We start from the raw sequence: 230,686 nt of genomic DNA, 5'->3' as shown, positions 1-230,686 counted from the left end.
AGCAAATTGCTTTATTCTCACAGGCTTCATTTATAGTTGCCCCCCATGGCGCCGGACTTAGTAATATAGTCTGGACAAAAGGCAAAGCACGACTACTGGAGATATTTGCGCATAACCATTTTAATGACTGCTTTGCAAGATTAGCTTCCGGTTTGGGATTCGGATACAGGTATACCCAAGCTGGGCCGCACCCGGGCACATGCGGGCAGGTTAATGTGCAGGAAGTAACTGACCTTGTAGCTGAAATGCTTAAAACAGAAGCACACACTTCGCAGCAGGTAGCTTAAGTAGCTATAGTCTAATCTCTTACATAACAAAGGCTGATCATTAATGATCAGCCTTTGTTATGTAAGAGATTTTTTATTTACAGCCAGCGAAAGGCAGTTCCACCTGTTGCTACAGTCTCATGATCTCCTCTCTCTACAATTTCTGGGTGCTGACTTCAGGCTATAACATAGTATGAAACCTATATTTAATTAGTATATAAACTCTTAAGCTTAGGATAGTTCAACATAGCTTTACATATATAGTTATATTTATATGTACCTATAAAAACATATTAAGCTATATTTCTTTCAATTTATATTCATAATTTTTAATTGACGATACAATAAAATGGAACTCATAGTTTTATTTAAAATAAACAACCAAATAATTACATAAAAATAATATAACTATTTTAATAATATAACATTTCTTGCAACCTTATTTTTTCCGTAAACCTTTATATTTAAGCTCTAAAGCATTTTTTAACACATATAGTGCTTATAAATTTTTAAAGTAATTATAATTTTATTCAGAAATTTGAGAATGGTATTAGCATTTGTAAAATTTTACCTCATATATTTGCAACAACTTATATATGAGCAATTTATACGGCACGCTTATTTTTGAGATGTTCGTTAAAAAAGCTCTTCTTCTCTTAGGTAAAGTAAATTTCTTAAGATTACCTAAGAGGGGAATAAGTAAGGTAAATTAATATTTTCAACTTTTAGCCAAAAAAGATGAATCCAAACACCTCTTATGCAAATAAGAAGGCGAGCTCAGTATTGCTCGCTCTATTGCTCACATTCATCGTGAGTGCATTCTTACCCAAAACAGTTCAGGCTCAGACCTATAGCGGTCCTTTAGTGATCACAAAAGGTGGTACTTATACCGGGAACTGGCAATCTACAAACTCCGACGTTCCTGCCGTTGATGTCCGCACTTCCGAGCCGGTTGTGATTATCAACTCTAACATACGTGGCGCCGGATATCTGATCAAGAGCTGGTACTATGCTGCTGATATAACAGTAAAGAACACAAATGGTTATGGTATCACCCCTACTCCTTACTCGGAGTATCCTAAAACCCGCCGTTTTGTTTCGCTTAACGACTTTAAAAACCTTGTAGTAGAAAATTGCTACATGGAAAGTACAGCAGGTATAGGTGTTGGTGACGATTACCGTGGAAACGGTACTGCAAGCCAGACGATCAAGATCCGTTACAACAAAGTGAAGAACATTGACGGCCGCGTACACGGCGGTAAAGTGCACTCACAGTTCGTGCAGTTCAACTACCGTGGCTCAGTTCCTAACGTAGAAGTTGCCTGGAACCAGGTGATCAACGAACCAAACAAGTCGTTGGTAGAAGATAACATCAACATCTTCAACTCGCGCGGTACTTCTTCATCTCCGATCAAAATCCACAACAACTATATTCAGGGTGCTTACCCTGTTGATGCTACAGGCAGTAGCTATTCTGGTGGTGGTATCCTGACAGATAGCGATGGCGACCTGAGCAGAGCTACAGCTTACATTGAAGGTTATGAAAACCACCTAGTAAACCTGGGTAACTATAGCATGGGTATTGCAGGCGGTAATAACATCCGTTACCACCATAACAGAGCCATAAACTCAGCTACTTTCGATAACGGATCACGTTTCTCGATGTATACTTCAGGTTTCTGGAGCCTTGACTACTACAAAATGGGAACAACCTTCGCTAACTCTATCGACAATAACACGGTAGGTGTAATGGCATGGGGCTGGCCAAGCGACAGAAGAGATATCTCTGACATGATTGGCGCTACACAATCAAGCAACACTTCTATTTCTGGTGTAATCACAAAGCAGCACGAAATCGATGAATTTAACAGATGGCAGCAAAAGCTGAGCAGCAAAGGTATTGTATTGGGTCCTAACGGTTCAGGTGCAACTATCACTTCACCGGAGCCAGCTCCGGCACCAGCGCCAGCACCTTCTACAGAAACAACTGCCCCAGCACCATCTACTGGTACTATTACTGGTACTACTACCGGTACAGGCAAGATTACGCATGAGTACTGGGCAAACGTACACGGCAGCAGCACTTCTGTTATCCCGGTAAGTACTACGCCCGCTAAGAAGACAGAGCTAAGCCTGTTTGAAACACCTTCAGATGTGGCTGACAACTATGGCCAGCGTGTACGTGGTTACGTAACTGCGCCGGTAACAGGTAACTATACCTTCTGGATTGCTTCGGATGACATGGCGGATCTTTACCTGAGTACGTCGGAAGACCCCGCCAGGAAAGTAAGAATCGCTTCAGTATCTGAGTGGACAAGCCCACGTGAGTGGAACAAGTTCGGCGAGCAGAAATCAGTAGCTATTAAGCTGGAGGCCGGCAAGCGTTACTACATAGAAGCATTGCACCTGGAAGGTGGCGGCGGTGATAACCTGGCCGTGGGCTGGATGTTGCCAAACGGTACACAGGAGAGACCAATCCCGGGCAAGTACTTATCACCAATGGGAAGCACTGCAACTATTGCTCCGGCTCCTGCGCCAGAACCAACGCCTGCACCAGCACCTGCGCCAAGTGAACCGATCGTAACGTCGCCAACTACTGGTACTACTACAGGTACAGGCAAGATCACGCACGAGTTCTGGACAAACGTACATGGCACAAGCACTTCGGTTATCCCGGTGAGCACTACGCCAGCTAAAAAGACAGAGCTTAGCCTGTTTGAAACGCCATCGAATGCAGGAGACAACTATGGCCAGCGTGTACGCGGTTATGTAACAGCACCTGTATCTGGCAACTATACGTTCTGGATCGCTTCTGATGATCAGGCTGAACTATACCTGAGTACTTCAGAAGACCCGGCAAAGAAAACCCGTGTAGCATCTGTTTCACAGTGGACCAGCCCACGTGAGTGGACTAAGTTCGGTGAGCAGAAGTCAGTAGCTATTAAACTGGAAGCCGGCAAGCGTTACTACATCGAAGCATTGCACATTGAAGGCGGTGGCGGTGATAACCTGGCTGTAGGCTGGACATTACCAAACGGTACACAGGAAAGACCGATACCAGGTAAGTACCTGTCGCCAATGGGTAGCACTGCTACTACAACAGCACCTGCTCCGGAACCAACTCCTGAACCAACTCCGATCGTGACTACACCAACTGGTAAAATCACAAGAGAGTACTGGGCAAATGTACATGGCTCTAGCGTGAGCGTAATACCAGTAGCTAACACGCCTACTTCGAAGACTGAGCTAACGCTTTTCGAATCGCCATCGAATGTAGGTGACAACTATGGCCAGCGTATACGTGGTTATGTAACAGCACCGGTAAGTGGTAACTATACGTTCTGGATCGCGGCGGACGACATGGCTGATCTTTACCTGAGTACTTCAGAAGATCCTGCCAAGAAAGTGAAGATCGCTTCGGCAACTGTGTATACTGACTCACGTCAATGGACAAAAGCAGCATCTCAGAAGTCAGTAGCCATTAATCTGGAAGCCGGCAAGCGTTACTACATTGAAGCCTTGCACCTGGAAGGTGGCGGTGGAGACAACCTGGCCGTGGGCTGGACCTTACCAAACGGAACGCAGGAAAGACCGATACCGGGCAAGTACCTGTCACCAATGGGAAGCTTAGATGCTATATCAGTGGCATCGGTTACAACAGAAGATACGCAGATAACTTTTGAGAACACTACTGCCTATCCGAACCCATTCACGAACATGATCACGCTTGATTTCGGAAATCAGCAAGGTGTGAAACTGCAGAAAGTAGTTCTTCTGAACCAGGTAGGCAAAGTAGTTTACGAGCAGAAGGCGCTTGAACTGACAAATAACAAGCTTGAGATTAACCTGGATGGCATCAACATCAATAAAGGATTGTATATCCTGCGATACACTGATAGCCAGGGTTCAACCAAGAGCATTAACCTGATGAAACAATAAGATTTCAGAATCATAAAAAAAGGGCACTTCAGTTGAAGTGCCCTTTTTTGTTTTTTATAGTTATGTTAATCTGTAACTACCAGTTTCCTACTGATACTTCTTTCGGTAGAATATAAGGTAAGGTTATAAAATCCTGCGCTTACCTTGCTTAACGAAAGCGTTTTTTCCAGAAGGCCGGCCGAGTTTGCCTGCACTGTTGTTTCCAGCACTTTCCTTCCGGTAGCGTCGGTCAGCAACAATGTTAATTTTTCATTCGGCTTAAGGGTGGTAACATGCAATGCAACCTGCTTGCCCTTGGTAGGGTTCGGATACACATCAAACCTGCCTTTAAAGTTAACATCTGTGCCTGTACCAAGCGGGTTTGTGCCGCAGTACTTACCATTACCTCCATTAAACTCTTCCGTAATATCGGCGCCGGTCAGTGCCCTGGAATATAGTTTGATCTCATCCAGATCACCCTCAAAGTGATAACCATCTCCCAGATCAAGGTAACCGATATTCAACGCTGGCGAACCTTCAAAACCATTGTCATAGTTGATATCAATCTCATCAACCTTTGCACCATCTACATAAAGTATATTCTTTTTAGCGCCCGCATCGCGGATTGCAGTTATATAGTGCCATTTGCCATCATTCACCTTTGGTCCTTTTGCACCAACAAAATTACCCTGGTGGTTTATGTCCTTTAACATGAACATGGCGTGTCCCTGATCGTCGGTACCTATCCACCAATGCATAGCCGATTCGGTGGCATTCCGGCCCATGATCACGGAGTTGCGGTTTACAGTTGATGAAGTACGCATCCAGAAACTGATAGAGAATGGCGTACTAGCTCCCCAACTGAAATTAGATGCATCGTTCAGGTTTAAACGGGTTGCAGCAGAGAATTTAAGGGCATTATGGAACTTGCCGGTAATTACTTCAGGGCAGTCAGTGCAATTGGCTATAGCAGCAGAAGCATAATCTTTAAATCCGGCATCCGCCGCCGCTTCATCAAACCCAAAGTAATGTGTAATGCCCGGCAAACAGTTTGGCAGCTCCACCTGTGTTGATCCTCCTACAGCTATTCTAACTGCGTCCGAAGTCTGGAAGTGCACTCCATCATCGGTGGCCTGTACTGTAATGTTATAAGTACCTGCCGTAGCTCCGGTCCATTTAGCGTTGAACGGTGCCGTAGATGATTCCGCGATCTGGGTATTGCCTGCATAGTAAACTACTTTTGACCACTTACGGGTAGCATCTGTAAAGCTTACTTTTAAGTCGATCTGCTGCCCTATGCCATAGCTGGCATTATTGGCCGGAGAAGCTATAGCTATTGGCTTGGTTATACCACCGCTGCAATCAGGGTACACATCTACAAAATCGGTGGCCGAGAGACCGCCGGCATCTGTTACCTTCAGACTGATCCTGTAAAAATACGTTTCGCCGTCGCAGCCGATTGGCGTAATGATAGCCGTTGTCTCTTTTTTGGTGTCAATTGGCTCCGGGTGATTGTGCGTGTTATGGTATAGTGCCGTTTGCCACTCATACTTCAACTGGTCACCGCTATGTTCCTTATCCGTAACATCAGCCTTTAAGTTATAAGTAGTAGCCTTGTCTAGCGGGTAGAGTGCGCCTTTGGCCGGACTGGTAATTTTTACTACAGGAGGCGTATTATTAAGCGTTATCGTTAGCTTCGCTATGGAAGTTAAACCACCAACGTCAGTCACTTTCAGCACCACATCACGGGTTACGATCTGGGATGACGTATAGGTATGTTCAGGATTGGCAACTGTAGACTTTGCAGAACCATCGCCAAAATCCCATTCGTATTTCAACGCCTTATTCTCAGGGTCTGTCGATTCGCTGCCAGTGAATTTAACTGTTAAGGGGCTTGTGCCAAATAATTTATCCGCTTTCGCAACAGCCTTAGGCGGCAGGTTTCCACCGTAATAAGAGATCTTAATAACCTTGGTTGCATAGTTTATATAGTATAAACCGCCGGTTACCGGGTTTGTGGCAAACCCTGTAACTGTTGCGTCTTTACCAATAAAATTCCGGATAGCTGTAAGTTTATTATTCGCATCAAATACAGCATTCTTTATCCAGCCAGCGCCATAGTCACCAAAAAAGTAGGTGTTTTTATACGCTGCAGGCAGGTCTGATCCGGTGTACCAGATACCACCTGTTGAGGAACTTCCATAAAAAGGACTGCCTTCTACATTAGAACCCGCTGTGCCGATACCGACAGTAGCTGCGTCTTCGCCATTAAATGTTCCAATCCTGGTAATTGCTTTTGGAGTAACACCATTCTGCTCAATATCATTTACCCAATCAACTTCCGGTCTAGAATGAACAAAAGTATACTGATCTGGAATAGGAGAATTATCGCATGGATTCAGGAATTCGGGTTGGGTGGTTTTACGGGCCTGCTTTAACAAACTACCGAACGTGTAAAATTCTTTACACATATCTGAGTTACCAGCATTAGCGGCACTATACTTCGGGTTTGGCACAAACGGGTTCATCACTACCCGCGCCTTCTCAAAGTAAGATGGTTGTTCCATCAAGCCCTCAAACATAGGCCACCCCAGGTTCATACCACCTTTATTCACAACACTGATCTCTTCCCAGTCCATCCAGCCTACATCACCAACATACAAAATACCCGGAGAGGTAGCACTACCAGTTCCTGGCTTAATAGTAAAGCGGAATGGGTTTCTTAAACCTAAAGCCCATACTTTTGATGCAACCGCGTTAGGTTTGCTGGCATCATAGAACGGGTTTGTAGGTAAACCATTACCTGTTGCAGGGTCTATGCGAAGGATCTTGCCGTTGTAAGATTGTATCTGCTGCGCGCGGAATGCACCAACATCTTCTTTAGAGGTTATGATGCCATCAGCAAGCGCCTGCGGAACAAAGGTGTCATTCATAGGATCATTCGGGAAATAGCCAAAATCTACCCCATTAGCTGTAGCGCCATCACCGGCAGAAACCAATAGAGAACCATCTTCACCGAAAACCAGAGAACCTACCCCGTGCGAAATGTAAGTAATAGGAATACCTGTTGAAGCGGTGGCACCCAGCAACACTTTTCTGCTACTGGTATTAACAGTCAATGCACCGTTTGCCAGGGTGGCTGTGTAGCGCGTAACTCTGCCTATAGTTGCTTCATTCTGACTAGTTTTTGAAGGATCATAGCCGCTTTTTCCTGCGTTCATCAGGTGGTTGCGATCTACTACATAAAGCAGGTATATAAACCCGTTTGTATCAAAATTAGGGTCGATCTCAAAACCAAGTAAGCCGTGGTCACCCCAATCTCCTACTTCGTCGCTGATATCGAGCATCGGTTTAGAGCCTCTTTCCCCATTTTCAACAACCCATACCTTTCCTGCTTTCTCCCATACAAACATCTTTTTGCCGTCTTTGGAGAACTTAAGGCCTACTGCCATGTTCCATTCCCCTCCCACGGGCTCTTCTACAAAACCTGCAGGTAAACCTGAAGTAGATTGAGCAGACGCTTGCGATACACTAAAAGCAGCAAGAAATACCAGGAGTATCCCCGCAAAAAATGTTGAATTGAATCGGACAGGGTACCTGAACGTTCTATCACGGGACTCTGAGAGTTGTGCTTGAGCAGAAGGCTCTCTTGCCGTTATGTAAAAGTTATTCATAATTATCAGTAACTATTTAATTTACTATATATTCAACTTGAGTATTTTAATAGACACAGGAGCCGAAAAGATACTATAAAACGCAGCCTTAGCCGGTCTATAGTTATAGTTGCCGGGCTGCTGTTTTGCAGCAGCCTTAATCCAGAACCACTATTTTTCTGCTTATTGTTTTAGCTTCTGAGATCACAGAAAGCACATAAATGCCCGCCCTTAACTGCTCAGGTATCGGAACTATAAAATCCAGAGTGCCATCAGCAGCGACCTGTATTTCCAGGGTCGTAATTTTTTTGCCTGTTATACTCGACAGCATGTAGACCACACGCTCGTCAGGCACCATGTTGGTGATATTTACATTAACATCTCCGCTCTGCACCGGGTTAGGATACAAAAAGAAACTGGATGCAATGGTGCCGGCAAACTCAATTATAACCACATGCGAGTACGTGAATGCGCCATTTTCCTTTACGATGCGCAGCCGGTAATACCCGCGTTCTTTGATTGGATTTGGATCGGTAAAACTATAGGCAAGTCGTTCTGAACTGGTGCCATTCGCCTGTACGGTTCCTATTTCTGTAAACTCGGTACCATCTGCTGAACGCTCCACTATAAAATGCGACAGTCCTACTTCTGTCTGTGTTTCCCAATCCAGCACGACGGAGCCATTTGCAAAGTGGCCGTCAAATGATATAAGCTCCACTATACCATCAAAAACAGTCTGGTAACGCTCTTTTATTTCGGCTGCAGTCAGGGCGCGCCCGTAAAGCATTACCTCATCCATATCGCCTTCAAACCTGTATCTGCCTTCGCGATCCAGGTAGCCTATGTTTACAGGCGTTAAAGACTGGAAGCCGTTTTTATAAGTAAAGCTGCCCTGGGCTACCTGCTCGCCATCCACGAAAAGCCTGTTTGCCCCGGATGCACCGTCTCGTACAGCCACTATATGATGCCATACGCCGTCTGTCAGTTTAGGGCCTCCGCCTATTCCTATGCCATCCCAGAGGTAATCTTTCAACTGAAAACTAGCATGTCCTTCATTATCTGCTCCTATCCACCAGTGCAGGTCCGAATCCAATGCATCGCGGCCAATAAGTACCCTGTTACCGGAAGTGCTGGCAGTAGTTCGCATCCATAGTTCTATCGAGAAACTTTCGTCAGGCAACCAGTTAAAGTTGGAGCTGTTTTCAACATTCAAGCCTGTCTTTACACCATCAAAACGCTGCCCTCCTGAAATTACCCCAGGAATTGGTTCCGGCTTTGCTTCGGCGCTGCTGCTGGCATTATAAGGTGTGTAATAATCTCTGTATTGTGTACCGGTTACTTCGTGCAGCATCCAGTGGTGGCGCAGGCCTCTGAGGTCAGTAATGCTGGGTTTAACACTAATTGAAAAAGACTGCTGCACTTTACCCAGGCTGTTCTCTACGTTAACTGTCACATTAAATTTACCTGAACTGGCAGGCGCCCATTCAATTTCGCCGGTAGTCGCATTTATCTTCATTCCTTGCGGGCTGTTTACCAGCGAGTAAACCGGTGCCGGAACTCCGATTGCCTGTACATCATAAGTATAAGGCTGTGCAACCACACCAAATGTTACAGGCTCAGACATAATAACCGGCGGAAGGTTTTCAGGGCCGCAGTAAGCAGCAGAACCATAGTTGTACCTTGACCTGACTTCTCTCTCATCCAATGCCTTGTTATACACCATCAACTCATCTATAGCTCCGGAAAAATGGTAGCCATTATCGAGTTTATAATAGCCTATAGTTACCGGCGCAACGGTCTTGAAATCGGTCGTGTATTTATCGTAAAAGAAATCGGCTACATTGTAGCCATCTATGTAGAGTTTGTTCTTGAGCAGGCCGCCATTACGCATGACTACAATATGGTGCCATTTGCCATCATTGATCTTTTTGCCCATTTTCTCGGTCTTGAAGCCCGCCCGGTTCTTGTCATACAACTCAAAAACGGCATAGCCTTCCGGGTCCACCCCTACCCACCACGACATTTTGGAGTCTGTGGCAACGCGGCCCATGATCACCTGGTTTTTGCCTGCATTACCGGTTACCTGCACCCAAAATTCTATGGTAAAATCAACATTATTTTCCCACTCAAACCGCTCTATATCAGGAATAACGAGACCGTCATTTTTGCCATCAAACTTTTGAGCGCCAGCAAATAAACTTGATGTAGGCGACGGGCATTCGGTACAGGTGGCTGCTACCGGGCTTACATAATCGGCGTAGTTTCCGGCGGCTTTTTCATCGAACCGATAGTGATGAATCAGGTTGGTTGGGCACTGGGCCTGAACCTGGAATGAAGGCAGGTAAAGTAATACTGCTAAAATGATTGCAACATAACGCTGGTGCCTGCAACTGATAATCTGGTTAAAGGGCACTGCAACGGCCTTAACCATATTACTTATGGAGTAACAGTAAGTATATATCATAAGTAAGATCGCTCTTGATAAAGGGTAATTTTAGGTACAGGAAGTAAAAAGCTGCTTATTAAAACGAATGATCAGAAATAGGCAGATCTTGCTTCGCAGGCCGGAAATGACCGGCAACCGTAGTGTATTTATGCTAAGTATTCAGATTCCCTTTTATTGGAAACTTCTTATATTACGGAGGTTTGATGTATAGGTTTACAGAATTACCTCCGTTCTATTTCTTTACTTATTTGCCGATTATTTGTTCTTGAATTTTAGCTATCAGACAGTTACAAAACAGCTCAAGCAAGTAACTATGGCTCAGAAGCATAGACCACATTTTACTTACCTGAATTACAATGCAATTTTACTCCTCTTATTACCAGAGAAGTACCTGCTTTTGAGGTGCTGCTGATTGCCTGCCACGGAACTGGTAGGCAAGTGTGATTTCGTTAGACGGCTTATCTATATTTGCCGCATCAGCTACTGGAGATTCGTACAGGTAGCTTATTTGCAGCTTGCTGATTTTGATACCGGCGGTGGCCGTAAAAGCCAGGTTATTTCTGTAGCCGGCACCTGCCCATAACATGTTCTGATAAACCGTTTTCAGTTGCCCCTCTATAGTTGCATCGGCCTGCTTATCGTGCTGGTAAATGGTGTTAAGCACAAGTCCCAGGTCATCTGTTATGGCAGTGCGATATCCGGCCAAGCCAACATGCCTGCGGGCATACATCTCCTCCATAAACACATCCCCGGACTTGATCATTTTGCCTTCGGTAACATCCTGCATGGCATAGCTGAGGTAAAAGTTCTTTGCTTCCAGGGTCAAGCCTAAGTTCAAATCCATTTTGCTGCCCCGGTTGTGCTGGCCCAGCAGGCGGACGTATTTCGGATCATTTTCCTGATCTACCGTAAGTTTATTCCCATCTAAAGCCAGTAAGGTATATGTTAAAGCACCACCCCAGCGGAGAGTAAACTTTTCTGATAACCGCAGGGCCGAACCATAACTTAAGTTTGCCTGTGTTTCGCTGTATGGCCCAAACGACTCGCGGAGTAACAACAGCCCCAGGCTATGCTGCATGTCGGTACTATAGGCAGTTCCGTTATTCAGCTGGTAGCCTTTGCTTTTTTTAAAGTCACTCAGGTTAAATTCTGCCGAGGCAAATATGGTTTTAGGTGCATCTTCAAAACCGGTCCACTGGTTGCGGTAGAGCGTTTTTAGCTGGCTTCCCTCCTGCCCGGTCAGGGATGGGTTATAATAGGAACGCACCTGCGAAAAGTTGCCAATGTATTTACGTGTCTGCGCTGCTGCGCTCAAACTACAGAATGCCAGTATAGTCAGGAGTATGTAATTTTTCATGTTAAGCTATTATAAAACGGTTAGCACCCCTTTTTGTACCAGCCCTGTATCTTTTACATGTATGATATAGAAGTATGGGCCCTGTTGTACCTCTCCGTTCTTTCCTTTTCCATCCCATCCCTTTTCAGGATCGGTGCTATAGTACAGGCGCACGCCGGCTCTGTCCATCACCGTAATCTCTACTTCATTATAGAAGCGTAATTCCGGCACAGTCCAGGTGTCGTTTATGCCGTCTCCGTCCGGCGAGAAAGTATTTACCAGCTTTATTTTTTCCTGTGGCTGGTAAACTGATTTGGTTAAAGTGAATGTGCGCTCGATGGTATTGTTGTAAGGGTCCTTGCTTTGCACCCTGATCTTAAAGTCAACGATACCGGAAAGTCCCTTGTTCGAGGTCAGGTGTAGCTCATTCCCCTGGATAAAGAAATAAGCATTCTGATCATCTCCTTCGCCGGCAATTAACTTATAAGTAAACGTTTTGTCGTCCGGGTCTTCGGTCGTAAATGTTCCCAGCACTTCACCAGGCTCCGCTTCCGGCTTAAACTTGCTGATGCTCAAGTTCAGGGCAGTAGGCGGTTGGTTTGGCTCTACTACTATTATTAAACTTCCTTTCCTGTTGCTAAAGTTGGTTGTGTTTGCAGCCAGTTTGATGTCACCACTGACCGTGTATTTGCCTGGTACTAGTTGGTTATAGTTGCCTTTCTGCCAGGTTACATCCAGGTAATCCTCTTCGCCGGTGTTGTATTTCACTTTTACTTTCTGCGGCAGTGCTATCTCACTGAAATCAGTGTTGAAAGGCACTTTAAGCTCGCCGGTTGCCGTAATGGATGCTATATCTTTGGTTGCTTTCACCACCTGTGCCGTTGCATTCTGCCCTTTATTTCCGGCCTTGTCTGTCAGGTAAATGGTAACGGTTAAGGCACCATCTTTTAGTCCTGAAAGGTCGAGATCAGAGATATTTATAGTTGCTGTTTTTGCTTCACCAGCGCCTGTTACCGGATCACCACCGTTGCTACTTGTAATAGTGTAAGTATATGTTGCGCCGGTTTCAGCACCTGTGATGCTTACTGGTACTTTGTGCTCGTTGGTAATGTTAACCTGCTCTACGCCAAAGGCAACCGCATAACCTGCCGGGGCAGCAGAGTCATAAACACGCTTCAAACTATTGGAAGCCTCGTTGCCGTTTTTAGCTGCATCCTGTGTTTTGTTAGCACCTATAGTTACCGTTACTTCACCTTGAGCAGTTGGCGTTATCTGAACAGTGTACGTTTTGTCATCAACTTTCGTAAGCGCAGCGGCGGTACCATTGGTCACCGTTACATCACTTACATCAAAGCCGTTTACAGGTTCGCTTAATTTTATAGTTACCGCAAAGGCTGCATTTATAGTTGCAGCTGCATCTGTGCTTAAAACTATAGTTGGCCTGGTAACATCATATTGCATTTCAAAAGCATTGGAAACTGTATTGCTGTTCCCAGCCAGGTCAGTAACCTTAGCAGCAGGTAACTGGACAGTTATGTTGCCATCAGAAGCTGGTGTTATAGTTGCGGTATAGTTTGCTGCATCAGAGCTCTTCAGGTTGCTTATAGTTCCGTTGGTTACAACCACATCAGCCACAGCCAAACCATACACAGCTTCATTAAACCTGATACTGGTCTCGAAGGGTCCGTTTACAGGTCCAGTCTCCGCCGCGGCAATTACTACAGTAGGTGCCGAAAGGTCTATTGTTACGGCGAAGGCATTACTCGAAGCACTTGTGTTTCCTAACGCATCGGCAGCAGTAGCTGTAAAGGTATAGTTGCCAGCTGTCAGGGCTGTAGTTCCGTAATCAAATTCCCAGTTACCGGAGCTGTTTGCTTTTGTGGTTCCTATAGTTCCTTTTCCGGTTAAGGTAATCGCTATAGTTGCATCAGCTTCGGAAGTACCCGTTAACTTTAACGTATTATCAGATGTGATCTTATCATTGTTTACTGGACCACGGTCTTCTGAAACAGCAACTATAACAGGAGGCGCAGGCGGTGTGGCATCTATCGTCCAGGTGTGTGTTGCTGGCGAAGCATCGGTATTGCCTGCCGCATCAATGGCCCTCACACTGAACGTATGCGATCCATCTGCCAGGTTATTAAATGTTACCGGGTTGCTGACAGTTGCAAAGGCTACTCCATCCAGGCTGGCTTCGTAGGCTACGCCGGGTTCGTTGCTGGTTAAGTTAAACTCAGCGGCTTTACTGCTGGTGGTCGCTGGCGGACCGCTAACTATAGTTGTCTCAGGCGCTTTTGTATCGATCGTAAAGGTACGAATGGCGCTGCTCGCACTTATGTTACCTGCAGCATCGGTAGCTTTCGCGGTAAGATTATGGTCTCCATCTGTTAGCGCAGTGCCAACTACAAAACTCCAGCTACCGTTTGCGGCAGCGGTTGCCGCTCCAAGCTGGGTACTGCCTTCAAAAACTTTAACTAGAGCCCCAGCTTCTGCTGTACCGCTTATAGTTGGTTTGTTCTTATTCAGTAAAGCATCCTCTTCCGGAGCTAAAACGATAGGTGCGCCCGGTGACTGCGTATCTACAGTCCAGGTATATACGGCTGGTGTCGCGTCAAAATTACTGGCCTGGTCAACGGCTCTTACTTTTATTGTATGAGATCCGTCTGCCAGGTTATTTATTGTATAGGGGCTTGCTACAGTTGTAAATGCAGTACCATCAATGCTTACCTGATATGTTACTTCCTGCTCATTGCTGGTAAAAGTAAAGCTGGCTGATTTACTGTTCGTGTTTGCAGCTGGTTTTGTGGCAATGCTGGTTTCCGGTGCTTCCGTATCCTGTGCCGGGGGCTGTACATTTAAAAGCTTATCTAACACGGGGAACCAAACCGTAGCCATTTTATTATAGCCGCTCATGGCCGGGTGCATCCTGTCTGCCATATCGCCACCGGTGTAGGTATATTCGTATTTAATACCGCCATCTGCCATATCAACCAGTTCCAACCTGTCGCCTGCTGCTATACGTTTGGTTGCCAGGGCCTGCATTTTGTTATTATACAGCTCTATAACGTCATTTTTAGAGCCATTTGGTCCTTTAAAACAGTCCTCGCCAATACACAGCGACTTAATTATTTTGGCAAGCACAACAGTAACTTCCTTTCCTGAACTCTGCTCATACTTATCTATTTCATTCAGTATGGTTTCCAGTTCATTTACAGTTACCTGGGAGTTATCAGTACCATCGTTATTGATATCGTTGGTACCCATGTGCAGCAATACTATATCAGGAGTAAAAGTTGCCAGGTAATTACCAGCATTATCCATTCCCATGTGCTTACCATCATACCAGCGGGTATAAAAGCCATTACGCAGCATCGTAACTATATCCTCGTTACGGGCTCCTCCCATACCGGCGTGGTCCAGATCGTTCACAAACTTACTTCCGGACTGCTCGCTGCCTACAAAATCATAGTTATCTTTTATAGCACTGGCATCTAAGAGTTGTTCTAACCTGGCACGATAGGAGGCCATTTCATCATGAGGAACAGTAGATGCACCACCTTCGGTATTCGAGTCGCCAAGCGGCATAATCTTATAGGCTTTGGTCTGTGCATGGGTAGTTGCGCTGGTAACTGAACTATAAGGAGATTCTTCTCCGGTGCCAATAGCCTTTATTCGGTAGTATATTTTTTGATTATAGTACAGACCTGTGTGTCGGAAGTAAGTTTCAGAGGCTCCGAAGGACTTAAGTGTCACAAATGTTGAGGCATCTCCGGTATTCGACTTCTCCAGAACATAGCCTGTGGCATTTGCAACTGGTGTCCATTTTAAACTAATGGCACCAACCAGCGATGCCTTTGCCTGTAAGGTAGGTGCTGCTAATGCAACTATAGTAACACGGGCTGCAAATGAAGCCGTAACATGAGTAGTAAGTACAATAAGAAATAGAAAAAACAGGCAAAACAGCCTTTTAGAGTAAGGGTGGGGCATACACACTGTAAGTTATATACAAATTTGCTGCCCTCTTAAACGACTATATCCGGGGAAGGTTATATTATTTTAATACAATAAAACTTAATTAGTTATACAGATAAAAGATAAAATCATATTCAAAAAAAATAATATACCGTATAAACGCTTATATAAGGTTAACTATATTCTGGTCAAAAAATATTTCAGATTTGGCCCAACCTTTTTACCCAATAACTATATAATAGAAAAAAATGAAAAGGTATAAGCTTAAGGCTGGCTTATATTGATTACCCGGAGACTATCCAAAGCTCTGATAAAAACTATCCTCTACACCCAAATAGGCCACAAATATGTTATTTAACTCTACTGAATTCTTCATTTTCTTTCCGGTAGTAGTTACCCTGTATTTTCTGGCGCCACGCAATAAAAGGTGGATCATCCTGTTGCTTGCCAGCTACTACTTTTACATGTCCTGGAAGCCAGCTTATACCATTATCTTAGTGGCGTCCACAGTAGTAGATTACCTGACAGGTCGTGCCATGGGCCGCTACTCTGACGAAGAAAAAGACAAGCGTAAACCCTACTTATACATATCACTGATTGCCAACCTGGTTACATTAGGGCTCTTTAAATATTACAACTTCTTTAACGACAGTGCGCGTGGTATAGCCGAAGGCCTGGGAATGAATTATGCCATGCCTGCTTTCGAGTTGTTGCTGCCCATGGGTATCTCGTTCTATACCTTCCAGACGATGAGCTATAGTATAGATGTGTATAATGGCCGCATTAAAGCAGAAAAGCATTTAGGTATTTTCGCACTCTTCATTACTTTCTTCCCGCAGTTGGTGGCCGGGCCGATAGAGCGTGCCGAAAACCTGCTTGGCCAGTTGCGCTCCAGTTTCGACTTCGACTATTATCGTGTAGTAGCCGGTTTGCGCCGCATGGCCTGGGGTTTCTTTAAAAAGTTAGTGATAGCAGATAACCTGGCTTTGCTGGTAAATCAGGTATACAACAACCCGACAGATTATGAGGGAATTACGCTCATACTGGCAACTATATTCTTCGCTTTCCAGATCTACTGCGACTTCTCGGGTTACTCTGACATAGCCATTGGGGCAGCACAGGTGATGGGCTATAACCTGATGGAAAACTTCAGAAGGCCCTATTTTTCTAAATCGATCTCAGAGTTCTGGAGCCGCTGGCATATTTCCCTTTCAAGCTGGTTTCGCGACTATTTATACATCCCAATGGGCGGTAACCGCGTGGTAAAATGGCGCTGGTACTATAACCTGTTCCTCACGTTCCTGGTAAGCGGACTCTGGCATGGCGCCAACTGGACATTTGTTGTCTGGGGAGCATTGCACGGCTTTTACCTGATATTTGCTATAGTTACCGCTAAGCAGCGCGACGCACTGGCCCGAACAATAGGCCTTACCAGCCACCCCTTGTTATACAAATGGGTGCAGGTACTCACCGTGTTTGTGCTGGTATGCTTCTCCTGGATTTTTTTCCGGGCTAATAACATCTCAGATGCCTTCTATATCATCAAGTATAGTTTTGTAGGCTTAGGCAATATCGGTCAGGTATTTGCCGGTGTTAACCTGGATCACCTGCTCTTCATGGACCAGGGAGCAAAAGTATTTACAGTTTCTGTGGTGGCTATACTTATCATGGAGACCGTGCACCTGATTCAGCGGAACGGCAGTGTATCGCAGCTGATCATGCAGCGACCTGCTGTAGTGAGGTGGGGTGTATATTATGCCGCTCTGATTGCAGTGCTGCTTTTCGGGCAGTTTGGCAACCAGGAGTTTATTTATTTTCAATTCTAATTGTATAAGGTTATGAAAAACAAGGGCGTAAAAAAGCTGCTGGTTAAACTAACCTTGCTGGTGTTGCCATTTGCTTTGTGGCCGGTTATCGAGGCAACTATAGTTCCGATCAACTTCTTCACTTTCCGCATCTGGGAAACGATATCTGTTAATACAATGGATGTGATGGCTGGTCCTTTTTACCCGAACCAGCACATGATTATGGAGGAAGAAGGCGAACTTGCCCCGCATACTCCATTTGCCACCAAGCGTAAAGTAGAATGGTTTACAGATGCATACGGCTACCGCAACCGTGATACCGAGCACGATGTACTGCTGATTGGGGATTCTAATATAACAGGAGCCAAACTATCACAGGATGAAACGCTTGCCGAAGTATTGGAGCGCCAGCTGCAAAAGGACGTTTATTCTTTTGCGCCTGCTACTATGAGCCGTTTCCTGGCCACTGACAGGTTTATCCAGAATCCGCCGGAGCTGGTGATCGTTTCCAGCATAGAGCGCAGAATTCCACACCTTACTCCGGTCGGAGCAAATAGCTTAGGTTCCAGGATAAGAAACTTTACAGGCAATCACATCAACTCTTCCCCGCTGCTTACTAACCTTTTTGTAACAGCGGACCGCGTAACCAAATTGGGTCTATACCACCGTACCCTGGCCAGCCTTGAGCGTGCTTTCGGCAGAAAAGAATATATCTCCTATAATAATGAGTTCTTTATTGAAGGAGAGATTGCGAACCGCGACTTTACAGAAGAAGAGATCATGGAAATGGCAAACACCCTGGAAGGTTACAAAGAAGCGCTTCAGGAACGTGGGATCAGGTTTTTATTCATGCCAATACCTAACAAAGAAAACATTTACTACCAGATGCTGCCATCTAAGAAGAAACCTGACTTTTTACCAAGGTTAATGGCAGAGTTGCGTAAACGCAATATTGATGTAGTAGATACACAAACAAATTTTGAGAAACTTCACCAACAGGAAAACATTGCTTTGTACCCAACTGATGACGCGCACTGGAACAATACTGCAGTTAAAGTAGCTGCTGATCTGGTTGTGCAACAACTCAGTAAAAATGATCCGGACAAAAAAGATACGAGTCATTTTGTGAACTATACCAAGTAATAAGAACCAAACATTTCCTGTTTATTAAAAAGCAGTTGGATACTAAGAAATAGACAAATGAAATTTAAGGCCTACTACCAGAAGGGGAATAAACAAGTCAGAAAGATTATGGGACGCATCATCCCATACAATACACGCTATAGGCCATCAGATGTCTGCAGGGTTAAAATCGAAGACGCAAATTCCCAACACCCGAAAGAAGTAAAAGTACATAGTATTTATCCCGGGCTTAAAACACAGCTTAACATACCCGAAGAACTATACGAGGCAGGCTCCTTTTACTGGAAGCCTGCACGCGAGGTAAAAACTGATTACATGGTGGTAGAGGTGCCAAACGGCCGTATCTACACCGACAATGAAAGCAGTGTAGCTGTTGTTACTCAATACAACCGCCTCATCGAGAACGTATCACTGAGCCTGGTTGGCGGAAAAGTAACAGAGCCAAACCTGAACAATATTTTTGAGCAACGCTACTTTACTGCTCCCCACCGTTTTGAGGGAACTGTATTTTCGTTGCTAACCGGCGGCGCAGGTCTTAATAACATCGGCCACTGGTTTATAGATGTATTGCCTCGCCTGCACCTGCTACGCGAAAGTGGTCTTTACGATAAAGTAGACTGGTTCCTGGTACCAAGCATCCGTTACGATTACCAGCGCGAAACGCTTGAGTTGCTGGGCATACCTGCTGATAAAATTATTGAAGGCGATAAGTACACGCATATTACTGCCGATTGCATTATAGCTTCTACGGCACCACGTGGTAACCATACCCTTGTGCCGCAATGGCTTTGCAATTTTGTACAGTCCTCGTTCCTGCCTTACGCGGAGGAGGAAGACGAGCTGATCACACCGGAAGCTCCATCCTTATATATCAGCAGATCAGACTCGAGTTTAAGGGTTGTAGTAAACGAGGATGAATTGATGGAAGCCCTGACGCCGCTTAATTTTCAGAAGATCATTTCGAGCAAACTAACTATAAAAGAAAAGGTAAAGCTGTTCTCTAAAGCCAACGTGGTAATGGGTGCAACCGGCGCCGGCCTGATCAGTCTGTTCTTCTGTAAACCGGGCACAAAAGTAGTAGAGATCTTTAACGAAGGCTTTGTAGTGGAACCGTTTTATGACATTGCCACCAAACTGGACCTCGACTATAACTACATTATCTGCCCTAACAAGCGTAAAGTGTACAACTTTGACCAGGGACAGCGCGCCAACATTACCGTACAGATAGGTAAAGTTGTGGATCTGCTTCAAAACTTAAAAAAGAAGGCCGTACAGGCTAAAATGAAAGTTGCTTAAAAAAAGAAAGGCTGTTATAATTTAACAGCCTTTCTTTTTTTATGGAGAACTATAGTTACAAGTCTGCTTCGGCCAATACCGGGGCAGACTTTCTTTTCGCCCGGATTGCATCCGTATAGATATCCAGAAGCAGCTTATAGTTTACTTCAGCTGTATAGTTTTGCAGATACGTTTCTCGCGCAGTCTGCCCGAGTGTGTTAGCTAAATTACTATCGTTTTCAAGCACCTTTACCTGTTCTGCCAGTTCTTCGGCTTTTTGCGGCGTATACAGCAATCCGTTATAGTTGTGTTGTACCAGGTGCGCTGCACCGCCGATATTTGAGGCAATGACCGGAGTACCAGTCGAGAAAGCTTCAATGATCGTCATACCAAACATTTCGGGCCACTCAGATGTAAAAATGAGTCCTTTTGCACGTTTCAACTCCTCCTCTACCCGTGGTCGTTTCTGGTAACCCAAATATTCTACATTCGGATGTGTGGCGGCATGTTCTTCCACAGCTCCGCGTAAAGGGCCGTCGCCAATTATTTTGAGCCTGAATGGATGTAGTTTATTTGCTTTCAGGAGTGTCTCTATGCCTTTTTCCGGTGAAAGCCTGCCTACAAACAGGAAATAATCTTCCCTCTCAGTGGCACCTTCTCCCAGGTCTGTTGTAAAGTTGGGCTTTATAGTTAACTGCTCCGGCTTTAGTCTTAAAGATGAATTCAGGAACATATCCGCAGCTCCCTGAGTAAGCGCTATGTAACGATCAACTTTGGTCTGCCAGGTGCCCAGCAGTTTGTGTATACCAGTTGTTAGCACCACCGATGCCGTCTGGAAATACGAGTCGCGATAAGCCTTCTCAACTATAGCTTTTACCGGAAAAACCTGTGCGGCATTTTCCAAATGCAACCGGCCGTTATAGTGCTGATACGCACTTGGGCAGATCAGCCTATAGTTATGGAGCGTCATCACAACCGGTATGTTTTGCTTTTGTGCTACATAAAAAACGGCTGGGGAAATTAATGGAAAGAAGTTGTGAACGTGAACTATATCCGGTTTAAAGCACTTTAGTTTTGCCTCAAATAAACCAGCACTGTCAGTATTGTATAGTACACCAACAGCAGCCCGGAGTTTTTCAGAAACGGAGTTTACTTCATTGTTGGTAAGCGTAAACATGTCAACTTCATGACCATGGCTTTCGAGCAAGGCTGCTTCGGCAAAAAACACCGTATCTTCTCCGGCAGATTGTTTGTAATGGTTATGTACCAGTAGGATTTTCATCAGGGTATAAGGGTAAATCAGGTTAAGCGCTTAATGGCTTTTTTCAGGTCTTCGGGCGTACCGACATCCAGGCAGCTGCCTCCGGTGAAACATACGGATTGCACTATCATTCCGTTCTCAATAGCTGCCTGTATTACGGCTCCCATCGGTAATTCTTTTCGCTCGCCAACTATAAATTGGGGCTCTATCTGCTGCAAGTCCTGATGCATAAATTCTGTAAACTCAGGACTCCACACAGCCAGGCACCAGGCCATCGTTAAATCTGAGCTCTCAGGCTTTGGAACTATAGTTTTAACATTTCCGGCTTTGTCCGTCTCCACCATATCCCATTTGTGCGGATGTTCCACTTCAAACAAACCCAGAACTATAGTTGCATTGGTTTCCTGTAGCTTTACCAGAAGCTGGGTAAACACATCTGCAGGCTCAACCAGAATGTCCGGAAAGCCAAAAACGATCGTCTTACCTTTCACGAAACTATAAGCCTGGTCAACGGAAAACGGTGTGCCGTAAGGCCGGTTCATCAGCAGGTAAGCGAAGGCCATGTTATAGTTGCTTCCGTCGCCAAAGTAACCTGGTATATCCCACTTTCCGCTACGAACTATAAAACAGACCTGCTCGGCTCCTCCTTCGCGCATCAGCTCCAGCAAATATTCAGAAACAACTTTAGGTGTTCCTTCAGCCTTAAAACCCAGTGGAAACAGTTCCTTGCTGAATGGCATTTGCCCTAACCTGGAACCTAACCCTGCAGCCGGAATAATGCCCGCTACTTCTTGCATCATTGCTATCGTTTAACTTTTTCTTATAATGTATTAACCCACCACTAACCCCTCCCAGGAGGGGATTTTTCTGCAGTACCCAATTCCCCTCCTCGGAGGGGTTAGGGGTGGGTTAACTCTTCCTGATTTAATCTCCAATTATAGTTAAACAAAACATCCCGACGAGTTATACTTGCCGGGATGCTCATATGTATAGTTAAGGAGTATTACGCTTCCGTTAAAGACTCGCTTTTGCCATAAACACTTTTCAGTATCTGCTCTTTTTCAGAGCTTTCTGTAGCATTAAAGTAACGGCGTTGGATATCAACTAACTTGTCAACTAAACGGCCTTCCGGCAACACGACATCATCGTACGTTAGTACCTGATCTTTCGGTATATCGCGCTTCAGCACACAGCCTTCGGCCACACCGATCGGTAACAGGTTCTCAGCTATAGTTGTATCAGCATTCTCGCATAAACCATAGGTCATGTAATGGCCGATGCCATCCACCACCTGCCCTGCTTTCAGGTCTATTTTAGCGGCAGAAACTACCTCTACACAAGGAGCGCCCATTGGCGTAAGCGCTGCATCGTTAAATAACACTGCACGTGCTACGGTAGTTGGCACTTCAAAATGGCACAGGTGATATGGTGTGTAGAAGCAATACAAAGGACCTTCGCCCAGCTTGTACAGGTTCAGGTAATGCTGCTGGATCGGATCGTCGTGCGTACCTAGAACAAATACACCCGGACCCGGCTCTGCTGCCACCACATAATCCACAATACCCGGACCATTTACCAGGTCTTCCAGCGGATATAAGTTTACAGCTTCTTTGATTGGCGTTCCTGCAGGAACAGTCGGGCCGTGCATACCGCGCTTGGCAACGCGCATACCAGTACCGTTGGCAACTATAGCCTGCTCAAACGAAATCTTGCTACCGTCGGCAAACGAAGTAACCATAGATGGCTGCTGTCCCCATTTCTCGGCAAAACCTTTCTGCGTAGTCGGGTTACGATACGGGTCGTGCAATCCTTTGATGTTACCGCAAAGCACCGGCTTCACACCAAGTGACTTCACAAAACGGTACAGGTTCATGATCACACCCGGCTGGTCACCGTCTGCGTTCGTAAATACCACACCTGCTTTGTCAGCATACACTTTCAGGATCGGGCCAACAGTACCATCCACTTCAGCATTCATCATAATGATATGCTTACCGTTTTCGATGGCGCGCATGGCTACGTTTGTTCCGAATTCTACAGCGCCTGTTACTTCAATAATGGTATCAATGCCTTCCGCTTTGCAAAGCAGCATCGCATCGTCTGTGATGCTGTACTTACCGTTGCGGATGTTTTCTTCCAGTTTCTCAACAGAAGCTACCTCTTCCACACCAGACGCTACGCTGGCTTCAGTATAAGCTCTTTTTGCTTTGGAGATGTCGCGGTTTGCGATGGCTACGAGCTCCATGCCCTGCACATATTTGCAGATCTGAAGCGCGATGCCACGGCCCATGAAGCCGGCACCAACCATGGCAACCCGGATCGGGTTATTTTCTGCGTGACGCTTGGCTAGCGCACTATCAACTATAATCATATCTGATACTTGAATTAAAGGGTTATATGCAGAAAGCTGCCGGCGTTACACCAGCAGCTTTCCTTCAGTTTCTTTGGATACTTCTTCAAAATCAGGATGTGCCTGGTCTTTTTCAGAAATTACAACCGGCTCAATTGGCCACTGGATATTGAAAGCAGGATCATTCCAACGGTAGCCACGCTCAGCACCAGGTGTGTAGAACTCTGTTACATTGTAAGTCACGTCCGTATTATCTTCCAGCGTGATGAAGCCATGCGCAAAGCCTTCCGGCACGAACAGCATTCTATAGTTGTCGGCAGTTAGCTCCACCCCTATCCACTGCTTGTACGTTTCTGAATCAGGGCGCATGTCGATGATCACATCATAGATAGCACCGCGGGTGCAGCGTACCAGTTTGGTTTCTTCGTTCGGGGCCAACTGCATGTGCATACCGCGCAGCGTACCTTTTTTCTTGTTATAAGATACGTTCGCCTGGCGGATGTCATTGGTCAGACCAAACTCTTCGAACTCTTTCTGGCAGAAAGAACGGCCAAAAAAGCCGCGCTCATCTTCGATACGCTTTACATCAATTATATAAGCGCCTTTCAGCTTTGTTTCTGTAAATATCATGGGTGGGGATATTAAGCGATTTCCAATTCAGTTTCTTTAGCCACTTTTTTTGAGCCGCGTTGCCATTGCAGTTGGTCGTTAATGGCATTAGTTTCCTGCAGGCTGGTCAGCACTTTCAGGCGCATCAGCAGTGAGTTACGGAAATCACCATCTTTAAAGTCCATCTGCGTCAAGCCATCGCGCAATTCCTGAATCGCCTGCTTCAACGATACCTGCGGCTGATGATTCGGTGCCAGCGACTTAAACTTGTCGAAGTTTACACGGTAAGAACGTTTGTCCGGAGCAGCTTCGAGGTTAACCGAAACATCAGTACCCGGAATAACCTCAGCTACAGTTTCAGCAAGCTCTTTTACCTGGTAGTTCCATTCATTGCTACCGGCATTCACCGCTAAGAATTCACCACCGTTATCAGGAGTTCTGGTAATGGCCCACTCAATAGCGCGTGCCATGTCTTTTACGTGGATCAATGGTCTCCAAGGGCTACCATCGCTCAGGATCGTGATTTTGCCAGTTGAGATAGCACCAGCCACGAAGTCGTTTAGTACCAAGTCCAGACGCAATCTGTCGCTCATACCGCAGGCTGTTGCAAAACGCAGGCAGGTTACTGTAAAGCCATTGCCGGCCAACGGAGCAAGTTCCTTTTCAGATGCTACTTTAGAGCGGGCATATGCTGTTAATGGGTTCAATTCAGAATCTTCTGTTTTAGCTTGTTCTGATGCCGCACCGTACATGCTGCAGCTCGAAGCAAACACATAGTTCTTAACACCGGCAGCTTTCGCCATTTCAGCAATTCTGATACTTGATCTATAGTTTACATCCAGTGTTACTTCTTCGAATTTCGTACCCATCGGGTCATTTGAGATAGCTGCCAGATGTACTACGGCATCCATGCCTTCCAATACTTCAGCAGGCATCGTGCGCACATCACCAAACAGCTGCTGATCCAGTTTGCTTTCCGGCAGGAATGGAGCGTTGGTCAGACTGGTTGCAAAATAGGCCATATCATAGCCAATAAGTGTAGCTTCCGGGTAGGTAGCGCGTAACTGGCTAACAACGCCAGGGCCTACATAACCCATATTTCCGGTTATTAATATCTTCATCGGTAAAGGGAATTTATAGTTTGGGAAGGGATTTTTTAATTTTTGGCGCTGGACAACATTTTTTGCCATACGTTCCATGGTGCTTCGTTTTTCTGCCATAGTTCTTCCAGCACATGTTTATCACGCAGGGTATCCATAGGCTGCCAGAAGCCAGTGTGGCGGTAAGCAGAAAGCTCACCTTCTTTGGCCAGTTGTTCCATTGGCTCACGCTCCCAGGTAGTGTTATCATCTTCAATGTAATCAAACACGCCTGGCTCCAGCACAAAGAAACCACCGTTGATCCATGGCATTTCACCACCTGTTGGCTTCTCCTGGAACTGGTTGATTCTGGTTGCTTCTGATGAAAGGTTGAAAGCTCCGAAACGGCCTGGCTGCTGCACGGCAGTAAGTGTAGCCATTGTTCCCTGGGCTCTATGGAACTCTATAGATGCAGCTACATCCACATCGCTTACGCCATCACCATAAGTTAAACAGAAGGTCTCGTTTCCAACATATTCTTTTACACGCTTCAAACGACCGCCGGTCATAGTACCTTCTCCGGTATCTACAAGCGTCACTTTCCACGATTCGGTGTTATTTCTGTGTACTTCCATGCTGTTTTTGCGCATATCGAAGGTTACATCAGAATTATGGAGGCAATAGTTTGCAAAGTATTCTTTGATCATGTGGCCTTTGTAGCCGCAGCAGATCACAAATTCATTTATGCCATAGTAAGAGTAGATCTTCATGATGTGCCAAAGGATAGGCTTTCCACCAATTTCGACCATAGGTTTAGGTCTTACGCCGCTCTCTTCGCTAATTCGGGTTCCGTAACCGCCAGCAAGTATAACTGCTTTCATAAGTATAAGGGTTTAGAGGGTTTTGTTTAAGTTACCGCCGCTGTTATGTTCGTTCAGCTTTTGTTGCGGTCGGTAATTGATACGGCAATAGCTATATTTTGATTTATTAAATTTTGATTTTTTTTAATAGCCTCTCTTCATGCTGCAGATTCGACAGGTAAAGCACTTTGGGGCATGTGTTTTCTGGAGGTATAAAATTGCATGCAGGTGGCTACACACATTTGTTTTGGATAGAGAATGGCACTGTTATTTCGGCGGGAGTGGCACAGTTTGGTATAGTACCGAACTACGCAGCGCCGGTAATGGCTATAATTAGTTCTATAACGATAATAATGTTCTATGTAAGTGCCATATCTCATCTTACATATTTAGGTCTGTAAATCTTACCTGCTCATCGATTCCTGCCCGGGGTTAAGTCCCGTTTTATGCTGTAATACCAATTTTAAAGCAAGTGCCACAAATACACTATTCGTAACCAGATAGCGTTTCCAGAGACGTTTCGGCTCCTGAACCAATCTGTAAACCCACTCCAGCGACATGTCGCGCGCCCATTTAGGCAAACGTTTTTCTAATCCTGCAAAAGTCATGTAGGCTTGGCCTACACCGAGCATACAGGCATTCACCCTGTCTTTATGATCCGCCATCCAGCGCTCCTGTTTTGGGCAGCCCAGGGCTACAAATACCAGATCAGGCTCAGTGGCATTTATCATGTCTACAATGGCTGTATCTTCTATGTCAGTCAGTTTCCTGAAAGGCGGCGAATAGTAACCGGCGATCTTTAATTCAGGGTGTTTCTCTTTAGCGGTTTCAACTACAGCTTTCAGTACCTCATCGGTAGAGCCATAGAAATATACCGATTTGCCACGGGCAGCGGCCTGTTGCAGAAGTGCAGGTAACAGGTCCATACCTGCTACCCGGTCCTGCTGCTGCCCATAGAGCAGTTTCATAAGCTTGGAAAGGGGGCCGCCGTCCGGGCAGGCCACATCCGCATTATTAAGTATGTTGTTAAAGTCTTTGTCTTTATACGCTTCAACCAGCATGTGTACGTTGGCAAAGCATACATAACTCGACTTTTTGTGTTCACTAAGCCAGAACACCTGCTCTACAAAACTTTTAAAAGAACCCGCTGTAATATCAGCGGTAAGTAACCTGCGCTTTAATTGTAAGGGTGGTGTAACGGCAGGTTTGGTATAGGTATCATTAGTAAGCATTTTTCTCGCCTTTTATCATATTCCAAACGGTCAGGAAAATAATTTTCATGTCCATCATAAAACTCCAGTTCTCCATATATTTTACATCATACTCTACACGCTTCTCCATCAGATGCACTTCTTTGGTTTCGCCGCGGAAGCCGCTAACCTGTGCGTAACCGGTAATGCCTGGCGTTACAAAGTGGCGCATTTTGTACTTTGTTATAACTTTTGAATAATGATCCAGCTGCGATACCAGGTTCGGGCGTGGCCCCACTACCGACATGTCGCCTAACAGTACGTTAAAGAACTGCGGTAGTTCATCTAAATTGGTTTTGCGAAGGAAAGCTCCGATTCTGGTAATACGTGGATCGTTTTTGGTTGCCTGCAGTTCTGTCTGGTTATTCACAAACATTGTTCTGAACTTGTAGCACACAAACAGGCGGTTCTTTTTGCCCGGACGCAACTGCTTAAAGAAGATCGGTCCTTTAGATTCCATTCTGATCAGGAGTGCTATAATCGGCAGCACAATCGGGAAGATCAGCAGGATAACGGCCATTGAAAAGGCAATATCGAATACACGTTTGATAGCACGGTTTGTAACCTGCTCTAGTGGCTCCTTACGCACACTGATCATCGGGATGTTATGGTAGAAGTATAAGTTTACATCCTTCTGCACGATGGCACTAAAGTCAGGCACAATACGGAAGTATACAAAGTTATCGTCGCAGAAAGAGGTAAGTTCATCAACCTGCTCGCGGTTATTCAACGGTTTGGTATAGTAAATCTCATCGATGCTGTGCTGCAGGCAGTAATCCTGCAGATCTTCTACAGAGCCTTTTACCAGGTTAGCGTAGGGATTATTTTTGTCTACTTCATCATCAAAGAAACCCATAAATTTAGTACCCGGGTTTTCTTCGTTCCCGAATGTATGATACAGGTTAATTGCTGCCTGGCCACTACCAACAACCACAAAGCGGGAATACGCCATGTCTGATTTAGTGAAGTAACGGCTTAACTGTGTGAACAACAATCTGCTGAAACCGATCAGCATCGCAGTTGACAGGTAAGTATAAAGCAGCAGAAGTCGTGAAATTTCTTCGAGGTTAAAGATTACGATACAGCTTGCCAGAATAAAGGCGTGTAGTACAAAGGCATTAATCAGGTTTGCCATCTTTTTGCCTATCGGCAGGAAACCATCTATCCGGAATACGAAATTAGAGAAACCAGATACGATCCACCATACAAGAGCAAACAACACAAAGAAGATGCTGTACTGGTGGTCTAACTCTACTGTTCCATATCTGAAGAGATTTGATAAATTAAATGCTAAGGCTATTAGGGCTACATCCAGAATCAACAGAATAATCCTATTGAAGCTGTAATAATGCTGATATTTATTCATTTTTGAGACGCTGTAAAATTATAACCATATAAACTCTGGTCATTTTATCGGGTAATGTTCTGCATACTTGTTACTGGCTGCATGCGCTCCAACTTCAAATCCGGCTTCTCCGGAACGTTTCAGACTTACACGATAAAATTGTATAAACTAATTAGTGCCGGAGTGAGATCAGTATTTTGCCAGCTGGTTCCTCATCTTGCTCCAAGCAGTCTAAATTACGGGTGTAGTTTCTTTATGGTTTAGTGTTTTCTTTATATTTATTAAATAATTAAAATTGATTAATAGATAAAACTTACTATATCTAAATATACATATATTAAGGATTATAGCAGTTTTTCACATCATTTTGGGCCATAACATAGGGTTTAACGCACATTTCTACCCATCACCACTAATTGCACTTTTCACATTTAGCCATATAATTACCGGCTATTACGGGCAAAACCTGAAATGCAATTGTGAAAGATTTTTTTTCTGAAAGGCCTTGATAAAACCAGTTTGCGAAGAAATAAAGTGTAGGCGACTGTATGGTTGCAGAAGTTGGAAGCAAATAGAAAGGTGTATTTGTAACTAACTATAGTTTTACTACAAAAAACATTTTCAATTCAAACTTAGATTTGTTCAACAAATAACAAATATTTAAATTCTTTACTTAACCAGATTCAGAGAGTCATTAAAATACAAGTGCTGATTAACTTCATAAAATTCAATGGCTAAATGTGTTATAATCGTATTAAACAGGTACCTTTCTAAAAAAAAGCAGGTGATTTAAACTAATTATTTTTAAAATTGGTTAGCCTGTCATCGTGATTTATATTTTATAATACTTTTTAAATTACAATTTGCGACTGATTCTTTAAAAACGATCTGATTATATTATTTCATTTCGTTCGACACTGTAGCCTGGACTAAATTAGACGGGTTACATTGATGGCAGGAGCCTTGATATGCTGTTAAAGCAAAACCAACCGGATGTACCTGTTTAACTACCAAACAAGATGGAAAGCATGACCTTCCATTTTCTGTTTAACTTTTAATACAATTAAAAAACTGCTTCTGTAATAAACTTTACAAATTTTAGCCATGCAGCCATTTTTTAAAGGCAGACTGTTGCCTTTCCTTGTCCTTTTTTTGGGGATGTGGTTTAACAGTGCTGCTGCCCAGGACTGTAAACCTGTCATTAGCACGCCTGATGGTACCTCTCTCTGCAGCGGAACAGCCGTTGTTTTACAATCCTCCGAAGCCAAAACCTATACCTGGTCAACCGGCGAAACCACCGCTAGCATTAGCATTACCAAGCCCGGATCGTACTGGGTTAAAACAACCACAACCGACGGTTGCGAGGCAACTTCCGAAACTATAACTATAGCCGGCGCTCCAGATGCCAACATCATTGATCCGGAATATGAAAACCTGAATTTTACCTACTGTAGCTATGCGGGTAATACTTCTAATTTCAAGTTCACCCTGAATATTCAGAATACCTCTATTACAAAGGAAACCAACAAAGAGTACCTGATTAACTGGGGCGATGGCAAGACCGATACGTATGGCAAAAACTTCGAAACAGCTTCCCACACCTACACTGCTTCCGGCGGATATGACATTACACTAACTGTTACAGGAGAAAACGGCTGTACCACCACCACTGTAAAACGCATGTTTGTAGGCAGCAATCCTGGCCTGGGTATTTCCAGTGATGGTAACAACACGCAATGCGCGCCGGCAACATACCGCTTCAAAATTACCGGTGTAGAGGGCAACTCCCCTGAAACGGTTTACACGTTCCAGTTTGATGACGGCACACCAGCTATAACCTACAAGCACAATGAACTGCCAGCTGACCGTTACATCGAACACACTTTCAACGAGTCATCGAAAGACACAGAATTTGGATTTACATTAACCGGTTTTGCCAAAAACCCATGTAGCTCATCTCGTGCCACTTTCTCCGGTATTCGTATTTCCAAAGGCCCAGAAGCTGATTTTGCTATAGCCGGAGGTGAGTCGCTATGCATTAACCAGCCTGTAAACCTGCAAAACCTGACCAAGAGCGGGTACGATGCTACTAACAATACGGAAAATTACCTGAGCGAGTGGAGCATAGAGCCTGCAACCGGTTGGAATTTTGTTTCGGGAACAGCCAACTCCAAGAGTCCTAAAATTGTGTTTACAAAGCCGGGCAAGTATAAGCTTATACTGGTGGTAAAGCCTTTAGACCCGAACACAACCTGCGCACGGAGCTCGAAGGAAATGGAAATCACGGTCAGCGAGCCGCCAAAGGCAAACTTCACCTTACAGCCAGCTTCCTCCGACAACTGTACGCCAACTTCATTTAAAACGCAGAATACCTCTACTGGAGATGGTGTAGGCTACAAATGGGAAGTTTCACCGGCAAAAGGATGGGGCTTTGCATCAGGCTCATCGGCAACATCTGAGCATCCTGAATTTAACTTTACAGATGCAGGGGACTACGCTATAAAACTGACCGCTACCAACAAATGCGCGCCAGCAAGTGTAAAAGAAGAAAAGATAACTATACGTAGTAAACCTGTTGTTAAGCTACCTGCAAATGCCGTGTATTGCGGTCCGCAGACGATAGCGTTTACAACAGATAATGCTGCACACAAACCAACTTACGATGCTAAATCGGGCGCTATAACAGGCTATAGATGGACCGTGTCTGGTAACAATACTACAGAATTTACCTCTGGCACCAGTACATCCGCTAACCCAACTATAAAATTTACTGAAGCCGGTATATACACTGTTAGCGTGGTAGCACTAAATGAGTGTGGTGAATCGGAGCCAGCTACGCAGCAGGTCAGAATTGATGCATTACCTGAGTTAAAGGCTATAGCTGCAACGCCAAATATGTGCCTTGGTGGAAGCACAACTATAACTGTAAGCGGTGCCGATACTTATACCTGGACGCCTGCTGATGGCTTAAGCACCACAACTGGCAATACTGTTACAGCCAAACCTACCAAAACTACAACCTATACCATAACTGGCAAAAACAGCGCTACCGGTTGCAGCAGCACAACTTCTGTTACAGTTATAGTTAACGAACCGCCAAAAGTAGAAGTGAAAGCTGATGTGACCGAGATTTGTGTTGGCCAGGGGCAGGCGATACTGACAGCAACGGGTGCCGATCGTTACGAATGGTCTCCTGCTATAGGCCTTAGTGCTACTACAGGTGCCAGCGTAACAGCAACTCCGGCACAAACTACAACCTACATGGTAACCGGTTTTGATGACAACACAGGTTGCAGCACATCTAAACAAATAACTATAAAAGTAAACCCCTTACCTGTTGTTAGTGCTGGTGCAGATATTATAGTTTGTAACAAACCGGTAGTAAATAAGCTACAGGGTAGCCCGGTTGGCGGTAACTGGAGCGGTGAACATGTAACAGCAGATGGTACCTTTACACCACCCTCACAAACCGGTAACTATACTTTAACTTATACCTACACCGACCCGAAAGGCTGCAGCAACTATAGCACCATGCAGGTAACTGTAAACGAAGCCCCGGTTGCAGATGCCGGCCAGGATGTTACAGTTTGCCTGAACAGCGGCAGCTTCAATTTAACTGCTAACCTGCCAGGCGGTAAATGGAGTGGTTCGGAGTTGGTAACTGCCAGCGGAAAGTTCACGCCATCCAAAGCGGGTACATTTACCTTGACCTATAGTTTCGGAGAAGGCAGTTGCGCTACCTCAGACCAGGTAACAGTTACCGTAAACGAACTTCCAAAGGCTCCTGTTGTAGCAACTCCCGCTATACTTTGCCCGGGCTTCGGAACAACGCTGCAGGTACAAAACCCGGTTGGTAAACTGGCCTGGTACGATGCTGCAACTGGTGGAAAACTGCTGGGCGAAGGCGCTACTTTCGAAACTCCAGCCTTACAGGCAACAACTACTTATTATGTAGAGACAACTATAGAAGGCGGCTGTACCAGCGTGCGCACAGCAGTAAAAGTTACGGTTCGTCCGGCAACGCCTGCTCCAACGGTAGCTCCTGTTACGCTATGCGGACCGGGAAGTGGTGCAACGCTTGTAGCGCAGGGCAATGCTACTATTTACCAGTGGTTTGATGTGGCGGAAGGCGGCACGATGCTTTACCAGGGCAGGTCATTTGGTATTGCAGCTGTAAATGAAAGCAAGACATACTATGTGCAGGCGGTAATCGAAGGTTGTATCAGCCCCAGAACGGCAGCAACTATAACAGTGCTGGATGTTATCAGCGACAACACTATAAAAGCAGTAACTGAGATCTGTGCCGGAGAATCACCTGCAAAACTGGAAGGCTCCACTCCTATTGGTGGCGGCAGCAACTATAGTTATTACTGGGAGATCAGCACAGTATCGGCCACAGAAGGTTTTAGCAAAGTGGAGGGCGCTACGGCAAAAAATTACCAGCCGGGTGCACTTTCAGTACCAACCTGGTTCAGAAGAGTGGCTACTTCAGGTGTGTGTTCACATGTGTCGGAGCCGGTGAGAGTAAGTGTAACACCTGTTATTGCCAACAACACAGTAACAGAAGACGCGACGTACTGCATCGGTACAGAAGTTGCGCAGTTGAAAGGCAGCGAACCAGCAGGCGGAACCAAAACCTATAGTTACCTATGGGAAATGAGCACCAACGGCGAAAACGGCACTTATACTGCAGCCACAGGCACAAACACCGAACAGCACTATAAGCCAGGAGCTATAGAAGAAACAACCTGGTTCCGCCGAAAAGTTACGTCCGGCACTTGCCAGGTTAACATCAGCCAGCCAGTTAAGATCACGATCTATAAGCCAATCTCCAAAAACACGATAGTTGGTGAGCAAACAGTTTGTGCGAATGCGATACCGCAAGTGCTGGAAGGAAGGCAGCCTGAAAACGGAGATGGCAACTATAGTTACCGCTGGTATATGAGTACCGATGGCGAGAACTTTACATTAGCCACAGGCCAGAACAGCGGCATTAACTATGCAGTGGGCGCATTGACCAAAACGACCTGGTTTAAGCGTGAAGTAAAAGGTGGTCCATGCGGTGCCAGCATCAGCAATACAATCAAGATTCATGTTAACCCGGTTATCGCGAACAACATCATTTCAAAAGACCAGGTGATCTGTTTCGGGGCGGAAGCCACTATGCTGAGCGGCAACCAACTAACTGGTGGTGATGAAAACTATAGCTACCGTTGGTTAGTGAGCACCACCGGAGCCGACGGCGCTTATACACTTGCTGCAGGAAAAAACAATGAGCCAAATTATACGCCGGGTCAAGTAGCGACTACCACCTGGTACAAACGCGAAGTGTTATCCGGAACGTGTGTGGATGTATCTCCGGCCATTGAAATTACAGTTGTTCCGCTTCCGATAGCGCCTGCTGTGGCTCCTGTTACCATCTGCGAAAATACCAAAGCCACGCTTGCTGTTACTGCTTCCGGAAACTATAACTGGTACACTACTGCAGATGCAACAACACCGGTTTATAGTGGTCGCAACTTTGAAACGCCGGCACTAACGGCTACCACTACTTATTATGTAGAGACGGTTAATGCCAATGGCTGCGGAAGCTCCGAAAGAACAGCTGTCACCGTTACGGTTAACCAAAACATCAAAAACAACAACCTGATAGCTCCAACCAAAGTCATCTGTGCCGGCCAGATACCAGATGCGATTTCAGGAATACGTCCGGAAGGTGGAAACATATTGGGCATAACGTATCGCTGGGAGAAGAAAACAGAAGGCGTAGATGCTGAATTCAAAACTATAGTTAACGCAACTTCAGAAACTTATCAGCCAACTGCACTCACTAAAACTACGTGGTTCCGCCGTGTAGCCATCTCTGGTCCTTGTGCCGAAAACGTGAGTGAAGCAGTAAAAGTAGCTGTACTGCCAGTGTTGGAGAACAATACCCTAACTATAGCAGAAGCTATCTGCGAAGGCGAAACTCCTAAACTGCTGACTGGCTCTGCCCCGACTGGTGGTGATGGTGCTTATACCTATAGCTGGTCTTTCAGCGAGAACGGTACACTGTTTACAGAAATCCCGAACAGCGATGTGAAGGACTTCCAGCCAGGCAAACTGACTAAAACTACGTGGTATAAGCGTACTGTAATCTCTGGTCCTTGCACGCAAATCGAGAGTGCAGCTATTCAGGTTATAGTTCATCCGGCTATAGTTGCCAATACGATAACTCCAACAGAAACTATAGTTTGTGCAGGTTCGAAGCCAGGCATTATTAACGGTTCCAAGCACGCAGGCGGCATCAGTGCCTTTACTTATCTATGGGAGGTTAGTACCGATGGTGTAAACTATACAACTGCTCCGGGCGTGAACAGCAATCAATCGTATCAGCCGACAGCGTTAACGGAGTCAGCCTGGTTCCGTCGCAAAGTAACGTCAGGCAAATGTTTCGATCTTTCTGCAGCGGTTAAGATCAATGTTAATCCGGTTATCTCTGAAAACACGATAACCGAAGAGCAAATGGTTTGCGTTGGCTCTGCTCCTGCACTACTGAAAGGCTCTGCTCCGACAGGTGGTGATGGTATCTATAGTTATGAGTGGCAATCTGCTACCTCAAACACACCGGCAGCCTTTGCTCCTATCACTTCAAATGGCAAAGGTGTAAACTATCAGCCTGGCGTACTATCCACTACAACTTATTTCAGAAGAGTGGTTACTTCAGGAGCTTGCTCGCATGTGTCTAATGTTGTGAAGGTGACCGTATCTCCTCAAATCACGAAGAACACGATAACGATAGACCAGACGATCTATGCGGGTCAGCGTCCTTCCCCGCTAACTGGCTCCTTACCAGCTGGCGGTGATAACACATACACCTACCTGTGGGAAGTAAGCACCAACGGAAACAACTATACAACTGCAACTGGTCTGAATGATGGCAGAAATTATTCACCGGGAGTACTGAATGCTGATACCTGGTACAGAAGACGTGTTTACTCTGGTGGTTGCGAAAGTATCTCGAACCCTGTGAAGATCACGATCACGTTAGGCATCTCGAACAACAACATCCAGGCCGACCAGGTGATCTGCTATGGCAACACACCAAAACCGCTGAAAGGATCAACCCCGGAAGGTGGCGAAGGAGATTACATTTACCAGTGGCAGTACAAAACAAGTGATGCAGGCACTACCTGGGTATCTGCAAAAGGTACCAGTAATGGGATAGATTATGCACCGCCAGCGCTAACGCAGGATACCTGGTTCCGCAGAGTTGTTATTTCAGGACCACGAACAGATAACAGCCAGGAAGTAATGATCACAGTGAAGCCAGCGATGAGCAACAACAAGATCAGCACGAACCAGACAATTTGTTATGCAACGGCACCTTCAACGTTAACGGGCTCTACGCCAGCAGGTGGCAGCGGCAGCTATACTTACCTGTGGGAATACAGTACCGAAAGTGCAGACAAAGGATTTACCACCGCACCGGGCGCCAACAACGGCCAGAACTATAATCCGATGCCGCTGACCCAAAAAACATGGTTCCGCAGAATTGTGACTTCGGAGTCGTGCGACGGGCTGGTGAGTAACGTGGTTGTAGTCAGCATAAATGCACAGCCATTGGCACCGGTAGCCCAAAGTGTTATCACCTGTTCCGGCAGCAGTGTTACGCTGAAAGCAACCGGCAAGGAAGGCCGTCTGGAATGGTATGCATCGGCAAGCTCAGGTGAGGTACTGGCAGTAGGTAATACTTTTACTACGCCGGTTTTAACACATACTACTACTTACTATGTGCAGGAAGTCACGTCATCGTGTGCCAGCGACCGCACCCCGGTTAAGGTAACCGTTATGGAACCTTCGGCAGATGCAGGACCCGACAGGACCATCATTAAAGGCAGAAGCATAACACTGGAGGCAAGCGGCGGCGATAGCTATAGTTGGTCTCCGGCAGCAAGCCTGAATAACCCGAACATAGCAAACCCGGTGGCAACGCCAGAAAAGACAACAACTTACATCGTAACTATAACGACGGCTGGTGGCTGTACTTTCACGGATGAGGTAACGGTAACGGTGCTGCCTTTTGTAGAGATACCAAACACCTTTACGCCGAACCGCGACGGCATTAACGATACCTGGGAAATTGCCAACCTCAAGAAATACCCGAACTGTAAAGTACAGGTTTTCAACCAGTGGGGCACTATGGTGTTCCAGTCGAACGGATACCAGGCACCTTGGGACGGGCGCTACAACGGGCAGGAATTGCCACTGGCTACCTACTATTATGTGATACAGCTGGAGCCAAGCGAGAAACCATTAACAGGAAGTATAACAATCGTTAAATAACGTATATGCAAAGACTTTTAGCCTTAGGATTTGTGTTACTTTTTGCCGGCCAGGTAATGGCACAGCAAAGACCACAGTACACGCAGTACTCTACCAACAACTACCTGCTTAACCCGGCCATTTCCGGTATAGAAGACTATGCCGATCTGAAACTGGGAACAAGGCAGCAATGGTCTGGCCTGGAAGGTGCGCCTCAAACGTATTATGCCTCGTTTCATATGCCCCTTAACAAGGATATGAGTAGTTCGTACAGGGGCAGCCGCCTCGGAACGAACGCAAAAGAAGCCAGCACCAAAAAGCCAAGCAAGTACAAGCGTATCCGTCCGCATCATGGCATTGGCGCAATGGCAAGCAGCACAAAAACAGGTCCGTTGAAGCGTGGCAGTTTCAGTATGAGCTATGCTTACCACCAGCCACTCACTAAGTCTTTGCGGATAGCGGCTGGTGTGGCTCCGGGAATTATTCAGTACAGCTTGGATCCGGGAACTGTAACGACTGCCCAAGGCAATGACCCTGCTATTTATGACGGTCGTGTAAACGAAATGAAGTTTGACCTGAACATGGGCCTATGGCTGTACTCGTACAACTTTTATGTAGGCGCCTCAGGCTCGCAACTGGTACCCAGTAAGCGTAAATACATAAACGATAGTACAACTCCTGAAGACAAAGAAGGAAGATTACAGCAGCATTACTTCGCCACTGCCGGTTACAGAATTGATATGACACCAGACCTGGCAGTTATCCCTTCTGTTATGGTGAAAATGGCACAGCCAAGCCCTGTTTCGTTTGATGCATCAGCCAAAGTAATGTATGCCAACAGGCTCTGGGCAGGCCTAACGTACCGCCATAACGAATCGGTTGCAGCCATGGCTGGTATGAACATCAGTCACCTTTTCGACCTGGCTTACTCATATGATGCGAGTACGTCACCGTTAGGAACGGGACACGCCGGGAGCCACGAAGTGGTGCTGGGTTTCAAACTTCGCAATACCCGCAGGGTCATTTGCCCGGAATGGGCGTGGTAAGCCTGGAACTTCCTATAGACTAAAGAAAGGGCAGCATAAAGCTGCCCTTTTGCTTTCCGGAACTATAACCTTTGCTATAGATTCAAGTATAACTATATAGTTTAAACTATAGCTATACTATGCTCAGGAAGATCATCGGAATTATACTCGGATTAGTATTCATCAGCTTTGCTGCCATGCAGTACAACGACCCGGATGCTACTGTCTGGATACTGATTTATTTATACGCGGCTGCTATAACTATACTGGCAGCATTTGGCAAAGTGCCTGTTCTGGTGTTAGCGATAACTACTGTAACCTGCTTATTGGGTGCCTTTTACATGTGGCCCGAAAAGTACGAAGGCCTGGAAGTTGGCGGTGGCGACATAAAGAATATTGAAGAAGCCCGCGAAGCATTAGGCTTACTTTTGATCGGCGTAATTATGTTCCTGTATGCTATTATGCCGGGCCGGGTGCAAAAAATAAACCACTCCCCTTACAACACAAAAGGCTGATCATTCCTGATCAGCCTTTCTTTTATATAGTTGCTATCGTTTATAGTTGCTCGGCTTTAAATCCGGCTTTCTCTACTGTATTTTTAATATCTGAGGCTTCCAGGGTTTCAGATTTCACTTCCAGGATCTTGTCCGGATTGTCAGTATCTACTTCCCAGCTTATACCTTCCAGTTTGTTCATGTGTGGTGTTACCGCTTTAATGCAGCTCCCACAGTTGATATTGGTTTTGAATTTATAGGTCTTCATATTTAACATAATTATTTAACTGATCACTTATTTTAATTTAACTGTTCTTAAACGTAAACTATTTGCCACCACCGACACTGAACTAAAGGCCATGGCCGCTCCCGCGATCATCGGGCTAAGCAGGAAACCTGTGAACGGAAACAACAAGCCAGCCGCCACCGGAATACAGATCACATTATAGAAAAAGGCCCAGAACAGGTTCTGACGTATCGTTTTAACGGTTTCCCTGGATAATTTAATGGCTGCTGCTACTTGTGTCAGTTCAGATCGCATCAGTGTAATGCCGGCTACATCCATCGCAATGTCAGTGCCCTGTCCCATAGCAATGCTGATGTCAGCAGTAGCCAGCGCCTGTGCGTCGTTTATGCCGTCTCCCACCATGGCCACGTGTTTGCCTTCGGCATGCAGCTGCTTCACAAAATCTGCTTTATCCTGTGGCATTAGCTCTGCTTTATAGTTAGTGATGCCCACTTGTCGCGCAACGGCTGCGGCGGTCTGCTTGTTATCACCTGTCAGCATATACACTTCTATTCCGGCCTCCTGCATTGCTTTTATTCCCTGGGCAGCCGTTTCCTTTATCGGGTCTGATACGGCAAATACAGCCAGTGCCTGCTGTGCATCTGCAAAATAGATCACAGTTTTGGCATCCTCCTGCAGTTTTATAGTTTGCTGGGCCAGTTCTTCGGGGATAGTTACCCCCTGTTGCTGCAGCAGTTTATAGTTACCTGCATAATACCTAACTCCATTAAAGTCAGCTTCTACGCCCATACCTGTCAGGCTGTTGAAATGGTCTGGTTGCTGTACCTGGGCACCGGCTTCTTTGTAGTAACTATAAACCGCCTGTGCTATCGGGTGCTCCGACTGGGCTTCCATAGAGTAAAAGTACTGCTCTAACTGCTTCGGTTGCTGTACCTCATTTGCCCATACCACATCCGTAACAGTTGGTTTACCCAGGGTTATAGTTCCGGTCTTATCCAAGATCACAGCGTTTACTTCATGGGCACGTTCCAGGCTTTCCGCATCTTTTATAAGGATACCGTTTTCAGCTCCGCGCCCCACACCAACCATAATAGCTGTCGGAGTTGCTAAGCCAAGCGCACACGGGCAGGCAATCACCAGCACTGATATCATCGACAGGAATCCTTCCGTCAGGTAAGCCTGTCCGCCAAATACGACCCAGGATAATAAAGTAAGCAACGCAATGCCCAGCACTACAGGCACAAATATACCGGCAATTTTATCCACCAGTTTCTGTACTGGTGCTTTACTACCCTGCGCTTCCTGCACCATTCTGATGATGTGGGCCAGCATGGTTTCGCCGCCGGTTTTCTCCGCTATCAACTGCACACTGCCTTTCTGGTTTATGGTTCCGGCAAACACTTTATCGCCTGCCTGTTTCTGCACCGGCAACGGCTCGCCGCTTAGCATGCTTTCGTCTAAATAAGTCGTTCCGGCAGCAACCTGGCCATCTACCGGCACACGGTCGCCGGGCAGCAGAATTACCCTGTCTCCTACCTGTACTTCTTCAATTTTTATTTCCAGTTCTGTTCCATCGCGTAGTATGCGCACCGTTTTGGGCTGCAGGCCCATCAGCTTTTTAATAGCTGCAGAGCTTCGGTTCTTGGCCCCTTCTTCCAGGTATTTACCAAGCAGAATAAAAGCAATAATAACGGCTACGGCCTCAAAATACACGTGCGGCATCAGGCCACGGCTCAGGAAGAACTCAGGATAGACGGTATTGAAAACACTGAATACAAAAGCAATACCGGTACTGAGCGCCACCAGTGTATCCATGTTGGCGCGGCCATGTTTAGCCTGTGCCCATGCACCGGTAAAGAACCGCTGACCAGCCCATAACAAAATTGGAGCTGTTAAAAGCAGCATGGCCCAGTTGCCCCAGGCAAACGTATCGTGAAAGAACATACCCAGGATAAAAACAGGAAGGGCAAGTATGCCGGCAACTATAGTTTTCAGTTTCAGGTCCCGGATAGCTTTTGCTTCGCGCTCTTCAAGTTGTTCCTGCGTCTGGGTTTCTATCAGTATATCAAAGCCAATTTCCTTTACTGTTTCGCGTAACTGGTTGGGGTTAACTATAGTTGGTTCATAAGAAACCTGCACACTTTTGCCGGCAAAGTTCACGTTGGCTTCCGCTACGCCTTCTCGGGCGCGCAGCATGCTCTCGATACTCGAGGCGCAGGACGCACAGGTCATACCCTCTACCGGGTAAGTAGCCTTTTCATATGTATTATGTGTAAGTGTTGCCATCTCGTTCTTCTTTTTATAACACTACAAAGATACAACCGCACTGCCCGCCTGCTGTTACAGATTTGTTTTTATCATTTACAGATTTTCAGATAAGCCGATTTATAACTTTTTTTTCTGGCGCTGCTAAACAAAAGCTGGAATATTAGCAAACAGCTATTATATTTAGGACTTATCTGATTTGCATCCTGACATGAGTATTACTAAATCCTTTCATCTTAATGTTTAAACATAAAGCCAACATACGCTGCTGATTTAAAGTATGCTTATCTTAACCTACTTACAGATCAGATCAAGGCTTATATTTCGCTAAGCTGATCCTCAAAACAATCTAAGAACCGCTACCCAAACAGGTAATGAACAGCAGCCAGGACGAACACCACTATAGCAGACAAAAGATTACCACACGTTATGCCGCTATTGCGTTCGCCGTGTTGGCTGTTGCGTTGCTTACCATCAGCGTCTACTCGTACCTGACAGCCCGTGAAGTGCAGGAAAACTATAACCAAATGGTTTCTGATTCGCTTTACAGGCTGGAGCTTATAAGTGACCTGCACAACAAAGAAGACTTTGTTTACAACACGGCCATAAAGCACATCAATTCTACTGATGCAGCAACTATGGCAAGGCTGGAATACAAGATACAACAGGCAAATGAGGCCATAAATAATGACCTGGTTAAACTTGAGGAACTTATAATAGTAGCAAGCCGGAAACAACTGTTACAGCAATACGTGGACAAAAGGAACCAGTACGCCGGCATGCTGGACAACCTTATTGAACTGAGTCGTAAAGGCCGGCAGGACCAATCGTATGAAGAACTTATACTGACACCGGCCTACCACCGCCAGCAGAAATTCCTGAACGAATTGGGGGATACCATAAGTACCAATACCCGCAAACGTGGTACCGATGCCCTTCAGACAATAGACAGTACCATCCGCAACTATAACATGCTTTTGCTGGCATCGCTGCTGGTTACCGCTTTTGCCGCCATCTTTATCCGGAAAGCCTTTAATCAGTTGCGCTTTAGCGATGCCATTCTAAGCACTGAAAAGCGTGAAAGGCAACAACTGAAAAATGCACTTAACGAAAGCCAGGCACTTTACAGATCGTTGTTCCGGAATATCGCGATTCCGATGTGGGTTTTTGATTACGATACCAGGCGTATACTGGAAGTGAACCAGGCAGCCCTGGAAGAATATGGGTATACCCGCGCCGAATTTCTGAACCTGACCATAATGGACCTGCAGCCTGAAGACCAGGTAGCAGACCTGGTAAATTTACTACCTTTATTTAACGAAAATTATAGAATCCCTAGCAATTGGAAACACGTCCGGAAAGACGGCAGCGTGTTTTTTGTTGATATAAAAACCCATGGTCTTCCACCACAGGGTAACTTTAAGCCAAAGATAGTTGTAGCCATTAATATTGATGACAGGGTAAAAGCGATCTCGAACCTGGAGCGACGCGAAAAGCAGCTTCTCGAAATCAGTTCAAGTGTTCCGGGGGCTGTTTACCAGTTCCAGGTAGATAAGGAAATGAATTTCTCTTTCCCGTTTATCAGTGGCAGCTTGCTACAGCTCTACGGTGTTACATCTGAAGACATTTACCAGAATCCGCATTTGCTTTTCGAGGCCGCACACCCGGACGAACTGGAATACATCTGGGAAAGTATCCGGGAGTCTGTCAGAACGCTTACGCCATGGTTAGTGGAGTTGAGAATGTGGAGCCCACCTGAAGAAAAATGGATCTGGATCCGGGGCCATAGTTTGCCAACACAAAAAGAGGATGGTACTGTACTTTACAACGGAACACTGATAGATATTACTACCCAGAAAGAAGCGCAGCAGCACCTTATACAGAGCGAAGCAAACCTTACAGCGTTGCTTAACAGCTCGCCGCAGGCTATCTACCTGCTCGATAAAGATCTCAAAATTCTATCGTTCAATAAAGTAGCAGCAGAAGAAGTAAAAAGACTGCAGGTTAAGGAGTTAAAAGAGGGACAAAGTATACTGGATTTCACAGCAGAAGATCAGCAGCAGGATCTCATACAAGATCTTCAGAAAGCGTTGCGGGGTAATACGGTAAGCTATGAAACAGGCCGCGGAAATTTGTGGTTCGAAATTTCCTATCGACCGGTATTTACTAAATTTAACGATACGATAGCGGTTGCTTTAAGTATTAACGACATTTCGGAGCAGCGCAATATTGTAAAAGCTATTAAAGAGAACGAGGCGCAGCTGGTACGGTCTCAGTCGCTGGCAAAAGTTGGTAGTTGGGAGTATGATCTGGAGCGTAACCAGCTTAAACTGTCGCAGAATACTTATACGATATATGAGCTGCCGGAAGACTTTACCCCAACTTTCCATAATATAACCTCCTATTTTCACCCGGATGATCAGGAATTTGCCCTTCAGGAATATCAGCGTGTCGTAGATTCAAAAGAAACGGTACATATGGAGCATCGCATCCTGCTACAGAATGGCAATCAGAAATATCTGTATCACATTATGGAGCCTGTGATGGATATGGAGGGAAAAGTAATTAAAGTGGTTGGTACCACGCAGGACATTACAGAGCAAAAAGAGCGCGAACACGAAATAACAGAAGCCAAGAACCGCTTTCAGTCAACTATAGAAAACATCCCGGAGATCATCTTATCAGCAGACACAAATTCTAACATCTTGTATATAAGCCCGCAATGCTTCGAACTGACAGGCTATACCGAGGATGAATTCATCAGTGATGAACTCTGGCCGAAGATCATTGTTAAAGAAGACATACCCTTACTCAAAGAAAAATTTGAAAATGAAGCCTTGCAGGGGCATAAATTTGAACAGGAATTCAGGATTATAACCCGTTCAGGTGAAATCCGCTGGATGATGCTTCGTTCGTCTCCGATGCTGAACGCCGATGGAAAGGTAATTCGTTTGGATAGTTCCGTAGCGGATATAACAGCAGGTAAACTGGCAGAAGCAAAGCAGGCACAACTAACAGAGAAATTACAGCTACAGAACCAGAACCTGCAGCAGTTCGCCTACATTGTGTCGCATAACCTGCGCGCGCCCATTGCTAACCTGCTTGGCCTTAGCTCTATTTATGACCGGACAAACCCTGAGGCACCTATCAACCAGCGCGTTATCGACAACATGTTCCGGTCAGCCAGGTTACTTGATAGCACCATCCGTGACCTGAACGAACTGCTCGCCATGCGCAACGACCAGCACGATGCAGAGGAAGAAGTCTACTTCGAAGAAATCTTTCAGCATGTAACCGAGAGTTTATCAGACGAAATAACAGAAGCTGAAGCAACTCTGACGCATGATTTTACAGCCAAGCCGGCTATAGTTACCATCAGGAGTTATCTTAAAAGCATTATACATAACCTGGTGTCTAATGCCATAAAATACCGGGATAGAACCAAAAAACTGCAGATAAATCTTAAAACTTCTGCTGTGGATGACTATATTTGTCTGCAAGTCAGCGATAATGGCCTCGGAATTGACCTTAGCAAAGAAAAAGGCAAGGTTTTTGGGCTGTATAAGAGATTTCACCCGAATATTGCTGGCAAAGGCCTTGGCTTACATCTTGTTAAGAGCCAAGCGGAGTTGCTTGGCGGAAAAGTTGAAGTTGAAAGTAACGTTGGAGTAGGCACCACTTTTCGTGTTTACTTTTTAAAGAGTAGTGTAGTAAATGAATACATTGAAAAAGGTAATACTGATTGATGATGATCAGATTAACAACTTTGTGTGTGAGAGCATCATCAAAAATGAGAAGTTTGCGGAAGAAGTTTGTAGTTTTGAATGGGCTGAAAATGCGCTCGAATACCTGAAAAATACTGCCTTACAGCAACCTGAAGCATTCCCCGATCTTATTTTCCTGGACATAAACATGCCTGGCATGGATGGCTGGAGTTTTATAGAAGAATACAGACAGATTCCGGAGGAGATCACGAAAAACTGCTGCCTGTTCATGCTCTCCTCGGCAGTAGACAGGAAAGATATCATCTCGGCAAAAAGCCTGAAAGAGGTTAAAGACTTTTTCTCTAAACCACTTTCACCTGAAATACTCAGTTTTATAAAAGAAGAATTTATCTGTTCTTAATAAACTATAAAAAAGAAGCCCCGGCATATAACATCGCCGGGGCTTCTTTTTTATAGTTCATTTATAGTTTGGCTTATTGTAACTGATCCAGCGGCTTACGGGCTACAGAAGTGCTGTTTTTGTAAGCTGAAGGCGTCAGGCTGGTGATCTGCTTAAACTGATTAGACAGATGTGCAACGCTGCTATAACCTAATTTATCAGCGATCTGGCTCAGGCTTAATTCATTATAATCGAGCAGTTCTTTTGCCATCTCAATTTTCTGCAACACCATATACCTGGCTATAGTTACCCCTTCGGCAGCCGAGAACAAAGCACTGAGCGTGTTATAATCTCTGCCCAGTTGCTCAGATAAATAATCAGATAAGTTAACATGCAGCTCTTCCACTTTGCCGCTACGCAGCAGGTTAATAACAGCTATCTTAACTTTCTCTACCATTTCAGCTTTAGGGTCTTCCAGTAATTCGAAACCTTCCGCGGCCAGTACTTCTTTAACCTTTTCCAATTCCTGCTGGCTGGGCTCCTGCGATAATTTTGCCTCCCCTAATTTAACCTCCTGCACAGGTAGCGCGAGTTTGTCCAGCTCATCGGTTACCACTTTAATGCAGCGCGGGCACACCATGTTCCGGATGTGCAGGGTATAAGGTGACTGGTCAGGCATGTTGGGTTGGTTCTAGTTTCAAGCTAAATGCGTGTAACAAACTTAAATTATTTAGTTTATAGTTGCTACCCCACTTATAAAACTAAAAACGGAGACCTTTGTTCTGGCCTCCGTTTTTAGTTTCTTTTTAGGTTCTGCTTCTGTCCGAGTCTGTTTCTTCAGTCTTGGTCTCCCCCAGCGGCTGGTCTTTGCTCCTGATGCCATTCAGGTCGTCATTCATGGCAGTATCACTACCTTCAAATTCAAAGCCAGGGCCCTGTGCCAGGTATTCTACACTCTTGCTGGTATCGCTTGCACCGTAACCTGTTGTTTCGTTACCTTTTATATGCATATTCTCCAGCTTATCTTTTTGCCCGCTACGCTCTGTTTGGCCATCCGGTCCTATGTTGCGTTTTGCCGACGGGTCGGGGTGGTTGCCCATTGAAACACGTTTGTTGAAATCGCTGTTTACGTTCTTAGCACTACTTGGTGTATTTTGTATGTTTTCTTCTTCAGTTGCCATAATCAGTTTCTAAATGTTGTACCTTATATACGCTTGGCTGGTAGCCTTGTTCCTTATTGGTAAAGTTTACTTAACATAATTTTACAACTAAAGATAAATAACCGAAATATAAATCAACTATAGTTAGAGGTGGAAACGATATCTGCGTACAAGACCCACAGACTAATAACGATTGGTACCAATTGCCTGGAGGGGCTAATCAATCGAATCCTGTTAGTTATCTTTGTGCGGAGCACTGTATAGATGGCACCTAAACTATAACAGGCTTGTTACAGAGAAAAAATTTATAAACTGAATGAAGTTATCAAAGATATACGACCCGCGTGAAATGAATTCTTATCAGTTTGTAGCTGCTACTGGACTGGTAATGACCCTGCTGGCGCACCTCATACTTGCCCTGATCGGTAAAAGTATCAATAACTTTGCGGCGTTATATATTTGCTGGGCGGTGTTCTTTACTCTCGGAACTATAGCCAACTATAACAGCAGACCCAATGATAACGACCATCATCACCATTAAAACTATTGACTTCCGGTAACTATAAAAGGCCATTTTGCAACTATAGCAAAATGGCCTTTTGTATTAAACACAACGGGCTCCTGAAATTCAGCAGCCCGTTGCAATCACCAAAACACTAAATAAGTAACTCTCACTAGAAGGTATAACCTACTGAAGCTTTAAATGTTCTGTTGTAGGTTTCGAAGTTTGCGTTTTCATCTATGGTATTCAGGCCGTAATCGTAACCTGCGCTCAGGTTAAGCCCGTTTGTGAATTTGTAACCAACACCACCTACCACACTAAAGTCCATCTCCCGGAAACCGTTTTTCATATCCCATTCGCGGTTAAAGGCATTAAACCCAAGTACGCTGGCCTGTGCCTGTACTTTGTTTGATATAAGATAAGCCACCTGCGGTCCTGCAAAAATATGGAAACCATCTGCCACGTATAGTTTCGCCAGTACAGGCAGTTCAATGTATTCTGATTTGTTGGTGATAGTCATGTTGGCGTTCAGGAACTCGGTTTCTACCCAAGGCAGTTTACCTGTTAAGCGTGTACCTTTCTGAGAGTACTGCAGCCCCGGCTCGATCTCGAAACCCGAACCCAGTGGTATGCTCATGTATAAACCGGCGTGCACGCCTTCGCGCATCTTATGGTTAACATTCCCGTCCGACAGATCGATCAGGTTCTGGGCACTGTTAACAGTTTCGCCCTGCCAGTTTGATAAGTTTGCACCAACCCGAACCCCGAAACGGATAGGTTGTGCTTGTTGTGCGTTCACTTTTGTAGCCGCAAAGCCCAGCACTACGGCTATGAGTAAAAATATCTTTTTCATGATCCCCTTAAGTTAAAATTCTGTAGTTTGATAAGCTTCGCGGCTCTGGAAACTCATTATGTAAAAACCATGCCAGAAAAGGAATAATGATTCATAAGGAATGAAGAATTATTCATAACAACCTGTAAAACAATGGATAGCGAATTCATCATTCAATTCTCAGTATGGTAACCATAGTTTGAGCGAGTTGCTAAACTATAGTTTGCGTGAGGGATGGAGCGGTTGTTTGAGCTCCTATAGGTGGGCACAAACTATAGAGCGAGCCGCGAGAGCCCGACGGCCATGCCGGCACGCCCAAAAGTTTGATATGCGATCAACTATAGGGAGGATGTACTTTTCAGAAAAACGATGAGATGTACCTTTGAACTTACAATCTACAATTCAACAATCAGCAATTAATAATACCTTTGCGGTCCGTTAGCATACAAAAGCATACATGAGCGAGAAGATACAGGTAAGATTACAGCGTTTAGCTGTGCACAGAGTTGGAAATAAGTCGAAAGAAGAAGGTGTAGTAGCCTCGCAGGACCTGGTTGACCTGAATGATGGAGAACTAAACGAACTGTTGTTACGCTACTTTATTTCGCCGTTTAAGCAGGAAGAGTTTTTCAGGTTTACGCACACCTCCGACCTGGCCCTGAACGAGATGTTTGCCTATGCTACGCTTATCTTTAACGAGCCCGCCAAGTTCCATACATATTCTGTTCATATCCTGAATCACCTGTACGAGCAGTCAGATCACCCTAAAGTAAAGAGTGGCGAACTATACGTAGCTTATTTTAAAGGCTGCATTATAAACGACGAGGAAGTTGACGCCATCGGTATCTTTAAATCCGAGAACAAAGACACGTTCCTTACCTTTAAAGACAGCCATGACGACCTGAGCATCGATTACCATGCCGGTGTAAACCTGAAAGGCGTAGACAAAGGCTGCATGATTTATAACACGGAAGCTGAAGATGGTTACCGCGTAAAAATGGTGGATGCCAACAGCACAGATGCCCAGTTCTGGAAAGACGATTTCCTGCATGTGGATGAACTGAAAGACACCAACTTCTCGACGAGAACGGTCCTGAACATGTGTAAGGATTTCTCGGAAGAGGTGTTTGCCAAGAGTGAAAGCAAAAAGGACCAGATTGAGTTTATATCCCGTTCCGTAGATTATTTCTCGAAGAACGAGACTTTTGACCTGGAAGATTTCACCAGCAGTGTAATTGACGAACCGGAGTCGGCAGAACGTTTTAAGAACTATAGCCAGAACTTTGCTGAGGAGCGGAACCTGGAAGATATACAGGGTTTTACAATAAATAAGAGCACTGTACGTAATATGAAGCGCAAGTTCCGCAACTTTATTAAACTCGATACGCAGATCGAGATCAAATTTAGCGGTTATAACCCGGAACAAAGCGAGCAATATGTAGAGCGTGGCTATGATGAAGAGCGCGGCATGCACTTCTACAAAGTATTCTTCTACAGCGAATCGTAAGTAAACCAGAAACTATAGTTTGGCTACGCTTGTTTTGAAGGCCTGCAAGTAACCGGAACAATTCTTGCTTAGACTATAACCGAGATAATTTAACAGAGATATGAGAAAAGCACTTTTAGCAGCTGTATTTGTTTTCGCAACCATAACCGCATTTGCACAAGGCCAGAAAGCTCCTGCACAATCGGCACCCAAAACGGTAGAGCAGCGCGCCGCCGACATTACCGCTGGCATGGCCAAGAACCTGCGTTTAACACCTGAGCAAACAAAAAAAGTGTCCGAAATAAACCTTGTCAGTATGAAGGAGGCCGATAAAGTATTTAAAAAGCATAAAAACGATCCTAAGAAAGTAGCTTCTGAAATGGAGATCATTACTGAAACCAGGCTTTCGAGGATAAAAGATATATTAACACCTTTACAGTTCTCACAGTACCAGCAGCGCCGCGAGGAGAAAATGGGTGTTCCGAAAGAAGCACAAACCTTTCCTGCTTCCAGCGGTCAGGGAAGCTCAGGTTATAATGAGCAGTATAATAATTAAGGTTTAATAATATCGTTTAAAAAGGCAGCGGAAATCGCTGCCTTTTTACTTTTATATCCTCTCCATTGCTGGGATAGACCTTCTAATTTTTTAATTTTTCGCTTTGTCATTTCAAGCATTTCGAGAGGCTGGTTGAAGAGAGCTAATGTAGCATTGAGGACACTTAATCATCTTATAGTTTCTCTTATGTCATTTCGAACAAAGTGAGAAATCTATCTCAGCTTATAGTTGAAGTCTCTTGCAACTCGAACCAAGCCTTCTTTTCAAGCTTCTTCCAATCCTGGGAGCTCTAGGTGCTTATCGTTTCAATCTAACTTTGGTGCCCTCATGGCCGGGAGGCCCCGTCTTTGGGCATCGCACTGCTGCTTTCTTGCTATCCTCCTACGTCGGATTGCCTGGGGGCACCGCAACAAAGCAAAGGCGCTCCACCCAAAGACTGATACATTTCTCATAGTAACCAGCATCTATAGTCTAGAACTTCTCGCTTCGAGATTGAACGTGGATATATTTTCAAAAGGACAGGTAAACCTGCCCTGCTCGTGGACTGTAACTATAGCACCATAGTTTGTTGTAGCTTGGTAATGGCAGAAACTCCCCTCTTGGGAGGGGTAGGGGTGGGTTAAAACTGCAACTATAGAACGATAACCTTAACTATAGCAATAACGGAAAAGCTCCCCTCCTTAGACAAGGAGGGGCAGGGGTGGTTGGATATACGGTAACTATAGAACTATAGCTAGCGCTACTACCAAGCCTGCCCCTATCGGCCCAGTTGAGTTAGGAGATTTAACAACATAGTTAGTCACGAGCAAAGACGCTCGCACCAGCTGTACAAACAATAAACTGTAGCTTCTATAAACTCCCTCTCCTGTTTTGGGGGTAGGGGCCCTCTTTAAAAGGAGAGGGCTGGGGTGAGGTATTCCCCAATTGAACAAACACTACCTATGAAACAATAGCCTGTTGTTCTGCAAGTTCCGGAGCAGCCTCTTTTACGTCTTCCTCTCCCCTCTCCTGTTGCATTTGATGTTGGGTAACGATAGCTCCTGGCGGATAAAAAAGGACTTTCCGGGCTTCTGATACTGAACGGCACTGCGATACGTCTTTAGCCAGATCTACCCACTCATGAAAAACAAGATACACTGGGTTATATGACGTTACAGGCTTGGTTAAACCGTAGACAGGTTGTTTTACTTCCGGTTCAAAAGTGCCGAAAAAACGGTCCCAGATAATGAAGGTAGAACCATAGTTACGGTCTATGTATTCGGGATTGGAGCCGTGGTGTACCCGGTGATGCGAGGGTGTTACAAAAATATACTCTATAGGTGCAGGCAGCTTTCTAACCAGTTCGGTGTGTACAAAAAACTGATAGAACACCGCTGCCTGGTGGCATATAAAAAAAGTAAGCGGATCGATTCCCATTAACGGCACCGGAAGAAAGAAAACAAACTTTAAGGGAGCAGTCCAGCCGGTACGAAGCGATATCAGGAAATTCATTTTAGTGGAGGAATGGTGCGTGACGTGCGTTGCCCACCAGAACCGTTGCTCATGAGAGATGCGGTGTGCCCAGTAACGGCAGAAATCCACGGCTATAAAACAAACTATAAATCCCCACCATACACGCGGCATTGCCCAGGGTACCATATTATAGATTGTCATTGAGATAGCGAATAACGCCACCTTTAGTACCACCCCGATCAGGGCATTTCCCAGGCCAATGCCAAGCGCTACCAGCGTATCTTTCTTCTCGTAATAACTGCGGTTCCTGTAGTAACTTATCAGCCACTCGGCTATAACCAGCCCTATAAGTATAGGTGCCAGGTATTGGATCATGGTCAGGTCGCTAAGTTGTTGGAGTTCATCCCAGGTGTAAAGTTTTTTCTCCATATGCTACCCACTTCCGTTGCTTTTTGTAAAAACGGCGGTAACTATAAAGAGTTGGGCGGAATGCGACTATAAGCCTTCCTCATTTCAGATTATACCTGCAAGTTTGTACCTTTAGCCGGTTAATTTACAGGTATGAGAATTCGAAAAAGAGTAAAGGCAGCCCTGCCGACGACCGGCAACAGGTATGCTGCGATCGCTGTTTTTGTAAAAGCTGCTGAAAAAGAAAGCTGGTCGGAACAGGAAATACAGTTTGTGATAAACGAAGTAGTAGAGGCGAAAGACGAGAAAGAAGGCTTCGAGATACTGAGTGACTATATGCAATAAAAAAGCGGGCTCTAACCCGCTCTGTTTATACCTGTGCTCCTGTTTGTGGCTGTAGTTGCAGTTCCAATTGGTGCTCTTGCAGCACTTGTATAATAAATGCAATATGTTCCTTCATATCAACGCCAAACAGTTCTGCCCCAATTCTCACTTCGTCGCGGTCCACGGAGGCGGCAAAGCTTTTCTGGCCCAGTTTCTTTATAACTGATTTTGGCTCCAAACCTTCCAGGCGTTGCGGCCGAACCTGCGCGCAGGCAACTATAAAACCGGTCAGCTCATCGCAGGCAAGCAGCGCTTTATCCAGTAAAGTATCATACGAAACACCCCAGTGGGTATAATGCGCCGATATGGCGTGTGCAATTTCAACTTCGCCTCGCTCCCGCAGCAGGTTAACTATCACGTTAGGGTGCTTTTCCGGGTAAGCCTGATAATCTGCATCGTGCAACATGCCTGTCACGGCCCATTTCTCCGCATCTTCGCCAAGCTTGGTGGCATATGCTTCCATTACCAGTTCCACGGTTCGGGCATGGCGCAAAAGGCTTTCGCTGGTAGTCATCTGGGTAAGTATCGTTCGGGCTTCTTCTCTGGTCATAAGTGTTGTATAGTTACACTTCTAAAATAAGTGTTTTCTACGTTACGTCAAAAAAACTTATAGTTGCGGAGGCTCCTGGGGTGGTTTATAGTTGCCGGCACTTTTCAAAACAGCCTGCAGTTCAGTTCGGAGCTCTTTAATTTCGTGCTGCAGCACTTTTATTTGTTTTGAGCCGGCAAGTTCTCCCCTTGCATTTTCTGCATCACTGTCTATAAAAAAGGTAGCCAGCGTGGCAGTAAAATAACCAAACACGGCAAAACCATAAACTGCCAGTAAAAAACAAAGTACACGCCCTTCCGCTGTAACCGGAAAATAATCGCTCCCGATAGAGGTCAGCAGCATAACCGTCCACCATAGAGCTTCGCTGTAGGAATACAAACCATGTTCGTTTTCAAAAGCAAACATACCGGCTGCTCCGGCCACAATTACAACCAGGGTTATAGTCAGCACATAGCCAAAGGCACGACGCTGCATGGTTTTGCCAAGGCTGCGCATTCCCCGGTTTATAGAGCCTACCACTTTTACCAGTCGGAGCCCCCTCACCGCCCGCACAGAACGCATCACCCGAAACAAACGTGCCAGCCTGAAAACCCTTAACGCCGGAACTGCCAGCGATATAGTTGTCAACACATTGTGTTTTAAGAATTCTGTTTTGCGAGGAGCAAGGATGAACTTGATGATGAAATCAAGAATGAAAATGACCCAGATGACGGTGTTGGCGAATTGCAGGATAGGCGGCAAGCCCCTTGTAAGCTCTATGACCAGTAAAACCAGCCAGATAACTCCCAGCACCACCATCGGGATTTCCAGTGTATGCTGTAAGCGGTTCAGGAGTTTGTAGCGCTCCCGTTCCAGTTGTTTTGCTTCTTGTTGCTTTAACCGCTCCTGCTGCATAAGTTCTGAGGAACCGGGTTGGTGCAGGGTGCAGCGTTACCCGGTTTAGAATTAGCTAGTTGGTTACGGCAACTGCTGTACTTCGTTGGTTAGTTTGTTCAAATTTAGCAATGCCTACATTCTTCCAGAAACCCATTACCTTATCTTTCCGGCCAACTAAAATATCAACCTGGTTCCGGAAACGGCGGTTCATTACATCACGCACTATGTATAAGCCGTCCAAGTCATCTGAGATACCGGTTACCCATAGCGAATCTCCGAATTCAAGGTCGCCGCCCCAGCGCGCATGCAGGTTCCGGGACACGGCAAGCCAGCGGTGTTTGCCCGGGTCTTTGCGATTAATTCTGGATCCATCAGCAGTTATAAAAGGGGTGCTATCGGTTTGGTGCGGTTCGGGGTGGTAAACTGAAGCGGAGACGGTAAGGGTAGGTAGTAATATGGGTTCAGGTCGGGCAGGTTCGGTAATTGTAAGCCATTGTTCTTCTACTTTCGGGGAGAGAGATTCTGACTTTAGTAATGAAAATTCTTCGGCGACGGCAACTATAACAGAAAACACAGCCGCAAGTATTTTGTACCTAATCATAAGAAATCCTTTTAGTGAAACATCGATTTGGCAACAACAAACCGCTTAAACGACACTTCAGGATATAGGTTATAGTACTATGGGCTGGAATTGATAAAAAGGTACTTTTTTAATAATTTTTTATACTTATAGATTTAAAGAAAAATCATCTTCTTTAAAATGGCATGGCTATAGTGGTATATAGCTTTCTACATAATGCCTTTACGATAAGACTGTCAGGGTTTTGCCCCGTTAAATGGTGCAATTTTAAAAAGGCTTTTCGGCCTGAAAAAGCTGCCCTAAAAGACGAGGTAATGAGAGTTGAGAAGATGGTTATTCTACCGATTTATTTTAAAAATATTTATCATAAATCACATACCCGATAAACAAAACAAGGCTCACAACAGACACCCAGATGAGGCCAGTTTTAAGACGTTCATTATTTTCGCCGAGCCAGGCAAGCAAGATGGTTAGCGGAACTATACCAGCTATAGTTGCAAGTATAAATTGCCAGTAACGCATTGTTGCAAAACCAGCTACAAAACTTACAGCGTCGTTAGACAAAAACGGAGAGATACGGGCAATAATAATAGCCCAGATACCATATTCATCCATAAAATCAGTAACCTTGCGCTGGGCTTTTGCGCCTATCAGTTTGCTCACACCAGCTTCGCCTACACTTTTGCCTATCAGGTAGCCAACCGAGGATGCTACCAGCACAGCTACCACCGCTATCACCGAACCCCAGACAGGACCGTAGGCAATAATTGCAACCAGCATCAGCAACACCACATTTACAACCAGCAGAAACATTTGGGCAACCATAGCCAGAATTATAAAAACCGGCCCCCAGAAACCAAACTGGCTTACCCAATCTGAAATGCGCTGCTGATCGCCACTGGTCAGTACCTGCCAGCCTTCGGTTATAGTTTGCTTAAACTCCGGAAAAATAAAATACGAGATCACAAGCGCGGCAACTATAAGCCCGGTTATGATCATGGGCCATTTGCTTTCTTTTATTTCTGTTCTGTTCGTATCCTCGGCGTCTATGGATTTCTGTTTCTCTGTCATATCAGGGTGTTTTTTGCTCTTTTACAGACGCAGGATGCTGCAATAGGGTTGGTATTTGATTCGGTTGATTGTCTGGCTTTAAACTATAGATGAATGGTTCGCCCGCTTTACCGGGCTGATGCATGCTATAGTTTATCGTATAATGCATGTAGTATGGCACAAACGTATTGCTTACATGGCGTTGCGTTACATCAGGTTGTATAGCTATAGTTGCCTCTTTAGGAATGCTTTTGCTGAATGTCTTTTTCCCATAGATCAAGGCTGCCAGCAATCCGGCAACCATGCCGGCCAGGTGCCCTTCCCACGATACGCGCTCTTCCTTCGGAAACAGACCATAGAACAAGCCGCTATACAGGAACAGTACCGCAAACGCTACAGCCATTGCGCCACGGTCGCGGGTAATAACCCCTCTGAAAAGAAGGTAACCTGCCATGCCATACACCACACCGCTTGCCCCGATGTGATACGCCTGCCGCCCGATAAACCAGGTAAACAACCCGCTCAGGATATAAACCAATCCTATCACCTTAGCTCCTTCCCGCCTGTGTATAAAGAGTATAAACCCCGAAAGCAGGACCAGCGGAAAAGTATTGGATAACAAATGCTTGAGATCTGCATGGATGAGCGGGCTAAAGAACACCCCAACCAGGCCCAGAAAGTGACGCGGATATACACCCAGAAATCCCAGGTCTGCTCCCGTAAGATAAGAAAGCAAATGGATGAGCCAGATCAGCACTATAAATAACAGTCCCGGCAAAAAACTATAGGCAAACCGGCTGCTTTCCTGCTGCGTGCTTTCAAGTACTCCGGGCCCTGTCTTCATGTGCTATAATTGTATTCAAGTGATCAAAAAGTAGCCAAATTTGCGTAATAAACCTATACGTACCAGTACAAATGCTTCTGCAAAACACTTGATTTACCTGTGAAAATAACAACAAGATAAAACCTAATCCGAGATAAAAAGTAAGTACAGTTGTGTTTTACTTGACTATGCGTTGCTTACGTTACCACCCTGCGGCTAAGCCATACTATAAATTACTGCTTTTTGTGCTGCCATTTATGCTTTGGAGCTGCGAAAGTTCCGACGCGAGCCGCCACCCCCGGCAGGAAGAAAATTTTGCTCCTGAGGAACATGTGCCGTACGTGCGTCCTGCATCCATTATAGAGGCTCTTGAAAATCCTTCGTCCCGCTGGGTCGATTCCGTATTTAATACCCTTACCCCGGAACAGCGTATTGCCCAGCTCATTATAGTGGAAGCTTTTTCTGATAAGGGACCAAAGTACGAAGCGGATGTAATGAGACTGATTAAAACCTACCAGGTAGGTGGCATCATCTTTTTCCAGGGAGGACCGGTACGGCAGGCAAAACTCACAAACAAGTATCAGGCAGCTGCCAAGGTCCCGCTCATGATCGCGATGGATGCGGAGACCGGTGTAGGCATGCGCCTGGACAGTACGGTACAATACCCCTTCCAGCAGATGCTGGGCGCGATAGAAGACAATGGCCTTATTTATAAAATGGGCGCCGAAGTGGCGTATGAATTCAAGCGGTTGGGCATGCACGTAAACTTCGCTCCGGTTGCCGATATCAACAACAACGCTGCAAACCCTATTATTGGCTACCGCGCCTTTGGCGAAGACCGGTTGGATGTAACAGCCAAGAGCATGGCCTATATGCAGGGCATGCAGGATAACGGGATACTGGCAACAGCCAAGCATTTTCCGGGACACGGCGATACCGATGTTGATTCGCATTACGACCTTCCCATAATTCCCTACGGCAGGCAGCGACTTGATTCGCTGGAACTATACCCTTTCAAGGAACTCATCAAATATGGAATTGGCAGTATCATGGTGGCGCACATGCACATCCCTAAACTGGATTCTACCCGGCACCTGCCTTCTACCCTTTCCAAACCTATCGTTACCGGCCTGCTTAAAAATCACCTTAAGTTTAAAGGATTGATCTTTACGGATGCTATGGTGATGAAAGGCGTTACTAAATACTTTGAACCCGGCGAGGCCGAAGTGCGAGCCCTGATGGCCGGAAACGACATTCTGGAACGCCTTAACAACGTACCTAAGGCTATACAAGCCATTAAAGTAGCGATAGTCAGAGGCGACCTTACACAGGAAGAAATCGACTTGAAATGCCGTCGTGTGCTTGCCGCCAAGCAATGGCTGGGCCTCGACAACTATAAACCCATAGAATTGAACAACCTGTACGAGGACCTTAACCCACCTATTGCTGATAGTACCAACCAGATACTGGCCGAGGCCTCTATAACCGTACTACGCAACTATAAAAAACTTATACCTATAAAACCTCGTCGCAAACACCGAATCGCGACGGTATCGGTGGGTGCACGCAGAACTACGGTTTTCCAACGCGAGGCCGATAAATATGCCCGGAACAAGGAGTTCATCTTATCGCGGAAGGCAAACAAAAAAGAGGTGCTTAAACTACAGAAACAGCTTCGGAACTATGATGTGGTACTGCTGTCGCTTTACGGGCCGAGCATCAGGCCAAGTAACACGATGGGGTACTCCGGTGAGGCAAAAGCGTTTGTGCGACAGGTCATCAGAGACAAGAAAACGGTAACGATACTTTTTGATAATGCTTACGCGATTAACCAGTTCCCGGGGATTGAAGAAAGTGAGGCGCTTATAGTTGCGTACCAGCCGCTTTACCACGCGCAGCAGGCAGCTGCAAAAGTTATTTTCGGAGAGTTGCAGGCACGGGGCAGGTTACCGGTTACTGTAAACCAGGATTTTGGGTTCGGCGATGGTATCCGGAAAGGAAAAGTAATCGCATCCTTTCATTAAAGTATCTGAATAACGATGTATTGCGTATGAAGGCTGAGACAAGAAAAATTGTCCAGAAACCAAACCCATCATGAACAAACAAAATAAAACTATAAACTGGCTGGTGGCTATATTATTTTCCACCGCCCTTTTTGCATGCGAACGAACCCGTACTGTAGAAGAAACAGACGCCACCGAACGCGACAAAGACACAACTATAGTTGCTACCACCGGCGAGACAACCGAAGATAAACTGGAAAAGCTACGCGGCTGGATGAATGAAAAAGCTGATCGTACTGATACAGCCATCCGGGATAACTGGCCTCAAACCAAAGAAGAACTGCGCCGCATTAACCAGGATATAGAACGTAACTTCGATAGCTTATCTACGGAATCGAAGGAAGAGTACCGCCGACTGAAACAACGCTACGAAAGCTGGGAGGCAAAACAGGAACACCGCCAGAGCCAGCCATTAGACCCGGCCAAAGTGAAGACCTGGGAAGAGCAATTACTGCGAGAATACAAAGATATCCCAACTATAGGCCCATCTAATATCCGCGAGGCATACTTAACCTTTATGAGTACTGTGCGCATTAAAAAACGCAGCTGGACTCCGGGAGATTGGGATTATGTAGACCACGTGTATGGTAAGCTAAACGAGCGCCGCGGACAGATTGAAGGACAGATAAGTACTGCAGACAAGTTAAAGATCAGGACACTACAGGCTGAATACCTTGCTCTGGAAGGAGCTGCTGATACCCGAAGCATGCTGAACGAAGTAAACGAAAAATAACCTATAAAAGAGAAAGCCGGTTGATTGACCGGCCTTCTCTTTTATAGGTTGATGCTATAGTTGCTACTTCTGCTTCAGCCTAAACCATAACTGTGAAATGATAGTTTTGGCATCCGGAGTATCAAGTTTCAGAAACTCACCGGCAGTTAGCTCAACGATTTCGATCTTTTCATGTTCATCGGCTTTACCACCACCGTCTGCGTGTTGTTTGCTAACTTCCGCAAAGTATAACAACACCTTTTCGGTAGTGCCTCCCGGCGACGAATAGAATGTATACAAATGCTCCAGCTGATCTACATGGTAGCCAATCTCCTCTTCTATCTCGCGCCTGATGCTAACTTCCGGTGCTTCACCGTCGTCAATCATACCTGCTACAATCTCAATCAGCTCTGATTCCGAGCCTATCCTGAACTGTTTGGTAAGTATAAAACTATCTTTCTCAGTGTCGTGTACCAGCGCAGCTACGGCTGTGCCTCTGTCGAACTGTTCGCGTTTAAATGTGTGGCCGTCCTGCTCTACGGTTAGCTCATACATTTTAAAGTAACCGTCATATACTTTTTGTTTGCCTTTGATCTGCATTTCTTTTTATGGCTGCCTGCGCAGCGTTAAGGGTGAGTGCTATAGTTTATAGTTCGTTATTGCGCATAGCGGCTTTCTGGGTCCGCTTTGTTAACCAGGACATGGACAGGTCTGTCTCGCTCTGAGCTCCTGTTTTTCTATTCTTTTCTATGCCTCCTTCGCCGGGCAAAAACCTATTGATAACCGAGAAAGCGGAGGTCATAAAAGCCGGTGAAATGCCATGTATGAATTCGCCCAGCATAGCCGGGAACGTGGTCGTTACCTGCGCATCGCCATATCGTAACGCATCCAGGATGCTTTTAGCTGTAGCTTCGGCACTATTGGATGTAAGCACACTCGAGTCCATGATCTTAAACAAAGCGTATTCTTTTTCGTGCTGGCCTTTTATAAATGCGTGGCGCGGACTGCCTGTACGCATCAGTCCCGGCGTAGCGGTTGTCACGGTGATGTTGTACTGCGCCAGTTCTGCCCGCAACCCTTCTGATAATCCTACTAAAGCAAACTTGCTGGCACTATAGGGCACCAGGTGCGGTACGCTTATCTTTCCGCCGATAGAGGAAATGTTCAGGATACGGCCTTCGCGCCGGGCTTTCATGGCTGGCAAAATGGCAAGTGTGGTGTAAACCGGACCCCAGTAATGCGTTTTTATAGCTTCGTCAAAGTCCTGTACAGTCATTTCAGTAACCGGTCCGGCATGTATCACGCCTGCATTGTTTATCAGCACATCAATCGGTCCGAATTCGTTCTGCACATTCGTGATCGTATCGTTTACTTCCCGCTCTATTGTAACGTCGCATTTCATTACCAGCACATCGGCACCTTTTCCGGCCAGTTCAAAACGGGCATTCTCCAACTCCTTTTCATCGCGGGAGCAAAGCACCAGCCTCGCTCCTTCTTTGGCCAGTTGACGGGCCATTACCAGGCCGAGGCCACGGGAGCCTCCGGTTATCAATACCACCTTACCACTAAAATCGTAGGCGTTCAGGTTACGGTAAACGGCTCTTGCAGCCATTAAAGCACCGGCACCTGCTGCCAGCCACCACAGTTTCTTATTGTTATCAGTTGTTTTCATAGTGCGTCCTTTACAAGTATAACCCTGCCAACCGGCAAGGAAATGTATAGTTACACTACGGCACCCGATAACTCTGGTTAAACTATAGCCGCTTACTTGCCTGTCTGGGCTTTGCGGGTAAAGATATTGGTTTTTATTTCCGGTGTGTACATCAGCCTGATAACGGCTAAGGCAAAATGGTCTCTGCTTTTGCCGGGAGCCAGGCGCGGCCCCACATTATCAAGATAATCGCTGGAGGTAAGGTGGTAAATAAGCTCCGGAGCCACGCTTATCTGGTCTGAAAAACGGAACCTTAAACCACCACCAAATGGTACAACTATACCAATGGCCGGGTATTTCCGTTCGGGGTCATACGTTGTCTGGGATTCGTCGAGGTCGCCGCTGCCAGGGTATGAAGTGGCCGTATAGTAAATAATACCTGCGCCCATTTTAGCGTACGGCACTACAAAACGCTTGCGCGACGAACGGTACCCGCCCGAACCACTGTAAGCATCCAGTAAATTATAGAGTACAGAGCCGGAAAGCTCAATTACATCTGTTCTGAAGGAGAGGTTACGGGGGCGTGTCGGGTCTTTTTCGGTAGCACCCAGTTTAACATAGTCCAGGTTCATGCTTGCAGACCAGATCGGGTCGAACTTATACATGGCTCCTATTCCGAAAACAGGTCTGAACTCGTTACAATCCGGTGATCCGCAAATATCGCTGCGTACGGCAGCAATTCCGGCTGTTCCCAACACAACTATACCACGCTCAGGAATCTTGCTTTCCTGCATCCGCTTCAGCAACGAAGATTGCCCTGCAGCAGCAGACCATGCAAAAACAAAGCAGAGTAAAAGTAAAAAAACTATACTATTCCTGTTCATGTTAAACACAGGTTATTAAGGGTGCAAGTGAAAGAAAAGTAAGTTGCTAACTGCTTAGAAAAATACAAAACGCTGCAGTAAAGGCACTTAAAGAACTAACGTACCAATTAGCTGTTTTAATCTACGCTGGATACTATAAAAAGATAGGCAAAAAAAGATAATTACATCATTATATCAAAATAATGTAATATATCCTTTCCAACTTTATTTTGACTGCTGCTTGCTGCTTAATTTTCGGTCAGCTATACCTATAAACTCGATAACAAGTGCAGCTGCGTCCGGGAAGAACTGCTGATTGATCTGCTTAAACTCGTCGGTTGGTTTATGGTAATGCGCATGGTCTTCAACACCAAAGTAGATAAATGGAATCTTGCGCTTATGAAACTGAAAATGGTCTGACTGATTGGTCCAGTCGTTGTGCCCCTGTTCGGGTTTATCGTGGCCGAGTACAAGTCTGGCGTGCTCACGTGGTTTAACCTTTTCTAAAAGCTGTTTAAAAGATGGATTATGGAAAGTACCGCTGGCGTATAGTTCGCCTTTTGCATTAATACCGAGCATATCCATGTTCACATTCAGCAGGATGTCCTGCAACGGAACCGGTGGGCTATTAAGGAAAGTATTCGCACCCTGCAGGCCTTTTTCTTCGGCATCCGGAGCCACGAAAATAAGCGTATGGTTAGGAGTGGTATTTTTAAAGTAGGTAGCGGCGGCCAGCAGCGCAGCCACGCCTGAGGCGTTATCATCGGCCCCGTTATATACTTCGCCATTCCGGATGCCCACATGGTCGTAGTGAGCAGTAATAACAATTGCTTTGCCTGATTTTCCGGGAATATAGCCTACCAGGTTGGTGCCCTCCAGTTCCGAACCATTTCGGTTCGCAATTTTAAACTGCTGCCTATAGTTGTTGTTAAAAGCTTTGAGACCGATCTCACTAAAGCGTTTGATGATATAGTCCTGTGCCATCAGGCTGCCTTCGGTTCCGCTTGAACGGCCACCCAACGAATCTGCAGATAGGATGCGTACGTCTGTAAGCAATTGGCCGGACTGCAGCAAAGGTTGCTGTGCAAGTCCGGCCAACGGTAGAGCTAAAAAAGCCCCAAGTATAAGTCTGTATATCATAAGGTCAAATTAAGCATAAGGCGCGTAATAAAACAATAGCCCTGCTTAATCAACCTACCAGCGTATCCAGCTTCTCTGGCCACGAATAGCCAGTTGTGAATTAAACTTCTTAAAAGGGTCGCTTGCTATTGCTGTCGTTATTCTATCGGTCTGAGCTATTACGTTTCCCATCTTCACCCAGCCATTCAACATTGTATTTTTAACAGTGCTGTTAGTAGATAACTGGTCGCGGCTAATATTTACATCTGTGTTCATTTCCTTGGCTTTAAGTTGTTTCTATGCGGTTAACACAACAAATACAAGGAATGTGCCACACTACGGCAGGTTTTTTAAAAAGTTATAAAAACTTTAAATCTTATCTAAAAATATTACATTACTTAGTTACCGTGATGTAGGCTGGGAGCTCTAACGGCCCGATAGACGTCTGTATAGTTGGCTTGATCTGTAACGAAACAGCCGGCTTGTTGCCTCCATCCTTGTTTAAAAGCGATGCCAGTTGCAATACCTGGTTAAGATCTACACGTCCCTGGTCTTCAGCAAGTTTCACCAGCGAAGATACCGTTATGGTGTTCAATCCGTCTTTTAGTTCTACAGGTTTATCTACAAGTCCGCTTACTGCCTGCTTGCCATCTACCAGCAATTGCCATTTCAGTTGGTTCACCGTCATGGTTCTGTCTTTACTGCCTTCCGGTAGCGTTACCTGCAGGCCTAAAGTGGACGTAGCCGCCAGGTTGTTATTTGATACAGCACTAAAAAGCCTGCTAGCTTCTGAAAACGAAAAGTCACTGATATCGGATTTATTCAGCAGGCTCACACCATTCAGGTTCACGGCATCTATGCCTGCCAGGTCATATTTTGCTTCTTTAAAGGCATCTACATCACTTTTAGTGCTGCACCCAACTATAAAAAAGGGCAACAGCAACCATACGGCAAGCGAAAGTATATTCAGTTTTCTGGTATTCTTCATAAAGTAAAGTTAAGTATAAAGCTCAAAACACCCGAACTATAAGGAAACATCTATAGTCACTTTATACGATCATATAATATCTGTTTCTGCAAACTATAAAATTTAGCGCAAACAGAAACAGCCACTTTAGGGTGGCTGTTTATAGTTTAGGTAAGGTAGCCTACGCGTTGCCCCTGTTGGTTTACTACTGAGCCCCGGTCCGTTACAAACAGTGGCTGCAGATGGTCGCTTTCAAAATAATAAGGATAATTGCGGTTATTCGTTTTCGACAATTTACCTATTACCCTGGCTCCGTCGCTGGTTACATGCACCAGTTGCAGATGCTTGGTTACATAAAACTCCTCGTTTGGTATGGATGAAAAATATACCCGGCTCAGGATATTCCGGCTATCGAGGGAAGCGCGCTGCACTTGCGGCTGTTGCCTTGTAGCTGACCGTGATACAATCTCATTACGATCAGGCTGCTGCCCATGCGAGCTTGCCATTAACTGCGAATCGGCATTGCGCCAGCCTTTACTGATAGAGGCAAGGCGGTAGCTTCGGCCCGGGTGTGTAGCAGAGGTATGCTCTTCTGAAAGCAGGTTTATAGCTGCCTGTGCCTCTGCCAGGCTTGCACCCATCTTGCGCAAGACAAACCCAGAAAACTCATCGGCCTCCAGTTCATCTGCTGGATTGCTGCCTGCTCTGCTTAGGGTATGCCCGTTCAGGTGATGTCCGATCTCGTGCGCCAGAATACTTACGCCGCCCCAATCGGTATGCACGGCGTTGTTAATAGCCGCCAGGAAGTCTTCGTTGTATAAAATGTATCTTTCGCCATTGTAAATTACGGCGGCAGCATTCTCAATATTAGCAGCACGCAGCTCGAAACGTGGTTTTAAACCCACTACATCAATAATCTCTTTTACAATATCGCGGGCACCTGCTCTGGTGGCAGTTACTTTGGTTGTAGTAGTCGCTGACGATTGCACTATAACAACCGGCGCCACAAGCAGCACCAGGGCCAGTGTCAGTCTTTTTATAGTTGAGTTCATCATATCTTTAAATAAATCAGCCGGATTAAAACAGATCGGTAGTGCTGTATATGCAAGATTGTTGCCAAAAATGCGCCGCTTTAAATCTGCAACTCATTTATCTTAACGAATTTACAAGAACTATATTTTTGCGCTGGGTCAGCTGCCTGCCGGCTGGCCAACTGTAATATAATCGGGTAAAGTGACATTGCCGACCGGGGTTTTTATAGTCGGCTTTATCCTGAAGACTAGGCGGTCGCGCACATCTTTCCCTTTTGCAATTAGGGTAGTTAAAGTAGAAAAACCCTCATAGTTCTGCAGTCCTTCTACTTCAGCAAGGGTAACTGTAGAGGATACCGGCAATTCGTTTAGTCCGTTCTGTAAATCCAGCGGATTTTCTACTGTACCGGTTAGGGTTTCTTTGCCATCCACTAAAAGCTGCCATTCCAGGTTGGTTATCTGCATCGAGCGGGTAACTTCCGGTTCCTTCATCTCTACTTCCAGAAAAAGTGTGGTAGTAGCGTTCAGGTTATTGGTTGTAAAAGCTGACAAAAGACTGTCGCCTTCTGCTGTTCTGAAATCGAATGGCGTGCGTTTATCTGTCACATCCACCCCGTTCAGCCGCAGATCTTCTATACCCTGTAGTTTATAGTTGGCTTCAGTAAATGCTTTCAGGTCACTGGCCTGTTTGCACGAAAAACTAACTATAATTAACAGCAATACAACTATAGCAAAGCCTATTTTAGAATTCTTCATTATTCGCATGTTAGATATTATACTTAACAAATAACGCACCAGCTATAGTTTTATAACAAATCAAATGCGGTGAAAATAAAAGAGGCCCTGCTTTCGCAGGGCCTCTTTTAAAATGGTTTCAGTACTAATTACAAGCTGAACAGGTAAGCTAAAGAAACACCAAATACGTTGTTTTTTGTTTTTGGCTCATCTCCTTCAGTTTCATACAGGCTTGATAAACCAAGACCATAACGAACATCTAAGTTTAGAGTGCCTGCACCTACTTTGTAACCTAAGCCAACACCAAAGCTAGCTCCAAGCTCAAATCTGTTATCAGTATCGTCAAACTCAAGGTCTTCAGACTCTTCTTCACCATCAAATTCCATGGTCATTTTGCCATTCATTAAGTAACCTGCAGTAGGTCCAGCTGTTACAAATCCGTGCAGTTCTTCTGTACCGAATTTAACCTTAGCAAGAACAGGCAGTTCCAGGTAGTTTGTTTTAACTCTTATACCTTCACCACCGTCTTCAATTTTAAAACCTTTCTGGATTAAAAGAAGCTCAGGCTGAATAGAGAACATGTCATTGATCATTACATTAGCAACTGCGCCGATCTGAACACCTGTGTTTGATTTAACTTCATCATTGAAGTCATCTTCATCAGACACATTAATTTTAGCAAAAGTAGCACCAATGCGTGGGCCAACAGAAATTGATTGTGCCATTGATGTAAACCCTAGGCCTACTACAAACAGCAATGCTAGTAAAAATTTGGTTTTCATATAAAGTTGGTTAAAAATATTCCGGCAAAGGTTTATGAAAATATCTTGCTTTCAAAATATTCAATATTATATATTTTAAAATGGCATAATCCTGAACCAGTAAATCGCCCGATAAGAACAGCGCTTTAACGTGATTATTTTCTATTGGATTACTTATCTAAAATATCAACTATAACTATAGAAGTTATTATAAAAACAGCTTTGAATTACAAACAAAAAAGCCCTCCAGTATTATTTCGGAGGGCTTTTTTGTCTTTTAAGCCTGAGCCTATAGTTATGATAACATAATCTTACTTAAACATACCTTTCAGCTTGGCCAGCTTCGCCTGGAAATCATCCATTGGTTCTTCTTCTTTCTTGCCAGCATTTTTACTGTTACTACGGTCTCTGTTACCATCTCTTGCTGGTTTAGGGGCAGCCGGATCGCCTTTCATGCTCAGCGAAATACGTTTGCGGTTGGCATCCACTTCCAGCACCGTAACTTCAACCTTCTGACCAACTTTTACCACATCATGCGGGTTGGTTACAAACCGGTCAGATAAATGGCTCACGTGTACAAGGCCGTCTTGGTGCACGCCAAGGTCTACGAAAGCGCCAAAAGCGGTTATGTTGGTAACAATACCCGGCAGCTTCATGCCCTCACGCAGGTCTTTTATCTCGTTCACGCCTTCGGTAAAGCTGAAAGCTTCGAACGTTTGGCGTGGGTCACGGCCTGGTTTGGACAGTTCACTCACAATATCCTGCAGCGTTGGCAAACCAACAGTCTCGGTTACATACTTCTTCAGGTTGATCTGTTTGCGCAGCTCATCTTTCTGCATCAGGTCCAGCACAGTTACACCTAAGTCTTTTGCCATTTGCTCCACTATAGGATAACTTTCAGGGTGAACTGCAGAGGCATCCAGCGGGTTTTTAGCATCACGGATTCTTAAGAAACCTGCAGCCTGCTCAAAAGCCTTTTCGCCTAAGCGGGCCACTTTTTTAAGCTCCGTTCTGGTTCTGAAAGGGCCATTTTCGTTACGGTACTCAACTATATTCTGGGCCAAAGCTGGTCCTAAACCGGAAACATAAGTTAAAAGCTGCTTGCTGGCAGTATTTACTTCCACACCCACGGCATTCACGCAACTCATTACTACGTCATCCAGCGAGTGCTTCAGCGCAGATTGATCCACATCGTGCTGGTACTGACCTACACCAATACTTTTCGGGTCGATTTTTACCAGTTCGGCAAGCGGGTCCAATAAACGACGGCCAATGGATACAGCGCCACGCACTGTTACATCCTGGTCCGGGAATTCCTCGCGGGCAACTTCTGAAGCTGAATAGATCGAAGCACCACTCTCATTTACCATTACCACCATCACTGAAGCAGGCAATTTCAGGCTTTTCACAAAGGCCTCGGTTTCGCGGCTGGCCGTACCGTTCCCAATAGCAATAGCTTCTACCTTAAACCGGGTAACCATGTAGCGTACGGCTTGCGCTGCTTCCTGCTCTTTGTGCTGACCAGTATGCGGGTAAATCGTTTCGTTATGCAGCAGTTTACCCTGCTTATCCAACACTACAGTTTTAACCCCTGTCCTGAAACCAGGGTCAAGGGCCAGCACAGTTTTCTGACCAAGCGGAGATGAAAGCAGTAGTTGGCGCAGGTTATCGGCAAATACCCGGATGGCTTCTTCGTCGGCACGTTTTTTAGAGCTCAGGCGCACTTCCGTTTCCATGCTCATTTTAAGCATGCGCTTGTAGCAATCTTTAGCTGCCAGCCTTACCTGCTCCGATGCCGCGTTGTTACCCTTCACAAACATAGCTTCAAGTTTTTCGAGCGCTGCTTCTTCCTCGGGCTGGGCACTCAGCATCAGCACATTTTCGGTTTCGCCGCGGCGCATGGCAAGTATACGGTGCGAAGGAGCTTTCTCAATCGGTTCTTCCCACTCAAAGTAATCTTTAAACTTCTGGCCTTCTTCCTCCTTGCCCATCATCACGCGGCTCTTAAACACACCTTTCTTCTCGAAAAGCTGGCGCATGCTGGCACGTGCTTCTGCGTTCTCGTTCATCCACTCGGCCATAATATCGCGGGCTCCGGCAAGGGCTTCGGCAGTATCTTTAACTTCTTTCTCTTCCGAAATATAATTGGCTGCTTCGCCATCCACGTCAAAGTTTTCCTGCTCAAACAGGCGTTGTGCCAGTGGCTCCAGTCCTTTTTCGCGGGCTATAGTTGCTTTGGTGCGGCGCTTAGGTTTGTAAGGCAGGTAAATATCTTCGAGCACGGCCATAGTTTCAGCAGCCATGATCTGCGCTTCCAGTTCCGGTGTTAGTTTTTCCTGCTCACGGATAGATTTAAGAATACTTTCGCGGCGCTTGTCCAGCTCACGCAGTTGCTCCATCCTGTCGCGGATAGCAGCGATCTGTACTTCATCCAGGGAGCCGGTAGCTTCTTTTCGGTAACGGGAAATAAATGGTACGGTAGCACCTTCATCAAGCAAAACGGCGGTAGCCTCAACCTGCTTAATAGTAATGGATAGCTCGGTGGCTATCTTTAAAAGATGGTCTAAATTCGGTTCCATATAATGCTTTAAGCCAATTTCTGGTTTTGCGCTGTGGCTCGTAGGAGAAGTCAGGAAACTATAGTTGCTGATCTGAAAAGGCACATTTCCCCTTCCCTGCTGCCATTGCCTTTGCCCGTGCCTATAGTTTAACGCGGGACTTTAGAAACGTCAAAATTAAACCTTATTGCCAAACCTGAAAACATTATCTGCAGAAATGCCACTAATAATAACGGACAGCTATAAAACACAATATCCCAGAGAGATTTGGTGCAGTAGCTCAGCAGCTTCCGCTTCCTCCCTATATTTTTCTTACCTTTGCCGGGCAATCCATCTTTCAACCAATTCCTTTTTTGCATGGAAACTGCAAATCTTGCCTCCCAGATCAATCTCTTCTTTTACAATCATTTTATAAGCCTGGGCATTCCCGAAACATCAGCCACTTACATGAACATGCTGTTGTTACTGGGAATTGTACTTGTGCTAGTGTATGTCACAGCCGTAGTAGCCCGTAAAATAATGTTGGGGGCATCTCAGAAGTTCTCCGATAAAACTGCTACCCAGTTCGATGATTTCCTGATCCAGAACAAAACGTTTAAGCATCTTGCTAAAATAATACCGCTTATTATAGTGGTACAGAGCTTACCAATAGTGTTTTCTCATTTCCCGGGTTGGATAAAGCCACTCCGCACGCTCACCGACATGTATACTATAGTGCTTGCCATAGCTATAGTTCGGGCTCTGTTGCGGTCCTTAAAAGATTACCTTAAAACGACAGAGTTATTTAAAGACAAACCGGTTGACAGCTTTCTGCAGGTGGTCTCTATCTTCTTATACTTTATAGGAGGCATACTCATCTTCTCCCTTTTGACAGGCAAGGAAGTATGGGCATTTATAACTGCCATGGGTGCGGCTTCAGCTATCCTGCTGCTGGTGTTTAAAGATACAATTCTTGGTTTTGTAGCCAGCATTCAGGTTTCCACCAACGATATGGTGCGCATCGGTGACTGGATAACGATGGAAAAATATGGCGCGGACGGTGATGTGACAGAGATTAACCTGACGACCGTAAAAGTGCAGAACTGGGATAAAACAATTACGACCATCCCTACTTACTACCTCATTTCTGATTCGTTTAAAAACTGGCGCGGTATGCAGCGCACAGGCGGGCGCCGTATCAAACGTTCAATTCACCTTAAAATATCCAGCATAAAATACCTTTCTCCGGAAGATATTAGTAGATTCAGTAAAATTCAGCTTATCAGAAGTTATCTGGAGGAGCGGCAAAAGCATATAAATTCCTATAACACAGAGAACGAAATCGATAAAAGTCTGCTGATAAATGGCCGTAACATGACCAATGCAGGAATTTTCAGGGCGTACGCCAGCGCTTATTTAGAACAGAACGAATTTGTGCACAAAGAACTATCGATGATGGTGCGCCAGTTGGAGCCAACGACAACCGGTATGCCGATAGAAATTTATGCTTTTGCCAATGATGTGCGCTGGGCCTACTATGAAGGTATTATGGCCGATATTTTTGACCATCTGCTTGCCGCTGTACGCTACTTTGACCTGGAAGTATTTGAGCACCCGGCAGCCGATGACATGCGCCAGCTTTTTAACAAACCGGGCACTGACAAAAACAGCTTATATGCCGCTATGGAAACGATGAAAAATTAAGACCTGGTTTGTAATCTATGAAACCAACCGCCCCTAGATCTTCCCGCCGGAAGCTGTTTCGTTTTTTGCTGGTTCCTTTGCTGGTGCTTATCGTGCTTGCCTGCGCCATCCGTAAAAACGATACAACGCCGTACGCTAAATCCGCATATTATAAGGAAACGCTCAACACCCTTCAGGAGCAGCAACCGGTTATCTCAGAGGGCGATACGCTTAAAGTGGGCTGGGCAAAACTGAGCATTACACCTCCCCCACCTTTTCCGCTGGCAGGCTACGGCAAACGGCTGGGCAAAAAATACACCGAAGTGCATGACTCGGCTTACGTGCGCACCTTTGCCTTTAACAACGGCAAACAGGAGGCTTATTTTATAGCCCTGGATATGCTGATAACGCCCATGACCTTAACAGCAGCACTTAACGAGGCAAGTGCGAAAGCCGGGCTTAACCCAGCGCAACTATACCTTTCGGCTACCCACACGCATACCAGTTTTGGCGGCTGGGGCGAAAAACTAATGGGTTGGGTAATGGCCGGAACTTACAGTCAGGAGCAGTTGGATAAGACCACAAATCAGATCATCCGAAGTATTGAGCTCGCTCGGGCAAATGCTGAAGTTGCAAAGGTAGGCTATGGTAAAACATTTGCCGGGCACCTGGTTGGCAACAGGCTAAATGAGGAGGAAAGCGTACGTGATACTACGGTTCGGTTCTTAAAGTTTGAGCAGGCAGATGGCGATGTGGCCGTACTGGCTACTTTTTCGGCTCATGCAACGGTACTTCCTTCTAAACAGCTAGTTTTATCCAGAGATTACCCGGGTGCTTTTGTAGATGCGCTGGAAAAACACGTTGATTTTGCGGCTTTTTCGGCAGGCGCCGTTGCCAGCCATAAACCCATTTACCACCACCAGGATTCTTTTCAGAGTGTAGACTCGCTGGGCGCGCAACTGACCAGAGTTGTAGTTCCGGAATTGCCAACTATAGAAATGCAATACACAAATACACTTGGTTATAGCAGGTTGCCCTTGACGTTACCGGAACCTGAGTTCAGACTCGGCGATAATTACCACCTGGCTCCCTGGCTTTTCTATAGTTTGTTTGGCAATTATCCTTCGTTTGTAAGCTCATTGCTGTTAGGTGATATTCTACTCTTGGGCGCTCCCGCAGATTATTCCGGTGAGTTTATGAAAGAGCTAGAGCCGCTGGCTGCGCAGCAAAACAAGAAGCTTATAGTTACCGGCTTTAACGGTGGGTATATGGGCTATTTAACGCCGTCGCGCCATTATAAATTAGATGAATACGAAGTGCGCGACATGAACTTTTACGGCAAATGGGGAGGAGATTACCTGACTGCCCTGTTCAAAAAGGTAATGCAGGCCTACCAGCAACCGAAGACTGACCAACAGCAACTATAGTTTCAGTGGTTTCAGGTAACCCCGGACAACTCATTCAATTGCTAACGGCTTAAACTATAGAATAATGCAATGAATCTTATTGCACAATACACACATTCCTACTACATTCTTTAAAATATCCTAAACTATTACATTGCTTGTTAGTTTAACTTACAAATGGCAGTGCAATTTTGTACTGCATATAGTTAACTAATACGTGTATAAAATGGAATTTTGGATGCCTTATATTACCTCAGCTGTGATACTGGCAACTTTTTTAATATACATCGCTTTACTGGGTTTTATTTTAACCTGGGTTTATTACGATGCAGAGTTGCGCGGTATTAATGGCTGGTTAGTTACAGTGTTTACGTTTTTCTCAGGTACTATAGCCGGTACATTTCTTTGGCTGGTTCTACGTCCGAAAGTGAAACCACAACCTGTACCTGTACACCAGAACTAATTTGTAAGACATAACTGCCGGTTAAGCAGAGCAAATAGCGGAAAAAGTAGATTGTTGGGTAGTGTTGATATTACTTTTTTTGCTGAAGCTTTTGTGAGCCGGCAGTTTTTTTATGCCCTTTATTCTCCCCTCCTTCCCATGGTTGTCGGGCTACAGATGTAAATCCTTTATAGGTATCAGCTATATTTAAAATCCAGAACAATGTTACAACATTTTGTTTGCACAAAATTCGTAGCTTTATCTAAAAGATTTCATTTATAGCCAATTATACTGTATTTTGCATCTCCTATAACCGACATTAAACCATGAAAAAAACTGTTACTACTATTTTCTCTTTACTGTTTGGCAGCTTGTTTCTTTACTCCTGCGAAACGTGTGAGAACCCAACTATAACCTATCCTACTGAATCAGACAACGAATGGCTTGTTTACAAACCCGGAAACAAGCCTGTGTACAAAGACGAAAGAGATACCCTGATCAGATCTTATAAATTTATCGGTTTTCTGGGTCAGAATGTTCCCGGAGCAGGTGCTTCAGTATCTGACGATTGCCTGGAAAAACTTGACACCCAGGTTACTGCACAGCTATCCGACACTACCGGAAAACACTCTACTTTTTATACTTACATCCTGAAGCGACCTGACTCTTTGCAGGTAAAAATTGCTGTAGACAACGTAAATGCCTGGACGTTAGATCAGAATAAACCGACATACCAAACTTTAGAAGTAGGAGGCAATGTGTATGCGAATGTGTTTGAGGTAAAAGCCGATAGCGTAAAGATAAATAGCGTGAAGAAAGTGCTTTTCAACAAGCAGTATGGCTTTTTACAGGTTGATTATTACAATAAGAAACGATTGACGCTGGTACGATAGCCAACTCTATAACTATAGTTTAACTATAAATAAAAAGGCCTGCATCTCATTTGCAGGCCTTTTTATTTATTTCTTTTCTATGTTTTTAAGCACTTCCAGGGCATTCTTAACGTGCTCCAGCGGCTTAGTCATCGAGTTAAAGATATAACGAACTATACCGTCCTTATCTATTACATAGGTAACACGGCCGGGAATAATGCCAAACTTACGCGGCACACCAAACAGATTACGCACCTTGTTGCCTGTATCACTCAGCAGCACGAATGGCAGGCGATGGCTTCGTTCAAACTCATCATGCGAGTCGGAACTGTCGGCACTAATGCCTACCACTTCAGCTTCGTGCTCTTTAAATACTTCGTACTGGTCGCGGAACTCACAGGCTTGTTTGGTACAGCCGGGTGTGTTGTCTTTCGGGTAAAAGTACAGCACTACGTTGGTTTCTTTCAGCTGATTTTGTAGCCTGAATGTGCTGCCATCCGGTTTGATCAATTCAAAATCCGGAGCCTTATCTCCAACATTTATTTTTTCGCTCATATGGTGTTAATTACTTGCCTACTTAAACAATCTTCTGCAGTAAAGGTTGCCAACATATAGTATTTCTTCAATAATGGTAAAGGTAAACTGGTTTTTGGCATCCTTAACTATAAATGGGCATCTTTGCAGTTCAACCTGAACTATGTTACGCGTAAACGTCATCATCCCGGCTTATAACGAGGAGCTTTCTATTGGTAAAGTAGTTGCTGCCATACCTGCGTTTGTAGATGACGTGATCGTAGTAAACAACAACTCCAGCGACAGCACCGCTGAAACCGCCAGCCTGGCCGGAGCTACCGTTTTGCACGAACCAAAACCTGGTTACGGACATGCCTGCCTGAAAGGAATTGCCCACGCTTCAGCAAAACCAGCGGCGTCGCGCCCGGATGTAATTGTTTTCCTGGATGGTGATTTCTCGGATTTCCCGCACGAGATGGATGTACTTTTAAAACCTATAGTTGACGGGCACGCCGAAATGGTAATCGGGACGCGTGTGCTGGGTAAAAGGGAAGCCGGTTCGTTGCTGCCGCAGCAATTGTTTGGCAATTGGCTGGCTACAAAACTGTTGCACTTGCTTTATGGCGTGACTTACACTGATCTGGGTCCTTTCCGGGCAATAAAACTCGACACACTACTAGCCTTGAATATGCAGGACCGCACCTATGGCTGGACTGTAGAAATGCAAGCCAAAGCAGCTAAACAGCATGTCCGGTACGCTGAAGTTCCTGTTTCGTATCGTAAGCGAATCGGAGTTTCTAAAGTATCCGGAACTATAAAAGGCACGGTGCTGGCCGGCTATAAGATTATTTTCACGATATTTAGGTACATGTAATCGCATAACAGATGACGCTGGTAGCAACTATAGTAATAGTGATTTATAGTCTTTGCCTGGCCTTTATATTCTGTTATAGCCTGGTGCAGCTGCATCTTACCTGGTTGTACCTTTACCGTTCTCCAAAACAAACTCCAACTATAGCTCCACAGGAATGGTCAGCTGTAACGGTGCAATTGCCCGTTTACAATGAGCGCTATGTTGTTTCGCGGTTGATAGATGCCGTTGCCGCTTTTGATTATCCCAAAGCAAACCTACAGATACAACTTCTGGATGACTCGACCGATGACACCTCTATTATAATTTCTGAAAAAGTAAAGCTGCTGCGGCAACAAGGCTTAGCGATAGAACATGTAAGACGAAGCAACCGCACGGGCTTTAAAGCGGGTGCCTTGCAACATGGCCTCCAATCTGCAACCGGTGAGTTCATCGCTATTTTTGATGCTGATTTTGTGCCTTCCCCTGATTTTCTTAAGCGAACTATAGTTGCTTTTACAAGCCCGGAGATTGGTGTAGTGCAAACCCGTTGGGGACATCTGAACAGAAATTACTCCATGCTTACCCGATTGCAGGCCTTCGGGCTGGATGCACATTTTACGGTGGAGCAGCAAGGCCGCAGCAACGGCAACTACTTTATAAACTTTAATGGCACGGCCGGTGTGTGGCGCAAAGCCTGTATAGTTGATGCAGGTGGCTGGCAAGCCGACACCTTAACCGAAGACCTGGACCTGAGCTACCGGGCACAGCTGAAAGGCTGGAAATTTGTGTACCAGGAGCAAACAGTGTCTCCGGCAGAGTTGCCAGCCGAAATGAACGGGCTTAAGTCGCAGCAATACCGTTGGACCAAAGGCGCTGCCGAAACAGCCCGTAAACATCTATCCAACGTGCTGCTTTCTCCAAAGCCGGTACAAGCCAGGCTGCATGCATTTTTCCATCTACTAAACAGCAGTGTCTTTATTTGCGTGTTGCTTACTGCCATTCTTTCTGTTCCGGTGCTGCTTATTAAAGAACATAATCCGCAATTGCAGTGGTTGTTCCAGTTGGGTACACTTTTCATAGTTAGCCTGCTGGCGCTTGTCCTTTTTTACTGGGTTTCTGCAAGCCGGCAAACTGGCAAAGCCGGCCTCCGTTTTATACCTGATTTTCTACTGTTCCTGACCATGTCGATGGGGATGTCGTTGCACAACAGTGTGGCTGTGCTGGAAGGGTATATGGGGCACAAAACACCTTTTATCCGGACTCCGAAATACAATCTGGTACAGCCGCAGGACAATTGGAAAAAGAAGCTTTACACACTGCCCGGCATAAGTATAGTTACATGGCTCGAAGGTTTGCTGGCGCTGTATTTTGCCTGGGCGATCTGGCTTGGTCTGCACCTGAAAGACTATGGTTTGCTGCCTTTCCATTTTATGCTGGCAACTGGCTTCGGATTGGTGTTTTTTTATACCTTGGCACATCATAAAAAAGCATGACCCTACAAAAGCGAACTATAGCGGCTTATAGTATACTGTGCGTTTCGGCGGTCGTGTATGCTGCGCTTGGGTATGCTACGCCCCGTGAAGATTTCGCACAGTTGGTATGGTTGTTTGCTGCCTGCTTTCTAGGGTATGTGTATGTGGTAAACCAGCGTTTACCTGTGTGGCATGCCATAGGTGCTGCCATCGTTTTCAGGGTGATCTTATTGCTGGCCACTCCACTGCTATCAGATGATTATTTCCGGTTTGTGTGGGATGGAAGGCTGCTGGCGGCAGGTGTAAACCCTTACTTATACTTGCCGAGCTATTTTATGCAGGAAGGCGCGACTATAGTTTCCGGCATTAACGACGTGCTTTTCCGGCAACTCAACTCACCTGAATATTATAGTATCTATCCACCAGTCGCGCAGGCTGTTTTCTGGTTGTCAGCAAAGCTCTCTCCTGAAAGTATTACCGGCAGCGTTGTTGTTATTCGGGTTGCGATCCTGATCGCGGAGGTGCTGAATATTTTCCTGCTGTTGCGATTGTTGCGCAAAATGGGTTTGCCGGATGGCTATGTATTATTGTATGCCCTGAACCCACTCGTAATTCTGGAACTGACTGGCAACCTGCACTTCGAAGCATTGATGATCTTTTTTGTGCTGCTTGGCCTGTACCAGCTTTTTTACCAGCGTGTGGTATGGGCTGGCTGCGCTTTCGGTCTTGCGGTCGGGGTTAAGTTACTGCCCCTTTTATTTCTGCCGTTTATGTGGCGTAAGCTGGGAACCAGGCAATTTGTATACTTTTTAACGGCTGTCGGGCTTACACTTTTAGTAGTTTGTTTGCCGCTGATAAACCTAGATGTTATAGAGCATTTCGCCAGCAGCCTGAACCTCTACTTCCGAAAGTTTGAGTTTAACGCAAGTGTGTATTATCTGCTGCGATGGGTTGGTATACAAATAACAGGCTATAACCAGATCGCCGTGATCGGCCCATTCCTTTTGCTGGCTACTTTTGCTATAGTTATGTCGATGGCGGCAGTTAAGAAACTGGGCTCCGTGAAAAGGCTTACCGGCTACATGGCTGCTGCGCTTACTATTTACTTGCTGCTTGCCACAACGGTACATCCGTGGTACATCACCACCCTGGTTGCGCTTACTGCGGCCAGTAATTTCAGGTTTGCTATCGTTTGGTCGGGGTTAGCCATCTTAAGCTACAGCGCTTATCGCACCAGCACGTACTCCGAAGATACCGCCCTGATTATACTGGAATACACGATAGTGTTGCTTTGGCTAGTAGTAGAGATTTACCTCTACCGCCAGCACCGCCATCACGTAAACCTGAAATAGCCTAGTCTTCTCCTATCTCTTTTAAAGGCGCAGCCAGGAAATCGTTGAATGGTTTCAGACTTTTAAATCCATCCAGTACCACATCCATAAAATCGTTACCCAACACTATTTTATCAGATAGCGGCATTACGGCATTCCAGCTTTTAAAGCGCAGGTATTCGATGGCCGGATTCTCTTTGTCGTAGCCTTTTGGGGTGGTTTTCAGTTGCTCGCCCTGTAGTTCACCAAACTTCTTTTTAAACGCCGGTGTCTCCACTATTCCTTTCAATTCATCCAGGCTATAGTCAATTTCCTGGCGCACCGCTTTTAAGTAACTGGCAGGTGGCATCCAGAGTCCACCGGCCAGGAACGAATTGTTATTGCCAGCCAGGTGCAGGTAGTAGCCCGGAAGTATTGATTTGCGCCCACCATCTGCCACGTACGCCCCAAAATGATCTTTATAAGGTCGTTTATCGTTCGAAAACCGCACATCCCGATAGATTCTAAACACCAGGTCCTTTCCGGTTTGTGCGTTGGCTACGGGCTCAAAATGCGTCATCTCTTTCAGCATCTCATCCAGGAAACCCAGGAAATCTTTTCGTGCTGCTTCGTACCGCGGCTTGTTTTCGGCGAACCATTCGCGGGTGTTGTTACGGCTCAGTTCGTTTAAAAAATTGATTGTGCTTTTAGCTATAGTTGATGCCATGTTCTTATTTTAATTGCCCTCCCAATAGGCGTAGCGGCTTATTTTTTTCAGTTCCAGTGTACGGCCATCCCAGGTTTGCTGCCGAAGTAATATGTTCGGATACTCAGTAGCAAACCAGTACGTATTTACTTTCCCCGGTGCCAGCTGTACGTTAACCTGCCAGGCTGCTTTGTTATTTATTTCTGATTTTATAGTTGAGACAATAGCTTTATACTCTTTCGGTTGTGTAGCTTTATTTGTTTGTTGTGTTTCGGCAATATCGGCTTTAAACGTTAATCCATCCTGAAACTTCAGTGCCCGCAAACTATAAGGTAACTGATCTTCAAACAAAAGTGTATTTGGTAACTGCCAGTTTCCCTCACCCTGCCCATCAAAATACGAGTTATAGTACAGGTTAAAGTTTCGTTCTCTGGTTATGGCCTTAAACGTATTTCCGCACCACTCCTGCGACGAGGTGGTAAGCTTATGCAAATACCATGGTTGTTCTCGTCTGATAAACACCGAAGTCAGGTAATGGTAAGGATAACTATCTGTCTGGATGCTGCAGAACTGGTTGACTTTCATCACCGGGAAAAGGTCGTCCCGTTTATAGTCGTCAGTTTTAACGTTGTATTCTTTGTTAAAATCTTCTTTTACGGTGATGATCGTGAGGTCGAAACTACGCTTGTTACCATACACCACGCGCTCCGCATCATAAACTGCAACTTCAGCCAGGCCATCGTCCCATAGTTTATCCATCGCCCAATCGGTATTAAAGTACGGTTTTATAGTTACGTATTCTTCGTTTTCAGCTTCCTGCGCTGTTGTATCAGGCTTGGAGCAGGCCGCTAAGCCTAGCAGCATGAAACTGAAAACGAGTAGTTTAAAAAGGCGCATGTAGCTATTGGGTTGAAATAGGACGCTTGTACCTATACTTTGATTAAAACCGTCTTAAAAGCAAAATGTTCTCAGGGCAAAACTATACTATAGTAGCGTAACCGCGTAGACAAAAATACAGATTCTCAGTTTCAATCATGTTTTATTGGCTTGCAGCGGTGCTATTGTTTTTGCTCCCTTTCCGAAGTGCGGCGCAGCTTGCCGAACCGGCATGGCTTAATCCCAAGCGACAGGCAGAACTGATGCAACAGGCCATTGAACTATACACCTGTATTGCTACCGTAAACGAGTGGAATACTTTGCCGCCGGACCTGCGTCTGAGCCCCGGCGACACAAATGTGGTGGTACCCAAACTGCAACATAATTTACTACTAACCAAAGATCTTTCTTCGGAGCACCTGGATTCTACATCAGTATATGATTCATTGCTGGTGGCGGCAACTATAAATTTTCAGAAACGCCACGGCATTAAACCGGATGGGCGGATTGGTCCGCAAACAGTGGCGGCTATAAATGTGCCGCCGTCTCAAAAGCTGAAATTGCTACAGGCAAACCTCCAACGCTGGCAAACAACTTGTGCCGGCATCGAATATCCAGCTGTTTTCATTAACATACCGGATTATAAACTATACCTGGCCGATAGTAGCAAAGTGCTGCTGCAGATGCGCGCTATCGTTGGCAAGAAAAGTTCGCCCACCTACCTGAACAACACAGAACTGCTAAGCATTGTGGTAAACCCGAACTGGAACCTGCCGCGCTCTATTTCCCTGAACGAGATCGTGCCTATCCTGCGCCGCAACCCGAATTACCTGTACAAACGCAACATGCGCGTGTACCTGGATGGGCAACAGATAAATCCCTGGCAGGTAAACTGGCACAAGGTGAATGCAGCTAATTTTAACTATCAGATCGTACAGCTGCCGGGTAAGCAAAATGAGTTAGGAGAGCTTAAGTTTCTGTACAACAGCAAGGTAAATCAGTACATGCACGACACGCCGCGAAAAGAGCTGTTCAACTACCAGCAACGCGATTTCAGTCATGGCTGTATCAGGCTGGAAAAACCCTACGAGCTGGCATTATATTTACTGCAACAACGGTCAGATCAACCGGAAAAGAAAGCGAAGGAATTGCTGGCCAAATGGGACCGGAACCTGTACCTGAGAATCAGGAGGCCGATGCCGCTGTATATTATTTACCAGACCAGTTGGGTAGATCAGGATGGGAAAGTACAGTTCCGCCCGGATGTTTACGGGTATGAAAGTGCGAATCTATAGTTCAGGAATCTGCCAGCCAGTCGAAATCCACATCCTCCACGTGGTCTACATCCGAGAGCTCGGGCAATAGTTTGTGCGATAAGTGGAGCCGCTCCACATCGTACAAGGTCTCATCAAAAACAGTGGAAGTGCTCCAGGTTTTGTTCTGGAAAAGCTCTGCGTATAGTCTGTTCATGCCCAGCAAATAATAACCGCCATCCAGCGCCGGACCGATCACAACTTCATGCGTCTTTAACGCCTCAAAAGCCTGTTCAATAATTTCCGGTGTCAGTTGTTTGCAATCGCTCCCGATGATTACGACCGAACTATAGCCAGCGGCGAAAGCATCTTCAAAAGCAGCCTGCATTTTCTGGCCAAGATCTCCCTGTGTTTGCAAATGATGCTGGTAAATTGCCTTGGGCCATAGTTCATCATCAACAATAGCATCCGCAAAATAAACAGCTTTATCAGTTTGCAGTTTTTCAGTTACCTGGCGGGTATGCTGCAACAGGTGAATGTAAATTCCGAGCGCAACTTCGGGGCCAACAGCCTCGGCCAGGCGCGTCTTTACCTTGCCCAGCTCGGGAGCACGCACAAACAGTAATAATAGTCGATTAGGATCCATACACTTTCTCTCCTTCCGTTAACCAGTAACTCCAGAAGCGGGAATATGCATGTATACGATTGGTCTGCCCGTTGGCATCAAAAACAGGATAACCCATGTTTACCCAGCTAAATAGCCCGCCACGCAGGTTGTGAACATCTTTATAGCCAGCTTCCAATAACTGCAATCCTGCCTTTGAACTTCGCACCCCGACAGAACAGTAAACGATGACCCGCGCATCCTTCGGGATATCGGCCAGATCATCCACCTGAAAGGTATTATAGTTTATGGCTTTAGCCCCTTTTAAATGGCTTACCTGGTATTCCTCCGGCGTTCGCACATCCAGCAAAATGTATGGTTCTTCAGAGGCATTAAGATCTTCCGGATCGATGCTGGGAACAGCCTGATTGGAGACGATATTGGTAAGCAAACTATACGTATAGTGCTTGCCCAGGTCTGTAAAAACGATGGCTGCAACTATAAATACAAGTAAAAAGAGTATTCGTTTAGGCATGTAGCAACTTTAGGTTAAGCAACGGTTTGCCCACCGCAACTAGAGCCGGCTCCGGCTGTGCAACCATAACAATGCTGATTCAGGATAATATCACGTTTGTTAAGGGCTGCCAGGCTAAAATCGCGGATGTGTTGCGGGGCAGTTGGGCTAACGTGCAACTCGAGCATTTGGTTGAAGTCGCAATCGTATAAATACCCGTCCCAGCCAACCGAGATGGTGTTTCGGCACATCACACTGGCCGCGGCAGCCGGATTAAAAGCATCCACCAGCTTTTCCATATAGCTTTCATAGTTGCCGCTTTGCATCAGGTACTCCAGGTAGCGGCTTATGGGCAGGTTGGTGATGCAGAAAAGGTTGTTGAAATCGATATCAAAACCAGACTTCAGTCTTCGTTTAAATTCAGCTTCCAGAGACTGTTGAGCGGCCGGTAAAAAGGCGCCCGATGGATTGTAAACCAGATCGAGTTGCAGACCGGAACCAGCTTTGCCATACCCTACCTCATTCAGCAATTGCAGTGCTTTTATCGACTTGTCAAACACACCATCGCCACGCTGGGCATCGGTGCGGCTGGCAGCAAAGTAAGGCAACGACGACACCACCTGCACCTTATGTTCTTTAAAGAAAAGCGGCATGTCGTGGTACTTCTTATTAGCCAGGATAATGGTCAGGTTGCAGCGCACGACGATCTGCTTCCCCAGCTTCGAAAGTTCTTCTACAAACCACCTGAAATCCGGGTTCATTTCCGGTGCTCCGCCTGTTAAATCTATAGTTGTAATGTCAGGTGATTTCACCAGCGCATCCAGGCAAAGCTGCATCGTCTCACGGGTCATGATCTCCTTGCGGTCCGGGCCGGCATCGACGTGGCAATGCCGGCAGGTCTGGTTGCACATTTTGCCCACATTTACCTGCAGTATCGTAGCGCCGGTTGGTTTTAGCGGGTACAGGTTATGCTGCTGTAGCTGCGCAGCAAACTCCGGGAACTGCGCACCCTGTTGCAGCACCGTAAGCTGGTAAGCGGGTTCTGATAATTCGTGTTTCTGTCTGTGAAGCGATGTAGCGGAAAGCGCCATAAATTACATGGTAAGTTCTTTGATCTTGTTCATCATCTGCACGCCGTGCACCAGCGCTGCGCCGCCTTTTATAGCTGCTGCTACGTGCACTGCTTCCATCATCTGATTCTCATCCGCACCTTTCTGCAAACAATCCGAAGTATAGGCATCAATGCAATACGGGCACTGCACTGCATGCGACACGGCCAGGGCGATCAATGCTTTTTCACGGGCAGTGAGGGCGCCTTCTTTAAACACCTCGCCATAATAATCGAAGAACTTGTTGCCCATTTCAGGCTGAAGTTTTGTTATATCGCCAAACTTTTTCAGATCGGCCGGGTCGTAATATGTCTTTTCCATAAACTATAAATGCATGTATGTTATAAAGCAGTAACAAGCTTCATTGTTTCCGGTTACTATATGTAAAGCTACGTCAGGCTTGGCTTAAAAATAAACTATTCATAAAAAAACACCTGCCTGCTTGCATGCTGCGCTGTTACAAACTATAGTTTAATCCCCTATAGTTTATGGTCTGCAAGGCAGGCGTTGCGTATATTTACTTTTGATACTAACACGATACTATGGCCATCCAAACTATGAATCCGGCCACCAATGAGGTGGTAAAAACATTTGAACCCCACACTTCTGAGGAAGTCACCCAGAAAATAGAAGCTGCTGATAAAGCTTTTAAAAGCTGGCGGAAAACAACTTTTGCTGAACGCGCCAAACTGATGCAAAAGTGCGCCGACATACTGGAAAATGACGCAGAAAAATACGGCCGCATCATTACCCTGGAAATGGGAAAACCTTTGAAAGATGGCATCTCGGAAGTAAAAAAATGTGCCCTTGCTTGCCGGTATTACGCTGAAAATGCAGAAGACTTTTTAAAGGACGAAGAGGTAGAAACCAAAGCAGAAAAAAGCCTGATCGCGTATGAGCCGCTGGGCGTTATCCTGGCCGTTATGCCCTGGAATTTTCCGTTCTGGCAAGTATTCCGTTTCCTGGCTCCTGCGCTAATGGCTGGCAATACCGGATTATTGAAACATGCTTCCAACGTGCCGCAATGCGCGCTGGCTATTGAGGAGATAATTCGCAAAGCCGGCTTCCCCGAAGAGGTATTTTATACCTTGCTGATTGGCTCTAAAGAAGTGGACGCTGTGATACAACACCCGGCTGTAAAAGCAGTAACCTTAACGGGCAGCGAAGCTGCTGGCGCAAACGTAGCGGCCACAGCAGGCAAGGAGATCAAAAAAACGGTTTTAGAGTTGGGCGGCAGCGACCCGTTTATAGTTTTGGCTGATGCGGACATGGAACTGGCTGCTGAGAACGCTATGAAATCGAGGATGGTGAATACCGGCCAAAGCTGTATTGCCGCCAAGCGTTTTATAGTTGCAGAAACTATAGCTGATGCTTTTTTAGAAAAAATGAAGCAGAAAATGGCTACTCTTAAAACCGGTGATCCTTTAAAAGATGATTGTGACTATGGCCCGATGGCACGCCCGGATCTTGCCGAAGAATTGCAGGAACAGGTCAAAAAATCAATAGAAAAAGGAGCGAAAGTTATATTGGATGGCGGACGCGAAGGAAAAGACAGCGCGTACTTTAAACCCATGATCCTGACCAATGTAAAGCCCGGCATGCCTGCTTACGACGAAGAAATGTTTGGCCCCGTAGCCGCGTTTATAGTTGCCAAAGACGAAGACGACGCTATCCGAATTGCCAACGATTCCCGCTTCGGTTTAGCCGGCTCCGTGTGGACCAAAGACCACGAACGCGGCTTAAAAGTAGCTCGCCAGGTAGACTCAGGTGCTGTGTTTGTAAACGCGATGGTTGCCTCCTCGCCTGAAATGCCGTTCGGTGGTATTAAAAAATCCGGTTACGGCCGCGAATTGTCTTATGTAGGGATTCGCGAATTTGTAAACCAGAAAAGTATCTGGGTTGGCGCCTCACCTACAAATATTCAGGGAGACTAGGAAGTTTGGGAGTTTAAGAGTTTAAGAGTTAGAGAGTTAGAGAGTTTGGGAAGTTAGGAAGTTAATAAGTTAATAAGTTATAGAGTTTGATAGTAAGAATGATAAACATACCGCATGTTTAGCTTTAGCGTAACTTGTGGTTTTTGCTTGGTGCCAGTTTGTAACTGGCTTCCTGAGCGAGCAGGAAAAGACAGGTAGCTGAAATCTATAGTTAGAAAGATCTATAGTTGTAATAATTACCATGGCACGAGCGTCCTCGCTCGTAACTAACTATAGTTGGGCCTCTGGTCCCGTTGGATTACAAATCCAACTTTATATGAAAGTTACGGATCACAGATTTTCGGTAGCTCAGTTTAGACCAAACTATAGTTGCACGGCCATCGCTAATCTTGCTTTTTCAAAGCAAAGCAAGTTGAAAACTTGCTGCCATTCACAACCACAAGTTACGCGAAAGCTAAACTTGCGGCAGAAACGTGGTTCTGAGATTCTATTAAATCTACATTAATCTCAGTTCGGACAAAAAGTTGCAAAGCATTTTGTCCCTCCAACTTTCTAATTTTCTAATTCTTAAACTCCTAAACTCTCTAACTCCTAAACTTAAAGATATCCCATCAGCTTGTAAACGACATATCCGGTAATTTCGTGGATAAGCAGGTGCCAGTTACTGAACGAGCCTGCATTGGGAACTATAGTTTCGTCGGGAGTCAGATACCTTGGAGCCGAATAAAAGTCTGTGCTATATACATCAACTGCTACACCAGCTTTTTTAAAGCAGGCTTCGGAGCGGCGCATATGAAACGCGGAAGTCACCAGCAAACGCTTTTTCCATTCAGGATGGTTGGCCAGTACCTTTGCTGTATTCACCGCATTTTCATGCGTGTTGCGGCTATTGCTTTCGGTAGTGATATCTTCTTCGGCCACGCCGGCCATCAGCAATATTTTTTCGAGCTGCTCAGCTTCGGGCACAGCTATTCCGGTTACGCGTCCATCCCCCCCCGAAATCAGGAAATGCTCAATTTTACCTAAACGGTATAGTTGCAAGGGATGTAAAAAGCGATCTGCTCCTTTGTTCGTGTGTATCCGGTCTGGCAGGTCTTCGCGGTAGCCGGTTACGCCTGTGAGTATAATGGCTACATCATATTGCCCCAAATCTTTAACCGGGGTGGCTCTTACTTCCCATGCGCGCCAGGCTTCGTTCTCTAAAAATGGGTTTGATAAAACAGTGAGAATTGCCAACGCTGCTACTAAAAAGCCGCGCTTGTACTTAGCGTTTCTCAGGAACAGGGCCAGGAAAAGGAACAGCAACACCCACAGAATTGGCATCAGGAAAAGTTGCAGCAGCTTGGATAACAGGAAAAACATAGCAGGTTAAAAGTTTAGCCAAAGTAGCAGAAAGACAAACAGCATGACCAGAATGGCAATAATGTCTTTGTGCAGTTTAAACTTTGGAAACATGTAGGCTCATTTTGCCCTGCCAAGATAGGAAACTATAGTTAAACCTGAAAACAGCTATAGTTTAGAAGAACTTCCGGAAAACCCATAACAACAACGAAAGCAGGGCGCTCAGCAGCAACATAGTGGTGATGGGGAAATAGACACGCACGTTTTTCTTTTCCACTTTTACATCGCCGGGCAGGTTGCCAAACCAGTTCAGTTTATCGCCGGCAAACCAGACCAGTAACCCGACCACAAATATAATAACACCAACTATAACAATATATTTACCTGCAGGCTGCATACTCTATAGTTTAAAAAGTTACACGTGCACCGATGGAAATGTTCAGGATATCCCCTACACTTAAGCTCTCATCCTTAAACCAGGACGTAGCAACCAGGTCATATGTTCCGAGCTCGCTGTAAAGACCTATTTTTTTAACGCTACTGTTTTGCAGATCTTTGGTAACAGCTGCTCCTGCAAAGCCCAGCAACCGTATCTTCGGCGACCACCAGTAATAGTTCTTAGGATACTTATCGTCCCAGGTAAGCGGATATTTGTCATTAAAATAATAGCTCAGCCCCAACCCTATCTGAAAAGGAATTACTTCAAAAGCACGGCGCCGCTCTATTTTCCAGGGCTTATAGATCGCTTTCAGGGTTAGCAGATGTTCTGTTTCATCGGAGTCAAACTTAGGTACAAAACCATAAAGTAGATCTGCTGCCAGTCGGTCATTGGCAAATTCGTATCCAGGACCTATGGCAAACATGCCCATGTTGCCGGCAAACTGCAGAACTGCCGCATCAGGTGCATACCAGGGCTTTTCTTTTGTAAGTGAGTCCGCTGGTTGCTCCTGGGCAAAGGCATTTGTGGCCAGCATAAAAACAGCTAACCAAAGCACACACTGCTTCATCAGGATTCGCCTTTAGTTGAGATGCGTTCGAACGAAACATTTTCATTGTTCACGCGCATCAGAATAAATTCCTGGTCGTCTGCTTCGCCAACATTCATGTATTTTGTTCCGCCATCTTCCAGTTGGTACGTTTCAAAACTATGGTTATGACCGTGTATGCTCATACTCACCTTATATTTGTTCATTAGTTCGCGATAGCGGGCTGCATTTGCTTCGCCAAAAGCCGGACTGGTAGGCGGAATATGCGACAATACAAAGACCTGCTTGTAAGCATCTCTGTCAGATAGTTCGCTTTCCAACCAGTTAAGATCGAGCGCGGCACCATTAAATTCCCAGTAATTCGTGTTGATAAAGATAAATTTAGAATGCCCAGCCACAAAACTGAAGTTATAAGGGCCATACATTTCTTTGTATAGTTGCATGCCGTTACTTACCGCATCGTGGTTGCCTATGACCGTTACTAACGGAGCATTAAGTTTGCCCAGCCGCTCGTTTATCAGCCGGAATTCCTTTAGCAAACCAAAGTCTGTAATATCGCCATTGTGCAGTACAAACTGTACCCCATCCAGGTTGTTAAGGTGGGTCACAATTGTTTCCGTATCCTTGTAATATCCCTGTGTATCAGAAATTAAAGCAAAAGTTATAGTTGCGTCTTCGGCTATATTCTGCTCCAGAATACGGTTGATATTTTTCTGGTTTAGCTCACGCTCATTGTCGCGAAGCCTGATCTCATAAGGGCTGTATTCGAATTTATCGCATGCCTGCAAAAGTAGTAGCGATGCTGTAAGCGAGGTAAGCGTAAGCCGTTTAAAGTAGTTATATTTTGTAATAGTGTTATGCATGTCGTGGTATTTACTGTAGTATATACCATTAGTGCAATTAATTGTTTAGCATGGAGTAGCAAATTTTTAAGCAGAATGATGCTAAGGGAGGTGAGTTTATATGAGCTTATATGATTTTATAGTTACGATACTCCCAAAGTCTGTACCCAGATATACTTTCTACAAATAACCTGATCCTATCTTTCAGGCTGAAACGGCGGTAACTCAGGTCGTAATCAAATTTCCAGTTGATCCTGTTTATGCGGCCCTGCATTACAGCCGGGTGCGTACCTTTAAAAAGTCCAAGCGCATCCACACCCGAATAATCAAACTCATCGGCAGTGGCAATGTTCTTCTCAACCCATTCGTCCGTGTGGTACAGGCGGTTAAAGCTTTTTTGTTTGTCCTGCATGGCACGCGGATCTTTTACCCAACCATAGTGGTACACAAAAGCGTCGATCAGCTTTACATTAAGTTTCACATTTTCTCCCTTCCTAAAGCCCTGCGCATCGTGGTAAGAAAAAATGTCTTTCCGATTTCGCGCTATCCTTACCTCCCGGCGGTACCAGCGCGTCGATTCGCCAACAAAGTCGTACGAACCATAGAAGTGCTTATAGTTGAACAGCAGGCCATCTACTTTCGCATCATTCTTATACTGCTCCATCGCCTTTTTTATAGCTGGGAGGTACTGCTCGTGCACCACTTCATCACCCTGTATGTAAAATGCCCAGTCAGCGTCTGGCGAGATGGCGGCAAAAGCTTTGTTGGTTTCCTCAGCCAGCACACGTCCACCCTCGCGCAACGAATCATCCCAGACAGTTTCAACAATGCGTATTTTTGGGGAATCTATACTCCGGATCAGGCCCAGCGTGTCATCTTCAGAATTACCAACGGCTACCACCACCTCGTCGCAGATCGGGAGTATGGATTTAATGGCTTCCACCACAGGGTAGTCGTACCTGATAGCATTCCGGACAAAGGTAAAACCGCTTACTTTCATGTGTAAAATGTGGCCTGATTTAAGCGTGCAATTTAGTTAAAAGGTACAGATTCCCGCATAAAAGCGTTAAATTTGAATTCTATAGTTATACCAGAAAGGATACAAGAGCTTGAAAGTTTGCATTGCTGAAAAACCGAGTGTGGCCCGCGAAATTGCCAATGTAATTGGTGCTAAAAACAGGATGGACGGCTATTTTGAAGGTAATGGCTACCAGGTAACCTGGACGTTCGGGCACTTCTGCACCCTGCGCGAACCCGACGATTACCGCCCTGAGTGGAAACGCTGGAGCATCCACGACCTGCCCATGTTGCCGGAACAATACGGCATTAAGCTGATGCAGGACAGTGGCGTACAGAAGCAGTTCAAGATCATCAAGCAACTTTTAGATAATGCCGAAGAAGTCATAAACTGCGGAGATGCCGGCCAGGAAGGAGAAGTAATACAGCGCTGGGTATTAACGGAAGCCAAATACAGAAAGCCTTTCAAACGTCTCTGGATATCATCACTTACTGAAGAAGCCATACGACAGGGTTTTGCCAAGCTACGCGAAGGTTCGGAGTTCGATTCGCTGTACCAGGCCGGTAAAAGCCGCGCCATCGGCGATTGGCTGCTGGGTTTAAATGCCACACGTTTGTTTACGCTGAAGTATGCCAACGGCAGCCGCCAGACCTTATCAATTGGCCGTGTGCAGACACCCACGCTGGCCATGCTGGTTAACCGCCACCACGAGATTACCAACTTTGTGCCGCAGCCTTTCTGGGAACTAAAGACCGTATACCGCGATGTAACGTTTGCCAGTACCAACGGCCGTTTCCAGAAAGAGGAAGATGCGCAGAAGATTATGGAGGCCATTAAACAGGCCGAGCTAACTATAACCGACGTTGAGACCAAAAAAGGAACCGAGGCGCCGCGTAACTTATTCGACCTGACGTCACTGCAGATAGAGTGCAATAACAAACTGGGCATGTCGGCAGACGAAACCCTGAAGACGGTGCAAAGCCTGTACGAGAAAAAAGTGGTTTCCTATCCGCGTGTAGATACTACTTACTTGCCGGACGATATTTACCCGAAGATACCGGGCATCCTGCAGGGCCTCGACAACTATAGACAGGAAGTAGCACCACTGCTGCAGGACAAGATCCGAAAGACAAAAAAAGTATTCAACAACAATAAAGTAACCGACCACCACGCCATTATTCCTACCGGTTCATCGGCCAACGTACTATATGGTCGCGAAGCGGACGTATATGATATCATCACCCGTCGTTTTTTAGCTGCCTTTTACCCGGATTGTATTGTTAGCAACACGACCGTGAATGCGGAATCGGCAGGTTATACGTTCAGAGTGCGTGGCAAGCAGATTCTGGAACCGGGCTGGCGCGTGCTGTATGGTGCGGAAGATATAAAACCGGACGCTCCTGCCAAAGAGGGTGAAGCCGAAGAAGTAACAACTGGTGTTCTACCTCATTTCGATAAAGGCGAACATGGCCCGCACGAGCCTTTGCTGGAAAAGAAAATGACCAACCCGCCGAAGGAGTACACGGAAGCTACCCTGCTGCGCGCCATGGAAACTGCCGGCAAACAGATGGAAGACGAAGAACTGAAAGATGCCCTCAAAGAGAACGGTATCGGTCGTCCGTCTACGCGCGCTGCTATCATCGAAACACTTTACAAACGCCAGTACATCCGCAAAGACAAAAAGAAGATCATCCCGACACAAATGGGTATTGACCTAATTGGTGTGATCAAGAACCAGACACTGAAGTCGGCGGAGATGACGGGGCAATGGGAAAAGAAACTACGCCAGATTGAAGGCGGCGAATTTAAGGCCGAAGCCTTTTTGCAGGAACTTCAGAACTTTGTGATCAGCCTGGTACAGGAAGTAAAATACGATACCGCCACGGTAACTATAGAGCCACAGGCCAGCACAACTGCTCCGGCTAAAGCAGGCGGCACTACCGCCAAAGCTAAAAAACCAGCCACAGCAAAAGAGAAAACAGCCGCACCAACCCAAGGACTTGGCTCCTGCCCTGCCTGCCAGCAAGGCTATATAGTTAAAGGTTCTTCGGCGTATGGGTGCATCCGGTACAAAGATGGCTGTCGCTTTTTAATTCCGATAGAACAGTTTGGCAAGCCGCTGAACGAGAAACAAGTAACTGCACTGCTCACAAAGGGCAAAACACCAACTATAAAAGGCTTGCAGGGAGCTGATGGAAATAGCTTTGATGGAATCCTGAAACTGAATGGCCAGCAGATACAGGTAGAAGTCGCGGAAAAGAAGCCCGCTGCTGACCCGTTTGCGACCTGTCCGCGATGTAAGCAAGGTAAAATGCTGAAGGGCAGTACCGCATATGGTTGCAGCCGCTTTAGAGAAGGTTGCCAGTTTAAAGTACCCTTTGAGATTGGTGGTAAAACGCTTTCCGAAAAACAGATCGCGACGTTACTTACCAAAGGCAAGACCGGGAAAATCAAAGGCTTTATATCGCATAAAACCGGTAATGCTTTTGAAGCATCGCTGACTATAAATGACCAGTGGCAGGTAGTGTACCAATTCTAAAACCCCAACCCTATAAATAACAAAGGGCAACTGCTATAGTTGCCCTTTGTTATTTATGTAAAGTTGTTCGCCTTTATTTAAGAATAAAGTTAACCTGCTCTTCCGAAACATTTGTACGTCCATCAGTTGCCCGAACTACTAACTGGTAAGTACCAGGTGCCAGGTTCTCAACAGATATAAGCGTATCAAAGTCTACCACATTTTTACGCGATACTTTGCTGTACGTAATAAAATTCGTTTCATGACCTTTTACCGCAACATCTACTTTTACAGCATCCTTATCTACAGCTGTAACATAAATGCGCAACCCCTTCGTCTGGCTGACAGACTGGTTGTTGGTAGGGTTGTTTATCGTTAAGCTTGGATTTGAACCATCTGGTCCCATGTTATCCTCTTCCAGAAGGTCATCGCAGCCCGATAAGGCTACTATGGCGAGCATAGAAGCCAGTATTGTTTTAAATTTCATGGTATGTATTGGCTAAAAGAAAATTACCCCAAAGAACCCATAACTTAAAAATACCATTTAATAGTTCAAGTCAGCATCCTTTTAAGGTAATTCCAAAGTACAAATCATTTAATTTACAGCCTATTAAGTACAAAAATATTTTTCAAAAAACCATCCAAAACAAAGTATATTATTTTTATAATACAAATTTACCTAGCATTCAACACCCTACTTTCTTCAACTGGCAGGTGGTAATCTTATAAACCGATCTTTTCTCATAAAAACACTACCTCAATATCAAGTTGAGAACTGTAAAAAAACTGGCTTGTGCTGTGCAAATTCTATAGTTGCTACCCACCTGAATGCCTGCCTGCTATGTGGTCTGACAGATAACTTAATGCTGAATGAACCGTAAAAAAGCACGTTGCATTGGCATTGCCCTTGCAGCATTTCTTTGAATATTTTATTAATCGAAAAACCCCAAAATCTATGAGAAGCTATGAAAACTCGGGTTACAACCCGCACGGCGAAAACCAACGAACTGAGTCCAGAGGCTCGTCCGGAAATTATTATTCGGACAATTTAAATAGCAGCAGCAGTGATTATAGAAACAGAGCTAACAGAACAGGTTCTAATCTAACTACTGGTCGCGACTATAGTTCAGGCTCAGGATATGGCAGCGGTTCTACATATGGCCGTTCATCCGGTAGCAACTATGGCTCGGGCAGTAATTATGGAACTTCAGGTTATGGCTCTTCCGGATATGGTTCTTCTTCTGGCTACGGCTCATCAAACTATAACAGAAATATGGGTACATCAGGCTCACGCTACGGCAGCGATTATGACCGCAGTGGCCGTGACTCATGGGACAGAACTGGCGACAGAATCGAAAACGCATGGGATCGTACCAAGAACCGCGTTTCGAATGCCTGGGACCGCATGACAGACGATGATGATACTAGAAACAGAAGCTCCTACGGCAGTGGCTATGGTTCAGGTTCGAGCTATGGCAACCGTTATGGTTCGGGCAGCTCAAACTATGGTTCATCTAACTATGGCAGCACTGGCTATGGCAGCACTGGTTCCGGCTACAGCTCAGGTTCATCTAACTATGGTTCTGGAAGCTCAGGTTATGGTAATACTAACTATGGATCAGGATCATCAAACTATGGCCGTGGCTCTTCTTACGGCAGCATGGGCACCGGCTCTACAGGCTATGGCTCAGGCAGCTATGACAGAGACAGAAGCTCAGGCTATGGTTCATCAAACTATGGTTCGGGTTCAGGCAGCTACGACAGAGACCGTTACACAAGCGACTATAGCAGAGGCTACCGCGACAGCGACGAAGACCGTGGCTTTTTTGACCGTGCCGGCGATGAGATAAAGTCGTGGTTTGGTGATGAAGAAGCAGAACGCAGAAGAAGAATGGATGAGATGCGCGATCGTGAAAGCGACAGCGACTATAACCGCTATGGGAGTGGCAGATCATCCTCATCAGGATACTCGTCAGGGTCATATAGCGGACCTCCCTACTCTTACGGATCATCTTCGCGCAGAGACTATGAGTGGTAGAGCTTACAACCGGCCCCGTTATTCTTACGGGTACCAATGGTAGCTACTACATTTGAATAGTGGATGAAACTCCACAAAAAAGCCTTGCTGATTTATTGCAGCAAGGCTTTTTTATTTGCACTTTTGCTGCCCCTAACATTCACAATATTTTAATGTAAGCGGCGCTGTAGCAAGTGCTGTGGTTGTTTATTGCATAACTATCAGAAATTATACTCATGAAAAAAATTGTATTATTATTTTGCTTTTTATCGTTCACGTTCGCAGCATCAGCACAACAGCTTGGTATTAAAGCCGGTGGTACCTATGCAACTTTCAAAGGCGATGACGCAAAGAACTATGATCACCGCGTAGGCTATGCAGCCGGTCTGTTTTATCAGCAGCACATAAACGAACTGATCGGTATTCAGCTGGAAGCTATTTATACTTCCCGCGGAGCACAGAGAGAAGTTGCCAACGTCGAAGACAGATTCAGATTAAACTATGTAGATGTTCCTCTGTTGCTGCATGTTTCGGCTGGCGGCCTGTTCTTTGACCTGGGTCCACAGGCATCGTTTATGGTAAAAGCAAAACGTGTAACCGAGACCACTAACAACAACACTACTGTAACTACAAAAAACGATATTACAGACCACCCTTACAGCATAGATCTGGGTTACGCAGCAGGCATCGGTTACCGTGGTGCAAGCAACATTGGACTTGAGGTTCGTTACACGGGCGGTCTGAAGGATATTGATGATGAAGGCCCATTTGTAAACCAGGAGCGTCGTAACTCTACCATTTTCCTGATGCTGAGCTACCTGTTCTATTAATAAAGTTACTCGCAGCATTTGCTGACTATAAAACAAAAGCCCCGGCCATAAACCGGGGCTTTTCTGTTCACAGATTAAATTAGATCAACTTTAAACCATTTCACTTTCTTCAGTTACACTATAAATGTGCTCGTACCGCTTAAACGAGTTCACATTAACTTTTAAATCACGGAGTAACCCTTCTTTCAGGTCATATACCAGGCCATATAGTTTCGGAGGATTATCGGTTAACATGGCATTCTGGATGATGGACGTTTTGGAAAGGTTATGTACCTGCTCGATCACGTTTAACTCCACAAGGCGACGCAGGCGGGCCTCCTCATCGTAAATGCTGATGATCTCGCGTTCGTGCAGGCGCATCACATCTTTAATATTTCGCAGCCAGTTATCAATTAAGCCAAATTGCTTGTTGCTGGCAGCCGCTGCCACGCCTCCGCAACCATAGTGGCCGACTACCATAATCACTTTTACTTTCAGTACCTCAACGGCATATTGCAACACCGAAAGCAGGTTCATGTCGGTATGTACAACCATGTTGGCAATATTGCGGTGCACAAACATCTCGCCGGGGCCAGTGCCGGTTATGGCTGTAGATGGCACACGGCTATCGGAACAACCGATGAACAGGTAACGCGGCTCCTGCCCTAATGATAACTTGTTAAAATATTCCGGGTCGTCATTCAGTTTCTCCGACACCCATTTCTTATTGTTTTCTAATATCCTTTTCATGCTATAGTTCAGTTAAATTTTCCGTGGTTGATCTTTTTAAATTTGATGTTAGTGTACTTCCATCGCCATTACTTCGGGCACGTTGCGTACCTCAACTGTAATGTTGCGCTCATGGGCAGTTTGCTTAAATTCCTGTATCGCCTCCAGCACATCGTAGTCAATGAATTCTGAGTGCCCCCCGTCAATTAAAACATGGCTATTAGCAGGCATATGGTCCAGGGTAAGCACAATGCTGGCCTTGTTGAGGAAGGACACGTGCTCGCTAAGTTTGATCCGGATAAGTGCTTTGTCTCGTTGCTCCTCTTTGTGGTAAAAGTATGGCGACTTATAGTTTGCTTTCAGAATGTAAAACACGCCTACTGCCAGGCCAACACAGATACCTACAAGCAGGTCAGTAAACAGAATAGCGAGGATGGTAACTATAAAAGGGATGAACTGCTCGGAGCCAAGTTTGAGCTGTCCTTTGTATAAAGCAGGCTTCGTAAGTTTAAAACCAACTATAAGCAGTACCGCAGCAAGAGCAGATAAGGGTACCTGGTTCAGGAAACCAGCCATCAGCACAACAGAGAGCAACAGAAACAAACCATGCACAAAACTTGATAGCCTTGTTTCACCTCCTGCCACTATATTAGCCGAACTACGCACAATTACTGCCGTCATGGGCAAACCACCGATCAGGCCGCTCAGCATGTTGCCTATACCCTGCGCTTTAAGCTCGCGGTTGGTTGGTGTCCGGCGCTTGTGCGGGTCCAGTTTGTCTACAGCCTCTACGCTTAGCAGAGTTTCTAAACTGGCAACTATAGCGATGGTAAAGGCCACTACATAAACAGACGGATTTGTAAAGGAAGCAAAGTCAGGAAGGCGGAGCTCATTGCCAAAATCCTGGAAGCTGGAAATGATTGGCAGATTAACCAGGTGACTGCTGGAGATAGCCAGTTGCGGATAAAAGTTCAGGAACAGGGTATTTATACCTACCGAGGCAAGCACAACTATAAGCGCACCCGGAATAAACTTAAAGAGCTTTACACGTTTAAAAGCAGGCGTATCCCAAAGCAGAAGTATGCCCAGCGAAACCAGGCCAACTATAAACGCCCCCAGGTTAATAGCCGAGATGGCATATGTAATTCCCGAGAAAGTATTTTTCCCGTCGTTCTGTATAAAATTAAGGCTTCCGAAGAAATCCTCGTCAGCCCCTAAAAAGTGAGGGATTTGCTTCAGGATAAGGATAAGCCCAATGGCGGCCAGCATGCCCCGGATAACCGAAGAAGGAAAGTAAAGGCCAATAACACCGGCTTTTAAAAAGCCCAGCACAAGCTGCAACAGGCCTGCCAGCACAACAGCCAGTAAGAACGCTTCATAGGTTTGCAGCGTCTCTATACCGTTCAGCACTATAACCGTAAGTCCGGCGGCAGGGCCACTCACGCTCAGTTGCGAGCCGCTCAGCCACGACACCACCACACCTCCAATTATACCGGTAATAATACCGGCAAACAGCGGCGCGCCCGACGCCAGCGAAATACCAAGGCAAAGTGGCAGCGCCACCAGGAAAACAACCAAACCGGCCGGGATATCTTTGGCCAGCGTAGCAAAACGCGTACTCTTATTTGTTTCTGATCTCATATAAGCTTTTAATCTCACGAGCAACCAACGATTGCCCCGCCCCACAGCAAACTGTAAGGGCAGGAGCAAAAGCTGTTAGTCTCACCTAATGCAACAAAGCTATAGTTGCGGCATTAAGGCGGAATTAAAACGAGATTAAAAAGAGATTAAAAATCAGGAACGGGCAGAAATAATTCCGTAAGCCTGTGGTAATGTTAGCGTTACCTCGGTACCCTGCTTAATTTTAGAGTGTACTTCTATCGTACCCCGGTGCAGTTTTAAGATGCGCTCGCTAAGCGGCAAACCAATACCATGGCCGGTTATATCACGCACATTATCAGCCCGAAAGAAAGGTACGAATACGTGTTTCAGGTCTTCTTCATGTATACCCAGGCCGCGGTCTTTCACAACAAGCTTCACATCATTTTTACCGATCATGATGCGCACAGTGGCACTCCTACCCGAAGGCGAGAACTTAATGGCATTTTCGATAACGTTCACCATCGCGATAAGCAACAAAGCCTCATTCCCTTTAACTATAAGCCTGTCTTCGTCGTCTGGCAGTTCTGCAAAATCAATGTCGATGTGGGCATCGGGGCGGCGCTTTATTACCTGGTCGCGGGCCATCCAGGCAATTTCATCAAATCTAAGGTAAGCCAGGTCAATTTTTGAGGAATCTATACTTGCCTGGGCTATCTGCAGCAAACCATTGGAGAGTTCTGTTAAAAGTCGCGCATCTTCCAGAGTAGACTGCAAAACGCGTTGGTATTCTTCCGGCGTGCGGGATTTCATCAGGGCAACTTCCAGTTCGCCCATCATGGTGGTAAGCGGTGTGCGTAGTTCGTGGGAGGCGCTGGATACAAAGGTGCTCTGCATTTCGAAAGCCAGTTCCAGGCGCTCCAGCATCTTATTAAATGTTTGTGCCAGGTGCGAAAGCTCGTCTTTACCATCGGCATTGCTCAGGCGCATGTGCAGGTCCGAAGCTGATATTTTCTCTACTTCGCTTACTACTTTTGTAATTGGCCGAAGGGCTCCTTTTGCAAAAATCCAACCTGCTACCAGCACAACTACAATCGAGCCCAGCAAGCCAACTATAAGGATCACCTTCAGGTGTTGCAGCTTTTTTAAACTATAGGCATCCACCGATGAGGCCAAAATCACAAACTCACTCTTGTTATCTGTATAAGTTATGCCAACAACCTGCCGAACGTCCTGCTCAAAATGCACCTCTTTCTCTTCGCGTACCTTAGCAAGTAACGCTTCATTTACCTCTAAGTCTCCACTGCCTTCTGAAAATACCTGTTTATTATCCTTGTTGTAGATCTTTACAACTTCGTAGGGCAGCACCTGGTAAAAGCGTATCTGGTTCAGGCGTTTGGTCTGAACATCCGCTTCATCAGCATCAAACACATACCTGGCTACTACATGCGCACGGCTGAGAATGCGGTCATAAAAATCTTCCTGCCTGTAAATAGAGGTAAAATAATAAATCACTAATGAGAACAGCGCCAGCAGCAGGCTAAAAATACCAGCAAACTGCAACGTAAGTCTGGTTCTTATTTTCATACTTCCAGTTGCTCTTTTAGTACATAGCCCATGCCAACAAGCGTATGTATGAGTTTGGCAGGATGATCTTTATCTATTTTTTTACGGAGGAAGTTTATGTACACATCAATCACGTTGCTGCCTGTATCAAAAGAGGTTTCCCAGACCTGTTCCGTAATATCTACCCTGGATACAACACGCTCTTTGTTGCGAAGAAGATATTGAAGAAGCGCGAACTCACGGGCTGTGAGGTTAACTGGCTTGCCTCCACGCGTAACAGTTTTCTTTACCACATCCAGTTCGAGGTCGGCTATAGTTAGCTTCTCGCCGGCATTATTTTCGGTGCCACGGCGGCTTAAGGCTCGCATACGGGCCAGCAGCTCTTTAAACTCAAAAGGTTTGGTCAGGTAATCGTCGGCGCCTGCATCGAGGCCTGTTATCTTATCGTCGGTGGTGCCAAGTGCAGTCAGCATCAGGATTGATACCGTAGCATTATGCCTGCGTATCTCCCGGCACACATCCAGCCCGCTCATGTGCGGCAGAATCACATCCAGGATAATGAGGTCGTATTCGTGCTGCAGGGCCAGTTTAACACCGAAAGTCCCGTCGTATGCCTGGTCTACTTCAAAGGCTTGTTCTTCCAGGCCCTTTTTTATAAAGGAGGCTACTTTAGGCTCGTCCTCGATCAACAATACTTTCATACTTTTGTTATCTTACCGGTTATTCCTGACTATCGCAATTTTTACTGGTACCGCTAAACAGTGAAATCCACATAAAGTTAAGCACTAACATCAAAAACACGTTTGCAACGTTGTTTAAACTATGGCACACAACCATTCGCACGACCACGCCCATCACCACCACGGCAGTAGCAACATAAAAGTAGCTTTTTTCCTGAATCTGGGTTTTACCATACTGGAGTTTGTAGGTGGTTTCTGGATAAACAGCGTTGCCGTAATGTCAGACGCCCTGCATGATCTGGGAGATTCGCTTTCGCTTGGTTTAGCCTGGTACTTCGAAAAGCTTTCTAAGAAAGGAAGCGACCGCAGTTTTACTTATGGTTATAAGCGTTTCTCGCTGCTGGGTGCCGTTATTAATTCGGTTATCCTGCTGGTAGGGTCTTTTATTATCCTCTCCGAATCAATCCCGCGCATCTGGAACCCAGAGCCGGTAAACGCTGTCGGCATGATCGGTTTTGCCATTTTGGGTATAGTTGTGAATGGGGCCGCAGTGCTCAGGTTAAAAGGCGATAACTCTATTAACGAGCGGGTGGTACGCCTGCACCTGATGGAAGATGTACTTGGCTGGGTGGCGGTTCTGGTTGGTGGTATTTTCCTTTACTTTTTTAACTGGCCTGCTATTGATCCACTTCTATCGATAGGTATTACGCTTTATGTACTCTACAATGTGGTGAAAAACCTGCGCCAAAGCATGAAGATCTTGCTGCAGGGCACGCCAACAAATATTAACCTTGACGAAGTGCAGAGCCGTATTCTAGCGCTACCGGAAATACAATCGATACACGACCTGCATAGCTGGACGCTGGATGGCTCCTATAATGTGCTGACGCTACATGCTGTGATATCGGAGAACCTGCTTTTAGAGGAGACTGAAACTATAAAAACCAGAATACGGGAATTAATGGCAGACCTGGCTGTGCAACATGTTACAGTAGAGTTGGAAGTGCCCGGATATGCATGCGAACACGAGACCTGCAGTAATCCTAATTCTGATTAAGGAGTACAGCCTCTCGGATCAGTTCGCCAAAGTAAGCCTCGTCAATGTCGTCGGTAGTACGGATCTTGATATGGAAAGGCTGGCCATTACGGCTAACCAGTCGGCGGGCCGGGTCCGAGAGCTCTTTCCCCCTAAAGAAGCCAAAGTGGATACCGCTGCGTGAGGACGCGAAATAACAAACAGGCCCATAAAAGAAATAACACGGGTAATCCCAGCGCACACATTCCTCCAGGTGCGAAACCGACCCTTGAATGATGCGGCGGATTTCCTGCGCCAGATGTACTTTTTCAGGATTCAGCTTTTCGATGTATTCATCCACCTGGTTTGTGGTAGCCTTGGTTCTCATAGTTATCCGCAGTGGTTTGTAAGCTTGTTACTAGCACCTAAATATACGGCTTTTTTAATATTAATGTCAATATTTCTGTTTCTCGCTCTAGTTCAGGCAATCATTTTATAGTTGCTGTTTTAACTTGTCTCTCTAGGTGTTTTACTTCCTTCTAGCATTCTTCTGAAACCAGGATTGGGAACAGTTGATAAAGTAAATGTATAGTTTGTAAAACTGGCGTGAGTGTCAAGACTCGTGACTTTTGGTGAGTGTTGAGTCTCCTGACTCAACTGGCCGGGTAGAAACAGGTATTGTCTGAATCAGGATTTACAGCATTAAAGGATTGGCAGGATCGTGCTTTAAGCTATAGTTGGAGTTAATGTTTTATAGTTTGCGTGATCCAACCACCCCTAACCCCTCCTTGTCTAAGGCGGGGAGCTTTTAAGGCCACTACTATAGTCTGGGTTTTAGATTCATAGTTCCGCATTAACCCACCCCTGCCCCTCTCGAGAGGGGATTTTTGGCTGTTACTAAAGTTGAAGTTACAGTTCTAAAGTTTCCGTTTGTCATCCCCCCTACCCCCTTCAAAGGGGGACAATTGCTGCCTTTGTTATAATTTGAGCTATAATGCAATAGTTACAGACCATGATGAGGACAGGTTTACCTGTCTCCACGAAACTATCACCACGATAAAGCCATGCAACTATAGCTTCTCAATCAAACTATTAAATAGCTATCGAACTGATTTCAGTCTTTGGGTTGAGCGCCTTGTAGATTTCTGGTGCCGCCAGGCATTTCGAGGTACGAGAAAAGGAAATGTACACCGCGCGATGCCCAAAGACGGGGCCTCCCGGCCGTGAGGGCACCAAAGCCGGATTGAAACGATGGGTCAGTAAAGCTCCCAGGATGAAAGAAAGCTATGAAAGAAAAGGCTTGGTTTGAGTGAGTAGAGTAGCAAACTATAGAATTGTAGCTGCTCGAAATATAAGCTGAGATAGATTTCTCACTTTGTTCGAAAAGACAAAGAGGGGGAACTATAACTCAGCCGCTAGCAGGAGCTGCGCACGCTGCTAGGTCATCCAACTATAAATGTGTTAAAAGCCTTTGTTCCAACTCATCCAACTGGCAAAAACCCTTTGAGATCAGTTGAGCACCATGCCGGGTCTGGAGGTAAATACTCGGGAAATTACTGGCACCTAAACCGGCAATAAAATCGAACTCATCATCCAACTGCTGCATCACCTCCTCCGACTCAAACAAAGCAAGGAACAGGTTCTCTGATACGCCAAAAATACCGGCAATACGCACCAATACAGCTGTGTCTTTTAAATCGAGGCCATCGGCAAAGAAAGCGGAATGCATGGCACGAAGTACCTCCAGGGTGAGTACTGGCTTCAGCAAACGCATACATAGCAAAGCCCTGCAGGCAGGTTCGGTAGCATATATGTATTTTTTTTGCAGGAAAAACCGGAAATCAAAAGGTAAGTGCGTTCGTTGCTGTACCCAATGCCAGTTGGTTGCCAGGCGTTCCCGTTCTTCGCGTTTAAGGGCCTCTGTGGCATACGCCTGCAAGTTGCCTATCTGCACCTGCACCTGTAACCTTCCCCGCCACAAAGCGGCCAGCCTGCGCACCACAGCTGTAAAACCATAGCACCAGGCACACATCGGGTTGGTAACATACATGATAGTAGGTGTTGTAGCAGACTGTACCATAAACGAAGCTGTTTTTGTGTTGCCTATAGTGTACCGCAGGTACGATCAGTAAGTTGTAATGTCTTCTGCTTTGAAAGTTATTTCAGGAAATTAAAAATATTTCATCCACTATACTTGACATTACGTAAACTGTGATTAACTTTGAAACTCAAAGTACTTTACACATGAACCAACAGCAAGACCAATTAGCAGAACTGCACGAGATCCGAAAGATCATGGATCGCTCCTCCCGATTTATTTCGCTTAGCGGACTTTCAGGCGTAGCAGCGGGTGTTTCGGCGCTATTGGGGGCAGCAGTTGTGAAGTGGTACCTGGTAACGCATAATATAGTATACAATGAGATCCTGGGGCTTACGCTTACAAGAGAAGCCATTTTTTTTATACTATCGGTAGCGGGCATTGTGTTTATTCTTGCGCTTAGTTCGGCTACGTATTTCACGGCACGTAACGCCAAGAAGAACAGCCACCGTGTCTGGGATAGCAAAACAGAGCGCATGCTGATCAACCTGTTTATACCACTGGCAGCTGGCGGTGTTTTTTGCTTAGTACTGTTCTACCATAACCTGCTGTACCTGGTGGCTCCGGTTATGCTTATTTTTTATGGTTGCGCTTTGCTGAACGCCAGCAAGTATACCCTGAGCGACATTCGGTATCTGGGAATAATGGAGATTATAGTTGGGCTTGTAGCCAGCTTTTTTGTGGGGTATGGTTTACTAGCCTGGACACTGGGCTTTGGAGTACTGCACATTGTGTATGGGACGCTGGTGTACTTCAAATACGAACGCTAGCAGACCTGTGAAAGATTATCTTGAAAATATAAACAAGGCCTTCGAAAGTAAGGCAAGACTAGGCATTATGTCGGTGTTGATGGTGGAAGACCGTGTGGATTTTAGTACGCTGAAAGATACCCTGCAATTAACAGACGGGAACCTTGCCAGCCACCTGCGTGCCCTTGAAGAAGCTGAGTATCTGCGTGTAGAAAAACAGTTTGTAGGCCGTAAGCCGAACACTACATACCACGCTACTGATGCCGGCAGAAAAGCTTTTAACAACCATTTAGATGCATTGGAACAGCTTATTTTAAATAACCGGAAAGACAACTGATATTTTTTTGTAGTTGTACTTTGCATTTCAAAGTACTTTAAATTAAAACGTATCACAATTTATAAAACACGATTCCCATGGAAGAAAAAAGTGAATATCAAAACCAGCCGGTTCATCCGGTATCAGTAGGAAAACTGATGCTGATAGGCGCAGGAGTAGGATTGTTTGTGATCCTGTTCTTCGTCCTTGGAGGAGAGCCCAAACCGAACTGGCCTGAACTATGGTGGATAAGACCGGTACTGGTTGTTCCGGCTGCAGGAGCGCTCGGAGGATTGTTCTTTTACAACATGGACCATTTGCGGGCACAGGGTGGCTGGAGAGAGGTAATAGCCTATTTAATAAGCCTGGTAGTATTTATGATCGTGCTCTGGCTGGGGACTGTTCTGGGGTTAGCAGGCACCATGTGGGACTAGCCCTCTCCTATTCCTTCACATCCAAAACTGGTTACAACTTAAAACTACAATGATATGACAACCGAAGAAAAACATCCGCACGAAACAGCAGTAAATGACGGCGCTACTGCGCTCACAATCATCAGCTGGACTTTTGGCCTGCTCTTTTTTGCCATAGGTATCGTGAATACCTTCTGGGGCAACGACCCCGGTTTCGGGATATTTATAGTACTCCTTTCCCTCCTCTACTTCCTTCCTGTAAATGATATCCTCCGGAAAACGACTGGCTTTACTATTCCTAAAATATGGTTAGTAAAGATACTGGTGGGGCTCTTTATTATCTGGGCAGCCATGGGCGTGGGCGAGCTATTCGATAAGATCGAAATGATGACAAACTCATTCTAAACTATAGTAATAATCACTAAATCAATTTATAACTTAAAAAACTAAACGATTATGGTAACGCAGAACAAAAGACTTATTGGTATTGTGCTAGGAGTAGCACTTATTCTATCTATTCCGCTGATAGCGATGCAGTTCACAAATGAAGTAGACTGGGATTTGTTTGATTTTATTGTGATGGGCGTGCTGCTGCTCAGTACAGGACTGGTGGTAGAGCTGGTGATCAGGAAGGTACGAAACATGGATTACCGCATTGGCCTTATTGCTTTTATACTTGTAGCGCTATTTCTAATCTGGGCTGAACTGGCAGTCGGTATTTTCGGGTCACCATTTGCCGGAAGCTGAGCCTAACCCTAAAGTTAAAGGCTAAAGGTGAATTAAAATTCAAACAACATTAAAACTATAAGCTCATGGAAAATAAAATGGCATCGGATAACAGACCAACTATATGGAATATTGCCGGCTGGCTCTTTGGAGTCCTCGTTATCATAATCGGCATACTGAATCTATTCCTGGTGCATCCTGTTCCGGGAATCGCTTACCTGCTCATCTCGCTGATTTACCTTCCGCCTGCCAATGCCTATTTCAGAAAGAAGCTAGGTTTTGCACTTCCGGCAATCGTTAAGATCATTTTGGGCATCGTGCTGATCATGTTCACATTAGGCGTAAGTGATCTGGGCGACATGATCGATAAACTATAGAACACAGGTATTAGCAGGTTCTAGCAAACTATACATTCTACAGATCAAATAGATCAGCCATGAAAAACGAAATACGTTCGCATCTTAACGACCCCGGCCAGCTGGAGAAGTTATACCGTAACAACAAAGCGCCTTTTGCCCAGGAGTTCAGGGCTATTTACCCCGAACTTAAAGGCAACCTGCTTGCTGATTTCTGGCACGAAAGGCTGAACTATGAAAGTGATGATATTTCCTGGGGCACTGGCAGAGACCTGCTGCTGGTGCTGCTGGCATCGCTTGTGGCAGGTATAGTTGCGAAGCTCCCGGCGTTTTTACCGATCGATGAAGAATTCTTTTATCCCCGTAACATTGGCTTTATCGTTTTCCCGCTACTCACAGCTTACTTTGCCTGGAAGAACAACCTGAAAACAAACAGGATCGTGCTTCTTGCCGCAACTATAGTGGTGTCACTGGTCTACATTAACCTGCTGCCCGGCACCTTGGAAACTGACACGCTTGTACTGGCCTGCCTGCACTTACCGTTCCTGTTATGGGGTATTTTAGGCGTAGCCTATACCGGCAACGAGATCAACAACCATAGCAGGCGGCTGGGATATCTACGGTTCAATGGCGATCTGCTTGTCATGACGGCGCTCCTGGTAATAGCAGGTGTTATTCTCACAGGCATCACCATCGCCTTATTTGCGATAATTGGTATCCATATAGAGCAGTTTTATGCTGAATATATTGCCGTGTTCGGGGCTGCAGCCATCCCTATAGTTGCTACCTATCTTACACAAACCAATCCGCACCTGGTAAATAAAGTATCTCCGGTCATCGCCAAAATTTTCAGTCCGCTGGTACTTATCATGCTCTCGGTGTACCTCATTGCTACTCCCTTTTCCGGCAAAGACCCATACAACGACCGCGAATTCCTGATATTGTTTAATGTACTTCTGATCGGGGTAATGGCGCTAATCTTTTTCTCTATCGCCGATAAATCCGGCAAAGAACAAAACACCACCGATAGCTGGGTACTGCTGCTTTTAGCCATCGTAACGGTAATAGTAAACAGCATTGCGCTATCGGCTATTTTGTTCCGGATTGCGGAATGGGGCCTTACCCCAAACAGGCTGGCGGTGCTCGGTAGCAATGTGCTTATTTTGCTAAACCTGCTGCTCGTTACCCGCTCCCTTTTCAGGTCTGTTACTAAAAAAGCGGATGTGGCTGAGCTCGGGAAAGCTATTGCCACTTACCTGCCTGTCTATTTTATCTGGATTCTTATCGTCGTGTTCCTGTTCCCGGTGCTGTTTGGGTTTAGGTAGGCACCAGACCTTACAATCTTCTTACTGCTTCTTCTCTTATTAAACTATCCATCTACCCAGCTTCCAAGTGGTGGACAGCCGGAACTATGTCTAAAAAATGAAAACTCTGACCAAAGAAATACCTGTAAAAACAGAACTCAAGCTGAAGTTAATTGGCGTAGGGCTGATTCTAGTTTCCTTCCTGCTATTTATGCTACCGGAGTGGGGTATCGGCGCAACAGATGAGGTAGCTTTCGGCCTTTTCTGGATAAACTATAGTTTGACTGCCGTTTACTTTGTGGCGATGCTCTCGCAGGGGGTGTTCTCCTTTAAAAGGCCTTTTCGGCACATAGAATACCTTTATCTGTACCTGGTACTTTTTATCATTAGCTGTTACTCGCTTAACCGCCAGATGAGCATTTTCCAGGATTCTGTTCCGTGGCTGGAGGCGTTTATCACACTTTTCTGTGTATCGCTGATGGCCTATAGTTTCCGGGAGCGGTTGCCGAAACGCCTGAACCAGGGGTTGCTTTTTATACTTGGCGCCGGATCAATAATTTGGGTGTACTATGCCGTTTACCTGTTGCCGCTTTACATTATCAGTATTTTTGGAGTGCTGGCCTTGGGCATTTCGTTGCACACCTACGTTCCGCTTTGGGTGGTAGTAGCTTTAGGTTTTGGTGTGTACAAAGCGACCTCCGAAGACCGGCAATACCTGCGCAGTTTTATGGCCGGTGCCTCTTTCCCTATTCTTTTCGATATCTTTTACATCTGGCAATGGCAGAACCGCAACGAACAGATAACCTTTAGCGGCAACGATTACGTCATCCAGGAAAATGAAACGCTGCCACGCTGGATAAATCTAAGCCAGCAACTACCAGCCGATTACCTGACCGAACGCATCATGAAAACGGACCTCGTTTACCAGGTTCCTACTGGTGAGTTCAGTATGTGGGAAATGCCCCGTGATAACTTTGATGAAGTAAAGCGCCACGACCCACTTGTAATTTTATCGGTGCTGTTGCTGGGTGAGCCAGGCCTGGACAGGAAGGAAAAGATAAAGATTCTGGAAAGCATGTACGATGCGCGCCACCAGGCCGAGGAACGACTTTGGTCAGGCAATAACCTGCGTACCGCCAATGTAGTGTCGCAGGTGCGCATTTACCCGAACTACAGGCTGGCTTATACCGAAAAAGTACTTCGCGTGCATAATAACATGGCCCACAGCAGCAACCAACAGGAAGCTATCTATACCTTTTTTCTGCCGGAAGGCAGCGTAGTTTCGTCCCTCTCGCTCTGGATAAACGGCCGCGAAGAAAAAGGCTATCTTACCACAAAAAGCAAAGCACAAACCGCTTACAAAACTATAGTTGGCGTAGAAGCCCGCGACCCGTCGGTGGTACACTGGCAGGAAGGCAACAGGGTTTCTGTAAGGGTATTTCCGTGCACACCTGAAGAAGAACGCCAGTTTAAGATCGGGGTAACCTCTCCGCTTCAGCAACGCGGCAATTCGCTTGTGTACGACAACATTTACTTTACCGGACCAAGCACACTGGGCGCCACGGAAACATCCGTGGTGCATGTAGATGATAACGTGAGCGGCCTGAAATTGCCATCAGACTATAAACTTACGCGCAGCAACGAGTACAAACGCCAGGGCAACTATAGTCAGGACTGGAGTCTGCAGTTTAGTACACCTGCTTTGGCAAGTGGCAGTTTCAGTTTTGCTGGCAACAACTATAAGATCACAGAACTCCCGCAACAGCTTGTGCCATTTGCGCCTCAACAACTGTACCTGGATATCAATGCCAGCTGGTCTGAGAGTGAGTTTAATCGTGTGTGGGAGACCGTGCAGCAAAAGCAGGTGTATGTCTGGGATGGAAAAATGGTGCAACTGAACCAACAGAACAAAGCAGAACTGTTTGGCTTGTTGCAGCAACGGAACTACTCCCTCTTTCCGCTGCACAAAATCAAAAACCCGGAACAGGCACTGGTCATCAGTAAAAGCAACGGCATCTCTCCTAACCTCAGCGACTTGAAAGACACTCCCTTTGCAGAGGAGATGGCTGATGCATTGCTGCAACAATCAACTATAAGAATCTTCTCGTTAGGTCAGCAGCTGTCGCCTTACTTTAAAAGCCTGAAAGAACTGCACGTTATTGCCCCCATGTACGGCGACACAAAGCAATTGGCAACCTTACTGCAGCAACAGCAATTTATAAATACAACGATCGATCAAAACACGGTGCGCTTAGGAGAATCGGGGTTGGCTATAGTTAAAGAAAACACAACTATAGCCGGAGGTACTGCCCCGGACCATTTGCTACGCCTGTTTGCCTATAACCACGTGTTGCAGCAGATCGGGGCCCGTTATTTCAGCAAAGATTTTATAGAAGATGCGCTGATCGCGGAAGCCACGCAAGCCAATATTGTTAGCCCGGTATCCAGCCTGATCGTGCTGGAAACGCAGGCAGATTACGAGCGCTTCGACATACAGAAAAGTAAAGACAGCTTGGGAAATGCCAGCATGAATGGTTCGGGTGCGGTGCCGGAGCCTGAAGAATGGGCACTCATCTTCCTGGCTGCACTGATCATTGGGTATTTCACGTTAAAACCATACTTCCTGAGATGAAGTTAACCGCTCTAAGGCCTACCGAACAATTGTTGATTCCGCTGCTGGTATTGGGTCTGTACCTACTGGTGGCTGGCATTTTCCTGAGCGAATACCTGCTCTGGGACAGCCAATGGGCGTTGGCGATGGTGCTTGTGCCTTTTGTAGCGCAGGTGCAGCCTCAAAAATCATTATCACCTGCGCTGTTGATCGCAACTATAGTGCTGGCTCTTCTGGCTGCCACACTGCAAAACAGTACCTTGTACTTCTTTACTTCTGTTGTGGCACTCTGGTGTGGCGCGCAGCTTATAGTTGGCAGAATCTCCATCTACCCGATTCTATTGCTTGTGGTGGCCTCACCTATCTTCAAGTACATCGCCAACATTATCAGTTTTCCGCTTCGGATGCAGTTAACTACCTGGGCTGTGGCCATCTTTAACACCATGGAAAAACAGGCGGAAGCTGCCGGGAATATCATTCTGGTAAACGAGGAAGAGTTTTCTGTAGACCCAGCTTGTGCAGGATTGTCAATGCTGTCACTCGCCCTGATCCTGGCTGTTTTCATACTGGCGCATCTGCAAAAGACTTATCAGAAAAATTTTCCGATCTTGTTTATCGGGATGATGCTGTGTTTTATGCTGCTTCTGAACCTGGTAGCAAACTTACTGCGGATTCTGCTGTTGGTTTGGTTTAAGATTTTGCCCGGAAACCCGCTTCACGATGTGTTAGGCTTGCTTTGCTTACTGATCTATGCGCTTGTACCTTTTTACTTCACGGCAAAAAGGCTGCAGCAATATCTATCCAATGCTTCCCCAAATGCATCCCCAAAGTCAGCTATCAGTTTAAGAGGCTCTTTACTGCTGAATTACCTGTTGCTCCTTATGCTGACCGGAACCGGGCTGACGATTAAAAGTGAAAAACCGGTAATGGCACTGGAACAAACTATACCACAGCTACATGGATTTCAGGCTACCACATTGGAGAACGGAGTTACCAAATACAGCAACGAAAATGTGTTGGTTTACCTGAAGCCGATACAGGCTTTTTACTCTACAGAGCATCATCCGTTAATCTGCTGGGAAGGAAGCGGCTATAAGTTCAGGCATGTGCAGCAGCGGCAGATCGGCAACTATAACGTGTATGTGGGCGAGCTTCAAAAAGGGAAAGACACCCTTTACACTGCCTGGTGGATGGATAACGGGCTACACCAAACAATAGACCAATGGGACTGGCGCACCCGCATGCTGAAAGGCGAAGCTAAGTTCAGGCTGGTGAATGTTACCGTTGCACAAAAACAGGAACTACCCGAAGCTATCGTTACAATCATTGCTAATCAAACCAACTATAGTCACGCCAGTACAACGCAGGCAACCACTCCAAACAATTCTCAACTATAGGCATCGGGTTTCTGCAGAATTTTCGGACCTTTGCTGCCGAATTTATCTAACCTATAGTTTCTTACATCAATGGCATTTAACGCGCTTAAAAAAGTAATATTGGCGGGGATGTTCCTGTACATGCCGCTTCAGTCGATGGCCTGGGGCATGCTGGGTCACCGCGTGGTAGGCGAAATTGCAGAACGTAACCTGAGCTGCAAGGCAAAAAAACAAGTAAAGAAAATCCTGGGCACTGAGTCGGTAGCCATGGCCAGCAACTGGGCAGACTTCGTAAAATCGGAGCCGAGCTATAAGTACCTGGATACCTGGCATTACATCAACTTTAAGTCGGGTATGAACAAGGACGAGTTTACCGCCGCCCTGATGGCCGATACCGCCACCAACATACACACCAAACTGAACATGCTGGTAGCAGAGCTGAAGAAAAAGGATCTGCCAAAAGACAAGGCACAGATGTACCTGCGCCTGGTGATCCACATGGCAGGCGATATTCACCAGCCCATGCACACCGGCCGTCCCGATGACCTGGGTGGTAACCGTGTAAAACTGTTCTGGTTTGGGGAGCCAACCAACCTGCACCGCCTCTGGGACAGCGACCTGATCGAGTCGCAGGATTTGAGCTACACCGAGTACAGCACCCACCTGAACCACACCACCAAAGCCCAGCGCAAAGCGTGGATGAAACAGCCGGTAAGCGAGTGGTTGTACGAATCTTATCTGGTGAGCAACAAGATCTATAGTGAAGTGCAGCCGGAACAAAAACTGAGCTACCGCTACAACTACGACAACGTTGATACCCTTAACCAGCAACTGCTGAAAGGTGGCATTCACCTTGCCGGCCTGCTGAACGAGATCTTCGGCTAACTATAGTTTACATCACAAAAAAGCCTCACTGCTAAAATAAGCAGAGAGGCTTTTTTATAGTTACTAAATTGCAACTATAGGTTATTTTTTCCCTAACTGGCGCTTCAGTTTTTCTTCTACGTTATCCAGCAACTGGTACCAGTTGTCGCCTTCATCCTGGGCAAAAACATCGTTACCTGGCACACCCACACGCATTCTTACACTTTTCGTGTTGGTAGCATGGTTTGCTTCTTCCTTAAAATAAACATCTACCGAATCTATTTTGCTGGCATGGCGCTTTAGTTTTGATATCTTCTCGCGGATGTTGTTATGTATCACATCTGATAATTCTACGCCAACTGCCTGTATGTCTAGTTTTATGCCTTCAAAATTCTCTGTGTGGTTATTCATGTTTGCTCTTTGTTAAGTTTGTCAGATAAGGTCCGATGCGGTTTTTCCGGCAATCTTCACCTTTTGGTTATGCTTAACTAACGTAAAGGCTATGGTTTAGTTAATCTCAAATCTGATGAACAACTATAGTTTTAGTACTAAACCATTGACGGTAACTATAGTTGCGACATATAAAACTTACCTGAACTATAACCTTACTTTCTGCATCCTACGTTAAATACAGCAAGAATAAACTATAAAGTTGAAGGCTATGAACACCCTACCCATCAACTGGCTTACTGAAGGCTTACTGGATTTCGAGTACAAAAAATACATGCTGCTGGCCTACCTGCAAGCTGTAAAATCCGAGTTCGGGCAACACCGTCTTTATCCTGTTTTCTCAGACCTGATTATGCATTACCGCAACCTGATGCAGATAAAAGAGCACAAGCAGCTGGTATATGAACAGTTTCCGCAGCGCATCAGCCGTGCTGATTTTGAGAAGCTGGAGCTTATTTACCAGAAAATAGTGGAAGACGACGAGACCATGGCGCAGATCGAAGAGATCATTCAATACGCATCTCCCCTTTTCAGCGAAACCCTGGAAGAAGGCAAAGAACTATATGAGTTTGTGGAGAGTCATCTCGAAATTACCCCGGTCGGTATCACGCCCATTTATCATAACGAAGGCTACCTGTTCCTGGACACCTTCCCGGGCAAAGAAACGCAGGTGTACCTGTACCGCATCACAGTCTTTAAAAATACCTACGAGCAGTATCGCGGCATCAATACAGAGCATGTGCAAACCGTACGCCGCGGCCTCAGCCTGACTCACGAGAACCTGAAGGTACAGCTTATAAAAGAGCGGAAAGACTTACCTAACCCCGCTACCTTTGCAGTCATATCCAAAGTTCCGGTGCCACTGGAGCAAAGTCTGCTGCCTATAGCCAAACGCACGCTGGTAAAGTATGTGGCTAAGCTCAGTGCTTAACCTATAGCAGTTCCAAACTATAGGTTATAGTGGATGTCTTGTAAAGTACCATTGCTACGGAGCAGTATTTCTCCAGCGACAGCTCAATGGCTTTGCGTACTTTATCTTCGTTAAGGTCGCCGCTCAATTTAAAATGCACATTAATGTTTCGGAACTCGGTGTGTTCTTCCACCTTTTCGCGATCAGCGGTTACTTTTATGTCGAAGGCAGTCGCTTCCTGGCGCTGCTTTTTCAGGATCATGATCACATCTATCGCGCTGCAGCCGCCAAGTCCCATTAACAGCATTTCCATAGGGCGGGCCCCCATGTTGTGGCCACCTATTTCCGGGTTGGCATCCATGTGCACCGCTACGCCCGATGTACCGGTCGCTGCGAAATGAAAATCCTGGTCTAATCGTGTTAAATTAACTTCCATCGTTTGTTTTTTCACGAAAGTATGAACTCTGCCTTTCTGCTCAAAATAAACCTTGCCTAACTACAGTTCTGCGACTTCATTAAGCTACAACTATAGCCTCCACCAATTGCCGACCAATTCCCTTTCCATTCCGACCAAAAACTGATCGGGTTCTTATGCCTCTTTATATGGAAATGAAGTGCATTGGTATAATCTGTTTTAGCAGTTCAGAAAAGCAGGTTTACTTTGTATGGTGAAGTTTGGAATAACTCTCCGTGGACGGATATCAAGAACCTTTCCGATAAAAAACTATGAATAAGAATGTACTGTTATTACTTCTGGGGCTGAGTACGGTTCCAGTATTTGCACAAGGTCAGCAGGCTCGTCCGGCCCAGCAACAGGCTGCTATACCGGGCACCACAGCCCCTAAAGGCAACGCTAAAATCAGTGGTGTGGTGTTGGATGCCGATTCTAAAAATCCGGTAGAGTTTGCCACGGTTGCGCTAATCAATGCAAGCACCGGCAAACCGATAGACGGAACTATGGCTGACGAAAAAGGGCGTTTCACAATAAATAAAGTTGGCACAGGTAAATACAAGCTTCTTGTGTCCTTCATTGGCTATCAGCAGAAAACGCTTAGCGAATTTGCTATTACTTCTGATAACCAGGACCTGGATATGGGTAGCATCACCCTGGCTTCGGACGCTAAAAGGCTGAATGAAGTAGTAATAACCGGCGAAAAACCACTGGTAGAGGAAAAAATAGATCGTACCGTTTACAACGCTGAAAAGGATATCACCAACGCTGGTGGTAACGCCGCTGATGTGCTGCAAAAAGTACCTTCACTATCGCTGGATACAGATGGTAACGTGCAGCTGCGTGGTAGCTCAAACGTACGGGTTCTAATCAATAACAAGCCTTCTGCTATCATGGCCGGCAGCATTGCCGACGCCCTGAAGCAGATCCCAGCCGATCAGATCAAATCGGTAGAAGTAATTACAAGCCCATCTGCCAAGTACGATGCCGAAGGTACAGCCGGTATCATCAATATCATCACTAAAAAAGATGGTGGTTTGCATGGAGTAACGGGGTCAGTAGCTTTAACGGGGGGTACGCGCGCCAGCAATGGTAACGCCAGCCTGAACGTGCGTCGCGGCAAGCTGGGAGTAAATGCCAACCTGGGTGCCAATACGTTTTACAACAAAGGCGATATGAGCAATATTACCATTTCGCCAAGAAACAGCGAGCCATCTGTGAACCGTATGATCAGAAGCCAGTATGGCAACACTACCATAAACGGTTTATTTCTGAACGGGCAGTTAGGGTTTGATTATGACTTTACACCAAAGAATACTTTATCTGGAAGTGTGAGAAGTAACGGTGGTAACTTTAAAATGAATAACGACCAGGACCAAAAGGTAACGGAAGGGGGCATTGAAAAAGAATCGCAATCTTTCTCTACTGACATTAGAAACCGTAACGAGCGATTAGGAACAGACTATAACCTGGACTTTGTGCATACTTTTGCAAAACCACAGCAGGAGCTTTCTATCCTATCGCAGTATTCAGAAACGGATGCTGATACCCGTAACGATCAGGACCGCTTCCGTTTCAGCGAAGCTCCTTTTTACTTACAGCGTAACAGCAACGATGGCGGAAACAAGGAACTGACTTTACAGGCTGACTATGTGCACCCATTTGAAAATAAGCGCATGCTGGAAGTAGGCGCCAAGTCAATTTTCAGAGATGTGACCAGCTATGGTTTATCCAGCAACGAAGAAACAGGAACAGAAGATCGCAACAGACTATCGTTTGATTATGGCCAGAATGTATATGCTTCTTACTTAACGTACGGATTTGCGATACAGAAAAAGCTTAACGTAAAACTTGGTGCCCGTTTTGAGCAGACCGATATTTCAGGCGATTACTCAAGAACTGAAAACAGTGATCCGGAAGAAAATGAAAGCTATTCTGACGATTACAGCAACCTGATTCCTAGTGTAGCGCTGTCTTATACCATAAAAGAGAAGCATACTTTAAAAGCTAACTATACGCAGCGTATCCAGCGCCCATCATTGTTCTATCTTAATCCGTTTGAACAGGATCAGGCACCCGGTACAGTTGTAAAAGGAAATCCGCGCCTGGATGCCGAACTGACAAACCTGTTCGAATTAGGTTACAGCACTTACTTTAAAACAGCGTCTATCAGTACCAGCTTATATATGCGCCAGACCGACAACGCTATTGAAACAGTTCCGGACTATGATGAAGCAACAAACACAACCATTCTGACTTTTGATAACGTTGCTCAGAACAAAACTTATGGGATCAGCTTGTTTGGTTCTGTTAAGCCGGTAACCGCCTGGACGATCGGTGGTAGCTCAAACATCTACTATGTAAACCTGAAAAGCACAGATTACTCCAACAGCGGCTGGATGTACAACATCAACGCGAACTCTTCTTACAACTTTGGTAAAGGTTTCAGCGCGCAGTTTAACGGTGGCTTTAACTCTAAGAGAATACAACTGCAGGGCAACTCTGCTTCGTTCTCTTACCATAGCTTAGCTTTCAAGAAAGAGCTGTTTGGTGGCAAAGGTGGCCTGAGCCTTGGCCTGGATAACCCATTCAGAAAGAGCATGAAGATGGAGATTGATGTGAATGCTTTAGATTACGAGCAGCACATCCGTATCAATAACTATAACCGTGGCGCCAAAGTAACCTTTAACTATAGTTTCGGCAAAATGGATCAGCAACGTCCGCCTAAACGCAAAAAATCCATCCGTAACGATGATGCCAAGCAGGGCGACGGTAACGGAATACAGTAAAAATCACAACCTGTTTAATGATAGAAAAAGCCCTTCCTGAAACAGGAAGGGCTTTTGTTTTTATATTATGAACTGACAACTACTGATTACAACCACTTACGCAGCATACTGACCAGCTCCTTTGTTGTAAACGGTTTGCATAAATGGTCGTTCATGCCGGCATTCATACTTTTGGTAATATCATCTTTAAAGGCATTTGCCGAGAAAGCAACTATAGGATGGGAATAATTCTGTCTACGAAGTTGCTCTGTTGCCTGCAGGCCATCCATTCCCGGCATCTGGATATCCATAAAGATCAGATCGAAGGGTTGGTTAGTGGCAAGCTGTAAAGCCTCTTCGCCGCTTTTCGCGCTGGTTACTACTGCTCCCATCTGCTCCAATACATCCTGCATCAGCAGCACATTCATTGGGTTATCGTCAACCACCAGTATTTTTGGTTCGTTTGGCAAACGGAAAAGGGTATCAGCTACTTCTTCGGCAGGGTTAACGGCAAGTTGTTTGTCGTATCTGAGACTTACCTTAAACCAGAAAGTTGTACCTCTTTGCCCCTCCTGGCCGCTGATTATACCCATTTCGCCACGCATCAGCTTTACAAGCTTTTTGCTGATGGCCAGACCAAGCCCAAAGCCGCCATACTTACGCGTAGTAGACTGGTCAGACTGAGTAAATGATTCGAAAATAATTTCCTGCTTTTCCGCCGGTATACCTATCCCCGAATCTGTTACTGTAAAGTAAAGTGTAGCCTCAGATGCCTGCTCGTTTAAATTTTCCAGTTGGCAGTGTACATCAATGCTTCCTTTCTCAGTAAATTTTATAGCATTACTCACCAGGTTTATAAGTACCTGGTTTATACGGGTCGGGTCACCAATAACAAGCTGAGGAATGGCATCATCAAAACTATAGTTAAAGCTGACTTTCTTTCCTTCGGCAATATACTTGTAAGGCTCCAGGTGAGAAGCCACTGTGGCCTTTATATCAAACGGAATAGCCTCAATCTCTATTTTATCCTGCTCAATGCGATGCAGATCCATTATATCGTTCAGAAGCCTTGTAAGCGTACTTCCGGAACTCTGAATCAGTTTTACATATTGTGCCTGCGTATTATCCAGATCAGTATTCACCAGCAAGTTGGTAAAACCTACTATACCATTTAGTGGTGTCCGGATTTCATGGCTCATACTGGAGAGGAAATTACTTTTAGCTTCGTTGGCAGCCTCAGCTCTTTCTTTCGCTACATGCAGTTCCCGCTCTTTATTTTTAAGCTCCGTAATATCTTTCGCTATAATCAGGATACCGTCTGTTTCTTTCAGGTTATTTTTAAGGAAAGAAAATGAACAAGACGCCGGGATGGTAGTTTGGTTTGCTGCAAGCAACAGGAATTCCGTATTCAGGCATTTACCTTCATCTTCAAGCTTAAATAAAGCTTCCAGCAGACGCAGGTTCTCAGTATCACTGAAAATCTCGGTAAAGTGCCTGCCAACCAGATCATACTGCGTGTAACCGGTCAACTCCTCAAAAGCATCGTTTACATTCCGGATGGTATAGTCTGTGTTTAGTACAAGTAGCATATCTACCACACCCTGGTAAATGCTCTGCATAAAGTCCCTGGAAACGGTAGAGTTTTTAAGTTCCTGCCCCAACATGCTTATCCCCGAAATAACGGCATCTAATTCGTCGCCGTTTTCAGAGACCTCCATCTGGTAATCGAAATTACCATTTGCTATTTCGGCAATGAACGTAATAACCTCCTCTATTCTTTTCTGTAGAACTTCCACGTATTTTCCTATTACACTACTTAACAGTAAAGTTCGCTACTCTCTCTCAATCATAAAAGTAGCTTCCATTAATTCCATTGTAAAGTTATCTTTTACCTGAAAAAAACCAATTTTAGTATAGTTACTCGCCCCAATCAGTTGTTTTCGACAACAACCAATATACCGAAGATAATCTTGGTACTGTTTAATTTATCACTCTAAAATGTACTTTCCTGTAAATTACAGATCCCATCAGGAAATCATAATCCCAATCATTATGCACCGGGCTTTATATTTTGGCAGAATTCTGGGGCATTCCATACTTTTACATCCTTCTGTCTCACATTGCATGCCGCTTTCAGGTATCTCTCCATAAACTCCCAGTTCAGCCCTATGTTTAAGTAAATATACAATTTGCCGGGATTCAGAAAAATAAGACCCGGCTTACTATTTTTGATACCCTTAAGAGTAAAGAACACGTAAATTAATTCAACCTGTTAAGAGTAAGAGATCACCCTTGTTATTCTGCATATAAATGGATAATTCCTTTTTCTTAAATATAGAGAAAGTCGAATTTTCTTTATCAATAATGTCTCTTTCTGCCTTTTGTTTCCACAAAAATCAGTATAATTGTTTGTGGGAGGGGCATAGTAAGAGTATAACAAAGTTTATTTCACTTTTATAGAATATTTTGAAGCAGGAAATACAAACATATGAAACACCTTATATAAAGATGTTTATAGAGGATGGCATTCTGTATATCCATTACAAGCAGATTGAAAACCTTGACCAGCATGTAGCGGAAGACTGCGTGCGAGCCCGTAAAGCTTTTACCGAAAACAAGGATTACCCGTGCCTGGTTGATGTTATCAGTATTAAAAACTTTACTAAAGAAGCCCGCGATTATTTTGCCAATGAAGGTAACGAAGGGATTATAGCTAATGCTATACTTATCAATTCCACGGTTACTAAAATGATGGCTAATTTCTACATAATGGTAAATAAGCCAACCAACCCCACACGCATGTTTACAGATAAAGCAATTGCCCTGGAATGGCTTAAACAGTTTAGCAAATAAGTTTTTCTTATCCCAATTGCAGATACCCTTAGCAGGTAGAAGATAAAAACAAGCATAGCTTGATTACTGACAGAATGCACTTGCCTCTTACTTAAATTATCGATCTTATTTTCAAGGCAACCTCAAACTATAGTTTTGGAAAATTGAATGAGCAGCGGCCTTAACGATGGTAACAGGCAAGATGGTGGCGTACCATAACAGCACTATTTAACCTTTTGCAAAAAGCCTTTCCTCAACCGGGAAAGGCTTTTTTTGTTGAAGTGATCTGTTACCAGATACACGCTATATACGTAAACTATAGTATAGCATGTTAAACAACTAAACTTACGATTATGAACGAAACAGAATATAGAGCGCGCGGCAACTGGAACGAGCTGAAAGGCAAGATAAAGCAACAGTACGGCGATATGACCGATGATGACCTGACATACGATGAGGGCAAACAGGACGAGTGGCTAGGCAAACTTCAGCAGAAAACAGGTAAAGCCAAACACGATCTGAAAAGATGGATTGATTCGTTGTAAAACTTGCCTGTGAACCGAAAGGCTCTTTGTGATAACAGTTAACTATAGTTATTACTCTAACCCGACAAATCGGGTGAGGAATAGCACTTTAATCAAAACAAAAAAGCACTTACCTCTTTTAGAGATAAGTGCTTTTGTTTATAGATCCAGGTAGAACCGTAAGTTAATCAACGCGTTTTGAGAGTGTGCCTTATTTGTGCCCGAAAGTGTGCCTCGGTACATACATTTCTAGATAACTCGGGCTATCTGGAAATGTCTAATTTAAGCCAAAAAGAGTGAAAAAAGCAACGCCAGACAACTTTCGTTATCTGGCGTTTACATGCAAGTGGGCCCAGCTGGAATCGAACCAGCCACCTACTGATTATGAGTCATGACAGCCATTTAGCACTTTTTATCTTTTGTTTTCATACTACCTTATAATCAATGATTTAAGTTTAAGCCTATGTCACTTTTTTGCTTATATTTGCTATTATTTGCACAGTTTGTGTGCAAATTGTGTGCAAACACTTAATTTGATTATAGCTCTATGACAGGTGCATCTACCTCCATTTTCTTAGATACCCGCCGTCCCTTGAAGGATGGCACCTATCCCGTTAAGCTGCGACTCACCTACCATCGTATTCGCAAATATTTTCCGACCCCATACAGCTTTTCGGAAGATGACTTCGATAAGATGCTCTCGCAGAAGCCTGGGAAACTACTCAAAGACCCTAAATTGGATCTACAGGCACTTGAGCTGCGAGCCAATGAAATTATCAACCAGCTTCCCCATTTTACAATGGGAGAATTTGAGAAACGGCTGCTCAGCCATTCTATCAAGAACGAGGTTTTTTCTGCTTACGATGATGCTATTGCCCGGTTGAACAGGGAGGGCAGAGTTGGAACAGCCGCCAGCTATGAGAGTGCCCGTACGTCCCTGTGGTACTTCAGCCACGGAAAGGCTTTTACAGCGAGAAAAGGCAATTCAAAAAAGGACATAGCAACACAGAAGGAAGCCATGAAAAGCTACACGCCACTTCCTTTTACCAGCATCACACCACAATTCCTGAAAGACTATGAAAGATGGATGAAAGAAAGTGGTCGTTCCATCACTACCACTGGTATGTACCTAAGAACATTGAGGGCACTTTTTAATGACGCCATAGCCTCAGGAGATGTCAATGCAGAACTATACCCCTTTGGAAAACGGAAGTTCCAAATCCCTTCCGGCATAAACATCAAGAAAGCTCTTACCTTGGCTGATATCAAAAAGATATTCACCTATACCCCAGCCTCTGAAAGTGAGGCGCGTTACCGGGATCTTTGGATATTCTCCTACTTGTGCAACGGCATCAACATAAAGGACATTGCCAGACTCAAATACAGCCAGTTAAGCGATACTTCAATAAGTTTTATCCGTTCAAAAACAGAACGCACGACACGCCAGCAACTTAAATCAATCACAGCAGCCCTAACACCTCAAGTCTTAGAAATTATTGAAAGATGGGGCAATAAGCCCATTATTCCAGACACCTATGTTTTTCCAATACTTACTACTGGACTTACCCCCGAACAGGAATTGGGCAAAGTTAGGCAAGCCACTAAGATGATTAACACCTATATACAACGAATAGCTACAGCAGTGGGTATTAGTAAGCATGTCACCACGTATACGGCCAGACACTCCTACTCCACCGTACTTAAGCACTCAGGTGTTTCCACCGCTTTCATTTCAGAGTCTTTGGGTCATACCAGTGAAAAGACGACGCAGCATTACCTTGATTCCTTCGAAGATCACACCAGACACGAAGTAATCAGCAGACTCACCGCTTTTCCTGAAGAATAAATATTTTATAAAAACATTGTTTAGTCTTATCAAACTACCTATCATGTTTTACAAGATTGAAAAGCTGTTTTATCTGTAATATTTTTTTTACTGACAATCAATAACTTATCAAAATAACCTACTAAACTCAACGCTCTTATACTTACGGTTTCATACTTTAACAATTATCTTTGTAGCACATTCAGATAAACACTCAGCCGCTACATGTTTATCGCTTAATAAGTAGTAAGTAATAAGCTGGTAAAAAGTTTTTAACTTTTAGTTTAACAGCACATGTTACTAGAGAATCAAATGCTTGAAAAGCTTAATCTTCTTGAGCAAGCATATTCAACTCACATCATCTTAACAAAACCGGTACTTAACCTTAAAGAAGCTAGCCAGTACATGGGTATCAGCACAAGTATGCTCTACAAGCTTACGAGTGCAAGAGGTATTCCTCATTCTCGTCCAAATGGAAAGTTACTGTTCTTTAGTAAAGAAGACCTGGATGCCTGGATGATGCGCAACCCTCAAAGAGTAAAAGCAAGCATAAGGTGAGATCTGCTTATACGCCAAGGAGACCGCAAGTAGAGAATATTCAGGACTCAGCGAACATTTCAGCAGCCCTACGCATTATATTAAGTGAAAGAAGAAACGATGCTGGTTTCTTATGTACAGGCAAACATCCACCGCTAATTGGATTAGCCGTCCCACCGTTAAGCAAGAATACAGAGTACATTATTTATTTTTTAATTCTAGCAAAATGCAGAATTACACCATAGTGTCGAAAGAGCTAAAAACTATCGAGCAAGTCTTAGCAACACTAAACAATACCCATAACCCTTTATTGAACCTTAAGAAAGCGAGTCACAACATAGATAGAAGCAGCTCCTTGAACAAAAGTATAAGCTCACAATTTACGGCTTGTTCTGATTCGAACAAGAAGTTTATTGAAAGAGTAGCGCTTACTGACTGGAGGCCAAGCAAGGTATATTGGAACTTGGTTACACAGAAAGGAGGAAGAGCATAATGGTAAAAGTTATAAAACCGATAGCATGCGCGTCTAGCCAGTTATCCGAGCTTCCTTCATTTCCAGCCTCAGTTTTTGAACACCTACCTGTATTGCTCAGGAAGGGAACAGACCAATTCAGTACCCAAACTGAAAAGGATGTCTTCTTAACCGGGGCTCTAGTGACCATAGGCGGTTTTCTGGATAATATCCATGGAATCTATCAGGGTGACAGGATGCACCCTAACCTGAACTGTTTTATCACAGCTCCGGCAGGCAATGGTAAATCAGCATTCAAGTATGCTCGGTACTATGGCAAACTCGTGCACGAGCTGTTACTAGAAGAAAGCAAGCAACAAGCCAAAGAATATGTTTCCAGTAAACTAAAGGGGAAAAATGGATCTTCTGAGAAAGAAGGCTCTGGTCATGACCCTTTGGCTCCTCCCTTTAAGGTAGGGTTCATCCCAGGGGATATCACATCAGCTGCGCTTCTGCGAATACTTGACGAGAATGGCGGTAAAGGCGTTATATTTGAAACAGAAGCTGACTCACTTTCCAATAACTTAGGAAAGGACTTCGGCGGCCACGATAGCATCTTCCGGAAAGTGTTTCAGCATGAACCGGTCAGTGTGACACGTAAATCCGGTGAATTCCGTGAGATAGATAGACCACGCCTGTCTATAGCTGTTTCTGGGACACCTGCACAGATCCTGAGTCTAATCCCATCTGCCGAGAATGGGCTTTTCAGCCGTTTCATCATGTACGGGTTCGGACAGAAGCCTGTCTGGAAGAAGCTGGCCGGTCAGAAAGGCAAAGTCGATCTTGTGGATCACTTTGAAGAATTAGCAAATGAAGGCCTTGCCTTGGTCAGATTTAGCCAGGAGTATCCTACTGAGTTTTCACTCAGTCCAGAACAGGAACAAAAGTTTGATGAATTCTTTGAAAAACATTTACATGAAACTGTAGCTGACTTTGGAGAAGATATTCAGGGTGTGGTCTTCAGACAGGGGCTGATGGCATTCAGATTGGCCATGATCTTAACGGCTATAAGAAAGTTCGAAGCATGTGATACGTCCGAGAAAGTGGTTTGCGCCGATGTGGATTTTGACACAGCATTGGCGTTGATAGAAACCTACAGAAAGCATTCAGCCTACTTCTACTCGAAGTTAGCGGATGTGACACCCATTAACTATAAAGGGGCTCTTGAATTATTGAAACATCTGCCCGATAAGTTCAGGCGATATGAAGCCGTGGCTATTGCTGAAAAGAATAAAATTAGCGAAAGTTCATGTGGCAACTATCTGAAAAAGTTGCTTGATACCAAGCACCTTGATCATTCTGGCTATGGCAGTTATGTAAAAATAAAAGGCTAATAACCTTGTAAACTTTGTAAAGTTTGGAGACTCCAAAGTACTGGGGTTTCCAAACTTTCTAAGCTTTCTAAAGTTATTAGGGGTTCTATTATTTACTACTTTCTCTTTTGCTATATACAGAATTAAGCCTGTAGGTATATTTGGGTAAAACATCACAGGTGTGATATACTGCTTTCCTCCCGTAAAAGCAGGAGTGGATGGCATTATGTTAGGCTGCAGACTCTGCAAGAATAGCTGAGTTCAAGAAAGCTCGAATACTTAAATAAATACAGTAGGTATCTCACTCAACCTTTTGGTGTAGCAGGGAGATTTATAATATGACTTTAACAACCAACTCTTGTCAATGCCTTGTGCTGCTATCTGCACCTTAACTTTCTCTAACCTGTCAGTCAGCATATCCATTACTCTCATTAAACTGTTATGCTTCTCCCGGTCTACAGTATCAAGAAGATCAAACCATATCTGATGTTCAGGTACGATCTCATTATGATCACCCCACTCCTCTTATACCAGTAATGTGATTTAAAGATTGCCTTAAGCGCCATTATATCATAGTGTATCAGCTGGGTTTTCTAAGCCGGTGTATCTATTAATATTTACTAATGGTTGCTCATATCTTTCCCCTCCGCAACTAAAACAGATGCCACTTTGAACGTGGCTATACTCTGGGAAACTTCCTGCGCCATGGCACCTTGAACAAGGCTTAAGGTTTGCAATCAAAGTTTTACCATCTTCAGCAAAAATATCCACCTCATTCGACTGATGAAACGTTGAATGACACCAGTTACACAGTGTAATAAGGTCTTCATTGTTATATTCCCAAGGAAGCCTATTTAGGATATAGCGTTTGTGGTGCACCTGCATATGGTATGGCTTATCTGCTAATGTAAAATCCATATCACACTTTTTGTAAGTTCCATCTGCCTGCCTTACTATTACATCATAATCAATCCAACAGTACCAAACCTCATGTCTTTCTTCATCATATTCGGTGAAGGTTTCTTCCTTATGACAGTTAGTGCATTTAAAGTGGTCTCGACTTAGAATAGTATATCTTTTTCTATGCCATTCGGCTGTTTTTAACAATTCAGCATATGGGATGTATTTGCCTTCCATCTCCAATCGGAGCTCACTATAAGACATCATATTTTAATCACTAAGGTTTATCAAATCACAAGTAAGAAGGGTTTATCAAAAGACCATAAACCTAGTTACATATCAATGTAATCGGTTTCATTTATTAAACCTAGCGTCAATAGCTCTGTCCTTAATCCTTGCAAGCTGCTCTCTGAGTTTTCTAACTGTGTTTTCCTGTCTCTCCATGTCAAGTATGTCTTTCTCCATTCTTCTGATTTCTGTGTGCTCGTCATAGGGCGTCTCGCCATTGCCCTCGCTTGTTTTTTCTCTTCGTCCTCTAAGTTCTGCAGCTCGACTCTCCTGCTGTACAATTCTCCGCTCTTCCTCAACGTTTCCGTCCTGAATACTGACAATTCTTGCTCTCTCAGCTTCAAGCTTTTCTCCATCTCTTCTGATTCGCTCAATATTTGTGCTGCATTCTCGAAGCCCTCTAACTCTTTCAACAAGCTCCTTTCTTCTTCCCTCCAATTCGTCAAAGAAATCTCCTGTTTCTCGCTGAAGCTCTTTCTGCTCTCCGATAAGGCTGTCTCTCTTTGCGTAATATCTGCCTTCCAAGTCTCGATGATGGTGTTCCTGAGCTTCTGCCTTTGCAGCAAGGCTAGCTTCTGCTGATTCAAGCTCTGCAACCTTCTCTTGCTCTCGTTTGACAAGATTTGACATTGTTGTCTCAGCTTCTGCTCTTGCTCTCCTAATAAGGTCTGCCAGCTCTTCTCCAGCTCTCTCTGCGTTTCCCTTAACTCTTGATAGCTCTTCTTCAACAGCTCTTCTTCCCTCTGCATAGTCACTGCTTCCCATAAACTTCTTAATTCCGCGTATGCATTCTCTAACTCTGAACGTGCGGCACTGGATGGTCTCTCCCTTAGGAATGTCTCCTGACTCTCTAGTAAGCTCAGTATTTGAGTTACTAATAAGGTGGGTAGCTGGATTGAATTTGGTTTTCGCTTGCTCATTGTTGTACAGCCATTTGCTGTTAATTGATGATACTATATTCTTCTCAATTTCTTGTGGGTTAGCTGCTTTGGGAATCAACAGCTCAATGGCGTCGACCCCTAAGTGCATAAGCCTCATTCTTTTTTCCTCGTCTGCCTTATGGGTAGCACAGAGTTCTATTATTAATATGGGTTTATTCTTCTCGTCTAAGAAGAGTACATCAGGCTTGACCAAGAGGTGCCTTTTCCCTCCCATACTGTCGAAGCTTCTTTCAAACTTTACTTGGCCATATTCGTCTTCGTAAATATATCTTTCGATAAGCACAGAGCTTGCCTTAACCACTCTGGATGGCGATATAGGGATGCTCCCCCCACCATACTCCTTTGGAACCTTGATTGGAACCTTTGGAACGCGCACCTCCTTAAGCCTCTGCAGAATCTCCTTTGCTATCTTGTGCCTATAGGTTTCATCAGACCAAGTGCACTCACTACTCTTATCTACATCATTCGGATGGTGTTTGAAGTGTGGCTGGAGCTTCTTACCTAAGTAGGCAATCATCTCAGAGCTGCATCCGACACAGTAATAACCGTTAGCCCCACTTTGAGCAGTGGTTATATGAATGATATGGCCCGCTATGTCCTTAGCGTACTCAAATGCCACTTCCTTTATCCTAACCATTTAATTATGCTCATAAGAGCTTATTAGATTTTTATGATTATAGCTCTACTAGAGGTAATTGTTATAGCTTACTATTGCGGCGGCGTAGTTTGTGCTATATATTGTTTCTAATATACAACAAAAGTCGTACCCAAACATGTTGCAATTAACTTCGCCTTTATTTTTGCTTGGCTGCAAGTATGACTTAAAGCGAATAAATGCTAAGTTGAGCTTATTAAAATGATAGATGATAAGAGTAATTGAAATAAAGGCTCTTCCTGACCCTGAGCTTGTTTCAATAACTGTAGAGCAGGACTTACCCAATATACCAGGATATCGAAAGAATCAGGAAAGAGTGACAGGTTATACAATAGGAAGTATTAACTACCATTGCCGCATAGGGGACGTATTTGACCATACTTATCTAAAAATCATTACACAGGGCCACCCCTTTGGCTTTGACCCCAATAATTATGATATCGATATCAAGTTTGCCATCAAGTGCTTTCAGTTTGAAAGTCATTTTGAGAATGGTTTATATTATAAATATCAGACTATCGAGATAAAAGATACAAGCGAGGCTTTACAGTTTTTGAAAGATAATTATTATGAAGCAGATGTAAGTATGGGTGGCGATAACAGTGCTCGTAATCGATATGTCACAAATGCCACAGCCAGCTCAATGGCTCGCTATGCTATGGTTTATCTCAATACTCAAGGATACACACCTAGCCAGATATATAAGCTGAGAAAGAACCTATCCTTGGATAATCTGAATAGTAGAAGGTTTACTATAGAAGAACTGTTATTGTGCTTTGAGAAACAGAGCGCCTACTTCCTAAACCTTTACAAAGAGATGAATGAAAATGACAGGTTCGAAAACCATTTGAAGAACTTATCTCCACATGCTAAGGCTTTATTAATGTTAGAGGGACATGGGTCGATTGACCAAATAGCAGCAAGATTTAGGAGGCAGGTATTCCACAAGCATGTTTCTCGCTATAAGCATCTTCCTACTCATAATCTTGTTCATCAATGCGAAAGTATACACAATGATTATGATGAGAATGGTGTATTTCACGCCAATACAAAAGTCTTTGGTTCTAATAAAGAAACTAAATTCTATGTTGTGACAGAAGATTATCTGAAACAGCTTGGGATGGGGCTTTGTAAGAATTGTCAAGGTATTGATGATAAACAAAATACTAATTCAAGCTTCTATTCATCAGATGCAGATAATGATTTACCTTTTTAGGATGGCCTATTGACTATAATGAATTGATAACCTCAGGCACATTGTTTAGAGGGGAGTTTACTAAAGGCGATACTTGATAAGTTTTCATATCTTCTGCCTTGAAGGGCTTAAGCAGTGAAAGAAGATTTTCCTGCGTTTCGTGTTCATCCAACCACAGTTCCTCAGCCTCAGGGGAGAGTATCACCGGCATACGATCGTGGATCGGCTTCACTACTTCATTCGCACTTGTTGTAATGATGGTATAGGTATGCAACACTTCGCCTGAACTCCTATCCACCCACTCATCCCATAAACCAGCAAACGAAAACAGTTCTTCATTCTTGAGCAGGACTCTGTAAGGCACCTTTCCATGGGTTGAGGCCTGCCACTCGTAAAAGCCATCAGCAGGGACCAGGCAGCGTTTAGATTTCAGTAGAGTTCTAAAAGAAGGCTTCTCTATTAGTGTCTCTGCTCTGGCATTGATAGAACGTTTGACTGCTTTAGCATCCTTCGCCCAGAAGGGTTGCAGCCCCCAGGAGAAGAACTGCACTTCATTTGGATGGTCATTAGTAACGACAGGTAGCTTCTGTGAAGGGGCTGCGTTATAATTCGCTTCCTGTTGGTAGCTTTCGAGGAACTTGGAAGCATGTGATTTCCGCTTCGCTTTTGGAATAACTGAATATCTTCCACACATGGTGCTGAGCTGGTTGTTACAATCCTTCTACGAGCTTAAAACCAAAGCAAGCCATAATATACCAATCATAAACAAGATCAGCTTTGTTACGTCTATAAACTGGTATTATCTTAATAAGCATATTATGTCAAGAAGAAATCTCCTCTACCCATTCTTCATAGTCCTGTTCCTGCTAAGTTGTAAGGAAACAGAAGTAGCTCCTCAACAGTCATCATCTCTCGATGGCAAACATTTACTGTTAGGTAATCCAAGTGGTGCGACAACTGATGTTAATAACTTCAATAATTATTTAGTTGAAATACCACAGTATGCACTGTCTTATAGTCGTGATAGGGGAACGCCTAACTGGGTGAGCTGGTATGTGAGCAAGGACTGGCTGGGTACAGCAGATAGACAGGATGATTTTAGGGCTGACCAAAGCCTGCCTGAAGGCTGGTATAAGGTAGTTGCCTCTAGTTATACAAGCAGTGGCTTTGATCGGGGCCATAATACCCCATCTGCAGACAGGACCAGGACTGTGGAAGATAACTCAGCGACCTTCCTAATGACTAACATGATCCCACAAGCACCTAACCATAATCGCCAGACCTGGGCTAATCTGGAAGATTACACTCGTGATTTGGTAGATTCTGGCATGGAAGTATACGTGATCATGGGAAGCTATGGAAGTGGTGGCACAGGCAGCAATGGATTGGCGCATACCATAGATCAGGGAAGAGTGACAGTACCTAATCGTATCTGGAAAGTATTGCTCATACTTCCTGAAGGGATAAACGATCTGGGCAGGATAAACTCCAGCACAAGGGTGATAGCCATAGACACACCTAACAATAACAGCATCAACTCTGATTGGGGAGCTTATCGCACTACAGTAGACGCGATAGAGATAGCAACAGGATATGATCTTCTTTCCAGTTTAGCTAAAGAGCTGCAAGAGACTTTGGAGAGACAGACTGACAGAGGACCAACAAGGTGAAGTATTCTTACAATTTGAAGTAAAACAGTCTGGTTATTCAATTCCAAATACAATGTTCTTAGGGGGATAGATCGTAAGGCGTAACAGGTTTGCTTCGACTATATCTGCAGATGTTCTGGAGAATCTGATCTTTGCTTTTTCCAGCACTTCAGCAGCAATAAACTGCTTCCTTTTTACGAAAGTATACCCAGCAACCTTGGCTTCAGGATCAATGCCTTCAAGTTCAATGTCAATAACAATATGGCTTCCATCGCTTACTTCCAGCCCAGCAAACTTCAGGTTATCCATTCTGTTTACGACCTTGATAAGCTTTTCAGGGTTTATATAATAAGTCTGTTCCATGCTCATGAGTTAGATGTGTTTTTGTTTAACCTGTTCCAGCCAGTTTACCAGCTCTTCAACTCCCCCTTTCTTTTTGCAGTAACCACAACCCCAGCTATCAGCAGCAATCATGATCCAGTGATGCCCCCCAGAAGGACAATTTGCCTTCCATGAATTGCCATCGTCATCTACAGGCACAGGATTCAGTCTGTATCTGCTGCATAGTTCTGTAAGTTCAGTCGTATTCAGCTTCGCCTTTTCCTGCTGCTTCCTGACAAGTTCAAGCGAGATGTTGTACAGGTTGTTGTATTCATCATGAGTAAACAGAGCGCTCCCAACAAAGTGTGGATAGTTTCTTACCAAAGAGGAAGTGATATACTCTATAATAAAATCACCTAGTATATTCTTAATGGTTGCAGTACTATCCCTTAGATTCATTGTATGAACAGACATTGCATCTGGATAATGCCTCTTGTAGTACTCGCCAGCCCTGAATTCACTTAATACCTTAAGCTGCCCTCCATCAATATTGTAGTATAAGCGTGTTTCGCCAATCTCCAGTCCCATTTCTCCACTTTCAAAGACAGTAAGAAAATAAGTAAAGTCTTTAGATTCTATCATTAAACAGGATCAGTTTATCATATTCGTTTCCTTCAGCCAGTCGAAGATAAGCTTGTCTACTGGGGAAATAAGCTCCCTGTCCTTATAAGTCAGCCAGACTACTTCTTCTATCTCTGCTGAAGGACTGATAGTTCCTTTGAAACCACCTGTATAGCAGGTCATCTTCACCTCAATACCTTCTGCATGACTGTCTGCCTGTGCCTGAAACACACCTGCAAACTTTATTGTGTCTTCAAGCAATTCTACGCTCAGCTCTTCCCTGATTTCTCTGGTAAGTGCTTCCTGATCACTTTCTCCAGCCTCACGCTTTCCACCAGGTATATAATACTTTATTCTTCCTTTACTTCTGGTGCTCAGTATCTTCCCATCCTGTATCTCCAGCCAAGCTAGTTTGTCTATGACCTTCATTACTTCCCCAGTTCTGAGATCAGCATGTTTCGTCGAAATATTCTATTCCATCAATAAAGAACCTGAGCTGCTGACCTCTGACAGTCATTTGAAAAGTAGCGCAGGCTATAACATAGGCGCTTCTTACAGAGGTAGCTTCTATCTGCAGCCTCTCATATTCAAATGGGAATATTTCACCTGTTAATGGGTTTGGCCCTGGCTCTCTGATAATCTCTACTTTATATTCGTTGATCATGATCCTTACTTATAGCTCCAAAATTACGCAATTTAGGCTCATTTTCAGTGTTGAATATATTGTTGGGGAGGCAGATATAGTTTTTAAGAATCTTAATTACCTCGACCGAGGCAAAATAAGAGAGTCAACATCATGATTGCCAGAAAGCCTGTAGCCATTTCATTAACCTATGGCTCTATGGTCAGGTTGCTCTATAGCGATAAATTAATTTATGCTTATATCAAAGGTTGTCATAGTGGTCCCTTGTGATACTGTAACTCTGGCTGTGGCACTGGTTATGCTACCAGAGGAGTAATCCCTCTGATAGGATAGAGTGCCTCCAGAATAAATGTACCCTGAATTGTTGTATCCTGAGTGAACACTCCCACCGTTTCCAAAATCAATTGCAACAACTCTGTCATATTGCACTTTAACACTTAAGGTATAAGTGCTTCTCGTGTAGGAACTTGAATTGTAGTATCTGACAGTAGCTTCATACCACCCATCTTCGATGCCAAAAGTTCTGATGTTCTCTGTTGGATGACTGATTTCTGTGTTAGCATAACTGCTGAAAGTTAAGGATGACAGAATGATGCATACTAGTACAAGTTGTTTCATGGCTTATCTTTTAAGTTTTATGCAATGTATAAGGTTTTTACTATATTGCACATATAATATAATATATTATATTTTAAATAATACTGATATAAGGAAAGAAGCTGATATCCTAAACAACAAGCGGCAGTCGCTGAAAAGCCTACAGAGTAAGCACAATGAAAACAACTAAAGAGTTATGAAGAAATCATTATTAGCATTCCTTTTCTTATTTATTTCCATCCAGTGTTTCTCACAAGAAAGAAAGCCTGATACTATTACCAAGCTGAATGGGGAAAGCATGGAAGTATTAGTAAGCACTGTAGGCGATAAAGAGATTTCATTTGTTTATCTTAATGAAACAGTGACAAATGTTATCAACAAAAACCAGGTAAAGGAAATTAAGTTTGCGAGCGGCAGAGTACAGAAGTTCTCAGAAAAGATCGTTATCAATGGTGAGCAAGACTGGGAGAAAGTAATAGTTACAACATTAGAGAGTGATGTCGCAGGCTTGGTCAGAAAAGGTGAAGTTAGAGCTAAAGCTTCAGGCGGATCGACTTTCTCAAATCAAGCAAACATTGACGAAAAGGCAACAATGAAGCTTAAGAAAGAAGCTGCTGCAATGGGTGCACATATTATACTTATTCAGTCTCAGAAAACTGAAACCGGTGGCTATTCTGGCGCAGGAGGAATGGGTACAGTACCTAAAAGCTTAAAGCAAGGAGTAGCATATTCATATCAATAGCCGAATTCTACTTTACCTTATTAAAGCACCAGCTAATTGATTTAGTTGGTGCTTTTTTAGCATTTATAAGTAACTGCAATCATCGTTAAAGACAGGCAACAGATTTGGGATAGCAGCCAACGAAAGCATACTATCCCGTTCTATCTAGCTGCAGCAAATACAAAATGCTACGTTCTTTCAGTGGTTTGATTTTAAGGAGTAACCATCCCTTAAAACAATGACAAAGAAATTCAATATAATCAGTCTATATACCAACTTGTGGATTTGCCTTGTACTGCTCCCTGTATCTGAGATGCCAAGTCTAGCGCATTGACAGAACGATCCAGGAACTGGTCGATGTAGGTTGACTTATTGGCTCCGGTTAAAAGGTTGTAAAGTTTCCACAGGCTGATGCTCCCATCTTCCTCCTTGCAGAAGGAGGAGTCCCTGTAGTAGTCCCTGCAGACAGCGGTCAACTGGGAGTCCCCATACAACAAAGGGGGGATTGACTTCTTCTTCTCACTGGGAAGGTGCTGGTACATCCTGCAGCGCCCCAGCAGCTGAGCGAACTGCCGTTCTGTAATAGAGTAATCAGTTAAAGCTTGCATCTGTCTCAGGTGCTGATCCTGATCGAACGAGCTCAAAAGGTTGTAAATCCCTGCATAAAGCTGTTCCACATGGTTTACTCTAAGGTCAGTTAGATAACCATCCGTTCTCACGCACAGGTTGGTGCATACCAAGTTATTAAAGCCAATGAACACCTTGAAGTGCTCCGCAGCGCCCTTCCTATTGTAGAGGTTATCCAGGTTGTAGGCCTTAACGCCTCCAATGGTCAGGGTAAGTTGGTTGCCATCTATGGTGTTAATGATAGACGGAATCTCCAGGAGAAACATCATGCGCTCATAGTACAGCGTTTTCTCCCAGTCCAGCAGCTGGTCGGCAGGCTTGTCCTTGGCCTCCGGGATCCTGCCCTTGATGGGGTGGCTGCACCTGATTTGAGGAGCCCGGATCTGCCCGCCGCTGAAGACGGAGGAAGAAATTTCCTGAGTCGTACGGATGAAGTCCGCCTGGCTGATCAACGGCTCGTTGTCCTTCACATAGACAGGAATGATATGCTCCTGCTGCAACTCAGACAAAAGAACTGGTACGGTGTTGGCCTCTATGAAAGCGGAAGATACGGATGGTGTTGCCTCTGCCCGGTTGCTGGTAACTGTAAGCCTGGGCTCCGATTGGGGAATTACCCTGATAAGTGAATGTCTCATATCAATTAAGTTTGCGGTTGATTTAAATGGTTGAAGTGCTGCTAAGGGACAGCAGCATGGCATGGCCGCTACCCCTTCCCATCTTGCTGCAGCGCATGGTGGCGGCTCCGTTCTTTCAGTAGTTTTTTAGTTAGCAGGAGAAACTATCTCACAGAACAATGCCTAAGAAATTCAGCATAACTCCTGTCCGTCCTTTCAGCTCACCGCCGTGGCTACGAACTGCGTTGGCGGCCTGTAGCTGAAATGGTGGTGCGGGTACAGTTTGCCCTGGATGTAAAACAGGATGGTGCCAGTATTCCAGCTCAGCACCTTGTCCACCCTTTTCCGCTCTCCTTCTTCAATGCTGCGGATAGCTTTGATGCAGACCACCTGAAAGGGGCAGTAAGCCCTCTGCAGCCTGAAGGCAGATAGGAACAGGCAGCTGTCGGAGAACTCGCTGGGTTCTGCGCTCAGCAGGTATTTGGTCAGCATGTTTGTAGCCGTTAAGTGGAAAATAAAAAGGGCAGCCTTTCAGCCACCCTCCGCTTCTTACGCTGCTGTCTTCAGCTGAAAGACTTCCTGCTCCATCGTCCTTTCGATCGGATCATAGTAGTAGGAATAAGCCAGCGAAATGATCTCGTCCGTGCCCGGAATGTGGTAATCATACGGATCGCACACTACTTTCTCAATGTTACCCGGAAGCGTCTTGCCGATCAGCCCCTGGCACATGGGATCGTTGAAGGTGCAGGGAATGGTGCAGGTCTTGGCAGTCGCGTAAAACCTGCCGGATTGCCTGGACTGGATCAACTCTATTTCCCCTTGCAGAAGGAGGACATTGAACTCTTTTCCGTCCTCGGACGTGCGCTTTTTAAAGCCGGTAATGGTTACCATCGTCTTTTTATTTTTTAGTGGTACAAAACTACGGGGGTACCTCCGCCCGCCGGTTGAGGTGGGGGGCTTGCTACTGGGAGGGTGGTGTTTTGACTTCCACAAAAAATAAAAAATAATTTAACGCTATCTTAATACTATATCAGCCTTGAGGGATTGGGATATGAAACCGGATTTTGCAGCAACTCCTGGTAAACGCTTGAGTTGACTTAAACAGACCAGTGATGATTTATGCGATAATACATTTCGCCTTGTTCCAGTGTTATAGTAATAGGACGGAATGAATAATCCTAGAATAATTAATTCTAGAATGTTATTCCAGCAGATCAAACCTTCAAAAAAAATAAATTAAAAATGATGGAAGACTATTACTTCGAGGAAAAGGATCATACATTGATTATTAATTATCACGCGTATGGCAGCTACAGACAGTACTCAATACCCAAAAGAGAATTAGGAAGGACCAGAGGCCAGGAATCAGAATGGATTATGCAGATATTAAACAAGAACTGGGTATGCAAGTCTATGTTATACAAGTTAGCGATGAGAATCCAGCACTATTATCCTAATAATCATATTGATTGGGAATCAACGTATGCCATAGTCGAATCTCATTTTAGCGATTAGCAATTGAAGGATTTAGAACCCCATTATATAAGTTTCAGTTCAAATTTAAATAATGGGGGTTCTACTCATTAGAATTGTATAATGCTTTTAATTAAGGGTTAGCATTGATGCTACTTATTCTATTCGTTATTCGAACACCTCAATGATGTACCTCCTTCGAATAATATTATTCATAAAATCATCTTTTTGATACATTTGACAAAGAACTCCTAATCCAATAGTATTTAAGATGTATAGTTTATCCACTCTATGTAGCTCACCTATTATTTTAGCCTTTACACCTTCATAATGAGCAGAGCTATTGATTTCATCATGCTTATTTACATACTCTTTTATAAAACCTAATACTTCAGTAGGTGTAAGAGCTAGCCTTAAGAATGATATCTGCTCTAACTTCTCTAGCAGTTTTCTCTTAAGTTTATGATAACCTACAGGAAAAATTTCCGACTCTCCTGTATCTAGGTTTAGCAGTGGTACAGAATCCAATTTACTAAACCGTGAAATACGTAATTCTTCCACAACCTTCTTTAAATCGAGGCATATGCTATCTTGGTGAGAATTAACGAATGTATTAATCAGATAGATGAGCAATATGGCCTTATCATTCCTGTTTTCTCTTCTTGACTTAAGTGAAGTCCAATACTTTATGAAGTGCACCAGATTAGATCGTAGTTTTAGCTCCCCCTCCTGATTTATAAGAGCAGCATTTATACCAGCAGCAAACTTCTTGATGGTAGGATGTGAATTCTGGTTCGTATTATGCCAATCTACTTCAGTTACCCCGATGCATTTTGCCAGTTCATCCTTTAAGAAGTTGCTGCAAGATGAGGAATCCATTAACCCTAGAAGAAAGGCATTCTTGGAAATCTGATTCTTCAGGATGCTCAATCTCTCACTAATCCTTTCTATTATATGATCACACTCATCTTCTAAATAGATATCTATTAGAAGCTCTTCAACTACAAATTTGCCTACATGCTCTAGGACATCTTCATAGAATGATGTCCTTTCTGTATACTTTGTCTCAGAGTAACTTTTGTGTATCCTCTCAAAAGCTTGGTTTTTAAATTTTTCGTTGAAAGCTAAGATAGATTCATGTTCACTTAGCTTACCTAGCTCTTTATGTAAGTTCAGAAGAAAATATTTATTGCTAGTACTAAACATCAGTAAATTTTTGGTTCACTTTTACTTTACAGTGTTGTGAAGCTCCCTCCGAAGTATTGTTTGTTAGGAATGAATATCTCTTCCAGGTTCACCTCACATAATATATGGTTGTGAAAACTAATGTTACAAAACCTCAAAGATGTATTTAGTGCGGATTATACTTTTAAAAAAATGGCATTTCAAATACTGCTCTTTTAAAAGATCGACACCGAGTGTCTCTATTATCTTACATTTTGACACACTTCCTATTGATTTTCGAAGCTTTTCATATAAAGTCTTATCTAATACTTTATCTAATACTATCATTTCAAGTAAGAGTTCGAGCACTTCTTCTTCCTTAAGTGGTGCACAAGATATATTTGCTTGTTCCTCAATTTTTATCAATAAATCATTGAACTGTTCATGCTGCTTGAGATACTTATCGCCAAAAACTAGAGGCGCTTTGACATCATGATCGAATAAAGGTATCAGTGAAAGATCATCAAGCCTTAATTTTCTAAAGTTTCTCAAAAGTTCTAAGAAACCCTTAAGCCTTCTGAAGACCACGCTGATGTTCACCATATTGGCCGATCGGTCATCATAATCATCTAGCGCCTTGATTAGGTTGCTATTGAATATTTTCAAGACTGTACATGCACAAGTGATTTTATCTACATTACTTAAAGTACCGAAGTATTTAACAAAATGCATGATGACCCTTTGTGACTCAAGCTTAGTATCATCTAACTGTATAAGTTCCCATATCTTCTCTGCAATGGAATAGGCTATGGATAGAATTCCTTTTGCATCTTTAGGTACACCTATGTCCCATAGATTCGAAAAGAGGTAATAGTTGCGTTCATTGCCAATACTGATTAGCCCAGGAACTAAAGGAGCCCGCATAGCTATCTCCTTTAAAACTCTATTTCCCATAATGCTTCTCAATATACGATCACAATCTTGATGTAGATAGATGTCAATCATAAGCTCATTGACATATTCTCTTAGGTGTGCTTCTATATATTCTCCTAGACCAGAGCTCAATATCTCTTCGTACAGAGAAATTATCTGCTTAGGTTCCTTCATTCGTCTTCTAAAGGAAGCCTTAAGTAGTTCTATCGCTTCATCTTTGAACTTACTGTCAAACCGTAGCTTTCTATTCCTCTTTCCGCTAAGGGGAGAAAGGTGAGCATTCACCTTCTCTAAAAATCCAATGCTTTCTTCTTGAAAGCTCAAGTCTCTTGTATACATCCTGTTTCAGATCCTTGGTAAATCACCCTTTTGAATAGACCGAGATCTTCATCAACAAGTATTCTCCTATCTAAGAACATGTTCCTCTTTTCGCAAGAGGTCTCACTAACGAGACCACATGAAAAGCAAGACGCAAGATTTAGTTCGAACAAACCTTGCCCTTCTGATTCCCAGCAAAGAGGGTCACTTGAGCATATTGTTGCACGTTCGAACGCTCGTTTCAATAGCACATTAAGGTTCTCTTGTCTTGTCTGAGCTATCAGTCCTCCCATACTACCTTCTGCTCCCTCCGACGTATAGACCAACACCCCATACATCTTTGTATCGTCATTGGCTGAGATGTAAAGCCTTTCTGATAATGAGGCTGTAGGGTATCCACACTGGAATTCCAACTCACGCATGACTAGGTGAGAGAAAGTATGGACAATGTATAAGGCATTCCCATTATCAATAGCATGCTTTTGGGATGTTTGGCCAAAAGTGTCTAGTTGCCTACTGAACATTTTATGGAATCTATGGTCAAGAGCAACTTGTTCTAATTGCTCCTCATCAAAAGCGAAGAAGATACCCTCTCCAAAACTTTCTACTGCTGGATATACTCGGACGTCTTGGGGAAAGCTTCTGAATATATTCTGAGGTTTGACATTGGTCCCAGCGTCAGCATCGACAGGTCTATCTCTTGAAAAGTCCAGTTGCGTGGTCGTAAGCATCAGTTGGTCTATACGTAATACCTTTCTGAAAAAGCCTCTGAGATCACTTGTTAGATTCTCCGTTACGTCCTTTACAAAGAGCCTGTCCTTGTCAACATTGATATCATCATCTGACCTAGAAGTTAAGATGTTGAACTCTTTGTGTCTGAACTGAACGTCTCTCTCGGCCTGATCTATCTCTTGGTCTGTACCAGCCTCACCTTCAGGGAGACCATCTTGGAAGCCCCTCACAGTTGCTTCCCATAATGGATGTGATATTGCTTCTACATCCTCAAACTTCTCTTTTCCAATATATTTTATGGCAATTGCCTTTATGCTATCTGATGGTATACCCGCTTCGAACAACTTTTGACTCTGCTCTCTCAAGAGATCTAATATCTCTTCGGAATACCTCTTATATAACACCTCCGGCATATAGATACTCGAGATACTTCTTGAGAAATAAAGGTTATTCCCTGTGGTCAAGACAACCTTCATGGACCTGTCACAAGCTTCAGTAGGTGGTTCCTTATCCCTAGCATTATCATTTCCGGAGTAATATCTGTTATCACCGGTCTCTACTTCCCAAGGCTTATGGCCAGGGCATTTTACTTTGATGTTGAATAGGCCTTTTAGTGAGACCCCACTGCCACAGCCCTTATTGTTACAGTTTAAGAACTTACCATCGAAACCCGCTGTGTTGCCCTGACTGTCCTTGATACTGATATCTGGCTTACTGCAGCATGTGGAAGCTCCAAAGATGTCAGCAAATCCTTCTTGCTTCACATGAGGGTTCTCCCTTTTCCAACGAAGATACTTGGCCCATGGGAAAGAACTTATGTGTCCATGCTCACATATCAAGATTACATTGTCTTGTTTTAGAACAGTACCATTAGGTTTACCCTTTTGGTCTCTTTGCACTGAGACCTCATCACCGACCTTCCTTGTAAGGGCCCGTTTAGGTGGGAAGAACAGGTTCAGATCATCTCTCCCCACAGCTCTCTTCCAATCAGCAAACCATTCCTTGTATGATTTCAAGGCTTTGGACTGTTCGTCTATGAAGTTCTTCGGCAGGAAGGTACTGCTGATAGCCAAAGGAGTGCCATCATTCTGTATCCTATTGGAATGCTCATTAACCTCTATGCTAGGAATCAGGATCAAGCTGTGCAGGTTAGGTAACCTTTTCCTTGATTTAAGGTCCTGTAAAAGGCGCCAGTCCCTCGATCGTTGCAATCCTTTTTTAGCCAATCCTTTGTCAATGTTCTTTTGAGGTTCTTGGTCCTGCTCAACAACTTCATCCATTGCTATTTCTAGGAATCCCCACTCCTCAATGCAGGAAACTATAATGGAACCATATTGTGTGTGTAAAAGGGAGCCTGCTCCACCATATGCAGAAAGTAACTTATACTGGCTCAGGCTCTCATTCGCCTGGTTGTTCTTGCTAAACGACATGACTTATTACTGTTGGACTGTTTTAATAACTGTTTCAGGTGCTACCTCTCTTAGAGAACCCTTGACATTCCAATTCAAATCAACATCATAAGAGTTACCTACAATGTAGATAGAGGTGTTAGGACTATCGGTCTTGTAACGGAAATCTTCAGGGGCTCCTTGTCCTTGACCTATTCTTTCGAGCCACATCTGGGTCATAAGTTTATGAACCTCATTTTGGATCTCAAGTAATTCATTGTCATCCAATATGCCTATGACTTTCAAGTCAGAAGAGTGCTTCCGGAGAGTCTTGAAGTGCTGCACCACCTCATTCACGATAGTATCCTTCAAATTCTCGTTCAACATCCCTGCCTGTTCATTTGTTGATAGGCCATACCCTTTGTGCCTGATCCAAGTCGCTAGGAACAATGGAAGATAACGCTTGAGCGCCTTGAAAGTATAAGGGGTCACAGAGATAGGTTCCACGTAGCTGTAGAACTTCTCATGAAACTCCACAAATCTTTGATAATGAGAAAGGTCCCTGCTTCTAAATGGATGATGTACGGTCAATACTAGCCCTTCTTTCTCCCGTGCTACCCTACTAGATGCTTGTATATATTCAGCAATGTTCCGTGGCATGGAGCTTATCACCATTGTATTGAATCTTGAAACATCTATACCGACAGATATCATGTTCGTAGCAATGACGAACTCCGGAGGGGAAACAGCATTTTGCAGCTCCCAATTACGCTCAATAGCAGATAGGTTCGATTTGACCTCTTCACCACTTAGTCTACCAGTAAGCTCAGAATGGTTGATATTATCTGTTGGTGAAAGCAAAGGGTCAAAGAAGTTGCTATCTGTGATGTTGCGCCTTATAAGATTCACTTCGTTTGGTAAGTAGTGGTAAAGTTGGGACTCTGTTTTCCCAACTTCCTTTAGGCTATTGAAGTACATGAGCATGGTATGGTAGTAGTCCATTACCCTGCCAAATTCCTCATCGGTTATGCCATTCTCATAAAGGTCGCTCGACGAATATTGCTCATACAAGTACTTGTACCTGTGTGCTAGTACTACAGCGGCTATTCGGAGCTGCATCCAAACTTGTGTCTTACCAACAGGAAGTATGCCTACATATTTTCTTGTTGAAAGGTATTCACCACTACTTGCACGCTTATAGTATGCGAAGAAGGAATCATCACAATGTATCCCAGCTTTAGGGAATATTTGTACCTCTCTATCAAACAAAGCATAGATTTGATCTTTGGTATTACGTGTGGTCGCAGTCGAAGTGATTATCTTTGGCCTAAGGCTCAACCCATCCTTGCTGTATGTACATAGCTCATCAATAGCGGTCTCAAAAAGTCCAACTGCAGATCCCAATGGACCTAACAATAAGTGTAATTCATCCTGAATGATAAGTTCAGGTGGTGTTACCGAGGGTAGCAGGTTATTTCCCCTTCGCCTCTGCCCAAATATCCTTCTGGAGTCACTACCGTGACCGTTCTCCACATTATGAGCTAACTGAGCAAACTTATCAACAGTCCCGAACAACAAGGTGGGTGGGTATTTATAGATTTCCTCGTCATATAACCTCAACGGTAGCGAATTCTCCTCCTCCATCATGTCCATATCCTCAAAGGAACAACCGGAAGTATGACAGAAGAACCTGAGAGGGATGCTCTTTTTGCTATCTGGTTCCAAAACGTTAGAGAGCGCATCCTTATGTAAAGTGGTGAATAGCTCACTACCACACCAAGGACAATCCGTGTGAGGCAGTTTGGTCTTTATCTGCCTTTCTTCTTGATCTATTTGCTGGGCAATCCTTCGCAACTCAGCTTCCATAGATTTTTCACCGCCTGTCCAAGCACCTGGCAAAGAATCATTCCCAACATACAGACCTATCGTGATTCTCTCTTTTCCTAGGGATCGATGATTGGGTATGGAGAAGGATTCCTTTCGGATATGCTCGAGCGCACAGATAAGTAGTGTAGCCCTTTGAAACTGCTGTAGTGTTAGTAGCCTTAATGTATAACGCATCAATATTGCAGTACCTGTTCCATCAACACCTTTAGTCATTCTTCTATATGCGATGAGAAAGGCAATGATACCAAGATAGGCCTCTGTCTTACCACCTCCTGTAGGGAACCACACAAGATCAGCTAGCCCATTGCGCTCGTGCCAACCACTGTCGAAAATATCATCATGGATCACTTCATCTTTGCCTCCGGGTTTAACGAACGCATCTATGTTGAGAAGTACGAACGCTAGCTGAAACGGCCTCCACGCAATGTGAGCTTTCGAGTTTCCTGGTATCGTGTCTTCTAATGCTTTGTAAGCTTCCTCATCCTTACCGGCTGCAACTAAATAATGGGCTAAATTAGACTTCTTAGCTTGTTTTATGTTCAGAGAGTGATGTATCTGTAGGAACATAGCAGTATTCATGAGCCTAAAAGCAGCCATGGCATCCCTATCTCCTTCAAGAAGACCGATGTTCCTTCGCAACCTTCGTTCATCTGAACTCGCCTTGAGAAGCTGCTCATTCAATATCGTTGTTCCTTCTGTAGATAGACCTTCTTTACAAAGTTCACGTTGTTTTTCTTCTATCCAGGTGCTGTAGTCCTTGACGAAGCTTCGTAAACATTCTGTTATAGCAGTGTCTGATAGTTTACTAAGGGTAGACAATGGCTTTATGCGCAGTATATCTGTATTGGTCAACCTAGTTTTAACTGTACCACCTTCAAGTTTGCTAGGTGTATGATCTACCTGTGGTGTTGTGGTGGCCGGCAAGAACTCTGTGCAGATGAACCTTCTCCCATCCTCTGATGTGCCCCATGCAACAGATGTGTTGTACCCTTCACCAAGATCCTCATATTGCCTGTAAAGGAGTTTGTTGAAGTTATCCTCTTGGTCTATTTTGCTGAGGTTAGGTGGATTATATGCTCTTAGGACATTGCTTCCTGCTTCACTTTCTGCTACAGTCAATCTTATACCAAAGAAGCTCTTTATGTTGGCCTTGTTCTTTTTATTTAGTTGCGGTGGTTCATTGAGTTTCAACTTGTAAGGCTGAGAAACGTTCTTTATCACAAGCTTTATGTAGATCTTATCCTTGTCCTCACTATTTCTAAACCGAGGCATAATGTATTGCCAGAAAAGCTCCAGCTTTGGACTCTGCGAGTCATCTGAGCCATAGACAAGCTTCTGCCCGATCTCTCTATTGCTGTTCCCATAAGCAGGGAGTGTCGTATGAATAACTTGTGGAGTTGCTTTCCACATAGCGCTTTTCCGGACGTTGAAGTTCTTCTTAAAGGCTTCTACCATGTCCTTTACTAGATTCACTACCTCGACTCTTGCGATCAACTCCTGATCATAGGCCTTTGCTTTGATATTCCCTTTCTTCCATGCAGGTAAGAATTGTGCTAGAAAGCGCTCACGTATCTTTGATACCCAACCATCAGCATCATTAAGTAGAAGGTATCGGGTCTCATAACCATACCTATTCTTAGGGGCTAAGGTGTGTTCCTGCTTTTCCTGCTCCCAACGTGCATCACTCAGGTATTCATGCTGGAACCTCTCAAAAAGGTCGTAGTCTAACCGATATGCATCCTCTCTGGAAATCTCAGACCTTGTGGATACAATGAAAAGGTTCTCCTCTTTTTCGACTGTTTTAAGGTATTCTGTGAAGTATTTGTTTATGACCTCCTTGACTACCGCTTGGTGTGACCTTACCCAGTAACCGACTTCCTTCAGTGCCTCCCCTTTGACCGGCCTATAGGTCCTGAACTCAACTTTCAATTCAAGGTCTTCCTGTAGTTGGCAATTCTTGTCAATTGCAAAAGAGAGTCCGAACGAAGTAGGGTAATTCTGATTTAAGGAAGAGAGACTTTCTTCCTTATTATCATGGAAGTCATCATCTCCAGCACCATTCTCATCATCACCGGATGCAGTATTGTTCTGTTGCCCTTGACCATTGTCAGGTTTTGCTTCTACCGTTGAAGGGAAAAGTATACCTGTACTATAATAGTAAGCAGGTACCTCATCCATCACTTCGAGCAAATTATCTATTGGGAACAGTTCCTTAAGGTTCTTTCCAGCATAATGGCTTTCCCATTCGCTTAGTAGGATATAGCGATTAGCATTGGCACCAGGCCCTAGTATCTGTTCCCTGATAGTTCTCTCCAGGCTATTTCTTTTATCTTCGTATTTAGAAGGCATTTGACTTCTCAGTTATTTGGTTCGAATAGGTGATACTCTTTACTTTTTCAAACTGTACAGTTTTCGTAAGTTCATGTGTCAGGTCATGCAATAGGATTTCTGCAACATCTCTACTATCGATCCCTCTCTCTTTGAAGTAAGGTTCCTTGTCTAAGATGGCGGTTATCTCATTGACAGCATCAATGTTCTGTGTCAAGCCCCAATATCTGTTCTTGGCGATCATGTTAAGAACGCTCGCCTTGGTCCTTCTCCAACTGGCATCATCCATTCTTTGCTCACTTTTGACCGCTATCCAGGCTTGATTCCTATCCTTGTCTTCAATGCCTAGCATTCTACAGACCGCATTCCAATGTTGTCTTCTTAGAGGTAACCTTATCTCTGAATCAGGATTTAGCCAGTTCTTCTCAAAATATTGTATCTGAATGAATTCCCCTTCAATTAGCCTTTTAAGCCTATTATATACCCCTCCTACACTTTCCTCTTGATCCTTCAATCTCTGCTTCCAGCTATCTACTGTGCGAGGGAATTTGGTCCAGCTTCTGAATAATTCATCAGCCTCTCCAAGTGAAAGAAGTACATCCTTATATGTGGCAAACTCATCTCCCGGTCTTAGATATTCTGCTTGTGTGTTTATGAAATCGCCACGGAATTTGACGAGGATGGGATTTGATGGCTTTAAGACTTCTTGAACATCTGTGTCTAACAGGACAAAAAAAGTACTATCCACATCTTCATCATGAGTGGCATTTACATTCTTGTGAGCTATCCTGAATTCATCCTGGACCTCTTCTTCGTAAGCTTCATCGTGATCTGTTGCCATAGGTTGTACCGGCATTGTTTCTTCTACATTCGATGTAGGACGATAGTATCTAGATTCTTCTCGGGCCTCCCATAGAAGGAGTTTGATTTCATCACGGTAGAAATTGTTCAGAAACAGGTTCTGCTCATCCGTCAGGAGTGACCTTCTGAACATCGAGTTCGTTTCATTCCCTTGTAGGACATCATTTGTCATTTTAAGCATCTGTACCTTTAAGAAAAGGAGGTTCACAGCAAAATGAAAATCCGGTATGGGTATGACCAAGGATAGCCCCTCTCTCTTGGGTAGATTGGACAGAACGCTTAGACTTGTATCCAAAACCCATACAGGTCCAGTGATTTCATCATATAATAAATCTGAATGATCAATATAACTGATTCTTAAATGCTCAAGGCTTTGTCCTAGAAATTCTTTGATATCTTTGTTGACAGAACTGTAGTTCTTACCTCTAGGTAGAAGTACGGACAATGAGTCTATCTTCTTATCAATGGTTTCTTGAACCAATTTTTTGATCCAATCCTTTTTGTACATGACCTTGATGATATCTCGTACCTGCCGTTGTAAAGTAAGTGGGACCGCAGGGAATGTGCTCTCATAGCAACTCTCCCAGTACTCTACTGGCTTGCCTGTATGTATGAGCGATAACCATTTCATTGGGAACGGACATCTATAACTATCGCCTTTTATGGTGCTCCAAGATTCCTTCAGATCATCAAGCATAGCAACTGTTTCCGACGAATCGGTTGTAGCCACGATATCTAGTATCGTGCCTATGTCACTATGGTCAAAGAATTGATCAGTTCCAGAGAGCTCACCAGGCAAGAACAATAGACCAGTAGCGAACTCGTCCACTAAGTTGGGGTTGAACCTCTTTCGCAGTTTGACATCCATGAAATGCAGAGGTCCCAGTATCCGCTCATAACGTGATTCATCAAAATTGTTGTAAGGCCAGTCAAGCTGAATGACTGTTAACGGATGAGTTTGCTTCAAGTCTTTAATCAAGGCCTTGAAATCGCTTCCGTGGTTCACCACATCATAAAAGAAACCATCAGTGCTATCACAGCAACAAATAAAATCACACAACGAGGTCGGCTGCTTCTTTCCAGTAAGTATCAAAGGCTTTTGTGCCTTTAGATCAAGTACAACTAGGTCTGTGATACCAAGTGCTCTTGCAAGCTTGATGATTGAACCGAAGAAGTGACCTACTGTAAGACAGTTATTCTTTGATGCGCTAAGTACATCGTTTCTCTTAAAGAGAGGGATGAATTGGTCCATATCAACAAATATCTCATCCTGCCCAAATACAAGTAAATCATCCTGGGACTTGGCATATTGAAGAAATGTGTCATTCCCTAAGAAAGGGTCAAATAGCATGATATCTTCGTGCCGCTTCCAGGCTTGTTCCCTAGTCTCTGTTAACTGCCAGTAAATACTTTCCATCACTGTGAATAGTATTATGTAATCGCGGATGATGACTTCAGCATTCCCATGATAATAAGGGATTATAAAGGATGAACACTTGTCTTGCCGCCCCTTCACATACATGAAGTGTTGCATGATGTCTTTAGCAAGACCTATAAGAATCTGCTCAGCTTCATTACAATCTTTGAAGAATGAGGAATGAATGACCCCATGTATAGTCTGAACGATAAGGTCATCATCTTTAAGGATGCTCTTATTGTTCTCTTGCAAGAACCCTTTATATATATGAATTAAGCTCCTGTTTCCCATATATAAGCGTTTAATCCCATCATAGCTCTAGTTGCTCCCACATAGGTTTGAACCAAATTATGAGCGTCTATTTTATCTCTAATTACTAATATGACGTTAGGCTTCTCAAGTCCTTTAAATTTCAAAGGTGTAGTATAGCGAAGTTTCGCTGGAGCTATGCCGATGTTCTCTTCTGTTAGTTCCTCTGTGAGAGTTGAATAGAATTGTTTGACCATAGCCTTGAACTCATCTATGGCTCCTGATTCTATCAACAATATTGTGTCAGAGAATGAAAGACTGGTATCCTCTAAGCTTCTTGCTTTTTCATAGGTCTCACGGACTATCTTACCTAATTGAGGAGAGCGTACCTTGAAAGTAGGCACCAAGGCTTTATCAATAAGCTGCGGAATCCTGTGAGTCTCACATTCTCTCAATTCTTTGCAGAAGGAGGTGATGTTCTTCGATTGGCTAGAGCGGTAAACGGTACTAAACTCATAGTGCACAAAGCCATAGTTGTCACACACATAGTTGGGGAAAAAGTCAAGGTCAGTGAAGCTCGCCATGAACGCTTGTTGATCATCGTAGAGTAGCAAGAACCTGGGCCCTCCTAATTTCTCTCCCATCTTACATATTAGATCATCAAGTCCTTTGTCCATAAATTCTTGTGCCTCATCCACTACAACAAAGTCAACTGTCTTGTCTTCTAGTATCCTGTCAACGTAATCATCAATCGCATCATAAGGGAACGTCCTGATCGCCAGGCTATTCGGGTCGATCCTGTTCAAAGTTAACAGATCATGGGTCATGTATGCAGATAGTAACTTTGTGGCACACAGATAAACTCCTCTTTGATCCTTTAGAATCTGATCAGCAATGAACTTTCGTGCAAGAACAGTCTTACCAGATCCTGGAGGTCCCTGAATCATTATCTTCTTGTTCTTCCTTAAGCCATCAAAAATCTCAACATTCTCATCTTGTATAATTCTATTGAGACTTTCAGGATTGAACCCATAGCTGGTAGAGTTAGGGAACAGGGCCCTCTTCACTTGTTCGATCTTTTTGACACTAAGCTCAGGATATCTCTGAAATGCGAGACTGTTCAGTTGCTGTGAAGACTTGTTTGATGTAATGGCTTCAACCATTTTTGCACGAGCTGTTCTTGCTAACTTCACTAAGAACCGATGTAAAGACTCAGCTTGTTCTCTATCATTCTTATTCAAGGTATCCAGTCTAGAAAAGAACTGGTGTGCGTAGCCTTCATAGCTTGGCCCGACAGGTTTGAACTTCGTGTCATGAGGAAAAATGACAGCTCTGTAAAAGAAGACATCCCTATCATTCAGAAGGGTGTTCAAAGAGTACATGTTCTCCTTCGCTTGGATGAACGGGTCTTGGCAAGGAGTAAGGTTGCCTTGATATTCATAGGCAAAGTTCCCATCATTCAAATTGATGTTACCTCCTTTTATCTCTATCACAAGGACACCATACTTGCTGATGACAAGGTAATCGATCTGCCCTTCGGACTTATTTCTTGAATCGGGGTGTGCTGAAAGGGTGTAGTTCCACTTTACATACCAAGTATCCTCAACTAACTGTAGTCTTTCTATTTCTAACAGTTGTTCATAGAACCATATTTCTCCATATAGTGGCTCACCATCATGCGTGATAGTATTCCTTAAATGTGCATGAGCTAACCCATCTAGAAACTTAATAGGCATAATGTAAGAGATTAAGTTTGTTTATGCTGTGTTATATCGCGGAGTTTTGCTGCACTTTTACCTACGAGCAGACTTACTATTTATTCTAAGCTCTATAAATATACAAAGCCTGCATGACATAAAACAAGGAATACATATAAAAAGATTAATATTTTTTTTACAAAACAGGGCTGCCAGGATGATTATGAGAAAATAAATACGTTTACTTTAAGAGTAGTGAGTTAATAGGGCATTATCTGTAATCAAGATGACTCAACTTTACGTTAGAATTCCATCATTGAGAGAATTATTCAGAAAAGCCAGTATTGGTATCAGATATGAAAGTTGTTGAATTCATATGAAGAAATATTCAAGAGATGCTCGGTCGCCTGTTCCGAAGAATGAGAATACATCAAAGGTCATGAGAGCAAACAGCTCTAAGAACACTAAGCCAGAAATGAAATTAAGGAGTGAATTGTTTCATCTAGGTTTGCGAGGCTACCGCGTAAATCACAAAGAACTTCCTGGAAGACCAGATGTCGTATTCACTAAGAAGAAGGTCGCCATTTTCGTCAACGGTTGCTATTGGCATAGGTGTCCAATATGCAACCTGCCTTTGCCAAAGCATAACACAGATTTTTGGAGTAATAAATTTGAACGGAATGTTAAGCGTGATCAGATAAAAAAGAATGAGCTTGAACACCTGGGTTATAAAGTAGTGCTGGTTTGGGAATGTGAGATTAAAAGCAAATTAGATCAAGTGATTGAGGAGATAAGGAAAACAATAAGTAGCTAAATAACAGCTACTATTTAGCAATGAAAGTTCCAGCTGGAAACAGTATTTATAACGACTTTTAACTATAGGTCGAGAAACGTTAGAAGGAAGCGTAACAATACTATGAATTGGAAGATACTTTACGCCTATAAGCCGAAATGAACATCTTACGAATTCATTTAATATGTCACTCTCTAATTATTATCCATTAAAATCAATCAATTATTATTCGCAATACTAACTATTTTGTTGATGGCATATAATGAATATAGTTGTCCTTTCGGCACAATAGGCTTCTCAAATATCTTTTGGGTTGACTGTACAAATAACTCATCATGAGTATCGAAGTCCTCTATGATTCTAGCAAGTTCCTCGATGAGTAAAGTTGGCTCGAGATAGCAACCAGTAGAGAATTTCTTCTCATACATTTCTTGAAGTAAGTCCTTACTAGCAATCTTCTCACTAAATCCATTATTAATAGTTGCTATGAACTTTTCCCCATCTGAAAACTCACTTCTTATAATCGGTTCTAGCTGTGTGTAGAAATTCTCGTCATAAGTAAAACTGCCAAATCCCTCCCCTGTTCCATAAAATACAGTTGATCTCCAGGTACCAAATTCTTCTGCTTTACCAGTTATATCATAATTAGATAAGGCAACTGTCATATTGCCTTTCTTAAAGGGGTGTCTTCTAAACCTTGAGCCTGCTTTTCTTTTCGGTGGAGTTCCGAATTCTTTTACATCAAAGGTGTTGAGATTATTTATTCCTTTCAAGTTAGATACCGTTGCGATATGCGGCTTCTCGATATTTGAAAGTCCATATGCCCTTCTTACTTCTTTAGCAAGAGCGCTACTTACTGAAGGGCAAACAGCATTTCCCACAAGTTTTCGTTTTATACCTTCAGAGCCTACAAATTGATAGGTCAAAGGGAAGCCCATCAGTACTGCAGATTCTCTTACAGTAGGAACTCTGTATTCACCATCTCCCTCTCTCTTTATCTCAGTCTTAAAAATCAAAGCCTCACGAGATGACCCTATACTGGTCGCGGTCACAGTTCTACTCGGCTTGTTTGGGCTTTCTGGAAAGGACATCCTGCCCATAAATGGATGATTCAACTTTAAGTACTTCGAACTTCTCCACTCGCATGAATGTATCCCTGTATCATAGAAATGATCAGAGAGTGCGGTCTTCTCTACTGATAGGTCGTATGAGGGGTCCTTTATTAATTCCTGAGATTCTTTTTCAAAAGGGGAGGGGAAGTTATTCAGAAAGTCACCAAGAGTCCTGAAATTAGGCAACGATTGTAATTCTATGCCATTTCTATTTACTGTTTTGCTAGAAGGACATCTGTGAGTAGGTGTAGGTACTAGGAACTTGCCATATCTTATTACTTCACCAGTAATCAGTCTGTTTCTCGATTGCAAGGAGCCATAATCAGCAGAATTGATTATGGAGCTATTGCCTTCCAATGTGATAGCAGTCATTTTTGGGTCAATTCCATTTTTTTCGGCCCATTCAGATAATCTTAAATCTTCAAAAGAGTAAGAAGTTGGAAGGTATCTCTTTGAGTTCTTTACATTCTCCATAAACCAAGCCTTCAATATGGATTCTGGTTTGTGTTTTTTTATGGCCACAACTCTTAGAAAACACTCAGTCAACTTTATACCGAGTGTTTTGTCAGCCTTGCCAGATTTATTAGATGTTGAAAAACTTACACATGGAGGACTGCCTAATAAAATATCACTATCAGGTAGTTGTTCAATTTCCTCAATAGAATGGTCAAAATCAAGTATATTCTTAGGCTGAAACCCTTTCCTAAAGTTATGGTTGAAGGTATCAATGGCTGGTTGCCAACTATCGATGCCAAGAATAATATCGAACCCTTGTTGTCTAAAGCCTTCGGAGAATCCTCCTGCGCCACAAAAGAAATCAACTACTGTAAGTTTACTATGACTCATACAATGAGTAAAAAATTAACTGAAAATCGCTAGAAAATAATCTGCTTTTATAGAATTTCGATAAAAGCTTGATAACAAAGTTGAGAACTATATTACACAAGATGAGAATCAGAGCGTCTGTAATAATAAACTATACAAATATAGGAGTTAAATATTTAGTTGTAATGTTTTCAGCACTATTGATAGATATGGCATGCAGGGGGAGCGGTAATTACTTTTTATACTATAAACTTCTTAATGCCAAAAGGAGAATGTGTGCAAATTGTGTGCAAACAAAAAAGCACTTACTCCGAATAAACGATGTAAGTGCTTGATTATCAACGTGGGCCCAGCTGGAATCGAACCAGCCACCTACTGATTATGAGTCAGTTGCTCTAACCGAATGAGCTATAGGCCCGTCCCTGAAAGTCGGCGCTAAAAAGTGCTTTCTTTGATTTGGGAGTGCAATTCTACATATTTGTATCGAGATTTTCAAATGCAACGCAAAAATTTTTCCGTGGATTTACAAAATATTAAGAACATCATCTTCGACCTGGGCGGCGTCATCATCAATATAGATTATCATAAAAGCATACAGGAATTGCTAACGTACAGTAAGACAGGCAGTGCCATGGAATTTACCCAAAAAGCACAATCTGAGCTGTTCGACCTTTACGAAACAGGCAACAGCACCTGCGAGCAGTTCCGCGATAGCCTGCGCCTTGAATATAATCTGGAGGCCACTGACGAGGAAATAGATGCCGCCTGGAACGCTATGCTGCTCGACATCCCAAAAGAGCGTATAGACCTGCTGCAGGAGCTGGGCAAAAAGTACAGACTCTTCCTACTGAGCAACACCAATGCTATCCACCTGAAAAAGTTTAACGAGATAGTAGCGCACAGTTTTACCATCCCAAGCCTGGATTCATTATTTGAACAAACCTATTACTCGCATTTGGTAGGCAAGCGTAAGCCGGATGCTGCTATTTTTGAACAGATACTGGCTGAGAATGATCTGGATAAAGCAGAGACGTTGTTTATAGACGACAGCATTCAGCATATTAAAAGTGCCGACAGCCTGGGCATAAACACGTTGCACCTCCAGCCACCGTTAACTATAAATTCATTTTTTGAAGATGTTGTTAACTAAGCAGCAGCGGCAGTATGGCCTGCACCTCCTGCTGTTTATAGTTACCTTTATTACCACAACTATAGCCGGGGCCGAGTGGATGACAGGCAAACTATTTTTCCTGGGCCCCGAAGAATTTACCTGGACCGGAACTATAACCTGGGCTGAGTTTCTGGCTGGCTTGTACTTTTCTGTCCCCTTTCTGGGTGTGCTGACGGTACATGAATTCGGGCATTATTTTACCGCCAGGCATTACAAAACCCGTGTTACGCTGCCCTACTACATTCCATTGTGGTTTGGCATTACAGCTGCTATTGGTACCATGGGCGCTTTTATTCGCATCAAAAGCCGCATTTACTCGCGTCAGCAGTTTTATGATATTGGTATTGCCGGCCCGTTAGCAGGTTTTATAGTTGCCCTCCCATTGCTATGGTACGGCTTTACCCACCTGCCTGAGCCGGAACATATTTTCACTATTCACCCGGAGTATCAGCAATATGGACTGGATTATGCGGCGCATGTATACAGGCAAGGCATGGGTAATTTCTCGTTAGGTAACAACCTGCTGTTTACGTTCTTTGAGCACTATGTAGCGACAGACCCGTCGCTGGTACCCAATGCTTATGAGATCATCCATTACCCGATTTTATTTGCAGGCTACCTGGCGTTGTTTTTCACGGCACTAAACCTGTTGCCCATTGGGCAGCTGGATGGCGGGCACATCCTGTACGGTTTGTTAGGCTACAAGCGTTTTAACAGGCTCTCTCCTATCTTCTTTGCCTTCTTTGTACTCTATGCCGGCTTGGGTGTGATATCGCCTTACAACGAGCCGTTATGGAGCGATGAGCTGACGGTGGTGTTTGTTCCTTTTACGTACTGGGCCTTCCGGAAACTGATGGACAATCGCCGCTACAGTACAGGCGCCGCTTTATTTATGCTGATGTTCCAGTATAGTTTAGCTACTACCTTACCCGACTTTGCCGGCTATATCTGGGTTTGGCCAACCTATGCGCTTTACCTGATATTTGTGCTGCAACCAGCTGTGCCTAAGTTGAAATTCGCGCTTTATGCGGCTATAGTTATAATTGTAGTGCAGGTACTGATCTCCTTCTTTTTTCCGGAAGCTGATGGATATAGCGGCTGGCTGGTATATAGTTTGTTGCTTTCTAGGGTTATGGGACTTTTTCATCCGTCCTGCCCTAACGAGCGGCCGCTTACTCCTTTCCGTAAGGTGCTGGGAATTCTGGCGTTCGTAATTTTCCTGCTTTGCTTCAGCCCTACACCTTTTGTGATCGAATAGGTCTATAGTTTAGCTGAAAACAAAAGCCCGGAGCAACTATAGTTAAGCTGCTCCGGGCTTTTGTATTTCAGGTTAATAGTTTAACCCTTATAGTTTTGGAATCCGCCTAACAGGTTCCTGACATTGGTAAAGCCCTGCTGTTGCATAAAAGCCTTTGCAGAAGCCGAACGTGCCCCTGATTTGCAATGTACAATTACTTCCTGCTCTTTCAGATCTTCCAGGTCCTCCAGGCGCTGAGGTAGCGTGCCAAGTGGTATGTTCTGAGCACCTGCAATATTTCCTTCCTGGTGTTCCCAGTCTTCGCGCACATCTATAATAACCGGTGTTTCTCCTTTGCTTAAGCGTTCTTTCAGCTCTTCTGCCGTGATGTCTGATGTGATCATAGTGTTAGTATAAGTTTTTTAGTGACAATCTTTTTACCCGTATCTATCCGGAAAGTGTATATACCTGCCGGTAGATGGCGCAAATCTACAGTATTTCCAGAAGAATTTCGCTGCTGGCTATGCACCTTCCTCCCTGTGATATCGAATACGGAAAGCGTTTTATAGTTGCCATCCAGCTGCATTGTTCCGCTGCTTGGATTCGGGTATAGTTCTATAGTTGCTGCTACGGGGATTTCGTCCTCAATGCCTAACGCCAGGCCGTTCATTAGAGGCCGCATCATCACGGCACCTTCCAGGAACGTATCCGGGTGCCAGTTGCTCTGGCTGTTCCATAAAAACCGGCTGTTAGGTATGTTGGTATTCCTGTCGAAACCGAAAACGATGAACTGGTTGGCTGGCTGGCTCCATCCCAGGTAAAAAACATCCTTTACCGAAACCGGCTCACTGAACTCTACATCATAAAATTCATTGTTGCCTTCTGTGTATTTTATCTCGAAGTTCTGTTGGTGGAGTACGCGCCCCGGCAAGCCATTGGCGTCTTCCCAGATGCGGGCCGATAAAACCTTGCCTTCCATGCTTGCACCTACCCTCGGAAAATAGATTCTGAAACCGCGTACCTGGTCTGGTCTTGCCAGCTCAAAACGCTGCGCAACCTGCGTGGTATTTCCTTCGGCAGGATATCCAAAACCGGCTTCCGCGCTGCCATCATCAAAAGCGAAGTAGTCGGCAAAAGTGGTAATCCGGAAAGTAGTATCATTGGCTGCCTGCAACGGGTTTTGCTCCCGCGTGTTCAGCCTGAAACCATGCACTAAACTAAAACTCTCTGATGGAAGCGCAATGTTTTCTATAGTTGGTTTACCCGCGATTTTGTATTGCCGCGCATTAGCCGGAATAAGTCCCTGCTCCACGAGGAAAGTATCTGCATTTGCAGCATTTGCTCTTTTAATAAAACCGCGCCAGCTGATAGCACCCGGCACATTGCCCAGGTTGTTCATCGTTGCCGAAACTGAATCTGCTAGCGCCGCAGCCGGGTTCTCAAGGAATTGGTGAACAGGCATGGCAGTATAATTCTTCAGTAAGGGAGTTACGGGTTTACTGATGGCAATATCGCGGGTGGTGTTTACTCCTTTGCGTCGATTTTTGTCCAGTTCCACATAATCGAGGTTCCAGATATCCTGCAATCCGCTTCGCCGGCCAATATTCCGGAACCGGAACTGAAAATCGTTATGAAAATACTTTGCATCCTTTAGCCCAACAAAAACCTGCCTGAAATCTGTTGCCTCACCCGTAGCATTCTGCCGCCAGGCCAGCTGCCAGTTACCGGCGTTATCTTTAAACTCCAGTACCAGGTAAAAAGCGTTCTCTACTGTTTTTAATGGCACGGTGCCCAGACCGCCTGATTGCCAGTAAAAGCTCAGGTAAACAGAATCGAAAGGAGAAAACGCACCTAAGCGCACAGGTTGGGAGGTAAGTGTATCAGATGGCCCAGGACTGGTGGCATTTGCCAGGTAGGGTTGCCCGGCAGCATTCAGGCCATCGAATGTGGCTACATTTTTAGTTAAAGGCTCAAATGCAAACCGGTTGTTTATAAACACGCCCCTGTTTATCCAGCGCGCCGGGTCGGGATTAGTGTTAACTGTTGCAAAATCATCAAAGAAAGGTAAGCTGACCGCCGCTATAGTTGCCGATGTTCTATAGTTAGTACCTGCCTGACTACGCTGTTCTGAGGTTAACGGCACAAGTACCGCCTGCGCCAAAGCTGCCAGACTATAGCTCCAAAGTATAACTGCAAACAGTAACGTTTTTTTCATAGAGTCAGGGTAACAGGTAGTATGGTAAGAAGATAGGAATTTATAGTTTAAAAGCCATCGACTGTACGCAATAATAACGATTTGGTGTGCCTTACTGGTATAAAACAGCAACGCCTGCCATTACTGGCAGGCGTTGCTTATGTTAATGTGTTATTCTATTGTCTCTACAGGCTCTGTTCCGGCCACCCAAAGGTCAACCAGCTCGCCAACGCGTATCTTGGCGCCTACTTCGGCAAACGGACGCTGCTTAAGCACTGTGCCATCCGGTTCGCCACTACCCTGCACATACAATATGTTACCGATCTGCAGTCCCTGGCCTACCAATAACACCGAAGCTTCATCTACTGGCATGCCTATTACTTCCGGTACTTCAAACTCCGTATTACCCAAGCCATCGCCCACATGCAGGTCAACTACAGAACCTTTGGCAATATTTTCGCCCGGAGCTACTTGTTTACCATTTACGAACTGCTTTAGTACCGCATTTTTCTGCAGATCCGGCACAGGCGTAATTTTACCAATTTTCAGGTCGTAGCTTTTCAGGATAAGCTCCGCATTTTTTACAGACCCGTCTATCAGCTTTGGCATCTTGATCATCGGCGGGTTTTTCATGTTCACCGAGATGTAGATCTTGCGGCCTTCCTTTACCTGGGCTCCCGGCGCCGGGTCTTGGGTTAATATCTCGAAAGGTTTATGGTCTGAGTTGTAGCTGGAGTCGTTTATAAAGAAACGCAGGTTCTTCTCTTCCAGGAAAGCTTCCGCATCCGGCAACAGCATACCTGTTATTTTAGGCACCGGCACACTCTCGCCATGGTTGGTTGTAGATGGCAGGTAAAAGTAAAAGAAGCCGATAACCAGCACTCCTACTATAGCTCCCATAATAGCCAGGTGCTTCACTACATCGGCAAATGAATTCGCTTTTAACATTTTTTTGATTGTTGAATTGCTGTATTGTTAAATTGTTATTCGACTAAAGTATAAGACGCAAAATATTGCATCTCTACAACTCTAAACTATAAACCAACTTTCTAACTTATACTTTTCTAACTTTCTAACTATAAGAACTCTTTAACTCCTAAACTCTTTAACTCCTTAAACCGTGGCTTTCATCTTCGTTCGTTCCACACCGTAGGTCAGTATGCGGTCGATGAAATCGTATGGCTTGTACCCGTTGATAGCAGTCTGGTGGAAGATACAGGTTGCCGGCGTCATACCTGGCAGCGAGTTTACTTCAATGATGATCGTTTCCACCTCATCGTTTTCCAGTACACGTACAAAGGCATCGATACGGGCATAGCCTTCAATGTTCAGAATCTGCGCTACCCGCTTCAGGTCTTCTTTTACCTGGTCAGATATCTTCTGACGGCGCTCCGGGTCTGCAGCATAACGCGCAGGCGTAATGTTCTGTCCTTCACCTGCCAGGAACTTCTCTTCCAAAGATAGTACTTCTCCTTCCGCCAGCGCTTCCGATGCTTCAAACACCTCGTAGTTCACACTACCATCCGGTGCATGGGTGGTCAGCAAACCACCGGTAATTTCCAGGAAGTGTTTGGCCCCATTTCTGGAGATCAGTGTTTCTACTAAAAAGCCCTGTTTGTTCGGGAATTCTTCTTTAAAACCAAGCGACAAGGTGCGGACGCAGTCCGTATCAAGCTCTTCCATTTCACGGAAGATCAGGGTCGTAAACGCTTCCAGTTCGGCACGGTTCTTAATTTTCTTTACGGCAGAGCTGCAACCATCGTCAGCTGGCTTCGCAATGAACGGATAAGGGAAAGCAGCTTCTATAGCCTGGAAGAACGCTTCTTTGTCGCGTAACCAGTCTTCCTTCATCGCCATCGTATGCTTGGCTACCGGAACGCCATGCCTGGCAAGTATTTCGTTTGTCTCGTACTTGTTAATCGTGATCTGCGACGAGCGGATACCCGAGCCGTTGTACGGAATGTATAGTTTCTCCAGTTCCGCCTGCAGCGCACCATCTTCACCCGGACGACCATGCAGCGCAATAAATACCGCATCTACCAGATTCTTCAACTGACTATAGCTGATGCGTTGTGGCTCCTGTAACGAGCTGCCGGTATATTTTCGGGTGATACTTTCTGCTTCTTCAGCGATCTGGGCCAGCACCGGGTGCGGTTTGCCGCCATTCTCGAAGTATAACACCTTCTCTTTAATGTCGTCAGCATTATCCTTCAGCATAATATTGATCGGGATGGTATACAAACGATGGGCTTCGTTGCTGCCTGTCAGGAAAACCGGAACCGGCTCATACTTTACAGACGAAGAAAGCTTTTCGTAAATGTTACGGCCGCTTTCCACCGAAATATGGCGCTCCGACGAGTAACCACCCATGATCACACCCACCCTGATCTTATCGTGGCGGTGCGCCTGTTCTTCTCTAATGCTCTTATCCAGCTCAGCCAGCAGCTTAGTAAACTTCACAGTGTCCTTCCCAGACTTCAGCCTCTCAGACACTGAGGTACGGATAATGTAGGTCAGAAACTGCGATGGATTTAGGCCAATTTCAGCTGCCTGGTGGAAAAAGAACGACGACGGCAACATACCTGATGTGGTGTTTGGGTCGTTCAGGAAAATCTCGTTATTATCGGTAATAAAGCCATCCAGGCGGGCATACACGTTAAACCCGAAGGCTGTGAATAGTCGGCTGGTTGCTTGTCTTATGCTTTGGATCTGCTCGGTTGGCAGGTTGATCGGCGTTATTTTGCGGCTCAGGCCCGGTAGGTATTTCGACCTATAGTCAAAGACTTCGTTACCCTTTACAATTTCAGTTGGCGGCAAGGCAATTGGCTGCCCCTGCTCATCCTGCACAACTATGCAAGAGAACTCTTTGCCACGAATAAAAGCTTCTACCAACACCTGCTGCTCATGCTCAATATTCGTCAGCGTAATGCTGTCGGTAGCAGAAGCAGAGAACGTTTTGTTGATATAGTTGAACAGCTCTTCCGGATGGTAAACTATAGTTCCATCCTCCAGCTGTACCGGCATCCCGATACCTTCACGGATATCTACCAGTTGCTTGATGCTCATGAGCTGCTTATCCTCGCCCATCACCAGCCACTGAGACTTATAGATGGTTTTGGTAAAGAAGCTCCGCTCTACACCCAACTCAAAAGCTGAGAAGTCATTATCCTTAATAATAGAAACGCCAATAGACGAACCCTGGTGCGGTGCTTTTAAAACCAGCGGCAGGCCAAGATCAGCTACCAGTTTCTCAAAAATCTGCGGACGGTTCTGCTTGTCAGACCAATCCGCATAGTTGATGATGCGGTAATCCGGTGTCGGGAAGCCGTGCTGTTTCAGCATCTCCTTCTGCGCCACCTTGTCGATACCGATTGCAGATGGAAGAATACCTGAACCGGAATATGGAATATGATACCACTCCAGCAAACCCTGAATGCTACCGTCTTCGCCATAAGGGCCGTGCAGCGCCAGGAAGGCAAAATCAAAATGGTTTCTGAATTCGTTTGGCTGTAAACGCTTGCCGGCTTTGGCTATAATTTCGTCCTGCTCCTCAATGTTCAGCTCACCCAACGACTCCAGGTACACCTGCAGGCTATGTTCGCTCTCTGGAAGCGAATCCACCGGAGGATAAAAATCGCGGATCGTACCTTTGTAAATGTACTGCCAGTCCAGCAAAATAAAGTTGCCAAGGCTATCCACAAATACCGGAACAGCTTCAAAAAGGGCTTTGTCTAAGTTATCGTAAACCGTACGGCCACCTGCAAACGAGATCTCACGCTCACGCGACGGCCCACCGAAAATTATTCCTACTCTCATTCCTGCAAAGGTAATAAATTGGAAGCGTTTATTAATAGTGTTAAAAGGTAAGGGTTTTATTTAGAATTGATAACTGGAAATATAGGTTCAAAAGTATAGTTTGCTTTGTCATTTCGACGAAAGTAGAAATCTATCTCGGCTTATAGTTAGATACACTACAATCCGAACGAAGCTTTCCTTTCATAGCTACTCTTTAATCCTGGCAGCTCAATTCACCTATAGTTCTATAGTTAGCTTTGGTGCCCTCACGGCCGGGAGGCCCCGTCTTCGGGCATCGCGCGGTGTACATTTCTTTTGTTCGTGCCTCACAATACCTGCGGTACCAGAAATCTACAAAGCGCTCAACCCAAAGACTGAGAAGCTTCGCATAGCAACCAGCACCTATAGTTTGAAAAGATAAGCTTCGAGATTGATCGGGATGATAATTCCAAAGGGACAGGTAAACCTGCCCTGCTCATGGACTGTAACTATAGTACTATAGTTTGCGAATTGGTACAGCAGAAAAGTCCCCCTTTGAAGGGGGCAGGGGGATGACAAACGGAAGATATAGAACTATAGTCTTACCTACAACTATAGCCAAAATTCCCCTCTCGGGAGGGGCAGGGGTGGGTTAAAACCACAACGATAAAACGATAAACTCAAACTATAGTAAAAGCAGAAAAGCTCCCCACCTTAAACAAGGAGATGTTGGGGGTGGTTGGACCAACGCTAACTATAACACTAAAACCACAACTATAGCAGTTGCTGCAAAGCTCCTTCCCCTGTTTTTAGGGGAAGGCTGGGAAGGGGTAATCACGGTTCAGGCAAACTATACTGTTTTTACTATATTTGTTCATCTTTATAACTTTCAGCAACAAAAAAAGCTGAAACACGAACAACGTAAACAAGAAATAAAACTATAACCTTACCTCATGAAAACTATTGACGAGTATAACTTTGCCGGCAAAAAAGCGCTGGTGCGGGTTGATTTTAATGTGCCTCTCGATGCAGAATACCGCATCACTGACGATACCCGCATTCGTGCGGCCGTGCCAACCATACAGAAAATATTAGCCGATGGCGGCGCTGTTATCCTGATGTCGCATTTGGGCAGACCGAAAGCCGGGCCGGAAGAGAAATACTCGCTGAAGCATTTGGTAAGCCGTCTCTCGCAGGAGTTTAATACGAATGTGCTCTTTGCGGAAGATTGCGTTGGACCACAGGCGGCACAATTGGCACAGGAACTAAAACCAGGCGAAATATTATTGCTGGAAAACCTGCGTTTCCATAAGGCCGAAGAAAAAGGCGATGCAGATTTTGCAAAAGAACTGGCGACACTGGGCGATGTGTACGTGAACGACGCTTTTGGAACAGCACACCGTGAGCACGCTTCAACGGCGGTTATTGCACGTTACTTCCCGAAAGATAAAGTGATGGGCTACGTAATGAACGCTGAGCTGGAAAATGCCCGTCGTGTGCTGGGCAATGCCGAGCGACCTTACACAGCTATTATGGGTGGCGCTAAGATCTCGGACAAGATCCTGATCATCGAAAAGCTGATGGACCGCGTAGACAACCTGCTGATCGGTGGTGGCATGAGCTATACATTTGTGAAAGCTGATGGCGGCGAGATCGGTTCTTCGTTGGTAGAAGAAGATAAAATTGAGCTGGCGAAGCGTCTGATTGGCATGGCCCGTGAAAAAGGTGTGAACCTGATGATCCCCGTTGACTCTGTAGTAGCCGACGCCTTCAGTAATGATGCGAACATTGATAACAGCCTGAGCCACCATATTAAACCGCTCTGGATGGGCCTCGACATAGGACCAACTGCCCGCGAAATGTACGCCGACGTTATCCGCAACTCCAAAACCATCCTCTGGAACGGCCCGATGGGTGTGTTTGAAATGTCGAACTTCTCGGTAGGTACTGAAGCCATTGCTGATGCTGTTGTAGATGCTACACGCATGGGTGCTTACTCGCTGATTGGCGGTGGCGACTCCGCTGCAGCTGTTAATAAGTTTGGCTATGCCGATAAGGTATCGTATGTATCGACGGGTGGCGGTGCACTGCTGGAATATATGGAAGGCAAAACCCTGCCAGGCGTAGCGGCCATCGAGCGCGACGATTACTAAACTGTAGTTTACTATAGTTACAAAACGCCCTGCTGCTGAAAAGTGGCAGGGCGTTTATAGTTTTGGTGGTTTTTCCGATTCTGATACTTATATTGTATTACATATATGTAAGAGAGGTCTGTAATTACATCTGGGTATTACTTTTATACTTATATAGCAACTTAACTTTACTAAGCATATAGAGCAGATAAGCGTATGTTTTCGTTTATACAATAGTTACCTGCAAGCTAAAATATAAATAAAGTAAAAATTTGACTGATAGATGAATTTAAAACAACAATTAAAGGAAAAGAACTATTTTCTTAAGAAAGCATATGAGGCGGCTTATGAATATGCACCCTCTAGCCCTTTATCTGTTAGTCTTGACCCTTTTGAATTTGGAAAATCAATCGGTTATGATGAAGCACAAACAGAAAGGATAATGCTTGAACTTGTTGAAGATGGTTATGTTCAATCATCTTTAGGGTTGGGAATGCTAATAGTGACTAAGTTTGGTTTGAAGTATCTACGGGATATTGAGGACGAGCCACTTACTGCAACAATGGAAGCAGATGCTAACCAACGACTTGATAAAATCAATGCAAATAACTCGCAAACCCCTTTTATGAAACAATTTGAGAAGCTCGACCTAATATTGAGAGAATTATATAAATACAAAAATGATGGCAAATATTATTCAATTGAACATATATGCTATTCGTTAAATATACCTCTAGATTCATCACTTGAAATTAATAAAATAGCTCACCGACTAAAGGATGACGGTTTTATTAACGCAATGTTCAGACTTAATGACTGCATGGCTGAGTTAACAAGTTATGGAATTGAATATTGTGAGGAAGACTCTTATTCCTACTCTGGTCATTCGATTATAACAAACAACTATAGCATTTCTATAGTCAATAGCCCTAATGCTAATATTGTAAATCAATCAAACAATGTTACAATAACGCAAAATATAGGTGAAGTCACCCAAGCCATTGAAAAGATTAGAGAGACAATTGCAACAGACTATACGATTGAAAAAGAAAGAGCGGCAGAAATATTAGAATGCCTAAATGAAATTCAGGAAAGTGTAAAAGAAAATAAAAGACCAAAATTTGCAATCAAATCTCTATTTGACATGACTTCTGGTATTTCATCAATTGCTAGTTGGTTAACTGTATTAGGACAATTTGGAGGAGTAATTCCTATTCCGTCGTAAAAAATCCAGCAGGTAACATTGTGCATAAGCCATGCAACGGCCGACGGCCTTGCACCCCTCATGCACGAGAACGTTAGTAAAAAAATTCCAACGAATACATGCACCCACAAGTAACCAACTATATCATCAATTCCAGAAACCAACAGGAGATTTTGCAAACGATACGCCAGCTGATACATGAAACCGTAGCGCAGGTAACCGAAGAATTTAAGTGGGGCAGGCCGGTTTTCAGAACTAACAAAGACTTTGCTTACCTTAAAACAGCCAAAAACTATGTTACCTTAGGTTTCTTTAACTTTGAAAAGCTAAGTGACCCGGATAACCGGCTCGAAGGTACTGGCAAAGGCATGCGCCACATCAAGATTAAAACTATAAACGAACTAGACCGCAACCTGCTGACAGCATGGTTTAAGGCTGCAACTATAAACTAACATGACAAACAAGAAACTCCACATCCACACCGCGCTGCAAATTCTGAAACCGGCGCACGAAGTGTTCCAGGCTATAGTTGATCCGGCTAAAATGTCGAACTACTTTATTTCAGAAGGCTCCGGCCCGATGGAAGAAGGCAAAACCATAACATGGAAGTTTCCTGAGTTCGAGGGTCGTTTCCCGGTACGTGTCGGTAAAGTAGAGCTGGATAAGTACATTTCCTACAATTGGGATGGCACCGATGGAACCGAGCTATTGGTAGAGATCAACCTGACACCGAAAGGCGATACTGCTACAGTTGTAACCATCACCGAAAAAGAAATGGACAACAACGAAGCAGGTTTGGCCTGGATGATGGGAAACACTGCCGGCTGGGCCAACTTCTTAGCATGCCTGAAAGCCTATCTGGAGTATGGCGTTAACCTACGGAAAGGCGCTTTCGATTTTATGAAACCTGAAGCACAGCAGTAAGCTGGACGTATAGTTAACCAGACAGTTGTTGCAATACAGGTATTTATAGTTACCCAGGAGATGCTCTCACACAAGCACGTGATATTTATGGAAGTGGCCCGGCTGCTCAGCTTCACCAAAGCCAGCCAAACGCTTTTTATCAGCCAGTCTGCGTTAAGTAAGCAGGTAAAGGCGCTGGAAGAATACTATAAAACCGGCCTGTTTGAGCGCTTAGGTAACACCATCATACTTACCCCTGCCGGCAAATTGCTCTACGAAAAACTACTGAAAGCCAGGCAACTGCAACATGAGCTTCACGATGAGTTTAAAAAGCTTAACGAGAACTTTTCACCGCAGGTAACAATGTTGCTGGGGGCCAGCACTACCATTTCGCTGTATATTCTGCCGCCTGTACTATCGGCTTATCTGCAACAAAACCCAACTATAAACCTGACGCTCCGCAACCGCAACAGCGAAAACATATTAAAAGCATTGCTTGATCATGAACTGGACCTGGGCATTGTGGAAGGCATCAGCAAAGTAAGCAATGTTACCTACACTCCTTTCCTGACGGATGACGTGATTGCCGTTTGTTCTGCCCGCAACCCACTTAAAAAGCAGCAGCTTGAGGTAAAAGACCTTTATGATATTCCGCTGGCTTTGCGCGAGCATGGCTCCGGAACGCTTGCTGTGCTGGAAGATGCCCTGAAGCAAAAGGAATTTGACCTGGGAAAGCTGCCAATACGCATCAGGTTGGGCGGTACCGAGGCCCTGAAGAATTTTGTGCGTGTAGATACCTGCCTCGCTTTTTTGCCACGCCAGGCCGTACGCAAAGAGCTACAGACCGGAGAACTGGTAGAAGTTGAGATAAAAGATCTGAAGGTAAAACGAAGCTTCAACTTTATACAGCGTAAAGGCACCGAAAGCAATTTTCCTTACAAAGGTTTTATACAGTTTACCAAGCGATACTATTCCAAACAGGAATAGCCTATTCCCCTTTGCTATTTTGTTTCGTCATATCCTGTCTCCTATTTGCCGTAGATAGTTACAGATATGGATACAATAATTGAACAACGCATAAGCTACCTTAGTACCCTCACCTGTTCCCGGTGTGGTACCTCTTACCCAGCTTTTCAAAAGCAAACGGTTTCGCCGTGCTGCCACATGCCACTGCTGGCACACTATTTAAAAGATGCTCACTTCCCGAAATCTGAACTGAAAAAGCGCGAAGGCACCATGTGGCGCTACAAAGAAATGCTGCCGGTACTTCATCCCGAAAACATTGTTAGCCTGGGCGAAGGATTTACACCTATAGTTGCACTTAAAAATTTAGCGGCAAAATACGAGCTCAACACCCTGCTTCTGAAAGACGAAGGCCAAAACCCTACCGGATCTTTTAAAGCACGCGGATTAAGTATGGCCATATCGAAGGCAAAGGAACATGGAGTGGAGGGCTGTATTATACCTACAGCCGGTAATGCCGGTGTAGCCATGGCCGCCTATTGCGCCAAAGCAGGAATGCGTGCCGTTGTTGTGATGCCCCGCCACACACCCAAAGCTTTTAAAGAAGAATGCTACTGGTACGGTGCCGAAGTGGTGCTTATAGACGGGCTGATCAATGACTGTGCTGCAAAAGTGAAAGAGCTGAACCAGCATGGCGACCTGTTGGATGTATCGACGCTGAAAGAGCCATACCGCCTGGAAGGTAAGAAAACCATGGGGTATGAGATTGCAGAGCAACTGAACTGGACACTTCCCGATGTAATACTTTACCCTGCCGGTGGCGGAACAGGTTTAATCGGCATCTGGAAAGCCTTTAAGGAAATGCAGCAGCTTGGGTGGCTGGAACCAACTATAAAGTTACCCCGCATGGTAGCCGTGCAGGCCGCCAACTGCCAGCCACTGATCGAGACTTTAGCAGGCCGGCAACCTAATGCGCAGAACTATGTGGGCAAACCAACTATAGCCAACGGCCTGGCTGTTCCCCGCCCACTGGGCGAAGCCCTTATGTTACAGACATTACAGGAGTCAGGCGGTACGGCCATTAGCATTACCGAAACCGAAATGGTAACCGGCCTGAAGGAGTTAGGCGCATCGGAAGGCTTGTTTGTGGCTCCAGAGGGAGCCGCTGTTTGGATGGCAGCACGCAAGTTAGTGGAGACTGATATAATCTCTCGTAAAGAAAAGATACTGCTGTTAAATACAGGCTCCGGCCAAAAGTATATGGAGAACCTTTCTGATGTTTTTCAATAAGGGATAAAGTGAAACGCCCTGCATAGTTTGTTGTATGCAGGGCGTTTTATAACTAACTAGTTGCAGGCATTAAACTATAAACTAAGCTTCTTTAGCTTGCCCGCGAAGCACGCGCGCTGTTACCAGCAACTGCCCCACGTGCCTCATGCTGTGCTCTGCCGCATGAAACAACAAGCCCATCACCGTAGATTCTACCTGCGCACGTCCTACCCGGCGCACTTCTGTTAAGGTGTTTTCATCTGTTTGCTTCAGCTGCTCCAGTGCCTTATTAAGCTGCTCCCGGTACCGTTGCACCAGGTCCTGTGCTGTGGCTTCGGTTGGTTTGCCTTCGGAATACAGAAAGGCCAGTTGGTCTTCGGACAAGGCTTCGCCACGGGCATAGGTCAGCAGACGCTGCAAAATTCCTGTTAAGTGCTGCAAATGATACCCAACCGATGCCACACCGGCCGGTCGCTCCCAGATCAGGTCTTCCGGAAAATCCTGCATAAAACTTTCTACCTCCTCGCAGGCCTGCTGCAATGCATGTGCTACGGGTTGCAATAAAGCAGGCACGCCGTTTACAGGGCCGCGCAGCCACACTTCCAGTTTCTTGGTTTGTGTCATGATGATGGGTTTTTAGTATGAACAATGGTTTAAGTTAACTTACATGCACTACTACTTTGCCCCGGGTTTTGCGCGTCTCTACCTGGGCATGCGCTTTGGCCATGTCTTCAAAATCATAGACATGCGATACGTGAGCAGTTAGTTTTCCCTGGCTCATCAGGTCGGCAATCTTGGCCATATCTTCCCCGCTCGAGTGCACCAGGTAGTTCTTCGCTTCAATATTTCGTTTCCGGGCTTCCTGCTGCACCGCCTCCTTTGCGCCACCTAGTATAGATACCAACTTCCCCCCATCTTTCAGGCATTTTAAAGAGCGCAGAGAATTTTCCTCACCAAGCGAGTCGACTACAATATCGGCATCCATCACCACATCTTCAACTTTATATTCATTATAATCTATCTGCTCATCGGCACCCATATTCATAATAAAATCATGATTCTCTTTTGATGCCGTACCAATTACAAATGCTTTGAAATACTTCGCTATCTGGGTAGCAAAATGGCCCACTCCACCTGCTGCGGCATGTACGAGCACACGCTGGCCCGGTTGTATATCAGCTTCATTTACAAGCACCTGCCAGGCCGTCAGCGCGGCAAGCGTTGCGGCCGCCGCTTCGTGGTGCGGCACATTGGCGGGCTTATGAGCCAGGTGCGCTTCAGGGGCAGCTACAAACTCGGCGTAGGCTCTGCCGTGTCCCGGAAAATTCACCATCCCAAACACTTCGTCGCCGGGCTTAAAGTAGGTTACCTTCTCTCCCACTTCCGCCACTTCTCCCGAAATATCCCAGCCAGGTATAACGGGAGCTGTCTCTTTTAACGTACTGTAAAACGCTTTGCCTTCACGTGTTTTGGTATCAACCGGATTTATACTAATGGCCTTTACTTTTACCAGCACTTCGTCCTCTTTTATAGTTGGATTTTCGATCTCGGTAAGCTGCAGGCTTTCCGGTGCGCCCGGCTCGTTTACTACAAATGCTTTCATAGGGATAGATTTGGTTATCAATAAAGTGTACTTCCTAAACTTACGCTGAAACGGAAAGTTATGCAGGCTACACGGAAGATTTATTGCGAAAAGCTGCAGAAAAGGCCGTAGCTTATTTATAACTTGCCGCCTGGCAGCCCGATCACGTATGCAGCAAACAGGAAAAGGTCCTGAAAAGAATGGAAGAACAAAAGAATAACCCCCTTCACGGAAAAACACTGGAACGCATTCTGGTGCAACTTGTAGATTATTACGGCTGGGACGAGCTTGGCTATAAGATCAACATCAACAGTTTTAACGTTAACCCAAGCATTAATTCCAGTCTTAAGTTTCTGCGTAAAACTCCCTGGGCGCGCCAGAAGGTAGAGGAATTATACGTCCGTACTTTTTCAAAAAAATAGCCATTCCATGAAAGATCTAAAGAAATACTACATTATACCGGCAGAGCCTGAACTGGTTTATGCCGCCCTTACCAACCCGCTTACCCTGCAGGCCTGGACCGGCGATGAAGCTGAAATGAGTACAGAACCTGGGTCTGAGTTTTCGTTATTTGACGGGAGTATAGTTGGCAAAAACCTGGAGTTTGAAGAAGGGAAAAAGCTGGTGCAACAATGGTACTTCGGAGAGCAGGAAGAGCCTTCTATAGTTACTATAAAGTTACACCCGCATAAGTACGGCACCTCCGCAGAACTGCGCCACACCAACATCCCCGACCACGATTACACCGATATTACTGAAGGCTGGGACGAAGCTTATTTCGGCGCCCTGATCGAGTTCTATGAGGACAATGACCAGTAATCCGGGAATTGTATTTCTGGTTGTTTGAGGATTGGGCTTTTGCTATAGTTAGGTTGTTGCTATCTATAGTTAGAGTTGTCGTTTTATAGTTGCTGTTGGTCCAACCACCCCTAACCCCTCCCTAAAGCGGAGAGCTTTGAGGGTTTTCTTATAGGTGGAGTTATAGTTCTATAGTTGGCGTTTAAACCCACCCCTGCCCCTCCCGAGAGGGGAATTTCGGCTATAGTTATAGTTTAAGTGCAGCTCTATAGTTGGCGTTTTTAACACCCCTATAGTCCCCTTAAGGGGACTATTCTACTTTCCTATTCCACAATCTATAGTTCAATAGTTATAGACCACGAGCAGGACAGGTTCACCTGTCCCCGCGAAACTATAATCCCGATAAATCTCGGAGCATACCGATTCAGACTATAAATACAGGAAACTATGAGAAACATCTCAGTCTTTGGGTTGAGCGCCTTGTAGATTTCTGGTGCCGTCAGGCATTGTGAGGAACGAACAAAAGAAATGTACACCGCGCGATGCCCGAAGACGAGGCCTCCCGGCCATGAGGGCACCAAAGTAAGCTATAGAACAGTAGGTAAGTAAAGCTCCCAGCATTGGAAGTGAATTGAAAGGAAAGGCTTGGTTCGGATTGTAGAATAGTTAACTATAAGCTGAGATAGATTTCTCCTTTCGTCGAAATGACAATAGATAAGTGAATCAGCTATATCCAGACGCTAGCAGGAGCTGCGCACACTGCTAGGTCTTATAAAGACTACTACCTTATTCCATACAACTCTACAGTTCAAACAATAATCAACAATCCCTCTTATTCAAATACGCTAATACCTCTTCTACAGTAGCCAGATCACCCTGTTTGCTATACTCCGCTATGCGTTTCATTTCTCCGGATATCAGGCCGGCGCGGGTGCTTTCGGTTTTGCCTTGTGAGTGTACTGCCACTTCTTTCCATGGCAGTGGTTTTCCGGGTAAACTATAGATTTTCAACTCGGGATAAGTGCGTAGTGCGGCGGTAACTGCCGCCATAAAAGCCCTTGGCTGCTGAAAAGGAGCTGCTGTAACTATAACTTTTGTATACCCATGAGCCAGCGCATGCTTCACCATCGAAGTTGCTTCTATTCCCGTGTGCAGCATATCGGTGTTTGCAGGAACAGGTAGTACCTGGATAAGCGAATCTTCCGGAATGCCAAGTGCTTTCATGGCTTCAAACCAGCTGGCCCCGCCAGGGTAGCCACTCATAGGGCCGGTGCCCAAAAACAAAACCTTGTTCGTATAGTTCTCCTGTAAGAGTAATTTTGCGGCGGCAAATGCGGTCTCCTGGTTGTCTTCTGTCTGGCCGAACAAAAATAGGGCATCGGCAGGTGTGGCTGGTAAGGTATCGCAAAGCGTACGGATGATCAGTTCTTCTAACATACGAGCCATATACGCACCTCGCTGCTTCAGGATTTACGTAAATTTGCCTAGCTTTAACCATGAAACTTTACGCTCTAACTATAGTTCTGCTTATGGCTGCTTTACCTGCTTTCGCACAATACATTCCCAAAACTACCGGCATCGAGGCGCCTGCCACCTTGCAACTACAGGCCTACAACAACCGCGACATCGATACCTTTATAAAAGCATACAGCGATGATGTAAAAGTTTACCGTCAGCCAGGCGTACTCAGTTACCAGGGAACAGACGAAATGCGAAAGCGCTACGGCCAGAAATTTGCTGAAACACCTGATCTTCATTGCGAACTTGTGAACCGGATCGTGTCAGGCAATGTGGTCATAGACCATGAGCGCGTGCAAACTGATAAAAACAAACCGCGGACTGAAGCAATTGCCATTTACCGTATTCGCGACAGCAGGATTTATGAAGTAACTTTTATATATCCTGATCCTCAGAATTAAGAAACATGAAACAAAACACCGACAGCCTGATATTTGACCTGGATGGCACACTCTGGGATGCTACGGCCACTGTGGCCCGTGCCTGGGATGAAGCGCGCAAACAGGTAGATTTTGATATTCAGGAAATTACACAGGAAGATATTCGCTCCGTGGCAGGCATGCAACACGACCTGATCTACGATAAGTTCTTCCCGGACCTGACAGATGCCCAGAAAAAAGAGCTGATAAAAGTCAGTGGACGTGTAGAGATGCAGCATCTTAAAAAGGATGGCGGTAACTTGTTCACAGGTATGAAAGAGGCGCTGGAATATCTGCATGGCAACTATAAACTGTTTATAGTCAGTAATTGCCAGGATGGCTATATCGAGGCTTTTTATGAATTTCACCACCTCTCCCACTTGTTCGAGGATCATGAATGTTCTGGCAGAACAGGAAACCCTAAAGGCGAAAACCTGAAAGTCATCATTAAAAGAAACGACCTGCAAAACCCAGTGTATGTAGGTGATACAAAAGGCGACTATGAGGCCAGTTTGGTTGCCGGAATTCCTTTTGTGTATGCCGCTTATGGTTTTGGCAAAACTCCGGATTACGATATTTACCTAAAATCGCCGGCTGATCTTAAAAGACTTTTCTAGCTAATAAAATCTCCTCATGATAGTAGAAGCAAACCCGGAAGATATAGATGAACTTTTCGAGTTATGGCTTGAGTTGATGCAGCACCATCAGGGTATGCATAAAGTGTTTAAATGCAAGCCAAACCATGAGAATGCTTTAAAAGCAGAGCTACTCAAACGCATCCGGGAGAAAGACACGAAAGTGTTTGCCTATGAAGAGGAAGGCGATTGTGTAGGAATGATGATCTGCCATATCAGGCAGGGTATTAATGGCTTTGAATTAAGTCGTAAAGGCTACATAGCAGAAACAATAATTAAAGAAGCTTACCGGAATAAAGGTATAGGTCAGGAATTATTCGAGGCTGCCCGCAACTGGCTACAGGATAAAGGTGCTGATCACATTGAGCTACAGGTTTCCGTTAAAAATGCAGGTGCTATAAAGTTCTGGCAGGAAATAGGATTCTCGGCATCTACGCAGCATATGGTACTGTTACTGAATTAACTATAACTACTACCGTAAATTGAACACGTACTAAAAACGAAGCACAACCACAGTATACTTGTGGTTGTACTCGTTAGCCCCTTTTGCCCTCTACCTCAAAAGGAGTTTATCTTCACATTTTTGCCCGCAGGCTTTTGCAATATCTTCTTCGCTGCTGCTGGAAATTCAAAATATTTTCGTGCTTCAGTTAAGATGCCAGAATCTGTAAAAGGTTACAGCCAGAGCAATGCAACTACTTCATTTATAACCAGAACCGGGAAGTTAACTATTTGTTTAACTGATTTCCTGCTGTGGTTATTGATCTTATCTTTTGTTATAGTTTAAAGGTCCAAGGAATGATAATAGCGTAAGTTTGGGGGGCCCGACAAAAAGCGCAGCAACTTGCGCAACATACCTGTTTTAGTACACCAGTCGAGGTACTTCCTGTGGTGGTCCTCCGACTCCCAGTCTTCAACCATTAGTAATAACGTTGGCTCCTTTTCATCCTGGAAAATTTTGCTGGCAAGGCAGCCTTCGTAAATGCGTGTATCGGGTACAATCTTCTGAAAAAAAGCTTTGGCCTCATCTACAGACTCCTCCCGTATGTGGGCTTCTAAAATTACGATCGTGGCCATTAATTTGCTTTTCAGTATGTGCTCATTTATATCCTCTCATATTGTACACAACGTTGATATAATAACATATACGCATGCCATACATATCACACAGATTTTGCAGCTTATTTTAGTATAAACACTATTTTTTATGGCGAAAGTATAATTTTTAATATGTCTTATTTTAATTTATTTCCCTGTAAAACACCACTTTACAAAACAAAAGCCACTATTGCCAGATATGCCACCCACAAAAGAGGCCAGTAATTTATTGGCAGTATTGATAACTATGGTGTATTAAAAGCTGCAATTATCAGATGAAGCGCGATAAGCTTTAGCTTAGCTTTATAGTTTGTATGAGTGAGCTACTATAGCTTATGCTTTTTGTACCTGGCCACTAGTGGTATAAGCTACCTCCCCAACGTCTACCAATTCGCGTACAAGTGTTGTTATAGTTTCGGCATCTTTGGGCTCGAACTGTTGCACCAGCTCTTTTGGCAGGTAAGGTTTTTGCTGGAGCAAGGTCAGCACTTTTTCACGCATGCTTCCTAACTCTTTTTCTTCTCGAGTCTTTTTACGCTGTGCCAGGCAAAAGTCGCAGATGCGGCAGCTCTCATCTGAAATCTCGTTAAAATAAGCCAGCAGCAATTGGGTACGGCAACGGTTAGTATTCTCTACATACTTTCCCATTTCCTTCACTTGCTTCAGGGCACGCTCGCGCAATTCGTCCAGTTTTTTATGGTTGAGAGGTAGGTTATGCGCATCCTGGCGAGGCTTTGTAAATACCAGCTGGGGTGAGTCGTGTTGCGGTTCGTAAACTATAACCTGCAATTTGTGTAAATACTCCAACTTACGGCGTATTTCCTCCTCCGGCCTTTTAAGGTATTCTGCCAGTTTACGCTCTGATATCTTTACAAAATTAGCAAACGCTTCACCACCATACATCCGCAGGATCAGGCGCAGCAAATTATCATGCTCCGGATTCATCACCTGGAATTCGTAAAGCGCAGTATTATTTAGCTGTATGAAAACGCGTGACGGTGAATAATATCCCTCGCTTAGCTGCAGGTACCCCTCTCCTTCCAGTCGTTTTATAGCATGGTGTACTTCAAGCGCCTTCAGTTTATAGTTTTTGGCGAAATCGGCAAATTCAAAATCGAAACTGCTCATGGCTCCGCTACCTACTGCCAGCTGATAATAGTTAGCTAAACACTGGTACACCCTCCGGATAAGCTCCAGCGGTGGATGTGCTTCTTCTACTTTCTTGTGCAGATCTGCTACATCGCTTGGGCCATAAAGGATTACTGCGTAACTGTACTTCTCGTCACGGCCAGCACGGCCTGCTTCCTGGTAATATGCTTCCAGGCTTTCTGGTAAGTCTAGGTGCACTACCAAACGCACATCCGGTTTGTCTATTCCCATCCCGAAAGCGTTGGTCGCCACCATTACCCTCACTTTATCCTCTATCCAGGCTTGTTGTGTTTTACTGCGTTCTTCAAACTTCAGTCCGGCATGGTAGGCTCCGGCCGGGATCTGCCTGCTCTGTAAAAAACGCGCAATTTCTACCGTCTGCCTTCTGCTGCGCACATAAACGATGCTTTGCCCTGGCATCCGCTGCAGAATTTCCAGCAGGCGGCCTATTTTGTCCTCGGTGTACAGGCAGGAGTATGAGAGGTTTGATCGGGCAAAGCTTTTGACAAATACATTCGGTTGCTTAAACCTGAGCTTTTCCTGTATGTCTTTGCGAACATGTTCGGTTGCTGTGGCGGTAAGCGCTATAACCGGCACACCCGGCAAAAGCTCCCGAAGTTCAGCTAACTGCAGGTAGGGTGGTCTGAAGTCGTAGCCCCACTGCGAGATACAATGCGCTTCATCTACAGCCAGTAAATTAACCTTCATCCGCTTCACCCGCTCCTGGAATATATCAGTTAGCAAGCGCTCTGGTGACAGGTACAAGAATTTGATGTTCCCATACACACAGTTATCCAGGGCAATATCTATCTCCCGACGGTTCATGCCTGAGTACACTGCCACTGCCGGAATATCGCGCTTTTTCAGTTGCTCTACCTGGTCTTTCATCAAAGCAATAAGCGGAGTTATTACCAGGCAAATGCCATCCTTTGCTATGGCCGGTACCTGAAAGCAGATGGACTTACCGCCTCCGGTCGGCAGCAACGCCAGCGTATCTTTTCCATCCTGCACCGACAGCACAATAGCCTCCTGCAACGGCCTGAATTGGTCGTAGCCCCAGTAGGTTTTAAGAATGTGGTGGATGTCTTGCAAGGTGTGGTAATTATTCAGCGAAGATAAAGTTTTGAGAAGAGAAGTCAGAATATTTTAATGATTTGTCAGTTTATGGGATGTAGTTCTATAGTTCCGCTTTTGTCATTTCGACAAAGGGAGAAATCTATCTCAGCTTATAGTTTGATACGCTACACTTCGAACCAAGCCTTCTTTTCAAATTTCTTTACATGCTGGGAGCTCTACTTGTCTATCGTTTAATCTTTGGCTTTGGTGCCCTCACGGCCGGGAGGCCCCGTCTTCGGGCATCGCGCGGAGTACATTTGCTTTGCTCCTGCGTCGCAATGCTTTCAGCACTACAAATCAACAAGGCGCTCAACCCAAAGACTGAGAAGTTTCTCATAGCTATAGTTTGTCTTTAGTTTGAACCGGTTAGCTTCGAGATGTATCGTGGTAGTAATTCCAAAGGGAGAGGTAAACCTGTCCTGCTCGCGGTGTGTAACTATGGCCAAGCTCCTTCCCCTGTTTTTAGGGGAAGGTTGGGAAGGGGTAAAACTGTAACTATAGAACTACACCTCAAAATATAGCACCAGCCGAGATTCCCCTCTCGGGAGGGGCAGGGGTGGGTTAAAAAGCGAACTATAGAACTTAAGCAAAACTATAGCTAAGGTCTTACTTTCCTTCTACCAAGATCCTTTCAGGATGACAGATGGAGCAGTAGCAGAAAGCTCCTCGCCTTAGACAAGGAGGGGTTGGGGGTGGTTGGGGCACGCAAACTATAAAACCATAGCCAAAACCACTGCTTTTGCTTGTCCTTTCAGCCCAGTTGAGTCAGGCGACTCAACACCATCCTAGGCCACGAGCGAAGAAGCTTGCGCCTGCATCTCAAACCAGAGCAACACTACCTGGGCAACCTCACACTGAAACCGGTTGTGACAAAATATTCAGGGCTTGAGGAACTGATGGCAGTACCAGCAGCCAGGTCTACTTGTAAATTGGGTAATACCAAAACTGTGAATCCTGCATCGAAACTATGAGTTGCCTTCTCACCGTTTGTTTTGTCTCCGAAAACTTCTCCAAATACGCCAATCTTATCACTTAACTCTGTGGCTAAACTTACTGTATAGCTTTTAACTGCTTCACCATCTTCCCAGCCATAAGCCAGATTATAACTCAGATCTACTTTTTCACTAAGCGAGTTTTTAAATAACAGGCGTAGGTTTACTTCCGGGTTAGCAGGCGCAAATGCATTATGTCCAACCGGAAGGTCGAACATCGTCATCAAAGCAGTTTGAGGCCTTAAGCCATTCTCATCCCATAGTTTTGCTTTGGCGCCAACTGTTAACGGCCCGAACCCATTTAATTTTTTACGGCTTTCTTCTTCAATTGTAACCGTTTGGTAAGTGCCTTCTGCCCGTAGTTCCAGCCAACTCAGTACTCCAAATCGCATTAAAGCTGAGGGATGTGCAACATACTTAATGTCAGTGGCACCAGCTTTATCTTTCTGGAAGTATAGCCCGGCTTCAATCTGGATACTTTTACGAGGTACAACTGATGCGCTTTCGGTTTGATCAGGTCTGTCTGTTTCCAGATCGGGCACCGATGTTGTATCCTGTTTCTGACTGTATGCCTGAAATGTTACAAACAAGAAAGCAACAATAAATAACAGGCGCTTTCTAAACAAAAGTAGAAAAGTAGCAGTGTAGGTCATATTTTTGGTTTTGAGTAGATACGAATATTTAGGGTTACTTGTTTATAGTTTTAGATAAACCTAAATAATAAATTCGTAAAATAAAAAAGCCCGCCTCAAGTGAGCCGGGCTTTCCGAAAAGTTATAAGATATAGTTTACGCAGCTGCCGATTGTCCGTCTTCGCGCTCTTCGATCACTTTCTTTAGTTTATCGATAGCCTGCGCTGCACGCTCTTCGTCAAAACGGTTAATATTCAGCAACATTTTCGTTTTTTCCTGGCGTGTGATCACCGGGTTATTCAGCAAGCGAATGATCTCTTCCTTTTGCTTAGCCGAAGCATAGCGTACGCTGGTTGATGGCTCCTCCGCCGCTTCTTTATCAGCTGTCGCAGCTGCTTCTGAAGCACGCATCGTAGCTTTCTTCTCAGTAGGTACTGCAGGGCTCTTTGCTTTTGCAGGCTCATTGCCACTATAGTCCATTTCTTCCGCAGGGGTTGGCTCATAACCAGCCGCTCTGATGATCCAGGCCAGGATATTACGGTATGCTTTACCGATGGCACGTGTCTGCGCCATACTTGCTATCGCAAACTCCTGGTAGTATTTTTTACCCTGTTCTTTATTAGAACAGATAGCAAAACCTGCACCTACTACTAGCTGGCTACGCAAATCCAGCAGGTTAACTTTTGCCTGATACTTTATCTCATCATCACCACTTATATTCACCACATGTTCCACTACAGGTAGTATACCCAAACGCGAACCGGCATATTGCCAACCTTCTACGTTCACATATTCTTTACCCTGTATGTTCTGGTATAGTCTGTTCTCTTTAATGAACTTCGCCAGGTCTACCGCCAGATGCATGGTTTCATCCGACTTCGCAATGTCATAACTCTCGACCTTAGGCTTCTGTACTTTTAAGTCTTTACTTGGTTGATTCATCTCTATTAGCTTTGTTTGTTTAAGTACAATATCTAAACACAATGCCTACAGAAATGGTGCAAAAAATGCAAAAAATTACTCAATTTATAATACTGATTATCAGTCAGTTACAAACTATTTTCTAAAATTTTTAGTACCATTACTAAAGCTGTGCAAGCTTTGGCTAAAAGAGAAAAGGGTAAGAGAAGTTTACGAGAGAAAGAGGGTTGTAGTTAAGAAGTTTAAAAGTTAAAGAGTTTGGGAGTTAGAGAGTTAAGAAGTTGGGAAGTTAGAAAGGATTGAAGGAGGAATGTGTGGAGACGCAATGCAACTATAGGCTTAAACTTGACTTAGATCAGATATACAACTATAGCCTAAGCAGGCCGGAGACTCGCTCCCGCTGCACGTCACCGGTCAGAAACCGATATCAGTTAGTTTATAGTTTACCGCTGTAGAGTGGCAATATCTTCTGTCTTTTATTTCAGCCGATCAACAATTAACCAGCAACAAATAAAAGATTATCTCTCTGAAAGGACTTCCTGCACGATCAGGCCATCTTTCATAACCAGGGTACGGTCGGCCATGGAGGCCAGCTGCTCGTTGTGCGTAACGATCACAAAGGTTTGGTTAAACTCAGCGCGTAGCTTAAAGAAGATGTCGTGTAATTCCTGGGCATTTTTAGAATCGAGGTTACCGCTTGGTTCATCTGCAAATATTATCTCCGGAGAGTTAATTAAAGCGCGTGCCACTGCGGTACGTTGCTGCTCTCCACCAGACATTTCAGATGGCTTATGATCCAGCCGGTGCGACAGGTTCAGCATCATCAGCAATTCTTTGGCGCGCTCTATCACTTCTTTTTCGGGACGGCCGGCCAGAAAACCGGGAAGGCAAACATTCTCGACCGCCGTAAACTCTGGCAACAGGTTATGGAACTGGAAAATAAAGCCAATGTGCCTGTTCCGGAATCTGGCAAGGTCGGTCGCATTATACTTGGCAATATTCTTTCCTTCAAATAAAACTTCCCCGGAATCTGCATTATCAAGCGTACCCAAAATGTGAAGCAGCGTACTTTTGCCCGCCCCTGAGGCTCCAACTATAGATACCACTTCGCCGGTACCAATGGTCAGGTCTATGCCTTTTAAAACTTCGAGTTTACCGTATTTTTTATGGATGTTTGATACCTGCAGCACGCTGAAAAACCTATAGTAGTGAAATGAAACTATGCAGCTCCAAAGCTACAAAAATTTTGCCGGATTTAATTTGCACAGAACTGCTAGTCCCACGCTCAGGAAATGCCGGACTTAGAAGGACTGTCGCTATTATATTGCTGCGTATTCGTTTCATCCTCGAGTACATCCTTCACATACAGTTCCTTTACCACAACTATAAGTACGGCAAGTATAGGTGCTGCCAGCAATAGGCCGAGCGTACCCTGTACCAACCCCAGCAATACCTGGAAAAACAGCAACAATGCAGGCGGCAGTGCCACCGTCTTCTGAAAAATGATGGGCGTGATCGCGTAGGTCTCTATCATCTGGATGCCGCCATAGACCAGAATAACATAGAGTGCCATCTGTGAACCCTGAGTAAGGCCGATGAGTACTGCCGGAACACCCGCGAGCCAGGGACCAATGTTTGGGATGAACGCCAGCAGGAAAGCAATGAGGGCCAGCGCAAAAGCCATAGGCAAGCCAATCAAACTATAACCGATAGCTGAAGAGATACCGATAATAGCCATTGCCGACAGCATGGCGACCAACCATAGTTTTAGGGTATGGTAGCACTTGCCCAGCACAGCAATTACGCGGGAGCGATGCCGGGGCGGAAAAAGTTTTGTGAAGCCTATAGTGTATAATTTAGGGTTAGATGCAAAGAAAAGGGAGGTAATAACAACTATAAGCAGGTCGGCCAGTATGCCAAGCGTGGTAGTTACGGCACCCGTAACCTTAGAAAGGAGAGAACTCTGCTTCGGTAAGATTTTGCTTAGGTCTTCCGGTAATTTTTCCGCTATCTTTTCTCCCCAACTATATTGGCCCAGCCACTGGTCTACTTCCTGTAACGATTGCGGGAGTGTATCCCTGATCTCCTGTCCCTGCTCTGCCACCGTCGGGCCCACCCACAGAAAGGCACCAACCAGCAAACCAAAAAAGATCAGTACCGAAAGTAGTAAGCTCCATCCCCTGTTCAGGTGCAGTTTATCTGTTATCCAATCGGCCATACCACAGAAAAGCACGGCCAGTAAAATACCGGCAAAAACCAGCAGAAAGAAATAGAACTGCGTTATAAGCAGGTAAAAGCCACCGGCAACAAGCACAACTACAAAGGCTGCAATAGCAACACGTTTCGCAAAAGTATAGCTATCCGTCATGGCGATAAGCTTATCAGAATATGTTGTTACCGGTATCGGTAAAACTCTGTTCGTATTATACTCGTTGCGTTCAGTACAGTTGTATAACTATAGTTTATTCAGGCTGAAGCAAAGCATCAATATTTTAAAAATCCATTACTTGAATTTATAGCTAAATAGGCGTACTTTCGTGCGTCCATTAAAACTGAAAGCATGAACATACACGAATATCAGGGTAAAGACATTTTAAAGAGCTACGGCGTACGCATACAGGAAGGCATCGTGGCTGAAACGCCGGACCAGGCTGTAAAAGCTGCTATGAAGCTAACCGAAGAAACCGGTACAGGCTGGCATGTTATTAAAGCACAGATACATGCGGGTGGCCGCGGTAAAGGTGGTGGCGTAAAGCTGGCTAAAAACCTGGAGCAGGTTAAGCAGATCGCCAGCGAGATCCTGGGCATGACGCTGGTAACGCACCAGACGGGTCCTGAAGGCAAACTGGTACAGAAAGTTCTTGTTGCACAGGATGTATACTACCCTGGCGAGTCTGATCCGAAAGAGTTTTACCTGAGTATTCTTCTTGACCGTGCAAAAGGTCAGAACGTGATCATGGCATCTACTGAAGGTGGTATGGACATTGAAGAAGTAGCTGAGAAATCTCCTGAGAAGATTATTAAAGAGTGGATCGACCCGGCTGTTGGTCTGCGTCCTTTCCAGGCAAACAAAATTGCTTTTGCATTTGGCTTGCAAGGCGAGGCTTTCAAAGAGATGGTGAAATTCATCACCAGCCTTTACAAAGCATACGTTGAGTCTGATGCTTCTATGTTCGAGATCAACCCTGTTCTGAAAACATCAGACAACAAGATCCTGGCTGTAGATGCTAAAGTTGACTTAGACGATAACGCACTGTTCCGTCATAAAGACCTGGCTGCGCTGCGCGATACATCGGAAGAAGATCCGTTGGAAGTAGAAGCAAGTGCCTCTAACCTGAACTATGTGAAGCTTGACGGGAACGTTGGCTGTATGGTAAACGGTGCTGGTTTGGCGATGGCAACTATGGACATCATTAAGCTTTCTGGTGGCGAGCCCGCTAACTTCCTTGACGTAGGTGGTGGGGCAAATGCACAGACTGTTGAAGCTGGTTTCCGCATTATCCTGAAAGACCCGAACGTTAAAGCTATCCTGATCAACATCTTCGGTGGTATCGTTCGTTGTGACAGAGTTGCTAACGGTGTGGTGGAAGCTTACAAAAACATTGGTGATATCCGTGTTCCGATCATCGTTCGTCTGCAAGGTACAAACGCTGAAGAAGGTGCCCGCATCATTGACGAGTCTGGCCTGAAAGTTTACTCTGCCGTTGCGCTTAAAGAAGCTGCTGACAAAGTAAAGCAGGTTTTAGCTGAAGTTGGAGCTTAGTTTCCTGAACTATAAAACAAAAAGGGGCTGCCACAACTGGCAGCCCCTTTTTGTTTTATAGTTCAGGTGAGTTAGAAAGTTTTGGAGTTAAAGAGTTTGGGAGTTATAGTTAAGCTTTCGCTCGCGTGCCGCATGCGAGGGCAGCCGGTTTTAACCCATACCAAACTATAAAACAAAGAAGGCCATCAAATTGATAGCCTTCTCCAGTTAATAAACAACTCATTGTACTCTCTATACCTTCCAATCTTTTTAACTTCCAAACTAAATCAGCCTTCTAACTTCTTCGGTTTTCGGATGGTGAAAACCCTGGACACGTTGAAGCCGAAATGAATATCGCCTTTGCCCCAGTCCCCTATCGTTTCGGTCATAAAGCCGGGCTCTATCATGGAAGTAGAGTTGGTGAAGTGCAGCTGAAAAACGTGTCCACCAGTTTCAATATCGAAGCCAATTGCTAAGGAGTTCTTCCGGTCTGGGCTAAGCTGATCAGGCAAAGCATAATAGTATTCTGCGTTTATAGCCACCCGTTTGGTCAGTTTCTGACGTGCAGCTGCTCCAATCAGAATTACATCATGCGTGTCTTCAGTTGTGGGTACCAGGTTACGATGCACAACAGTTGGCATAAACTGTATAGTTGTACCCTCGCTAAACTTACGGCCAACTATAAGCTGGTGCGTGTACTCTAATCTGGAACTGAAATAGTTATCACGTTCCGGCTGCTGCCACTCAATAGTTTTCAGGTAAACCCCTGAAAGCACAACCAGCGAGATCGGCATTGTACGCTTGCCTGAGCTTTGGCGCAACAGTTTAAGTTTGGCAAAACCGTCGTATACTTTGTTATGCGAACTGCGGCCAAAACCAACCATCAGCCTGTCGTTAATACCATAATCCAAGCCAATTCTGATGCTTGCCTGATCCAGCCCAAACAGGTTATAAGCGCCTGAGTTCAGCATCCCGAAGCGGTGCGATATTTTCATGTCCATTACGCCGCCAGCCACGTTCTCCAGCGAGTGGCCGTTTATAACGCGGGTCGTCTTAAAACTGGCTTTGGCATATTCTGTCGTTTCTTCCTCCTCTCCCAGCAACGACAACAGGTCGTCCTGGGCATAGCTGGAACTATAAGCCAGCAAACACAGCAGCAACAAGGCAAATTTGAGCTTCTTCATGGTCTCGGGTATAAGTTAAGGCAGCTTCTGGGTGATGAAGCTGCCCTGAACCAGTTAGGTATAGTTTCTAGCTTTTCAGTGGCTCGTAGTTCATGTCTACAGTCACCTTTATCTGCTTGGCTATTTTCTCGCGCACCAGGTTCGGGATGGCAATCTTATAATCTTCCGGAGCAACATTAAACGTAGAGGCTGCATTCACCACCCCGTTCTTCACAACTATAGTTCCGGGAGCTTCCACAGGTTTAGTTACGCCGTGTAGGGTCAGGTTCCCTTTTACAGTTACTTTATAAGTGCCATCTTTCTTAAAATCCACATCGCCGATATTAACTATAGCACCTGAAAAACTTGCTTTCGGAAACTTGCCGGACTCAACATAGTTCTCATTGAAGTGTTCTTCCATCAGGGCTTTCTCAAACTGGAATGCTTTCATCAATACTGCAAACTCCATCTTCCCTGTCTTTGTATCGATCACGCTGGTAGTGGTTTTGTTGTGGGCCTGTATATCTTCCATTGGGGTAGATGAGAAGAAGGAAATCTTTCCGGTTTTAGTAAAGAACTTATCCTGGGCCTGAACAGCAGTAGCCAGTAAAACCAACAGCAGGGTATTAAAAATGATCTTTTTCATGGGTTTATAGTTTGGTTATAGTTAATATCTTAAGCTTTTTCCTCTACCACGCAGCGGATAAGTACCACATCCATTAGCACACCGGTACACACGCCTTTTACAACTACTTCATCGCCTTCTTTAACACCTGCAGCGCTTTCAGTATCTGCTTTAGGGATAGTGCAGATCACGCCGGCCATTTCATCAGCTGCATCCAGTATCAGGTTAAGATTTCCTTCGTCATCGGGTGTCATCAATTTCACTTTGCCTTTCACGGCTACCACTTTATCAAGGTACTTTTCGTTAGCAGCAGCTTCATTTTGGGTAAATTCCTGCAACAGCGCCGGCGCTTCCACTATAAAATCGGAAGTAGCAGTTGCTGTGTCGCGGTGCGGCTTGTTGTATAACAGGAAGCCAACTATAGCAGCAATAACAGCGGCAGCAATGGTTATAAGAATGAGCTTTTTCATGTTAGTCAGTTATTTGGAGCGCCGGCTTCTACCCAGGCTTTTATCTGATTTATAGTACAGGCTGGTAACTGCGATGCACCCTGTGGCATGGGTGTGAACCCGCCCGCATGTGTTACAGCACTCACCAACCTGCCATTTTTCGCTACCACAGATGCCCCAGCATGTGTAGAAAGATCGATACCGCCGTTACCTGCTGCGCCCGTATGACATACCACACAATTTCGCTGAAAAATGGGCTGTATGGTTTGACTAAAGGTTACATTATCGGTTACGCAGGGCACGTTCTGGTATAGCTCTTCTTCCACGTCGTAATAACAGCTTTGCAGGGTGAAGGGCAAAGCCATTAGAGTTAGCAGCCTTGCTGCCTTAAGTATAAGGGTGCTATCTATAATGAAACTTTTCATGCTCCGAAATTACTATGCTTTAATTGTTTGGTGAACCGTCATCAACCCATGCCTTTATTTTGGCTATTTCGCAGGCTGGTAATTTATCTCCTCCTTGTGGCATTGGTGTAAAACCTGGCGCATGGGTTATAGCTCCCACCAGTCTGCCACTTTTTGCCACACCCGATGCATCATTATAAACAGTTAGATTAATACCGCCTGTTGGTGCTGATCCACTGTGGCAACCTGTGCAGTATTTGGTAAAAATTGGTTTTACAGTTCCAGCAAACGTCACGTTAGTTGTATTGCAGGCGGTATTATCGGTGCAGGTCAGGTCCTTTGCGCTTTGTTCAATCCATTTCCTTATAAGGGCGATCTGGGTAGAACTTAAAGGCGGTCGTGGTGCTTTGGGCATGCGTTCGTCTACGTCGTCCTCGGTAATCATTTCATAGAGCTCACTGTCACCCGGGTTACCCGGCTTAATGTCTGCAGTGCGCATCACGCTGGTATAGTCTGTCAGTTGCACTCCATCCTCTCGTGTAGTAGCATCGTGGCAACCGCTAACAGCACAGTTTGAGACCAGAATTGGCAGCACATCCCGCTGAAAGTAAACTATATTCGGGTCGCAGTTATTTACTCCGGGATCAGTAGGGTCGGTAGGATCGGTTGGTTCTTCTGTACCTATAGGCTCGGGCACGTCGTGCTTGCAGCTAACTATAGCCAGCAATAAACTCAGGAGCATTAGGGAAGTTAACCGGAATCTCATTTTCAGATCAAATTTTTGACTGCTTGCTTAGCTACTTTTAAACCATTTATAGTTGGTTACTGCATCTAAATAACGTGATAAAATAAAGGGATGCTATTCAATATTACTGAACAGGAATTTATAGTTGCTGAACCGGAACACAGGCCTGCTGAACCCGAAGCCTGATGTGTTAAAGTAAATAACCGGTGTTAGAAAAACTCTCCGTTGGGTGGCTTTTAAACTATAATTTGATCACTGATTTCTACTTCCCGACCAGCCATTGTTTAAAAGCCGATGCCCGCTCTGTGCTAACTATAGTTTCGTGGTCTGATGCCGGGTTCAGCTCAATCTTTACTCTCGCTTTGGAGTAACTATACATCGCATCTATCGCTTTAATATTAATGATGAACTGGCGGTTGATGCGAAAGAATTGGGCCGGGTCCAGCATATCTTCTACCTCATCCAGGTTCTGGTCGATGGGCCAGCGTTTGCTACCGAAGGTGCAGAGTTGTGTCATCCGGTCCTGGGTATAGAAATAGGCGACATCCGCAATCTCTACGGTTTTAAGATGTTGCCCGAATTTTATGACAAGCCTTTTTTGGTATGCAGCTTTTGTGTTTGGTTGCAGCGCCTGAATCAGCAAACTATAGTCCAGAGCCGGTGCAGCAGTTTTGCCGAAGATCTTTTTAAACTTAACCAGGCTTTGCTCCAGTTCCTGCAGTTTAACCGGTTTCAGCAGGTAATCAATGCTGTTCAGCTTAAAGGCCTCGATAGCATACTGGTCATAAGCAGTTGTAAAAATAACCGGAGACTCTACTTTGGTTTGTCTGAATATCTCAAAACTGGAGCCATCTGCCAGTTGAATGTCCGACAGTATAAGATCGGGATGCGGGTTATTTTCCAGCCACTGAACAGTACTTTCTATACTGTCTGTTACTTCCAGCACGCGCACGTTCCCATCCAGTTGTTGCAGCATTTTGCTGATGCGGCTGGCTGCAGCGGCTTCATCTTCAATTATCAGTACGTCCATCTTCTGACTGGTTTAATAAGGGAATTTTTACTGTAAAAAGCGTATCGGTATGTTCTACTTTGATGTCAGGGGCACCAAGCAACTGGTACCGGCTTCGTATGTTCTGTAATCCTATTTTGGTAGAGAGCTCTGGTGTTTGCTTAGGCTGGCAATTGTTCTCAACCACTACATAGTTTTCTTCCACAAATACTGAAACCAACAGCGGTTTAGCCTTGGAGATGATATTATGCTTTATGGCGTTCTCGAGCAGGAGCTGCAGTGTTAGCGGGGCCACATATTTATGTAAAGCACCTTGGGGCACTTCTGCCGTTACCTGCAGGTTCTCGCGGAAACGCTGCTGTTGCAGAAACGCATAATCCCGTATCAGGTCCAGTTCTTCCTGCAGTGGTATAAGGTTCTTTTCCCGTAAGGTCAGCATCACCCTGAAAAAATCAGAAAGCCGCTCTACATAAACTACTGCTGCATCCGGGTCTTCTTCTATAGTTGAGATCAGGGTATTGAAGCTGTTGAACAGGAAATGCGGGTTAACCTGGCTTTTAAGCGTCTCGAACTGGAACATCATCCTGTCTTTTTCCTGGCGTTCGGATTCGCGTAAGCGGTTCTCCCGCCATTTTACAAACAGGTATAAAGCGGATACTCCTGCCAGAAAGGTTAAAGCGTAAAACCAGTAGGTTCGCCAGAAAGGGGGAGCTATCTCGAAACTATAGGTAATAGCTTCTGCTTCAGAAAAAGCTGGTGCTGCTGAAGAAACTACCCGAAACGTATAGTTGCCCGGTGGCAGATTCGGGTAAGTTATCGTATGGTTCCGGGAATCTGTCCAGTTGCGGTCGTAGCCGTCCAGCTTTACACGGTAGGTCACATCTTCGGGGTTCTGGTACCATAGGCCTGTATAGTCGAAAGTGAAATGATTGCTGTCGTGGTCGAAAACATGGTGCTCCCGCCCTGCTACAGATTTGAAGAAAACCTGTACATCCTGCAGCCTTGTCTTTGGCTTAAACTGCTGCGTTGCAAAAGCCGGATCGTAGCCGATCAGCCCGTTTTGCGTTCCAAACCATACCTGGCCGTTCGCAGCGGTACTCACCACGTTCAGGTCAGGATCGGGCTTGGAAATACCCGCATCTTTGCCATAAGATAGCACGTTACCAGTTTCCGGGTTAAGCACATCAAGCCCCAGTTGGTTCATCAGCAAAATATTGCCACGGGTATCGGCAGCCAAGCTGGTAATGTTCAGATCGTGCAGGCCGTTTTGTAAACTATAGTTCCGGAAAGTTTTGCCGTTGTAACTATACACGCCGGCATTAAGCGTGCTAAACCAGATATGGCCATTTTTATCTTCTGTGATTGAGTAGACCGTTTTACTTTTTATACCCTGCTTTTCAGAAAAATTGGTAAACGAGCCATTCTGTAGCATTGTGATTCCTTTGCCATCTGTGGCAAACCAAACCCTGTTCTTAGAATCTATAAATGCCTGGTAAATATAGTTGATGCCCAGGCCGTTCTGCTGGGTAAAATTCCGGAAACTATAGGCCACGTCATCTATAGCGCCATCTCCGGTTATCGTGCATTTAGACACTCCGCCAAGCGTAGCAAACCATAGCTCATTACCTTTCCCGGAAATACCAAGTACGTTCTCATTCACCAGCCCATCGGTTATGCTTAACTGTTTATAGTTACCGGTCTCAGGGTTCAGCCGTAATACGCCCTGCCCCATCGTGCCAACCCAAATGTAGCCCCACTTATCTTCGTACAAACTTACTACCTGGTATTTACCTGCCTGTTTCAGGTATGATCGGACAGCTGCACTACCTTGTTTCCGGAACAATCCTTTTTCTGTAGCAAACCATATACTTTTATCCCGGGCGGCTAAAACGGCAAGCATGTTTTTTCCCTCCAACTCCTGCACTGTTCGTATTGCCAGTTTAGCTTTCAGTACTGTTGGGGAATTACCCGCAATCCAGATGTGACCTTCACTATCAGTCAGCAAATCAGATACTTTAGATTTTCCGGTTTCTGCTGAGGCAGGTTGCAGGATTAATCCATCGGTGCTTAACCAAAAAAGTCCGTTGTTATCTGTGCCAAGCCATACCCCATTCTGCTGTGGTTGCAGCTTTGTAATACTCCCATAATTCCAGTCCAGGCTTGCAGGCAGTATCGTAAATTGTTTTGACGTAGGGTTATACTTTGTCACTCCAGCGCTTTGCATCCCGATCATCATTTCGCCGGTTGGCAAACTACTGATTGCTGTTACTATATTATCCGGTAGCCCATGCTTAGAATTAATTACTTCAATTTTCGGCTTATTTTCATTGAGCGAGATTACTGCAATTCCCCGGTCGGTACCCACCCATACACGGCCCGCTTTATCGGTTGTTAGACTATAGGTGTAAGCATCCGGCAGCCCCTGTTTTGTATCCAGATGATAAAATTTTTTACCCTTCCCATAGTAGATCCCCTGCCCGTATGTAGCTACCCAAAGCGTATGGTCCTTGGTCTCCAGAATAGCTGTAATAGGTGTGGTAATGTGTTTCTGTGATGAAATGACGGGCACAAGCTGCTGACCTTTCCGCTTGGCCAGCGTACCATCGTTATACCCTACCCATAGTTGCTGCTGACTGTCTTCGTAAATAGCCGAAACCGGGTGCGCAGCCGAGTCTCCGGGCAGGGAGAATATCTGGTAATTTGTTCCGGTATACCGAAGCAGCCCCTGCGATGTACCTAACCAGATAAAGCCTTGCTGATCCTGGTGCAGGTAGCTTACTTTTACAGGTTGGTTGTTATATTCTACTTCGGTGGAATTGAAATGAAGTGTTTGCGCCGTTAAAGGTAATTGTATAAACGCCAGCACTATAGCCACAACTATAAATTTGGCCCAGCCTTTCCGTTTCATGGGTTAGTTCTGCGGCGCAAGAGTCGCGTTTATAGTTACATTTATTTCTTCCGCAATTTTCTGGTTCACAATCTTAGGTATGGTTATGTTGTGATCCTGCAGGGGAACTATAAATTCGGATTGAACGGAAATGGTACTGCCTTTTATAGTTAGCGTAGATTTTATAATGCGCTCCACATCCACGCCATGCACCGACAATTTACCTTTAGCCCGAACCGTGTATAAACCATCTTTTGTGAAATCTACTGGCTCTATGATCTTACCCGAAAAAATACAGTTTGGGAAACGCGCGCTTTCCATATAGTTCTCATTGAAATGCTCGCGCTGCAGTGCACTATTAAATCCTTCGAATGATGTGTTGGCTACTGAAAAAGCAAGAGTCTGGTCATCGGCTCTGATCAGGCCTTTCAGGTTAGTGGAGCTAGCTTCTATCAGTTCCAGGGGAGCATCGGATTTAAAATGAATGCGACCTTCTTTAATCCGGTACAGTTGCGAAACGGGTTTATAAAACGTAAACCCGGCGCTCACCATAACAGCAAAGCTGCAAAACAACACCCACATCCATTTACTCTTTTGCATCAGTAGCTATGTTAAAGTATAAAAGCTCTTTCTTATTGTTGATACAAGAATAAAGCCAGTAAAAATAGCAAAATTTCTGATTTACAAAAGCAAAAAAAACGGGAGCCACCATAATTGGTAACTCCCGTTTCAAATTTGCTTAGCAGAAAAATTTTCTAATTTTCTAATTTTCTAACCTAAACAACCTCCAACTGCACTTCCACATTCCCCTGCACACCTATTGAATACGGGCATACCTGATGAGCCTCTTCTACCAGCTGGCGGGCTTTGTCTTTGTTCATACCTTTCAGGTCTACTTCCAGTTTCACACCAAGCCCATAGGCGCCTTCGTTTGATTTCAGCAGATCCACGTGTGCTTTAACTGTGGATGCCGGGTCTAAGCGCTCGTGGTGTTTACCCGCTACCAACAGCAATGCACTCTGGAAACACGCCGCATAACCAGCAGCAAAAAGTTGTTCCGGGTTGGTTTTGCCTTTCTCCCCTCCAAGTCCTTCGGGCAACGAAAGTGCCATATCCAAAACACCATCCGATGATGTTACATGGCCCCTACGGCCGCCTGTGGCAGTTACTTCTGCCGTATACACTCTTTCCATAGTTTATATTTTGTGTTTATAGTTCAGCTAATACTAACAGCACTTTTAAAAGTATTGTTTTGCCAGACAAGGTAATAGTGTGCAGACCCAACTATAAACCGAAACTATCTTGTACATTTTTATAATGAATGTTTCCTTTTATCAGCATAGTTTCTATTTTTGCACACGCTCTGCACCCGTAGTTCAACTGGATAGAATATCGGATTTCGGCTCCGAGGGTTAGGGGTTCGAATCCTCTCGGGTGCACACAAACTATAAAAGCCTTGTAAGTAGTAGCTTACAGGGCTTTTTTGTTTAGTCAACAGCACTTAACTGGCTGGCACATATCACCTACATATCAAACTATAAATGCATCTCCCCTCACCACCCGTTTTGCCGGTTCTATATCCAAAGCCAGCTAATGCCGTATGTGTAACCTTGTACCTGTTGTATTAAACAACAAAAATACAGCAACAAACAGTTATAGTATAACACCAGTTAATTGTTCGGCTTGATTTATAGTTATATCTTCGTGCTCATTCCAATAATAAAGCAACAACAAGCCACACGCTAAAGCAATACGACACATGAACCAAACAGCACAGCTGCTCAGAAAAAAGAAGAAAACTGTACTTGAAAACTGGGTAAAAAACCAATTAGCAGACGAATCACTTCGTGAAGACCTTATATCGAACGATGAGTTGCGTCGCCAATCGGATGAGTTGCTGGATAAGCTTCTAATTGCTATCGAGAATGGTAATTACGAAAATATCTATACTTCAGAATTTGAGCAGGTAACAGATATTTTATGTGATATATCGGTGACCCGCGCCCGCCAGGGATTTTCGCCGCGTGAAGTAACACTTTATGTTCTGAGCCTGAAGCAGGCCATTACCGATGTACTGGAAAAAGAACACCGTGACAACCCGGCAGTTTTATACAAAGAAATTCTGCAGTTTAATAAGCTGATTGATAGCCTGAGCATTCATACCTTCGAGACATATTTAAGAGGTCGTGAGGAAGTTATACTTCGCCAGACCGACGAAATAAACGAGATATCTACACCGGTTATCCGTGTGTGGGATGGTATTCTTGCCTTACCTATTATCGGTACCCTGGATAGCTCCCGTACACAGATTGTAATGGAAAACCTGTTACAGGAGATTGTAAACACAGGTAGCAACATTGCCATTCTGGATATTTCAGGCGTGCCGGCCGTGGATTCACTGGTAGCGCAACACCTTATTAAAACAGTAAGTGCTACCCGCCTGATGGGTGCTGAGTGTATTATCAGTGGTATTCGTGCCGAGATCGCTCAAACTATAGTTCACCTGGGTATCGACCTTTCAAATATTAAAACGAAAGCTTCTTTATCATCAGCCCTGCAACTGGCTTTCAGTATGCTGGCACTTGAAGTTAAAAAGAAGAACGCGAACACATCCTTAAAAGTAATCAGATAAGTACATGGATCGGATTCCAATATTAAAAATGGGGCCTTTCCTGTTGGTAACTATACAAGTAGACCTATACGACAGGCTGGCACTAAACCTGGAAAATGACCTTATCAGCATGGTAAGTAAAACAGGTGCGCGCGGTGTACTTATCGATATTTCTGCAGTAAACATAGTTGACTCATTTATGGGCCGCATATTAGGCAACATTGCCTCTATGTCCCGGATCATGGATGCGGAAACGGTAGTAGTGGGCATGCAACCTGCAGTAGCCATTACGCTGGTAGAGCTAGGCTTAACGTTACAGGGCGTGCACACTGCCCTTAACGTAGAAAAAGGCATGGACCTGCTTTATGATAGAACAGATCTGTTAACCACACAAGAAGACGAAGATAACGGAGAGGACCCGGATGATTACAATGACTAAAGACACGATGCAAATCGTGCGGGAACAAGACGTTGTACCATTCAGGAACAGGGTGCGAGAGCTGAGCACCAAAATAGGGATGAGCTTGGTAAACCAGACCAAACTTATTACGGCTGCCAGCGAACTTGTCCGGAACATGCTTAAATATGCGAACGGCGGAAAAATAACGCTTGAAATAGTTAGCAAAAACGGCCAGAACGGCGTAAGATTAACTTTTGTAGACGAGGGGCCCGGAATTGAAAACATATCCCAGGCCATGCTGGACGGTTTTTCGACCGGCAAAAGCTTAGGTCTGGGTTTGCCTGGTGCCAAGCGCCTGGTAAACGAGTTTGATATTAAAAGTGTGGTGGGCACCGGAACTACAGTTACTGTTACACACTGGAAAAATGGACGTTAAGCATCATCAGCGCTTTCAGCTGGCCGATAGAAGCTTTGCCAATATTGTTAAAAGAGATATTACCCGCATGGCCGAGAGCCATGGTTTTTCTCAGACAGAAGTTGGCCGCGTAAATATTGTGGTGTCTGAGATGGCATCTAATCTTTTAAAGCACTCTCCTAAAGGCGGAGAGATCCTCGTTAAATACACCTCTGCCAAAGCTCTCGAAATAATATGCCTGGATGAAGGTCCGGGCATGAAGGACCCGCAGCGCATGCTGGAGGATGGCACGTCTACAACCGGCACTGCCGGCGAAGGACTAGGTGCTATTATGCGCCAGTCGCATACATTTGACTTTTACACCCAATTAGGCAGCGGCACTGTTATACTATCCCGTATTTATAAAGGGCTGCAGGAGGCTCCTAAAAACAAGAGCAAGTTTGAAGTAGCCACGGTAACCGTACCAAAACCAAATGAGCACAGCTGCGGCGATGGCTTTGCGCTGCATGAGGCGAACAATAACTGTTATTTTATCGCCTTAGATGGCTTGGGGCACGGTGCAGCGGCAAGTCTAGCCAGCCAGGAAGCGGAAGCTGCTTTCCTGTCAAACTATTCCGTAGATCCTGCTCAAAACCTGCGTCAGATTCACAGTAGTATTCGTAAAACGAGGGGTGCAGTAGGTACGATCGTGCACATCAATCATTCTCAGAAAAAGATGAGCTATTGTGGCATAGGCAATATTGCAGGCAGAATGTATACCATTGATGGTCCTGCAATTTCAAATGCTGCAAGTAAAAACATTATTGCTTATAACGGCATACTGGGGCATAACATCCCAAACACGCTTAACACCCAAACTTACGACTGGGATAACTATAAATTGCTCATACTTCACTCTGATGGTATAAAATCGCGCTGGGACCTGAGCAAGTACCCTAACCTGCACCGCCACGATTCCAGTATAATTGCAGCTTTAGTTTACCGGGATTTCAGGCGCGAAACGGACGATAGCTTGGTAGTTGTAGCCCGATCAAAATCCTGAGTGTTATGTCAAGAAGCATCTTAAAGATCAATATCAATAACGAGCTGGATGTGGTACTGGCCTACAAGCGGGCAAAGCAACTATCGGAGCGGTTAGGCATAACTATAGCTAACCAGACAAAATTTGCTACAGCCGTATCTGAGATCTGCCGCAACGTGGTAGAACATGTAGGCAGCGGCACCATACAGTTTGCCCTGATAGAAGTACAGAGTATAAACTATATTGAAGCTATAGTTAGTGACCGTGGACGTGGCTTAGGCAATATTGAATACCTGCTTAACCGTAACACCGGAGGCTCCAATACCAAAGGCACCGGCCTAATAAACTCACGGAAGCTGGTTGATTATTTTAACGTAGAGAGCGAGTTTGAAAAAGGAACGAAAGTTACCTTACGCCAGCGCCTCCCCCACAATGCCCCAACCGTTACAAAAACCGTTGCCGAAAACTGGATGCAGGAGTTTGACATGGATAACGTGTCCCCTTATGCAGAAATAAAGCGGCAGAACATGCAATTGCTGGAAGTGCTGGAACAACTGCGTGAGCGAAACGAAGAAGCAGAACAACAGTTAAAGGAAATCAGCAGGCTGAACGAGAAGCTACAGCAAACCAACGAAAGCATTCAGGAGCTGCTCGAGGAACGCGAAGAGCATAACGCCAGGCTGCAAAGTATAAACGAAGACCTTGATACCTTTGCCCATACTGTATCGCATGACTTACGGGCACCCTTACAAAACATCAACGGCCTGTCACATGCCTTGGCTGAGTACCTGGATTCGGCGCGGTTAGAGGAAGCTAAAGCGATCTTCCCGATGCTACGCCAGCAAACTGCCCGCATGGACCAGTTTATTTTGAGCATACTCTCCTACTCGCTGGCCGGGCGTAAAAATATCGTTAAAACAGAAACAGAATTACACCAGCTTCTGCAGGGTGTAACGGAACTGCTGAGCATACCGGAACACGTTACTATAATTTTACCGGAGCGGCCTTTAAGACTGCAAACCGAAACCATCCTGCTGCACCAGGTTTTTAGTAACCTGATCGGTAATGCTATTAAGTACCACGACCTGAAACAGGGCGCAACTATAGAAGTAACCTTTGAGCTGAAAGGCGACATGATCTACTTCTCGTTACAGGATAATGGTCCGGGCATACCTGCTGCTTCTCAGGGCGACATTTTCACGATGTACCATACAATAACTGTAAATAGTGCCGGCAATAGTACAGGCCTTGGCTTATCTATAGTTAAAAAGATCGTAACCGGAAAAGGTGGCAAAGTTTGGGTAGATTCGGAAGGACGTGGTACCCGTTTTACGTTTACCTGGCCCGCATCAGAAATAAAGCAACTATAGTTTTGTAACTATAAGAGGTAAAACAAAAGGGCCTGCAACATAAATGTGCAGGCCCTTTTGTATATGTTGTAAGTGTTTACTTAATTTTTATCGAAGAATTGCTGAAGCACTTCCTGAACGTCGTGTTTTGTCAGGGTTTTAGAGTAATGCTTTTTTACGCGGCTATAGTTCTTCAGGCGCTCCAGGTCATAAAAGCTTGCCGACGAGGTAAGCATCATAATGATCACATGATCTTTAGAATCCAGGTTGCGGCGCTGGTACTCATCCAGGAAAGAAAAGCCATCCATAACCGGCATCTTAATATCCAGGAAAATCAGGTCCGGGCAACGCTTGTCCGAAGCTTCACCTTCCGAACATGCCTCGCTCAAATACTCAATTGCCCCCTTGCCATTGTTAAATACCAGAATCTCCTTTGCCACCTGCATCTCTTCTAACAGGCGTTTATTCAGGAAATTTGTAGTATCGTCGTCGTCAATAAGTAGTACTAGATCGAGCATTGGCATAATGTTAACTTTGAGCAATAAGACTACTATAAAAAACCGTAAGCATTCTTATAACTGCAAATATCAAATTAAGATTTCCTAATTCAAAATTACTGTGTAAACTATAGCTAAAATCAGTATTAGTATCAGCAATTCGTATTTGTGGCAGGCGCCATACCTGTTATATGGTAGCCGTATAAGCTATGTTATCTGCTGAAGGGTTTTACCATAACAACAGACTTACTTTTTTTGTTTTTGGACGTGCGGTTGCGCCAGATGATGATCCCGCTTACCCAGAGTACGGCAGGCATCAGCCCGGTAATAAACCAGAGAATGCGCGTAAACCACCCTCCTATCTCACCAAAATGAATTGGTACAAACCAGTTGCGGGTAAGCTGGTGTCCAGCCTGTGCCGTATGTGGCTCGTAAGCAAACAGTATTTTACCTGTATACTGATCGATATAAACCTGTGGCCTGTACTCGGGACCTGCATCTACTTCAGCAGCATTCACTACTGAAAAATAAACTCTGTCTGCGCTGTCCTTCGGCATGATCAGGTTACGCTTATGGTAGCCAGGATACATGGTATCCATCATGTCCAGGGCCTGAACTATAGTTACCTCCGGCAGGTCGGTCCGGTATGTAGATTTTATCTTCTTTACATCCGGCGTTGGCTCTTCGGTGCGGGTAACAAAATCTACAACGGCCTGTACCTTTTCAGGGAAAGCAAAATATACCCCCGTGATACTTACCAGGAAAAGTGGTATGATGAAGTAAAAGCCGAATACTTTGTGCACATCGTAATTACGGCGTTTAAAGCTGGCGTTGGGTTTAAAGCGAAGGCCCTCTTTCAGCTGTTTCTTTTTATGAGGCAACCATAGATACAGCCCTGATGAAAGTAACACGATAACCAGCAGCAACGACGCTATACCGGTAACAGTGGAGCCTATTTCGCCCAGGGTTAGCTGACGGTGTATCTCCAGCACATCTTCGAGTATGCCGCGGCGCTTGGCCATTTCGCCCAGATACGCGCCGGTAGCTCCATCATAAAATACGAACTCTTTTTTACCCTCAACTTTTACAATGTAATTCTCGAGTTCGCGCAGCGGGAAAAGTATCGTTGAAACCTCGCCTCCAAACTGTGCTTCTGCTTTGGCAACTATAGTTCTGCCGTCTATAACCTTTGCATCCGGGTCAGCGCTCTGATATAGTTCAGAGTATAAAAGCGCCGTGAGCTCCGGCTGGAAAACGTAAACTGAACCTGTAATGCCAACTATAGAAAGTATAGCGCCGGCTGTAAGGCCAACCCAAAGGTGCAGTTGCAGGATCAGTTTTCTCATGTGGTCTTAAAACAAATCAGCGACACAACCGAAGCCGTGCCGCCAGATTTTAGCAAAACTATAGTTTATTCAGATTAAAAACGAACGCCAATGGTACCCTGCACACTAATTGGTGCGCCCGGCATAATTGCGGTCGCTGACTGAGAGCCATCGTAATATTTCACATTGGTCAGGTTTTTCAGGTTAATGGCAGCATGGTACTTCTGGTTGTCGTAGTAAACTGTTGCATCAAAACGGGTGTAACCTGGCAGCCTGAAGCTGTCGTTGGCATCAACCGGACGATCGCCGAAGCTTGTAAAACCACCACCGATACCAAGCCCTTTCATGGCTCCGTCCTGTAGTTCGTAGGTTGTCCAAAGGCTTCCGCTGTGCTTGCTCACCCCTCTGAATCGCTTCCCGATATTTGTCTCTTTGGTATCTTTTGTGATGCGGGCATCTGTATAACTATAGGTTGCGATCACATTCAGACCTCTTACAACTTCACCGGTTATATCGGCTTCAAACCCTTCGCTGCGAACTTCACCAACCTGTACGCTAAACGCATTATCCGCTGGATCTGTAACAGCTACGTTGCCACGGGTAATATTAAAATAAGCGGCTTTGATGTTCACCTTATCGCTGAGTAATCCCGATTTTATACCTGCTTCGTACAGGTCTGAAGTAGAAGGATCAAAAGTTTCTCCTTCTTTGGTACGGCCAACCTCCGGCTGGAAACCTTTGGACCAGTTACCATATACCGATAACGGACCTGCAATTTCGTAAAGCAAACCGATACGTGGGTTAAAAGCTGTACTGCGCTGGGTAGTAGTAACCGCTGAGAACGTATTTGTTTTCTTGTCCAGTGTCTGTCTGACATTTTCCAGTTCCCAGATGTCGTAACGTGCGCCCAGCAGTACTTTCAGTTTCTGGCTAATCGACAAGAAGTCCTGCACATATACTCCGTATAGTTGGGTCTTGTCGCGGTAATCATCTCCGAAGTTAAGTTTGGTAGGCTTAGGTTTGCTGCTATAGTTCGGATTGTAAATATTCAGCGTATCGTAGTTGCTACGGTTAAACCAGATATCAAACATAGAACTGGCTAGCTCCACTCCTATTACCGTTTTGTGCTCTAACGCGGCACCTGTTTTAAAAGTAGCATAGAGTTCGTTCTGTGTCGCATAGTTGCGCTCAAAGTTGTACTGGTCCTGCAGACGACGGATCACTTTAGAGTTGGTGGCGTCGTTCTTTGGAATGCTGCCGAATTCAACTACTTTTCTTTCTTCTGATGAATACGTGAAGTTGGAAGCATGGCGCAGACTGAAAATATCGTTAAAGCGGTGCTGCAGGTTATACTGGACCAGTCGGTTCTGGTGTATGCCTACGTTGTCCGGCTCGCCGATAGAACGGCTGGCAGGCACATCAGCTATTACGCCGTTAATGGCAACTATACCTCTATCCGATGCCTGGTCGTGATCTAGGTATTCAGCCTCAACGGTCAGGGAAGTTCTGTCAGAGAAATCGTAGGTAAAGGCCGGCGCTACAAAAAAGCGTTTGGTGGCAACAAAATCGCGGTAGGTATCGCCATTTTCATACACGGCATTCATTCTGTATTTCAGCGTTTTCTCATCATTCAGGGCACCGCCAAAATCTATTGCCGGGCGGTACTGCCCAAAGCTGTTAGCGGTTAACTGTATATCCTGGAAAGTGAAGACTGTGGGCTTTTTAGTGGTGATGTTTACCATACCACCCGGGTCGCTAACGCCGTAAAGTACTGAAGCCGGACCTTTCATCACTTCTATCTGCTGTATGTTAGCAGTTTCACGGAAGGTGCGCACGCTGTTGCGGAAACCGTTCTTAAAGATACTCTCAGTACTTGTTCTGAAACCACGGATCTGGAAAATATCGGTACGTCCACCAAAACCGGTTTCCATTGTAACGCCACTCACATTGCGCATGGCATCATCCAGGCGAATAACCTGCATCTGATCCATGGCACGGCGCGAAATGATCTGCACAGACTGTGGCACAGATTTTAAAGGCGCTTCCATTTTAGTAGCTGTAGAACCAATGGGCTGCACAAATTCACCGCTCTTGCTGGTAGTTACAACCACTTCATTCAGGGCTGTTGCCGACGAAGGGAGTAAAAAGTATTCGGTTATAGTTGACCCGGCTTCGACTTTTACTTCGTGCTTAATAGTAGTATAACCAACGCCAGTTGCAACAAGCGTATAGTTACCCGGTGCAATCGCTTTGATCACATATTTACCTTCTTCATCGGTAGTGGTACCAAATGCAGTGCCTTGCAGGGCAACGCTTATACCTAATAGTGGCTCATTTCTTTCAGAAACTATTCGTCCTTCTATGCGGCCATTGTTTTGCGCAACAGCTACGTAGGTAACAAACAGAAAAAAAATAACAGTAAGTAGACTTCGGGACATGATATATGCTTTCTTTATTTAGATTAATTCTAAGGAGCTACAAAAGTAAGGACCCGAAGGATAAGTGCAAACGTTTATTTAGATTTTTTCTAAATAAAGTCAGAAGGCACATTTTCAACTATAGGGGCGGCGTAACTATATCCTTTTCAGCACTTGGCAAGTATGTAGGAAGTATATCATCAAACTGAATAGACCTATTTATATGGATACATATAACTTAAAGCCCGAACACATGCGTGCCCCTAATAATCTGAGCCGTGAAGAGATACAGAAAAGCCTGGATGAACTGGATAGTAAAATAAAAACACTGCGCGCGAAAGTGAATGCTACTACTGCCGATTCCAACCATACGTATCATGAGCACATCGCCGCCCTGGAAAAGAAACGTGAGCTGATTGCCGAGAAACTAAGCGACACAGAAGATACCCAGGACAAATGGCAGAACCTGCGTAACGGACTGGACAACCTGAAGAACGATATCGAGAACCTATTTAAATAAACTACAGCTATAGTTTGCAAGGATCTGAAAATAAAAGCCCGGCTACTTTGCAGCAGCCGGGCTTTTATTTTATAGTTTATAGTTGCTTAACCAACTACAGGCTCTCTGAAACCAACCCAGGTAAAGCGCTTGATCACAAATTCAGGGTTGGTGAAGGATGCGTTACCAGCAGGGTTACCACCCGTTACGTGGAAGTCTGAGAAGCTGGCATTCTGGTTTACAAAGATACCACCTGTCAGGTTAAAGCTAACCGGCGTACCAGCAAGGCTCATCTCGTCCATTATCTTCTCTTTTACAACCGGGTCTGTGGTATAAGCGCCACACGATATGGCACCATGCTCACGTGCCATGTTGCTGGCAAGTTCAATAGACTGGTCTGTATCTTTTGTTTTGATAACCAGCATGATCGGGCCGAACAGTTCGCGGCTATAGCTTTCCTTGTTAGCAGCTTCTACTTCGTAAATAACCGGCGAACAGGTGCGGGCATTGGCAAACATTGGGTTGCTGATGTCGCAGGTTGTGAGCACGGCATTACCACCTATAGATGCTGCTTCTTTCACACGCTCCGTAGTGGCAGGATTTTGGATCGCACCCAGGATATGCGGACCAGCTTTCGGGTTATTTACCAGGCCGGTTACAGCATCCGCTATTTTCTGAACTACTTCTTCGTAAGGCACTGTTTCGCCACCTACTTTTATGCCTTTTTCCGGGATAAAGAAGTTCTGTGGAGCCGTGCACATCTGGCCGGAATACAAGCTAACTGAAAACGCCAGGTTCTGTGCTACTTTATCCAGGTCATCTACAGAGTCGAGGATAATAGAGTTAACGCCAGCCTTCTCCGTAAATACGGTTTTGCCCGGCAAGCTTTCGATGTAGTTACCAAACTCCGTTCCACCGGTATAGTCTATCAGTTTTACCTTCGGGTTCTCAGCCAGATCTTTTGTGATAAGGCGATCATCGGCATCAACAGCTAACTGGCAAATGTTCGGGTTCAATCCGTTTTCGGCTAACACCTTCTGCACTTCGGCTACAACTATAGCAATTGGCAATACAGCTTTCGGGTGCGGCTTAATGATGACCGGGTTACCTGTAACAAGGCTTGCATACATACCCGGCACTGTGTTCCAGGTCGGGAAAGTAGAGCAGCCAATAACCAGCGCAACGCCTTTTGGTACCGCTTTCCAGCTTTTGTTCAGCTTCAAGTTGTATTTACCCATCGGCTTTTCCCATTCTGTACTTTCCGGAAAACGGGTCTGCTCTTCGTAACCGGATGCAATGGCCTCTAACGCTCTGTCTGCAGCATGCGGCCCCGATGCCTGGAACGACATCATATATGCCTGCCCGGTGGTGTGCATGGTAGCATAGGCAATCTCAAAGAAACGGGCTTTCATGCGCTCCAGCGTTTCCATTAGTATAGTTGCGCGGTCAGCAGGCTTTACTTTTCTCCATTGATGAAAGGCTTCTTCTGCTCTGTTAACTAAAGTTTCCGGCGAAAAGAAGGGATATTTTATACCTAATGACTGCTGTTCGTAAGGAGAATCTTCCTGGCCTGCCCAGCTTTCCGGGTTCTCCTGTAGTAGCTCCTCGAACTTATTGTTTAATCTGGATGTATATTTTTCACGACCTTCTTTGTCTGCATTCTCACCGTATATCTCCGGAGATGGATTTTCAGGATAATGCGCAAAGAAAGTTCGCTCGTGCAGGGCACGTACGGCAGTGTCAAGTGTAGTTTGGTGTTTGGTTGCCAGGTTAATAGCCATAGTTTTCAGAATTATGCTTTTAAAATGATTGGTTATGATCCAACCTTGGAAAGTTACGTAAAAAAATAGAAAGGTTTGGGTGTTATTGGGGTAATTCGCCTTATATTTAAAAGTGTTTTTAGTGTACTTATTACGGTGACAGGTGCACTTCTTATCATCAACTTAAATTTTTAATTTTTGGTATAAATGTTTACCCTCCTCAAGGTGCCCATCCGCCATGGATGCATTGCATTCATCCTCTTTCTGTTGGCTTCGGCGCCAATCTTTGCACAGCAGGTTGGTTACGGTTCCCGCACCGTACCTAATACGGTGGTGTATAAACTAAACACAAACCAAACCCAAACACGACGCGCTACACCAAACAGCTCCTTACAGGTGGCACTTGCTAAAGTCAATGCGAAGGACGTTCACCAGAAATTTCCGAACAAAGGTGCTTCAAACAGTTTACGGCGCGCTTCAAAAGTTGATATAACACAGATCTACCAGGCAACTTATAGTTCAGAACTCAGCTTTGACGAAGTAAAACGCTCTTTGATGGCAACCGGCCAGGTAACGTATGTAGAGCCACTTTACCTGCGCGAACCATTCCACCAGGCCTCCGACCCGTTCTCAGATTCTACCAAAGTTACAGCCTACTACTTAAAGCTTATAAAAGCGTACGGCGCCTGGGATATACAACAGGGCGATACCAATATTGTTATTGGCATTGCAGATACAGGCTTCCGGATTGACCACCTGGACCTGAAAAATAACATAAAGTATAACTACGCTGACCCTATTGATGGCATCGACAATGATGGCGATGGCTACACCGATAACTATGCCGGCTGGGACTTTGCAGACCGCGATAACAATGTGAGTGCATCTCCGCGCTGGAAAAGCCATGGCATGAGTGTGGCCGGCGTGGCAGCAGCCACTCCCAACAATGCAACAGGTATTACCGGGGTCGGCTACAAGACTAAATTCATGCCTTTAAAGGTATTCTCATCAAATGCTGACGGAACATTTGGCGGTGGCTACGAAGCTATAGTTTACGCTGCAGAAAAGGGCTGCAAGATCATAAACCTGTCGTGGGGTGGTGAAGGTTATTCGCAGTACGAGCAGGATATTATTGACTATGTGGTGCTGGAGAAAGATGTTGTAGTTGTATCAGCGGCCGGCAATACCAAAAAGCAACTGAACCTCTACCCTGCTTCCTATAACAATGTACTGTCAGTGGGTGGCTCTGACAAAAATGACTATAAGTACAAGGATTATACCTGGAGCCACTATATGGACCTGATGGCACCCGGTTTTGATATTTATTCCACTACGGTAAATAACAACAACTCATATGCCTACAACTGGGGAAGCTCTTTTGCCTCGCCTATGGTGGCTGGTGCCGCTGCCCTGGTACGCGCCCAATTCCCTGAGCTAAATGCACAACAGGTGATGGAACGCCTGCGCGTAACAACAGATGATGTTACTACTTTAGCTGCCAACCAACCCTACGCTGGTATGATAGGCACCGGGCGACTTAACATAAAAAAAGCACTTTTGTCTCAGAATTTAAAAGCGATCAGGTGCACAGACTTTTTTGTGCAGAACCGCCGCTCAGCTCAATCGGGTAGCACCGTCTCCGTTGAAGCCTTTTTCCAGAATATTCTGAGCCCTGTCAGCAGCCCTTTGGTTACTTTAAGCACGTCATCACCTTACGTTACCATATCAAACCCCGAACTGCCTTTAGGAAGTATGGCAACGATGGGCCTTGCCGATAACCGCCAGAAACCTTTCCTGGTAACTATAGCTCCAGAAACGCCTCTTAATACTACTGTTGCCTTCAGGCTAACCTTTACGGATGGCAACTATACCGATTTCCAGTACTTCGAGCTAACTATAAACCCTGATTTCCATACGCTGGATGCCAACAATATGCGCATTACCGTTAACAGCAAAGGTAACCTGGGCTATAATGGGCTTAACTTTACGCAAGGTGCAGGCGTGCAGTATAAAGGCAGCAATACGTTATTGTTTGAGGGGGGCCTGATGATCGGAACATCACCAGAACGGGTATCGGATAACCTGCGCAACGCCAACTGGCAAAATGATGGTGACTTTACACCTGTACAACCGGCCCGCATTTACTACGATGGCCCGCTCGCAACACAGGAAGTACATGGTTTTATGCGCGATATCTACCCCTCTACCGGTACAGTTGGCGTGGAAGTGAAACATAAAACGCTTTCCTGGAACACAGCCCCGGATCAGGATTATGTTATCCAGGAATTTACGATCAGCAACCCGACAACAGATACACTTAAAAATGTAGCAGCTGCGCTTTTTGCCGACTGGGATGTAGGCGTATATTACCAGAACGCCGCCGATTGGGATTCCGCACGCAACCTGGGTTATGTGTATAACACCGCTGATCAGTTGCCTGTAGTGGGTATAAAGCTTCTTACACCAGATACCCCTATCTATTATGCCATAAACAACATGGGGAGCGCCGGAAGTATTGCTGTGGAAGATGGCTTCACAAATGCTGAAAAATATACCATGCTATCCGGTGGGGTGACCCGTACCAAAGCTAATGGCACCGGCAATGGCGATAACGTATCGCATGTGGTAGGTGGACATATACCTGTATTAGCACCTGGGCAGAGCCACACTGTTACTTTTGCCATACTCTCCGGCGATAACCTGGAGGCACTACAGCAGCACGCCGACGCAGCACAAATCAAATACAAGCAGATAAAAACCGGCCCTGCTCCAGTTGCGATACGGGAAAGTATTTGCCAGGGAGATAGTTATACCTGGACACCTGTTGGAGGTACTAACTATAAATTCTATGCTGATCCGGAAAAACAGACTTTATTAGATACAGGCTCATCCTATACCCTGAAAGATTTCAGCAGTAACACCACCATATACGCTACGAACGTAGATTCTCTCTTTGAGAGTGCTTTGGTACCTGCCAGTTTTTCATTGCCACTTACTCCTGAAGCGGGCTTTACGGCAAACGCTATCACATTATTTGCGCTTACTCCTGTTCAGTTTGAAGATAAAAGTATAAATGGTGCAAACTGGAACTGGGACTTTGGATTCGGCTCAACATCTACTGAACAGAACCCTCTTCACACCTTCCATATACCGGGTACACATGTCGTTACTTTAAAAATAACTGATGAAACCGGTTGCCTGCGTGATGAGATCACAAAAATCTATGAAGTACGTGGACCTTTATCAAAAGATAAAGCTAAGATGTATGCCCAACTAACAGATGTATTTCCAAACCCGTCAACAGGCCTGGTTCGCTTAAACTGGGCAGCAGACCCGACAGCCGGCACAGCTCCGGAAGTGTGGTTTAGTGACCAGATTGGCCGTAAGTTTCAGGTACCCGCAACCGGCGAGGACGCTAAAGAACTTCTGTTTGATTTTACAGCCATACCCAATGGCATTTACATTGCCCACATCACTTATAAGGATACCAGTTTTATCAAGCGCATTGTGCTAATGCGGTAATGAAAAACTATAGCTATCAATAAAAGAGAAGGCTTTACAGATCTGTAAAGCCTTCTCTTTTATTGATGCAGGGTTGATGTATCTATAGTTGCTACTCCATTATTAATGCTTTAAACTATAGGTTGTGTATCTTTCAAACCTACAGCACTCATAGCATCTTAAAACGATACTACGCGGCTTTAAGATCCGGAACAGGATATAAAGCTGCTTAACTATAAAGTTACCATTTGCTGTAAAACTATAGTTTATCATTGCTCTTCCGGACATCTGTGTCCGGATGCACTCTGCCGGGGACATCCTTGTCCCCTTTACATTTAACGCGGTCAAGGATGTCCGCAGCAGGCAAAGTTTCGGACTGAGATGTCCAAAAACAATTTGTCACCTTCAGCCTGACGGCTATTGCAAAACATCAAAAACTGGCCAACCTTTGGATTCTATAGTTTCCAATGTAAACAAAAAGGCCCTACCGATTGGCAGGGCCTTTTTGTTTATAGTTAGCAGCTAAGCTTATGCGTTAGCGTTTTGCTTGTGCTGTAAACGGATCAGGTTTAGTGCTGAACCAGCTTTAAACCACTCGATCTGTCCTTCGTTATACGTATGGTTAACCATAAACGCATCCTGAGAACCATCTTTGTGTGTTAAAACTACTTTCAATGGAACACCCGGTGTAAAGTTCTCCAGACCCAGGATATCGATCGTATCGTTTTCCTCTACCAGGTCGTAATCCGCTTTGTTAACGAACGTCAGACCTAACATACCCTGCTTTTTCAGGTTGGTTTCGTGGATACGAGCGAATGACTTCACGATTACGGCGCGAACACCCAGGAAGCGCGGCTCCATGGCAGCGTGCTCACGAGATGAACCTTCGCCATAGTTCTCATCACCAATTACAACAGTACCGATACCAGCTGCTTTGTACGTACGGGCAGTTGCAGGCACAGAGTCATAACCACGGGTCATGTCGTTGTAAACCTTGTTCGCCTCGCCGTTAAATGCGTTAATCGCACCGATCAGCATGTTGTTCGAGATATTATCCAGGTGACCACGGTATTTCAACCAAGGGCCAGCCATCGAGATATGGTCAGTAGTACACTTACCTTGTGCTTTAATAAGAAGCTTCAGACCTTTCAGATCCGTGCCTTCCCATGGCTTAAAGCCTTCCAGTAACTGCAGACGATCAGACTTAGGATCAACAGCTACCTCTACAGTGCTGCCGTCTTCAGCTGGCGCTACATAACCTGCATCTTCTACCGCAAAACCATTAACTGGTAACTCAATACCTCTTGGCTCATCCAGTTTCACCTGCTGGCCATCTTTATTAGTTAAGGTATCAGTAAGCGGGTTGAAAGTAAGGTCACCGGCAATTGCAAAAGCAGTTACGATCTCTGGCGACGCCACGAACGCGTGTGTGTTCGGGTTACCATCGTTACGCTTCGCGAAGTTACGGTTGAACGATGTGATGATAGAGTTCTTGCGAGTCGGATCGTCGGTGTGACGTGCCCACTGGCCGATGCACGGACCGCAGGCGTTAGCCAACACAACACCACCCATCTGAGCAAATGTATCTAACAAGCCATCGCGGGCAGTGGTGTAACGCACCATTTCAGAACCTGGCGTGATGGTAAACTCCGCCTGGGCAACCAGGTTTTTAGTTACCGCCTGCTCTGCAATAGAAGCAGCGCGTGTAAGGTCTTCGTAAGATGAGTTCGTACAAGATCCTATCAGACCTACTTCCAGTTTAGCTGGCCAGCCGTGCTCTTTTACTACAGCAGCGAACTGAGAAATTGGCCATGCCGCATCCGGAGTGAATGGTCCGTTTACGTGTGGCTCCAACGTAGAAAGATCGATCTCGATCAGTTGATCGTAGAAAGAAGCCGGATCAGCGTAAACTTCGTCATCAGCGCGCAGGTGCTCAGCAACTTCATCAGCCATCTGAACGATCTCTTCTCGGTTTGTAGAGTTTAAGTACGCACGCATGCTGTTGTCGTAAGCAAATACCGAAGTAGTTGCACCGATCTCAGCACCCATGTTACAGATAGTACCTTTACCGGTACAAGACATGCTTTCAGCACCTTCGCCGAAATACTCCACGATAGCACCTGTACCACCTTTTACAGTAAGGATACCGGCTACTTTCAGGATTACGTCTTTCGGAGATGTCCAGCCGTTCAGTTTACCTGTCAGCTTCACGCCAATTACTTTCGGGAATTTAAGCTCCCAGGCCATACCGGCCATTACGTCAACGGCATCAGCGCCACCAACACCGATCGCTACCATACCCAAACCACCAGCATTTGGCGTGTGTGAGTCAGTACCGATCATCATACCACCCGGGAACGCATAGTTCTCTAGTACTACCTGGTGAATGATACCTGCGCCCGGCTTCCAGAAACCGATGCCATACTTGTTAGATACCGAAGCAAGGAAATCGTAAACTTCTTTGTTTTCGCTGTAAGCGTCTCTCAGATCTGAATCTGCGCCTGTGCGGGCCTGGATCAGGTGATCGCAGTGTACTGTAGACGGAACCGCTACAGTAGGCTTGCCAGCCTGCATGAACTGAAGCAAGGCCATCTGTGCCGTAGCATCCTGCATCGCTACTCTGTCCGGAGCGAAATCCACGTAAGATTTTCCACGCTCATACGCCTGCGACGCCTTGCCCTCATATAGGTGTGCATACAGGATCTTTTCAGTCAGGGTCAGCGGTCTGCCAACTGTATTACGAGCAGCTGCAATTCGCTCACCCATACCGGCATAAACTGCCTTGATCATTCCTAAATCAAATGCCATAGTTTTGCTATTGTTAATGTATAAAATGCTTCTTTTCCGAAGTTCACAAATGTACGAAATCTGCAGGCTATTCAGCAACATTAGCTCGCACGAATATAACCTTTACACTATAAACAAGTTCAGGGCGTTTCTTGTTTGGCTTTTACAGATCCGATGACGTAATTTTACCCCATGAAACGTACCTATTCTAATACTTCTGCAAGGCTTATTTTGTTATTTACCTTGCTGCTAACTATAGGATTTACATCCTGCAACCAAAATAAAATGGACGCTGCAAACCAAACTATAAAAGCCGGTACCTGGCGCGTTGCCCTGCAACATGCCGATGGGGTAGAAATTCCGTTTATTATGGAAGCCGAAACCCGCAACGACAGCACCATTTTATACCTGATAAATGGCGAAGAGCGTATCCTGGTTGATGAGATCTCGACCGTAGGAGATTCTGTAAAGATCAGGCTCCACATATTTGATGCAGACCTGATCGCCAAAGTAGACGATGGTAAAATGGCAGGCCGCTTTGTACGCAACGATCTGTCTTATCCTTATTCAGTGCCTTTTACTGCGGAGCTCGGCAACACCAACCGCTTTAAAGCTGACCCGGCTGCTGCAAACTTTAATTACGATGGCAAATGGGAAGTAGTGTTTACCGACACAACCGGCAGTAGCTACAAAGCAGTAGGCGTTTTCGAGCAGGACAACAATAAAGTAACCGGCACCTTCCTGACTGAAACCGGCGACTATAGATATTTAGAGGGACAAGTGGATGGCAACCAACTGAACCTCTCTACCTTCGATGGTAACCACGCTTATTTATTTACAGCCACGCCGGTAGATGAGAACACGCTGAAAGGCAACTTTTATTCAGGTATGAACTATACCGAAACCTGGACTGCCAAACGCAACGCCAACGCCGCACTTGCCGATGCCAACACGCTTACCTTCTTAAAGCCGGACTACGAAAAGCTGGATTTCACCTTCCCGGACATAGACGGTAACGGAAACATTTCGTTGAGCGATGAGAAGTACAAAGGCAAAGTAGTGATCGTGCAGTTGCTTGGCTCGTGGTGCCCGAACTGTATGGATGAAACCAAATTCCTGGCACCTTATTATGACAAGAACAAAGACCGTGGCCTGGAGATTATTGGCTTAGGCTTTGAGCGCAGCCCGGAGTTTGAAAAAGCTGCCCCGCGCCTGCAGAAAATGAAGGACCGCATGAACGTGAACTATGACCTGACGGTAGCCGGCATTTCCGATAAAGAGGCAGCCGCCAAAGCCCTGCCCGCGCTAAACCACGTCCTCTCCTTCCCGACCACCATCTACATTGGCCGCGATGGTAAAGTTCGCAAGATACATACTGGCTTCTCAGGCCCTGGCACCGGCAAATATTACGAAGACTGGGTAGCTGATTTTAACAAGACGATGGACCAATTGCTGGCAGAGAAGATTTAATTACTGGTTGTTGATTGCTGACTAAAAACCTCCCCTACCCCCTCCTAAAACAGGAGGGGGTATTTTTTTCTTTTTTGCTGACGCGAGTTTGCAACTCGTGCTTTACTATGGTGTTGAGTTTGTAACTCAACTGGGCGGGACGCCCAACTATAGTTCATCACGAGCGAAAACACTCGCGCCACGCCGTATGCTAAAACTATAGTTCCGGTTTCCTCAACCTTACCAACCTGAACGTACCATTCAATGCGGCTGGCTCATTCAGTTCTATAGTTAGCGACGTATGGCTAACTATAGTTCCGATGCTACGGTTAATGTCGGAGAACAGAGTGGCTGCAATCTGGTTAAAGAGCCTGCGAACTATAGTTGGTCGCTGCCCATCCGGCAGAAACTTATCAAAAATCATAACCGTGCCGCCCGGCTTTAGTACACGTTCCACTTCCTTAATACAGGCAACCGGGTCTGGTATAACGGCGAGTATCAGGTGGGCTATTACTGCTTCAAAACTATTATCGGTAAATGTAAGCTGCTGGCCATTCATTACGCGGGCATCAACAGGAGTTTGCAACCTTGCCGCGCGCTGCTGGAGTTTGGCGATCATGCCTGGTGTGATGTCGATGGCAGTCAGGTTGGTGTACTTTTGCAGGTAAGGCAGGTCCAGGCCGGTACCGGCGCCAAGGATAAGTATGGCATCATCAGGTTTTGCATTCAGCAATTCCACAGACCGTTTTCTGTATTTCCGGAAGATTCTATCGGCAATCAGGTCGTAGATGGGCAGGTAAAGCGTGTATCGCAGGCGGTTCCAGGTATTAGTGTTCAAGCTCATTTTTTCATAGGTTATTTTGCATGTACAAAACTACCTATAGTTACACATCTCGGCCTTACAAGTTTAAAGTTGATATTTACAGATTTTCTGTGATTGAACTGGGATGAAGGAGAGTGTTTGGGATTATCAGGACTGGTTTATAGCTTGAGCTATAGTTCTATAGTTGCCGAAAGTAACTCTCTGCTGGCGCGGGTTTGCAACCCGTGTCTAAATATGGGGTCGAGTTTGTAACTGGCCCGACAGAGACAGCCATGGCAAAGGCTATAGTTTCATAGTTACTGTTGGTCCAACCACCCCCTAACCCCTCCTTACCTAAGGCGGGGAGCTTTTGGCTACTCCTCCATCTGTCATCCTGAAAGGAGCTTGGTAGAAGGGAGATAAGGCCTTTGCTATAGTTAGCGCTATAATTTTAAAGTTGCTATTTTAACCCACCCCTGCCCCTCCCGAGAGGGGAATTGCTGCTATTTTTGTGATGAGGCCATTAACCTATAGTTTCTGTTTAAAACCCAATTGAGTGCTGCTCACAAGTTCCGGGATATCGTTTCCACTTATCCTCGAAGGGCAATTTCTGCAATGGTTATAGTTTAGGCTAAAGTTTTATAGATATGAAGGTGTCTTCACTTGCTGATCTATAAAATCATTGCTATTACCTGTTCGAAAAAGCTTACGATATCTTGTCAATCCTTTAAACCTGTAACTACTGATTAAGACAAAATCAGCAATTATTTTTCCCGCTCTATAGTATAGGCGATGAGTTGCTCCAGGGATTGGCGCGATGGGTTATCCGGGAAGGTGTGTAGAATTTCGAGAGCTTCGGCGTGGTAGCGGTTCATAACTTCTACCGTGTACTCAATACCGCCAGATTGCTTTACGAAATCGATTACCTGCTGCACGCGCTTGTTGTCGCCGTTGTTGTTTTTTACGTTGTAAATAACGCGGCGCTTGGTCAGCCAGTCTGCATTGCGAAGGGCGTGAATCAGCGGAAGGGTCATCTTCTTTTCTTTGATATCGATGCCGACCGGTTTGCCGATCTCGGCGGTTCCGTAATCAAAAAGGTCGTCTTTTATCTGGAAGGCAATACCGACTTTCTCACCGAATAAGCGGGCTTTCTCTATCTCTTCTTTCGACGCACCCGCTGAGGCAGCACCCACGGCACAGCATGAAGCTATAAGCGAGGCCGTTTTCTGACGGATAATATCAAAGTACACGGCTTCGTCGATGTCCAGGCGGCGGGCTTTTTCGATCTGCAGCAACTCTCCTTCGCTCATTTCACGCACCGCATTCGACACGATCTTCAGAAGTTCAAAATCATCGTTGTTCAGCGAAAGCAACAAGCCTTTTGAGAGCAGGTAGTCTCCCACCAGCACCGCAATCTTATTTTTCCAGAGAGCATTTACCGAAAAGAAGCCGCGTCTATAGTTGGCATCGTCTACTACGTCGTCGTGCACCAGGGTTGCCGTGTGCAGCAACTCTATGAGGGCAGCACCGCGGTAGGTGGCATCGGCTATGGTTTCGTGGTATAGTTTGGCTGTGAAGAACACAAACATCGGGCGCATCTGTTTGCCTTTGCGCTTCACGATGTAGCTCATGATACGGTCCAAAAGCAGCACTTTCGACTTCATAGAAGCCCGGAACTTCTTCTCGAAAAGCTCCATTTCGCTTGCTATAGGCGCTTGTATTTTATCTAGGCGGCTGCTCATGTTTTGGTGCTGCAATATTACGGTCTCCAATAGTGGTTTCCAAACGTACAGGGGGCAAAACCGGGTATAATTGTTAAATTGCTGCCAATTGATCTCTTTAATACTGATCAACTACCTGCAAGATTGTAGTTTTATCCAAAAACAAAAACTGCACTTGCTGCTTTGCTATAGTTTTACCGATGGGAATAAACCAATGTGAGCATTAACAAATCGTCAAATTATCCCGTTTAAGCATCTTATAGTACAGTTATCTTATTTAAGTAATCTATGGCAAATACCCTTAAAGTTGATTTTATTGTTTATCCCGAGCATGGTCGCCCATTTACTGCCGATGCCGTTTACGAGCCAACTTCACAACCCAAGCCTGTAGTGATCTTTACGCATGGGTTTAAGGGGTTTAAAGACTGGGGGCATTACAATTTAATGGCGCAGTATTTCGCAGAGCAGGGCTTTGTATTCATAAAATTCAACTTTGCTTATAACGGCACCACCGTAGAAGACTTTTCAGATATACACGACCTGGAAGCGTTTGGGAATAACAACTTCAGCCTGGAACTCGATGATATGAAAGCGCTGATTGACCTGGTAGAAAATGTAGAAGGACCACTGCCTCATAATGAACTTGACCTGGACCATATTTACCTGATTGGCCATAGTCGTGGTGGGGGAACTGTTATACTTAAAGCGGCCGAAGATCCGCGTATAAAAGCTGTTGCTACCTGGGCGGCTGTAAATAAATTCGATCAACGCTGGGATGAACTTGAAAATGAAAAGTGGGAGCGCGAAGGTGTGCAATGGATAACTAACGCCCGCACCGGCCAGAAAATGCCGATGTATTACCAGATAATGGAAAACTATATTGCCAACAGACAGCGCCTAGAAATCCCCAAAGTGATACAGGACATGCAACAGCCATTGCTTATTTTGCACGGTAAAGAAGACGAAACATTGCCTATTCAGATGGCGCACGACCTGCACTCCTGGAAACCTGATGCGGAAATGCACCTGTTGCCCGGTGCCGACCACTCGTTTGGAGGAAAGCATCCTTATGAAAAGGGCGAATTGCCGGAAGCTGCCCGTGCTGCCGCTGACCTGAGCATAGCATTTTTCCGGAAACATGCCTAAACTATACCTGCTGCTAGGGGGCAACCTTGGCGACCGTACGCTATACCTGCAACAAGCCCGCGAAACTATAGCTAAGCAGGTCGGAACTATAGTTCAGGCCTCTGCTATTTACGAGACAGCCGCCTGGGGCAAAACAGATCAGCCCAGTTTTCTCAACCAGGTGCTTCAGGTCTCTACTGACCTTAGCCCGGAGCGAGTGCTGCAAACTATAAACACCATAGAACACGACCTGGGCCGCGAACGCCTGGAACATTGGGGAGCACGTGTTATAGATATCGACATTCTGTTTTATGACAACCTGGTGCAGCAAACCCAACGGCTAACCATTCCACACCCGCAACTGCATCTGCGCCGCTTTACGCTGCTGCCTTTACAAGAGATCTCCCCTGATTTAATACATCCGGGTTTAAAGCAAACTATAGCTGAGCTGCTGGAAAACTGCCCGGATAAATTAGAAGCCAAAAAGTTTGTGGAGAATAGTAATTGAGAAGTGCCTTCAGGAAAAGGCGTATTATAATATTGGCGGGTATTTGTACGGCTTTTTAGCTATGAATTTCTGATGCAACCATTCCTTAGCCTCATTTTCATCTTCAAATGCGCGTACTTCAAAAATATCTTTTAGCAGCGGTTCGAAAGCACTGAACGAATTTTGGCCAAATATGCCATATGACATCACATGCGCAAAGTGCTGCACACCTAATTCTTTAGCTTGCGGGGCCCACTTATAAGCGAGCCAGTTTACCCCTACTTCCCAGGGACCTACCAGTTCGTGGTTATTGTTAAGTATCGCAGAGCATGGCTTTTTCCGGAGCATGGCCAGTAACTGGTTACCGGCCATTATTATACTTTCCAGCGATTGTACCCCTATCCAATTAGCAGAAATAAAAGAATTATCAGCGCTGCGTTCAGCCTCAAAAAAGACATCCCCGTTTGCTTTCCTTAATTCTTTTTTATTCATCAATCCTATCAAATGCTCTTGCTATTACGCTGACAGAGCTAAAACGGCATTTAGTTCTTTATAAAATTTTTGATTTTAGCTATAGTTTCATCGGGGGCACTTAAATTAGGGCAATGGCCGATCGCCTGCATTTGCTCAAACTTGCTGCCTGCGATGTGCTGATGTACATAGTTACCAACAACTTCAGGCGCAATCACGTCTTCAGAGCATTGCAGGATCAGTGTATCTGTTGTTACATTGGCCAGGTCCGATCGGTTATCAGACAGGAAGGTAACGCGGGCAAAATCCTTCGCTACCTCTATGTCGCTGCTGCAAAAGCTATTCGACAGTTCTTCACCTAGTTCGGGTCTGTCAGGGTTACCCATAATAACTGGTGCCATCGTTTTAGCCCATGTTAAATAATCACTTTCCAGAGATTTTATCAAACCCAGTATGCTTTCTTCAGTAAAGCCGCCGGTATAATCTCCATCGTTAATATAACACGGAGAAGGGCCGATCAGTACGAGTTTAGAGAAACGCTCAGGCTGTTTGTTTGATGCTAAAACCCCTATCATGGCACTGACAGAGTGGCCTACATAAATAATATCCTTCAAATCGAGTTCTTCGCATATTGCCAGTATATCGTCGGCGTAGGAGTTTAAGGAGGAGTATTTAGCAATGGTGTAGGATGAGGTATCAGAAGCACCAAAGCCTATGTGGTCAAACAATACGATCTTATACTCATTCTCAAAAGCAGGCGTAATAAAGCGCCACATTTTCTGGTCGCAGCCATAGCCGTGGGCAAATAGCATCGGCTGCTGGCCATTTCCAAAAACCTTCACATTATGTATCTGAGTTGCAGTCATAGGTAGTTGTATAGATAGAACTTAGGTAAGGGCGGTAAAGGTACAGTAAATACATAACTATACCTATTCCCGGGTTTTCAATCGCCTTATATCACGTCACTTACTATATTTTCAGGTTTTCCTCTCGTCCAGTAAACAGTTTACTTATAAGTAGCCACAGGTTAGTAGAAATGCAGCTAAACTACTGAATCATCTACTGAAGCAGTTCAGGTAGAAGACTCTAATCAGTACATAATTTCTGTCAGAACTTTTCTTCTATACCCAATCCAAAGAGCGCATAATCATACTTCACAGGATCTAACGGGTCGAAAGCTCTGAGGTGATCAGTTAGTTCTTCGGCTGTCTGCCAGTTCATGCCTTTACGGGTTATCAGGCCCAGACGGCGTGCTACGCGCTCTACATGAACATCGCAGGGACAAACTAGGTCGGCCGGTTTCATTGTATTCCAGATTCCGAAGTCAACACCATTATTATCCTTCCGCACCATCCAACGCAGGTACATGTTTATACGTTTGCAGGCTGATTTGCGGGCCGGCGTAGAAATATGTTTTTTTGTTCTGTGAGGCGCATCTTCCAGGCTAAAAACAAGGTCATGGAAATGCATCAGCCGTTCTTTCTGCGTTTCAATCTTGTTGTGCTCACCGGTAAACGCAACTTCCAAGCTCTCATACCGGCTATAGTACCAGTTAAAAAAATGGATAAAGTATAGCAGGTCGGTGTCGTTGAAGGTCCGGTGTTTGAAACCTAAAAATCGTGGCAGGTCCTGCTCCTGGTGGTGAAGGATAAAGTCGTGAGGTGCATTGTCCATTAGGTCCATCAGTTTCAGGCAGTTATTAATGATGGTTTTTCGCTGGCCCCACGCTAAGATCGAGGCAAAAAATCCACTTATTTCAATGTCCTGCTTTTTTGTAAAACGGTGCGGTATAGAAACCGGATCGTTCGGAATAAAGGCTGGCTGGTTGTATTTTTCTACTCTGTCGTCGAGCAACGCTTTTATAGCGGCAATATCCTGCTTCATTGGTTTAAAGGTCTGTAGCTGCAGTATACGGCAGTTTACAAAATTATAAAACATACGGGTTTATAGATGAGATTTTGGTATGGTTCAGTTTATAGCTTTGATGTTGGGTGGTAGTAAGTACTTGGTGGTTTAAACCCAAATTACCTCACCCTGATCCTCTCTTAAAAACAGAAGAGGGAGTTTTGCTATAGTTTAAGTTATATAGTTGCTCTTTTTTGCTGGCGCGGGTTTGCAACCCGTGTCTAACTATGGTGTTGAGTTTTCAACTGGCCCGGCAGGGGGCAGGAATTGTAGTGGCGCTGGCTATAGTTCTGTAGTTTCGGTTGGTCCAACCATCCCTAACCCCTCCTTGTCTAAGGCGGGGAGCTTTCAGTTACTGCTATAGTTGAGGTATCGTTCTATAGTTGTTTTTTTAACCCACCCCTGCCCCTCCCGAGAGGGGAATTTTGGCTATAGTTGTAGTTAGAATTATCGTTTCATAGTTGCTGTTTGTCATCCCCCTTACCCCCTTCAAAGGGGGACTTTCTGCTGCTGCTCTAGTTTCAGCTTTAGTTCTATAGTTTCAGCACACGAGCAGGACAGGTTTACCTGTCCCTTTGAAACTATCAACCCGATAAAACTCGGAGCTTACCAGTTCAAACTATGGACAAACTATAGCTATGCGAAACTTCTCAGTCTTTGGGTTGAGCGCCTTGTAGATTTGCGGTGCTGAAAGCATTGCGACGCAGGAGCAAAGCAAATGTACATCGCGCGATGCCCAAAGACGAGGCCTCCCGGCCGTGAGGGCACCAAAGCTAAAGATGGAACAGTAGGCAAGTAAAGCTCCCAGGATTAAAGGGAATTTGAAAGCAAAGGCTTGGTTCTAGTTGCAACTATAAGCTGATATAGATTTCTCTCTACGTTCGAAATGACAAAAAAGGAATTATAGTACTATTAACTCGCTTAGCTATTACTCGGGGTAACAACAAAGAAACTCTAAAACTAAAAAGCCAGTTGCAGGGATGCAACTGGCTTTCCATAAATAAATTAAACCGCAATTACGGCATATAAGAAACCTCTACTCTGAATTTCTGGTCAACAGCGCCTAGCTTCTGATAAGCTTTTTTAGAGATCCGAACTACCACATTATTATTGGTGCCAGTCTCAGGTAATTTTCCGATCACACGTACATACACCACCTGACCGTTCATGGCATTTTTAACCTGCATGATAGTACCCACCGGGGCCGATTTATGTAATGCCAGGTATTTGTTTGTGTCTGCTTTCGGATCTATCATTTCGGCCATACCGTTTTCGATCACTTTCTTAACACCGGCAGCAGTTTCTGTTGTACCTGCTTCTTCTTCTCTTTCACTTACTGCTGGTGTAGACTCGGCTGGAGTTGAAGTTGAAGCTGTAGCAGGATTAGTGGATGCTGTAGTAGTGGCAGCTTTAGTTGTGCTGGCAGATGTATTCTTTGGTGTTACCGGGGCTGCTACGGGTGTAGTTGCCGTTGCTTTTTCAACTTCATCATCAACTTCCGGAACATAAACAGGCTTGTTGGCAGTTGGAACAGCACCTTTACCAACGATCAGGCCGGTACCGATTTCAATACTGTTATCAGCAAGATTATTCCAGGTTTTGATACTCTCTACGGATACGCCATGCATGCGCGAAATGCTGTAAAGAGTTTGCTTTGCTTCTACCACATGTATCTTCTCACCTTTGTTATTCACCGTAAACGTACGGCTGCTGGCAGTAGGTGCCGGGGTTTTAGGTGTAGCTACCGAATTAACCGCAGCAGACAAAGGTGCATTGCGCGGAATCAGTACGATCTGATCAACTCTTATGCTTGCCTCTACTGTAGGGTTAGACTCCACAATTTTGGCAACCGGCACCCCATACTTGCGCGACAAGGCATACAGGGTTTCTTTAGGCTCCACCTTGTGCTTCACAAAAAACTTACCGTTGCGGCGCTCTACTCCTACCGAGTCGCGCAGGGCAGCAAGGTTAAATGCCGAAGCTGATAATGAAAGTACCGGTGACAGTAAAAGTGCAAGTAAAAGTATGCGTACCATGGCTAAAAGGTAAACTATGTAAGACTATAAACAACTAAAATATTTCGTTGCCGGATAAAGTATAATTTGTGGTTAAAGATAATAAAAGTATCTGAACCTATGCCACTTAATCCGGTCGCAATGCGCTCTTGCAACTGCAATTCGCCATCCAAATTAAACACACACAGCGTATTATCTAAATTACCGGCTGCATTCTCTGTATAAAAACCTGTAAAAATGTTTTGCCCGGTTTCAGCATACTCTATTCCCTTAACCGGTTTCACGTTAAGCTGGTGCTCCAGAAAATCACATACTTGGTTATAGTATGGCTCTCCTTCCAGGTAAAGCATCGGGTAAGTACACGCCTGCGACCTGACCGCATTATGGTTAGCCACAGCTGCTGCACCGTTGTCCAATGACACGTTCTCTGCAACTATAGTTCCGGTTTTAGTTTGCAACAACTGTAAATTCTGCCCCTGTAAATTCAGGGCCAGAATGCCATTTGTAGTAACACCATAAAAAGCCAGTTCCGGTTGTTGCCAACGCAGGTTTGCAGTGGCGGCATCATAAGCAAAAATGCCTTTGTGCTGCCCAACCTGGCGATCGCCGTAGCCGTGCAAAAACAGCAGGCCCTCGAAAGCGTCTTCCAGTCCCAGCCACCAGTTTTTAGCAGCAGGCAGCGGTAGCTTGTCAAGCTTATAGTTGTCCAGATCAAGTGTATGGAAATCAGCAAGCAGCAGGTCGGCATCGCGTATTTCAAAAGCAAGCCGGTTAGCTGCTACATCCAATCGCATACGCCACACGGGCGCTCCAAAGTCGTATGTATAAAGTAACGGAAGTATAACTCTTAACTTTTTACTATATTCAACCAAAATAGCACATTTTCAGCCCCAAATGTATGAATTCTGACTCAAAACGTTGGCATTGCGCGCTACTGTATCTGCTTACCTTTATTTTAATACTTCCTGCTGCTGCTCAAACGCAAAAACAGAAGGTGTTACTGATGGAAATAAAGTCTGAGATTGATCCGCGGACCAACCGTTATACTGAGCTCGCCCTAAACCACGCTACCGAAGTTAAAGCGGACCATGTGCTTTTGGTACTTGATACATTTGGCGGTGCTTTAAATGATGCAGACGAAATCCGGAAGCGCATACTCGAATATCCGAAGCCGGTGTATGTATTCATCAATAAAAATGCAGCATCAGCTGGGGCACTGATTTCGCTGGCCTGCGATAGTATTTACATGGCGCCAGGAGCAAACATTGGTGCCGCAACGGTAGTTAGCGCCAGCGGAGAAGCAGCTCCGGGCAAATACCAGAGTTATATGCGTTCTATTATGCGCTCCACTGCCGAAGCCCAGGGCCGTAATCCGCATCTTGCCGAAGCGATGGTAGAAGCCAGTGTGGACAGTACACTTTCTGCTGACCAAGTTCTGACCCTTACCACATCCGAGGCTATAAAATATGGTTTCTGCGATGGCACAGCCACAACTATAGACGATGTACTGAAACAGGTAAATTTACAGGATGCTGAAATAGTAAAATACGAACTGAGCACTACCAACAAGATCATTTCTTTTTTCCTGAACCCCTTTGTCAGCGGTATACTTTTGTTGCTGATCATCGGTGGATTGTATTTTGAATTACAGTCTCCTGGCATAGGCTTTCCACTGGCTGCGGCGGTAGTTGCCGGTATTTTGTACCTGACTCCTTATTACCTCAATGGCCTTGCTGAGAACTGGGAAATATTGCTCTTTATAGCCGGGCTCATACTTATCGCCATTGAGGTGCTGGTAATTCCGGGATTTGGTATTACAGGTATCAGCGGAATTATACTGGTGTTCATTTCGCTGGTATTGATCATGGTAAATAACCAGAACTTCGACTTTACATTTGTACCGTCCAGCGCCATTATGCAAAGCATGATCTCGGTTTTGTTGGGCATGATTGGCGCCGTGATTCTGGTGGCCCTTTCCTGGAACCGTTTTGCCGCCAGCCGAACCATGCAGCGCATGGTGCTGCACAATACTTTTGAGGGTTCGGAAGGATATCGGTCGTCTGCTGACTCATCGCATTTAGTTGGCAAAACCGGCATCGCACATACGCGTATGGCGCCAACCGGGAAAGTTATGATAGATAACATCCTGTATGATGCCCAGGCAAGAGAAGGCTTTATAGAACAAGGCGAAACTATAGAAGTCTTAGACCACAGCACTTTCTCTCTGGTTGTTAAAAAAGTTTAATTGCTGATGGCTAATTGTTTATTGTTGCTTAAAACCTAAACTTTCTAACTTTCTAACTATAAACATTTATGAAACACCTCTCCCTGGCTGCTGCTATAGTTTTAATGGTGGTAAACTTCTCATCCTGCTCCCAGAAAAATATGAATTCAGAAAATAACGCTATCACAAAAGAGGCTCAACTGGAGTGGTCTGGTGAATATATGGTGGATGGCTGCGGCTTTAAGCTAACTATAGAGGGCAAAGACTATAAACCCGAGGATGAAAGTGCGATTAGCGAAGAGTTTAAACAGGAAGAGAATCTGATTCCGGTAAAAGTAACCTACACCGAAACGGGCGAAATAATAGACCGTCGTTGCGGACTTTCAACTCAGGATCGCTCTATGCCAGGCATCCGGATTATTTCTATCGAGAAACTATAGTTTCACACTTTTTGATAGATGACAGCACCTGAGATAATGGAACAGCTGGCCACTTTGGGGAGCCAGACCATCAAAAACATTTACCTGAAACACGGCGCTAAAGAACCGTTGTATGGTGTAAAAGTGGGCGATCTTAACCCTATCCAGAAAAGGCTGAAGAAGAACTATAGTTTAGCCAAGCAACTATACCAGACTGGAAATTCAGATGCCATGTACCTGGCCGGCCTTATTGCCGACGAGAAAGCTATGACCAGAGAGGACCTTCAGAATTGGGTAAATAACGCTGTCTGGTATATGCATTGTGAGTATACAGTTGCCTGGGTAGCCGCAGAAAGTAACTATGGGTTTGAATTAGCCAAAGAATGGATAAAATATGCTGACGAAAATATTGCCACTTCCGGTTGGGCCACCCTTGCAAGCCTGGCTTCCATAAAAGCAGATAGCGAACTGGACATAGAATTTCTGAGTGAGCAACTGGACCATGTAGCAAAGGTGATTCATAGCAGCCCCAACCGCGTACGCTACACCATGAATGGCTATGTAATTGCCATCGGTTGTTTTATACCTGCACTTACCGAAAAAGCAAAAGCCGTAGCCAGAATTATAGGCGAAGTAAAAGTAAATATGGGCGATACTGCGTGCAAAACTCCTGTGGCTTATAGTTACATCGAGAAACTGGAGAAAACGGGGCGCATTGGTAAAAAGAAGAAAACTGCCCGCTGCTGATAAACTATAAAACGGAGGTTCTTCCGTATATTTGAGCTCGCAAAAACTATAAACTATGGACGTACTCGGCATCATACCAGCCCGCTTTGCATCAACCCGTTTCCCGGGCAAACCCCTGACTGACATCAATGGCAAAACCATGATCCGTCGTGTTTATGAGCAGGCTTCTGCATCCGGCTTGTCTGAAGTTATAGTTGCCACCGACGATGAACGTATTTTTGCGCATGTTCTGGATTTTGGCGGTAAAGCCGTCATGACAGCCGAGCATCATCAGAGTGGTACCGACCGTTGTTTTGAAGCTTACAAATTGCACGATAATCCCTACGAATATATCATCAACATACAAGGCGACGAACCTTTTATAAAGCCCGAGCAGATTGACCTTGTAGCCAGCTGCTTTAACCGCCCGAATACTCAACTGGCTACGCTGGTTAAAAAGATTACCACCGAAGAAGAGCTGTTTAACACGAACGCCCCGAAGGTTGTGCTAAGCAACAATGGTGATGCCTTATATTTCAGCAGACAAGCTATACCATACTGCCGTAACGTACCTCAGGATATCTGGCACAAGCAGCACAGTTACTATAAGCACATTGGTATTTACGGTTACAGAGCTGATATTCTGGAGCAGATCACGCAACTCCCTCCTTCTGCATTGGAGCTGGCAGAATCGCTGGAGCAGTTACGCTGGTTGGAAAACGGCTATAAAATCACCACTGCCCTCACCGAATTTGAAACTATAGGCATAGACTCTCCGGAGGATCTGGAGAAAGTAAGAGGACTTTTTAGTTAGAGTGTTAGAGAGTTTATGAGTTAAAGAGGTGGAAATAAAGTGTTCGATTCCCCAACTCTTTAACTCCTAAACTCACAAACGTAACTCACCCTCCTACCCGCTTTACTTTATAGCCGGCAGCCTGTAAAGTTTGTAATACTTTATCCCTGAAATCGCCCTGGATCAGGATCTCACCATCTTTGGCTGAGCCACCTACGCCGCATTTGTTTTTCAGCATCTTGCCCAGCTCTTTCAGGTCGTCGTCAGTGCCAACAAAACCTTCCACCAGTGTTACCTGCTTACCGCCGCGCGACTTTTTATCGAGCATTACCTTCAGGTTTTGCTGTTGTGGTGGTAGCGTTTCGGCTTCGTTTTCGTGGTCGTACTGGTAATTAAAATCAGAACTTGTAGAGTAAACTACACCCTGTCTGCCTTTCTTATTTTTATCGCTCATTGTTGTTAGTTTAAGAGTTAGAGAGTTTGGGAGTTAAAGAATTGGAAGTTAAAGGTTAGAAAGTCAAAAAAGCCTGGATTAACAATTTAACAATCAGCAATCAAACAATTAAACCGGTATAATAACCTTTAACGATTGAGGGTTCATCTTCACTTCAAAAATGGTAGATTGACCTTTGTATTCGCCGTCTGCATGAAACATCATCGGCTCTTCGGTTTCAACTTTAACACTTGTAGTTTTGAAGTATTCTGCGCTTTGCAGGTTAGCCAACTGCTTGGTTAGCATACAATAACTCAGGTTAATTGCTTTTACGAAGTCCAGTTGGCGCACCAGGCAAACATCCAGCAACCCATCCCGGATATCGGCAAGCGGAGCAATGTAGGCGTTATTGCCATACTGTGCAGCGTTGGCAAATGCCATTACAAAACAATCTGTGGCCAACTCCTGATCATTAATCCAGACTTTTACCGGCAGGTGCTTATAGTTTCGAACTTCTTTTAAAACCAGCTCTACATACGTCTTTAACCCGCGGCGTTTGTTGCCTGCAAACACTGCACTTATGTACGCATCAAAACCTATTCCTGCTGTCGTAAAAAACGGGATCTCATTTATAGTTCCGCTGTCAATCTGGGATACCTGCCCTGTATTGAGCGCTTTGATCGCTCTGTCCAGGTTTAAGGGTAGCTGCAGGTGCCTGGCCAGGCCGTTCCCCGATCCCTTTGGTAATATGCCCAATGCTGTATTGGTGTGCAGTAAGCCTTTCGCTACTTCGTTAACTGTTCCGTCACCGCCTACCGCTACCACTATTTTATAGTTATCCTTGGCTGCGGCTTGAGCCAGCTCGGTAGCATGTCCCGCATAGTCGGTATAAACTATATCATGGTCATGCTTTGTGCTATCCAGGTATAGTTTAATGCGGGCAGCCACATCTACCTTGCTTCTGGTGCCAGATACAGGGTTAATTATAAACCGGATACGCGGAAGTATACTCATGCAACAAAAGTAACTATACGGATGCTAAACAAAAAGCCCGGCCATAGAACTATGGCCGGGCTTTAACTAAAACTGTAATGCTATAGTTGGTACGTTAGCACAGGGCGGCTGGTGTGGTTAACCAGGTCCTCGGCAATACTTCCGCTTAACAGGTGCGACAACCCCGTACGACCGTGTGTAGCCATCATGATCATGTCTGCATTTATATCTTCTGCAAAGTGCAGAATACCATCTTCTTCTATTGTATCGTTATACACATTTATAGTATAGTTGTGCAGATCGTACTTATCGGCGGCGTGTGCCAGTTTGCTGCGCAGGTTGCTGCTAGACTCAAATGCTCCCGGCGTATTAATGTAAACCAGGTGTAAACGCGCATCAAACAGTTTCTGGAAATATTTGAACGCATCCATCGCCTTGCCTACCTCACGTCTGAAGTTAGAAGCCAGCACAATTTCTTTTACATCAAATTCAGGATTCGATGTTTTTATAGTTAGTACTGGGCAGGTAGCAGTGCGAACTACTTTCTCGGTGTTAGATCCGATCAGGAACTCGTCCATGCCGCTGGATCCTTTTGATCCCATTACAATCAGGTCCACGTTATCAGCAGCAATAACACGTTTTATCTTATTTACGATGCTATCCACATCTACTTCCTGTACCACTTCCACACCAGTATGACTAACCTTTGCTATTAGTTTGCTCATATTTGTTTTGGTAGCTTCCATCAGGCGCATGATGTATAGTTGCTCCATATTGTCGTGGTAAACTACATCGCCGGTAGCGCTGAAGCTTGCAGAACGTGGCATTTCCACTACGTGCAGTAATTTAATGGCAGCACCAGTTCGGCGGGCAATATTAATAGCTACTTCAAAAGCGTATTGGGCCTGTTCTGAAAAGTCTGTAGGTACAAGAATGCGTCTCATGCGGTTTGTTTAATTGGGTTTCTGATGTTTCAAAAGTAGAATACTCTGTTTCCTAAAACTATGATATATATCAATTTACTAATTTAATAAATAGTATTGCTATATATACGCAACAAAAAAACGAAAGCCCACCTATTGGCGGGCTTTCGTTGATACTATGTAACTATAGCTTACTGTCCGATCTTTGCAATCAGGTCAGCAGCTCTGTTAGAATAACCGGTTTCGTTATCGTACCAGCCTACTACTTTTACAAGTGTTTCGTTAGCTGAAGTAAGCTCTGCATCAAAAATACAAGAGTGTGGGTTGCCAACGATATCGATAGAAACAATAGGATCTTCAGTGTATTCTAGGATACCTTTCATTTCACCTTCAGCAGCTTTTTTCATTGCCGCATTGATTTCTTCTTTTGTAACCGGTCTCTTTAAGATACAGGTTAAGTCTGTAAGAGAGCCATCCGGAATAGGTACACGCATTGCAACGCCATCCAGTTTACCTTTAAGGTGTGGCAATACAAGACCTACCGCCTTAGCAGCGCCAGTAGATGTAGGGATGATAGAGTAAGCAGCAGCACGTGCTCTTCTCAGGTCGCTGTGAGGAGAATCCTGCAGGCTCTGATCAGATGTATATGCGTGTACTGTTGTAATATAGCCTTTCTCGATACCGAACGTATCGTCCAGTACTTTTGCCATTGGAGCAAGGCAGTTTGTTGTACAAGATGCGTTAGAAACTATAGTTTCATCACCTTTTAGGATGTCTTCGTTTACGCCTAGTACCACTGTAGGAATGTTACCTTTTGCAGGAGCAGAGATAACTACTTTTTTAGCACCGGCTTCCAGGTGACCACCAGCGCCCTGCTCGTCCACGAAACGACCAGTTGATTCAAGTACTACATCTACGCCAAGTTGTCCCCAAGGCAGATTTTTAGGCTCGCGCTCAGCTGTGATTCTGATTTCACGGCCATTTACGATAATGCCGTTATCAGTAGCTTCTACGGTGCCATCGAACTTGCCATGTACGGAGTCATACTTAAGCAAGTGGGCAAGTGTTTTAGTATTGGTAAGGTCGTTGATAGCAACTACTTCTACATTCTCTTTCTGGAGCAGTGCCTTAAAAGTAAGTCTACCGATACGGCCAAAACCGTTAATTGCAACTTTAATTTTAGACATGATATCTATGTTTGGTATGATGAGTATTTAATATGGTGCGAAGTTACGATTAGCTTATAGTAAAACCAATATTTTTTTCTACCCTGAGAACGAAGCAATTACGTTTCGGTTCACTTTTTTTTGCTCTAAATGTTTTGCAGAACGTTTTTGTAGCCTATATTTGCATCACCAATCAGGAAATGGTTGGTAAAATTCAACACGGTCCGTTCGTCTAGGGGTTAGGACTTCAGATTTTCATTCTGGCAACAGGGGTTCGATTCCCCTACGGACTACTGAAAGGGAAAAGTGATTATTTCAATCGCTTTTCCCTTTTTCTTTTGCCCTCATTTCTGCGATAACTCCGCTGCAAGGCAGAAACTGGAGTTAACGCGCAGGGTTCGATAACCCTTGTTTTTTCGATTATATTCCACCCCCATCTGGAAATATCGTCGCCTGAAGTCCTAGCCATTTAATTAAATCCTTACACGAAATAATCATTCGTTTCCAAATATTTATTAGATTGAGATTTTTAGGCTCAAAAAGGCAGTGGTACATTTTACAATCTGAGAGAAGCATGAATTCTATTATTGATAAACGCAAATGAACACTTGTATCTAAAAGGAAGTCGTCCAAAAACTGTTTATCACATAAGCGTCTAAAAACAATTACATAGATCGAGTAATACCGGTTATTTCCTTTTCTCCAGCTCCCCTACCTTAGGCAATATCTGAATCACAAACCTGCGGTCGCGGATGTCGCCTTTGCGGCCAGCACCTTCAAAACCACTTCCGGCAGCAATTAACTCAATCCGGTCTTTGGGGAATTTAATTCCTGCATTCTGCCAGAAATCAAGTAAAGCAAGTGCTCGCTGATAACTTAACTGCAATGCATACTCCCGTTGGGTGATATTTCGAGGATCACCTTTCGGAAAGCTGGCCGCACGGCCGTCAATCACAATCAGGTATTTTACATCTTTCTCGTCTATTGAATTAATTACCTGGCTCAGGTTCTGACCAGCTCGGCGGAGTGGTGCCCGAGAACGGTCTGGTATAACGGCGCTGCTTTGCTCAAAAACTACATCCACTAGCAGTTCGTGGCGTTTATACTTTTCATTGTACTGGAAGTAGTCGTCGTCCAGGCGGGAGAGTGCAGCTTTTATTTCATCCAGTTTGCGCTTTTCCTGTACTTCTACTTGTAGCCGGGCAATGTTCTCGCGGTTCTCCTGGTCTTTGCCTTCAAACATTTTATAGCTCAACACAAAAAGCACCAGCATCACCAGGAAAAGCACCGTCATCAGGTCGACATAACTGGGCCAGAAAAAGTCTCTGCTCTCCTTGCTCATACTTACCTCCTGCTGTTTACGCCTCCGAAAATTTTGCCAAGCGCCGCTTTCAATGGACCCGGCTCAAGGCTGCGGGCCATGTGCATATTCAGAACTTGCATTTGCTGCAACAACTGCTGTTGTATGGCTGTGTCAGTTTCTATTTTCTGGAGAAGGCGTTCGTTAGTCTGGCGTATCTCACCGGATAATTGTTGTTGATTGGTGTTGAGTCTTTCCTGTTGCTGGTTCAGGTTCTCGAATGGCTGCATGTAATCTAGGATGCGCTGGTAAATGTTGTCTTCGTTCAGGTTTCTGAAATGTTCCTGCCACTTTTCATACGCATTTTGTGCATCGCGTTCCTGGTGCTGCAGGCGGGCTTCCATCAGGTCGGTTAAGCGCAATGCGGCTTTATCGAAATATTGTTCTATCCGAGAGCCGATGTCATGTAATTCCCGTTCGTGTTGCCCAAAAAAGTTAACCTGTCGCTGAATAGATTCGTCGTGCTTTTGCAGGTAGCCCGGCACCTTATCAAAGCCTTCCTGCAGACTGGTTAATCTGCCAAGTACATCGCTTATTGTATGCGTCAGTTCCGCACCTTGCTGCACCGATTCGTTTAGCGCCACCTGGTACTGCATAAAGTTCTTGAACAGCTGCTCACTCTCCTTCATCTTATCAAATACCTGCAGGTTAGCATTTGCCATCTGCGTGAAGCCGATCTTATCCAGCTTCTCAATAAACTCTTTCTGTGTGCTGATGTTCTCCGTGAGCGTATCAACTATAGGCCGGAAGCCGAGGACTTTATCCAGGAAATCTTTATTGAACGAATCCAGCACCGATTTCAGGTTGCTCAGGCTAGCGGCCATGTCGGAGTTTAGCTTTGGAAGCAGATGCGTTTGCAGGAAAGTATAATAATCGTTTTGTCGCCTGTCTCTTATACTTCTGGCGTTCTTCAGGTCATGGTTTCCTATTAGCGTGAGCAACAAACCACAGAAGCTACCCGCCATCGCGATCATCACCCCGAACAGAAAAGAAGGAATGTTCTGATCTGTAATAAAAGAGCCTGCTGCATTGCCTTCATCAGCCGTAAAACCAGACCAGATCAAACTCGATAAACCGATAATTACTCCAGAGAAAGTACCCAGCAGACCTATGTAAAGTGGCGTGGTAACGGTAGACTGTACTTCTGCATCTAGTGCTTCGGAATAGCGCTCCGAAACATCTTTCAGAATATCAAAATCAGCAGCAGCACCCTTGTTTCGTTTCAGGTACTCGTTGGTGTTTTTGATGATCTTGCTGAAAGTTTCCGAAGGATTCCGCACTTCGATGAGATCTATAGTTGCGGAACCCTTTCCACCCGAAGAAACAGAGCTTATCAGCGCATCCGGATCGCCCTGCACCAGGTAAATATTATGCCCGGCTACGAGCTTATCAAACTTTTCGCGGGCTATCGTATATGCCGGGACCGGACCACCTTTTGTTTCAATATGGAGCAAATCATTTTCAACTGCAACTATGCGTTTAACTGCCGGATTAGAAGGCGTAAATTCCCGGAAAGGTTTGCCAGCCAGGAGCGCTGTCCATAGTTGCTCAGAAGTTTGCGTTGAAGCAACTATAGGTGCGGTATGGTCAAGTAAAGTTTCGGTTACGGAAAGCTGCTCTTCAGAAGGAAACAGGTTTTTGATAAGCTCAATTTTAGCTTTGTTATGCCGGTATACATAAAACTGGTAACCAAGTATAGCAAGTACTAAAAGTGCTTCAAAAATAAATATACCTTCCATGTAAGCGGGTTATCTGAAATCTATTCTAGCTTTCTCCTGTATTCTCCAGCCGTTGTTAACTTTAGCCAGCACGCCATCCTGCTGCTGCACAATTCTGTTCACCATGCGGTTCGATGGTTTCTCAAAATCAAAGGCATTCTCCAAGCGATCAATGCCCTGCGAAATAACGAAGGCATGGTTACCACTCAGGTTAAAACGATAATGTGTCATGTTACTACCTTCTGCGGCAACATCCACTTCAATATAGGAATCAGAATCTGGCTGACGTTGTAAATGATGCTGACGTATCACGCCATCTTCCGGAATAATCGCGTATCGTATTCCTGAATCAGCGATCACCTCCGGCTCTTGCTCGGGCATAGATGCGGACTGGCTGAAACCAGGTTGCTGTTCCAGTTCATCCAGCAAATGGCTTCCAACAACTTCAAATCTTATACCATCAGAAGCTGATAGTTGCTGTTCTTTAACAGGTTCCTCAAAGTTGTCCGCACGTTCCCTCGGCTCGTTGCGTCTGCGGTTCTCTTTTTTGCGGCGTTGTTGCTCCTGCTGACTTGCATCCTGCTGTTGTGGTCTTTCCTGCTGACGTCTCTCCTGCTGCGGGCGCTCCGGTTGATGTGTCTGTCTTTCCTGTAGCTGCCGTTCCTGCTGTTGCCTTTCCTGTTGTGGCTGTCTTTCTTTCTGCTTCTGACGTGGTTCTTGTCGTTCCTGCTTTTGTTGCTCCTGTTTTGGCTGGTTTCTACGGGCTGTTTCTTCCTGTTCCAAAACAGGTTTATTTCCGCGATTAGCTGCGTTTTGCAATCTGTTTTGATTTGCTTCCAGGTATTTAATCCGCTCCTTCAGATCTTCGATCCGTTTACCTAAAATATGATGTGAACTGGCAGCCCTGATAAAAGCAAACCCTGCTCCTACCAACGCTATTATACTTATTATTACTGCTATTGTAGCCATGTATCAATGTTGTTTTATTCTGTTTAAGATTAATGTCTTTAAGATAGTGTAACCTAATTAATGTATAAAATCAACCACCCCTAACTATAGTTGAGAATGGTTGATTTTATACCTCAGAGGTATACGTTTTACGAGATAGCACTCACTTGCGCCTGCTGCTTATAAAGTTCTTTCGACAGCAAGTATAGCGATTGCTTAAGCGGCATAAAGAACATGGTCTCGTGCAGTTGCTCCCGGTCTGTCAGGCCGCGTACGGTATCTTCCAGCACCATAGTATAGCTGTCCTGCAGGTTCATGCGCATAAAATCCAGCACACGCATTGGGTCTACTTCCACGCCCATCGAGCGCATCAGCGGCGAAACATCCGGATCATCCAACAGTAGCTGCAGGCAGTTCATCACGTTATCCATCACTTCCTGGCGCAGTTGCCCTGTGATCTGTGTTTTGGTGACAGGTGTCAGCGCATCTTCTACGTTGGCAGAACCGGTCGGCTTCATGATCGGGATGTTGGTCAGGTCATTCAGATCTGTGCCCTCCAGCGCCATGGCACCACCGTTAGCTGTTACCTGTTTCGGATTATCTACCAGCACCAGTTTAAAGTTTGCCGGCGGCTCCTGCCCTGTTACTTTATGGAAGATGGCTTTGGCATAGCGTTCCACATTCGACAGGTTGTTGCCAGCGCTCAGTAGCTTGATGTACAAACTACCACGACCACTAAACGAGATGTAACGCGGTACTTTCACATCCAATTGCTGCACCAGTTGTGCTAAGTGGTACATGAGCGATCCGAAGTGCAGGTAGAACATCAGTCGTAACTGACGTGCCTGTAAAAGCTGCGAGCTATAGTTCAGTTCCTTGTCATAGCTGAACAGCAGGGCGCTGATATCGGCTGAATTGAAATCCGGATTATCCAAAGCCGTTTCCAGGAACTTGCGGTACTCTCGTCCTTCTTCTGTTAACGGAATGCGCAGCACGTGGTCTACGCCGTATTGCAGCAAACCATTGTCTTTGCTGGTTTTCACGGTCGCAAAACCATCTCCCCACAGGTCGTTACCGGCAAAACGGAACGACGAACTATGCGAAGGCCTGCGGTTCGTAAACAACAATACGTCGGTAGTACCACCGCCAATATCTACGTTTATCAGGTTCTCATCCTGGCTCGGCACCACAGCTCCGGTTCTGGACAGGAAGTAGAATGGCGCTACCGATTCTGTAATGCAAACCGTATTTCTTCCGTTCTTGAATACGTTGTTATACACTGTATCCCACACGTTCTGGAACATGTTGCGGGAATACTCATCAAAGCTAAGCGGTGCAAACCATACGATCTTGGTGCTCGCCACATTACCGTTGTTCAATACCACTTTGTTCTTGATAAGCAGCATGATCTCGGTGAAGAATGCTTCGATACGACGCTTACCGGTATTGGTTAGTGTCTCACTCCACTTCAGATCGGTGTGGTAAGTTTGTTTGTACTGGTCCTGGTGTGTGCCTTCGGTGTTGATTGAGAAACCGATGTTTATATTACCAAACAAGTTGGTGATCTGGTTTTCAAAATCAATAGATTCGCAGGTAGCCGTACGGGTCGGGAAGTTATACAGCGAGCCGCCGGAACCGATGATCAATGGTATAAATTCACGCTTCAGCAAGGTCTCTACGGCAAACAAACGGCCGAATCCGCGCTTGTGGAAGCGCTGGTAATCTGTTAAGGCCGGGTCTTCGGAAGGCTTGTTCAGCATCACCAGTTGCTGGTCGTTTGCTGTGATGGAGAACTCGCGCGGCGGCTGATTGGAGCCCGAAGTATAAGCAATGTGCGTATTTGATGTTCCGAAGTCGATGGCAAAGGTAAAGTTGTGAATCCCCTGCTGCTTCTCTTCGAATTTCGGCACGATCAGCGCTTTACCTACAAAATCAACCCCTGCATGGGTGAATTCTGCCACGTCGAAGTGCGTACCGCGGATCTCATAATAAGTACTTCCTGCGCTACTGTTACTTTTCTTAGTTCGCTTATGTGCCGTGGCCGAAATGATACCGCCGCCAGCTTCCAGTTGCTTTCCTCCTGCATAAAAGGTAAGCGAATGGTTCTTGTTCACCAGCAGCGGATCGATGTCTTCGTCTACCAGCATCACCTTGTAGAAATCGTTGTACTGCACAGCGTCGGTGAATTTATAGAACGGGAACACACCCAGACCAATTCTTGATTTCAGGATATGCCCTTTCTCAGGAATCACATTCCCATGCGCATCTTTCGAGTTCAGCGGGTTGTCGTAATAGCTGCGCTCATATACTACGTTTCCTTTCTCCGTAGGCACGTTCAGTGTTACCCGTACGTGGTTCACATCGATATGGAAAGTCAGATGGTTTGCAAGATCTTCCGGTGTGAAAAACTGGAAGTACAAGCTCGTGATAGGCAGCAGATAGTTGAATGTTTTATCTGTAACGCCAGGCTGATACACCACGGTGCCACTATAAAAACGGTCGGTATTTACTTCATACGGCACCTGCACCAGCGTTTCCTGCAGCAGGTCGTTTATAGTTAAGTATGGATAGTTAAACCCAACCCCCGGGAGCGAACGGTTTTCCAGTGGCTTCTCATCGTAATAACCCACCACCGTATTTACCGGCCACGCCAGGTTATTTACATACTTTATAGTTGGAGCTAAGCGCAGTTCAGGCTTCAGTACAATAGGCCGTTCACCCGAGAATCCGGTATGGGTCGGGCGGATGAACAGGTCGCTGCTCGTAACGGCTGTCTGGTCTTTTTTTACCAGGAAGTTCAGGTGGCCGACATGCACCGGGTTCTGCTGAAAATCTACCAGTTGGAGATATTCCGAAGCAATGGCATTTTGCCCCACATTACCCGCCATGTTGATCTTGCGCAGCAGGTTCTCGTCCAATGAATTATATACGGCCGGGAACGCCTGAATCATGGCAGGATTCGACACAAAAAGCTTGTGCACATACTCCCTGAAATCGTGCTCACGGTCTTCCAGCGACACATAGTTATGGTCGAAATAGGTACCAATGTTCTGGGCACGGTTTATACTTAGCGGCTGCACGTTTGGCGCTACAAACAGGAAGGTCAGCGGCGAAGTGCCCCCAATCAGTTGCATGTGTCGGTCACCGCGTGGGCTAGTCGATTCAAAGAAGATCAGGAAGATATCTTCGATTCCCTGAAAGCGGCTGTCGTTCATGAAAAGCTCCAGCGTGCGGCCCAGTAAACTAGTATTCGGATTCGACTGCATGGCCCCCAACTGCTGGTGTTTGTTCCAACGGCGAATGATGATTTTGTTACCGGCTTGAGCGTAGCTCTGGTGGTTATAAAGCAGCTCCCACAGATCCCAGAAATGGGTTACAAATTTGTGGTAAATGGTATTGGTGCTATTTCCTGCCACGCCGCGCTTCACAAAATCGAAAGCGGTTTCGAACAGGTGCATACGGGCAAATGGCGTAGGTATGGAAGCGTTAATTTTTAAGGCTCTGCCACCGGCGCCATCGGTTATGTCTTTTATCTCTGTGCTCGTGATCTGGCTGGTTTTGGCCCAGCCTTCCACGTTTGATCCGGTTTTATGTAGACGAAGTACTTTCGGCATGTTTGTTTCTTTTGTGTTGTGTAATGTTCCTAAGTATGGCGCGAGCGTCTTCACTCGTGACTAACTATAGCTGGGCCTCCGGCCCTTTAATAACATCTATACTTTTGGTTTACAGTGGCCAGAGGCCACCCTATAGTAAACACGAGCCTGGAGGCTCGCGCTATAAATCATACTTTATACTTAGCTATACTTCAGCTTCTCTTCCACCAGGTTATTAGTAGCCGTTTCAAAAGCTTTTATAGTTGCTTTGAAAGCGTCGCGGTCAGAGATGGATTCGGAAGCGCGGTTAAGTTCTTTTACAAAGGAGCCCTGGTGGATACCTTTGTTCAGAAAGCCTGTCTCAATTTGCTTATCCGATACCATGCGGTTGAAGTCTGATTCGTTCAGGTTAAGTGCAGCGAAAGTTCTTTCTTTTCGGCCTAACTCACGCAACCACGACTGGTAACCAAACTCAGGGTTTGCTAAAAACTTGTTCAGCTCTTTAAATACCGGCTCGTTGCGGATAGCACCTGTAAGGTCAACGCCTTTGGCATAAGCTGCCTGTGCGTCGTCAGGTAGATGGGTGGAGTAATAGCGTTCGAAGTAATGGAATCGAATAAATTGTTTGGCAATACGATCTCTTGTTTCGCTGTCCAGATGCTGAAACTGTACCTGGCTTACATCTTCACGCAAGCCATACTCATGGTACACTTCGTTGCCCGAAAGCTCATTATCCGAGTAATCCATAAAGTCAACTATAGCCAAAGCGCTCAACAGTTCTACTAAGTGCGCATCATTTTTCTGGCTGGCACGGCCCGGGTTATTCTCCATCGGCTTGTCCGGCGTGTCACCCATGTAGTAAACCGCATTCACTCCATTCAGATGGTTCTGATAGTAAGACAATGCATCTTTCGCCTTAGTAGTAAAGGTATTGGAGTCGATAAAGTCAGCTTCTACACCAGCGGCCGGTTGCTCTAACGAAAAGTATGGCAATACTACCATGGCACCTGTTAAAGCTGAGTTGAGGCTGGCTGCGTTAGGCAAACCTGAACGAGAATCTTTAAAGTTTTTAAGCAATAGCGGGAAACCGGCAGCGCCTGTTCCGCCAAATATCGAACTCACAAAAAAGATACGGTCCCCTGCCTGGAAGTTGGAAGCAAAGAAGCGCATTTCAGGAGAATCGATGATCTCGTTCAATACCACACTCCCCACGTTCGGACTGCCCCTGAAGCCCACATCCAGACTGTTGTTCAGGTTCTCCGGCGTAAACAATAGATCGATCAGCGCCTGGCTCTCGATGTCGAGCTGGTTGTAGCCTACATGATCTTTAAAAGGCTTGTTGATGCCACCGAAATCATATACAAAACTGTCGCGGATTTTGGCTGTGCCATCGCCGGCTATGCTTGACAATGTGCTGATATCGGTATGAAAGAAACCTTCGTCGCGA

General features: G+C 45.0%; 195 protein-coding genes and 3 tRNA genes (2 of these 198 only partly in view). 80 read left to right on the top strand and 118 right to left on the bottom strand.

Features of this window, described 5'->3' with window-relative positions; genetic code table 11:
- Both KYK27_RS12995 and KYK27_RS12990 read left to right on the top strand, forming a co-directional pair.
- On the top strand, nt 1–287 hold the 3' end of the coding sequence (locus KYK27_RS12995; protein ID WP_199110478.1) for a glycosyltransferase family 61 protein. It extends 877 nt beyond the left edge of the window; the window shows 287 of its 1,164 coding nt (coding positions 878–1,164); its start codon lies off the left edge, out of view; it ends in the stop codon at nt 285–287.
- Between the two features lie 717 nt (nt 288–1,004).
- The gene (locus KYK27_RS12990; protein WP_199110477.1) at nt 1,005–4,205 is read left to right on the top strand and encodes a PA14 domain-containing protein; all 3,201 of its coding nucleotides are present in this window, start codon (nt 1,005–1,007) and stop codon (nt 4,203–4,205) included.
- A 65-nt stretch (nt 4,206–4,270) separates the two neighbouring features.
- Here KYK27_RS12990 and KYK27_RS12985 read toward each other — a convergent pair whose 3' ends face one another.
- From KYK27_RS12985 to KYK27_RS12970, 4 genes are all read right to left on the bottom strand, one after another.
- Nucleotides 4,271–7,858, bottom strand: coding sequence for a PQQ-dependent sugar dehydrogenase (locus KYK27_RS12985; protein ID WP_199110476.1), 3,588 nt, complete (start codon nt 7,856–7,858; stop codon nt 4,271–4,273).
- Between the two features lie 136 nt (nt 7,859–7,994).
- Nucleotides 7,995–10,268: a LamG-like jellyroll fold domain-containing protein gene (locus KYK27_RS12980; protein ID WP_199110475.1), complete on the bottom strand. Its 2,274-nt coding sequence runs from the start codon at nt 10,266–10,268 to the stop codon at nt 7,995–7,997.
- A 391-nt stretch (nt 10,269–10,659) separates the two neighbouring features.
- Nucleotides 10,660–11,640 (bottom strand): PorP/SprF family type IX secretion system membrane protein, encoded by a 981-nt coding sequence (locus tag KYK27_RS12975; protein ID WP_199110474.1) that lies wholly within the window; start codon nt 11,638–11,640, stop codon nt 10,660–10,662.
- 9 nt (nt 11,641–11,649) lie between these two features.
- Nucleotides 11,650–15,606, bottom strand: a complete 3,957-nt coding sequence (locus KYK27_RS12970) for an Ig-like domain-containing protein (protein ID WP_199110473.1) — start codon at nt 15,604–15,606, stop codon at nt 11,650–11,652.
- A 332-nt stretch (nt 15,607–15,938) separates the two neighbouring features.
- Here KYK27_RS12970 and KYK27_RS12965 point away from each other — a divergent pair, with 332 nt between their 5' ends.
- From KYK27_RS12965 to KYK27_RS12955, 3 genes are all read left to right on the top strand, one after another.
- Entirely contained in the window at nt 15,939–17,417 is a 1,479-nt protein-coding gene (locus KYK27_RS12965) for an MBOAT family O-acyltransferase (RefSeq protein ID WP_199110472.1), read from the top strand.
- 12 nt (nt 17,418–17,429) lie between these two features.
- On the top strand, nt 17,430–18,539 hold the full coding sequence (locus KYK27_RS12960) for an alginate O-acetyltransferase AlgX-related protein (RefSeq protein ID WP_199110471.1): 1,110 nt from the start codon (nt 17,430–17,432) through the stop codon (nt 18,537–18,539).
- 108 nt (nt 18,540–18,647) lie between these two features.
- Complete coding sequence (locus KYK27_RS12955; RefSeq protein ID WP_199110470.1) at nt 18,648–19,835, top strand: glycosyltransferase family 61 protein; 1,188 nt, start codon at nt 18,648–18,650, stop codon at nt 19,833–19,835.
- Nucleotides 19,836–19,890: 55 nt separating this feature from the next.
- On the opposite strand, the gene KYK27_RS12950 is transcribed toward KYK27_RS12955, so the two are convergent.
- The 8 genes from KYK27_RS12950 to KYK27_RS12915 form a co-directional block, all read right to left on the bottom strand.
- Nucleotides 19,891–21,096 carry a glycosyltransferase family 4 protein gene (locus tag KYK27_RS12950; RefSeq protein WP_199110469.1) on the bottom strand — a complete coding sequence of 402 codons (1,206 nt, stop codon included), beginning with the start codon at nt 21,094–21,096 and terminating at the stop codon, nt 19,891–19,893.
- A gap of 17 nt (nt 21,097–21,113) precedes the next feature.
- Nucleotides 21,114–21,875 carry a sugar phosphate nucleotidyltransferase gene (locus KYK27_RS12945; RefSeq protein WP_199110468.1) on the bottom strand — a complete coding sequence of 254 codons (762 nt, stop codon included), beginning with the start codon at nt 21,873–21,875 and terminating at the stop codon, nt 21,114–21,116.
- Between the two features lie 203 nt (nt 21,876–22,078).
- Complete coding sequence (locus KYK27_RS12940) at nt 22,079–23,446, bottom strand: NAD(P)H-dependent oxidoreductase (RefSeq protein ID WP_199110467.1); 1,368 nt, start codon at nt 23,444–23,446, stop codon at nt 22,079–22,081.
- Between the two features lie 45 nt (nt 23,447–23,491).
- On the bottom strand, nt 23,492–24,055 hold the full coding sequence (gene rfbC, locus KYK27_RS12935) for a dTDP-4-dehydrorhamnose 3,5-epimerase (protein WP_199110466.1): 564 nt from the start codon (nt 24,053–24,055) through the stop codon (nt 23,492–23,494).
- An 11-nt stretch (nt 24,056–24,066) separates the two neighbouring features.
- The gene (locus KYK27_RS12930; RefSeq protein ID WP_199110465.1) at nt 24,067–25,155 is read right to left on the bottom strand and encodes an NAD-dependent epimerase/dehydratase family protein; all 1,089 of its coding nucleotides are present in this window, start codon (nt 25,153–25,155) and stop codon (nt 24,067–24,069) included.
- A 35-nt stretch (nt 25,156–25,190) separates the two neighbouring features.
- Nucleotides 25,191–25,994 carry a glucose-1-phosphate cytidylyltransferase gene (gene rfbF / locus KYK27_RS12925; protein ID WP_199110464.1) on the bottom strand — a complete coding sequence of 268 codons (804 nt, stop codon included), beginning with the start codon at nt 25,992–25,994 and terminating at the stop codon, nt 25,191–25,193.
- 383 nt (nt 25,995–26,377) lie between these two features.
- Nucleotides 26,378–27,205, bottom strand: coding sequence for a WecB/TagA/CpsF family glycosyltransferase (locus KYK27_RS12920; protein WP_199110463.1), 828 nt, complete (start codon nt 27,203–27,205; stop codon nt 26,378–26,380).
- A complete protein-coding gene (locus tag KYK27_RS12915; protein WP_199110462.1) occupies nt 27,195–28,589 on the bottom strand; it encodes an undecaprenyl-phosphate glucose phosphotransferase in 1,395 nt (464 codons plus the stop codon). The genes KYK27_RS12920 and KYK27_RS12915 overlap by 11 nt, the downstream gene beginning before the upstream one ends.
- Before the next feature lie 1,083 nt (nt 28,590–29,672).
- On the opposite strand from KYK27_RS12915, the gene KYK27_RS12910 reads away from it, so the two are divergent.
- The 3 genes from KYK27_RS12910 to KYK27_RS12900 all read left to right on the top strand — a co-directional run bounded on the left by KYK27_RS12910 (nt 29,673) and on the right by KYK27_RS12900 (nt 38,412).
- Nucleotides 29,673–36,893 (top strand): gliding motility-associated C-terminal domain-containing protein, encoded by a 7,221-nt coding sequence (locus KYK27_RS12910; RefSeq protein WP_199110461.1) that lies wholly within the window; start codon nt 29,673–29,675, stop codon nt 36,891–36,893.
- Between the two features lie 5 nt (nt 36,894–36,898).
- Nucleotides 36,899–37,918: a type IX secretion system membrane protein PorP/SprF gene (locus tag KYK27_RS12905; RefSeq protein ID WP_199110460.1), complete on the top strand. Its 1,020-nt coding sequence runs from the start codon at nt 36,899–36,901 to the stop codon at nt 37,916–37,918.
- 119 nt (nt 37,919–38,037) lie between these two features.
- Entirely contained in the window at nt 38,038–38,412 is a 375-nt protein-coding gene (locus tag KYK27_RS12900) for a transmembrane 220 family protein (protein ID WP_199110459.1), read from the top strand.
- A gap of 40 nt (nt 38,413–38,452) precedes the next feature.
- Here the strand turns inward: KYK27_RS12900 and KYK27_RS12895 are convergent, their stop codons facing one another.
- Both KYK27_RS12895 and KYK27_RS12890 read right to left on the bottom strand, forming a co-directional pair.
- Nucleotides 38,453–38,659: a heavy-metal-associated domain-containing protein gene (locus KYK27_RS12895; RefSeq protein WP_199110458.1), complete on the bottom strand. Its 207-nt coding sequence runs from the start codon at nt 38,657–38,659 to the stop codon at nt 38,453–38,455.
- 27 nt (nt 38,660–38,686) lie between these two features.
- A complete protein-coding gene (locus KYK27_RS12890) occupies nt 38,687–40,924 on the bottom strand; it encodes a heavy metal translocating P-type ATPase (RefSeq protein ID WP_199110457.1) in 2,238 nt (745 codons plus the stop codon).
- 353 nt (nt 40,925–41,277) lie between these two features.
- On the opposite strand from KYK27_RS12890, the gene KYK27_RS12885 reads away from it, so the two are divergent.
- Entirely contained in the window at nt 41,278–44,649 is a 3,372-nt protein-coding gene (locus tag KYK27_RS12885; protein WP_199110456.1) for a PAS domain S-box protein, read from the top strand.
- Nucleotides 44,618–45,028 (top strand): two-component system response regulator, encoded by a 411-nt coding sequence (locus KYK27_RS12880; protein WP_199110455.1) that lies wholly within the window; start codon nt 44,618–44,620, stop codon nt 45,026–45,028. The genes KYK27_RS12885 and KYK27_RS12880 overlap by 32 nt, the downstream gene beginning before the upstream one ends.
- Before the next feature lie 73 nt (nt 45,029–45,101).
- On the opposite strand, the gene KYK27_RS12875 is transcribed toward KYK27_RS12880, so the two are convergent.
- Nucleotides 45,102–45,686, bottom strand: a complete 585-nt coding sequence (locus KYK27_RS12875; RefSeq protein WP_199110454.1) for an AraC family transcriptional regulator — start codon at nt 45,684–45,686, stop codon at nt 45,102–45,104.
- A 127-nt stretch (nt 45,687–45,813) separates the two neighbouring features.
- Nucleotides 45,814–46,188, bottom strand: a complete 375-nt coding sequence (locus tag KYK27_RS12870) for a hypothetical protein (RefSeq protein ID WP_199110453.1) — start codon at nt 46,186–46,188, stop codon at nt 45,814–45,816.
- A 295-nt stretch (nt 46,189–46,483) separates the two neighbouring features.
- On the opposite strand from KYK27_RS12870, the gene KYK27_RS12865 reads away from it, so the two are divergent.
- Nucleotides 46,484–46,708, top strand: a complete 225-nt coding sequence (locus KYK27_RS12865) for a hypothetical protein (RefSeq protein ID WP_199110452.1) — start codon at nt 46,484–46,486, stop codon at nt 46,706–46,708.
- 133 nt (nt 46,709–46,841) lie between these two features.
- On the opposite strand, the gene KYK27_RS12860 is transcribed toward KYK27_RS12865, so the two are convergent.
- Complete coding sequence (locus KYK27_RS12860; protein ID WP_199110451.1) at nt 46,842–47,522, bottom strand: porin family protein; 681 nt, start codon at nt 47,520–47,522, stop codon at nt 46,842–46,844.
- Nucleotides 47,523–47,958: 436 nt separating this feature from the next.
- On the opposite strand from KYK27_RS12860, the gene KYK27_RS12855 reads away from it, so the two are divergent.
- On the top strand, nt 47,959–49,008 hold the full coding sequence (locus KYK27_RS12855; protein ID WP_199110450.1) for a nucleoid-associated protein: 1,050 nt from the start codon (nt 47,959–47,961) through the stop codon (nt 49,006–49,008).
- Nucleotides 49,009–49,108: 100 nt separating this feature from the next.
- Nucleotides 49,109–49,543 carry a hypothetical protein gene (locus KYK27_RS12850; RefSeq protein ID WP_199110449.1) on the top strand — a complete coding sequence of 145 codons (435 nt, stop codon included), beginning with the start codon at nt 49,109–49,111 and terminating at the stop codon, nt 49,541–49,543.
- A 939-nt stretch (nt 49,544–50,482) separates the two neighbouring features.
- Here KYK27_RS12850 and KYK27_RS12845 read toward each other — a convergent pair.
- Entirely contained in the window at nt 50,483–51,424 is a 942-nt protein-coding gene (locus tag KYK27_RS12845; protein ID WP_199110448.1) for a sterol desaturase family protein, read from the bottom strand.
- A gap of 132 nt (nt 51,425–51,556) precedes the next feature.
- Here KYK27_RS12845 and KYK27_RS12840 point away from each other — a divergent pair, with 132 nt between their 5' ends.
- Nucleotides 51,557–51,748 (top strand): hypothetical protein, encoded by a 192-nt coding sequence (locus tag KYK27_RS12840; RefSeq protein ID WP_199110447.1) that lies wholly within the window; start codon nt 51,557–51,559, stop codon nt 51,746–51,748.
- Between the two features lie 25 nt (nt 51,749–51,773).
- On the opposite strand, the gene KYK27_RS12835 is transcribed toward KYK27_RS12840, so the two are convergent.
- From KYK27_RS12835 to KYK27_RS12815, 5 genes are all read right to left on the bottom strand, one after another.
- A complete protein-coding gene (locus KYK27_RS12835) occupies nt 51,774–52,337 on the bottom strand; it encodes an HD domain-containing protein (RefSeq protein ID WP_199110446.1) in 564 nt (187 codons plus the stop codon).
- Between the two features lie 57 nt (nt 52,338–52,394).
- Nucleotides 52,395–53,231, bottom strand: a complete 837-nt coding sequence (locus tag KYK27_RS12830) for a potassium channel family protein (protein WP_199110445.1) — start codon at nt 53,229–53,231, stop codon at nt 52,395–52,397.
- Between the two features lie 55 nt (nt 53,232–53,286).
- Nucleotides 53,287–53,814 carry a hypothetical protein gene (locus KYK27_RS12825; protein ID WP_199110444.1) on the bottom strand — a complete coding sequence of 176 codons (528 nt, stop codon included), beginning with the start codon at nt 53,812–53,814 and terminating at the stop codon, nt 53,287–53,289.
- A 330-nt stretch (nt 53,815–54,144) separates the two neighbouring features.
- Nucleotides 54,145–54,864, bottom strand: a complete 720-nt coding sequence (locus KYK27_RS12820; protein ID WP_199110443.1) for a TVP38/TMEM64 family protein — start codon at nt 54,862–54,864, stop codon at nt 54,145–54,147.
- Between the two features lies 1 nt (nt 54,865).
- Complete coding sequence (locus KYK27_RS12815) at nt 54,866–55,687, bottom strand: rhomboid family intramembrane serine protease (RefSeq protein ID WP_199110442.1); 822 nt, start codon at nt 55,685–55,687, stop codon at nt 54,866–54,868.
- A gap of 167 nt (nt 55,688–55,854) precedes the next feature.
- On the opposite strand from KYK27_RS12815, the gene KYK27_RS12810 reads away from it, so the two are divergent.
- Entirely contained in the window at nt 55,855–57,690 is a 1,836-nt protein-coding gene (locus KYK27_RS12810) for a glycoside hydrolase family 3 protein (protein ID WP_199110441.1), read from the top strand.
- A 70-nt stretch (nt 57,691–57,760) separates the two neighbouring features.
- Nucleotides 57,761–58,462, top strand: coding sequence for a hypothetical protein (locus KYK27_RS12805; RefSeq protein ID WP_199110440.1), 702 nt, complete (start codon nt 57,761–57,763; stop codon nt 58,460–58,462).
- 63 nt (nt 58,463–58,525) lie between these two features.
- On the opposite strand, the gene KYK27_RS12800 is transcribed toward KYK27_RS12805, so the two are convergent.
- The 10 genes from KYK27_RS12800 to KYK27_RS12755 all read right to left on the bottom strand — a co-directional run bounded on the left by KYK27_RS12800 (nt 58,526) and on the right by KYK27_RS12755 (nt 68,147).
- Nucleotides 58,526–59,041: an NUDIX domain-containing protein gene (locus tag KYK27_RS12800; RefSeq protein WP_199110439.1), complete on the bottom strand. Its 516-nt coding sequence runs from the start codon at nt 59,039–59,041 to the stop codon at nt 58,526–58,528.
- Nucleotides 59,042–59,087: 46 nt separating this feature from the next.
- Nucleotides 59,088–60,113, bottom strand: coding sequence for an SDR family NAD(P)-dependent oxidoreductase (locus KYK27_RS12795; protein ID WP_199110438.1), 1,026 nt, complete (start codon nt 60,111–60,113; stop codon nt 59,088–59,090).
- Between the two features lie 92 nt (nt 60,114–60,205).
- Nucleotides 60,206–60,976: an outer membrane beta-barrel protein gene (locus KYK27_RS12790; RefSeq protein ID WP_219337370.1), complete on the bottom strand. Its 771-nt coding sequence runs from the start codon at nt 60,974–60,976 to the stop codon at nt 60,206–60,208.
- Nucleotides 60,977–61,180: 204 nt separating this feature from the next.
- A complete protein-coding gene (locus KYK27_RS12785; protein WP_199110437.1) occupies nt 61,181–62,095 on the bottom strand; it encodes a M28 family peptidase in 915 nt (304 codons plus the stop codon).
- A gap of 54 nt (nt 62,096–62,149) precedes the next feature.
- Nucleotides 62,150–62,350 carry a hypothetical protein gene (locus KYK27_RS12780; protein ID WP_199110436.1) on the bottom strand — a complete coding sequence of 67 codons (201 nt, stop codon included), beginning with the start codon at nt 62,348–62,350 and terminating at the stop codon, nt 62,150–62,152.
- A gap of 118 nt (nt 62,351–62,468) precedes the next feature.
- On the bottom strand, nt 62,469–63,062 hold the full coding sequence (locus tag KYK27_RS12775) for a hypothetical protein (protein ID WP_199110435.1): 594 nt from the start codon (nt 63,060–63,062) through the stop codon (nt 62,469–62,471).
- A gap of 146 nt (nt 63,063–63,208) precedes the next feature.
- Nucleotides 63,209–64,096 carry a membrane-binding protein gene (locus tag KYK27_RS12770; protein WP_233150427.1) on the bottom strand — a complete coding sequence of 296 codons (888 nt, stop codon included), beginning with the start codon at nt 64,094–64,096 and terminating at the stop codon, nt 63,209–63,211.
- 135 nt (nt 64,097–64,231) lie between these two features.
- Nucleotides 64,232–64,828, bottom strand: a complete 597-nt coding sequence (locus tag KYK27_RS12765; protein ID WP_199110434.1) for a hypothetical protein — start codon at nt 64,826–64,828, stop codon at nt 64,232–64,234.
- 128 nt (nt 64,829–64,956) lie between these two features.
- Nucleotides 64,957–65,589 (bottom strand): porin family protein, encoded by a 633-nt coding sequence (locus KYK27_RS12760; RefSeq protein WP_199110433.1) that lies wholly within the window; start codon nt 65,587–65,589, stop codon nt 64,957–64,959.
- Nucleotides 65,590–65,879: 290 nt separating this feature from the next.
- A complete protein-coding gene (locus tag KYK27_RS12755; RefSeq protein WP_199110653.1) occupies nt 65,880–68,147 on the bottom strand; it encodes a Tex family protein in 2,268 nt (755 codons plus the stop codon).
- Between the two features lie 336 nt (nt 68,148–68,483).
- Between KYK27_RS12755 and KYK27_RS12750 the strand changes: the two genes are divergently transcribed.
- From KYK27_RS12750 to KYK27_RS12735, 4 genes are all read left to right on the top strand, one after another.
- Nucleotides 68,484–69,809, top strand: coding sequence for a mechanosensitive ion channel family protein (locus tag KYK27_RS12750; RefSeq protein WP_199110432.1), 1,326 nt, complete (start codon nt 68,484–68,486; stop codon nt 69,807–69,809).
- A gap of 17 nt (nt 69,810–69,826) precedes the next feature.
- Nucleotides 69,827–71,215, top strand: a complete 1,389-nt coding sequence (locus tag KYK27_RS12745; protein ID WP_199110431.1) for a neutral/alkaline non-lysosomal ceramidase N-terminal domain-containing protein — start codon at nt 69,827–69,829, stop codon at nt 71,213–71,215.
- Between the two features lie 205 nt (nt 71,216–71,420).
- A complete protein-coding gene (locus KYK27_RS12740; RefSeq protein ID WP_233150426.1) occupies nt 71,421–71,657 on the top strand; it encodes a hypothetical protein in 237 nt (78 codons plus the stop codon).
- Between the two features lie 305 nt (nt 71,658–71,962).
- The gene (locus tag KYK27_RS12735) at nt 71,963–72,529 is read left to right on the top strand and encodes a hypothetical protein (protein ID WP_199110430.1); all 567 of its coding nucleotides are present in this window, start codon (nt 71,963–71,965) and stop codon (nt 72,527–72,529) included.
- A gap of 66 nt (nt 72,530–72,595) precedes the next feature.
- On the opposite strand, the gene KYK27_RS12730 is transcribed toward KYK27_RS12735, so the two are convergent.
- Nucleotides 72,596–73,063: a peroxiredoxin gene (locus KYK27_RS12730; RefSeq protein WP_199110429.1), complete on the bottom strand. Its 468-nt coding sequence runs from the start codon at nt 73,061–73,063 to the stop codon at nt 72,596–72,598.
- A 142-nt stretch (nt 73,064–73,205) separates the two neighbouring features.
- Here KYK27_RS12730 and KYK27_RS12725 point away from each other — a divergent pair, with 142 nt between their 5' ends.
- The 3 genes from KYK27_RS12725 to mptB are packed head-to-tail and all read left to right on the top strand — an operon-like array spanning nt 73,206 to nt 76,698.
- On the top strand, nt 73,206–73,895 hold the full coding sequence (locus KYK27_RS12725) for a glycosyltransferase family 2 protein (protein WP_199110428.1): 690 nt from the start codon (nt 73,206–73,208) through the stop codon (nt 73,893–73,895).
- An 11-nt stretch (nt 73,896–73,906) separates the two neighbouring features.
- The gene (locus KYK27_RS12720) at nt 73,907–75,367 is read left to right on the top strand and encodes a cellulose synthase family protein (protein WP_199110427.1); all 1,461 of its coding nucleotides are present in this window, start codon (nt 73,907–73,909) and stop codon (nt 75,365–75,367) included.
- Nucleotides 75,364–76,698, top strand: coding sequence for a polyprenol phosphomannose-dependent alpha 1,6 mannosyltransferase MptB (gene mptB, locus KYK27_RS12715; RefSeq protein ID WP_199110426.1), 1,335 nt, complete (start codon nt 75,364–75,366; stop codon nt 76,696–76,698). The genes KYK27_RS12720 and mptB overlap by 4 nt, the downstream gene beginning before the upstream one ends.
- Nucleotide 76,699: 1 nt before the next feature.
- Here the strand turns inward: mptB and KYK27_RS12710 are convergent, their stop codons facing one another.
- A complete protein-coding gene (locus tag KYK27_RS12710; protein WP_199110425.1) occupies nt 76,700–77,383 on the bottom strand; it encodes a DUF2461 domain-containing protein in 684 nt (227 codons plus the stop codon).
- A gap of 9 nt (nt 77,384–77,392) precedes the next feature.
- Complete coding sequence (locus KYK27_RS12705; protein ID WP_199110424.1) at nt 77,393–78,259, bottom strand: hypothetical protein; 867 nt, start codon at nt 78,257–78,259, stop codon at nt 77,393–77,395.
- 137 nt (nt 78,260–78,396) lie between these two features.
- Between KYK27_RS12705 and KYK27_RS12700 the strand changes: the two genes are divergently transcribed.
- On the top strand, nt 78,397–79,533 hold the full coding sequence (locus KYK27_RS12700; protein WP_199110423.1) for a murein L,D-transpeptidase: 1,137 nt from the start codon (nt 78,397–78,399) through the stop codon (nt 79,531–79,533).
- Between the two features lies 1 nt (nt 79,534).
- Here KYK27_RS12700 and KYK27_RS12695 read toward each other — a convergent pair whose 3' ends face one another.
- From KYK27_RS12695 to KYK27_RS12680, 4 genes are read right to left on the bottom strand one after another with little or no spacing between them, the layout of a single operon-like run.
- Nucleotides 79,535–80,137, bottom strand: coding sequence for a TIGR04282 family arsenosugar biosynthesis glycosyltransferase (locus KYK27_RS12695; RefSeq protein ID WP_199110422.1), 603 nt, complete (start codon nt 80,135–80,137; stop codon nt 79,535–79,537).
- Nucleotides 80,127–80,630: a rhodanese-like domain-containing protein gene (locus KYK27_RS12690; protein ID WP_199110421.1), complete on the bottom strand. Its 504-nt coding sequence runs from the start codon at nt 80,628–80,630 to the stop codon at nt 80,127–80,129. The genes KYK27_RS12695 and KYK27_RS12690 overlap by 11 nt, the downstream gene beginning before the upstream one ends.
- Nucleotides 80,631–80,644: 14 nt before the next feature.
- Nucleotides 80,645–81,700 (bottom strand): arsenosugar biosynthesis radical SAM (seleno)protein ArsS, encoded by a 1,056-nt coding sequence (gene arsS, locus KYK27_RS12685; protein ID WP_199110420.1) that lies wholly within the window; start codon nt 81,698–81,700, stop codon nt 80,645–80,647.
- 3 nt (nt 81,701–81,703) lie between these two features.
- On the bottom strand, nt 81,704–82,039 hold the full coding sequence (locus KYK27_RS12680) for an arsenosugar biosynthesis-associated peroxidase-like protein (RefSeq protein ID WP_199110419.1): 336 nt from the start codon (nt 82,037–82,039) through the stop codon (nt 81,704–81,706).
- Between the two features lie 221 nt (nt 82,040–82,260).
- On the opposite strand from KYK27_RS12680, the gene KYK27_RS12675 reads away from it, so the two are divergent.
- Nucleotides 82,261–83,652 (top strand): NAD-dependent succinate-semialdehyde dehydrogenase, encoded by a 1,392-nt coding sequence (locus KYK27_RS12675; protein ID WP_199110418.1) that lies wholly within the window; start codon nt 82,261–82,263, stop codon nt 83,650–83,652.
- Nucleotides 83,653–84,249: 597 nt separating this feature from the next.
- On the opposite strand, the gene KYK27_RS12670 is transcribed toward KYK27_RS12675, so the two are convergent.
- The 5 genes from KYK27_RS12670 to KYK27_RS12650 all read right to left on the bottom strand — a co-directional run bounded on the left by KYK27_RS12670 (nt 84,250) and on the right by KYK27_RS12650 (nt 87,821).
- Nucleotides 84,250–85,014, bottom strand: coding sequence for a YdcF family protein (locus tag KYK27_RS12670; protein WP_199110417.1), 765 nt, complete (start codon nt 85,012–85,014; stop codon nt 84,250–84,252).
- Nucleotides 85,015–85,168: 154 nt separating this feature from the next.
- Nucleotides 85,169–85,390: a DUF2905 domain-containing protein gene (locus tag KYK27_RS12665; RefSeq protein WP_199110416.1), complete on the bottom strand. Its 222-nt coding sequence runs from the start codon at nt 85,388–85,390 to the stop codon at nt 85,169–85,171.
- A 10-nt stretch (nt 85,391–85,400) separates the two neighbouring features.
- Nucleotides 85,401–86,000, bottom strand: coding sequence for a hypothetical protein (locus tag KYK27_RS12660; protein WP_199110415.1), 600 nt, complete (start codon nt 85,998–86,000; stop codon nt 85,401–85,403).
- Nucleotides 86,000–86,842 carry a metallophosphoesterase family protein gene (locus KYK27_RS12655; protein WP_199110414.1) on the bottom strand — a complete coding sequence of 281 codons (843 nt, stop codon included), beginning with the start codon at nt 86,840–86,842 and terminating at the stop codon, nt 86,000–86,002. Before KYK27_RS12655 ends, KYK27_RS12660 begins: the two co-directional genes overlap by 1 nt.
- Before the next feature lie 106 nt (nt 86,843–86,948).
- Entirely contained in the window at nt 86,949–87,821 is an 873-nt protein-coding gene (locus tag KYK27_RS12650) for a glycosyltransferase family 2 protein (protein ID WP_199110413.1), read from the bottom strand.
- A 109-nt stretch (nt 87,822–87,930) separates the two neighbouring features.
- Here KYK27_RS12650 and KYK27_RS12645 point away from each other — a divergent pair, with 109 nt between their 5' ends.
- Nucleotides 87,931–90,378, top strand: a complete 2,448-nt coding sequence (locus KYK27_RS12645) for a type IA DNA topoisomerase (RefSeq protein ID WP_199110412.1) — start codon at nt 87,931–87,933, stop codon at nt 90,376–90,378.
- Nucleotides 90,379–90,451: 73 nt separating this feature from the next.
- On the opposite strand, the gene KYK27_RS12640 is transcribed toward KYK27_RS12645, so the two are convergent.
- Entirely contained in the window at nt 90,452–90,844 is a 393-nt protein-coding gene (locus KYK27_RS12640; RefSeq protein WP_199110411.1) for an Ig-like domain-containing protein, read from the bottom strand.
- A gap of 468 nt (nt 90,845–91,312) precedes the next feature.
- On the opposite strand from KYK27_RS12640, the gene KYK27_RS12635 reads away from it, so the two are divergent.
- Nucleotides 91,313–92,395, top strand: coding sequence for an SWFGD domain-containing protein (locus KYK27_RS12635; RefSeq protein ID WP_199110410.1), 1,083 nt, complete (start codon nt 91,313–91,315; stop codon nt 92,393–92,395).
- Nucleotides 92,396–92,610: 215 nt separating this feature from the next.
- Nucleotides 92,611–93,204 (top strand): porin family protein, encoded by a 594-nt coding sequence (locus KYK27_RS12630; protein ID WP_199110409.1) that lies wholly within the window; start codon nt 92,611–92,613, stop codon nt 93,202–93,204.
- 90 nt (nt 93,205–93,294) lie between these two features.
- Here the strand turns inward: KYK27_RS12630 and KYK27_RS12625 are convergent, their stop codons facing one another.
- The 4 genes from KYK27_RS12625 to KYK27_RS12610 form a co-directional block, all read right to left on the bottom strand.
- The gene (locus KYK27_RS12625; RefSeq protein WP_199110408.1) at nt 93,295–93,933 is read right to left on the bottom strand and encodes a carbonic anhydrase; all 639 of its coding nucleotides are present in this window, start codon (nt 93,931–93,933) and stop codon (nt 93,295–93,297) included.
- 48 nt (nt 93,934–93,981) lie between these two features.
- A complete protein-coding gene (locus KYK27_RS12620) occupies nt 93,982–95,553 on the bottom strand; it encodes a SulP family inorganic anion transporter (RefSeq protein ID WP_199110407.1) in 1,572 nt (523 codons plus the stop codon).
- A 153-nt stretch (nt 95,554–95,706) separates the two neighbouring features.
- Entirely contained in the window at nt 95,707–97,098 is a 1,392-nt protein-coding gene (locus tag KYK27_RS12615) for an ATP-binding protein (protein ID WP_199110406.1), read from the bottom strand.
- Nucleotides 97,095–97,778, bottom strand: a complete 684-nt coding sequence (locus tag KYK27_RS12610; RefSeq protein WP_199110405.1) for a response regulator transcription factor — start codon at nt 97,776–97,778, stop codon at nt 97,095–97,097. Before KYK27_RS12610 ends, KYK27_RS12615 begins: the two co-directional genes overlap by 4 nt.
- A 121-nt stretch (nt 97,779–97,899) precedes the next feature.
- Here KYK27_RS12610 and KYK27_RS12605 point away from each other — a divergent pair, with 121 nt between their 5' ends.
- Entirely contained in the window at nt 97,900–98,814 is a 915-nt protein-coding gene (locus KYK27_RS12605) for a cation diffusion facilitator family transporter (protein ID WP_199110404.1), read from the top strand.
- On the opposite strand, the gene KYK27_RS12600 is transcribed toward KYK27_RS12605, so the two are convergent.
- Both KYK27_RS12600 and KYK27_RS12595 read right to left on the bottom strand, forming a co-directional pair.
- Complete coding sequence (locus tag KYK27_RS12600) at nt 98,801–99,160, bottom strand: DUF1801 domain-containing protein (protein ID WP_162425837.1); 360 nt, start codon at nt 99,158–99,160, stop codon at nt 98,801–98,803. The two genes, KYK27_RS12605 and KYK27_RS12600, sit on opposite strands and share 14 nt — an antisense overlap.
- 1,062 nt (nt 99,161–100,222) lie before the next feature.
- Nucleotides 100,223–100,852: a DsbA family protein gene (locus KYK27_RS12595; protein ID WP_199110403.1), complete on the bottom strand. Its 630-nt coding sequence runs from the start codon at nt 100,850–100,852 to the stop codon at nt 100,223–100,225.
- A gap of 164 nt (nt 100,853–101,016) precedes the next feature.
- Between KYK27_RS12595 and KYK27_RS12590 the strand changes: the two genes are divergently transcribed.
- The 10 genes from KYK27_RS12590 (at nt 101,017) to KYK27_RS12545 (ending at nt 109,606) form a co-directional block, all read left to right on the top strand.
- Nucleotides 101,017–101,640 (top strand): hypothetical protein, encoded by a 624-nt coding sequence (locus tag KYK27_RS12590; RefSeq protein WP_199110402.1) that lies wholly within the window; start codon nt 101,017–101,019, stop codon nt 101,638–101,640.
- A gap of 7 nt (nt 101,641–101,647) precedes the next feature.
- A complete protein-coding gene (locus KYK27_RS12585) occupies nt 101,648–101,956 on the top strand; it encodes a winged helix-turn-helix domain-containing protein (protein ID WP_199110401.1) in 309 nt (102 codons plus the stop codon).
- A 77-nt stretch (nt 101,957–102,033) separates the two neighbouring features.
- Nucleotides 102,034–102,369 carry a potassium transporter KefB gene (locus KYK27_RS12580; protein ID WP_199110400.1) on the top strand — a complete coding sequence of 112 codons (336 nt, stop codon included), beginning with the start codon at nt 102,034–102,036 and terminating at the stop codon, nt 102,367–102,369.
- 54 nt (nt 102,370–102,423) lie between these two features.
- Complete coding sequence (locus KYK27_RS12575) at nt 102,424–102,753, top strand: hypothetical protein (RefSeq protein WP_199110399.1); 330 nt, start codon at nt 102,424–102,426, stop codon at nt 102,751–102,753.
- 51 nt (nt 102,754–102,804) lie between these two features.
- The gene (locus KYK27_RS12570) at nt 102,805–103,095 is read left to right on the top strand and encodes a hypothetical protein (RefSeq protein WP_199110398.1); all 291 of its coding nucleotides are present in this window, start codon (nt 102,805–102,807) and stop codon (nt 103,093–103,095) included.
- 65 nt (nt 103,096–103,160) lie between these two features.
- Nucleotides 103,161–103,451 (top strand): hypothetical protein, encoded by a 291-nt coding sequence (locus tag KYK27_RS12565; protein WP_233150425.1) that lies wholly within the window; start codon nt 103,161–103,163, stop codon nt 103,449–103,451.
- Between the two features lie 59 nt (nt 103,452–103,510).
- Nucleotides 103,511–104,755, top strand: coding sequence for a hypothetical protein (locus KYK27_RS12560; RefSeq protein WP_199110397.1), 1,245 nt, complete (start codon nt 103,511–103,513; stop codon nt 104,753–104,755).
- A gap of 97 nt (nt 104,756–104,852) precedes the next feature.
- Nucleotides 104,853–107,366 (top strand): XrtN system VIT domain-containing protein, encoded by a 2,514-nt coding sequence (locus KYK27_RS12555; protein WP_199110396.1) that lies wholly within the window; start codon nt 104,853–104,855, stop codon nt 107,364–107,366.
- The gene (xrtN, locus tag KYK27_RS12550) at nt 107,363–108,742 is read left to right on the top strand and encodes an exosortase N (RefSeq protein ID WP_199110395.1); all 1,380 of its coding nucleotides are present in this window, start codon (nt 107,363–107,365) and stop codon (nt 108,740–108,742) included. The genes KYK27_RS12555 and xrtN overlap by 4 nt, the downstream gene beginning before the upstream one ends.
- Nucleotides 108,743–108,811: 69 nt before the next feature.
- Nucleotides 108,812–109,606, top strand: coding sequence for a S1/P1 nuclease (locus KYK27_RS12545; RefSeq protein ID WP_199110394.1), 795 nt, complete (start codon nt 108,812–108,814; stop codon nt 109,604–109,606).
- Between the two features lie 81 nt (nt 109,607–109,687).
- Here the strand turns inward: KYK27_RS12545 and hpf are convergent, their stop codons facing one another.
- Nucleotides 109,688–109,996 carry a ribosome hibernation-promoting factor, HPF/YfiA family gene (gene hpf, locus KYK27_RS12540; protein WP_199110393.1) on the bottom strand — a complete coding sequence of 103 codons (309 nt, stop codon included), beginning with the start codon at nt 109,994–109,996 and terminating at the stop codon, nt 109,688–109,690.
- A 250-nt stretch (nt 109,997–110,246) separates the two neighbouring features.
- Here hpf and KYK27_RS12535 point away from each other — a divergent pair, with 250 nt between their 5' ends.
- Nucleotides 110,247–110,966, top strand: coding sequence for a hypothetical protein (locus KYK27_RS12535; RefSeq protein ID WP_199110392.1), 720 nt, complete (start codon nt 110,247–110,249; stop codon nt 110,964–110,966).
- A 1-nt stretch (nt 110,967) separates the two neighbouring features.
- Here the strand turns inward: KYK27_RS12535 and KYK27_RS12530 are convergent, their stop codons facing one another.
- Nucleotides 110,968–111,381, bottom strand: coding sequence for an OsmC family protein (locus tag KYK27_RS12530; protein ID WP_199110391.1), 414 nt, complete (start codon nt 111,379–111,381; stop codon nt 110,968–110,970).
- A gap of 290 nt (nt 111,382–111,671) precedes the next feature.
- Between KYK27_RS12530 and KYK27_RS12525 the strand changes: the two genes are divergently transcribed.
- On the top strand, nt 111,672–114,185 hold the full coding sequence (locus tag KYK27_RS12525; protein WP_199110390.1) for a TonB-dependent receptor domain-containing protein: 2,514 nt from the start codon (nt 111,672–111,674) through the stop codon (nt 114,183–114,185).
- An 86-nt stretch (nt 114,186–114,271) separates the two neighbouring features.
- Here the strand turns inward: KYK27_RS12525 and KYK27_RS12520 are convergent, their stop codons facing one another.
- Complete coding sequence (locus tag KYK27_RS12520) at nt 114,272–115,960, bottom strand: response regulator (RefSeq protein WP_199110389.1); 1,689 nt, start codon at nt 115,958–115,960, stop codon at nt 114,272–114,274.
- A 712-nt stretch (nt 115,961–116,672) separates the two neighbouring features.
- Here KYK27_RS12520 and KYK27_RS12515 point away from each other — a divergent pair.
- The 5 genes from KYK27_RS12515 (at nt 116,673) to KYK27_RS12495 (ending at nt 121,727) form a co-directional block, all read left to right on the top strand.
- The gene (locus tag KYK27_RS12515; RefSeq protein WP_199110388.1) at nt 116,673–117,017 is read left to right on the top strand and encodes a hypothetical protein; all 345 of its coding nucleotides are present in this window, start codon (nt 116,673–116,675) and stop codon (nt 117,015–117,017) included.
- Between the two features lie 332 nt (nt 117,018–117,349).
- The gene (locus tag KYK27_RS12510; RefSeq protein ID WP_199110387.1) at nt 117,350–117,541 is read left to right on the top strand and encodes a CsbD family protein; all 192 of its coding nucleotides are present in this window, start codon (nt 117,350–117,352) and stop codon (nt 117,539–117,541) included.
- 526 nt (nt 117,542–118,067) lie between these two features.
- Nucleotides 118,068–119,366 (top strand): site-specific integrase, encoded by a 1,299-nt coding sequence (locus KYK27_RS12505; RefSeq protein ID WP_199110386.1) that lies wholly within the window; start codon nt 118,068–118,070, stop codon nt 119,364–119,366.
- A 273-nt stretch (nt 119,367–119,639) separates the two neighbouring features.
- Complete coding sequence (locus KYK27_RS12500) at nt 119,640–119,903, top strand: helix-turn-helix domain-containing protein (protein WP_233150424.1); 264 nt, start codon at nt 119,640–119,642, stop codon at nt 119,901–119,903.
- Nucleotides 119,904–120,374: 471 nt separating this feature from the next.
- The gene (locus KYK27_RS12495) at nt 120,375–121,727 is read left to right on the top strand and encodes a DUF3987 domain-containing protein (RefSeq protein WP_219337369.1); all 1,353 of its coding nucleotides are present in this window, start codon (nt 120,375–120,377) and stop codon (nt 121,725–121,727) included.
- Nucleotides 121,728–121,985: 258 nt separating this feature from the next.
- Here KYK27_RS12495 and KYK27_RS18590 read toward each other — a convergent pair whose 3' ends face one another.
- The 3 genes from KYK27_RS18590 to KYK27_RS12480 all read right to left on the bottom strand — a co-directional run bounded on the left by KYK27_RS18590 (nt 121,986) and on the right by KYK27_RS12480 (nt 124,472).
- The gene (locus KYK27_RS18590) at nt 121,986–122,138 is read right to left on the bottom strand and encodes a DUF4113 domain-containing protein (RefSeq protein ID WP_199110384.1); all 153 of its coding nucleotides are present in this window, start codon (nt 122,136–122,138) and stop codon (nt 121,986–121,988) included.
- A gap of 138 nt (nt 122,139–122,276) precedes the next feature.
- Complete coding sequence (locus KYK27_RS12485; protein ID WP_219337368.1) at nt 122,277–122,873, bottom strand: hypothetical protein; 597 nt, start codon at nt 122,871–122,873, stop codon at nt 122,277–122,279.
- An 87-nt stretch (nt 122,874–122,960) separates the two neighbouring features.
- On the bottom strand, nt 122,961–124,472 hold the full coding sequence (locus tag KYK27_RS12480; RefSeq protein ID WP_199110382.1) for a competence protein CoiA family protein: 1,512 nt from the start codon (nt 124,470–124,472) through the stop codon (nt 122,961–122,963).
- Nucleotides 124,473–124,698: 226 nt separating this feature from the next.
- Here KYK27_RS12480 and KYK27_RS12475 point away from each other — a divergent pair, with 226 nt between their 5' ends.
- Nucleotides 124,699–125,706: a hypothetical protein gene (locus KYK27_RS12475; RefSeq protein WP_199110381.1), complete on the top strand. Its 1,008-nt coding sequence runs from the start codon at nt 124,699–124,701 to the stop codon at nt 125,704–125,706.
- Between the two features lie 13 nt (nt 125,707–125,719).
- Here the strand turns inward: KYK27_RS12475 and KYK27_RS12470 are convergent, their stop codons facing one another.
- Nucleotides 125,720–126,379, bottom strand: coding sequence for an SOS response-associated peptidase (locus KYK27_RS12470; RefSeq protein WP_199110380.1), 660 nt, complete (start codon nt 126,377–126,379; stop codon nt 125,720–125,722).
- On the opposite strand from KYK27_RS12470, the gene KYK27_RS12465 reads away from it, so the two are divergent.
- Nucleotides 126,378–127,355 carry a DNA/RNA non-specific endonuclease gene (locus KYK27_RS12465; protein ID WP_317195928.1) on the top strand — a complete coding sequence of 326 codons (978 nt, stop codon included), beginning with the start codon at nt 126,378–126,380 and terminating at the stop codon, nt 127,353–127,355. The two genes, KYK27_RS12470 and KYK27_RS12465, sit on opposite strands and share 2 nt — an antisense overlap.
- A 33-nt stretch (nt 127,356–127,388) precedes the next feature.
- Here KYK27_RS12465 and KYK27_RS12460 read toward each other — a convergent pair whose 3' ends face one another.
- The 5 genes from KYK27_RS12460 to KYK27_RS12440 all read right to left on the bottom strand — a co-directional run bounded on the left by KYK27_RS12460 (nt 127,389) and on the right by KYK27_RS12440 (nt 129,537).
- Nucleotides 127,389–127,703 carry a hypothetical protein gene (locus tag KYK27_RS12460; RefSeq protein ID WP_219337367.1) on the bottom strand — a complete coding sequence of 105 codons (315 nt, stop codon included), beginning with the start codon at nt 127,701–127,703 and terminating at the stop codon, nt 127,389–127,391.
- A gap of 3 nt (nt 127,704–127,706) precedes the next feature.
- Nucleotides 127,707–128,297: a hypothetical protein gene (locus KYK27_RS12455; RefSeq protein WP_199110378.1), complete on the bottom strand. Its 591-nt coding sequence runs from the start codon at nt 128,295–128,297 to the stop codon at nt 127,707–127,709.
- Between the two features lie 9 nt (nt 128,298–128,306).
- The gene (locus tag KYK27_RS12450) at nt 128,307–128,705 is read right to left on the bottom strand and encodes an NUDIX hydrolase (protein ID WP_199110377.1); all 399 of its coding nucleotides are present in this window, start codon (nt 128,703–128,705) and stop codon (nt 128,307–128,309) included.
- A gap of 19 nt (nt 128,706–128,724) precedes the next feature.
- The gene (locus tag KYK27_RS12445; protein ID WP_199110376.1) at nt 128,725–128,940 is read right to left on the bottom strand and encodes a hypothetical protein; all 216 of its coding nucleotides are present in this window, start codon (nt 128,938–128,940) and stop codon (nt 128,725–128,727) included.
- A 204-nt stretch (nt 128,941–129,144) separates the two neighbouring features.
- Entirely contained in the window at nt 129,145–129,537 is a 393-nt protein-coding gene (locus tag KYK27_RS12440; RefSeq protein WP_199110375.1) for a hypothetical protein, read from the bottom strand.
- 175 nt (nt 129,538–129,712) lie between these two features.
- On the opposite strand from KYK27_RS12440, the gene KYK27_RS12435 reads away from it, so the two are divergent.
- Entirely contained in the window at nt 129,713–130,258 is a 546-nt protein-coding gene (locus tag KYK27_RS12435; RefSeq protein WP_199110374.1) for a hypothetical protein, read from the top strand.
- A 239-nt stretch (nt 130,259–130,497) separates the two neighbouring features.
- Here the strand turns inward: KYK27_RS12435 and KYK27_RS12430 are convergent, their stop codons facing one another.
- From KYK27_RS12430 to KYK27_RS12390, 9 genes are all read right to left on the bottom strand, one after another.
- On the bottom strand, nt 130,498–131,499 hold the full coding sequence (locus KYK27_RS12430) for a DUF3871 family protein (protein WP_199110373.1): 1,002 nt from the start codon (nt 131,497–131,499) through the stop codon (nt 130,498–130,500).
- A 195-nt stretch (nt 131,500–131,694) separates the two neighbouring features.
- Nucleotides 131,695–131,970, bottom strand: coding sequence for a hypothetical protein (locus KYK27_RS12425; protein ID WP_199110372.1), 276 nt, complete (start codon nt 131,968–131,970; stop codon nt 131,695–131,697).
- A 57-nt stretch (nt 131,971–132,027) separates the two neighbouring features.
- A complete protein-coding gene (locus tag KYK27_RS12420; protein ID WP_199110371.1) occupies nt 132,028–132,285 on the bottom strand; it encodes a hypothetical protein in 258 nt (85 codons plus the stop codon).
- Nucleotides 132,286–133,119: 834 nt separating this feature from the next.
- Nucleotides 133,120–134,157, bottom strand: coding sequence for a hypothetical protein (locus KYK27_RS12415; RefSeq protein ID WP_199110370.1), 1,038 nt, complete (start codon nt 134,155–134,157; stop codon nt 133,120–133,122).
- Nucleotides 134,158–134,280: 123 nt separating this feature from the next.
- The gene (locus KYK27_RS12410; RefSeq protein WP_199110369.1) at nt 134,281–135,372 is read right to left on the bottom strand and encodes a hypothetical protein; all 1,092 of its coding nucleotides are present in this window, start codon (nt 135,370–135,372) and stop codon (nt 134,281–134,283) included.
- A complete protein-coding gene (gene drmB, locus KYK27_RS12405) occupies nt 135,369–137,528 on the bottom strand; it encodes a DUF1998 domain-containing protein (RefSeq protein ID WP_199110368.1) in 2,160 nt (719 codons plus the stop codon). Before drmB ends, KYK27_RS12410 begins: the two co-directional genes overlap by 4 nt.
- Nucleotides 137,529–137,534: 6 nt before the next feature.
- On the bottom strand, nt 137,535–141,722 hold the full coding sequence (locus KYK27_RS12400) for a helicase-related protein (RefSeq protein ID WP_199110367.1): 4,188 nt from the start codon (nt 141,720–141,722) through the stop codon (nt 137,535–137,537).
- Nucleotides 141,712–144,270 (bottom strand): hypothetical protein, encoded by a 2,559-nt coding sequence (locus tag KYK27_RS12395; RefSeq protein ID WP_199110366.1) that lies wholly within the window; start codon nt 144,268–144,270, stop codon nt 141,712–141,714. The genes KYK27_RS12400 and KYK27_RS12395 overlap by 11 nt, the downstream gene beginning before the upstream one ends.
- A complete protein-coding gene (locus tag KYK27_RS12390; RefSeq protein WP_199110365.1) occupies nt 144,252–145,964 on the bottom strand; it encodes an NERD domain-containing protein in 1,713 nt (570 codons plus the stop codon). The genes KYK27_RS12395 and KYK27_RS12390 overlap by 19 nt, the downstream gene beginning before the upstream one ends.
- A gap of 337 nt (nt 145,965–146,301) precedes the next feature.
- Here KYK27_RS12390 and KYK27_RS18585 point away from each other — a divergent pair, with 337 nt between their 5' ends.
- Entirely contained in the window at nt 146,302–146,739 is a 438-nt protein-coding gene (locus KYK27_RS18585; RefSeq protein ID WP_199110364.1) for a very short patch repair endonuclease, read from the top strand.
- A gap of 197 nt (nt 146,740–146,936) precedes the next feature.
- Here KYK27_RS18585 and KYK27_RS12380 read toward each other — a convergent pair whose 3' ends face one another.
- The gene (locus tag KYK27_RS12380; RefSeq protein ID WP_199110363.1) at nt 146,937–148,676 is read right to left on the bottom strand and encodes a DNA cytosine methyltransferase; all 1,740 of its coding nucleotides are present in this window, start codon (nt 148,674–148,676) and stop codon (nt 146,937–146,939) included.
- 323 nt (nt 148,677–148,999) lie between these two features.
- Nucleotides 149,000–149,073 (bottom strand) — tRNA-Ile (locus KYK27_RS12375).
- A 99-nt stretch (nt 149,074–149,172) separates the two neighbouring features.
- On the opposite strand from KYK27_RS12375, the gene KYK27_RS12370 reads away from it, so the two are divergent.
- On the top strand, nt 149,173–149,805 hold the full coding sequence (locus tag KYK27_RS12370; protein WP_199110362.1) for an HAD family hydrolase: 633 nt from the start codon (nt 149,173–149,175) through the stop codon (nt 149,803–149,805).
- Nucleotides 149,792–151,084, top strand: coding sequence for a site-2 protease family protein (locus KYK27_RS12365; RefSeq protein ID WP_199110361.1), 1,293 nt, complete (start codon nt 149,792–149,794; stop codon nt 151,082–151,084). The genes KYK27_RS12370 and KYK27_RS12365 overlap by 14 nt, the downstream gene beginning before the upstream one ends.
- A gap of 80 nt (nt 151,085–151,164) precedes the next feature.
- Here the strand turns inward: KYK27_RS12365 and KYK27_RS12360 are convergent, their stop codons facing one another.
- From KYK27_RS12360 to KYK27_RS12345, 4 genes are all read right to left on the bottom strand, one after another.
- On the bottom strand, nt 151,165–151,467 hold the full coding sequence (locus KYK27_RS12360) for a rhodanese-like domain-containing protein (protein ID WP_199110360.1): 303 nt from the start codon (nt 151,465–151,467) through the stop codon (nt 151,165–151,167).
- A complete protein-coding gene (locus tag KYK27_RS12355; protein ID WP_199110359.1) occupies nt 151,464–153,278 on the bottom strand; it encodes a T9SS type A sorting domain-containing protein in 1,815 nt (604 codons plus the stop codon). The genes KYK27_RS12360 and KYK27_RS12355 overlap by 4 nt, the downstream gene beginning before the upstream one ends.
- A 150-nt stretch (nt 153,279–153,428) precedes the next feature.
- Nucleotides 153,429–154,205, bottom strand: a complete 777-nt coding sequence (locus tag KYK27_RS12350) for a PASTA domain-containing protein (protein WP_199110358.1) — start codon at nt 154,203–154,205, stop codon at nt 153,429–153,431.
- Nucleotides 154,206–154,370: 165 nt separating this feature from the next.
- Nucleotides 154,371–157,073, bottom strand: coding sequence for a D-alanine--D-alanine ligase (locus KYK27_RS12345; RefSeq protein ID WP_199110357.1), 2,703 nt, complete (start codon nt 157,071–157,073; stop codon nt 154,371–154,373).
- A 911-nt stretch (nt 157,074–157,984) separates the two neighbouring features.
- Here KYK27_RS12345 and KYK27_RS12340 point away from each other — a divergent pair.
- The 6 genes from KYK27_RS12340 (at nt 157,985) to KYK27_RS12315 (ending at nt 163,523) form a co-directional block, all read left to right on the top strand.
- A complete protein-coding gene (locus KYK27_RS12340; RefSeq protein ID WP_199110356.1) occupies nt 157,985–159,184 on the top strand; it encodes a phosphoglycerate kinase in 1,200 nt (399 codons plus the stop codon).
- A gap of 262 nt (nt 159,185–159,446) precedes the next feature.
- Complete coding sequence (locus KYK27_RS12335; protein ID WP_199110355.1) at nt 159,447–160,388, top strand: hypothetical protein; 942 nt, start codon at nt 159,447–159,449, stop codon at nt 160,386–160,388.
- Between the two features lie 98 nt (nt 160,389–160,486).
- Nucleotides 160,487–160,819: a DUF1801 domain-containing protein gene (locus tag KYK27_RS12330; RefSeq protein ID WP_199110354.1), complete on the top strand. Its 333-nt coding sequence runs from the start codon at nt 160,487–160,489 to the stop codon at nt 160,817–160,819.
- Nucleotide 160,820: 1 nt separating this feature from the next.
- Nucleotides 160,821–161,291, top strand: coding sequence for an SRPBCC domain-containing protein (locus tag KYK27_RS12325; protein WP_199110353.1), 471 nt, complete (start codon nt 160,821–160,823; stop codon nt 161,289–161,291).
- Between the two features lie 60 nt (nt 161,292–161,351).
- A complete protein-coding gene (locus KYK27_RS12320; protein ID WP_199110352.1) occupies nt 161,352–162,257 on the top strand; it encodes a LysR family transcriptional regulator in 906 nt (301 codons plus the stop codon).
- 66 nt (nt 162,258–162,323) lie between these two features.
- Nucleotides 162,324–163,523: a threonine synthase gene (locus tag KYK27_RS12315; RefSeq protein WP_199110351.1), complete on the top strand. Its 1,200-nt coding sequence runs from the start codon at nt 162,324–162,326 to the stop codon at nt 163,521–163,523.
- An 81-nt stretch (nt 163,524–163,604) separates the two neighbouring features.
- Here the strand turns inward: KYK27_RS12315 and KYK27_RS12310 are convergent, their stop codons facing one another.
- Nucleotides 163,605–164,126: a DinB family protein gene (locus tag KYK27_RS12310; RefSeq protein ID WP_199110350.1), complete on the bottom strand. Its 522-nt coding sequence runs from the start codon at nt 164,124–164,126 to the stop codon at nt 163,605–163,607.
- A 34-nt stretch (nt 164,127–164,160) separates the two neighbouring features.
- On the bottom strand, nt 164,161–165,105 hold the full coding sequence (locus KYK27_RS12305) for an NADP-dependent oxidoreductase (protein ID WP_199110349.1): 945 nt from the start codon (nt 165,103–165,105) through the stop codon (nt 164,161–164,163).
- Nucleotides 165,106–165,284: 179 nt separating this feature from the next.
- Between KYK27_RS12305 and KYK27_RS12300 the strand changes: the two genes are divergently transcribed.
- Nucleotides 165,285–165,506, top strand: a complete 222-nt coding sequence (locus KYK27_RS12300; protein WP_199110348.1) for a VF530 family DNA-binding protein — start codon at nt 165,285–165,287, stop codon at nt 165,504–165,506.
- A gap of 7 nt (nt 165,507–165,513) precedes the next feature.
- Complete coding sequence (locus tag KYK27_RS12295; protein ID WP_199110347.1) at nt 165,514–165,903, top strand: SRPBCC domain-containing protein; 390 nt, start codon at nt 165,514–165,516, stop codon at nt 165,901–165,903.
- A 798-nt stretch (nt 165,904–166,701) separates the two neighbouring features.
- Here KYK27_RS12295 and KYK27_RS12290 read toward each other — a convergent pair.
- Complete coding sequence (locus KYK27_RS12290; RefSeq protein WP_233150423.1) at nt 166,702–167,328, bottom strand: YdcF family protein; 627 nt, start codon at nt 167,326–167,328, stop codon at nt 166,702–166,704.
- 50 nt (nt 167,329–167,378) lie between these two features.
- Between KYK27_RS12290 and KYK27_RS12285 the strand changes: the two genes are divergently transcribed.
- The 3 genes from KYK27_RS12285 to KYK27_RS12275 are packed head-to-tail and all read left to right on the top strand — an operon-like array spanning nt 167,379 to nt 168,917.
- Nucleotides 167,379–167,801 (top strand): nuclear transport factor 2 family protein, encoded by a 423-nt coding sequence (locus KYK27_RS12285; protein WP_199110346.1) that lies wholly within the window; start codon nt 167,379–167,381, stop codon nt 167,799–167,801.
- Between the two features lie 5 nt (nt 167,802–167,806).
- A complete protein-coding gene (locus KYK27_RS12280; RefSeq protein ID WP_199110345.1) occupies nt 167,807–168,436 on the top strand; it encodes an HAD family hydrolase in 630 nt (209 codons plus the stop codon).
- A 16-nt stretch (nt 168,437–168,452) separates the two neighbouring features.
- Nucleotides 168,453–168,917 (top strand): GNAT family N-acetyltransferase, encoded by a 465-nt coding sequence (locus KYK27_RS12275; protein ID WP_199110344.1) that lies wholly within the window; start codon nt 168,453–168,455, stop codon nt 168,915–168,917.
- A gap of 320 nt (nt 168,918–169,237) precedes the next feature.
- Here the strand turns inward: KYK27_RS12275 and KYK27_RS12270 are convergent, their stop codons facing one another.
- From KYK27_RS12270 to KYK27_RS12245, 6 genes are all read right to left on the bottom strand, one after another.
- Entirely contained in the window at nt 169,238–169,531 is a 294-nt protein-coding gene (locus KYK27_RS12270; protein WP_199110343.1) for a putative quinol monooxygenase, read from the bottom strand.
- Nucleotides 169,532–169,885: 354 nt separating this feature from the next.
- Nucleotides 169,886–171,793, bottom strand: coding sequence for an ATP-dependent DNA helicase RecQ (locus tag KYK27_RS12265; protein ID WP_199110342.1), 1,908 nt, complete (start codon nt 171,791–171,793; stop codon nt 169,886–169,888).
- A gap of 859 nt (nt 171,794–172,652) precedes the next feature.
- Nucleotides 172,653–173,462, bottom strand: coding sequence for a transporter (locus tag KYK27_RS12260; protein WP_199110341.1), 810 nt, complete (start codon nt 173,460–173,462; stop codon nt 172,653–172,655).
- A 135-nt stretch (nt 173,463–173,597) separates the two neighbouring features.
- Nucleotides 173,598–174,383, bottom strand: a complete 786-nt coding sequence (locus KYK27_RS12255; protein WP_199110340.1) for a hypothetical protein — start codon at nt 174,381–174,383, stop codon at nt 173,598–173,600.
- 497 nt (nt 174,384–174,880) lie between these two features.
- Complete coding sequence (locus KYK27_RS12250; RefSeq protein ID WP_199110339.1) at nt 174,881–175,552, bottom strand: ABC transporter ATP-binding protein; 672 nt, start codon at nt 175,550–175,552, stop codon at nt 174,881–174,883.
- A 95-nt stretch (nt 175,553–175,647) separates the two neighbouring features.
- Nucleotides 175,648–176,730: an AI-2E family transporter gene (locus KYK27_RS12245; protein ID WP_199110338.1), complete on the bottom strand. Its 1,083-nt coding sequence runs from the start codon at nt 176,728–176,730 to the stop codon at nt 175,648–175,650.
- 192 nt (nt 176,731–176,922) lie between these two features.
- Here KYK27_RS12245 and sucC point away from each other — a divergent pair, with 192 nt between their 5' ends.
- Nucleotides 176,923–178,125 carry an ADP-forming succinate--CoA ligase subunit beta gene (gene sucC / locus KYK27_RS12240; protein WP_199110337.1) on the top strand — a complete coding sequence of 401 codons (1,203 nt, stop codon included), beginning with the start codon at nt 176,923–176,925 and terminating at the stop codon, nt 178,123–178,125.
- 266 nt (nt 178,126–178,391) lie between these two features.
- On the opposite strand, the gene KYK27_RS12235 is transcribed toward sucC, so the two are convergent.
- The 9 genes from KYK27_RS12235 to KYK27_RS12195 form a co-directional block, all read right to left on the bottom strand.
- Nucleotides 178,392–179,288 carry a DUF5777 family beta-barrel protein gene (locus KYK27_RS12235; RefSeq protein WP_199110336.1) on the bottom strand — a complete coding sequence of 299 codons (897 nt, stop codon included), beginning with the start codon at nt 179,286–179,288 and terminating at the stop codon, nt 178,392–178,394.
- A 67-nt stretch (nt 179,289–179,355) separates the two neighbouring features.
- A complete protein-coding gene (locus tag KYK27_RS12230) occupies nt 179,356–179,913 on the bottom strand; it encodes a YceI family protein (protein WP_199110335.1) in 558 nt (185 codons plus the stop codon).
- 29 nt (nt 179,914–179,942) lie between these two features.
- Complete coding sequence (locus KYK27_RS12225) at nt 179,943–180,362, bottom strand: OB-fold protein (RefSeq protein WP_199110334.1); 420 nt, start codon at nt 180,360–180,362, stop codon at nt 179,943–179,945.
- Nucleotides 180,363–180,367: 5 nt separating this feature from the next.
- Nucleotides 180,368–180,766, bottom strand: a complete 399-nt coding sequence (locus KYK27_RS12220) for a c-type cytochrome (RefSeq protein ID WP_199110333.1) — start codon at nt 180,764–180,766, stop codon at nt 180,368–180,370.
- Nucleotides 180,767–180,785: 19 nt separating this feature from the next.
- Entirely contained in the window at nt 180,786–181,487 is a 702-nt protein-coding gene (locus tag KYK27_RS12215) for a c-type cytochrome domain-containing protein (RefSeq protein ID WP_199110332.1), read from the bottom strand.
- Between the two features lie 265 nt (nt 181,488–181,752).
- Complete coding sequence (locus KYK27_RS12210) at nt 181,753–182,520, bottom strand: LytR/AlgR family response regulator transcription factor (RefSeq protein ID WP_199110331.1); 768 nt, start codon at nt 182,518–182,520, stop codon at nt 181,753–181,755.
- Entirely contained in the window at nt 182,501–185,407 is a 2,907-nt protein-coding gene (locus KYK27_RS12205) for a sensor histidine kinase (RefSeq protein ID WP_199110330.1), read from the bottom strand. The genes KYK27_RS12210 and KYK27_RS12205 overlap by 20 nt, the downstream gene beginning before the upstream one ends.
- Nucleotides 185,408–185,410: 3 nt before the next feature.
- On the bottom strand, nt 185,411–185,986 hold the full coding sequence (locus KYK27_RS12200; RefSeq protein ID WP_199110329.1) for a YceI family protein: 576 nt from the start codon (nt 185,984–185,986) through the stop codon (nt 185,411–185,413).
- 176 nt (nt 185,987–186,162) lie between these two features.
- On the bottom strand, nt 186,163–186,579 hold the full coding sequence (locus tag KYK27_RS12195; protein WP_199110328.1) for an organic hydroperoxide resistance protein: 417 nt from the start codon (nt 186,577–186,579) through the stop codon (nt 186,163–186,165).
- Between the two features lie 172 nt (nt 186,580–186,751).
- Here KYK27_RS12195 and KYK27_RS12190 point away from each other — a divergent pair.
- The 6 genes from KYK27_RS12190 to KYK27_RS12165 all read left to right on the top strand — a co-directional run bounded on the left by KYK27_RS12190 (nt 186,752) and on the right by KYK27_RS12165 (nt 191,203).
- A tRNA-Arg gene (locus tag KYK27_RS12190) sits at nt 186,752–186,825 on the top strand.
- A 320-nt stretch (nt 186,826–187,145) separates the two neighbouring features.
- Entirely contained in the window at nt 187,146–188,018 is an 873-nt protein-coding gene (locus tag KYK27_RS12185) for an STAS domain-containing protein (protein ID WP_199110327.1), read from the top strand.
- A 4-nt stretch (nt 188,019–188,022) separates the two neighbouring features.
- Nucleotides 188,023–188,436 carry an STAS domain-containing protein gene (locus KYK27_RS12180; RefSeq protein ID WP_162425783.1) on the top strand — a complete coding sequence of 138 codons (414 nt, stop codon included), beginning with the start codon at nt 188,023–188,025 and terminating at the stop codon, nt 188,434–188,436.
- Entirely contained in the window at nt 188,429–188,833 is a 405-nt protein-coding gene (locus KYK27_RS12175; protein ID WP_199110647.1) for an anti-sigma regulatory factor, read from the top strand. The genes KYK27_RS12180 and KYK27_RS12175 overlap by 8 nt, the downstream gene beginning before the upstream one ends.
- Complete coding sequence (locus tag KYK27_RS12170; protein WP_199110326.1) at nt 188,823–189,854, top strand: ATP-binding protein; 1,032 nt, start codon at nt 188,823–188,825, stop codon at nt 189,852–189,854. The genes KYK27_RS12175 and KYK27_RS12170 overlap by 11 nt, the downstream gene beginning before the upstream one ends.
- A gap of 5 nt (nt 189,855–189,859) precedes the next feature.
- Complete coding sequence (locus KYK27_RS12165; RefSeq protein WP_199110325.1) at nt 189,860–191,203, top strand: sensor histidine kinase; 1,344 nt, start codon at nt 189,860–189,862, stop codon at nt 191,201–191,203.
- A gap of 80 nt (nt 191,204–191,283) precedes the next feature.
- Here the strand turns inward: KYK27_RS12165 and KYK27_RS12160 are convergent, their stop codons facing one another.
- The 3 genes from KYK27_RS12160 to KYK27_RS12150 form a co-directional block, all read right to left on the bottom strand.
- Entirely contained in the window at nt 191,284–191,700 is a 417-nt protein-coding gene (locus KYK27_RS12160; RefSeq protein WP_233150422.1) for a response regulator, read from the bottom strand.
- Nucleotides 191,701–191,891: 191 nt separating this feature from the next.
- Entirely contained in the window at nt 191,892–193,025 is a 1,134-nt protein-coding gene (locus KYK27_RS12155) for a PepSY-associated TM helix domain-containing protein (protein WP_199110323.1), read from the bottom strand.
- Between the two features lie 74 nt (nt 193,026–193,099).
- On the bottom strand, nt 193,100–195,442 hold the full coding sequence (locus tag KYK27_RS12150) for a TonB-dependent receptor (protein WP_199110322.1): 2,343 nt from the start codon (nt 195,440–195,442) through the stop codon (nt 193,100–193,102).
- A 202-nt stretch (nt 195,443–195,644) separates the two neighbouring features.
- On the opposite strand from KYK27_RS12150, the gene KYK27_RS12145 reads away from it, so the two are divergent.
- Entirely contained in the window at nt 195,645–195,941 is a 297-nt protein-coding gene (locus KYK27_RS12145) for a hypothetical protein (RefSeq protein ID WP_199110321.1), read from the top strand.
- 86 nt (nt 195,942–196,027) lie between these two features.
- Here the strand turns inward: KYK27_RS12145 and paaN are convergent, their stop codons facing one another.
- Nucleotides 196,028–197,701 (bottom strand): phenylacetic acid degradation protein PaaN, encoded by a 1,674-nt coding sequence (gene paaN, locus KYK27_RS12140; RefSeq protein ID WP_199110320.1) that lies wholly within the window; start codon nt 197,699–197,701, stop codon nt 196,028–196,030.
- 186 nt (nt 197,702–197,887) lie between these two features.
- Here paaN and KYK27_RS12135 point away from each other — a divergent pair, with 186 nt between their 5' ends.
- A complete protein-coding gene (locus KYK27_RS12135) occupies nt 197,888–201,202 on the top strand; it encodes a S8 family serine peptidase (protein WP_199110319.1) in 3,315 nt (1,104 codons plus the stop codon).
- A 507-nt stretch (nt 201,203–201,709) separates the two neighbouring features.
- Here the strand turns inward: KYK27_RS12135 and KYK27_RS12130 are convergent.
- The gene (locus KYK27_RS12130) at nt 201,710–203,989 is read right to left on the bottom strand and encodes an aconitate hydratase (RefSeq protein WP_199110318.1); all 2,280 of its coding nucleotides are present in this window, start codon (nt 203,987–203,989) and stop codon (nt 201,710–201,712) included.
- Nucleotides 203,990–204,160: 171 nt separating this feature from the next.
- On the opposite strand from KYK27_RS12130, the gene KYK27_RS12125 reads away from it, so the two are divergent.
- Nucleotides 204,161–205,438 carry a peroxiredoxin family protein gene (locus tag KYK27_RS12125; protein ID WP_233150421.1) on the top strand — a complete coding sequence of 426 codons (1,278 nt, stop codon included), beginning with the start codon at nt 204,161–204,163 and terminating at the stop codon, nt 205,436–205,438.
- 196 nt (nt 205,439–205,634) lie between these two features.
- On the opposite strand, the gene KYK27_RS12120 is transcribed toward KYK27_RS12125, so the two are convergent.
- Together KYK27_RS12120 and KYK27_RS12115 are read right to left on the bottom strand one after the other, a co-directional pair.
- Nucleotides 205,635–206,261: a class I SAM-dependent methyltransferase gene (locus KYK27_RS12120; RefSeq protein ID WP_199110317.1), complete on the bottom strand. Its 627-nt coding sequence runs from the start codon at nt 206,259–206,261 to the stop codon at nt 205,635–205,637.
- 722 nt (nt 206,262–206,983) lie between these two features.
- On the bottom strand, nt 206,984–207,961 hold the full coding sequence (locus tag KYK27_RS12115) for a polyprenyl synthetase family protein (RefSeq protein WP_199110316.1): 978 nt from the start codon (nt 207,959–207,961) through the stop codon (nt 206,984–206,986).
- Nucleotides 207,962–208,228: 267 nt separating this feature from the next.
- Between KYK27_RS12115 and KYK27_RS12110 the strand changes: the two genes are divergently transcribed.
- Nucleotides 208,229–209,086, top strand: coding sequence for an alpha/beta hydrolase family protein (locus KYK27_RS12110; RefSeq protein ID WP_199110315.1), 858 nt, complete (start codon nt 208,229–208,231; stop codon nt 209,084–209,086).
- Nucleotides 209,079–209,573, top strand: coding sequence for a 2-amino-4-hydroxy-6-hydroxymethyldihydropteridine diphosphokinase (gene folK, locus KYK27_RS12105; protein WP_199110314.1), 495 nt, complete (start codon nt 209,079–209,081; stop codon nt 209,571–209,573). Before KYK27_RS12110 ends, folK begins: the two co-directional genes overlap by 8 nt.
- Before the next feature lie 24 nt (nt 209,574–209,597).
- On the opposite strand, the gene KYK27_RS12100 is transcribed toward folK, so the two are convergent.
- From KYK27_RS12100 to KYK27_RS12080, 5 genes are all read right to left on the bottom strand, one after another.
- Nucleotides 209,598–210,044 (bottom strand): hypothetical protein, encoded by a 447-nt coding sequence (locus KYK27_RS12100; protein ID WP_199110313.1) that lies wholly within the window; start codon nt 210,042–210,044, stop codon nt 209,598–209,600.
- 50 nt (nt 210,045–210,094) lie between these two features.
- Nucleotides 210,095–210,889 (bottom strand): alpha/beta fold hydrolase, encoded by a 795-nt coding sequence (locus KYK27_RS12095; protein ID WP_199110312.1) that lies wholly within the window; start codon nt 210,887–210,889, stop codon nt 210,095–210,097.
- A 241-nt stretch (nt 210,890–211,130) separates the two neighbouring features.
- The gene (locus KYK27_RS12090) at nt 211,131–211,907 is read right to left on the bottom strand and encodes a TIGR02757 family protein (protein WP_199110645.1); all 777 of its coding nucleotides are present in this window, start codon (nt 211,905–211,907) and stop codon (nt 211,131–211,133) included.
- A 1,037-nt stretch (nt 211,908–212,944) separates the two neighbouring features.
- Complete coding sequence (locus tag KYK27_RS12085; protein WP_233150420.1) at nt 212,945–213,964, bottom strand: LysM peptidoglycan-binding domain-containing protein; 1,020 nt, start codon at nt 213,962–213,964, stop codon at nt 212,945–212,947.
- Nucleotides 213,965–213,978: 14 nt separating this feature from the next.
- Nucleotides 213,979–214,815: a DUF4905 domain-containing protein gene (locus tag KYK27_RS12080; RefSeq protein ID WP_199110311.1), complete on the bottom strand. Its 837-nt coding sequence runs from the start codon at nt 214,813–214,815 to the stop codon at nt 213,979–213,981.
- A 26-nt stretch (nt 214,816–214,841) separates the two neighbouring features.
- On the opposite strand from KYK27_RS12080, the gene KYK27_RS12075 reads away from it, so the two are divergent.
- From KYK27_RS12075 to kdsB, 4 genes are all read left to right on the top strand, one after another.
- On the top strand, nt 214,842–216,188 hold the full coding sequence (locus KYK27_RS12075) for an NfeD family protein (protein ID WP_199110310.1): 1,347 nt from the start codon (nt 214,842–214,844) through the stop codon (nt 216,186–216,188).
- Between the two features lie 68 nt (nt 216,189–216,256).
- Nucleotides 216,257–216,607: a hypothetical protein gene (locus tag KYK27_RS12070; protein WP_199110309.1), complete on the top strand. Its 351-nt coding sequence runs from the start codon at nt 216,257–216,259 to the stop codon at nt 216,605–216,607.
- A gap of 18 nt (nt 216,608–216,625) precedes the next feature.
- Nucleotides 216,626–217,333, top strand: coding sequence for a DNA alkylation repair protein (locus KYK27_RS12065; RefSeq protein ID WP_199110308.1), 708 nt, complete (start codon nt 216,626–216,628; stop codon nt 217,331–217,333).
- A gap of 55 nt (nt 217,334–217,388) precedes the next feature.
- On the top strand, nt 217,389–218,126 hold the full coding sequence (gene kdsB, locus KYK27_RS12060; RefSeq protein WP_199110307.1) for a 3-deoxy-manno-octulosonate cytidylyltransferase: 738 nt from the start codon (nt 217,389–217,391) through the stop codon (nt 218,124–218,126).
- An 85-nt stretch (nt 218,127–218,211) separates the two neighbouring features.
- Here kdsB and KYK27_RS12055 read toward each other — a convergent pair whose 3' ends face one another.
- The 4 genes from KYK27_RS12055 to gap all read right to left on the bottom strand — a co-directional run bounded on the left by KYK27_RS12055 (nt 218,212) and on the right by gap (nt 221,641).
- Nucleotides 218,212–218,559 carry a translation initiation factor gene (locus KYK27_RS12055; protein ID WP_199110306.1) on the bottom strand — a complete coding sequence of 116 codons (348 nt, stop codon included), beginning with the start codon at nt 218,557–218,559 and terminating at the stop codon, nt 218,212–218,214.
- A gap of 108 nt (nt 218,560–218,667) precedes the next feature.
- Entirely contained in the window at nt 218,668–219,552 is an 885-nt protein-coding gene (locus KYK27_RS12050) for a diacylglycerol/lipid kinase family protein (RefSeq protein ID WP_199110305.1), read from the bottom strand.
- A gap of 80 nt (nt 219,553–219,632) precedes the next feature.
- Nucleotides 219,633–220,475, bottom strand: coding sequence for a universal stress protein (locus KYK27_RS12045; RefSeq protein WP_199110304.1), 843 nt, complete (start codon nt 220,473–220,475; stop codon nt 219,633–219,635).
- Between the two features lie 170 nt (nt 220,476–220,645).
- Nucleotides 220,646–221,641, bottom strand: coding sequence for a type I glyceraldehyde-3-phosphate dehydrogenase (gap, locus tag KYK27_RS12040; RefSeq protein ID WP_162425757.1), 996 nt, complete (start codon nt 221,639–221,641; stop codon nt 220,646–220,648).
- A 200-nt stretch (nt 221,642–221,841) separates the two neighbouring features.
- Between gap and KYK27_RS12035 the strand changes: the two genes are divergently transcribed.
- Nucleotides 221,842–221,913, top strand: a tRNA-Glu gene (locus KYK27_RS12035).
- A gap of 395 nt (nt 221,914–222,308) precedes the next feature.
- Here KYK27_RS12035 and KYK27_RS12030 read toward each other — a convergent pair.
- The 5 genes from KYK27_RS12030 to KYK27_RS12010 all read right to left on the bottom strand — a co-directional run.
- Nucleotides 222,309–222,962, bottom strand: coding sequence for a hypothetical protein (locus KYK27_RS12030; RefSeq protein ID WP_199110303.1), 654 nt, complete (start codon nt 222,960–222,962; stop codon nt 222,309–222,311).
- Between the two features lie 2 nt (nt 222,963–222,964).
- Nucleotides 222,965–224,719 carry a hypothetical protein gene (locus KYK27_RS12025; RefSeq protein ID WP_199110302.1) on the bottom strand — a complete coding sequence of 585 codons (1,755 nt, stop codon included), beginning with the start codon at nt 224,717–224,719 and terminating at the stop codon, nt 222,965–222,967.
- Nucleotides 224,720–224,728: 9 nt separating this feature from the next.
- Complete coding sequence (locus KYK27_RS12020) at nt 224,729–225,667, bottom strand: hypothetical protein (RefSeq protein WP_199110301.1); 939 nt, start codon at nt 225,665–225,667, stop codon at nt 224,729–224,731.
- A 128-nt stretch (nt 225,668–225,795) separates the two neighbouring features.
- Entirely contained in the window at nt 225,796–229,314 is a 3,519-nt protein-coding gene (locus KYK27_RS12015; RefSeq protein WP_199110300.1) for a hypothetical protein, read from the bottom strand.
- 126 nt (nt 229,315–229,440) lie between these two features.
- Nucleotides 229,441–230,686 carry the 3' portion of a hypothetical protein gene (locus KYK27_RS12010; protein ID WP_199110299.1) on the bottom strand. The gene runs 206 nt beyond the window's last position, so the window shows 1,246 of its 1,452 coding nt (coding positions 207–1,452); its start codon lies off the right edge, out of view — the gene reads right to left on this strand; it ends in the stop codon at nt 229,441–229,443.

Origin of the sequence: Pontibacter populi (assembly GCF_019336435.1) — a bacterium.
Classification (GTDB): domain Bacteria; phylum Bacteroidota; class Bacteroidia; order Cytophagales; family Hymenobacteraceae; genus Pontibacter; species Pontibacter humidus.
The sequence above is the reverse complement of the archived record's forward strand: the minus strand, read 5'-3'. Positions and strand labels throughout refer to the sequence as shown.

Excerpts from the sequence above, each read along its gene's own strand:
- KYK27_RS12990 (WP_199110477.1), top strand. The coding sequence starts at position 1,005 with ATGAATCCAAACACCTCTTATGCAAATAAGAAGGCGAGCTCAGTATTG.
- KYK27_RS12985 (WP_199110476.1), bottom strand. The coding sequence starts at position 7,858 with ATGAATAACTTTTACATAACGGCAAGAGAGCCTTCTGCTCAAGCACAA.
- KYK27_RS12980 (WP_199110475.1), bottom strand. The coding sequence starts at position 10,268 with ATGGTTAAGGCCGTTGCAGTGCCCTTTAACCAGATTATCAGTTGCAGG.
- KYK27_RS12975 (WP_199110474.1), bottom strand. The coding sequence starts at position 11,640 with ATGAAAAATTACATACTCCTGACTATACTGGCATTCTGTAGTTTGAGC.
- KYK27_RS12970 (WP_199110473.1), bottom strand. The coding sequence starts at position 15,606 with ATGCCCCACCCTTACTCTAAAAGGCTGTTTTGCCTGTTTTTTCTATTT.
- KYK27_RS12965 (WP_199110472.1), top strand. The coding sequence starts at position 15,939 with ATGTTATTTAACTCTACTGAATTCTTCATTTTCTTTCCGGTAGTAGTT.
- KYK27_RS12960 (WP_199110471.1), top strand. The coding sequence starts at position 17,430 with ATGAAAAACAAGGGCGTAAAAAAGCTGCTGGTTAAACTAACCTTGCTG.
- KYK27_RS12955 (WP_199110470.1), top strand. The coding sequence starts at position 18,648 with ATGGGACGCATCATCCCATACAATACACGCTATAGGCCATCAGATGTC.
- KYK27_RS12950 (WP_199110469.1), bottom strand. The coding sequence starts at position 21,096 with ATGAAAATCCTACTGGTACATAACCATTACAAACAATCTGCCGGAGAA.
- KYK27_RS12945 (WP_199110468.1), bottom strand. The coding sequence starts at position 21,875 with ATGATGCAAGAAGTAGCGGGCATTATTCCGGCTGCAGGGTTAGGTTCC.
- KYK27_RS12940 (WP_199110467.1), bottom strand. The coding sequence starts at position 23,446 with ATGATTATAGTTGATAGTGCGCTAGCCAAGCGTCACGCAGAAAATAAC.
- rfbC (WP_199110466.1), bottom strand. The coding sequence starts at position 24,055 with ATGATATTTACAGAAACAAAGCTGAAAGGCGCTTATATAATTGATGTA.
- KYK27_RS12930 (WP_199110465.1), bottom strand. The coding sequence starts at position 25,155 with ATGAAGATATTAATAACCGGAAATATGGGTTATGTAGGCCCTGGCGTT.
- rfbF (WP_199110464.1), bottom strand. The coding sequence starts at position 25,994 with ATGAAAGCAGTTATACTTGCTGGCGGTTACGGAACCCGAATTAGCGAA.
- KYK27_RS12920 (WP_199110463.1), bottom strand. The coding sequence starts at position 27,205 with ATGCTTACTAATGATACCTATACCAAACCTGCCGTTACACCACCCTTA.
- KYK27_RS12915 (WP_199110462.1), bottom strand. The coding sequence starts at position 28,589 with ATGAATAAATATCAGCATTATTACAGCTTCAATAGGATTATTCTGTTG.
- KYK27_RS12910 (WP_199110461.1), top strand. The coding sequence starts at position 29,673 with ATGCAGCCATTTTTTAAAGGCAGACTGTTGCCTTTCCTTGTCCTTTTT.
- KYK27_RS12905 (WP_199110460.1), top strand. The coding sequence starts at position 36,899 with ATGCAAAGACTTTTAGCCTTAGGATTTGTGTTACTTTTTGCCGGCCAG.
- KYK27_RS12900 (WP_199110459.1), top strand. The coding sequence starts at position 38,038 with ATGCTCAGGAAGATCATCGGAATTATACTCGGATTAGTATTCATCAGC.
- KYK27_RS12895 (WP_199110458.1), bottom strand. The coding sequence starts at position 38,659 with ATGAAGACCTATAAATTCAAAACCAATATCAACTGTGGGAGCTGCATT.
- KYK27_RS12890 (WP_199110457.1), bottom strand. The coding sequence starts at position 40,924 with ATGGCAACACTTACACATAATACATATGAAAAGGCTACTTACCCGGTA.
- KYK27_RS12885 (WP_199110456.1), top strand. The coding sequence starts at position 41,278 with ATGAACAGCAGCCAGGACGAACACCACTATAGCAGACAAAAGATTACC.
- KYK27_RS12880 (WP_199110455.1), top strand. The coding sequence starts at position 44,618 with ATGAATACATTGAAAAAGGTAATACTGATTGATGATGATCAGATTAAC.
- KYK27_RS12875 (WP_199110454.1), bottom strand. The coding sequence starts at position 45,686 with ATGCCTGACCAGTCACCTTATACCCTGCACATCCGGAACATGGTGTGC.
- KYK27_RS12870 (WP_199110453.1), bottom strand. The coding sequence starts at position 46,188 with ATGGCAACTGAAGAAGAAAACATACAAAATACACCAAGTAGTGCTAAG.
- KYK27_RS12865 (WP_199110452.1), top strand. The coding sequence starts at position 46,484 with ATGAAGTTATCAAAGATATACGACCCGCGTGAAATGAATTCTTATCAG.
- KYK27_RS12860 (WP_199110451.1), bottom strand. The coding sequence starts at position 47,522 with ATGAAAAAGATATTTTTACTCATAGCCGTAGTGCTGGGCTTTGCGGCT.
- KYK27_RS12855 (WP_199110450.1), top strand. The coding sequence starts at position 47,959 with ATGAGCGAGAAGATACAGGTAAGATTACAGCGTTTAGCTGTGCACAGA.
- KYK27_RS12850 (WP_199110449.1), top strand. The coding sequence starts at position 49,109 with ATGAGAAAAGCACTTTTAGCAGCTGTATTTGTTTTCGCAACCATAACC.
- KYK27_RS12845 (WP_199110448.1), bottom strand. The coding sequence starts at position 51,424 with ATGGAGAAAAAACTTTACACCTGGGATGAACTCCAACAACTTAGCGAC.
- KYK27_RS12840 (WP_199110447.1), top strand. The coding sequence starts at position 51,557 with ATGAGAATTCGAAAAAGAGTAAAGGCAGCCCTGCCGACGACCGGCAAC.
- KYK27_RS12835 (WP_199110446.1), bottom strand. The coding sequence starts at position 52,337 with ATGACCAGAGAAGAAGCCCGAACGATACTTACCCAGATGACTACCAGC.
- KYK27_RS12830 (WP_199110445.1), bottom strand. The coding sequence starts at position 53,231 with ATGCAGCAGGAGCGGTTAAAGCAACAAGAAGCAAAACAACTGGAACGG.
- KYK27_RS12825 (WP_199110444.1), bottom strand. The coding sequence starts at position 53,814 with ATGATTAGGTACAAAATACTTGCGGCTGTGTTTTCTGTTATAGTTGCC.
- KYK27_RS12820 (WP_199110443.1), bottom strand. The coding sequence starts at position 54,864 with ATGACAGAGAAACAGAAATCCATAGACGCCGAGGATACGAACAGAACA.
- KYK27_RS12815 (WP_199110442.1), bottom strand. The coding sequence starts at position 55,687 with ATGAAGACAGGGCCCGGAGTACTTGAAAGCACGCAGCAGGAAAGCAGC.
- KYK27_RS12810 (WP_199110441.1), top strand. The coding sequence starts at position 55,855 with ATGCGTTGCTTACGTTACCACCCTGCGGCTAAGCCATACTATAAATTA.
- KYK27_RS12805 (WP_199110440.1), top strand. The coding sequence starts at position 57,761 with ATGAACAAACAAAATAAAACTATAAACTGGCTGGTGGCTATATTATTT.
- KYK27_RS12800 (WP_199110439.1), bottom strand. The coding sequence starts at position 59,041 with ATGCAGATCAAAGGCAAACAAAAAGTATATGACGGTTACTTTAAAATG.
- KYK27_RS12795 (WP_199110438.1), bottom strand. The coding sequence starts at position 60,113 with ATGAAAACAACTGATAACAATAAGAAACTGTGGTGGCTGGCAGCAGGT.
- KYK27_RS12790 (WP_219337370.1), bottom strand. The coding sequence starts at position 60,976 with ATGAACAGGAATAGTATAGTTTTTTTACTTTTACTCTGCTTTGTTTTT.
- KYK27_RS12785 (WP_199110437.1), bottom strand. The coding sequence starts at position 62,095 with ATGATATACAGACTTATACTTGGGGCTTTTTTAGCTCTACCGTTGGCC.
- KYK27_RS12780 (WP_199110436.1), bottom strand. The coding sequence starts at position 62,350 with ATGAACACAGATGTAAATATTAGCCGCGACCAGTTATCTACTAACAGC.
- KYK27_RS12775 (WP_199110435.1), bottom strand. The coding sequence starts at position 63,062 with ATGAAGAATACCAGAAAACTGAATATACTTTCGCTTGCCGTATGGTTG.
- KYK27_RS12770 (WP_233150427.1), bottom strand. The coding sequence starts at position 64,096 with ATGATGAACTCAACTATAAAAAGACTGACACTGGCCCTGGTGCTGCTT.
- KYK27_RS12765 (WP_199110434.1), bottom strand. The coding sequence starts at position 64,828 with ATGAAGAATTCTAAAATAGGCTTTGCTATAGTTGTATTGCTGTTAATT.
- KYK27_RS12760 (WP_199110433.1), bottom strand. The coding sequence starts at position 65,589 with ATGAAAACCAAATTTTTACTAGCATTGCTGTTTGTAGTAGGCCTAGGG.
- KYK27_RS12755 (WP_199110653.1), bottom strand. The coding sequence starts at position 68,147 with ATGGAACCGAATTTAGACCATCTTTTAAAGATAGCCACCGAGCTATCC.
- KYK27_RS12750 (WP_199110432.1), top strand. The coding sequence starts at position 68,484 with ATGGAAACTGCAAATCTTGCCTCCCAGATCAATCTCTTCTTTTACAAT.
- KYK27_RS12745 (WP_199110431.1), top strand. The coding sequence starts at position 69,827 with ATGAAACCAACCGCCCCTAGATCTTCCCGCCGGAAGCTGTTTCGTTTT.
- KYK27_RS12740 (WP_233150426.1), top strand. The coding sequence starts at position 71,421 with ATGGAATTTTGGATGCCTTATATTACCTCAGCTGTGATACTGGCAACT.
- KYK27_RS12735 (WP_199110430.1), top strand. The coding sequence starts at position 71,963 with ATGAAAAAAACTGTTACTACTATTTTCTCTTTACTGTTTGGCAGCTTG.
- KYK27_RS12730 (WP_199110429.1), bottom strand. The coding sequence starts at position 73,063 with ATGAGCGAAAAAATAAATGTTGGAGATAAGGCTCCGGATTTTGAATTG.
- KYK27_RS12725 (WP_199110428.1), top strand. The coding sequence starts at position 73,206 with ATGTTACGCGTAAACGTCATCATCCCGGCTTATAACGAGGAGCTTTCT.
- KYK27_RS12720 (WP_199110427.1), top strand. The coding sequence starts at position 73,907 with ATGACGCTGGTAGCAACTATAGTAATAGTGATTTATAGTCTTTGCCTG.
- mptB (WP_199110426.1), top strand. The coding sequence starts at position 75,364 with ATGACCCTACAAAAGCGAACTATAGCGGCTTATAGTATACTGTGCGTT.
- KYK27_RS12710 (WP_199110425.1), bottom strand. The coding sequence starts at position 77,383 with ATGGCATCAACTATAGCTAAAAGCACAATCAATTTTTTAAACGAACTG.
- KYK27_RS12705 (WP_199110424.1), bottom strand. The coding sequence starts at position 78,259 with ATGCGCCTTTTTAAACTACTCGTTTTCAGTTTCATGCTGCTAGGCTTA.
- KYK27_RS12700 (WP_199110423.1), top strand. The coding sequence starts at position 78,397 with ATGTTTTATTGGCTTGCAGCGGTGCTATTGTTTTTGCTCCCTTTCCGA.
- KYK27_RS12695 (WP_199110422.1), bottom strand. The coding sequence starts at position 80,137 with ATGGATCCTAATCGACTATTATTACTGTTTGTGCGTGCTCCCGAGCTG.
- KYK27_RS12690 (WP_199110421.1), bottom strand. The coding sequence starts at position 80,630 with ATGCCTAAACGAATACTCTTTTTACTTGTATTTATAGTTGCAGCCATC.
- arsS (WP_199110420.1), bottom strand. The coding sequence starts at position 81,700 with ATGGCGCTTTCCGCTACATCGCTTCACAGACAGAAACACGAATTATCA.
- KYK27_RS12680 (WP_199110419.1), bottom strand. The coding sequence starts at position 82,039 with ATGGAAAAGACATATTACGACCCGGCCGATCTGAAAAAGTTTGGCGAT.
- KYK27_RS12675 (WP_199110418.1), top strand. The coding sequence starts at position 82,261 with ATGGCCATCCAAACTATGAATCCGGCCACCAATGAGGTGGTAAAAACA.
- KYK27_RS12670 (WP_199110417.1), bottom strand. The coding sequence starts at position 85,014 with ATGTTTTTCCTGTTATCCAAGCTGCTGCAACTTTTCCTGATGCCAATT.
- KYK27_RS12665 (WP_199110416.1), bottom strand. The coding sequence starts at position 85,390 with ATGCAGCCTGCAGGTAAATATATTGTTATAGTTGGTGTTATTATATTT.
- KYK27_RS12660 (WP_199110415.1), bottom strand. The coding sequence starts at position 86,000 with ATGAAGCAGTGTGTGCTTTGGTTAGCTGTTTTTATGCTGGCCACAAAT.
- KYK27_RS12655 (WP_199110414.1), bottom strand. The coding sequence starts at position 86,842 with ATGCATAACACTATTACAAAATATAACTACTTTAAACGGCTTACGCTT.
- KYK27_RS12650 (WP_199110413.1), bottom strand. The coding sequence starts at position 87,821 with ATGAAAGTAAGCGGTTTTACCTTTGTCCGGAATGCTATCAGGTACGAC.
- KYK27_RS12640 (WP_199110411.1), bottom strand. The coding sequence starts at position 90,844 with ATGAAATTTAAAACAATACTGGCTTCTATGCTCGCCATAGTAGCCTTA.
- KYK27_RS12635 (WP_199110410.1), top strand. The coding sequence starts at position 91,313 with ATGAGAAGCTATGAAAACTCGGGTTACAACCCGCACGGCGAAAACCAA.
- KYK27_RS12630 (WP_199110409.1), top strand. The coding sequence starts at position 92,611 with ATGAAAAAAATTGTATTATTATTTTGCTTTTTATCGTTCACGTTCGCA.
- KYK27_RS12625 (WP_199110408.1), bottom strand. The coding sequence starts at position 93,933 with ATGAAAAGGATATTAGAAAACAATAAGAAATGGGTGTCGGAGAAACTG.
- KYK27_RS12620 (WP_199110407.1), bottom strand. The coding sequence starts at position 95,553 with ATGAGATCAGAAACAAATAAGAGTACGCGTTTTGCTACGCTGGCCAAA.
- KYK27_RS12615 (WP_199110406.1), bottom strand. The coding sequence starts at position 97,098 with ATGAAAATAAGAACCAGACTTACGTTGCAGTTTGCTGGTATTTTTAGC.
- KYK27_RS12610 (WP_199110405.1), bottom strand. The coding sequence starts at position 97,778 with ATGAAAGTATTGTTGATCGAGGACGAGCCTAAAGTAGCCTCCTTTATA.
- KYK27_RS12605 (WP_199110404.1), top strand. The coding sequence starts at position 97,900 with ATGGCACACAACCATTCGCACGACCACGCCCATCACCACCACGGCAGT.
- KYK27_RS12600 (WP_162425837.1), bottom strand. The coding sequence starts at position 99,160 with ATGAGAACCAAGGCTACCACAAACCAGGTGGATGAATACATCGAAAAG.
- KYK27_RS12595 (WP_199110403.1), bottom strand. The coding sequence starts at position 100,852 with ATGGTACAGTCTGCTACAACACCTACTATCATGTATGTTACCAACCCG.
- KYK27_RS12590 (WP_199110402.1), top strand. The coding sequence starts at position 101,017 with ATGAACCAACAGCAAGACCAATTAGCAGAACTGCACGAGATCCGAAAG.
- KYK27_RS12580 (WP_199110400.1), top strand. The coding sequence starts at position 102,034 with ATGGAAGAAAAAAGTGAATATCAAAACCAGCCGGTTCATCCGGTATCA.
- KYK27_RS12575 (WP_199110399.1), top strand. The coding sequence starts at position 102,424 with ATGACAACCGAAGAAAAACATCCGCACGAAACAGCAGTAAATGACGGC.
- KYK27_RS12570 (WP_199110398.1), top strand. The coding sequence starts at position 102,805 with ATGGTAACGCAGAACAAAAGACTTATTGGTATTGTGCTAGGAGTAGCA.
- KYK27_RS12565 (WP_233150425.1), top strand. The coding sequence starts at position 103,161 with ATGGAAAATAAAATGGCATCGGATAACAGACCAACTATATGGAATATT.
- KYK27_RS12560 (WP_199110397.1), top strand. The coding sequence starts at position 103,511 with ATGAAAAACGAAATACGTTCGCATCTTAACGACCCCGGCCAGCTGGAG.
- KYK27_RS12555 (WP_199110396.1), top strand. The coding sequence starts at position 104,853 with ATGAAAACTCTGACCAAAGAAATACCTGTAAAAACAGAACTCAAGCTG.
- xrtN (WP_199110395.1), top strand. The coding sequence starts at position 107,363 with ATGAAGTTAACCGCTCTAAGGCCTACCGAACAATTGTTGATTCCGCTG.
- KYK27_RS12545 (WP_199110394.1), top strand. The coding sequence starts at position 108,812 with ATGGCATTTAACGCGCTTAAAAAAGTAATATTGGCGGGGATGTTCCTG.
- hpf (WP_199110393.1), bottom strand. The coding sequence starts at position 109,996 with ATGAATAACCACACAGAGAATTTTGAAGGCATAAAACTAGACATACAG.
- KYK27_RS12535 (WP_199110392.1), top strand. The coding sequence starts at position 110,247 with ATGAACACCCTACCCATCAACTGGCTTACTGAAGGCTTACTGGATTTC.
- KYK27_RS12530 (WP_199110391.1), bottom strand. The coding sequence starts at position 111,381 with ATGGAAGTTAATTTAACACGATTAGACCAGGATTTTCATTTCGCAGCG.
- KYK27_RS12525 (WP_199110390.1), top strand. The coding sequence starts at position 111,672 with ATGAATAAGAATGTACTGTTATTACTTCTGGGGCTGAGTACGGTTCCA.
- KYK27_RS12515 (WP_199110388.1), top strand. The coding sequence starts at position 116,673 with ATGTTTATAGAGGATGGCATTCTGTATATCCATTACAAGCAGATTGAA.
- KYK27_RS12510 (WP_199110387.1), top strand. The coding sequence starts at position 117,350 with ATGAACGAAACAGAATATAGAGCGCGCGGCAACTGGAACGAGCTGAAA.
- KYK27_RS12505 (WP_199110386.1), top strand. The coding sequence starts at position 118,068 with ATGACAGGTGCATCTACCTCCATTTTCTTAGATACCCGCCGTCCCTTG.
- KYK27_RS12500 (WP_233150424.1), top strand. The coding sequence starts at position 119,640 with ATGTTACTAGAGAATCAAATGCTTGAAAAGCTTAATCTTCTTGAGCAA.
- KYK27_RS12495 (WP_219337369.1), top strand. The coding sequence starts at position 120,375 with ATGGTAAAAGTTATAAAACCGATAGCATGCGCGTCTAGCCAGTTATCC.
- KYK27_RS18590 (WP_199110384.1), bottom strand. The coding sequence starts at position 122,138 with ATGAGAGTAATGGATATGCTGACTGACAGGTTAGAGAAAGTTAAGGTG.
- KYK27_RS12485 (WP_219337368.1), bottom strand. The coding sequence starts at position 122,873 with ATGATGTCTTATAGTGAGCTCCGATTGGAGATGGAAGGCAAATACATC.
- KYK27_RS12480 (WP_199110382.1), bottom strand. The coding sequence starts at position 124,472 with ATGGTTAGGATAAAGGAAGTGGCATTTGAGTACGCTAAGGACATAGCG.
- KYK27_RS12475 (WP_199110381.1), top strand. The coding sequence starts at position 124,699 with ATGATAAGAGTAATTGAAATAAAGGCTCTTCCTGACCCTGAGCTTGTT.
- KYK27_RS12465 (WP_317195928.1), top strand. The coding sequence starts at position 126,378 with ATGGTGCTGAGCTGGTTGTTACAATCCTTCTACGAGCTTAAAACCAAA.
- KYK27_RS12470 (WP_199110380.1), bottom strand. The coding sequence starts at position 126,379 with ATGTGTGGAAGATATTCAGTTATTCCAAAAGCGAAGCGGAAATCACAT.
- KYK27_RS12460 (WP_219337367.1), bottom strand. The coding sequence starts at position 127,703 with ATGAGCATGGAACAGACTTATTATATAAACCCTGAAAAGCTTATCAAG.
- KYK27_RS12455 (WP_199110378.1), bottom strand. The coding sequence starts at position 128,297 with ATGATAGAATCTAAAGACTTTACTTATTTTCTTACTGTCTTTGAAAGT.
- KYK27_RS12450 (WP_199110377.1), bottom strand. The coding sequence starts at position 128,705 with ATGAAGGTCATAGACAAACTAGCTTGGCTGGAGATACAGGATGGGAAG.
- KYK27_RS12445 (WP_199110376.1), bottom strand. The coding sequence starts at position 128,940 with ATGATCAACGAATATAAAGTAGAGATTATCAGAGAGCCAGGGCCAAAC.
- KYK27_RS12440 (WP_199110375.1), bottom strand. The coding sequence starts at position 129,537 with ATGAAACAACTTGTACTAGTATGCATCATTCTGTCATCCTTAACTTTC.
- KYK27_RS12435 (WP_199110374.1), top strand. The coding sequence starts at position 129,713 with ATGAAGAAATCATTATTAGCATTCCTTTTCTTATTTATTTCCATCCAG.
- KYK27_RS12430 (WP_199110373.1), bottom strand. The coding sequence starts at position 131,499 with ATGAGACATTCACTTATCAGGGTAATTCCCCAATCGGAGCCCAGGCTT.
- KYK27_RS12425 (WP_199110372.1), bottom strand. The coding sequence starts at position 131,970 with ATGCTGACCAAATACCTGCTGAGCGCAGAACCCAGCGAGTTCTCCGAC.
- KYK27_RS12415 (WP_199110370.1), bottom strand. The coding sequence starts at position 134,157 with ATGTTTAGTACTAGCAATAAATATTTTCTTCTGAACTTACATAAAGAG.
- drmB (WP_199110368.1), bottom strand. The coding sequence starts at position 137,528 with ATGTCGTTTAGCAAGAACAACCAGGCGAATGAGAGCCTGAGCCAGTAT.
- KYK27_RS12400 (WP_199110367.1), bottom strand. The coding sequence starts at position 141,722 with ATGCCTTCTAAATACGAAGATAAAAGAAATAGCCTGGAGAGAACTATC.
- KYK27_RS12395 (WP_199110366.1), bottom strand. The coding sequence starts at position 144,270 with ATGGGAAACAGGAGCTTAATTCATATATATAAAGGGTTCTTGCAAGAG.
- KYK27_RS12390 (WP_199110365.1), bottom strand. The coding sequence starts at position 145,964 with ATGCCTATTAAGTTTCTAGATGGGTTAGCTCATGCACATTTAAGGAAT.
- KYK27_RS18585 (WP_199110364.1), top strand. The coding sequence starts at position 146,302 with ATGAAGAAATATTCAAGAGATGCTCGGTCGCCTGTTCCGAAGAATGAG.
- KYK27_RS12380 (WP_199110363.1), bottom strand. The coding sequence starts at position 148,676 with ATGAGTCATAGTAAACTTACAGTAGTTGATTTCTTTTGTGGCGCAGGA.
- KYK27_RS12365 (WP_199110361.1), top strand. The coding sequence starts at position 149,792 with ATGTTGTTAACTAAGCAGCAGCGGCAGTATGGCCTGCACCTCCTGCTG.
- KYK27_RS12360 (WP_199110360.1), bottom strand. The coding sequence starts at position 151,467 with ATGATCACATCAGACATCACGGCAGAAGAGCTGAAAGAACGCTTAAGC.
- KYK27_RS12355 (WP_199110359.1), bottom strand. The coding sequence starts at position 153,278 with ATGAAAAAAACGTTACTGTTTGCAGTTATACTTTGGAGCTATAGTCTG.
- KYK27_RS12350 (WP_199110358.1), bottom strand. The coding sequence starts at position 154,205 with ATGTTAAAAGCGAATTCATTTGCCGATGTAGTGAAGCACCTGGCTATT.
- KYK27_RS12345 (WP_199110357.1), bottom strand. The coding sequence starts at position 157,073 with ATGAGAGTAGGAATAATTTTCGGTGGGCCGTCGCGTGAGCGTGAGATC.
- KYK27_RS12340 (WP_199110356.1), top strand. The coding sequence starts at position 157,985 with ATGAAAACTATTGACGAGTATAACTTTGCCGGCAAAAAAGCGCTGGTG.
- KYK27_RS12335 (WP_199110355.1), top strand. The coding sequence starts at position 159,447 with ATGAATTTAAAACAACAATTAAAGGAAAAGAACTATTTTCTTAAGAAA.
- KYK27_RS12330 (WP_199110354.1), top strand. The coding sequence starts at position 160,487 with ATGCACCCACAAGTAACCAACTATATCATCAATTCCAGAAACCAACAG.
- KYK27_RS12325 (WP_199110353.1), top strand. The coding sequence starts at position 160,821 with ATGACAAACAAGAAACTCCACATCCACACCGCGCTGCAAATTCTGAAA.
- KYK27_RS12320 (WP_199110352.1), top strand. The coding sequence starts at position 161,352 with ATGCTCTCACACAAGCACGTGATATTTATGGAAGTGGCCCGGCTGCTC.
- KYK27_RS12315 (WP_199110351.1), top strand. The coding sequence starts at position 162,324 with ATGGATACAATAATTGAACAACGCATAAGCTACCTTAGTACCCTCACC.
- KYK27_RS12310 (WP_199110350.1), bottom strand. The coding sequence starts at position 164,126 with ATGACACAAACCAAGAAACTGGAAGTGTGGCTGCGCGGCCCTGTAAAC.
- KYK27_RS12305 (WP_199110349.1), bottom strand. The coding sequence starts at position 165,105 with ATGAAAGCATTTGTAGTAAACGAGCCGGGCGCACCGGAAAGCCTGCAG.
- KYK27_RS12300 (WP_199110348.1), top strand. The coding sequence starts at position 165,285 with ATGGAAGAACAAAAGAATAACCCCCTTCACGGAAAAACACTGGAACGC.
- KYK27_RS12295 (WP_199110347.1), top strand. The coding sequence starts at position 165,514 with ATGAAAGATCTAAAGAAATACTACATTATACCGGCAGAGCCTGAACTG.
- KYK27_RS12290 (WP_233150423.1), bottom strand. The coding sequence starts at position 167,328 with ATGGCTCGTATGTTAGAAGAACTGATCATCCGTACGCTTTGCGATACC.
- KYK27_RS12285 (WP_199110346.1), top strand. The coding sequence starts at position 167,379 with ATGAAACTTTACGCTCTAACTATAGTTCTGCTTATGGCTGCTTTACCT.
- KYK27_RS12280 (WP_199110345.1), top strand. The coding sequence starts at position 167,807 with ATGAAACAAAACACCGACAGCCTGATATTTGACCTGGATGGCACACTC.
- KYK27_RS12275 (WP_199110344.1), top strand. The coding sequence starts at position 168,453 with ATGATAGTAGAAGCAAACCCGGAAGATATAGATGAACTTTTCGAGTTA.
- KYK27_RS12270 (WP_199110343.1), bottom strand. The coding sequence starts at position 169,531 with ATGGCCACGATCGTAATTTTAGAAGCCCACATACGGGAGGAGTCTGTA.
- KYK27_RS12260 (WP_199110341.1), bottom strand. The coding sequence starts at position 173,462 with ATGACCTACACTGCTACTTTTCTACTTTTGTTTAGAAAGCGCCTGTTA.
- KYK27_RS12255 (WP_199110340.1), bottom strand. The coding sequence starts at position 174,383 with ATGAATCAACCAAGTAAAGACTTAAAAGTACAGAAGCCTAAGGTCGAG.
- KYK27_RS12245 (WP_199110338.1), bottom strand. The coding sequence starts at position 176,730 with ATGACGGATAGCTATACTTTTGCGAAACGTGTTGCTATTGCAGCCTTT.
- sucC (WP_199110337.1), top strand. The coding sequence starts at position 176,923 with ATGAACATACACGAATATCAGGGTAAAGACATTTTAAAGAGCTACGGC.
- KYK27_RS12235 (WP_199110336.1), bottom strand. The coding sequence starts at position 179,288 with ATGAAGAAGCTCAAATTTGCCTTGTTGCTGCTGTGTTTGCTGGCTTAT.
- KYK27_RS12230 (WP_199110335.1), bottom strand. The coding sequence starts at position 179,913 with ATGAAAAAGATCATTTTTAATACCCTGCTGTTGGTTTTACTGGCTACT.
- KYK27_RS12225 (WP_199110334.1), bottom strand. The coding sequence starts at position 180,362 with ATGAAAAAGCTCATTCTTATAACCATTGCTGCCGCTGTTATTGCTGCT.
- KYK27_RS12220 (WP_199110333.1), bottom strand. The coding sequence starts at position 180,766 with ATGAAAAGTTTCATTATAGATAGCACCCTTATACTTAAGGCAGCAAGG.
- KYK27_RS12215 (WP_199110332.1), bottom strand. The coding sequence starts at position 181,487 with ATGCTCCTGAGTTTATTGCTGGCTATAGTTAGCTGCAAGCACGACGTG.
- KYK27_RS12210 (WP_199110331.1), bottom strand. The coding sequence starts at position 182,520 with ATGGACGTACTGATAATTGAAGATGAAGCCGCTGCAGCCAGCCGCATC.
- KYK27_RS12205 (WP_199110330.1), bottom strand. The coding sequence starts at position 185,407 with ATGAAACGGAAAGGCTGGGCCAAATTTATAGTTGTGGCTATAGTGCTG.
- KYK27_RS12200 (WP_199110329.1), bottom strand. The coding sequence starts at position 185,986 with ATGCAAAAGAGTAAATGGATGTGGGTGTTGTTTTGCAGCTTTGCTGTT.
- KYK27_RS12195 (WP_199110328.1), bottom strand. The coding sequence starts at position 186,579 with ATGGAAAGAGTGTATACGGCAGAAGTAACTGCCACAGGCGGCCGTAGG.
- KYK27_RS12185 (WP_199110327.1), top strand. The coding sequence starts at position 187,146 with ATGAACCAAACAGCACAGCTGCTCAGAAAAAAGAAGAAAACTGTACTT.
- KYK27_RS12180 (WP_162425783.1), top strand. The coding sequence starts at position 188,023 with ATGGATCGGATTCCAATATTAAAAATGGGGCCTTTCCTGTTGGTAACT.
- KYK27_RS12175 (WP_199110647.1), top strand. The coding sequence starts at position 188,429 with ATGACTAAAGACACGATGCAAATCGTGCGGGAACAAGACGTTGTACCA.
- KYK27_RS12170 (WP_199110326.1), top strand. The coding sequence starts at position 188,823 with ATGGACGTTAAGCATCATCAGCGCTTTCAGCTGGCCGATAGAAGCTTT.
- KYK27_RS12165 (WP_199110325.1), top strand. The coding sequence starts at position 189,860 with ATGTCAAGAAGCATCTTAAAGATCAATATCAATAACGAGCTGGATGTG.
- KYK27_RS12160 (WP_233150422.1), bottom strand. The coding sequence starts at position 191,700 with ATGCTCGATCTAGTACTACTTATTGACGACGACGATACTACAAATTTC.
- KYK27_RS12155 (WP_199110323.1), bottom strand. The coding sequence starts at position 193,025 with ATGAGAAAACTGATCCTGCAACTGCACCTTTGGGTTGGCCTTACAGCC.
- KYK27_RS12150 (WP_199110322.1), bottom strand. The coding sequence starts at position 195,442 with ATGTCCCGAAGTCTACTTACTGTTATTTTTTTTCTGTTTGTTACCTAC.
- KYK27_RS12145 (WP_199110321.1), top strand. The coding sequence starts at position 195,645 with ATGGATACATATAACTTAAAGCCCGAACACATGCGTGCCCCTAATAAT.
- paaN (WP_199110320.1), bottom strand. The coding sequence starts at position 197,701 with ATGGCTATTAACCTGGCAACCAAACACCAAACTACACTTGACACTGCC.
- KYK27_RS12135 (WP_199110319.1), top strand. The coding sequence starts at position 197,888 with ATGTTTACCCTCCTCAAGGTGCCCATCCGCCATGGATGCATTGCATTC.
- KYK27_RS12130 (WP_199110318.1), bottom strand. The coding sequence starts at position 203,989 with ATGGCATTTGATTTAGGAATGATCAAGGCAGTTTATGCCGGTATGGGT.
- KYK27_RS12125 (WP_233150421.1), top strand. The coding sequence starts at position 204,161 with ATGAAACGTACCTATTCTAATACTTCTGCAAGGCTTATTTTGTTATTT.
- KYK27_RS12120 (WP_199110317.1), bottom strand. The coding sequence starts at position 206,261 with ATGAGCTTGAACACTAATACCTGGAACCGCCTGCGATACACGCTTTAC.
- KYK27_RS12115 (WP_199110316.1), bottom strand. The coding sequence starts at position 207,961 with ATGAGCAGCCGCCTAGATAAAATACAAGCGCCTATAGCAAGCGAAATG.
- KYK27_RS12110 (WP_199110315.1), top strand. The coding sequence starts at position 208,229 with ATGGCAAATACCCTTAAAGTTGATTTTATTGTTTATCCCGAGCATGGT.
- folK (WP_199110314.1), top strand. The coding sequence starts at position 209,079 with ATGCCTAAACTATACCTGCTGCTAGGGGGCAACCTTGGCGACCGTACG.
- KYK27_RS12100 (WP_199110313.1), bottom strand. The coding sequence starts at position 210,044 with ATGAATAAAAAAGAATTAAGGAAAGCAAACGGGGATGTCTTTTTTGAG.
- KYK27_RS12095 (WP_199110312.1), bottom strand. The coding sequence starts at position 210,889 with ATGACTGCAACTCAGATACATAATGTGAAGGTTTTTGGAAATGGCCAG.
- KYK27_RS12090 (WP_199110645.1), bottom strand. The coding sequence starts at position 211,907 with ATGAAGCAGGATATTGCCGCTATAAAAGCGTTGCTCGACGACAGAGTA.
- KYK27_RS12085 (WP_233150420.1), bottom strand. The coding sequence starts at position 213,964 with ATGGTACGCATACTTTTACTTGCACTTTTACTGTCACCGGTACTTTCA.
- KYK27_RS12075 (WP_199110310.1), top strand. The coding sequence starts at position 214,842 with ATGAATTCTGACTCAAAACGTTGGCATTGCGCGCTACTGTATCTGCTT.
- KYK27_RS12070 (WP_199110309.1), top strand. The coding sequence starts at position 216,257 with ATGAAACACCTCTCCCTGGCTGCTGCTATAGTTTTAATGGTGGTAAAC.
- KYK27_RS12065 (WP_199110308.1), top strand. The coding sequence starts at position 216,626 with ATGACAGCACCTGAGATAATGGAACAGCTGGCCACTTTGGGGAGCCAG.
- kdsB (WP_199110307.1), top strand. The coding sequence starts at position 217,389 with ATGGACGTACTCGGCATCATACCAGCCCGCTTTGCATCAACCCGTTTC.
- KYK27_RS12055 (WP_199110306.1), bottom strand. The coding sequence starts at position 218,559 with ATGAGCGATAAAAATAAGAAAGGCAGACAGGGTGTAGTTTACTCTACA.
- KYK27_RS12050 (WP_199110305.1), bottom strand. The coding sequence starts at position 219,552 with ATGAGTATACTTCCGCGTATCCGGTTTATAATTAACCCTGTATCTGGC.
- KYK27_RS12045 (WP_199110304.1), bottom strand. The coding sequence starts at position 220,475 with ATGAGACGCATTCTTGTACCTACAGACTTTTCAGAACAGGCCCAATAC.
- gap (WP_162425757.1), bottom strand. The coding sequence starts at position 221,641 with ATGTCTAAAATTAAAGTTGCAATTAACGGTTTTGGCCGTATCGGTAGA.
- KYK27_RS12030 (WP_199110303.1), bottom strand. The coding sequence starts at position 222,962 with ATGAGCAAGGAGAGCAGAGACTTTTTCTGGCCCAGTTATGTCGACCTG.
- KYK27_RS12025 (WP_199110302.1), bottom strand. The coding sequence starts at position 224,719 with ATGGAAGGTATATTTATTTTTGAAGCACTTTTAGTACTTGCTATACTT.
- KYK27_RS12020 (WP_199110301.1), bottom strand. The coding sequence starts at position 225,667 with ATGGCTACAATAGCAGTAATAATAAGTATAATAGCGTTGGTAGGAGCA.